The following is a 224,526-nucleotide window of genomic DNA, read 5'->3' on the forward strand; positions in this document are numbered from 1 at the left end:
TCGGGGTGCGGAGCCACGCCGACGATGCGGCAGCGCTGGTCGATGCCCTCGATGCCTCGCCGGCCGTCGTGATCGGCCGGAGCTACGGCGGCGAGGTGGCCGTGGATCTCGCGTTGCGGTATCCGGCGCTCGTGCGGTGCCTGGTGCTCCTGGAACCGAGCATGCCGATGCTCTCTCCGGAGAGCAGGGAGTGGCTGGAGCGGCTCAGACGTCGACTACCTCCGGGGACCGCCCCGGCGGAGGCAGCCGCCCGGCTGATCGAGGCCGCGTTCGGCGAGGGCACTTGGGAGCAACTGCCCGACGAGATGCGCACGCTGTTCGTCGACAACGGCGACGCCATCCTGACCGAGGTCCACGGTGCGTGGACCCAGCCCAGCGCGCCGGAGCTGGCCAAGCTCGACGTGCCAACCCTGCTGCTGAGTGGCGACGACTCCCCAGGCCCCTTCCGGGCGGCCGACGACGAGCTCGCCGCACGCCTTCCCCACGCTCGGCGCGAACTGGTGGGTGGCGGTCACCTCATCGATCCCGCGAGTCCCATCGTCCTGTCCTTCATCGACGAGCTGCTCGCCTCCTCGACCACGGCACCTCCGCGCCCATCGGACGCGCAGTGATCCTCTCGCCGTTCCACTCCCCTGTTGGGCGTTGAACTGCTTCCACCCCACGATCGCCTGCCCGACCAGGCAGCCGAGGAACAGGGCGAGGAAGAACAGGCTCAGCGAGTTTCACCCGCAGAAACGTACGGGTCCGGCGCATCAGGTGTGCCTCAGACCGGTCACCAGGAAGGACGCGAGCATTGGGTGGGTGGCTGGGAACCACACCCGGAGAGACGCCGCGGGGGAATCGGGCATGGGTTCGACGAGTCGGCATCCTCGGCGAACTCCGGTCACCTGCCCGTCCTGCGGCGAGATCTGTACCTCCATCGAGACCCAGGTCGAGCGCTGGGAGGAGTACGCAGACGGAAGCAAAGGGCCGTCGGGCGATGGCCCTCCGTTGGATCCTCTGCTGGAGGTCCCAGGCCCCGCGATCACGACCCACGGTCCGTGCGGACACCAGGTGGTGAGGGAGCTCCCACCGCTGTTCGGCCGCTCGTAGACGCCGAGCGGATTCGCGACGGCGACCAACAGTATTCGATTGGGTGAGGTCGGCCGCCTCTGGCGGGGTTCCTTGCACTCATCGGGAGGCCCGGACGGCCAGTGCTGGGGGTGGTGTTGGCCGTCTCGGCTCTCCGCCCTCAGCCCGAAAGCCGGCGCCGGGCCGACCACCATCGTGCTCGGGTGCGGACTGCGACACCCCCCATCGTGCATCGACGGCCTCGCGGCCTCAACAGGCGGCGGAGAGGCCAGACGGCCAGCGCTACGGGGGATTGCTGGCCGTCTGGCTGCTCCGATCATCTCCCAGGGGTACTGCGTACTGACGTCACCCGAGCGGAGGGTATTCGGACGAGCACCGACATCCTCCGAATGGGTGAGTTCGGGCCGCTTCCGGCCGGGGCACAGTCCGTGTAGGACTCGGGCGAAGGACGGCCGGACGGCCAGCGCTGGGGGGCGCTGGCCGTCGCGGCCCTCCGTCCTCAACTCTCCAACAGGCTCAACTTGGCCGACGCGCAGGCATGGGAAGCCCTACGGGTTGTTGACGATGATCGTCCTGGTCGCGATCGGGGGCCGCTGCTTCCGCCCCTTCTTTTTCTTCGCCGCGGACGCCACTCCGTCGAGCGCAGCACCGCCTGGCCGTCCTCGGCGTCCAGGCCGCGTAGCACCGCCCGGCGACGTCTGCGACGTCCGCGTCCTGTGCACCCCCGCACCCGGTGAGCAGCATCGTCGCGGCGACAATGCCCGGCGCCCACCCCGACCGGGCCCGATGCTGCAGCACGACCTCATGGTGGCAGCGACACCGGGCCGAACCAGGGATTTCGAGCCCGTCCGCCAACGCGAGCCGATCGCCAGCTGGGGGGCTCTTCACCCCTTAGGCGGGGTTTCGACGTCGTGGACGCCGGTACCTGACCAGCAAGAGCTGTCGGCGGATCCGGGCGCACCAGGGGGCTCCGCGGCCGGATCGGCCGACCCGAGGGAGGGCAGGACCATGACCACCGCACGCGACATCATGTCCGGCGGCGCCGAGTGCGCCCGGACCAGCGACACCCTTTCCGACGCGGCGAGGAAGATGAAGGATCTCGACGTCGGCGCGCTGCCGATCTGCGGCGACGACAACCGCCTCCACGGTGTCATCACCGACCGCGACATCGTCGTCGACTGCATCGCCGCCGACGGCGACCCGAAGACCACCACCGTGCAGGCGTTCAGCGGCGGCGAGACCGTCACCATCGGCGCCGACGACTCCGTGGAGGAGGCCCTGCAGACGATGATCGATCACGGCGTGCGCCGCCTGCCGGTCATCGACGGACACGACCTGATCGGCATCCTCACCCAGGCCGACGTCGCGAAGAACCTCTCCGATGACCAGATCGGGAAGCTCGTCGAGGCCATCTCCACCGCGCCGGCGAACAACTAACCGGCAGGACGGGCCAACGGCGCGCCTGAAGGCAGCTGGAGATGCCGTACTCGAAACGGGTACGGCTCAGGCATCAGCACACGCTCAAAGGAGGCAGCAATGCCGAGCAAGTCAGCGAACGTGAAGAACGAGAAGCAGTACGAAGCCCTCAAGGACAAGGGCATGTCGAAGGAGCGCGCGGCGAAGATCGCGAACGCCAAGGACTCCTCCAAGCACGGCGGGCAGCAGTCCGGCAAGGGCGGCGACAGCTCCCAGGGCGGCACCACCGCGCAGAAGAAGAAGGCTGGCCGCAAGGGCGGGAAGGCGAGCCACTCCTGAGCACAGCAACGGACGCCCCTCGTCCCGTCACGGACCTCGTCCTGGTCGTCACCGCCCAGGACGAGGACGAGCGCCCGTCGTGGCTGGTGGACGGCGCGCTCTACCACCACGACGTGGTGTTCCACTGGTCCGCCGCTCACGCCGAGTGGAGCCTCGTTCCAACGGGTCGAGAACATCCGGTGCCCGGACTGCCGGTCGGTCTCAAGTCGATCCACGTCTTCGAGCTCCGGCGGGCGCCGGCCTGACTGGCGCCCGCTACTGACACGTCGCTCTCTGTCGATGAGGTCCGTGCCAACGAGCTCCGGACCGCGGGCTCAGTTCGCTGCGGCGCTGGGGTCGAGGGAGCTCCGCCGGTGCACGTTGGTGCGGCTGGTTGCGTGCTTGTCGGGGAGCTGGTCGAGCCCGAACACCATCTCGAGGCCGAGTATCGCGGTGACCCATCGGAAGTCTGGGCTGGCCGCGCATACTTCAACGGAGCCGCCGCGGGGTTGGACGGCGTTGATGAGGCGGATCAGGGTGCCGATGCCACCGGCGTCGACGAACGTCACCGCGGACGCGTCGACGGTGAAGCGGGTACATCCAGAAGCGACGGCGTCGTCGAGGCGGCGGCGCAGGTCGATGGACGCGTAGGCGTCCAGCTCGCCGGTGACGACGAGGTGCGCGCGGGGTGGATGCAACGACATGGCCGAGAAGGTGTTCATAGCGACCCCGGGACTGCGGTAGTCGGTCAACCGGGAACGGAGACGCCGTGGATGGCGGGACGCGAGGAACTCTCGGCTGCCTGGGACGCTACGCGCCAGTACGGTCTCGCCGCACCGCCCGAAAGTAGACACCTCTGGCCGTGTGCTCGCCTCTTCGGCGAGTTCTTGCTGCGGGCCCGGGAGAAGTCGGGACGGCCAGCGGGCAGTCGGGGCGCTGACGGGGTGTCCTCTTCACTTTCTGGGTACTGATCTGCCGGCGGTTTCCGCCGTATCGCAGGACCAGGGAGGGATTCGGCGATGGGCGCTGCAGACAAGGCGCGCCACGCGGCCGAGAAGGCGAAAGGAAAGACCAAGGAGGCCACGGGCAAGGCCACCAACACAATCCGACCAAGACCGGCCGGGGTCAGCGCGAGCAGACCAAGGCCGACCTGAAGCAAGCGGGCGAGAAGGCGAAGGACGCCTTCAAGGGCTAGATCGGGAGGGGAAATCATGGGCTGGGTATTCGTGATCGTGATGGGCATCGTCATCGGTCTGCTGGGGAAGTTCGTTGCACCAGGCGACCGGGACAACATTCCGATCTGGCTCACCGTGGTCTGCGGCATCGCGGGGGTTCTCATCGGCTACGGCTGGCTCGGCGGCACCGAGGGCATCGACTGGCTCGCGTTCGTCGTCTCCATCGTCTTCGCCGCGATCCTGGTGATGGTCGCAGCAACCGTTACGGGGCGCCGAACGGGCGCCGAACCATGGGACGCCGGTCGGGGAAGGCAGCCTGAGCAAGGGCGTTCCCTCGCCGTCCGTTCGGGATCCCCGTGCCCGAGCGGGCGGCCCTTCTGGGCTCAACTGGGCTCAACGGTGATCGTTCCCGACGGAGCCGATGCTCGCGGCGGCCGGCGGCGTCGTCAGGGCTCACGACTGGCCGCTGCCGGACCTGACGGCTGGCCGTTGTCGGGCTCAAGATTGGTCGTCGTCGGGATGGCGGAACGTCGATGCGTCCTCGTCGGTGGTGTAGCCGTGGTGCACGGCCCAGACGAGCGCCTGGGTCCGGCTGGCCACTCCGATCTTGCGGTACGCGGCACGGATGTAGGACTTCACGCTGTTGACACTCAAGAAGTCGCGGGCGGCGATGTCTTCGTTGCTCAGGCCTTGGGCGATGAGGGCGAGGACGCGGCGCTCGCGCGGGCTCAGTCCGGCGGAATCGCCACCGTGTTCGGCGCGCTCTGACGAGGTCGCGGACCCGACGAGTGGGTCCGGGCCGGGGTCGCCGACCTGCCAGCCGGTCATCGCGGACTCGACAGCGGTGAGCAGCTCGGTGTCGCTCACGCCGAGGTCGAAGAACCCGTCCGCGCCGCGACTGAGCGCCACGCTCAGCAGGTCGGGGCGCAGGTCCCGTCCCACGGCGAACACGACGCACGCGGTCTTCTTCACCAGCACGTCGAGGTCCGTCCCCTCGCCCTCGGCGAGGAACAGGACGTCGTAGAGAACGACGTCCGGCTCCTCCTCTTCGAGCGCCTTCGGCCACTCGACTACCTCGATGCGGTCCTCGTGGCGGGCGAGCATGGCCGTGAAACCCTCGATGACCACGGGTTGGGGACTCGTCACAGCCACTCTGGCTCTGGCCGCGCTCATGCTCCGAGTGTTACGCGAAATCAGGCGCTCTGAAACCTCGAGTTTTTCGACCGCTCGCACGCTCGGCAGCGCCCGAGGCAACCGGCCACAGACCCGACCTGAACGGGTCAGGGTGTGTCAATGAGCGCCGCGGTAACCGTAGAGTGCTGACGGCCCGTCGATCTCGCGCAGTCCGGGCCGCTCGCCCGTCGCGAACGCGGCGGAGACGGCCGTCCACCAGCACCGGGTGCACCAGCAACTCGCATGGGGTGGGCGGCCCCACCGGGCCCCAACCGGGCCATCGCCGACGGCGCCGCGAACCTGCGTCGAACATCTGTCGACACCATCCCTACAGGGGTACCGCCACGTCCGAAGACGGTGCCACCGTCATGGGGTGACCCACGAACCGCTGACGACAGAGGATGTTCCCGCCCTCGAGAAGCGCATTCACGAGCTCGAGGCAGCCCTCGAGACCCGCGCGACGATCGCCCGCGCCCAGGGCATCCTCATGGAGCGGTACGAGGTGGATGCCGACGCCGCCTTCGCGGCACTGCAACGGATCTCGAGCCAGTCGAACCTTCCGGTCCGAGAGATCGCCCGCTACCTCGTCGAGACCGGCCGCCTCCCGCGGTAACCGCGCAACTGCCAGTTCACGCCCAGCGGTTTTCGGCCCGGCCCGGGTGGGCATCACCCCGCCACTGCGCTGGTACGACCCGGACGAGTGCAGCGTGTCCCTTTCGGGACGGACTGGCTCTTCTTGAATGGCCGGCTGGCGTGCGGCGCCGTGCCGTGGGTACCTGACCGACGGGCGGGGACCGGCGGGGCGTAAGGGGATTTGCGATGACGAATGACTTGGGCTCGATCTTGCTCATCCTGTTCGGAACGCTTGGCGGGATCGCGGGGCTGCTGTTCCTGCTTGCCGCGATCGACCCGCAGAACCAACCCCGCGCGGCACAGCCCGTGCCTGGGGACGGCGACGAGCTCGGTGACCCGTTGAGGCCGGCGGCATAGTCTCGCGCGCATGTCTCGGGATCCTGAGCCGCGTGAACGGCGGCTGGTGAAGGCCGGGCGGTACGCGCTGCTGCATCGCCGCGACGGTGACGGGCCCTTCCTCGAGACCTTCTGGTGTCCGTCGTCACCGGTGACGCCATCTCCACCTAGTACGCGTCGAAGGGCCCTCGACCGACTACCAACAGGTAGGTCCGCCCTTCCGGGCCGCCCACGCCATGCGAGTGACGGTCTCCCGAGGGTGGTGAGTGACCCGGCCGCCGCGCGAACGTCGGCGGGCCAGCTGGGCGCCTAGTCTCAGCACCCGAGCTCTGGCGCCGACGAAGTTGGTTGCTCGTCTGTGTTGGGGAAATCGCCCGTCTGGGCGGTGAGTTGGTTTCCCCAGGTACTTGAAAGGGCAAGTAGCCTCGCGATGGCCGTCCGCCCGGGAAACCCCCGTGACCGGGTGGGCGGTCCAGCGCATGAGGCATCCCCTGCCTCGCGGATGCTGCGTGTCCGCGAGGCAGGGGATGGTCTCCCACGGAGGTAGTCGGCCACCGTTCGATCGACAGGCACGCGCCTCCCTCTCCCGACGGGCTCTCCGGCGACGTGAGTGCAATGCAGTGGACCGCGAGTTTCCGACTGGGGTCGCTTCGAGTTCTGCAGCAAGGCTCGGGTCGCAGCATTGCGGATGGCAGCGCCTGGACGGCAGCGTGGGTCACCGTCCCAGAAGACGAGGAGGGCGGTCTGGGGTGGACCAGATCAGCTCGTCGAAGTGCTCGCGGAGCCACGCGTGCCTCGGCGCGCGTCCGATGGACGAGGTTGATCGCTTCGCTGCAGTTGATCAGCTCCGGCCGTCGATGACGATGACGTGCACACCCTTGTTGTCACCGTAGAGAGTGGCCGTTCGTCCGTCGCGAGACGCCACCGAACCCAGCATGAGGTCAGCGCCACGGGCGCCGAGCTCCTGCACCCGACTCCACCGCTCCCCAGGCTTCTGCCACCTGTAGACGAGGGAGGGGACACCCTTGGTGTATCTCCGTCCGACGGCCAGGACTGTCCCGTCCGGGTTCATCGACATCGCGGCGACGCCAAGACCCACGACGGGCTTGGCGTGGGCAAAGCCCGTGGCGGCGGCCCAGCGACTCGTGTACTCACCCCATTCGGTGCCTTCGGCGACCCACAGGGCGATTCCCTGCGACCGGACAGGGTCGACCGCCAAGAGCAGGGTGCCCACCTCGTCGATGGAACCCACCTCGCCGGGAACGCGACGGGTCGGCGACCAGCGCCCCGACGCGGTGTCGCGACGCGTCCAGAGGACCTTCGTGTGATTGCCTTGTCCCACTGTCCAGGCAGCCAGCGCTTGCCCCGCGCCGAACAGAGCGAGTCCCGGGACGTCGAAGAACGGCTGCCCTGGGACCGTTTGCGCGTCAGACCAGACCCTTGAGGATGCGGACCGGTAGGAGGACGCCGGGTGCCGACCGTCACTGCCTTGCGCCCAGAGGGCCACCTCGTTGCCGGCTCGGTCGGCAACGATGTCCATGTATCCGTAGCTGCGGCCGGGCAGGCGCCGGACCACCCATGGCGACTCCGGTCCTCGGGCAGCCAGGAACATCCCCTCACCTACCCGGAACCACAGCACCGACGTCTGCCCCTGCCCATCGACGGCCACCTTGGGTGCGTAGCCGCGACCGATCCTGGTCGGCGACGTCCAGGTCCCGCGCACTAGGTGTGCCTCGTAGATCCGCTGAGTGTCACGACGCCCTTTCGTCCAGACCACCGAGACGTGCCCAGGTGTTCCCGCGGCGACATCGAAGGTCGACCGATTCATCGAGAACTCCCCAGACACGGGCTTGGGTCGCGACCAGGTGCCGTCTGAGTGACGTTGCGATGCCATCAGGCGCCCCCTCGCGTCCTGGTTGCCGGGCGCCCATCTGAACCACACCGCAGTGACCTGCCCACCCCATCCCACGACGATCTGCGACGGGAACCAGGGGTCGCCTCTGGTTTCAAGATCGCGGGAGTGGGTGCTCACCAGCTCCGGCTCGCCGACCAGGAGCGGCCCGCCGACCGAGGAATGGACGACCGAAGATGTGGCCGCTGATGCGGACCTCTCCTTACCTGCTGCCGAGGCAAGCAGCGGGTTCGAGGCCGGTTCATCGACAGCAGCCGGCGACACCAGTTCAGCCTGCGAGCACGACGACGCGCCACAGAGCACGATCAGCGCGGAACACCAGCCGACCACCCGAGGACCAACCAGAGGTAACCCCATCACGGCTCCGCCCATCGACGCCCCGAGAGCTACTCCCAAAACTCAGCATCCTGCTTGCCAGATCGGCCCGCAATAGCCCCACTGGGTCTCCACGGCAACGGCCGCGCCCCGCGCTCACCGGGAATACCGAGGAACGTCCGACCCGCCGCGGCGTCCACCGAAAGGCAGTCCACTAGCACCGGCTCCACGGAGCCGCCTGATCGAGCGCGGCGCCTTCGCGCACAACCCTTGGCCGGCGCTCCCTCGCGCTACGCCTGCGGCCCACGAAAGATCGGCGCGACGCGAGAGCCGATGCGTGAATATCGGGCGTTCGTCTGAAGGTCACCGAGGTCGGCGGACGCGCGTGCCGTCATGGTGTCGGCGCGGTTCCCTCGTCCGCGGGAGGGTACGCCGTTCGCTACGGGCCGTGAGCGTGGAGGGGCACCATGGGCTGCATGAGCCCCCTCGCGGTCAGGCTGCCCGATGACCGTCGGATCTCCTACCTCGACGGCGGAGACCCGACCGGTTACCCGGTTCTCGGGCTGCATGGCACACCGGGTTGCCGCCTGAACCGTTTCCCCGATGACGCGGTGTACGCACGGACCGGGGTCCGGTACATCACGACCGACCGCGCCGGTTATGGGCAGTCCTCACGTCGCCGGGGACGCTCCGTGGCCGACGAGGCCGCGGATGTGCGCGCTGTGGCCGATGCACTCGGCCTGGACCGGTTCTCCGTCGTCGGCGGCTCCGGCGGCGGCCCGCACGCGCTCGCGTGCGCCGCCCTCCTGCGAGATCGGGTCGACCGGGTCGCCTGTCAGTCCGGCCTCGCGCCCATCGGTGAAGAGGGCATGCGGCGCGACGAGTGGCTCGCCGGAATGTCCGACGAGATCGCCTTGGAGCTCACGTGGGCCGACGCCGGCGAAGCCGTGCTCGAGGCCGAGCTCCGATCCGCGCAGACGCAGATGGAGCAACGGCTCGTCTCAGATCCCGCCTCGATGCTCGGAGACGGGATGAGCGTCGGCGACCGAGAGGTGCTCGCCCGGCCCGAGGTCATTGCTGCGTTCACCCGCATCGTGGCAGAGCAGGCCGCGCACGGGGTCGGAGGCTCCGTCGACGACACGCTGGCCTTCCACCGGCCGTGGGGCTTCGACCTGAGAGCCATCACCGTGCCCGTGCTGCTCACCTACGGGCTGCAAGACGTCTCCTGCCCGCCAGGGCACGGTCGATGGCTGGCCCGCCACCTTCGGACGGCTTTGGTCATCGAGGACGAGAGTGGCGGGCACCTGCCGCAGGACATCGAGACCGAGATCGCGAGCACCTTCCACTGGCTGCGGACCGGGGAGCTACCCCCGTCCGGGAGTGCACCGTCGTAGGGCGAATGTCAGCTCCAGAGGATCCGCGGACCACGGGAGCAGCCGGGCGCTTCGAGTCGCTGCCAGCCGCGGTGGCAGCGACTGGCGAAGTGCCGAGTTTGTGCCGAGTTGTCACTCTGTCCCCTCAGACGAGGTTCCAGAGTCCGCCGCTGACCTGCGGTTTTGGTGGAGCTGAGGGGATTCGAACCCCTGACCTTCTCATTGCGAACGAGACGCGCTACCAACTGCGCCACAGCCCCAGGTTGTCGCGTCCGAGGACGCGGTGGGAAACGTTAGCACCCGCGATCGGGGACCACCGAATCGGCTGGCCACCGCGCGAAACGCCTGCCGTCAGTCGAGCAGCAGGCCCTCGAGATCGTCGAGCGCCTGGCGGGCGTAGCCCTGCCACATCCGGCCGAAGGCGGGCATCAGCAGCGCGGTGGCGGACGACGACGGGTGCACCCTCCAGGCCCAGGTGATGCGGACGCCGGTGCCGGCCTTCTCGAAGCCCCACCGGCCCTCGATCGACGAGGCCAGGGGGCGCAGGGGGCCGTGCATGTCGTCGATGCGGTAGCCGAACGAGTCCGGCCGATCGAGCGAGGTGAGGGTCTCGCGCATCGTGCTGCGGTCGGCGAGCACGATGGTGCGGGTCTGGCCGACGCTCCCCCACTCGCCGTCCTGGTCACGGATCTCGCGGATGGGCGGCAGCGCGGCGTACCGGCGCGTGAAGACCTGCTCCAGCGGGAGGGACAGGGTCGTGTCGAAGGCGCGAGCCACACCGACGGGATAGGTGCGGGAGCGCGTGAGCTCGAGGGCGTCCATGCCCCCACACAGTAGGGCCTACGAGCCGACGGCGCGGTGGTCGTCGCCGTCACGACGCGCGCGGGCGGCCTTCTCGGCCTCGTCGGCCTCGCGGGCGAGCTGGGCGTCGGCGTCGGTGCGGCCGGACGTCCAGACCCCGGTGGAGTCGAGGTCGATGGTGCGCACGGTACGGCGCGTGGCCGCCGGCTTCGTCACGTACGTCGGGAGCGTGACCGGGACCGGGTCCCACATGGACGGGTCGACGATCGCGGCGATGCCGGCCGACGTGTCCTCCATCGGGTCGACCTCGGCGGACTCCTCGGACTCGGCGTCCTCGTCGGCGTCGGCGGCCTCCGCCTCGGGAGCGGTCTGGGTCGGCTCGGACTCTGCCGCCTCGGCGGGCATCCGGTCGACGGCGCGGGCCGGCAGCGATCGCTGCTCGCCCTTGACCATCACCCGGCACAGCACCAGCCAGGCGACGAGCAGGCCGGCGGGGATGGCGACGTACGGCCAGGCGACGACCGAGAACGCCGCCAGGCCGACGACCACCAGGTTGACGAGGAGCAGCAGGCCGAGGACGTTGCGGCGCCGCTTCGTCGCGCGGCTGGCGGAAGCGCGGCGGGCGCGGACCTGGGCGGGGGTGAGCGACGCGGTGACGCGCGCGACCTCGGCCTCGCGGGCGGCGCGGGCCTCGGCCTTCGCGGCACGCTTCTCGGCCCGATGCTCGGCCCGGGCGGCCTTGCGGTCGACCGGCTCCGCTTCGTCGTCGGAGTCGGCATCGACGGACCGACCGGCGGGCGTCACCAGCCGGGCGGTGCGCTTGTCGACGGGCTCGCGGCGGGCGAGCACGCGCATCGTGTGGGAGAAGCGGTCGACGGTGCGACTCCGGGCATCCTCCTCGTGATGGCGGAGCGCCAGAGGCAGCAGGTACGCCGCCCACGCCACGGCGAGGGCTACGAAGATGAGTGCACTCGCGTCGATTCCCACGAATCAGAGGTTATGAGGGCTACCTCATGACGTCGCGGATGTCTACAGGTGTGTCGCAAATTCACTCGTGTGACTCGTGGGAGTCGAGCCGGGCCAGCATCCCCTCCCGGCACTCCTCCACCGTCACCGCGTAGAGGCGGTGGTCGCGCCATGCGCCGTCGATGTGCAGGTACCGCGGCGCGAAGCCGATCTCGCGGATGCCGAGCTTCTCGACGACCCGCAACGAGTTGGAGTTCTCGGGCCGGATCGCGATCTCGATCCGGTGCAGCCCGGCCGTGGTGAAGCAGTGGTCGACGACCAGCGCCACGGCGCGGGGCATCACCCCGCGCCCGGCGTACTGCTGGTCGAGCCAGTAGCCGACCGACGCGAACTGCGCGGACCCGCGCACGATGTTGTTGACAGTGACCTGGCCGGCGAACCGGCCGTCGACGTCGACCGCGAAGGGGTACGTCGTGCCGGCGCGGGCCTGCCGGTGCAGCCGGCGCACCAGGCTGCGGAACGTGGACGGCCGGGTGTCCGCGCCGGGCGGCACCGTCGCGTCCCACGGGGTCAGCCAGGCGGCGTTGCGGCGCCGGGCGTCGCGCCAGGCGCGCGCGTCCGCGGCGCCCAGCGGCCGGACCGTGACGTCACGTGACTCCAGCCGGACCGGCCAGCCGGTCGTCAATGGTCGCTCCCCACGACCTGCTCGACCGCGTGCACGATGACCGGGCGGAGCACCGCGAGCCCGTCCTTCACGCCGCCGCGCGAGCCGGGGAGGTTCACCACCAGGCACTGGCCGACGACACCCGCGAGCCCGCGGGAGAGCACGGCCGCCGGGACGCCGTTCGCGACGCCGTACGCGCGGATCGCCTCGGCGATGCCCGGCACCTCGAAGTCCAGCACCTCCCGGGTGACCTCCGGCGTGCGGTCGGTCGGCGTCAGCCCGGTGCCGCCGGTGGTCAGCACGACCCGCGCCCCGCCGTCGGCGGCCTCGGCGATCGCGGCCCCGACCGGCGCCCCGTCGGGTACGACGATCGGGGCGTCGACCACGAACCCCAGTTCCTGCAGGAAGTCCACGATCAGCGGCCCGGTCGTGTCCTCGTAGACGCCGGCCGCGGCGCGGTTGGAGGCCACGACGACCTCGGCGCGCAGACCCGTCATGCGCGGGACCAGTCGCCGGACTTGCCACCGGACTTCGTCTCGACGCGCACGTCCGTGATGACCGCGCCCTTGTCGACGGCCTTGACCATGTCGACGACGGTCAGCGCGGCGACCGAGACCGCCGTCAGTGCCTCCATCTCGACGCCGGTGCGGTCGTTGGTGCGCACGGTCGCGACGATCTCGACGGCATCGTCGGCGACCGCGAGGTCGACGGTCACGCCCGAGATCGAGAGCGGGTGGCACAGCGGCACCAGCGACGGCGTCTGCTTGGCGCCCATGATCCCGGCGATCCGGGCGACCGCGAGCGCGTCGCCCTTGGGCACGCCCTCGCCGCGCAGCAGCGCGACCACCTCGGGCGAGACCAGCACGCGTCCCGAGGCCGAGGCCGTGCGGGCGGTGACGTCCTTGCCGGAGACGTCGACCATCCGGGCCGCGCCCGTGTCGTCGACGTGCGTGAGTCGACCGCCCTCCGTCATCAGTACTCCTCGTCGAGCCTCAGGACCTGCACCTGGGCGCCGGCCTCGACCGAGGTGACGTCCTCGGGCACCACGACCAGCGCGTTGGACGATGCCAGATCGCCGATCAGGTGGGAACCATGTCCGCCGACCGGCGTGACGTAGGCCCCGCCCTTGTCGACGTCGTACTCCGCCCGCACCATCTGCCGGCGTCCGTCGGGGGAGGTGATCCCGTGGGTGAGGCGGGCCGTCACCGCCGGCCGCGCGTACGGCGCCCGGCCCATCAGCTTGCGGATCGCCGGCAGCACGAACTGGTCGAAGGAGACGTACGACGAGACCGGGTTGCCCGGCAGCGTGAAGATCGGCGTGCGGTCGTCGCCGACGTGCCCGAAGCCCTGCGGCTTGCCGGGCTGCATCCTGATCCCGCCGAACCACACGGTCCCGAGCGGCAGCAGCGCCGCCTTCACCACGTCGTAGTCGCCCTGCGAGACGCCACCGCTGGTGACGACGATGTCGGCCCGCACGAGCTGGTCGTGCAGGGCGTCGAGGAAGGCGCCCGGCTCGTCGGGCACGATCCCGACCCGGTAGGCGATCGCGCCGGCTCGGCGGGCGGCCGCGGCCAGCAGGTAGGAGTTGCCGTCGTATATGGAGTCGCGGGACAGCGACGTGCCCGGGTCGCGCAGCTCGGACCCGGTGGACACGATGACGACGCGCGGCCGCGGCCGGGAGCTGACCGTGGCGCGGCCGACCGAGGCCAGCAGGCCGAGGTGGCGCGGACCGAGCACGGTGCCCTCGGAGACGACCACGTCGCCGACGGCGACGTCCTCGCCGGCCGGGCGGACGTGCTGCCCGAGTGCGGGCCCCTGCTCGATGCGCACCTGCGCGACGCCCCGGTCGGTCCACTCGTAGGGGACGACGCTGTCGGCGCCGGCCGGCACCGGGGCGCCGGTCATGATCTTGGCCGCCGTGCCCGGCGGCAGCGCCAGCAGTCCGCCTTGGCCGGCGCCGATCTCGCCGACCACCGGGAGGTGCACCGGAGACTCGGGGGACGCCGTGACGACGTCCTCGCGGCGTACGGCGTAGCCGTCCATCGCGGAGTTGTCGAAGGACGGCAGCGCGACCTCGGCGACGACGTCCTCCGCCACCGGCAGGCCGAGCGCCTCGAGGATGGGCTGAGGGAAGGCCGGCAGCGGCTCGATCGTCTCGAGGATGCGCTCCCGGTGCTCGTCGACGCTCAGCAGGTCCGAGGCGGGGCGCTCAGACATCCGAGCCAGTCGACAGGACCGTGTCGGCCGGGATGCGCTGCGCGGACCTCGCCTCGAGCGCGACGTCGCCGACGACCTGCACGCCATGGCCGAAGGTCCAGTCGCCGTTGATCCGCAGCGACTGCGCCTTCTTCATGGACGGCGCTCCCTCGGGGAAGCGCTTGTCGAACTCGCCGACCAGCTTGTAGTGGCTCGCGTCGAGGTCGACGAACGGGATGTCCGCGGCCACCTGGTCGAGCACGAAGTCGCGGCCGAGGTCGTAGACGTCGGAGCGCAGCACCAGCAGGTCGTTGGTGGTCTTCACCGGGACGAAGCGGTCACGGCCGACCTCGATCAGCGCCGAGTCCGCGAAGATCTCGATGGCCGCGCCCATCGCCGTCTCGATCTGGATGACCTCGGGCGTGGACTTGTCGCCGGGGTCGAGCGTCTTGACGTTGCGGATCAGCGGCAGGCCGAGGATCCCGTCGCGCCGGTCGAGCTCGTTCTGCATCGCGACCAGGTCGAACCACAGGTTGTTGGTGGAGCAGAAGCGGTGCCGGTCGAGGTCGGCGAGCGCCTCCTGGTCCGCCTTCGGCGTCTGGGCGGTCTCGCGCAGCACGATGCGGCCGTCGGACCTGCGACGGGCGAAGTGGCCGCCCTTGCGGTCCGACGGCGTACGGCGGACCGCCTCGATCGCGAACGGCGCGCCGCTGGTCGCGAACCAGCCCGCGACCCGCGGGTCGGGCACGGCGCCGAGGTTGTCGGAGTTGGAGACGAAGACGTAGCGGTAGCCGGCCTCGATCAGCTGGTCGAGCAGGCCGGTGCCGCGGAGCGCGGTGTAGAGGTCGCCGTGGCCGGGCGGGCACCACTCGAGGTCGGGATCCCGGGGCCAGCTGGCCGGACTGAGGTCCTTGGCGAGGAGCTTGGGCTCCTTGTTCTGGAGGAACTCGAGCGGCAGGCCGTCGAGCGGCAGCTCGGCGTAGCGCGCCAGCGCCGCCATCGTGTCGCCGGACGTGCGGAAGCTGTTCATGAAGATCAGCGGCAGCGTGGCGTCGTGCTCACGCCGCAGGTGCAGGATCTGGCGCGCGATGATGTCGAGGAAGGACAGCCCGCGGCGCACGCAGAGCAGCGACTTCGCGCGGTCCATGCCCATCGAGGTGCCGAGGCCGCCGTTGAGCTTGATGACCGCGGTCGCCCGGACCGCCGCCGCGCCGTCCTCCTCGGTGACCTGCACCGAGTCGAGCGACGGCATCTCGACCGGGTCGATCGACGCCTCGGGGATCATCCCGGTCTCGCCGTGCTCGAGCAGTCGGTAGTAGTGCGCGAAGGTCTCGATCGCGATCTCGTCGACGCCCGCGGCGGCCATCTTGTCGCGCGCCTTCTGCAGGCCAGCAGAACCCATGTTCACGATCGTAGGCTTCCCGCGTGACGCGCAGGCAATCACCCGCAAAAGTCGCCGTCCGCGACCGGCTGCTGACCACCCGGCGGCGGCGCCCGATGCTGGAGACGCACGCCGCGGCTCGCTCGATCGCCGAGCAGCTGATGGCCCTCCCGGAGGTACGCCGCGCCGCGACGCTCGCGGCGTACGTCTCGACGAGCGACGAGCCCGGCACGGGACCCCTCCTCGACCACCTCAGGGCGGCCGGCAAGCGGGTGATCCTGCCGGTGCTGCTGCCGGACGACGACCTCGACTGGGCGGTCTACCGGGGGCCTGCGGACCTCGTCCCGGCCCGCTTCGGCATCCTGCAGCCGGCCGGCGAGCCGCTCGGCGTCGACGCGGTGGCGACGGCCGACGTGGTGCTGGTCCCCGGCCTGGCGGTCGACGCGCGGGGGTACCGGCTCGGCCGCGGCGGCGGCTCCTACGACCGGGCGCTGGGGCGGGTGCCCGTCGGCACCTGCACCTGCGTGCTGCTCTACGACGACGAGGTCGGGGTCGAGGTCCCGGTCGAGCCGCACGACCGTCCGGTGACCCACGCCGCGAGCCCGTCCGGTGTGGTGCGGCTCCGGGGCTGAGATCCCGGAGGTCTCGGGTACCATTGGCACTCGTCACGGCCGAGTGCCAGCGAAGGAGAAACGTGCCGACCTACCAGTACGCCTGCACCGAGTGCGGCCACGCCTTCGAGCAGTTCCAGAGCTTCTCCGACGACGCGCTCACCGAGTGCCCGGAGTGCCGGGGCCGGCTGCGCAAGCTCTTCAACGCCGTCGGCGTCGTCTTCAAGGGCTCGGGCTTCTACCGCACCGACAGCCGCTCTGGCTCGTCGTCGAGCGAGTCGTCGTCCTCGAAGTCGGACGGCAAGAGCGAGACCAAGAGCGAGACGAAGTCCGAGAAGAAGTCCGAGTCGAAGCCGGCCGCGACCGCTTCCGCGTCCTCCTCCGACTGACCCCGGCCCGGGGCCTGTGGAGAGCCGGAGCACGACCCCGTCCCGGTCTCCTAGCGTCGCGGCATGTCCGCCCGTGACCGCCTGGCCGCCGTACGCCGCACCCTCCGCCGCACGCTGCTGGCGCGCCGCCGCCTGCTCGCCGCCGTGCTGACCGGCGTCGCGGTCGCCGCGGGGCTGCACGCCACCGCGGCCGAGCCACCCACCCGGGTGGCGGTGCTCGTGGCCGCGCGCGACCTGCCGGCCGGCACGGTCCTCGCGCGCGACGACGTACGCCGAGCGGAGTTCGCGCCGGGGTCGGTCCCCGACGGCGTCGCGGACTCCCCCGCCGGCCGCACCCTGGCCGCCCCGCTGCGGGCGGGCGAGCCGGTGACCGACGTGCGCCTGGTCGGACCGGCCCTCACCGACGGCTACCCCGGCCTGGTGGCGGTGCCGGTGCGGCTGCCCGATGCCGGGATGGCGGGGCTGCTCCGGGTGGGCGACCGGGTCGACCTGGTCTCCGCCGACCCGCAGGGCGGCTCCGCCGAGGTGGTCGCCGACGCGGTGCCGGTGCTCGCGCTCCCCGACACGCCCGCCGAGGTCGGCGCGACCGGGCTGACCGGGCGGCTGGTGGTGGTCGGCGCCGAGCCGGGCGACGTGGCGGGCATCGCGGACGCATCGGTCCGGACCTTCCTCACGATCGCCTTCGCGCACTAACGTCCCGGACATGACCGGATTCAAGAACTTCATCCTGCGCGGCAACCTCGTCGAGCTGGCCGTCGCCCTGATCATGGCGCTCGCGTTCACTGCCATCGTGACCGCGACCGTCAACCTGATCATGGGCCTGATCGGCAAGATCGGAGGGCAGCCGGACTTCACCGGCTGGCAGCCCGGCGGCCTCCCGTTCGGCGCGTGGGTGACGGCGGTCATCAGCTTCCTGCTCATCGCCACGATCGTGTACTTCCTGATCGTGCTGCCCTACACGAAGGCGCAGGAGCGGTTCTTCCCGGACGAGGAGCCGGGGACGCCCGAGGACGTCAAGCTGCTCGAGGAGATCCGCGACCTGCTCCGCACCCAGCAGGGCCGCCCGACCAGCGGACTCTGAGCCCCTACTGGCCGCCCTTCGAGACGGTCGCTGCGCGACCTCCTCAGGAACCATGGTGCGGGGGCACCTGCTCCCGCAGCCACCGGTCCGAGCTCGACTCCCGGTCCGGCGCGGCCGGGTCGCGCTCGTCGCTCGTGGTCACGGGAAGCACGTCACCGAAGACCTCGGCACGCCGGCGGCGGCGCTGCCACTCGGCGTCGTCCCTGTCCTTCTCGGTCACGCGTCCAGCCTCACACGTCCGTGCTCAGACGCACAGGCCGGCGTTCTCGAGTGCCTGCCGGCTGGCCTCGTCGTCGCCGGACGAGGACGGGCTGCCGGAGGGGCTCTCCGACGAGCTCTCGGAGGGCGACTCGGAGGCAGACGGCGACTCGGACCCCGGCACGCTGCCGGCGCTGATCACGCCCTCGGCGAGGCGCTTGGTGAGCTCGTCGTCCTTGCGGAGCTTGTCCCACACCTGGTTGGCGTCGGGCTGCTTCCACGCGAGGCGGTTCGGGTCGCTCGGGGCCGGGATCACCGGGATGGTGATGAACTGGATGTTGTTGAGACCGATGCCCTGGAACTGCTGGCCCAGCTCGGCGATCTTGATGACGTTCTCCAGGCCCGGGTCGACGGTCAGCGACTTGGTCGCCGAGTCGAGGAAGCGCACCAGCCGGTCGGGGCGGGCCAGGGTGCCGGCGGTCACGACCTGGTGGGCCATCGAGGCGATGAACGCCTGCTGCCGCTTCATCCGGCCGATGTCGGAGCCGTCGCCCACGACGTACCGCTCGCGCACGTAGTTGAGGGCCTCGGTGCCCTTGAGCTTGCGGGTGCCGGCGTCGATGTGGATGCCGTGGCCCGGGTCGACGATGTCCTCGGGGATGCACATCTCGACGCCGCCGATGGCGTCGACCATGCCCCGGAAGCCCTCGAAGTCGACCTTCACGAAGTGATCGAGGCGGATACCGGTGATCTGCTCGAACTGCTGGATGGTGCACGCGGGGCCGCCGAGGTTGAACGCCTCGTTCCACATCACCCCGTCGGCGCCCGCGATCTCCTCGCCGTCCTCGGTCTTGCACTCCGGACGGTTGATGAGCAGGTCGCGCGGGATGCTCACGCCGTAGGCGCGCTCCCGGTCGGCCGAGAGGTGGAAGAGGATCGTCGTGTCCGAGCGCTCGCCGCCGCCGGTGAGGCCGTCGATGTTGTTGCCCTCGCCCTCGCGGGTGTCGGACCCCATGACGAGCACGTTCAGCGGCTCTCGCGGGCCCTCGACCTCGACCTTCTCCGGACGGTCCGACAGCTGCGCGGTCGGGTCGAGCACCTCGAGGTTGCCGTTGAGGTGGCGGTAGAGGAAGACCACGCCGAGACCGGTCGCCAGGGCGATCACGATCATCGTCGAGAGCAGCACCTGCCCGATCGTGTGCCGCCGCTTGGTCGTGCCGCGCCGCTTCGGACCGTCGGTCGCCCGCTCGCTCGTCTCGGGAGTCGCTGATCCGGACTCGGACGGAGTACCGTCGAGCTCGGCGTCGGACATCGTCAACCTTCGGTCGGGGACTCGGGGGAGCCGCTCGGCGGCCGCGGCGAGCCTAGAGGGCGAACCTTAATTGTCGCTGTGACCGCCCTCGGCAGCCAAAATGCCGCACCCTCACTGTGCCCAACCGGGGTGGTCCGATGCACGGCCGGTCGTCCGGTCCTACTACGATGCCCGCGCAAAGCCCCAGTAGCTCAGTGGATAGAGCAGCCGCCTCCTAAGCGAAAGGTCGCCAGTTCGACTCTGGCCTGGGGCACCCGGTCCACCTGATGGTCCACCTGATTCAGACGTCCCGCTCCATCCGGTCGACCACGTGCTCGGCGATGGCGAGGCTCGAGGTCGCTGCCGGCGACGGAGCGTTGCGCACGCTGGTGATCCCGTCCGCCTGGTGGATCACGAAGTCGTCGACGAGGGAGCCGTCGCGCTCGAGGGCCTGGGCGCGTAGTCCGAGGCCGGCGCGACGTACGTCGGCCGCGCCGATCTCGGGGACGTAGCGCTGGGCGTCCTTCATGTACGCCCGCACCGACAGCACCCCGCGCAGCTCGGTGACGCCGGTGCGCCAGTGCTCGCCCGCGAACCGCCAGAAGCCCGGCCAGGCCAGGGTGTTGCCGAGGTCACGGGCCGCGAAGGACGTGCGGCCGTAGGCGCGTCGGCTCAGCGCGAGGAAGGCGTTGGGGCCGACCTCGAGGCCGCCGCCGACCCGTCGGGTGAAGTGCACGCCGAGGAACGGGTAGCGCGGGTCGGGGACCGGGTAGATCATGCCGCGCACGAGGTCCTGCTTCGCCGGCAGGACGGCCATGTACTCGCCCCGGAACGGCACGATCCGCGGCGTCCTCGGCCCGCCGACGAGGGCGCCGAGCCGGTCGGACTCCAGGCCGCCGCACACGACGAGGCGGTCGACGCGATGGCGCACCTCACCTCCTCGGGCGTCGCAGACGACATCGATGGCACCGGGGCGACGTTCGACACCCGTGACCTCGGTCGACAGGTGGATCCGGCCGCCGGCGAGCTCGATCTCCTCGGCGATCTTCTCCGCGATGGCGACGTAGTCGGTGATCGCGGTGTGCGGCGAGTGCAGCGCCGCGACGCCCGCGGCGTGCGGCTCCACCTCGGTGATTCCGGTGCCGTCGACGCGGCGCAGCCCCGGGACGTCGTTCTCGCGCGCGGTCTGCTCGAGCCGGTCGAAGCGGCCCATCTCGTCCCGGTCGACGGCGACGACGAGCTTGCCGCACTCGTCGTAGGGCAGCCCGTGCTCGGCGCAGTAGTCCTGGATCAGCTTGCGGCCGCGGGTGCACAGCTCGGCCTTGAGGCTGCCGGGCCGGTAGTAGATGCCCGCGTGCACCACGCCGGAGTTGTGGCCGGTCTGGTGCGCCGCCAGCCGGTCCTCCTTCTCGAGCACGACGACGCGCAGGCCCGGCCGCCGGCGGGTGAGCTCGCGACCCACAGCCAGGCCCACGATGCCGCCCCCGACGATCCCGACTGTCTCCTCGGCCATGTCCCGATCCTCGCGCACCCCGCCCACGCCGCGGCCGGGGTGGACCGCGATCCCCCGAGTTCGGTACGGACCGTCAGGCGGCGACGGGCCTGCCCAGCCGGATCAGCGCCCAGCCGAGCAGCATCAGCACGACACCCATCACCGCGACGAAGGCGGCCACGCCGAAGGCGACCACCGAGGTGAACAGGCTGGCCCGGAGGAACGAGGCGTCCATCACGGCCTCCCTGTTCGGGTCGTCCTGGTCCATCTCGGCGTACGTCTGGCCGTCCGCGATGCCCTCGGCGTGCTCGGCGATGATGTCGGCCTGCGAGAACGCCGTGAACGGGCCCGTGACGTCCTCGCCCGCGAACCAGTTCGCGTCGTCGGAGACCGTGATGTTCTCGTCCGCCAGCGTCATGGACACGACGGCATACGTGCCGACGCCGGCCACCAGGAACAGCAGCCCGATGACGGCGATGATGACGCCGATCACCCGCACCCCACCGTTCTTCCTCTTCACCCGCGCCGGGGGGCTCGTCGGGGTGCTCGAGGTCTCCTCAGCCTCCGTCATGTCGGCCAGCGAATCACGACCGCACGCCGACCACTTCCCCCGAATCGGGCGACCGCCCGAGGAAGCCCGAGCTCGACTGGGTCGCCCGGTAGTGCGAGGGCGAGACGCCGTAGGTCCCGACGAACGCCTGCCGCAGGGACTCGACGGTCCCGAACCCGCACCGGCCCGCGATCGCCCGTACGGTCAGGTCCGTCCCGGTCAGCAGGTGCGCGGCGGCCTCGGTGCGCGCGCGGCGGACGAACCTGCCGGGAGTCACGCCCACCTCCTTGAGGAACAGCCGGGCCAGGTGCCGCTCGCTGACCGTTGCCCGGGCCGCGAGCGCAGTCGTCGAGAGGTCGCCGTCGAGGTGCGATGCGATGTGGTCGAGGGCGTCCGAGACCAGCGCGTCACCCGCCGCCGGCGGAGCCGTGAACATGCTCATCTGGGCCTGGTTGCCGGGCCGCTGGAGGTAGGTGACGAGCTGGCGTGCGACGTCGCGCGCCAGGCCGGGTCCGGCGTCGGCCTCGATGAACGCCAGGGTCAGGTCCAGGGCAGCGGTCACGCCCGCGGACGTGCACAGGCCGCCGTCGGTGATGAAGATGGGGTCGCTGTCGAACTCGACCTCCGGGAAGCGCTCCCGGAGGTATGCCGCGTGGTCCCAGTGCGTCGCGGCCCGGCGGCCGGTCAGCAGGCCGGCGGCCGCGAGGACCCCGGCACCCGTGCACACCGACGCCACGCGGCGCGCGTGCCGTCCGAGCCGCCGGACGTGGGCGACCAGCCGGTCGTCGTCCATCGCGTCGACGTAGCCGATGCCGCCCGCCACGACCAGCGTGTCGACGGGCCCGCGGACCCGCTCGAGCGCGGCCTCCGCGTTCAGCACGAGGCCGGTCGCCGTGTGGATGGGCAGCCCGCCCGGCGAGGCCAGCAGCGGTCGGTAGAGCGCGCTCCCGTGCCGGTAGTTGGCCAGCTGCAGCGCCGACACGACACATGCGATGTCGAGCAGCTCGGCCGCCGGGTAGCCGACGACCAGGATGCGGCGCGCTCCTTCCACGCGGCCACGCTACGACGCCGCTGCCGCGCTCCGGAACATGTCCGTCAGACGGGTACACCAATGTTTCGGACACGTGCCCCGACGAACGTCGCGCCGGTCCCGGACGGCCGGGACCGTGGGGATCCCACCACCCCGGGAGTCCCTCATGACCACCGTGGCCATCGCGCTGTACGACGGGTTCACCGCGCTCGACGTCGTCGGGCCCTACCAGATGCTGGCCTTCGCGCCCGGGGTCACCGTCACCCTGGCCGCGGAGGCACCGGGCGTCGTCGTCGACGACTGCGGCACCCTCACCCTCGAGGCGGTCGGCCTCGACGAGGTGGACCGCCCCGACGTCGTCGTGGTGCCCGGCGGGCCGGGCACGGCCCGAGCCCTGTCGAGCGCCCTGCCCGGCTGGCTGGCCACCGTCCACGAGCACACCCGGTGGACCACCTCGGTCTGCTCGGGGTCGCTGATCCTGGGCGCCGCCGGCCTGCTCGACGGGCTCCGGGCGACCACGCACTACCTGCACCTGGACAAGCTGCCCCTCTTCGGCGCGACCGCGACCGGCGACCGGGTCGTCGAGCTGCCGGAGTCGCGCATCATCACCTCGGCCGGCGTCTCCAGCGGTATCGACATGGGCCTGCGGCTCGTCGAGCTGCTCAGTGACCGACGCACCGCCGAGGCAGTCCAGCTGTGGACCGAGTACGACCCGCAGCCGCCGTACGACGCCGGCTCGCCGGCGCGCGCCAGCGCCGACGTCCAGGAGCTGGCCGCCGCGTGGGACGCCGCCGCGCTCGCCGCGGCCGTCCGATGAGTTCGGCACCCCGCGGCAGTCACAGGGTGCGGAGGCAACGGCCACCGCGGAGCGCGAGGAGCAGAGCCGTGCAGGATCTCGACATCATCCGACCGGGAGACGACGAGTACGACGCGCTCCGCCGTGTGTGGAACGCGATGGTCGACCGGCGGCCGGCGCTGATCGTCCGGTGCCGGCAGTCCTCCGACGTCGTCGGCGGGATCGCCCTCGCCCGGGCCGAGGGGCTCGAGATCGGGGTGCGGTGCGGCGGCCACAGCGTGGTCGGACACGCGGTGCCCGAGGGCGGGCTGATGCTCGACCTGACCCCGATGGGCGCCGTACGGGTGGACCCGGAGCGCCGTCGCGCGCGGGTGCAGGGCGGTGCGCTGCTCGGCGCCCTGGACGCCGCCAGCCAGCCGCACGGGCTCGCTACCACCGCCGGCAACGTCTCGCACACCGGCGTCGGTGGCCTGACGCTCGGTGGCGGCATGGGATGGCTCGCCCGGCGCCATGGGCTCGCCTGCGACAACCTGGTCTCGTGCGAGGTCGTCACCGCCGCGGGAGACGTCGTCCGCGCCTCGGCCGAGGAGAACCCCGAGCTCTTCTGGGGACTGCGCGGCGGCGGCGGCAACTTCGGCGTGGTGACCGAGTTCGAGCTCCGGCTCCACTCGACCGGGACCCAGGCGCTGGCGGTCGAGCTCGACTTCCCGGTCGGAGAGGCAGAGGCGGCCGCCCGGCGCTGGCGCGACCTGAGCGCGACGGCATCGCGGCGGGCGACGTACACCGCGACCGTCGCCGGCGGGACGGCGACGCTGGGACTCGTGTGGGTCGGCGACCCCGATGAGGGTCGGGACGAGGCACGGGGTCTCTCCTCGGTCGGGCGGCCCGTCGCGCGGCGGACGTTCGACCTGAGCTACCTCGACCTCCAGCGGCGCGAGGACGACTTCCAGGGGCACACGCAACGCCGCTACTGGAAGGGCCAGTACTTCCGCGAGCTGACCGACGACGCGATCACGGCACTGCTGGCCCACGACCCGGGCGCGGCCGCCAGCATGCAAGCGTACGGCGGCGCCATCGCCGACGTGCCGGACGACGAGACGGCGTTCAGCCAGCGCGACGCCGCCTTCGAGTACGTCGGCGCCGCCCGGTGGACCGATCCCGCCGAGGACGACCTCCGGATCGCCGCCACCCGGCGCAGCGCGGCCGCGCTGGAGCCCTGGGCGAGCGGCGCCTACGTCAACGCGCTCGGCGACGACGACCCGCGCGGCGTCCGTCGCGCGTACCCGCCGGCGAAGCTGGCGCGCCTCACGGCGCTCAAGGACGCCGTCGACCCGGACAACGTCTTCCACCACAACCAGAACATCGCGCCGAGCGGCATCCGAGCCGTGACCTAGTCGACGACCTCGAACCGGATCCCGGCTGCCTGGAGCCGGGCGAGCAGCGCGTCGCCCATCGCCTGGGCGGTCGTGACCTGGCCGGCGGTGGGCGGGTTCTCGTCGAGGGCGAGGGAGAGCGCCGACTCGGCGAGCATCTTCGCGGTCTCGTCGTAGCCGGGGTCGCCACCGGAGACGCGGGTGTGCACCGTGCGCCCGTCGCCCTCCGCGACGACGTCGACCGTGAACCACGACCGCGCGCGGCGGCTCTCGTCGGGCCCGTCGCCCGGCTTGATCCGGTCGAGCGCGAGCCTGCGCAGCGGCGGCACCTGGGCGGCGAGCACCATCGCGCCGACCGCGGCCGCCCCGCCCGCGGCATACCGCAGCGTCTTGGTGCCGGCGTAGTGGGAGTAGCGGAAGTCGGTGCCGTACGCCGGGAGCGCGGCGCCGCTGCGCGCGACGACGACCGGGTCGATGGTGGGCAGGGGCAGCAGCCAGTAGCCGAGCACCGGGTCGCGGTGCGGCTTGCCCGCGACGGTCCGCGACTTGCGGCCCTCCGGGCGCGGCTCGACGCGCCGGCGCTCGCCGGTGACCGACTTGAGCTGCCGCGCCCGGGAGAACGCGGTCATCGCCGAGTGGAAGGTGCCGCCGGAGAACGTGGCGCCCGCGCGCACGACGCCCCGGGCGGTGACCGGGCCGGACGCGCGCAGCTGCTGCACGGCGTACAGGACCCCGAGGTCGTGCGGCACCGAGTCGAAGCCGCAGGCGTGCACGATCCGGGCGCCGGTGCGCACCGCGGTCTCGTGGTGGCGCAGGTACATCCGGTCCACGAACTCCGGCTCGCCGGTGAGGTCGACGTAGTCGGTCCCGGCCTCCGCGCAGGCGGCGACCAGCGGCTCGCCGTACGCCACGTAGGGGCCGACGGTGGTGATCACGACCCGCGCCCGCCGCGCGACGTCGGCCAGCGAGGCGGGGTCCTCGACGTCGGCGTGCAGCAACGGCAGGTCGGCGAGGGCGGCGTCGACCTCCGCCAGCCGGGCGCGCACCGCCTCGAGCTTCTGCGGGTTGCGGCCGGCGAGCGCCCAACGCAGCCCGTGCGGCGCGTGGCGGGCGAGGTAGTCGGCGGTGAGGCCACCGGTGAAGCCGGTCGCGCCGAAGAGGACCAGGTCGAGCTCCCGGGATGCAGCCATGCCCTTCACTCTGTCAGGCGCGCGGCGGGTCGGCGGATCGACGTACTCTCGTGGACATGTGCCGCAACATCCGCCCGCTCCACAACTTCGAGCCGCCCGCCACCACCGACGAGGTGAGCGCTGCTGCGCTGCAGTACGTCCGCAAGGTCAGCGGCGCGACGAAGCCGTCGCAGGCCAACCAGGCCGCCTTCGACCGCGCCGTCGCCGAGATCGCGCACGTCACCCAGCACCTGCTCGACGACCTGGTCACCACCGCCCCGCCGAAGGACCGCGAGGTCGAGGCGGCCAAGGCGCGGGCCCGCGCCGAGGCGCGCTACGCCCGCACCTGATCCGGTGTCGCTCACCGCTCCGCCGACGGCGTACGCCGAGGCCCTGGCGCTGCTCCGCGGCCGGCCGCTCGTCGTGCTCACCGGCGCCGGCCTGTCGACGGACTCCGGCATCCCCGACTACCGCGGGCCGGGGGCGCCGTCGCGGATGCCGATGACCTACCAGGAGTTCGTGTCCGGCCCGGCCGCCCGCCAGCGCTACTGGGCGCGCAGCCACCTCGGCTGGGGCCGGATGGGCGGGGCGGAGCCGAACGCCGGCCACCTCGCGCTGGCCCGGATCGCCCCCGACCTGCTGATCACGCAGAACGTCGACGGCCTCCACGAGCGGGCCGGCACCCCGCGCCTGGTCGCCCTGCACGGGCGGATCGCCGAGGTCGTGTGCCTCGGCTGCCGGAAGACGTCGTCACGAGCGGCGCTCCAGGAGCGGCTCGCGGAGCTCAACCCGGACTTCGCGGACCGGCACGCCCACGTGACGACCCGGCCGGACGGCGACGTCGACCTGGAGGAGACGAGCGGCTTCGTGGTGCCCGACTGCCCGTGCGGCGGGCTGCTCAAGCCCGACGTGGTGTTCTTCGGCGAGAACGTGCCACCCGCCCGGGTGGGCCGTTGCTACGACGCTGTCGACGCCCTCGTCGACGGCGAGGGCGTGCTGCTGGTGGCGGGCTCGAGCCTGACGGTGATGTCCGGGCTCCGGTTCGTCCGCCGCGCGGCGCGGGCCGGCACGCCCGTCGTGATCGTCAACCGGGGTGCGACCAGGGGCGACGAGCTCGCGACGTACCGGCTGGACGCCGGGTGCAGCGAGTTCCTGACGGAGCTCGCGGGCTGACTCAGCTCACACAGGCTCAGACCGGGCGCGCGCGCAGCTCGCCGAGCAGGTCGACGAGTTCGTGGAGCGACAGGTCGTGCTTGGTGGGGTCGAGGCCCTGGACGCGCTCGAGCGCGAGGTTCTCGGGGAGCCGGGCGCCGACGGCGAACGTGTAGATCGTGTCGTCGAGCTCGAACTCGATGCCGCGCAGCTGGGCCGCGTAGTAGTCACCGTCGTGCGTCAGCAGCACGACCGACTCGCGCGGCTCGAGGCCCCGGGTCAGCCCGGTCAGCGAATGACCGACGACCAAAGCGCGCTCGCCGCGCACATCCACTGCTCCATCGAGCTCGATGATCTCCATCAACGACCTTCCCCACTGCCACGGAATGGCAGCCCCCTGACCGTCGCGTTCGCGCCGCGCCGACCCCCAACTTACTCCCGAGTTCTCAACGAGAGCTCAAGACATCACGATGCGAAGAGCAAGGATCGTGCAGAACGACCGTCGCTGCCTCGCTGTCCGAGAAAATTCACCGCCCCCGGCGAAAATCTACGGAACGTCACAACTTTCGCACGAAGATGTGCTCCGCCGCCTCCGGGACGATCTCCGCGGTCTCGCCGCCGCTGCCCACGAGGACCCCCGCCTCGGTGGCCACGACCGTCACGGTCTTGTCCGGGAGCGCCCCCACCCGGCGCATCGCGCTCATGAGGAGCTCGTCCTTCTGCATCTCCTCCGAGATCCGGCGGACCAGCACCCGCCCCTCGTCCGACCCCGCGGCCGTCGAGAGCGGCTCGACGCCCTCCATGAAGCCCTCGGCCGGGTCGGTCTCGCCCAGCTCGTCGAGCCCCGGGATCGGGTTTCCGTACGGAGACTCCGTCGGGTGGTCGAGCAGCTTGAGCAGCCGGCGCTCGACGGTCTCGGACATGACGTGCTCCCAGCGGCAGGCCTCCTCGTGGACGAGCTCCCACTCGAGCCCGATCACGTCGGTGAGCAGCCGCTCCGCCAGCCGGTGCTTGCGCATCACCCGGGTCGCCAGCCGCATCCCCTCGTCGGTCAGCTCCAGGTGCCGGTCGCCCTCCACCGTCAGCAGCCCGTCGCGCTCCATCCGGGCGACGGTCTGCGAGACCGTCGGGCCGCTCTGGTGGAGGCGCTCGGCGATCCGGGCACGCAGCGGGACGATCCCCTCCTCGACCAGCTCGTAGATCGTGCGGAGGTACATCTCGGTGGTGTCGATCAGGTCGCTCACGCCGGACATTCTGTCTCATCCACCAACCGGCTGGCAGGCTGGCGACGATGGGCGACACGACACCGGCGGTGATGTGGTTCCGGCGCGACCTGCGGCTCGCGGACAACCCCGCGCTCCTCGAGGCGGTCGCCGACGGCCCGGTCCTCCCGCTGTTCGTGCTCGACCCCGCCCTCTGGGGCCCCGCTGGCCCGAGCCGGCAGGCCTACCTCGCGGCATCGCTGCGCAGTCTGGACGCCACGCTGCGCGGGCGCGGCAGCGGGCTGTCGGTGGTGCGGGGGGACCCCGTGCGCCGGGTGGCACTGGCCGCGCGGGCGGTCGGCGCCCGGCGGGTGCACGTCGCCGCCGACTTCGGCCCCTACGGGTCCCGGCGCGACGAGGCGGTCGAGGCCGCCCTCGCAGAGCAGGACGTCGAGCTGGTGCGCACCGGCTCGCCGTACGCCGTGGCGCCGGGGCGGGTGACCAGCGGCAGCGGCAGCCCGTACCAGGTCTTCACGCCGTTCTCCCGCGCGTGGGCCGACCACGGGTGGCGGGGCCCGGTCGAGGCCCCGAGTGGCGGGAGCTGGCTCGGGCTCGACGACGACACGACCGAGATCCCCGACCCGGCGCTCCCCGCCGGCCTCGAGCTGCCCGAGGCCGGGGAGGCGGCCGCCGTCCGCCGCTGGCGGCAGTTCCTCGACGACGTGGCGGCGTACGACGACGAGCGGGACCGCCCGGACCTCGACACGACCTCGCGGATGTCGGCACACCTGCGCTGGGGCGAGATCCACCCCCGAACGATGCTCGCCGACCTCTCCCGGCTGCGGAGCGCGGGCGCGGCGACGTACCGCACGGAGCTGGCCTGGCGGGAGTTCTTCGCCGACGTGCTGGCGGCCCGGCCCGAGACGGCGCGGGAGTACCTGCGGCCCGCCTACGCGGCGATGCGGTACGACGAGCCGGACGGGCTGTTCGACGCCTGGCGCGACGGCCGCACCGGCTTCCCCGTGGTCGACGCGGGCATGCGGCAGCTGCGGGCGACCGGCTGGATGCACAACCGGGTGCGGATGGTCGTCGCGAGCTTCCTCGTCAAGGACCTGCACGTCGAGTGGCAGCACGGCGCGCGGCACTTCATGCGGTGGCTGGTCGACGGCGACCTGGCCTCCAACCAGCAGAACTGGCAGTGGGCGGCCGGCAGTGGCGTCGACGCCGCGCCGTACTTCCGGGTGTTCAACCCGACGACGCAGGGGCGGAAGTTCGACCCCGACGGTCGCTACGTGCGCCGCTGGGTGCCTGAGCTGGCCGAGGTCGCCGACCCGCACGACCCGAGCCCCGCGGATCGGGAGACCGCCGGCTACCCGGATCCGGTCGTCGACCACGCCGTCGAGCGGCGCGAGGCCCTCGACCGGTGGGAGGAGATCCGCTGACGCGCCGGGTGGACCTGGGTCGGGCGCGCGTGCGACCGTCTGGTCCGTGCCCGACCAGGTGACCGTCCCCCGCCGCTTCTGCGGACCCCCGTCCTCCGGCAACGGCGGCTGGTCCGCCGGCGCCCTCGCCGCGCACGTCGACGCCCCGGCGGTATCGGTGTCGCTGCTCGCGCCGCCGCCGCTGGACACGCCCATGCCGGTCGAGGTCGTCGACGGCACCACGATCGCGAGCCTCGACGGCGCGCCCGTGATGCGGGCCGAGCCGGCGCCCGGCGACCTGAAGGTGGTCGCCTGGGTACCGCCCGCGGACGCGCGCGCCGCGGAGGCGTCGTACGCCGGGCTCGCGTCGCACCCGTTCCCCACGTGCTTCTCCTGCGGCACCGGACGCGACGACGGGCTCCGGATCTTCCCCGGCCGGGTCGCCGACCAGGAGGCGCGTCCGCGGGTGGCGGCCACCTGGACCCCGGACCCGTCCGTCGCCGACGACCTGCACGCCACGACCTGGGCGGCCCTGGACTGCGTCGGCGGCTGGGCCGGCGACCTCCAGGAGCGGCTGATGGTGCTCGCCCGGATGACGGCGCGGATCGACCGGCTGCCCGAGGTCGGCGCCGAGCACGTGGTGGTCGGGCTCGGCCGGCGTACCGAGGGCCGCAAGACGTTCACCGCGTCGGCGCTCTACGACGCCGACGGCGAGCTGATCGGCAGCGCGGAGCACCTCTGGGTCGCGGTCGACCCGGCCGCCTTCGCGTGAGCACCCCACCCCTAGGATGGAGAGCATGGGTTTGAACGATCAAACGCGGCGTCAGGAGTGGTGGCGGCACGCGGTCACCTACCAGATCTACCCCCGCAGCTTCGCGGACGGGAACGGCGACGGCATCGGTGACGTCCCCGGCATCACCTCGCGCCTTCCGTACCTGCGCGACCTCGGCGTCGACGCGATCTGGATCTCGCCCTTCTACCGCTCCCCGCAGCGCGACCACGGGTACGACGTCTCCGACTACCGCGACATCGACCCGCTGTTCGGCACGCTCGCCGACGCCGACGAGATGATCGAGCGCGCGCACGAGCTCGGGCTCAAGGTGATCGTCGACCTGGTGCCCAACCACACGTCGGACGAGCACGAGTGGTTCCAGGCCGCGATCGAGGCCGGCCCGGGCAGCCCGGAGCGCGACCGCTACGTCTTCCGCGACGCCCAGCCCGACGGGTCCCTGCCCAACAACTGGATGTCGGTCTTCGGCGGCCCCGCCTGGACCCGGGTCGAGGACGGCCGCGGCGAGGACGCGCAGTACTACCTGCACCTCTTCGACTCGAGCCAGCCCGACCTCAACTGGCGCAACCCGGAGATCGGCGACATGTTCGTCGAGGTGCTGCGCTTCTGGCTCGACCGCGGGGTCGACGGCTTCCGGGTCGACGTCGCGCACGGCCTCTTCAAGGAGGAGGACCTGCGCGACCAGGTCGTCGAGGCCGGCAAGACCGCGAGCAGCGACGCCCGCGACGCGGCCGACGTCCCGATGGTCGAGCGCACGATGCGCGACGAGCCGATGTGGGACCAGCCCGAGGTGCACGACGTCTACCGCCGCTGGCACGAGGTGCTCGCGAAGTACGACGGCGACCGGATGTTCGTCGCCGAGGCCTGGACCCAGACGCCCGAGTCGATGGCCCGCTACATCCGCCCCGACGAGTTCAGCCAGGCGTTCAACTTCGCGTGGCTGCTCGCGTCGTGGTCGGCGTCGGAGTTCACCGAGGTCGTCCGCGGCACGATGGAGGCCGTCGGCCTCGTCGGCGGCTCCCCCACCTGGGTGCTGAGCAACCACGACGTCGTCCGGCACATGACGCGGTACGGCGGCGGCGAGCTCGGCCTGGCCCGGGCGAAGGCCGCCACGATGACGATGCTCGCGCTGCCGGGCTCGGCGTACCTCTACCAGGGCGAGGAGCTCGGCCTGCCCGAGGTCGAGGTCGCCCCGGAGGACCGTCAGGACCCGTTCTTCATCCGCACCGGCGAGGGCGGTCGCGACGGCTGCCGGGTGCCGATCCCGTGGAGCGGCACCGCCGCGCCGTACGGCTTCGGCCCGGGCGCCGGCCAGCCGTGGATCCCGCAGCCCGACGACTGGGCCGGCGTGACCGTCGACGCCGAGACCGGCGACGACGGCTCGACGCTCGAGTTCTACCGGGCGGCGCTCGCCGCGCGGCGTACGTTCGCCACCAGCGCGGGCGAGGACGTCGAGATCCTCGACCTGGGCGCCGACGTCGTCGCGTTCCGGCGCGGCCCGGTGACGGCGGTGCTCAACTGCGGCACCGAGCCGGTGGCGCTGCCCGCCGGCCAGGTGCTCCTGGCGAGCGGCCCGGTCGGCGACACGCTGCCGGCCGACACGGCCGTCTGGCTGGGGTGACTCAGGACTCGAGGGCCGCGTTGTAGCGGCCGAGCAGGCCCACGAACTGCGCGAGGTCGTCGTCGGGGAGGTCGCCGAGCTTCTGGTCGAGCCAGAGCCGGCTGGACTCCTTGACGTCGGCCAGCCGCACCCGGGCCGACTCGCTGACGGAGAGCAGCGTGGCGCGGCCGTCGTCCGGGTCCGGTGTCCGGGCGACCATGCCGAGCTCCAGGAGGTGCTGCACCTGGCGGCTGATCGCGCCCTTGTCGATGCCGAAGTGCTCGGAGATGCCCGACGCCCGGGTCGGGCCTCGCATCTCGAGCCACGTCAGGATCAGGTACGTCGAGGACTGCAGCTCGGGGTGCACCGACCGGGCGCGCTCGGCCAGCACCCGACGGATCCGTCGGACCATCACGCCGACCTCGCGCTCGAGCTCCCCCAGCAGCTCGACGCGCTCGATCGACTCCCCGATGGCGGCGGTCATCGCCGACCCCCCTGCTCGACGATCGCGTGCCGGAGCTCGGCCGCGACCTCCGGCGACGTCTCCGGGCTGGCCGTGAGGTTGGAGGTCCGCAGCGGGACCTCCTTGATGAAGAGCACGCAGACGAGAGCGACGACCGCGAACGGCACGGCGACCAGGAAGAGCTCGCCGAACGCCACGCCGAAGGCGTGCTCGAAGACGGCGCGCACCGGCTCAGGCAGCGTGCTCATGTCGGGCACGGCGTGGCTCTGGTGCCCGTCGGTGGGGATGCCGAGGTCGGCCAGGCCGGCGGTGACCTTCTCGGCCACCGACCAGCTCAGGAGCGCGCCGAGCGCCGAGATGCCGACCGAGCCGCCCATCGAGCGGAAGAACGCGACCACGGAGCTCGCCGAGCCCATGTCGGCCATCGAGACGTTGTTCTGGACGGCGAGCACGAGGTTCTGCATGGTCGCGCCCAGGCCGAGACCGAGGATCGCCATGAAGAACCCGATCGCGACCAGGCTGGTCGTGTCGTCGATGGTGCTGAGCAGCGCGAGCCCGATGACGACGAAGACCATGCCGCCGACCAGGTAGCGCTTCCACCGGCCGGTGTCGCTGATGATGCGGCCGGTGACCACGCTCGAGATGAAGAGGCCGCCGACCATGGCGATCGACATCAGCCCGGCCTCGGTCGGGGTCATGCCGCGCGCGACCTGGAAGTACTGGCTCAGGTAGACCGTCGACCCGAACATCGAGACGCCGATCATCACCGACGCGAAGGTCGCGAGGGAGATCGTGCGGTCCTTGAACAGGCGCATCGGGATGATCGGCTCGACCGCGACCTTGGCCTCGACGTACACCGCGCCGACCAGCAGGAGCGCACCCACGGTGACGAGGAGGGCGGTGGTGGTCGAGCCCCAGGCGAACTGGTTGCCGGCCAGGGACACCCACACGAGCAGGGTCGAGATGCCGGCGACGATCAGCGTGGCGCCGAGGTAGTCGATGTTGACCGGCCGCTTCACCACGGGCAGGTGCAGCGTCTTCTGCAGCAGGAAGAAGGCGATCACGGCGAACGGCAGGCCGATGAAGAAGCAGCCGCGCCAGCCGAGCGCGGAGTCGACGACGACACCGCCGATCAGCGGGCCGCCCACGGTCGCGAGGGCGAACGTCGCGCCGACGTACCCGGAGTAGCGGCCGCGCTCGCGCGGCGAGACCATCGTCGCGATGACGACCTGCACCAGCGCGGTCAGGCCGCCGACGCCGAGGCCCTGCACGACGCGGGAGCCGATCAGCACCTCCATGCTCGGCGCGAACGCCGCCACCAGGGACCCGACCGCGTAGATCACGAGCGCGAGCTGCACGAGCAGCTTCTTGCTGAAGAGGTCGGACAGCTTGCCCCAGATCGGGGTGCTCGCCGTCATCGCCAGCATCGTGGCGACCACGACCCAGGTGTAGCCGGTCTGGCTGCCCTCGAGGTCGGCGACGATCCGCGGCAGGGCGTTGGAGACGACGGTGCTGGACAGCATCGCCACGAACATCGCCAGCAGCAGGCCGCTGAGGGCCTCCAGGATCTGCCGGTGGGTCATCTCCCCCGACTCCTCGGCGGAGACCGGTGGTGCGGAGGGGCGGTCGGACGCGTCGGTCAAGGGAGCTCGATTCATGAGGGATAAACGGTTGCCGACGGCAACTATATTCCCGAATCGTTGCCCTGGACAACCAAACCTCGGGTGTGCCGGCGCACACCGAGGGACAGGACCACTTCGTCAGGGACCACCCCGACGTGGCGCTACTCCGAGTCGCGGTCCTTCTCGCCGAGGGCCTGCGAGAGCTGGGCGACGAGGTCGTCGCTGGGGGACGCCGACTGGCGGTTGCTCTCCTCCAGCTGGGCGAGCAGCTCGGCCCGGTGGACCTTCAGCGAGCGGGGGGCGTCGATGCCGACCCGGACGACGTCGCCACGGACCTCGAGGATCGTGACGGTGATGTCCTCGCCCAGGACGACGCTCTCCCCCGCCCGGCGACTCAGAACCAGCATGTGACCACCGTAGCCCGCCGATGGCGACGCGGGGCGCCCGACCGTCCGTTCGGACGGGATCGGGCGCCCGATCGCGGGTGGGTCAGGCGCTGCGTCAGGCGCTGCGTCAGGCGCTGAGCAGCGGCGCTGCGACCGGCAGCCCGGCCTCGTCCAGCACGACCTGGCCGGCGCGGCGTACCGACGGGTTCACCAGCAGCGGCGCAGCGAGGTTGGCGGTCGTGTCGTGGAGCCCCTGGCCGGCGTTCAGGATGACCAGGACGAGGACGTCGGCGGCCGACTCGATCCCGAGCGCGGCGACGACGTCGTCACCCACCTCGGGGGCGTAGTCGGGGAAGAACGGCGTCGGCGGCACGACCAGGAAGCGCAGACCGGGCTCGTCGAGCGAGCCGAGGCTGCACAGGTCGCTTGCACCGTCGAGCTGCACGAGGGCCCAGCGCCGGTGGTCCGGGAAGCCCGGCATCGGGAGCACCATGTCGATCACGGGGATCTCGATCGCGTGGGTCTGGGCCACGACACCTCCGTCGGTTCGCTCGGGTCCAGCCATCATGTCAACTGCCGTCGTCGCGGTCATCGCAGGAACTCCAGGAGGCTCGGTTGCAGGACGCGGGCCGTGGCGCCCAGGGCCGCCTGGTAGGCGACCTCCTGGAGGCCGAGGTCCACGGTTGCCTTTGCGAGATCGGTGTTCTCGATCTCCGAGAGGGCGTTCTTGAGGGTCAGGCTCGCGTCGGTGGCGACGCTCCTGGCGTTCTCGACACGCACGGTCCGGGCGCCGATGTCCGTGCGGGCGTTGACGACCCGGTCGCTGTCGGCCTTGAGCGTGTCGATCGACGCCGAGATCGTGGCCGCGTCGCCCGTCTTGAGGGCGGTCGAGAGGGCGGCCAGGTGGTCGAAGACGGAGTCGCCGTCGGGGCCGAAGACCTCCGGGCCCTCGATGTCGATCCGCACGCGGGTGCCGTCGGCGATCGTGCGTACGACGCCGGCGCCCGCGCCGATGGCCGCGGGGTCGGCCAGCACGCCGGCGTCGGTGTAGGCCTTCGTCCCGCCGGTGATGCCGCCGAAGATCGGCCGGTCCAGGTACTGCGCGTTGCTGGAGCTGATCAGTCCGGCGCGGATCTGGTCGACCTCGGTGGCGAGCGCCCGCAGGGCCTCGGGGTTCATGGCGCCCGAGTTCGCACCCTGGAGCGCGAGGTCGCGGGCCCGGGTGATCTGGCCGTTCATCGTGGACAGGGCGCCGTCGGTCTGGTCGAGCCAGCCGATCGCGTCGTCGGCGTTGCGGACGTACTGCGCCTCGTGGGAGAGCGACGACCGGATGCGCATCGCACTGGACGCGCCTGTAGGGTCGTCGGACGGCCGGTTGATCAGCCGGCCGGTCGTCAGCTGCTCCTGGGCCTTCGCGACCCGGTTCATCGCCGACTGCATGCCGTTGAACGACTGGTGGCTCAGCATGTTCTGGGTGATCCGGACGAGCGTCATCAGCGGCCCACCAGTCCGGTGCGGTTGATCAGGGTGTCGAGGATCTGGTCGACGGTCGTCATGACCCGCGCCGCCGCCTCGTAGGAACGTTGGGCCATCACCATGTTCACCGTCTCCTCGTCGATGCTCACGCCGGTGAGCTGCTCGCGCGCCGCGTCGACCTGTGACGTCATCGCACTCTGGTTGTCGGCGAGCCGCCGCACCGAGGCGACGGAGCTGCCGAAGCCGTTGACCAGCCGCTGGTAGCCGTCCTGGATCGTGATCGAGTCGGCGAGCGCGACGGCGTTCCCGGTGTCGGTGTTGCCGCCGGTCGCCGGCGGGACCGTCGGCACGGACGACATCGCGATGTCCTTCGCCGACGTCACCACGACGGAGAGGGAGCGCGCGGGGTCCGCCGGGTCGTAGTCGAAGAACTGGCCGCCCGCGTCGCCGTCGAGGTCGTAGCCGCCGGCGTGGGCGGCGTTGAAGGCGTCGGCGAATGCCGACACGAGCGCGTTCAGGCCGGCCGCGTACCCCGGAAGGGTCACGTCGATCAGCTCGACGCTGGCGGCGATCTCGCCGCCGGGGACGACGACGCCGACGGCCGGGCCGGTGGGCGGCTGGATCTGGAACGTGATCGCGGACCCGGCACCGGAGCCGTCGGGGTTGATGCCGCTCGCGACCTGGAGCGTGGAGGCCTGGCGGCCGGTGACCAGGGGCTGGCCGCCCACCGTGACGTCCATCCCGCCGTCGGGACGGACGGTCGCGGTCCCGCCGGTCAGCTCGGACAGTCGCAGGGCGAGGTGGTCCCGGGCGTCCATCAGCGTCGCGGTGTCGCCGCCGCCGCTCGACGTCGAGATCGTGTGGTTGGTGGCCGCGAGCTGCTGGGCGAGGTCGTTGACCTCCTGGACCGACGCGAGCACGCGGGCGCGCTGGTCGCCGATCTCTTCCTGCAGGTTGCCCGACTGGATCTTGAAGGCGTCGGCGACGAGCCGCCCGTTCTCGAGGATCTGCATGCGGGCCGCGTCGGTGTTCGGCGCGTTGTTCACGTCGTCGAGGCTGTTGTGGAAGGTGTCGATCGCGGCCGCGACGCCGTTCTCGCTCGGCTCGGCGATGCCGCTCTCGACCCGGGCGAGCGCGGCCGCCTTGAGCTCGAGGTAGCTCTGGCCCGCGTGCTCGCGCCGGACGCGGGTGTCCAGGAGCGGGTCGACGAGACGCTGGACGCCGGACGACGCGACACCGCTGCCGATCTCGTTGGACCGCGACCACACCGCCGGGGCCGCCGCCGCGCCGACCGTCTCGCCGACGATGCGGCGGCGTACGTAGCCCTCGGTGGAGGCGTTCGCGATGTTGGTGCTCGCGATGTCGAGAGAGGCCTGCTGGTAGCGCAGGGCCGACAGCGCGGTGTTGAGGGAGGCGAAGGGGCTGGACATGGTCACAGGCTCCGATCGAGCACGGCGCTGCGCGTCTCCCCGCGGTCGACCGCACCGGCGGCCGTGTACGTCGGCGTGCCGCGATCGAGGCCGAGCAGGGTGTCCTGGGTGGCGCGGAGGCCGGAGACGATCAGCGCGCGGTTCGTCTGGGCGACCCGGGCGATCTCGTCGGTGAGCGACAGGAAGCTGTCGCGATGCTCGGTGAGGATGCCGCGCCACGGCTCGGGCGCGACCGCGATCAGCTCGCCGAGGCCGGCGTTGGGCTCGAGCCCGGCGCCCTCGGCGGCCGCGCTGGCGGCGACGGCACGCAGCACCTCGAACTCACGAAGCGCCGCAGCGGCCTCGTCGACGTCGCGGGCCACGTTGGCCAGCCACCGGGTGCGCCCGGTGGACATCACCAGCTCCTCGAGCTCGAGTCGGTAGAGCAGGGTCTCGAGGAGCTCGCGCTCCTGCCACAGGACCCAAGTCAGCTTCTCCACGTCACTCCCAGGTGGTATCGATGGTCCAGACCAGGGGGAGCCTGTTCTGGCGTCGAGGTGCTGATCGGCTGCCCGACCGCCCTGCTTGAGGGAATCCAGCGAAATTCCGGCCGATTCGTGGTCTGCGTCTCACCCGTCGGGGTGAGGGCCGCCGCCCGCCCGGGTGGGGCCCGGATTCCGAGTGGGTGATGGCCGCGTAGTCCATCCGGTGGGGACGACCAGACCACACCCGTAAAGAGTTCAAGGATTCCTAAAGAAAACCGGACACGGCACTCCTTGAAATGCTTAATTACGTCCGTGACCCATTACAACGACGTCCCGTCGGGCTCCGAGGCGTTGATCGCGGTACACGTGCCCCTGGTCGGCCACATCGTTCGCGAGACGATGGCCAGGGTCCCGTCACACGTCGATCGAGATGACCTCACGTCGGCCGGACTCGCCGCACTCGTGCAGGCAGCCCATTCCTACGACCCTGACCGAGGCGTTCCGTTCAATCGGTACGCCACGACCCGCATCCGCGGCGCGATCCTCGACGAGCTGCGGAGCATCGACTGGGCATCCCGCTCGGTCCGGCGCCGGGCCCGCGAGCTCGACGCCACGCGCTCGCAGCTGGCGACCGCCCTCGGCCGGCCGGCGACGACCACCGAGGTCGCCCAGGCCTCCGGCCTGAGCTCCGACGAGGTCCAGGCGAACGACGACGACGTCGCCCGCGCCCAGGTCCTCTCCCTGCACGCGTCCGAGGACGACGCCATCGGGAACAGCCTGGTCTCGAACAGCCCCACCCCCGAGGCGCTGTTCGAGCACCGGGAGCGCCTGACCTACCTGACCGAGGCCATCGCGGAGCTTCCCGAGCGGCTGCGCCACGTCGTGGAGCAGTACTTCCTCGCGGAGCGACCGATGTCCGAGATCGCCGCCACGCTCGGCGTGACCGAGTCGCGCATCTCGCAGCTGCGGGCCGAGGCCCTCGTGCTGCTGCGCGACGCGCTCAACCACGAGCTCGAGCCGGACCTGGTCCCCGACTCGGCCCGTCCGGGTGGCGCCGCGGCGCGGCGACGGGAGGCGTACTTCGCGGCGGTCGCCGCGCGGCACGCCCGCGGGCTGCACGGGTACGCCGCCAGCCCGGGCGCGGTCAACGCGAGCTGACCCGCTCGACCCACAACTCCATACGACGAACGCCCCGAGGGGATCGCCGCAGAAAGAATTCCGAGATTTCTGCGCCGATCCCCTCAGGCGTTCCCTACGTCGGCCGAATGTTCCGGTGTCGGAGCCCACGGACGGGCTCCAGTCCGACTCACATCCAGGAAGGAACCATCATGAGTCTCCGCATCAACCAGAACATCGACGCCCTCAACTCCTACCGCAACCTGTCGGTCACCCAGGGCCAGATGTCCAAGTCGCTCGAGAAGCTGTCGAGCGGCTTCCGGATCAACCGGGCCGGCGACGACGCCGCGGGCCTGGCGATCTCCGAGGGCCTGCGCTCGCAGGTCGGTGGCCTCAAGGTCGCCGTCCGCAACGCCCAGGACGGCGTCTCGGTCGCGCAGACCGCTGAAGGTGCGCTCACCGAGGTCCACTCCATGCTCCAGCGCATGAACGACCTCTCGGTGCAGTACAACAACGGCACCCAGAACACCGAGTCGAAGGCTGCCCTGTCGGCGGAGTTCACCGAGCTGCACTCCGAGATCGAGCGGATCGAGGCCAACACGAAGTTCAACGGCAACGCGCTCTTCAGCGGTGCTGCGCAGACCTTCCAGGTCGGCTACGCGAACGACGACACCATCGCCGTGTCCGCCACCGCCCTGGCCGCGATCGACGTCTCTGCCGCCGTCATCAGCGACAGCGACACCGTCCAGGCCGCGATCACCACGATCTCGACCCAGCGCGCCGAGCTCGGTGCGGTGCAGAACCGGTTCGAGCACACGATCAACTCCGTGAACGTGGCGATCGAGAACCTCTCCGCCTCGGAGAGCCGGATCCGCGACACCGACATGGCTGCCGAGATGGTGTCCTTCACCCGCTCGCAGATCCTGTCGCAGGCCGGCACCGCGATGCTCGCCCAGGCCAACCAGGCCCCGCAGGGCGTTCTCTCGCTGCTGCGCTGAGCTCGCCGGTGGATCGGTCGGCGACTGACCCACCGTGGAGACCCGGTCCCCAGGAGAGCGTGACCCGCTCTCCCGGGGACAACCGGGCGTTCGCGCCCGTTCCCTTGTCCGTCCAGGAGGAATCTCGTGGCCACCAGTAGCGTCAGCGGTCTTGTCAGCGGTCTCGACACCGCGACGATCATCGACCAGCTCATGCAGCTGGAGGCGGTCCCGCAGACCCGGATGAAGAACGAGCAGACCGCCGAGAAGTCGGTGCTCACCGCCCTCCGGTCGCTCAACACCGCCGTGTCCGGCCTGGCCGACAAGGCGGCAGCGCTCGCCAAGCCGGCGACCTGGCAGACCCTCGTCCCCACCATCACCGGCACCGGCGTGACCGCGACGGTGGGCAGCACGGCCTCGGCGTCCAGCTTCTCCTTCACCGTCGACAAGCTGGCCACCACCCACCAGGTCGCCTTCACCGACGCGGCAGCGCTCACCGATGTCGTCGCCGGCTCGACCGTCACGCTCACCAAGCAGGACGGCACCGCGCACTCGCTCTCCACCGGGGGCGGCACGCTCACCGAGGTGGTGGCGGCGATCAACGGCGCGACGGCCACCACCGGGGTCCGCGCGACCGCGGTCAAGACCGCCGACAACAGCTACCGGCTGATGGTCGAGTCGACCGCGACCGGCGCGGCCTCGTCCTTCACCCTGACCGACGGCGACGGGACCGCCCTCCTGGGCGGGTCCGCGACCCGGGCCGGCGCGGACGCCCAGATCAGCCTCGGGCTCGGCGTCACGGCCACGTCGGCCACCAACACGTTCGCCGAGATCGTGCCGGGCGTCTCCGTGACCCTCGGCGGCGCCGCCACCGTCGGCTCGACGGCGACCGTCGCTGTCGCCCAGGACCCCTCCACCGTCAAGACCGCGGTGAAGGACCTCGTCGACCAGGTCAACAGCCTGCTCACCAGCCTCGACACCCAGACGGCCCGGAAGAGCTCTACCACCGTCGCCGGCGTCCTCTCCGGGGACAGCACCGCGCGAGACCTGCGCAACGCCCTGCTCGGCGCCGTGTTCGGGAGCGACCCCACCCAGACGATGGCGACCGCCGGCATCGAGACCGACCGCTACGGCAAGCTCGTCTTCAAGAGCGAGGTCTTCGACAAGGCGTACGCCGCCGACCCGGCCGCCGTCGCCGCCCACTTCACGACGGGCGCGACCACCGCCGAGAACGGGTGGGCCGCGCGCGTGGCCGCCGTCGCCAAGACGGCCAGCACCTCCACGACCGGCACGATCGCCAACGCGATCACGAGCCACACGCAGACCGTCGACCGGCTCACGAAGAGCATCGAGGAGTGGGACGACCGCCTGGAGGTGCGCCGCACCAGCCTGCAGCGCACCTACACCGCCCTCGAGACCGCCCTGTCGAACCTGCAGAGCCAGGGCACCTGGCTGGCCGGCCAGATCTCCAGCCTCCCGACGTACTCCTGACCCGCACCACTCCACCTGACCCTGACGCTGACCGGACCCCGGAAGGACGATCGATGACGATCCGCAACCCGCGCGAGACCTACCTCGCTGCATCCGTCTCGACGGCCTCCCCCGCGCAGCTGCTCGTGATGCTCTACGAGCGCCTGGTCATGGACGTCTCGCGGGCCGCCGACGCGCTGCGCTCCGGTGAGCCGAGCCAGGCCCACACCCCGCTGCTGCACGCACAGGAGATCGTCCTGGAGCTCAACGCCAGCCTCGACGTCAAGGCCTGGGAGGGCGCGAAGGGCCTGGCGTCCCTCTACGACTACCTCCACCACGAGCTGGTGAAGGCGAACATGGGCAAGGACCTCAAGATCACCGAGTTCTGCCTGCACACGGTCACCGTGCTCCGCGACACCTGGCGCGAGGCGGCCGGCGCCGTCCTCGCCGAGACGGCCTGACCGTGAGCCCCGGGCGCGCCCCCGTCGTCGCGGACGTCGACCGGCACCACCTTCTCTGGGCGACCGCCCTCGACCGTCTCGAGCTCGACGTCATGCGGGCCGAGCGGATGCTCCAGGACCCGACGCGGCCCGGCCCCGAGCCGTGGGACGAGCCGCAGCTCAGCGGACCGATCCCCGCCGACCTCGTCGAGCGGGCCGTCGCGCTCCGTGAGCGCCAGCGCGCCGTCCAGGCCGCCATCACGACCCAGCTCGGGGCGATCGGCCGCCAGCACGAGTTCGCGAACCGCGTGGACCGGGCCACCCGCCAGGCGGGCCCGGCCGTGTACCTCGACGTCACCGCCTGAGCCTGGCCCTGCTGGGAAACTCCGGACGTTTTCGCTCCAGATTTCCTCAAGCCCGGCGGCGCACCGCCGATCACCTCTTCCGAGCAAGGATCGCTCAAACCCTCGCCGAAGGAACGGCATCACCCCCTCGTCCAGCCCGGAGGCCAGGCGTGTCGTTCCTGTCCGATCCCGTCGGCGCGATCCTCGGATCCGCCCTCGACGGGATCTCCATGCGCCAGCGCGTGATCGCTGACAACATCGCCAACGTCGACACTCCGCACTACCGCGCGAGCAGCGTCGACTTCGAGTCCAGCCTGCGCTCCGCGATCGGCGCCGGCGAGATCACCGGCGGCGACGAGCTCGCCCCGACCGTGACCGCCACCGACACCCCCGTGGGCGCCAACGGCAACAACGTCGACCTCCGCAAGGAGACGATGGCCGCGGTCCAGACGCAGTTCCAGTACCAGCTGATGACGCGGGCCACGACCGACCGCCACAACATCCTCAAGACCGTGGTGGCCTCCTGATGGGCGCCTTCGACACGCTGCGCATCGCCGGCTCGTCTCTCGGTGCGCACCAGACCTGGCTCGACGCGCTCGCCAACAACATCGCGAACGTCAACACCGTCAAGCGGACCAGCGAGGACGCCTTCCAGGCCCAGATGCCGATCGTGCGCTCCGTCGAGGGCGGCGGCGTCGAGGTCGCGGGCTTCGCGCTCAGCGACGCCGAGGGCCGCGTGGTCTCCGACCCGAACAGCCCCCTGGCCGACGCCGACGGCAACGTCCGCGCGCCCGAGAACGACATGGCCACGCAGATGACCCAGCTCGTGATGGCCCAGCGCGGCTTCCAGGCATCCGTCCAGGTCACCAAGGACGCCCAGGACACCTACCGCAGCGCCCTCGAGATCGGACGGGGCTGACATGAGCGTCCCCGGGATCGAGGCCATCGGCTTCCAGCCGTACGTCGCACCGACGCTGCCCGCGTCCGCCGCGACCAACACGTCGAAGACGTCCGGCGTCGGCGCCGCGTTCGGAGACATGCTCGTCGACGGCCTGGACCGGCTCGAGGCCGTCCAGGACAAGTCCGACAAGCTCGCCGTCCAGGCCGCCACCGGTGACCTCGACGACATCCACGACTACACCATCGCCGCCACCGAGGCGTCGGTGACCGCCCAGCTGACCGTCGCCGTGCGCAACCGCGCGCTCGAGGCGTTCAACGAGATCATGCGGATGCCCATCGGATGAAGCAGAACGTCACCCGCTCGCTCACGCGCCTGCGGACCACCTTCCTCACGCTCACGCTCGGCCAGCGGCTCGTCGCCGTGGTCGGCACCGGAGCGCTGCTGCTCGCGGCCTTCATGGTGTTCCGTTGGGTCTCCACGCCCAACTACGCACCCCTCTTCAGCAACCTCGCGTCGGAGGACGCCTCGGCGGTCATCGACGAGCTCGAGGCGACCGGGGTCCCCTACCAGCTGGCCGACGGCGGCAACACCGTCATGGTCCCCCGTGACCAGGTGTACTCGACCCGCATCGACCTGTCCGGCCAGGGCCTCCCGGCCAACAGCTCCGAGGGCGGCTACTCGATCCTCGACACCCAGGACATGACCACGTCGGACTTCCAGGAGCAGACCGACTTCAAGCGCGCGATGGAGGGTGAGCTCACCAAGACCATCGAGGCGATCGACGGCGTGAACACCGCCGTGGTCCACCTGGCGATGCCCGAGAAGAAGGTCTTCTCCGACGAGCAGGACCCGACCACAGCGTCGGTGCTCGTCGACACCTCCGCCGGCAACACCATCGACGCCGGCAAGGTCCAGGCGATCGTGAACCTGGTCGCCTCCAGCATCGACGGGCTCGACCCTGCGAACGTCACCGTCGCGGACTCCACCGGCAAGGTGCTCTCGACCGAGAACGGCGCCGGCGGCGCCGGAGCCGGCACGCAGTCGCAGGCGGTCTCCGACTTCCAGACCCGCAAGACGCAGCAGATCCAGACGATGCTCGACCGCGTCCTGGGCCCCGGCAACTCCACGGTGCAGGTCTCTGCCGACCTCGACTTCGACAAGACCGTCCAGGAGTCCGTCACCTACAACACCCGCAAGGACGCCCCGGCGCTCTCCGAGTCGTCGAGCAAGGAGGCGTACAACGGCGTCGGTGCCGCGGGCGGCAGCACGGGTGTCGTCGGCCCGGACGGCCAGATGGATCCGGCCGGCGCAGGCGCCACCGGGACCACCGGCACCAACGGCACCTACTCGAAGGAGTCGGTGACCCGCGACAACGCCGTCGAGACCGTCAAGGAGCACCGCGAGACCGCGCCGGGCGCCGTCCGGACGCTGCACGTGGGCGTCGTCCTCGACTCCGCCACCGCCACCGGCATCGACCCGGCCGACGTGGAGGACCTGATCGCCGCGACCGTCGGCATCGACCCCGACCGGGGCGACACCGTCGAGGTGTCGAGCATGGCCTTCGACCGCAGCGTCGACGAGGCCGCAGCGGCCGAGATCGCCGCGGCCAACAAGGCCAAGGCCGACGCCGAGCGCTGGGCGATGATCCGCAACGGCGGCATCGGCGTCGCGGTGCTCGCGATGATCCTGCTCGCCTGGCTGCGCGCCCGTCGCGGCAGGAAGCAGCGCGAGGAGCGTACGGCGTACCTCGTCGAGCAGCTGCGCAACGACGCGAACGAGCGCGCCGCAGCCACGACCGCCATCGAGCCGGCTCCGGCCGTCGCCGCGCTGGACGCTGCCGAGCAGCAGGCCGACGACGAGCTCAAGCGTGAGATCGCCGCGCTCGCCGAGCGCCAGCCCGACGAGATCGCCACGCTGCTGCGCGGCTGGATCGTGGAGCGGCCCTGATGAACATCGCCGCGATGGGCGTCCGCAAGGCCGCCATCATCCTCATCCAGCTCGGCCGCGAGAAGGCGGCCGACGTCCTCAGCCACCTGGGCGAGGCCGAGGTCGAGGCGATCTCCGCCGAGATCGCGTCGCTCGACGTCGTCTCCGCCGCCGAGAGCACGGCGGTGATCCAGGAGTTCGGCGAGATGGCGACGGCCCAGGGCCACATCTCCCACGGTGGACTCGCGTTCGCCCGCACCATGCTCGAGCAATCGCTCGGCGAGGAGCGCGCGAAGGAGATCATGGAGCGGCTCCAGGCCGCTGCGGTCAAGATGCCGTTCCAGTTCCTCCACCGCGCCGACCCGAGCCAGCTGCGCACGTTCATCGCCGACGAGCACCCGCAGGTGATCGCGCTCGTGCTCGCGCACATGACCGCCGACAAGGCGTCGATCGTGATGGCCGGCCTCCCCGCGCACCTCCAGGCGGAGATCGCGCACCGCATCGCGGTGATGGACCGGACCTCGCCCGAGATCGTCCGCGCGGTCGAGGCCAACCTCGAGCGCAAGCTGTCCTCGGTGCTTCAGCCCTCGGAGCTGTCCCGCGTGGGCGGCGTCGACCCGCTGGTCAACATCATCAACCGGTCCGACCGCGTCACGGAGCGTCAGATCGTCGAGGGCCTCGAGGCGCTCGACGCCGAGCTGGCCGACGAGGTCCGCAGCCGGATGTTCATGTTCGAGGACATCGTCCACCTCGAGGACCGCTCCGTGCAGCTCGTGCTGCGCCAGGTCAACGAGGCCGAGCTCGCCCTGGCGCTCAAGGGCGTCAGCGAGTCGGTGCGCGACAAGATCACCTCGAACCTGTCCTCCCGTGCCGCGGAGACCCTCATCGAGGAGGTCGAGCTGCTCGGCGCCGTGCGCCTGACGCAGGTCGAGGAGGCCCAGCAGGGCGTCATCCGCAAGATCCGCCAGCTCGAGGAGCAGGGCCAGATCATGGTGCACCGCAGCGGAAGCGAGGAGGAGCTCGTTGTCTGAGGCACTCACGCACGACGACCTCGCCACCGCCGCCCTGCGCGACGCCCCGTGGCGCAGCGCCGAGGTCCCCGACCTCCGGCAGGGTGTGTGGACGAGGCTCGGCGACGAGCGGGTCCTCGGCGACGACGCCACGGAGTCGGTGCTCGGCCGGCTGGCCGAGCGCGCCCGGAGCGCCGCCCAGGCGCAGGGGTACGCCGTCGGCTGGTCCGCAGGCCAGCAGGCCGCGCTCCGGCGCCAGGCCGAGGACGCGGCGGTCGCAGCCGCCACGGCCGAGCGGCTCGAGGCGATGCGCGCCCACGAGCACGCCGAGGCGGTGGCCGGCCTGCGGGCCGCTGCGGCCGCCCTCAACGAGGCCGCGGCCCAGGTCGTCGCGCGCATCGGCGAGCAGGCGACCGACCTCGCCTTCGAGCTGACCGAGACGCTGCTCGGCCACGAGCTGTCCCTGACGACCGACCCCGGTCCCGGGGCGGTCGCGCGGGCGATCGCCGTGCTGCCCACGAACGCGGTCGCCACCGTGCGTCTGCACCCGCGCAACGCCCGCTCGATGGCCGCGGCCGAGCTCGGAGAGCTCGGCGCCGAGGTCGTCGCGGACCCGACCCTCGACCTGCACGACGCGATCGTCGAGACCGACACCACCGCCGTGGACCTGCGCCTCTCCGAGGCCATGGCCCGCGTCCGAGGAGCCCTCGCATGACCACCCTGAGCCCCGAGCGAGTCGGCGCAGCCCGCGCCGCCGTCGCGCCCGCCCACCTGGGCCGGGTCGTCGGTCTGCTCGGCCTGCGGGTCACCGTCGCCGGCGTGCCGGCGGCGATGGGCGACCTCCTCGAGGTCCGCGGCGCCGCGGGCCCGGTCCCGGTCGAGGTCGTCGCGAGCGAGCACGGCCAGCTGACCTGCCTGCCCCTCGCGGACACCACCGGCCTGCGGGTCGGCGACCACGTCGAGGCCAGCGGCCTCGGCCTGCGGATCGCCGTCGGCGAGGAGCTGCGCGGCCGCGTGCTCGACGGCCTCGGCCGCCCGATCGACGGCGGACCGTCGCTGGCGCACCTGCAGCAGGTCGTCGTCGACAACGAGACCCCCAACGCCCTCCTCCGCCCCCGCATCGACCAGCAGCTGAGCCTCGGCGTTCGCGCGATGGACGCCCTGACCGCCTGCGGCCGCGGCCAGCGCCTCGGCATCATGGCGGGCTCCGGAGTCGGCAAGTCGAGCCTGCTCTCGATGGTCGCCCGGGGCACCGAGGCCGAGATCTCCGTGATCGCCCTGATCGGCGAGCGCGGCCGCGAGGTCCGCGAGTTCCTCGAGAACGACCTCGGTCCGGAGGGCCTGGCCCGCTCGATCGTCGTCGTCGCGACCTCGGACGAGCCGCCGGTCGTGCGGATGCGCGCGGCGTTCGTGGCGACCCGGATCGCGGAGTGGTTCCGCGACGCCGGCCGCCACGTCGTGCTGATGATGGACAGCCTCACTCGCGTCGCCCTCGCCCAGCGCGAGATCGGTCTCTCGGCGGGCGAGCCCCCGGCCACCCGCGGCTTCCCGCCCAGCGTGTTCGCGATGCTCCCGAAGCTGCTCGAGCGCGCCGGCACGTCCCCGGACGGCAGCATCACCGGCCTCTACACCGTGCTCGTCGAGGGCGACGACCTGCAGGACCCGATCGGCGACTCGGCCCGATCGATCCTGGACGGGCACATCGTCCTGACCCGCGAGCTCGCGACGTCGGGGCACTTCCCCAGCATCGACGTCCTCGAGTCGATCTCCCGCGTGTCCGCGATCCTCACGCCGACCGGCAAGCAGGACGCGCAGCGGCTGCGCCGCCTGCTCGCGGCGTACCGCAACGTCAAGGAGCTCGTCGAGATCGGCGCGTACGTCCACGGCACGGACCCCGATGCGGACCTGGCGCTCGCGCTGATGCCGCAGATCGAGGCGTTCCTGCGCCAGGACATGGATGACAGCACACCCGCGGCCGACACCTGGGCCGCCCTCCACGAACTGGTGACGACATGAAGACCCGTCAGGGCAACCTCCGCGGCCTGGTCCGCCTGCGCACCGTGCGCGAGCGCGACAGCCGCACCGGCCTCGCCACGGCGCTCGCCGAGGAGCGCCACGTCGAGACGGCGATCGCCGACCTCGAGCAGCAGCTCGCCACGCTGCCCACCCCGTCGTCGGTCGACCTGCAGGCGTTCCAGGGCCGCCAGCAGACGCTCGAGCTGATCCGCATGGCGCTGACGGACGCGCGTGCCGACCTCGAGGTCGCCCGCGTCGTCAGCACCGCCGCACGCGACCGCTGGGTCGCCGACCGCACCCGCCTCAAGGCCGTGGAGTCGCTCGTCGAGCGCCGCGCCGCGGCCGTCCGGGCCGAGCGCGAGCGTCGTGAGCGGATCGCCCTGGACGAGGTCGCCGAGGAGATGTGGCGTCGCAACCACCTCGTCGAGACCGTCCCCGGTGGAGGTGCCGCATGAGCGTCTCCGAGGTGACCAGCCGGATCAGCCAGATCCAGTCGCAGCTGGCGACGCTGACCCCGCAGACGGTGTCCGCCGGCAGCTCGACCGCGTTCACCGGCGCCCTCGACGAGGCCACCGCGGCGACGTCCACGACTGCGCGGCTCGGCGCGGGCACCGGCACGACCGGCGAGGGCAGCGAGGTCGTCGAGCGGGCGCGCAAGTACCTCGGCGTCCCCTACGTCTGGGGCGGCACCAACCCCGCCACCGGCCTGGACTGCTCCGGGCTCGTGCAGAAGGTGTACGACGAGATGGGCTACGACCTCCCACGCGTCTCCTACCAGCAGGCCACCGCCGGTCGCCCGGTGGCGAGTCTCGAGCAGGCCCAGCCCGGCGACATCCTGGCCTTCGGGTCCCCGGTCCACCACGTCGGCATCTACATCGGCGACAACCAGATGATCCACGCCCCGCGTCCGGGCAAGGACGTCGAGATCTCGTCGGTGTACGAGAAGCCCTCCGCCATCCGGCGGGTGGTCCCCGACGCCGGCGCGGCCACCTCGGTCGGCACGCTCGGCACGATCGGCGAGGCTCCCGGCCGGATCGCCGCGGGCACGCCGTACGCGCACCTCTTCGAGAGCGCCGCCGCGAAGTACGGCGTCAGCGCCGACCTGCTGTCGGCCGTCGCCAAGCAGGAGTCCGGCTACAACCCGCGCGCCACCAGCCCGGCCGGCGCCCAGGGCCTGATGCAGCTGATGCCCGGCACCGCCGACGGCCTCGGCGTCGCCAACGCCTACGACCCGACCCAGGCCGTCGACGGCGCCGCGCGCCTGCTCAAGGGCCTGCTCGACCGCTTCGGGCAGACGGACCTGGCGCTCGCGGCGTACAACGCCGGCCCGGGTGCGGTGCTCAAGTACAACGGCGTGCCGCCGTACGCCGAGACCCAGAACTACGTCAGCTCCGTCATGTCGATGCTGGAGGCAGCATGAACCCCACATCCCTGCTGAACGGGCTCGGTGCGGCGATCACGGCCGAGCCCACGCTCGGCGGCGCCGGCACCACGGGACGCGCCACGGCACCCGGCACCGGCGACCTGTTCCTCACGCTGGTGGCCGGGCTGCTGCAGGGCGGCACCGCCGCCGCGGGGACGCCGGCGGCGGCCGGCGCGCCCGGCACCGACGAGGCCCCGACCGGCGTCCCGGGCGCGGTCGCGTCCGCCGACCCGTCGGCCGTGCCGACGACCGACGAGCAGGCCACGGACACCGGTCAGCCGACCGACGCGGTCGCGTCCGCGCTCGCCGCACTCGTGATCCCGGTGATCGCCCAGGCCACGCCGCAGGCGACCACGCAGGCGACCGCTCCGACGACCGCTCCGACCGCGTCGGTCGAGGGAGCGGGCGAGGGCTCGACCGTCGCCGTCGCCTCGACCGACGTCCCGACGACCGCCGCTGCGGGCACGAACCAGCAGGACAGCGGTGCGAACGCCGACTCCGGCGACCGCGGCTCCGCACCTGCCGCCGAGATCCCTCAGGCTGCCGCGGCGACGGCCGATGGTCCGAGCGATGTCGCCCGACCGACCCCGAGCCACGCGCGCACCGACGCCGCGTCCGCTGTCGCACCGAGCGCGCCGAACGGCGCCGCTCCGGTCGCCGCGGCCGCGCCCGCGTCGGCCGTCGCGCCGAACACGCCGTCCGGCGACGTGCACCGGGTGGGCGCCCAGGTCTTCCCCGAGGTCGTCCGCGTCTCCACCAGCGGCGTCGAGGGCGGCACCCAGCGCGTGACGGTCAAGCTGAACCCCGAGGCGCTCGGCGAGGTCCGCGTGATCCTCACCCACCGCAACGGCGAGCTCGAGGTGAGCCTCGCCGGCGGCGAGGACGCACGCCGGGCCCTGACCGAGGGTGCCCCCGAGCTGCGGCGCCTGCTCGAGGCCGTCGGCCGCGCCGACTCGCGGATCGTGATCCGCGACCTCCCCAGTGCCCCCACCACCGCGCCGACCGTGGTCCAGGACGGACCCGCGACGCGCACCGATGTCTCGACCGACCTGAGCGGAGACGCCTGGTCGGGAGCCGGACGCCCTGGCGGCGAGCCGGCAGCGGAGCGGGAGACCACCCGCTACCGCACCTCAGGAAGCAACAACGCCACGGATGGCATCCCGGACGCGACGATCCTGTCGCGTTCCACCACGACGGACGCGTCCGGCCGCCTCGGCGGCCTGGACGTGTCCATCTAGGAGGAAGCCATGTCCATTTCCGCAACCGAGGCCGTCACGCCGGCTGGCATGTACCAGTCGCCGACGGCAGCGACAGCAGGTTCGAGCTCCGACGACAAGGAGATGTTCCTCAACCTGATGGTCGCCCAGCTGCGCTACCAGGACCCGCTGAACCCGACGGACTCGGGCGAGTTCCTCGCCCAGAACGCGCAGTTCACGGCCCTGGAGAAGATGCAGGACGTCGCCGACCAGACGGCCGCCCTGCTCTCGGCACAGATCTCGTTCGGTGCGGCAGGCATGGTCGGCAAGAACGTCACCTACACGACCGAGGACGGCAGCACGGCGTCCGGCGTGGTCGGCTCGGTGACGTACGACGCCAGCGGCCCGCTCCTCCAGATCGGCGATCAGAGCGTCACGCTCGGCCAGATCTCGTCGATCTCCGCCGCGGACTCCGCCGCGGACTCCGCCGCGGACTCCGCCGCCAACCCCGTCGCAAACTCCGTCGCCAGCCCGGCGCCGGAGCCGTCCATCACCAGCACGGCTCCGACCGCCGGCTGACCCGCACACACTGCTTCCCAAGGGAGAACCACCATGCTTCGCTCGCTCTTCGCCGGCATCAGCGGCCTGCGCGTCAACCAGGTCATGCTCGACGTGACCGGCAACAACATCTCCAACGCCAACACCATCGGCTTCAAGTCCAGCCGGACCACCTTCTCCGACACGCTGTCGCAGATGCTCACCGCGAGCTCGGCGCCCGACGCCGCCAACGGCCGCGGCGGCAGCAACCCGATCCAGGTCGGTCTCGGCGTCCAGGTGTCGGCCACCAACACGAACTTCCTCCAGGGCTCGAACCAGAGCACCGGCGGCCTGACCGACATGATGATGCAGGGCGACGGCATGTTCGTGATCCAGAAGGGCAACCAGAACGTCTACACCCGGGCCGGCGCGTTCTCCTGGGACCAGGACCGCAACCTGGTCGCCCCCGGCGGCGGCCTGGTGCAGGGGTACACGGCCTTCGACGGCACCGGCGCCCACACCGGCCCGCTGTCCGGCATCAAGCTGCCCACCGACGACGGTGCCGGCAACGCCCTGAAGTCCTACGAGATCGGCGGCGACGGCAAGATCACCGCCACCTACGCGGACGACAGCAAGGAGGTCATCGCGCAGGTCGCGGTCGCCAACTTCGCCAACCCGATGGGTCTCGCGAAGGTCGGCGGCACCAGCTTCCGCGAGTCCTCGAACTCGGGCGCCGTGGAGCTGGGCGTGGCCGGCGAGGGCAACCGGGGCGAGGTCGTCACCGGCGCGCTCGAGATGTCGAACGTCGACCTGGCCGCCGAGTTCACCAACCTGATCCTCGCGCAGCGCGGCTTCCAGGCCAGCTCGCGGGTCATCACGACCTCCGACCAGGTCCTCGAGGACCTCGTCAACATCAAGCGCTGATCCTGTCAGCCAGCCGTGCCACGCGCGGGCGCCGTACGTCGGCGCCCGCGCGTGTTGCTCCCCGGACACACCTCAAGTCGGCGCATCCGCCGCCGATCTACCAGTCGAGCCGCCACGGACGGCAGGCTCTCGCAAGGCCCAAGGACGGTGCACATGATCACGCTGACGCGACTCTCCGGAACGGTGTTCGCGCTCAATTGCGACCTCATCGAGCGCATTGACGCCACGCCCGACACGGTGATCACTCTCGTCGACGGCAAGAAGTACGTCGTCGCAGAGTCCCTCGACGAGGTCCTCCGGGGCGTGCGGCTGCACCGGGGCGAGGTCCTCGCCCTGAGCACCGCCATCGACGTCGCCGCGTGGCGCGACGACCTCCACCAGCCCCGGCTGGGGACGGTCTCGGAGCACCCGACGGCCCGCCTCGCTGCGATCGAGACGGAGTCCTGATGGATCCGGCAACCCTGATCGGCGTCATCGGCGCCCTGGTCTTCATCGTCGTCGCCAACGTGATGGAGGGCGGCAACCCGATGAGCCTCATGCTCATCCCGCCCATCCTCCTCGTCGTCGGCGGCACCATCATGATCTCGATCGCCGGCGGCACGCTCGGCGACGCGAAGCTCGCGGTGAGCGGCATGATCAAGGCGTTCACCGGCAAGGCCAGCAACGCCGGCGCCGTCGTGCCCACCCTGGTCTCGCTCGCCGACAAGGCGCGCCGCGAGGGCCTGCTCGCGCTCGAGGACGCCCTCGGCGACATCGACGACCCCTTCCTGACGAAGGGCCTCACGCTCGCGATCGACGGCACCGATCCCGAGGAGGTCCGCGACATCCTCGAGGCCGAGGTCGTCGCGATGAAGGCGCAGACCAAGCAGTCCGCCAAGTTCTTCACCTCGGCGGGCGCGTACGCCCCGACCATCGGCATCATCGGCACGGTCATGGGTCTCGTGCACGTGCTCGAGAACCTGGCCCAGCCGGAGGAGCTCGGCCACCTCATCGCCGGCGCCTTCGTCGCCACCCTGTGGGGCGTCATGTCGGCCAACGTCTTCTTCCTCCCGGTCGGCGCCCGGATCGTCCGCCTGGGCGAGCTCGAGGCCGCCCAGATGGAGATCGTGATCGAGGGCATCGCCGCCCTCCAGGCGGGCTCCAACCCGCGCGTCGTCGCCCAGCGCCTCCAGTCCCTCCTGCCCGCCGACCAGCGCGAACAGGAGGCCGCCTGATGAGCGCTGCCCACGGCAGGCGCAAGAAGCACGAGGAGCACGAGGAGCACGAGAACCACGAGCGCTGGCTCGTGACCTACGCCGACATGCTCACGCTCCTCATGGTGCTCTTCATCGTCATGTTCGCCATGAGCCAGGTCGACGAGAAGAAGTACAACGCGCTGAAGAACGGCCTCTCGGAGGGCTTCGGAGCGTCCAGCTCGTTCATGAAGGGGTCCGACTCGATCCTCGAGGGACACCTGACCGACGACGCGACGAACCCGCAGCTGGACGCCACCCAGATCTTCCAGCAGCTCTCGCCGAAGAACCAGGCCATCGTCACCCAGGCGGTGGAGACCGAGCAGCGGCGGACGGCGTACGCCGCCGCCACGAGCGAGGCGCGCAAGCTCCGCGACGCGCAGAAGAAGATCATGGCCGCCCTGAAGCAGAAGGGGCTCGCCAACGACGTGTCGACGACGATCGACGACCGCGGCCTCGTGGTCAGCCTGGTCTCCCGACACGTGACCTTCCAACCGAACATCGCGACGCTCAGCCCGCGCGGCCGGCAGGTGGTCGACACGATCGCCCCGGTGCTGCGGGACCTGCCCAACGACCTGCGGGTCGACGGCCACACCAACCAGGCGCCGGGCCGGCCGAAGTACTACGCGACCGACTGGGACCTCTCCGCCGCTCGCGCGGTCGAGGTGCTCCGCCGCCTCAACGAGCACACCGGCATCCCCGGCCGGCGGATGTCGCTGGAGGCGTTCGGCCACGAGCGGCCGCTGCTCGACCCGAAGACCCCCGGGTCGCAGGCGGTGAACAAGCGCGTCGACATCGTGGTGCTGCCGGCCGTCGGCGCGGGCGCCAGCGCGCTCCTCGACGAGGCCGCGGACGCCGTCGACGACGGCCACCGCCGCATCCCCGAGACCCCCACCCCCGACACCCACGCCACCACCGACACCACCACCGACACCACCACCGACGAGCACGCCGACGAAGCAGCAACCGCGGACCACGGCCTGGAAGGAGAGCACTGATGAGCGCCACGGCCGAGAAGGCACCGGAGAAGACCGAGGCCGAGGAGGAGAAGAAGGGCGGCAAGAAGAAGCTGATCATCATCGCCGTCGCCCTGCTGGTCGTCGCCGGCGCGGTGTACTGGTTCTTCCTCAAGCCGAGCGGCCCCCCGCCGCCGCCCGAGCCGGGCGAGATGGTCCTGATGGACGCCACCCAGATCAACCTGGCCGACGGTCACTACCTCCGCCTGGGCCTCGCCCTCCAGCTGACCACCACCGCGCACGAGGCGGACGGCAGCAAGGCGCTCGACGCCGCGATCCACATCTTCAGCGGCAAGACGCTCGAGCAGGTGCACGGTCACGGGCGGGAGAAGCTGAAGGAGAAGCTCACCGAAGAGGTCGAGCACCTCTACCACGGCGACGTCATGGACGTGTACTTCACGGAGTTCGTCACGCAGTAGCGCGACCGTCCCCACCGAGCCACCCCGGGCAGGTCCCGGGAGAGTGAACCAAGTCACTCCGACACAATCCCTCAGGTCGTCGGAGGCTGCGCCGATCCCTGCTTTCGTGGCGCCCTCCGACACCTCAGTCGCTCCCCCTCCCGCTCCGGCGGCGACCGGGGCGACTCGCCGACCGGCCTCCGAGCCGGTCCTCTACGACTTCCGTCGTCCCATCCAGCTCTCGCGCGAGCACTCGCGCATGCTCCAGCTCGCGATCGACGGCTTCTGCCGCCAGGCGACGACCGTCTTCACGTCGTCGCTGCGCACGGTGTGCTCCGTCACGCTGGTCGGCATCGAGCAGAGCGCGTACTCGGAGTACGTCGACTCGCTCGACGCGACGACGTACCTGACGCTCTTCTCGGCCGAGCCCCTCCTCAGCAAGTGCGTGCTCGAGCTGCCGGTGCCGGCCGTGATGACCGCGGTCGACTTCATGCTCGGCGGCCCCGGCCGCCAGGACCAGCCCGAGCGCCCGCTCTCCGAGATCGAGAGCAGCGTCGCCGGCGGCCTCATCGAGCGGCTCCTGGCCGAGCTCCGCTACTCGGTGGCGGGGATCGTCAACCTCGAGCCGGTCGTCACCGGGGTCGAGTACAGCCCCCAGTTCGCCCAGGTCGCCGGCTCCGCCGACGTGATGGTCGCGATCCGCCTCGAGCTCAAGATCAACGAGCGCACGTTCCGGATGTCGATGTGCATGCCGTTCTCCGGCCTGCTCCCCCACATGGTCCGGGCCGCGGCCCCGGCGCCGGTCTCGGACCGGGAGCGCGCCCAGCGCGCCCGCTCCGCGGCCGAGCTGAAGGACCAGTTCCAGCAGGTGCCCGTCGACGTCGCCGTCCGGCTTCGTCCCACCACCCTCTCCCCCGGCGACCTCGCCGCCCTCCAGCCCGGTGACGCCATCCGGCTGAACCACCCCGCGTCCGCCCCCCTCGAGGTGGTCGTGGACGGCATCAACTTCGCGCACGCCACCGCCGGGACCAGTGGGTTCCGCCTCGCCGCCCTCATCGTGGGCACCCCCAAGGAGAACCAGTGAGCAACGAGTCCATGTACGCCGAGATCGCCACTGCCGCCGCCGCGGCGGGTGCTGCCGTGATGCCGGCCGTGGCCACGCTGACCGTCGGTGCCGTCGAGACGGGCGACGCCCAGGTCGCCGGCTCCTTCGCCGGTGCGGTCGTCGCCGACCTCGAGGGCGCGGTCCCCGGCCGGATCGCCCTGCTCGTCGGCCAGGAGCTGGTCGACGCGCTGGCGAGCAGCCCGCTGGGCGGTCTCGACCTCGCCGCGGCCCTCCAGCCGACGCTGGACGCCGTCGCCGGCGCCCTCCAGGGTCGCGTCGGTGCCGCCCGCGAGTCGGCCGCCGGCCTGGTCACCCGCGACCTCGCCACGCCGTTCTCCGTCGTCTACCTGCACGCCGACGGCGTGGCCGCCGCCGTGCTGCTGCCGGACGAGGTCCTCGCCGCCGTCGAGATCACCGAGTCGGCCGCGCTGGTGCCCGCCGCCGCCGCGACCGGCGCCGTGCTCAGCTCGGTCGGCGGCCTCGAGCACCGCACCGCTCGCCCCGGCATCGAGATGCTGCACGGCGTCGACATGGAGGTGACGGTCGAGATCGGCCGCACCCGCATGACCGTCCGCGACCTCCTGGACCTCACCCCCGGTGCCGTCCTCGAGCTCGACCGGGCCGCCGGCAGCCCCGCCGACCTGCTCGTCAACGGCCGGCTGATCGCCCGTGGCGAGGTCGTCGTGATCGACGAGGACTTCGGGCTGCGCATCACCGAGATCGCCGTCGACGCGGCGGCGAGCTGATCCCGACGATGCTCGAGCTCGCCATCCGGCTGGTCTTCTCACTGGCCGTCGTCCTCGGCCTGTTGGCCCTGCTCGCGAAGTTCGGCGCCCGCCGCTTCAAGGGCGGCAAGGGCGCCATGGTCCAGGTGCTGCACCGCCAGAGCATCTCGCGGGGCACCGCCGTCACGGTCGTGACCGTCGGCGGCCGGGTCCTGGTGCTCGGCACCACGGAGCAGCAGGTCCGCGTGCTGACCGAGCTCGACCCCGACGAGGTCGCCGACTACCTGCCCGAGGAGGACCTCCCGGGCGAGGTTCTGACCCTCCCCCAGGAGCCGCGGCCCGCGGCCGTCCGGCCCGCTCCCGCTCCCACCACCGCCCCCGCCGAGGGTGCGCTGGCCGGCTCCGTACTCAGCGCGAACACCTGGCGCCAGGCCCTCGCGGCCGCCACCCGGCGGGCTTCGTGAGCGCCGCGCTGCGGCGAGCCGCGACCGTCATCGGTGCGCTGCTCGTCACCGTCGTCCTGCCCGCGATCGTGGTGCCGCTCGCGGCGAGCGCCGCGCCGACCGCGCCGACCGGCCCGACCGGCCCCGGCGGTCCGACCGGGCGTGGCGGCGGCTCCGACGTCACCGTCGGCCTCGACGGGCTGACCGACAACCCCAGCACCTCGGTGACGGTCCTGATCGGCCTCACACTGATCTCGCTGCTCCCCGCGATCCTGCTGAGCTGCACGGCGTTCACCAAGATCTTCATCGTCCTCGGCCTGACCCGGAACGCGCTCGGTCTCCAGCAGACCCCGCCGAACCAGGTGCTCGCCGGCCTCGCGCTCTTCCTCAGCCTGTTCGTCATGGGTCCGGTGCTGACCGAGATCAACGACATCGCGCTGCAGCCCTACATGAACGGCGAGCTCACCGCCTCGGCCGCCTTCGACTCCGGCATGGAGCCCCTGCGGACCTTCATGCTCCAGAACACCGACGACGGCGAGCTCGAGCTGCTCACCAACGTGGCCGACCGCGAGCTCCCGGCCAACCGGGACGAGGTCTCCACCACCACGCTCATCCCGGCCTTCATCCTCACCGAGCTGAAGCAGGCCTTCATCATCGGGTTCGTCATCTTCATCCCGTTCCTGGTCATCGACCTGGTCGTCAGCGGGGCGCTGATGGCGCTCGGCATGATGATGATGCCGCCGGTGATGGTGTCGCTCCCCTTCAAGCTGCTGCTCTTCGTGATGGTCGACGGCTGGGCCCTCGTCATCAAGTCCCTCGTCTCCAGCTACGGAACCTAGGTGCGCCATGTCTGACACCACCGTCATCCACCTCGCGCTCCAGACCATGCTGGTCGCGCTCAAGCTCTCCGCGCCGGTCCTGGTCACCGCGCTGGTGATCGGCTTCGCGATCTCGCTCTTCCAGTCGCTGACCCAGATCCAGGAGTTCACGCTGGCCTTCGTGCCGAAGCTCGTGGGCGTCGGCGTCGCGCTGCTGCTGTGCGGCAACTGGATGATGCACACGCTCGTCGCGTTCACCAACGACCTGTTCGAGGGCCTCCCGGCCATGCTCGGCTGACCCGGAGACCACATCCATGACCCTCACCGTCGCGGGAGAGCCCCTCGTGGCCTTCCTCCTGGCCTCCGTGCGCATCGTCGCCTGGCTGGCCGTGGTGCCGCCGTTCTCGGGCCGCACCGTGCCGACGATGGTGAAGGTCGTCCTGAGCCTCGGGCTGGCGTTCGCGGCCGTCCCGAGCGGCGACCAGATCCCTCTCGACACCTTCGGGCTGCTGGTCAACGTCGCCACCCAGGTGGCCGTCGGCGTCTCGATGGGCTTCGTCTGCCACCTGCTGCTCGCCGCGATCGCCGCGGCCGGCGCGCTCGTCGACGTCTTCGGCGGCTTCTCGCTCGCCCAGGGCTTCGACCCGCTGTCGATGAACTCCAACACCGTGTTCGGCAAGTTCCACCAGATGCTGGCCACCGTGCTGCTGTTCGTGACCGGCGGCCACCTCATCGTCGTCGGTGGCCTGCTCAAGACCTTCCAGTTCATCCCCCTCGGCACCGCGCCGGAGTGGGGCGGGTTCTCGGACGTGATCCTCACGGCATTCGGACTGTTCTTCACCACGGCCGTGCAGATCGCGCTGCCGCTGATCGCGGTGCTCTTCCTCGCCGACCTCGGGCTCGCGCTGCTCACGAAGGTCGCGCCGCAGATGCAGGCGCTGTCGGTGATGTTCCCGGTCAAGATCGGGCTGACCCTCCTGCTGGTCGGCCTGTCCTTCCCGGTCCTGCCGCACGCGATCGACAAGATGGTCGACCTCTCCACGCAGGCCCTGTCGACGATGTCCGGGGCGGGCTGATGAGCGAGGAGAAGACCGAGAAGGCGACTCCGAAGAAGAACAAGGAGAACCGCAAGGAAGGCAAGGTTCCGCGGACCCAGGAGCTCGGCCAGTGGTCGGCCCTGGCGCTCTTCGCGCTTGCGCTGCCGAAGCTTCTCGGCCTCGAGATCACCGCTCTCCAAGAGCTCATGACGACCGCCCTGAGCATGGGCGGCGAGGCCGACGTCGACAAGGCGATGGGCATCCTCGGCGACGGGCTCTGGCACGCGCTGATCGCCATCCTGGTCGTCGGCGTCGGCGTGCTGCTCGTCGGCGTGGCGGGCGCGGTCGCCCAGGGCGGCTTCTACATCGCCAGCGGTGCGGTCAAGCCGAAGCTCTCCAAGCTGAACCCGCTCCAGGGCTTCAAGCGGCTCTTCGGCATGCACACGCTGTGGGAGGGCGCGAAGATGCTGCTCCGCAGCGGCATCGTCGTCTTCCTCGTCTGGGGCGTCATCAAGGGCGCGATGGCGATGATCGGCGGCCTCGTGCCGATGCAGGTCGTGCTCGAGGCGACGGCCGCGGACGCACTCGGCCTGATCCGCAACGTCGCCATCATGGGCGTCGTGCTGGCGGCCGCCGACTACCTCGTGCAGCGCAAGAAGATGGGCAAGCAGACCCGCATGACCAAGGAAGAGGTCAAGCAGGAGCACAAGAACTCCGAGGGTGACCCGCTGCTCAAGGGCGCGATCCGCTCCCGCCAGCTCGCCGCCGCCCGCAACCGGATGATGGCCGACATCCCGACCGCCGACGTGGTCCTGGTCAACCCGACCCACGTCGCCGTCGCCCTGCGCTACGAGCCCGAGCGCGGCGCACCCCGGGTGGTCGCCCGCGGGGCCGGCGTCGTCGCCGCCGCGATCCGTGAGAAGGCCGCCGAGGCGCGCGTGCCGCTCGTCCGCGACGTACCGCTCGCCCGTGCGCTCTACGGCTCCACCACCGTCGGCCAGGAGATCCCGACCGAGCTCTTCGCCGCGGTCGCCCAGGTGCTCGCGTTCGTCATCAGCCGGCGCACCCGCGGCCAGTGGGGTGGCGAGCACCGGACCCCGCGCGCCGAGGCCGACCTGCCGCAGGTCTCCCCGGCCGGCCGCCGCCCCCGGCGAGAGGCTCCGGCGGACGTCTCAGGTCCCGCTCTCGCGGGCCGATAGAACCCGCGGACCCCAGGACGGAGTCCCACCCACGGTGCCACGGACGGCGCTCGCAGCTCTCGCTCGACCCCGTTCGTTACTCCTGGAGGACCCCCCGTCGTGAAGCGGATCAACCAGCTCGGCGTGCCGATCGGCATCGTGATGATCGTCGTGATGCTCGTCGTGCCCCTGCCGGCGGCTCTCCTCGACCTGCTGATCGCGCTCAACATCACCGCCGCGCTGCTCGTGCTGATGGTGGCGATGTTCGTGCACAAGCCGCTGGACTTCGCGGCGTTCCCGGCAGTGCTGCTGGTGATGACGCTGTTCCGGCTCGCGCTCAACGTGAGCGCGACCCGCCTGGTGCTCCTCGACGGCTTCGCCGGGAAGGTGATCGACACCTTCGGCCACTTCGTCGTCGGCGGCTCGCTCATCGTCGGCCTGATCGTCTTCGCGATCCTGCTCGTCATCCAGTTCGTGGTCATCACCAACGGTGCCGGCCGGGTCGCCGAGGTCGGCGCCCGCTTCACCCTGGACGCGATGCCCGGCAAGCAGATGGCGATCGACGCCGACCTGAACTCCGGGCTCATCGACGAGGACGAGGCACGCCGACGCCGCAAGGAGGTGCACGCCGAGGCCGACTTCTACGGCTCGATGGACGGTGCCTCGAAGTTCGTCAAGGGCGACGCGATCGCCGCCATCATCATCACCCTGGTCAACCTGATCGGTGGCTTCGCGATCGGCGTCGGCCAGCTCGGCATGCCGTTCGGCGAGGCGGTCACGACGTACAGCCTGCTGTCCGTCGGCGACGGCCTGGTCTCGCAGATCCCCGCGCTGCTGCTCTCGGTCGCGACCGGCCTGATCGTGACCCGCTCGGTCAACGACGCCGACATGGGCTCCGACATCGTGCGCCAGGTGCTGGCCAACCCGATGCCTCTCCGCGTCGCCGGGTTCGGCGCCCTGGGGCTGTGCCTGATCCCCGGCCTGCCGAAGCTGCCGTTCGTCATCGCCGGCGGCGCCATGCTGATCGCCTCGTCCCGGGCCGCCGCGGCCATCAAGGAGACCGAGGCGGCCGAGACCGCGGCCCAGAAGACGGCGCCGGCGCTGGCCGCCGCGGACACCCCAGAGCTGCTCGCGGCCGAGATCCAGGTCGACCCGCTCGGCCTGGAGCTGTCCGCCGACCTCATCGACCTGGTCGACCCGAGCAACGGCGGCGACCTGCTCGACCGGGTCAAGGCGCTGCGCCGCAAGATCGCGACCGACCTGGGCATCGTCGCCCCGCCGGTGCGCACCCGCGACAACCTCCAGCTGCCCAGCCAGACCTACGCGATCATGCTGTTCGGCATCGAGGTGGCCCGCGGCGAGGCGCCTCCGGGCACCGTCCTCGCGATCGGCGACTACCTCGGCTCGCTGCCGGGCCAGCCCACCCGCGAGCCGGTGTTCGGCCTCGAGGCGAAGTGGATCCCGGTCGAGCTGCGCAGCCAGGCCGAGCTCAGCGGCGCGACCGTCGTCGACCGCGCCTCGGTCATCACCACGCACCTCGCCGAGATCGTCACCCAGTACGCCGGGCGACTGCTCGGTCGCGAGGACGTCCGCATGCTCACCGACGTGGTCAAGCGGACCCACCCGGTCGTGGTCGAGGAGCTCACCCCGACCCAGCTCAGCCTCGGCGAGATCCAGCGGGTCCTGCAGGAGCTGCTCGACGAGGGCGTCTCCATCCGCGACCTGGTCCGGATCTTCGAGTCCCTGTCGCTGCGTGCCTCCCGCACCAAGGAGCTCGACCCCCTCGTGGAGGCGGCCCGCGCCGCGCTCGGCCCGGCCATCGCCGCGCCGTACCTCGTCGACAAGACGCTGCACGTCCTCACGTTCGACCCACAGCTGGAGCAGCGGATCCTCGAGGCGCTGCGCCCCGGCGAGCACGGCCAGACCATCGCGCTGGACCCCGACACCAGCCAGGGCCTGCTGGCGAGCCTCACCCAGCTCACCCAGGAGGTCGAGAACCGGAACCTGCGCCCGGTGCTGGTCTGCGCCCCGCAGCTGCGCGCCGCGCTGCGCCGGCTCGTCAGCCCGATCATCCCGCGCCTCTCGATCCTCTCCTACCAGGAGCTGACCGGCGCCGACCAGATCCGGTCCGAGGGCGTCGTCACCGCCAACCAGAGCCTCGCCGTGAGCGCCTGATGTCCGTCCTTCAACCCAGGGAGATTGCCGCATGAGTCCGCTGTCGTGGCCGGTCCTGATCGGCACCCTGCTGATCGGCTCGCCGGCGCTGTACGCCGCTCAGGTGAGCGGCACCCTCTCCTTCGACGTCGCCGTCGTACGCCTGCTCATCTGCATGGCCGGCGTGTGGCTCGCCTGCTCCGTCGTCGCCTCGCTGACCGAGGGCGCGGTCGCCGCCAACAAGCTCGCCGCGGCCGAGGCCGAGGCCGCCGCCCGGCGGGCCGCCGAGGCCGAGGAGGCCGCTGCCCGGCTCGCCGACATGGAGGGCGCGGCGGGCGCTGCCTGACGCAGCGTGGGTTCGCCTTCCGTCGACGTTTCAGCGCAATTGCGTCGCAGCTGCGGTGCACCGGTCACTCATGCCGTCATTCCAGCGCAAATGCGCTGAAACCGAAGACCGGTCGAGAGTCCGGCTGCCGACTCCGCGCAATTGCGCAGTTTCGGCCTGCGCGTCCGCACGCCATCCCTCGCTCCTTCCGCCCAAGTGCGCTGTTCCGGCCGTCCGGCAACAGCACCCTGTGGATGACGAACGCGAGCGACTGGTTCGGCGGGGCATTGTCGCGCCATGGAACCCGCGATCAACCCGGGCGGCCCGCCTCCGTTCAACCGACCTTTCACCCGGCAGGAGTTCACAGACGCCGGCTACGACCCGCGCCTGCTGCGTCGTACCTGCTTCGAGGCGGTGTTCAAGGGCGTCTGGGTCCACGTCGACTGCATCGACGACATGACCCGGATCCGGGCAGCACTGGTCGCGCACCCGGCCGGCGCCATCGCCAGTCACTTCAGCGCGGCCAGGGTGTACCGCCTGCCCGTGCCCGACCATCCGTTCGAGCACGTCACCGTCTTTCGGCCCAGGGATCGCCGCCGCCGCGACGGTGTGAAGTCTCATGTGACGACGCGGTTGAGACGAGCACGTCATGTCCGCGACATCCCAGTGCTCGATCCGGTCTCGACATTCATCCAGCTGGCCGGGCACCTCTCGCTGGTCGACCTCGTGGTGGTCGGTGACGCGCTGGTGCGGGAGTTCAGCATCGCCCCGGCTCGGCTGGTCAGGCTCTGTGCACGGAGCGGCGATTACTACGCGCGGCGTGCCGCGGAGGCCGCGGGATACGTCCGAGTCGGTGTCGACTCTCCGATGGAGAGCATCCTCCGCATGCTGATCGTCCTCGCTGGTCTCCCCGAGCCGCAGACCAACGTCCAGCTGTTCGACGAGTCGGGTGCGTTGCGTCGACGGTTCGACCTGTACTACGCCGGCGTGCGCGTGATCGTCGAGTACGACGGTCGGCAGCACGCCCGCGACACCGCCCAATGGAAGCGCGATCTCCATCGTCGTGAGGAGTTCGACGACGACGGCTATCGCATCCTGGTCGTGACGGCAGAGGGCATCTACCGCGATCCCGAGCGCACTCTCGAACGGGTGCGCCGCCTGCTCGTCGCGCGCGGCATGACCGACGTACCACCGGTCGGCGACGCATGGCGACACCACTTTGCTGCCTGGTCCCGTGCGCGAGGATGAACCGGCCCGCGAACGGAGCAAGGGCAGTCCGATCACCGTCGCGCAATTGCGCGGCAACAACAACCCGAACACCCACCAACCCGCAGGTCCAACGCATTTGCGCGGTCCTGCCGGGAGACGCTGCCTGAAATGCAGCGACCCGCAGGCGTCGAGCTCCAGAGGAGCTCGTCTCCGGTGGACGTGATGACCGGATCGCCTGCGGGTCGGGTGACTGCTTGGGATTCACCAGCAGCCGTCCCGGGGTGACTCCACCCCGGATGTTGCTGATGGGCTGCTAGCGGGCAGCCACCTCACGCGTCCTGTAAGAAGTCATTCTTCGGACCACCTCCTTTCCCGTGTGGCTTCACGCTAGGTGGCGCGACAGGGCCGTTCAAGGGATTAAACGGACGCTTCCTCCCCGACCGGCGCCGTGAACTGGGCGTTGTACAGCCGGGCGTAGGCGCCGTCGACGGCGAGCAGCGACTCGTGGTTGCCCTGCTCGACGATCGCGCCGTCCTCCATGACCAGGATCAGGTCGGCGTCGCGGATGGTGGAGAGTCGGTGGGCGATCACGAACGAGGTCCGGTCGGTGCGCAGCGCCGCCATCGCGTGCTGGACCAGCAGCTCGGTGCGGGTGTCCACCGACGACGTCGCCTCGTCGAGGATCAGCAGCGCGGGGTTCGTCAGGAACGCCCGCGCGATCGTGACGAGCTGCCGCTCACCGGCGGAGAGGTTCGAGCCCTCCTCGTCGATGACGGTGTCGTAGCCGTCGGGCAGCGAGTGCACGAAGCGGTCCACGAACGTCGCGCGCGCGGCCTCCAGGATCTCCTCCTCGGTCGCGTCCGGCCGCCCGTAGGCGATGTTGTCGCGGATGGTGCCCTCGAAGAGCCAGGTGTCCTGCAACACCATCCCGATCTGCCCGCGCAGCGCCGCGCGGGGCATGCCCGCGATGTCGACGCCGTCGAGCGTGATCCGGCCGGCGTCGACGTCGTAGAAGCGCATCACGAGGTTGACCAGCGTGGTCTTGCCGGCCCCGGTCGGTCCGACGATCGCGACGGTCTCCCCCGGCCGCGCGACGAGCGAGAGGTCCGTGATGAGCGGGCGGTCCTCGTCGTACCGGAACGACACGTGCTCGAACGCGACCTCCCCACGGCGTACGGCCGGCGTCGCGAGCGCGGGCGCGTCCGCGGGCTCCTCGTCGGCGTCGAGCAGCTCGAAGACCCGCTCCGCCGACGCGACGCCGGACTGGAGCAGGTTGGTCATCGACGCCACGGTGGTGAGCGGCTGCGTGAACTGGCGGGAGTACTGGATGAACGCCTGCACCTCACCGAGCGACAGCGACCCGTTGGCGACCCGGAGGCCGCCGACGACGGCGACGAGGACGTAGTTCAGGTTCCCGATGAACATCATCGACGGCATGATCAGCCCGCTCACGAACTGCGCGCCGAAGCTCACCTTGAACAGCTCGTCGTTCTCCTCGGCGAAGGTCCGCTCGACCTCGGCCTGCCGGCCGAAGACCTTGACGAGCGCGTGGCCTGAGAAGGCCTCCTCGATCTGCGCGTTGAGCTTGCCGGTACGCCGCCACTGCGCGACGAACTGGCCCTGCGAGCGCTTCATGATCTGCGCGGTCACGACCAGCGACAGCGGCACCGTGATCACGGCGACGACGGCCAGCAGCGGCGAGATCCAGATCATCATCGCCAGCACCGCGAGCACGGTCATCACCGAGGTGAGCAGCTGGCTCATCGTCTGCTGGAGCGTCTGGCTGACGTTGTCGATGTCGTTGGTGACGCGGCTGAGGAGCTCGCCGCGGGGCGAGCGGTCGAAGTAGTTCAGCGGCAGCCGGTTGATCTTGGTCTCGACGTCCTCACGCATCTGCCGGACGGTGTTCTGCACGACCGTGTTGAGGATGTAGCCCTGCATCCACGCCAGCAGCGAGGCGCCGACGTACAGCGCGAGCACGATCATCAGCACGTCGGCGACAGCACCGAAGTCGACGCCCTCGCCGGGGACGACGTCCATGCCCTGCACGGCCTCGGGCAGCGCGGAGTCGGGGGTGCCGGGCGGGAACTGCTTGCCGATGAAGCCGTTGAAGACCAGGTCGGTGGCGTGCCCGAGGATCCGCGGCGCGATCGACATCAGCAGCACGCTCGCGATGCCGAGGACCACCACGGCGACGGCCTTGCTCCGGTCGGGGCGCATCAGGCTCACGAGCCGTCGGGCGGACGGGCCGAAGTCCATCGCCTTCTGGCCGACCATGCCGCCGCCCATCGGACCACGGCCGGGCCCACCCATCGGCGCCTCGATGCGCTCGGTGGCCTTGAACTCCTGCTTCTTCGCCATCAGGCCGCCTCCTCCGCGCTGAGCTGGGACTGGACGATCTCCTGGTACGTCGCGCAGTCGGCCAGCAGCTCGTGATGGGTGCCGCGGCCGACCACCCGGCCGTCCTCCAGCACGATGATCAGGTCGGCGTCGCGGATCGTGGACACCCGCTGGGCCACGATCACGACGGTCGCGTCGCGGGTCTCCGGCCGCAGCGCCGCCCGCAGCCGGGCGTCGGTGGCGAGGTCGAGCGCGGAGAAGGAGTCGTCGAAGAGGTAGATCCCCGGCTTGCGCACCAGGGCCCGCGCGATCGCGAGCCGCTGGCGCTGGCCACCGGAGAAGTTGGTGCCGCCCTGGGTGACCGGGGAGTCGAGACGCTCGGGCAGCGCCTCGACGAAGTCACGCCCCTGCGCCACCTCCAGCGCGGCCCACATCTCGTCGTCGGTGGCGTCGGGCTTGCCGTGCTGGAGGTTGCTGCGGACGGTGCCGCTGAAGAGGTACGCCCTCTGCGGCACCAGCCCGATCTGCTGCCAGAGCAGGTCCGGGTCCAGGCGGCGTACGTCGTGGCCGGCGACGCGGACCTCTCCCGTGGTGGCGTCGAAGAGCCGCGGCACGAGGTTGACGAGCGTGCTCTTGCCGGCGCCGGTCGAGCCGATCACCGCGACGGTCTGGCCGGGCCGGGCCTCGAAGGAGATGTCGGCGAGCACCGGCTCCGCCGCACCCGGGTAGGCGAACGTCACGTGGTCGACGTCGAGGTGTCCGCGCCGGTCGGGGTCGGGCTCAACGAGGTCGTCGCCGATCGGCACCGACGTGTGGGTGTCGAGCACCTCCATGATCCGGTCGGCGCACACGGCCGCTCGCGGGATCATCATCAGCATGAAGGTCGCCATCATGACGCTCATCAGGATCTGCATCAGGTAGGAGAGGAACGCCGTCAGCGCGCCCGGCATCATCTCGCCGTCGTCGATGCGGTGGCCACCGAACCAGATGACCGCGACGCTCGCGACGTTCACGACCAGGATCACGAGCGGGAACATCGTCGCCATCCAGCGGCCGGCCGCGACCGCGACGTCGGTCAGGTCGTCGTTGGCCTTCGCGAAGCGCCGGGTCTCGTGCGGCTCGCGCACGAACGCCCGCACCACGCGGATGCCGGTGATCTGCTCGCGGAGCACGCGGTTGACCTCGTCGATGCGCTCCTGCATGACCCGGAAGCTCGGCACCATCCGGCCGACGACGAAGCCGACGCACACGAAGAGCGCCGGCACGGCGACGGCGAGGATCCAGCCGAGGCCCATGTCCTCGCGCAGCGCCATGATCACGCCGCCGACCATCATGATCGGCGAGGACACCGCGATCGTGCACGACATCAGCACCAGCATCTGCACCTGCTGGACGTCGTTGGTCGTCCGGGTGATCAGCGACGGCGCGCCGATCTCCTGCACCTCCCGCGTCGAGAACGTGCCGACGCGGTGGAACAGCGCGGCCCGGACGTCGCGGCCGAAGCTCATCGCCGTACGCGCACCGAAGCGCACCGCGACGACGGAGCAGACGATCTGGCCGAGGGACACGGCGAGCATCACGCCGCCGGTGCGCACGATGTAGTCGGTGTCGCCGGTCGCGACGCCGTTGTCGATGATGTCGGCGTTCAGCGACGGCAGGTAGAGCATCGCCAGCACGCCGAGGAACTGGAACAGCACGACCACGCCGAGCCAGGCGCGGTACGGCGCCAGCTCGTTGCGCAGCAGTCGGAGCAGCATCAGGACTCTCTTCTCGCGAGGCCGAGCAGGACGGTGTCGACGATCTGCTCGGGTGTGAGCAGCCGCCCGTCGGCGATCCGGTCGTGGCTGCCCGCGAAGGTGAGCAGCCGGAGGACGTGGACGAACTCCTCGGGAGCGACGGCGAGCTGGTCGGCGTCGTCCCCGACGACGCCGATGAGGAGCTCGTCGAGCCGGGCCCGCCACTCGTCGGCGGCCGCACTGTCGTGCACGTGCCGCGGCGGGCCGACCAGGCCGACCTTCTCCATCAGCCCGAACGTCGCCCGGAAGCGCTGCTGGAGGATCGACACCAGGAGCACGAGCCGCTCCCGCAGCGGAGCCCCGGGGTCGACCTGCTCGATCCGGGCGACCAGGTCGCCGGGCTGGAAGGCCCGCTCGATCGCGGCGTCGATCAGCTCCTCCTTGGAGCTGAAGACGCGGAAGATCGTGCCCTCCGCGATCCCGGACGCCTCGGCGATCAGCCGGGTCGTCACCGCCCGCCCGTGCTCGTAGAGCAGCGGCCGGGTCGCGGCGATGATGGCCTCCCGCCGCTCCTCCGGCGACAGCGGCCGGGCTCGCTCCCGTCTGGTCTCCACGACCGTCGAGCATAAATGAGTGAGCACTCACTCACAAACGGTTATTCGGGATAGTCCGGCACGTTCCGGTCGCCGAATCCGGCGTTCCCGCGGCCAGATCGTGACGGACTATCCCGGCGCGGCGGCGTCAGCGGCCCTACAGTGCGGCTTCGTGCGCGTACGTCGGACCGTCCAGGTCGTCCTCGTGGTGGTGGTGCTCGGCCTGGTGGGCGGGGCGATGGCGGCGGGGATCTCCGCGTCGCTGGGGATCCGCACCGAGGCCAAGGACGTGCCGGTGGAGGACCTGCGCGTCGCTCCCCCGCGGGCGGCGGTCCCGCCCCCGCGGGTCACCCGGATCGACGCACCCGACACGGTGCGCACCCGGACCGCGGTGGCCGAGCTGCGCGACGCCGTCGCGGACGCGCCCGCGACGCGGGGGACCGCGACGCTCGTCGTACGCCACGGCGACGGCGACCCCGAGGACGACACGTACCGGCTCGGCGGCACGCCGCGAGCGCTGCGGATCACGGCGGCCAGCGAGGCCGGCGCCGTGCGCGGCGTCTACGACCTGGCGCTCGCCGCTCGGGCGAGCCGACCGCTCACCGAGCGCCTCGGGCAGGCGGTGGCGAGCCGGCTGCCGTTCCGGATGGTCGACCTCGGCGCCGCCGGCGTCGCCGCCGACCCCGATCAGTGGCGCGGTGGCGAGGACTACTCGCACTACTCGCGCGCGTTCGAGGACGCGATCCTCCCGGACGCGCCGTACGTCGACCGCGCCGCCCTCCCCGCAGCCCGGGCGAGCGTCCTCGACTACGTCAGGCACGAGCTGGCCGAGGGCTACAACGCGATCGCGGTCCCGGGCTTCCTGGAGTACCTCACGTTCGCCGACGTGCCGGAGGTCTACGAGGACGACCCGGAGTACGTCGCGCGCGCCGAGGCGATGCGCGCGGCGTTCGGCCCGATCTGGCGGGAGGTCCACGACCTCGGGATGCGGGTCTACCTGCGCACGGACATGCTCATCCTGAGCGGGCCGCTCGAGGAGCACCTGCGGGACGAGTTCGACCTCGACACCACCGACGAGCGGCTCTGGGACGTCTACGAGAAGGGCCTCGACGAGCTCCACCGCGAGATGCCCTACCTCTCCGGCGTGGTGCTGCGCATCGGCGAGGGCGGCAGCATCTACAACCTGCCCGGCTGGGACTACTACTCCGAGATCACCGTGACCACGCCGCCGGCCGTGCGCGCCATGCTCACGGCGTTCACCGACGCGGCCGAGCGCTCGGACACCGAGGTCGTCTTCCGCACCTGGAGCGTGGGGGTCGGAGCCGTCGGGGACCTGCACACCAACCCCGACAGCTACCACGAGGTCCTCGACGGCATCGACTCGCCGAGCCTCGTCGTCTCGACGAAGTACAGCCTCGGCGACTACTACAGCTGGCTGCCGCTCAACGAGACCCTCGAGACCGGCGACCAGCGCCGCATCGTCGAGCTGCAGAGTCGCCGCGAGTTCGAGGCCTTCGGGGCGATCCCCAACGACCTCGGCGTCCTGACGCAGCAGGCGCTGCAACGCTTCCTGGCGGCCAACCCGCACGTCGAGGGCATCTGGACCTGGACCCAGGACGGCGGGCCGTGGCGCACCGGACCGATGACGCTCCAGCTCACCCACGGGTTCTGGCAGCTCTACGACCTCAACACCGAGGTCGCCGCGCAGCTGGCCCGCGACCCCGACGCCGACCCGGCCGAGCTCACCGCCGACTGGGCGCGCCGGTGGTTCTCCACCGACCCACGGACGGTCACCGCGATCACCACCGCCATGGCGTCGTCACGCGAGGCGGTCACGCAGGGCCTCTACATCGAGCAGTTCGCGCAGCTGCGCGCCTTCGCCCTCGGACTCGAGCCACCGCCGCAGATGTGGATCTTCGAGTGGGACATCCTCACCGGCGACAGCGCCGTGCTCGACGTCATCTACTCGATCGTCCGCGACGCGGGCGGCATCGACGCGGCGATCGCGGCGGGCGACCGCGCCGTCAAGACAGCCGACGAGATGTTCGCGGTCGTCGAGGACACCGATCCAGCGACCTGGCGCGACCCGGCCCTCCGGCAGCAGCTCGTCGACGCCCTCGACTACCAGGTCAACCTGTTCCAGATGCTCGCGGCCTACCGCACGATGGTGCTCCTGCACGCGCAGTGGCTCGACACCGGCAGCGGCCGCGCGGAGTGGGCCGAGGCCCGCAGCCGCTTCGACGCGACCGCGGAGCTGCACGAGCAGACGTACGGCGACGACCTGCAGCTCCCGGCGTACAACCTCACCGCAGCGCGCATCGGCGAGGAGCGCGCGGACCGCGATGTCGAGATGGCGTGGCTCGCCCGCGGCGGGCTGCTGGCGCTGCTGCTCGCCCTCGCGCTGACGCGCACCGGCCGCACGATGGTGCGGGCGGCCCTGACCCCGTGGCGCGAGCCCGGCCCGGTCAACCGCTGGCTCGTCGTGGCGATCCCGCTGGTCGCGATCGCGTGGAGCCGGCTGGTGCTCACCTGGTTCCTCGCTCCCGCCCACCTGCTCCTGGTGGGCATCGGCTGGGCCGTGCTGGCCGCCGCCGTCGCCGCCACCGGGTCGTGGCGGGTCGCGACGGCCGTCGGCGGCGCGGTCGCGCTGCGCGCGGTGCTGCTCCTGGCGGTGCTGTCGGTGCGCGGACCCGGGGGCTACTGGTTCGTCTTCTGGACCGAGCCCGGCTGGCGCACGGCGTACGTCGTGGCGTCGTTCGTGCTGTTCGGCTGGGTGGTGGCGTGCCTCGCCTGGGCCGGCCGCGCCGGCCGGCGCCGCGCGGCGGCGACCGTCCTCGGCGTCGCCGGCGCGACCCTGCTCGGCGTCGGCGCCCTCACGGGCACCGTCGGGCTCGAGGACGCGCTCACGGTCTGGAACGACCAGCTCGCCCTGCTGCCGTGGGGCATGGCCAGGATCCTCGGCATCACGACGTTCCTCGGCATCCCCGAGGTGCTGCCGTGGTGGCTGCTCGGCGCCGGGGCGGTGCTCGTGGTCGGCGCGATGGCGCTCGGGGTCAGGAGGCCGGCAGCACCTCGCGCATGACGCGCAGGGTGTTGCCGCCCATGATCGCGGCGAGGTCGGCGTCGGAGTGGCCGCGGTCGCGCAGCTCCTGGGTGATCACCGCGATGTCGCTGGTGTCCCAGCCGACCGTGGTCGCGCCGTCGTAGTCGCTGCCGAGCCCGGCGGTCTCGATGCCGCCGACCTCGATGACGTGCTCGATCGCGTCGACCACGGCGGCCGGCGTGCGGTCGCAGACCGCGGCGTTCCAGTAGCCGATGCCCACCACGCCGCCGGTGGCCGCGACGCCCCGGATCTCGTCGTCGGTCAGGTTGCGGTTGACGTCGCAGGTCGCCTGGACGCCGCCGTGGCTCGCGACGACCGGCCTCGTGGCGCGGTCCAGCATCTCCGCGATCGCCGTGTGGCTGGAGTGGGCGATGTCGACGATGACTCCACGATCCTCGAGCTCGTCGAAGACCTCGCGGCCGAGGTCGGTCATCCCGCCCTTCTCCTCGCCGTGCATCGAGCCGACCACGTCGTTGTCGAAGAAGTGGGCGAAGCCGGCCATGCGCATCCCGGCGTCGTACAGCTCGTCGAGGTTGTCGATGTCACCCTCGATGTCCTGGAGGCCCTCGACGGAGAACATCGCACCGGTGACCTGCTCACCCGCCTCGCGCTTCGCCATGAGGTCTTCGAGGTCGTCCTTCGTGCGCACCAGCACCAGGCGCCCGTCCGATCGCTCGGCGGCGTCCCGGAGCTTCTCGGCGTGGTAGAGCGACCGCTGCAGCAGGGACGTCCAGGTGCGTGGCGGCTGGAGCTGGGCGATCGTCAGCAGGGTGATGTTGTCGGAGTCGGCACTGTTCGCCTCGTAGTTCTGCCCCTTCGGGCTCTTCGACACCGAGGAGAAGACCTGCAGCGCGACGTTGCCGTCCTCGAGACGCGGGAGGTCGACGTGGCCGCGGTCGGAGCGGTCGAACAGGTCGCGGTCCCACATCAGGGTGTCCGAGTGCATGTCCACGACCTGCAGGGAGTCGTGCAGCGCGCGGGTCTGCTCGTCCACCTCCGGGAGGTCGGCGCCCTCGACCCTGTTCATGCTGTTCTCGATGTAGCCGGGGGCGAAGGCGAAGAACCCCACCAGCGCCAGGACGACGACGAGCAGGACGGAGCGCAGGGTCCACCGCAGCCAGCGGCGCTTGATCAGGGGCACGCGCGGACCCTAGATCACGGGGCGAGCCGCTCCGTGAGCCACCCTGCGCCGGCGCGCCGGTAGCGCAGCCGGTCGTGCATCCGGCCGGGCCGGCCCTGCCAGAACTCCACGGCCTCGGGGCGTACGACGTACCCGCCCCACTCGTCGGGCACCGGCACGTCGTCCGGGAAGCGCTCCTCCGCCTCGGCGTACGCCTGCGCCAAGGCCTCGCGCGTCGTCACCCGCGACTGGTGCGACGCCCACGCGCCGAGCTGGGACCCGCGCGGGCGGACGGCGAAGTACGTCGCGACGGCCTCGCGCGGGACCGGCGTCGCGACGCCGTCGACCCGCACCTGGCGCTCCAGCGGGTGCCACGGGAAGAGCAGTGCGCAGCGCGGGTTGTCCGCGAGCTCGAGGCCCTTGCGGGAGCCGGTGTTGGTGTAGAAGACGAAGCCGTCGGCGGACAGGCCCTTGAGCAGCACCATCCGCGACGACGGGGCGAGGTCGGGGCCGACGGTGGCGACCACCATCGCGTTCGGCTCGTGCAGGCCGGCGGCGGCCGCGTCGCGCAACCAGCCCTCGAACATCGTCACCGGGTCGGGCGCCAGGTCCCCCTCGTCGAGGCCCGCCCTGCCGTACTCCTCGCGCAGCGCCGCCAGATCCATGTCCTCGACCCTAGTGGCGACGCAGTGCACAATGCGCGGGTGACCGAGGTACACCATGGACTGGAAGGCGTCGTCGCGTTCGAGACGCAGATCGCGGAACCGGACAAGGAGGGGTCGGCGCTCCGCTACCGCGGCGTCGACATCGAGGAGATCGTCGGCCGGGTCCCCTTCGAGAACGTCTGGGGCCTCCTCATCGACGGCACCTACACGCCCGGCCTGCCGCCGGCGGAGGCCTACAACATCCCCGTCCACACCGGCGACGTCCGCGTCGACGTGCAGGCGGCGATCGCGATGCTGGCGCCGGCCTTCGGCTTCCGGCAGACCTACGACATCAGCGACGAGCAGGCGCGCGCCGACCTCTCGCGCGTGGCGGTGATGGTGCTGTCGTACGCCGCGCAGTCGGCCCGCGGCCTGCACCAGCCGGTCGTGCCGCAGGCCGAGGTCGACAAGGGCGCCACGCTGGCGGAGAAGTTCCTGATCCGCTGGAAGGGCGAGGCCGACCCCGACCACGTCCGAGCGATCGACGCCTACTGGAGCTCGGCGGCCGAGCACGGCATGAACGCCTCGACGTTCACCGCCCGCGTCATCACCTCGACCGGCGCCGACGTCGCGGCGGCGTTCTCCGGCGCGATCGGCGCGATGAGCGGCCCGCTCCACGGCGGCGCACCGTCGCGGGTGCTCGGCATGATCGAGGAGGTCGAGCAGCGCGGCGACGCCCGGACCTACGTCAAGGAGCTGCTCGACAACGGCGAGCGGCTGATGGGCTTCGGCCACCGCGTCTACCGCGCGGAGGACCCGCGGGCGCGCGTGCTGCGGCGTACGGCGCGCGAGCTGGCCGCCCCACGCTACGAGGTCGCCGAGGCCCTCGAGCAGGCCGCGTTGGCCGAGCTCCGCGAGCGCCGGCCCGACCGGGTGCTCGAGACCAACGTCGAGTTCTGGGCCGCGATCGTGCTCGACTTCGCCGAGGTGCCAGCCCACATGTTCACCTCGATGTTCACCTGCGCCCGCACCGGCGGCTGGTCGGCGCACATCCTCGAGCAGAAGACAACGGGCCGGCTGATCCGCCCGTCGGCCATCTACACCGGCCCTGCCGCCCGCCCCGCCTCGGACGTCGACGGGTGGCGGTCCGAGTGGGACGGGTGAGCGTCGACGTCCCGGCGCACTTCGGGGGCAGGCGCGCGATCGTCACCGGTGCCGGCTCCGGCATCGGGGCGGCGCTGAGCCGCGCGCTCGCGGCTGCCGGCGCCACGGTCGTGTGCGCCGACCTCGACGGTCTCGCGGCGGCGGAGGTCGCCGGACCGATCGGCGCGCGAGCGGTGGCGCTCGACGTCACCGCCGCAGCGGCCGTGCGGGCGCTCGTCGAGGAGGTCGAGCCCGACCTGCTGTTCAACAACGCGGGCATCACCTTCGGCGGCGAGACCGAGGACCTCACGCTCGACCAGTGGGACGCGATCATCGACGTCAACATCCGCGGCGTGGTGCACGGCGTCGCCGCGGCGTACCCGCTGATGGTGAAGCGTGGCTCCGGCCAGATCGTCAACACCGCCTCCATGGGCGGGCTGATGGCGGCCGGGCTGATCACGTCGTACGTCATGACCAAGCACGCCGTGGTCGGCCTCTCGCTCGCGCTGCGATCGGAGGCCGCGTCGAAGGGCGTCGGCGTCACCGTGGTGTGCCCGGCGGCCGTGGACACCCCGATCCTCGACAAGGGGCACCTCGGCAAGTTCCACGGGCGCGACTACTACCTCAAGGGCCAGGGCGTGCGGCACCCGCTGGCGCCCGACGTCTTCGCCGCGCAGGTGCTCGAGGCCGTCGCAGCCGACCGGGCCATGCTGGTGACCCCGAGGCAGGCGCGGATCGCGTGGCGGCTCGGCCGGTTCTTCCCCGGCTTCGTGCAGCGGTCGTCGGCGCGGTTCGTCGACAAGCAGCGCCGGCTCCAGGACCGGCGCGCAGCGGCCTGATCAGAGCCGGCCGGCGTACCAGCTGGTGCGGCCGCGCGAGCCGGCGCGGTCGAGCGACACGTGCACGTGATCGCGGTGGCGCAGCGTGCGGGAGCACTTGGAGCGCTTCTTGCACGCGGAGCTGAGGTAGGGCTCGGGCCGGAACCCGTTCCACGCCGGGTAGATGCGGTCCGCCCAGATCACGTACATCACGCCCATCCGGCGAGCCCGGGCGTCCTCGTTGCCCCGCCGGTCGGCCTCGAACAGCGCGTCGAGGAGGGCGTGCACGCGGCGGCGGTCGGAGGCGCGGCGTACGTCGGCGAACCAGTCGAACGCCCGGCCCGACTGGTGCTCCGACGTCACGCTGCGCTTGCGGCCGCACGGCCGGGCGTCGCCGACCGAGTCGCCGCCGAACTGCCGGACGACCCACCTGGCCAGCTCGACGGTGCCGCGCTTCGGCGCGGGGTGGCAGTTCCTTGCCGGCTCGTACGACGCGTAGTCCTCGATCGGCTCCGCGGCATGGCCGGGCGCCAGCGCGCCGAGGGACAGCAGCAGGCCGAGCAGGACGGAGACACCGAGACGCACGAGCCTTCCATCGGCCGGCAGCCGGCGTACTTGATCACTCCCGGGTGGTCCGCGCCAGGTAGGCCAGGCCGCGCGGCGACAGCTCGTAGCCGACGTCGAAGCTCCGGGTCAGGCCGAGGTTCTTGAGCTTGCGCACGTCGATCTTGAACGGGTCCCGCTCGCGGCCCATCTCGACGGCGAGGTCGGGGGCCCGCGTGTGGGGGCGGCGCCGGATGACGTCGAGCGTCGCCATCGTCCACGGGCCGTGGCCGCTGGCCCGGTCGAGCCGGTCGAGCCTCGCGTCGATCGCGGCGACGTCGTCGTCCGTGAGGTCGGCGCTCTCGCGCAGCGCGACCCGCGGGTCGGGCCCGGCCCAGCTCAGGCGGACGCGGTACGTCGTGGGCACGTCGGTCACCTTGTCCAGCTGCCGTCTCAGGCGGTCGGCGTCGGGCCAGCCGGCCGCAGCGGCCTCCTCGTCGGTGATCGCGGCGGCGTCGACCACCTCGACCTCGTCCACCCGCACGACGCCCGCCACGGTCCGGAACTCCGACCCCACCTTCACGTCCGGCTTGCGCCAGCGCCGGAAGGCCAGCGTCACGGACCCGTCGGCCACCCCGTGGGCGACCTTCGGCGGCAGCAGCATGGGCTCAAGATAGGCGATCCGGGCCGAGTCCCGACTCGATCGCGAAGACGACCAGCTGGGCGCGGTCGCGAGCGTGCAGCTTGACCATCGCGCGACTGACGTGGGTGCGGACGGTGTCGGGGCTGACCACGAGCTCCTCGGCGATCTCGGCGTTCGAGCGTCCGGTGGCCACCCAGGAGAGGATCTCGCGCTCCCGGTCGGTCAGGTCGCCGAGGCGCGGGTGCGGCTTGGCACGTGGCCCGACCCGACCGAACTGCTCGATGACGCGACGGGTCACCGAGGGCGCGAGCAGCGAGCCGCCGTCGGCGACGACCCGGACCGCGTCGAGCAGCTGCTGCGGCTCGGTGTCCTTGAGCAGGAACCCGCTGGCGCCGTTGCGCAGCGCCTCGAAGACGTACTCGTCGAGCTCGAACGTCGTCAGCATGACGACCTTGACGTCGCTCAGGTCCGGGTCACCGGCGACCTCGGCGAGCAGGCCGAGCCCGTCGAGGACCGGCATCCGGATGTCGCACAGGACGACGTCGGGCCGGGCGCCACGGATCAGCGACAGCCCCGCCCTGCCGTCCTGCGCCTCCCCGACGAGCACGAGGTCGTCCTCGGACCGGATGAGCGTGCCGAGGCCCATCAGCACCAGGGGCTGGTCGTCGACCAGGGCGACCCGGACCGGCTCGGTCACGGGGCCACCGGGATGCTGGCGCGCACCCGGAACCCGGTCGCCTGCGGTCCCGCCTCGAGCGTGCCGCCGAGGGCCTCGACCCGCGACCGCATCCCTGCGATGCCCATGCCCCCATCCTGCCCGACGGCGGCCCCGGCCCCGGCGCCGTCGTCGGAGACGGTCACGACCAGGTCCGACGACGTCCGCTCGAGGACGACCGCCGCCCGGGTCGCCCGCGCGTGGCGGAGCACGTTGGTGAGGGACTCCTGCACCACGACGTACGCCGCGTGGTCGGCCGCGCCCTCGAGCTCGCCCGGGTCGCCGCGGCGCTCGACCGCGAGCCCACCGGCGCGCACCCGCTCGATCAGCGGACCGAGGTCGGCGACTCCCGGTGTGGCTCGTCGTGGCGCATCGCCGCCGGACATGCGGGTGAGCTCGGCGCGCAGCGACTCGAGCGACTCCCGACTGGTGTCGCGGATCGCCTCGAGACTGCGACGGGCGGCCGCCGGGTCCTTCTCCAGCACGTGCAGCGCCACGCCGGCCTGCATCGCGATCACGGCGAGCCCGTGCCCGACGCCGTCGTGCAGGTCGCGGGCCATCCGCAGCTGCTCCTCGGTGGCCGCGCGCCCGGCCTGCTCGGTCCGCATCCGGCTCCGGTCGACCAGCCACCAGCCCCCGAACGCCGCCACGAGCGACATCGCCGCCACCCCGACGGACTGCCAGAAGACCTCGGGGCCGGCGCTGTCGCTCGCCGCCCGGACCCCGAGGCCCACGACGACGAGAAGGACCGCGACGGCTCCGGCCGGCAGCAGCGCCCGCGGCCGCGACCGGAGGGAGGCGACCAGCAGGGTCAGCGGCAGCGCGAGGAACATCGGGCCGTTGTCGAGCCCGACGGCGAAGTAGCCGCCGACCGCGACGCCGGACACGAGCACCGCGAGGCGCCCGCGGTAGAAGGCCAGCACCAGCGCCGCCGCGGCGGCTACGGAGGACACGACCACGGCCAGGGAGGAGCCGTCATCGGCGCCGCGGTTGGCGCCGAGCGAGCCCGCGACGATGAGTGCGGCCGGCACCAGCCAGGGCAGCGGGGATCTGAGCATGGTCCGAGGCTAGGTCGCCGCGCGCCGGCCGGCGTACGACGGAGCGAGGCACCGCCGTACGCAGATCCGCGTACGCCGGTGCCGCCGTCGAGCGGACGCGCCGGGCCCGGCGTCCGACGACGGTGGATGCCATGACGGAACTCATGGTGGAGACGGAAGGTCTGACCAAGCGCTACGGCTCCGGCGACCACAGCCGGATGGCCGTCGATGCGGTCAGCATGACGGTGCGTCGCGGCGAGGTGTACGGCTTCCTCGGCCCCAACGGGGCGGGCAAGACGACCACGCTGCGCATGATGCTCGGGCTGATCCGGCCGACGGCCGGACGCGTGAACGTCCTGGGACAGCCCGCGGGCCGGCCCGAGGTCACGGCGAGGGTCGGTGCGCTCGTCGAGGGCCCGGGCTTCTACCCGTACCTCAGCGGCCGCGACAACCTGCTGGTGATGGCGCGCTACCGCGGACTGTCGGAGGCGGTCGTCGACTCGGCCCTGGAGCGGGTGGACCTCGCCGACCGGGGCGGCGACAGGTTCAAGAGCTACTCGCTCGGCATGAAGCAGCGGCTGGGGGTCGCGTCCGCGCTGATGGGCGATCCCGACCTGATCGTGCTCGACGAGCCGACCAACGGGCTCGACCCCGCCGGCATGGCCGACATGCGGGCCCTGATCGTCGCGCTGGCCCGCAGCGGGCAGACGGTGCTGCTCTCCAGCCACCTGCTGGCGGAGGTGCAGGAGATCTGCGACCGGGTCGGGGTGATCAGCAACGGTCGCCTGCTGCGTGAGTCGACCGTCGCCGAGCTCCGCGGCCACGCCTCCCTTCGCGTGCACGCCGAGCCGATCGACCGCGCGCTCGCGGTCGCGATGCGGGTCGCCGGCGACGACGGCGTACGCATGCTCGACGACCAGCTGGTCCTGGAGCTGCCCGCCTCGGCGGCACCCGGCCTGGTGCGGGAGCTGGTGACCGCCGGCCTCGACGTCCACGAGGTGACCAGCCGCGAACGAACGCTCGAGGAGGTCTTCTTCGAGATGACCGGTAACAACGACGACAAGATCGAGGAGGCAGTGCGATGAACGCCGTCCTGAGGAGCACCCGCGCCGAGTTGCTGCGGCTGCGCAAGTGGCCGGCCGTGTGGGTGACGCTCGGCGCGTGGGTGGCGATGGCGCTGATGTTCGGCTACGCGTTCGACTACATCGCCTTCAAGACCGGAGACAACAGCTTCTCCAACGAGGGCGAGACCGTGTCCACGCTCCTGAACGGCCTGCTGCCCGTGTCGGTGCCCGACGTGCTGCTGCGGGGCATGCCGATGTTCGGCGGCGCGCTGATGATGGTGCTGGGCGCGATGGTCGCCGGCAGCGGCTACGGCTGGGGGACCTGGAAGACGGTGTTCACCCAGGGCCCGTCGCGCACCAGCTCACTCGTCGGCTCGCTGGCGGCGACGCTGGTGTTCGTGGTCGGCACCGTGGTGTTCACGCTGGTCCTCTACTTCGGAGTCGCGCTCGCGATCGCCGCCAGTGAGTCGCAGAGCGTGGTCTGGCCGTCGGCCGGAGCGGTGGTCGAGTCCGTGCTCGCGGGCATCCTCGTGCTGGGCATGTGGGCGCTCGCGGGATTCACCCTCGGCACCGTCGCCAAGGGCCCGGCGCTCTCCGTCGGCCTCGGCCTGGTCTGGGCCCTGGTCGTCGAGAACCTGCTCCGCGGCGTCGGCAGCCTGCTCGACGCGGTCGAGACGCTGACCCACGTGCTGCCCGGCACGGCGGCCGGGTCGCTGGTGGGCTCGCTCATCGGCGTCGACGCCGGAGGCACCCCGGGAGTGGTCGACGCCATCTCCGGCACGCAGGCGACCTGGACGGTGCTCGTCTACGTCGTCGCGCTCCCGGCACTGTCCCTGCTGCTCGTGCGGCGGCGGGACGTCGCCTGACCGCCGTCCTCCGTGCGTAGGTCAGCCGACCGCGGCACCGCAGGACTCGCAGAACCGCGCGTTGGCCGACACCGGCGTGCCGCAGCTCGAGCAGAAGCGTCCACTGCGCGGCGGCGGCCCCTGCTCGATGGTGACCCGGGCGTAGCCGCCGTTGCGGGACAGGATCGCCACCCGGGTGAACGCGACGATGCCGAAGCCGATGACCGCGGCGAACCCACCGGCCGCGAACAACGCCATCGAGGAGCCCTCCTCGCCGGGCTCTCCGCCCGCGAAGCTGACGAAGCCGGCGACGACGCACACGAGACCGCCGAGGCAGACCAGGGCGCCGACGAAGAGGAGAAGCGTCTGCATGGTCGTGCGGTTGTTCATGATCCGTCATCCCCCGAGGGCTCGCTGGTCCGGCTGACAGAATAGGGAAGCGTGAGCGACGCCCTGCAGATCCCCCTCGACCTCCTCCCCGCCGACGGCCGGTTCGGCGCCGGTCCGTCGAAGGTCCAGACCTCCCACCTGGAGGCTCTCGCGGCGACCGGCGCCTCCCTGATGGGTACGTCGCACCGCCAGGCGCCGGTGCGCGCACTCGTCGGCCGGGTCCGCTCCGGGCTGTCCGACCTGTTCTCGCTGCCCGACGGCTACGAGGTCGTGCTCGGCAACGGCGGCGCGACGGCGTTCTGGGACGTCGCGACGCACGGGCTGATCCGGGAGAGGTCGCAGCACCTGTCCTTCGGCGAGTTCTCGGCGAAGTTCGCGACCGCTGCGGCCGCCGCTCCGTGGCTCGCGGCGCCGTCGGTGATCAGGTCCGAGCCGGGGTCGCGGCCGGAGCCGGTCGCCGAGACCGATGTCGACGTCTACGCCTGGGCGCACAACGAGACGTCGACCGCGGTGATGGCCCCGGTCGTGCGGCCCGAGGGCGCCGCGTCGGACGCGCTCGTCCTCATCGACGCGACCTCCGGCGCGGGCGGCCTGCCGGTCGACGTACGGGAGAGCGACGTCTACTACTTCGCGCCCCAGAAGTCCTTCGCCTCCGACGGCGGCCTCTGGCTCGCCCTCTTCTCCCCCGCGGCCCTCGAGCGCGCCGAGTCGATCGCCGCGTCCGACCGGCACGTCCCGGCCTTCTTCGACCTGCCGACCGCGATCGACAACTCCCGCAAGAACCAGACCTACAACACCCCGGCCGTCGCCACGCTCTTCCTGATGGCCGAGCAGCTGGACTGGATGAACGCCTCCGGCGGCCTCGCCGGCATGGTCGCCCGCACCACCGAGTCGTCGGACATCCTCTACACGTGGGCGGAGAAGTCGCCGCACGCCTTCCCGTACGTCGCCGAGCCGGCGCACCGGTCGCTGGTGATCGGCACGATCGACTTCGAGGAGGGCATCGACGCCGCCCGCATCGCCGCCGTGCTCCGCGCGAACGGCGTCGTCGACACCGAGCCCTACCGCAAGCTCGGTCGCAACCAGCTGCGGATCGCGATGTACCCCGCCGTCGACCCGTCCGACGTCGAGGCGCTCACCCACTGCATCGACTGGGTCGTCGAGCGGCTCTGACCCGGTGTTCCCCTGAAGATCGCTGATCGATTCCCGGGGGCACGGTCAGGGACAATCCCGATCACACGCACCGGCCGACTGCCTACGGTCGGTGAGGTGACCAGACATGCATGGATGCCCGCTGCCGGACTGTCCGTCGCGACGCTCGTCGTCGCCTCGTCCCTCGCGGGCTGCGGGACCATCGGCATCAGCAAGGAGTTCTCCGACTCCCGGACAGAGACCGGTCCCGTGAGCGCGATCTCCCTGACGGGCGGGTCCAGCGAGCTCGCGATCACCCGGTCGTCCTCGGCGTCCGAGATCACCATCGAGCGGGACGTCGACTACCAGCACGACAAGCCCGATGACCGGTACGACGAGCTCGACGGCGACGTCCTCCGCCTCGACGGCGACTGCGGTGACGACTGCGTCATCGACTACACGGTCACGGTGCCCGACGCGGTCGACGTGACGGTCGACGTCGGCTCGGGGGACGTCCTGCTGGTCGGGCTGGGTGATGCAGACATCAGGACCGGCTCGGGCGACATCACGGTCATGCGGCCGACCGGGAGCGTCGGCGCCGCGGCCGGGTCGGGGGAGATCTCGATCACCGACGCCGACGGGCCGGTCACGGCGGAGACCGGCTCCGGCGACGTGGAGGTCGAGCTGGCGACCGCCAACGACGTCACGGCGCGCGCCTCCAGCGGCGACCTCGAGCTGACCGTGCCCGCAGGATCCTCCTACCGGGTCGACGCCGACACCAGGTCGGGGGACGAGACGGTCACGATGCCCAGCGACGAGCTCGGTGACCACCACCTCGACGTCTCGACCGGGAGCGGCGACCTGTCGGTCACCGAGGACTGATCGGCTGGACGACCACCTTGCCGAGCGCGCGACCCTCGCCGGCGTGCGCGAGCGCGGCCGCCGTCTCGTCGAGCGGGAACGTCCGGTCGACGTGCACCTCGACCTCGCCGCGCGCACAGAGATCGGCGAGCGGCGTGAAGTGGGCCGGCCCCTCCTTCACCGCGAGCACGCCGATCGAGCGCCGGGAGGCCACGCCGACGACGGTCCCGGCGGTGAGCACCCGCAGCAGCGTGCGCGTGGAGCCGCCGACGCAGCGGTACGTGCCGCCCCGGGCCAACGACCGGCGGTAGGCGAGGACCGAGCGGTGGGCCACCAGGTCGAGGACCAGGTCGAAGGTGCCCGCTCGCGTGAAGTCGGTGGTGCGGTAGTCGAGGACCTCGTCCGCACCGACCGCGCGCATGAAGTCGAGCTTCCCGGCGTTGTCGACGCCGGTCACGTGTGCCCCGGCCCGCTTCGCCAGCTGGATCGCGAACGCGCCCGAGCCGCCGCCCGCCCCGTTGATCAGCACCCGGCTGCCGTCGGCGGCCCACCGCGTCCCCTGCAGCGCGATCGCGCCGGCCTGCGGGATCGTCGCGGCCTGGACGAACGTCAGTCCGGCCGGCTTCCGGGCGAGCGCGGCCTCCGGCGCCACGGCGTACTCGGCGAACCCGCCCTTGAGCCAGAGGTTGTCGCCGTACACCTCGTCGCCGGGCGCGAGCCCGGTCACGCCGTCGCCGACCGCATCGACGACCCCGGCGATGTCGGACCCGAGCGTCCGGCGAGCGGGTCGCCGCAGGCCTCCGATCCGGGCGTACGCCGGCGATCCGAGCAGGCACTCCCAGTCGCTCAGGTTGATCGACGTCGCGGCCACGCGCACCCGCACCTGCCCGGCCTTCGGCTCGGGGACGGGCACCTCCGCGACCGCCAGGACGTCGGGAGGCCCGTACCTGTCGTAGACGACCGCCTTCATCCGCTGTCCCTCCGGTCACCGCAGACTAGGGTGGCCGCGTGGACGACCACAAGCAGTGGTTGGCGGGGGTCTTCGACCGAGCGGCGCCCACCTACGACCGAGTCGGTACGGCGTATCACGCGCACTTCGCCGGGCGTCTCCTCGACCTGGCCGGCCCGCAACGCGAGGCTCGCCTGCTCGACGTCGCCTGTGGCCGCGGCGCAGTCCTCGTCGCGGCTGCGCAACGAGGGCTCGGGGACCTCACCGGGATCGACGTCTCCCCCGCGATGATCGAGCTCGCCCGCGCGGACCTGGCCGCCGCGGGATGCGAGGCCGAGCTGAGGGTCATGGACGCCGAGCGGCTGGACTTCCCCGATGCGTCGTTCGACGTGCTCACCGCCGCGTTCGCGCTGTTCTTCCTCCCCGACCCGGCGCGCGCCGCCGCCGAGTTCGTGCGCGTGCTGCGCCCCGGCGGCGTCGTCGCCGTGTCGACCTGGGGCGCGGAGGACGAGCGCTGGGCGTTCGAGGACGACCTGCTCCCGGCCGCCGGCGCGCCGCGGCGGCGGGCGCTGCAGCAGCCCTTCGACAGCGCCGAGGAGGTCGCCGCGCTGCTCGGCGCCGCGGCCGTCACGAGCCTCGACGTGCAGGAAGAGGAGACCGAGGTCTGGTTCGCCACCAAGGAGCAGTGGTGGGACTGGCACTGGTCGTTCAGCGTGCGCGGGATCCTCGAGCAGCTGACGCCCGAAGCCCTCGCCGCCTATCGCGACGGATGCTTCCGGGAGATGGATGCGCTGGAGACCACCAACGGCTTCCCGCTGCGCCTGCGCGCGCTGATGGTGACCGGGCGAGGGGTCCGATGAGCTGGCTGGCCGCCGCGGTCGCGCTCGCCTCGGCAGTCGCGGCGGGCTGGTCGACCGCCCTGATGCACTACGGGGCGTCCGGCGCCGAACGCGGGGCGAGCGCAGCCGAGCTGGCCCGCCACGTCGTCTCCGAGTGGAAGTGGCGGCTCGGCGTCGCCGCGTCGCTGGTCGGCCTCGGCCTGCACGCCATCGCCCTGCACCTGGGCTCGCTGACGATCGTCCAGCCGCTGGCCGTCACCGCACTGTTCTTCTCGATGGTGTTCCGCGACCTGCTCGACCGCCGGGCTCCGCCGCGGCGCACCGTCGTCTGGGGCGCCGTCACCGCCGTCGGGCTCGGGATCTTCCTGACCGCCGCCGGACCGACCGGTGGCACCGACCAGCCGGACGGCGCGGCCGCGGCGGTGCTGATCGGGCTCGGCGCGCTCGGTGTGCTCGTCGCGCTGCGGGCCTCCGGGCGGCACGCCCGGCAGTCGGCGCTGCTGCTCGGGACGGCCGGCGGCATCGTCTTCGGCCTGATGGCCGGGGCGATCAAGTCCACGACCAGCGCCTGGAGCGCCGGCGAGCTCTTCACGTCCTGGCCGTTCTACACGATGGTCGCCGTCGGCATGACCGGCTTCGTGCTGAACCAGCACATCTACAACCGCACCCGGGTGACCGAGTCCCTGCCGATGCTCAACCTGGTGAACCCGCTCGTGGCGCTGACCTTCGGCGTCGTCGCGTTCGCCGAGCGACCCAGCGGCTCGCCACAGTCCATCGCGCTCGAGGCCGTGGGCCTCGGCATCGTGCTCGCGGGCATCTTCGTGCTGGGGCGCAGCGACGTACCCGGGACCGGCGGGCGGGACCGCACGCCACGGCGTACGCCGAGCCGCCGCGGCAGCTAGCACCGCCGGCGGAGGCGCGCGGGACCCGGGTCGGGCGACCCGGTACCTGCGAGGGAGGTCTCGGCGCGCGTCAGCGCGCAACGTCGAAGTCGTGACCCGACATCTCTCCCATGGCCGCCTGCTGTCGACGATGCTCATCGTCCTGCTGCTCACCCTCGGGTGCGGCGCCACCGATGCGCAGGACGACGTACCCGATCGGCGCACGATCGCCGGGCTCGACCCGGACCTGCTCACCGCCGTCCAGGCCGCGCGACGCGATGCACGCGACGACGGGGTGCGGATGGTCGTCACCAGCGGCTGGCGCAGCCCGGCGCACCAGCAACGTCTCTTCGACGAGGCCGTGCTCGGGTACGGCAGCGAGGAGGAGGCGAGTCGCTGGGTGTCGACTCCCGACACCTCGGCGCACGTCACCGGAGACGCGGTCGACATCGGCCCGCGCGACGCCGATCACTGGCTCAGTCAGCACGGTTCCGACTACGGGCTGTGCCAGGTCTTCGCCAACGAGGTCTGGCACTTCGAGCTGGCGACGACGCCCGGCGGCACCTGCCCCGACATGCTGCCCGACAGCAGCAGCAGGGGCTGACGGACGAGCATGTCGAGAATCCGGACACGGCTGCGTCTCCGTCTCGAAATGACCACAACCGCGTTGGAGGATGGCAGTCATGGCACGCATCAAGCGCTTCGACCACATCGGGATCACCGTCGCCGACATCGAGCTGGTGACGGAGTTCTTCGTCCGGCTGGGCCTGGAGGTGCAGGGCCGAACGTTCGTCGAGGGCGAGTTCATCGACACCGTCTGCGGCATCCCGGACTCGCGCACGGAGGTCGTCGGCCTGCGGTCGCCCGGCGGCGACACCTGGATCGAGCTCGGGACGTTCCTGCGGCCCGACCACACGCCGGGATCGCCGAAGGCCATGGCGAACGAGCTCGGCATCCGCAACGTCAGCTTCGTGGTCGACGACCTGCAGGCGTCCGTCGACGAGCTGGCCGCGGACGGCTACGGACTGATCGGCGGCATCGGCGAGTGGGAGGGCGCCTACCGGATGGCCTACGTCCGCGGACCCGAGGGCCTCATCGTCTCGCTGACCGAGGAGATCGGCTGACGGTCGTCAGCCCGGTCGCCGAGGGTCCCTCCGGGGCTGGTCCACCGGTTGCGGCGAACCGGGTACGTCGTGGTCGTCGATGACCTCCTCGAGGGCCGTCGTCAGCGACTCGGTGCTCTCTGCCTGCAGCTCCTCGACCTCGGTGAGCTGCTGCTCCAGCTCCTCGGCGACGGCCGCGACGTCCTCGTGGCTGATCACGCCCTCGCCGCCGACCTGGGCGTGCACCACGAACTCGGTGAGGAGGAAGAGGCTCACGTCGTCGTCGGTGCGCTCCATCCCCGCCTTGAACGGCTTGTCGATCACATCGAGCAGGCGGAGGAGGTAGATGAAGAAGAAGGTCAGGAAGGCGACGGTCACCAGCGACTCGACGTGTCCGCCCATGTTCGTGAAGAGCAGAAGGAGCACGATCACGACGACCAGGCTCCGGATCATCGCCATCGCCGACGGCAGGAAGGCCTCCCGCTGGATGTGGTAGACGCGCAGGGCCGCCTTGCGCAGCGCGGCCTGCTCGGACCGCAACCGCACCACGTAGTTGGCGGGCACATCGGACTCCTCCAGCTCCAGCAGGGAGTCGGAGACCTCCTCGATGGCCGCCTGGCACTCACGCGTCGTCCCGCTGTTGATGTCCGCCCGCAGTGCCGTCACCACGCTGACGAGGCGCCCTCGCATCGTCTCCATGTCGGGCTTTCCCCAGACCCTGTCCATCGACTCGGCCTCGCGGAGCAGGGCGTAGAGCGACGCGGCGATGTCGGTCGGCGCCCGTTCGGCGTCGCGGTAGTCCGAAAGAGTCCCGGCGACCACGAGACCCATCACGAACACGCCGCCGCCGATGATGCTCGAGGCCAGCGGACTGGCCGACATGCCCTCGACGCCGAGCGCCCACAGCACTTCCCGGATGACCACGATGACGGCGACCACCACCACCGTCTCGATCGCCACCCGGTAGCTGCCCAGAATTGCACGCATGACGCACGACCTCCCGATGGGCGCGGCTGAGCCCTCCCACGATACGGCGGCGCGCCCTCCTGCGACACCGTCAGCCGGCTGCGCCGATCGGGTCGGTGCCGGGCTCGAGCGGCAGGCGCAGCGCCCGGACGGCGAACGAGATCGCGTGGTACCACCCGCAGAGCAGGGTGACCTCGAGCGCGGCGTCCTCGCTGCTGACGGCGACGAGGTCCGACCAGGCCCGGTCGGAGAGGTCGAACGTGGCGTGGAGCTCGTCCACCGCCGCGATCACCGCGCGGTCCGCCGGCGTCCAGCAGTCGTCGCCCGGCCCGCCCGTCGCGAGGGAGGACACCTGGGCGTCGTCGAGCCCGGCCTTCTCCGCGAAGGCCGCGATGTGCACGCCCCACTCGTAGCCCGCCCCGCACAGCGCGGTCGTCCGGTCGATGACCAGCTCCCGCTGCCGCAGCGTCAGCGCCGAGCGACGCGACAGGTAGTAGCTCCCCCACCCCGCGACACCGTGCGCGAGCTCGGGCCGGCGGGCCCAGACGCGGAAGAGCTGGATCGGTGGCCCGAGCCGCTCCAGGACGGCGGCCGCCTCCTCGTCGTACGGCGGCTCGAGGGGCGCGATGCGGGGCTGCTTCGATTTCAGAGGCATGCCGGCACGCTACGCTGGTTGCTTCGGAAAGGGAAGCAATGACCTCGACACCCCTCCCGGGCCGCCCGGTACGCGGCTCGGACACCGGCCGCCCGATCATGGCCCTGCTCGACCTGCTCGGCCGGCGCTGGACGCTCCGCGTCCTGTGGGAGCTGCGCGACGACGCCCGGCCCACCTTCCGGCAGCTCCAGCAACGCTGCGACCGCGCCTCCTCCAGCGTCCTCGCCGACCGCCTGCGCGAGCTGGGCGACGCCGGCCTCGTCGAGCACGCCGGCGACGGGTACGCGCTCACCTCCCAGGGGAAGTCCCTCGTGAAGCAGCTCGCGCGGCTGGACCAGTGGGCCGCGGAGTGGCGGCCCCACGGGTCCGCCTGAAGGCAGCGCAGCCTCAGGCCTGGATGACCTTGATGAGGCCGGCGGCCGCGCCCACGGCGGCGATGCCGGTGCCGACGATCCACTTCCAGTTGTCCTGGGTGAAGGATCTGGCGGCGTAAGCCCGGTCGACCTCGACGTCGAACTGGCGGGTGAGGGTGGGGACCGTCACCGTCTTCTCCCCGTAGTCGGCGATCGGCACCCGCATCGAGGCGGAGACGGTGAGGGACTGGCGGCCGCGCTTGGTTGGGAGGACGTCGAACTCCCATGTCGCCCGCTCCGAGACGACCTGTTCGCCGTCGACGTTGCTCTCCGGTGTGTTGATGCGCCTGATCTCGAACGTGGGGCCGCCCAGGCTCACGGTCATGAACGCCGTCGTGTCGATCTCCGCGACGTCCTGCCATTGGGACGAGGCAACGAACGTGGCGACGACTCGACCGGCGTCGTCGTCGCGGGCGATCATGACCCTCACGGTGTCGTGTCGTCCCTGTCGCAGAGGCGGTGCGTCGACTCCGAGGGCCCCGAGGCGCATGTCGACCTGCAGGGCGTTCCGGACCACCTGATCGAGGCTGACGGTGTCCGGCCCCTCTGCCATCGCGTCTCCATGCCCCAGGTGAAGATTCGGGGCGGGGACAGTGGGTCGCCGTCGCCCGGCCTGCTCGAGGTACCGAGTGTCGATCCGCGCACGGGGGTTGAACTCGACACCCACGCGGCGACTCCCGAGCACACCACCCTTGCGTCCGCCGGGACGCCGTGAGCGCCCGGCCTCCGGTCTCGCCGCGACGCCCCGCGAGAGCACGACCAGCGCGCCGACCAACGATCCGACCAGGATGATGATGCCGACGACGATCGGTTCGACCATGTCGCGCGCACCTCCTCCGCGACCCCTCGTCCACCGTCGCGTGGCTCCGCGTGCCCGGTCAATGGGCTGTTCGGGTGGTCCCGAATGGTCTGGGAATGATCCGGAAGTTCGCCCAATCAAGTCGTGCGGGCGCGAGCGCGGCGGGGGAGCATCGTGTGCACGGCGTCCGCACCTCTCCGGTGTTCGCTTCCTCCGAATCTCGAACAGGAGGAGTTCGATGGGGGCACTGGCCGAGCTCGTCCCGCAGGTCTTCTTCGATGTCTACGCGCGATACGTACCTGGACTCGTCCTGTTTGGTTCCTGGGTCCTTCTCCTCGGTCAGGACGCATGGCGAGGTCTTCTGGACACTGTCGCGGGCGGGCAGCTCGACAGTGACAACGCTCTCCCGATCGCGACTTTGGTTCTCATCTTCGTGCCGTTCGTGGTCGGGTACCTGATCGCGCCGCTCGCGAAGCTCGTGCAGCGAGGCAACGAGCACGGTTGGCGGCTTCCTCCATTGCGTACCCGTTCCGCGTCCGAAGCGTCGCGCAAGCGGCACCCGAAGAACTGGTGGGTGACCAGCGACAAGGGCGCGGGAAGGGGCTACGACTGGCTTCGCGCAGAGCACCCGCAGACAGGCGCCTACGTGGCGAAGATCCGCGCCGAGTTCACGATGCACAACGCGCTGGCCGTCGCCTTCGGCGCAATCTGTGTGATGGCCCTGTGGGCGCACGAATGGTGGTGGGCGCTGGCGAGCCTTGTTGCTGCCCCCCTGATGGGTTGGCGAGGAGCGCAGACGGAAGAGACCTTCCAGAGCACGACCCGCAAGCTGTGTGAGGCGAAATGCTGGCCCGACCTGGGGAGGTACCCATCGCCGCGGCTGGTCTGGCTGATGCCCGCGAACGACAAGGGAAGGGTTGCGCTCTGGGAGGACGGAGAGGGTTGGCTCACGGTGGTGGAACAGCCGGCGAAGGAGCCGCCGGACGCGGCGGGGGTCAGCCGTCCAGGAGCCGCGAGCGACCGCGATGGCGATCTCGCAGGACGACCAGCCACGCCGGCAGCGCCGAGGGCGAACAGCAAGAAGCCGCCTCTCCTGCTCTCGAAGGAAGTGCTCAGCACGATGGACGGCGGGAACCTGCACAGTGCTCAGGCGCGCAAGGAGCTCGCGTGGTGTCTTCGGAGCGAGGCCCCACGACATTTCGAGTTCCGCCTGTGCCGCTCAACGGCCTAGCACCTGGTCGGGCGGGGCGTTCCCGGACCAGTCACGGCACGATGGGTGCCGTGCCCCTCCCCATCCCCACGCTGCACACAGCACGCCTGAGGCTGCGCCCCTTCGTCGACGCGGATGCGGACGCCCTCTTCGCGCTGCAGAGCAACGCGCGCGTGCTCCGCTACTGGGACTCGCCGCCGTGGAGCGAGCGGGAGGTGGCGGACCGCTTCATCGCGAGGTGTCGGCAGATGGCGGCCGACGGCACGGGAGCGCGGCTGGTCATCGACCGCTCGACCGACGGGGAGTTCCTCGGCTGGTGCGGCCTGAGCCAGTGGAACCCGGGCCACCGCAGCGCGTCGTTGACCTACTGCCTCACCGAGGCCGCGTGGGGCCACGGCTGTGCGACCGAGGCCGCGCGGGCGTTGCTGGAGTGGGCGTTCGACACGCTCGACCTGAACCGCGTCCAGGCCGAGGCCGACACCCGCAACGCGGCGTCCGCCCGCGTCCTCGAGAAGCTCGGCTTCGTGCGCGAGGGCACGCTGCGGGAGGACTGCGTCGTCGACGGCGAGGTGTCGGACTCGTGGGTGTTCGGGCTGCTCAGGCGCGAGTGGCGACAGTGACCGGCTGAGTGCTCTTGATGTCCGAGGAGGAGATGTGCGAACGATCAATGTCCTGGGCTATCCCAGCAGCGCAGCCGCCTACTGCGTCGGGGTCGAGCAGGCCCCAGCAGCTCTTCGCGAAGCCGGCCTGATCAGCTCCATCGAGGCTGCCGGGCATCGAGTGAGGGACGCCGGCGACCTGCCGGTCCGACGCTGGCGTCCAGATCACGATCGGCCGTTGGCGCAGAACCTCGAGGAAGAGGTCGACGCGCTCCGCGAGCTCGCTGACGCCGCTCACGCGCTGATGGCGCCAGGCGAGCAGCTCCTCGTCATCGGCGGCAGCTGCACGGTGGCCCTGGGGTTGTGCGCCGCTGCAGCACGGAGCGGGACCGACACCCACCTCGTGTACATCGACCGGCACCTCGACCTCAACACGCCGGCGTCGACCATCGAGGGTTCACTCAGCTGGATGGGGATGGCCCATGCGCTGAACCTCGACGGGGCCGCTCCGGAGCTGGCCGGCCTGGCAGGCTCCCGGCCGCTGCTCCGACCCGCCCAGCTCAGCTATCTCGGGGTCGACCTGGGCGAGACCACGGCTTGGGAGCGCGCACGAGCCGCAGAGCTCGATGTCGGTCTGGTGACTCAGGCAGAGATGGTCGCCGACCCCGCCCGCGCTGCGGCCGCGGCGAGGCAGGCACTGCCGGCCGGCCCGTTCCTCGTGCACGTCGACGTGGACGTGCTGGACTTCCAGGATGCGCCGATCGCGGAGAACGTGAACGGTCGCAACAGCGGCCCGACCTTGGCCCAGCTCGGGCTGGCGCTGGCGGTGCTGTGGCGCGAACCCCAGTGCTTGGGCCTCTCGCTGGGACAACTCGTCCCGGCACACGCCGCGTCAGACCCCACCTCACTTGGGCGGCTGATCGAGGCCTTGCTCCCGCCCGCCGGGGTCTAGCGCGCAGACGTCAACCCGCGGCGCGACTCGCCTTCTTCGTCCGGCTCGAGGCCTTCTTCGCCGGCTTCGGTGCGGTCTTCCGGGTCGCGCTGCCCGTCTTCGCTGCCGCACCAGCAGACTTTCGCGCAGTCCCGGTGGTCTTCTTGGCTGTCTTCCTGGCCGAGCCTGAGGCCTTCTTCGCGGCCACGGTCCCGGCCTTCGTCCCAGTCGCTACCGGCTCGGGCGGGAACCACACCGTCTTCGTCGCCTTGACCTTCCCCACGAGCGAGGCGCCGCGCGCGGCCCACATCTCCCGGTTCGTGACGCCCTTCAACCGGTTCTTGATGTCGAACATCATCTTCTCCCTCCCGTGTGGGGACCCGCCAGCGCGGTCGCGCCGAGGGGCCCCGATTACGAGTCCCACCTGTGCCGTGCCCAATCGCCGACGTCCTACTCCGCACCAGGCACGTGCGGGAGGGCTGCGGCGTCAGCCCAACGCCGCGAGCTTGCGCTCCAGCACCCGCCGTTCGCCGTCGTTGCGGCACAGCGACAGCGCGGCGGTGAGCTCGGAGCGAGCCTCGTCGGCGCGGCCCATCCGGCTCAGCAGCTCGCCGCGCACGGTTGCCAGCAGGTGCGTCGAGGCAAGTGAGCCGTCGGCGACCAGGGCGTCGACGAGCGGGAGCGCCGCGGCGGGGCCGTCGGCCATGGAGACGGCGACGGCGTGGTTGAGCGAGACGATCGGCGACGGCGCGAGGCGGCCGAGGGCGTCGTAGAGCACCACGATCTTGGCCCAGTCGGTCTCGGCGACCGAGGGCGCGACCGCGTGGCACTCGGCGATGGCGGCCTGTACGCCGTACGAGCCGAGGCCGCGACCCACCCCACCGGCCATGGCGAGGGCGGCGCGGCCGCGGCGGAGTGCTGAGCGGTCCCAACGGTGGCGGTCCTGGTCCTCGAGGAGCACGGGCTCGCCGTCGGCGTCGAGCCGGGCCGGGAAGCGGGCGGCGGTGAGCTCGAGCAGGGCGAGGAGCCCGTGGGTCTCCGGTTCGTCGGGGACGAGGCGGGCGAGCATCCGGGCCAGCCGGATGGCCTCGCGGGCCAGGTCGACGCGGATGAGAGCCGCGCCGGCGGAGGCGGTGGATCCCTCGGTGAAGATCAGGTAGATGACGTTGAGCACCGACGGCAGCCGCTCGCGCCGGTCCTCGGGCGGCGGCACGTCGAAGGGCACTTGGGCGGCCGCGAGCGTCTTCTTGGCGCGGGTGATGCGGGCCTGGACGGTGGCGGTGGGCACCAGGAAGGAGCGCGCGATCTCGTCGCTGGTGAGGCCGCCGAGCACGCGCAGCGTCAGCGCGACCTGCGACTCCCGGGACAGCGCCGGGTGGCAGGAGATGAACATCAGCGCGAGCACGTCGTCGTCGATCCGGTCCGGATCCCAGTCCCCCTCCTCGATCGCCTCGGAGGTCCCGTGGGCGATCTCGGCGTACCGATCGTCGAGGGCCGACCGCCGCCGGAACGCGTCGATCGCTCGCCGGCGGGCGGTCGTCAGCAACCACCCCGCGGGGTTGGCCGGTACGCCGTCGCGCGGCCAGGTCACCAGCGCGGCGGCGAGCGCCTCCTGGGCGACGTCCTCCGCGAGCGTGAAGTCGCCCGTGTAGCGGGCCAGCGTGCCGACGATGTGGGCGGACTCCATCCGCCACACCGCCTCGACCGCGTGCCGCGACGAGCCGCTCACAGCTGGCCGGTCGCCTCCCGCCACGCCCGCTCCTTCTGGATCCACGGGTTGTCCTGCGGGAACTCGTCGATGCTCGCCACCCGGCGGATCTCGGTCTTCATGCCGGGCCCGGTCAGCGGCGCGCGCTTCGCCCACTCGACGGCCTCCTCCTTCGACGCCACGTCGAGGATGTAGTAGCCGCCGAACAGCTCCTTGGTCTCGCCGTACGGCCCGTCGGTCACGACCGGCGGCTGCGAGGAGAAGTCGACGACCACGCCGGTCGCCGGGTCGTCGAGGCCCTCGGCGGCCACGAGCACGCCCGCGTTGATCAGCTCATCGTTGAAGCGGCCCATCACGTTCAGGACCTCCTCGAACTCGATGTTCTCGAACTGCTCGAGCGCCTCGCCGGTGGCCCGCATGATCAGCATGTACTTCATCGTTCTGCCTTCCGTGGTGGGGTCGCCTTCCGACCCTCTCACCCCACAGACGAACGGACGATGCACCCGATCGACACCTGTCGGAGAATTTCTCCATGCCGCACCACACCACGCGCCTGCGCCTCGATCGACTGGCCATCCCGGCCGCGGGCTGGGGCGCCGTCAACCCGCTCCCGCCGCTGGTCCGTCTCGACGACCCGCACGACGGGCTGCACGTCGAGGTCGACGACCGTGAGCTGAGGAACGGCGTCGAGTACGGTCACCTCCCGACGGTGCTGCCCTACCTGCTCCAGGACGGGTACGACCGGCACCGCGTGGACAGCGCCCTCGACGTCGCCGTCCTGAGGAACGACGTGCTGCGCGCGACCTTCCTGCTCGGCCTCGGTGGTCGGCTGTGGTCGCTGGTCCACCTCGCCAGCGGCCGCGAGCTGCTGCACCGCAACTCGGTGCTGCAACCCGCGAACCTCGGTCTCCGCAACGCCTGGTTCGCGGGCGGCGTGGAGTGGAACCTCGGCACGACCGGCCACACCACGCTGACCTGCGAGCCGCTGCACGCGGTCCGGGTCGACGGCGGGGACGACGGGCCCGTGCTGCGCCTCTACGAGTACGAGCGGACCCGTGGGCTGGTCTACTCCCTCGACTTCTGCCTGCCGCCCGGCTCGCCGGTGCTGTACGTCGAGGCGACGGTCCGCAACCCGAACCCGGACGAGGTGCCGGTCTACTGGTGGTCCAACATGGCCGTGCCGGAGACGCCGCGGACCCGGGTCGTCGTCCCGGCCGACACGGCGTACCACGTCTCCTACGACCGCCGCCTGGGCATGGTGCCCGTGCCCGAGGACCACGGTCGCGACCTGACGTGGCCGGCGACCGCGACCCGGCCCGGCGACTGGTTCTTCGACTGTCGCGACGCCGCCCGGCCCTACATCTCCGCGCTCGAGGACGACGGGCGCGGGCTCGCCCAGGTCTCGACGCGGCGGCTCGTCGGCAGGAAGCTCTTCGTGTGGGGCGGCTCGCCCGGCGGCCGCCGGTGGCAGGAGTTCCTCTCCGGCCCCGGGCAGCGGTACCTCGAGATCCAGGCCGGGCTGGCCCGCACGCAGCTCGAGCACGAGCCGCTCGCGGGCGGCGAGCGCGTGTCGTGGGTCGAGGCGTACGGCCTCGTCGGGGTGGATCCCGCGGCGGCGCACGGGTCGTGGGACGAGGCTCGCTCCGCGGTGCAGCAGGCCGTCGACGACCTGGTGCCGGCGGAGGCGCTCGAGGAGCGACTGGCGCGAGTCGAGGCGCGGGCGGAGCAGGCGCCCGCCGAGGTCCTGCAGCCCGGGTCCGGTTGGGGCGCCCTCGAGGAGGAGCGGCGGCGCGGCGCGGCCGAGCCACCGCTCGGCGGGCCCGGCACACCTTTCGACCCGGACACGCTCGGGCCCGAGCAGCAGCCCTGGCTGGACCTGCTGCGCGACGGCCGCGTGGCCGAACCAGGCGAGAACCAGCCGCCCCCGTCGTACGTCGTCGGCCCCGCGTGGCGCCGCCTCCTCGACGACGCGACCGACGACTGGGTGACCTGGCTCCACCGCGGTGTCGCCGCGTGGCACGCCGGTGACGCCGACGCCGCCCGCGCCGCGACCACCCGCTCCGTCGAGCTGCAGCCGACGCCGTGGGGGCTGCGCAACCTCGCCGCGATGGAGGTCGCCGCCGGCAACCCGGCCGGCGCACTCGAGCACTACCGGCGCGCGCACCCGGCGCTGCCGATGCTCCGCCCCCTCGCGGCGGAGTACCTCGTGACGCTGCTGGACGTAGGAGCCGCCGCCGAGGCGCTGTCGGTCATCGACGGGCTCGTTCCCGAGGACCGCGCGTGGGGCCGGGTGCGGCTGAGCGAGCTGCGAGCGGCCCTCGACGCCGGTGACCTCGACCGCGCCGGGGCCGTCCTCGACGGCGACCTCGTCGTGGAGGACGTCCGCGAGGGCGAGGTCTCGCTCGAGTCGTTGTGGTTCGCCTACCACGAGGCGCGCGGGACCCGTCCCGTCCCTGACCTGCCGGAGCGGCTCGACTTCCGGATGGGATAGCGCCGGCTCAGCCCAGGGCGGCCCGGATCAGCTCGTGGGTCGGGCCGTCGAACGCCACCAGCCGCGCTTCCTCGACCGAGGTCGAGGCCGAGCCGAAGATCTCGAGCGGCGCCGCGACCGCGTCGTCCTTGGGCCAGCCGTAGACGCCGGCGGAGACCAGCGGGAAGGCGACGGTCCGGGCGCCGAGCTCGTCGGCGACCTCCAGCGCCCGGGAGTAGCAGGAGAGCAGCAGGCCGCGGTCGGTCTGGCCGGCGGTGCGGTTGGGGCCGACGACGTGGATGACCCACCTCGCCGGCAGGTCGCCGGCCGTCGTCCAGCCGGCGTCGCCGGTGGCGAGCCCGTCGGGGAAGCGACGGACGCAGTCGTCGAGGATCGCCGGCCCGCCGGCCCGGTGGATCGCTCCGTCGACGCCGCCGCCGCCACGCATCCTGGAGTTGGCGGCGTTGACGATCGCGTCGACCTGCTGCTGGGTGATGTCCCCCTGGACGGCGGTGATCCTCACGAGGCCTCCCTGATCAGCCTCAGCGTCGCACGCTCCAGCGCCGCCTGTCGCTCGTCGACCGTGTCGAACTCCTTCGACGTCGTCCGCGCGATCGTGCGGCCCTCCTCGTAGGCGTCGACCACCCGCGGGTCGACGTACGACGAGCGCGCCAGCGTGGCCGTGTTGCCGAGGAACGACGCCACCTCGTTCATCGCGCCGGAGACGGCGCGCTTGCGCGACGCCTTCGTGTCGCCGGGCTCCGGGGACTCGGCGAGCGCCGCTGCGGCGAGCACGGTCGCGTGCCAGGTGCGGAAGTCCTTCGCGGTCGCCTCGATGCCCGTGGACGCGCGAACGTACTCGTTGACGAGCTCCGGCAGCACCGACCGCCACGACCGGCCGTCCTTGAACGCCAGCAGCCGCGGGTCGTCGCTGCGCCGCCGTCGCATCGCGTCGATGGCCGCGATCACGTCCTCGTCGTCGATCTCGATCTGGTGCTCCACACCCGACTTCCCGACGAACGTGAAGACCAGCCGGTCCTGGTGCCGGCGCACGTGCCGTCGCTCGAGCGTCGTCAGCCCGTAGCTGCCGTGGGCGTCGGCGTACGCGTCGTTGCCGATCCGGAAGTAGCCCAGGTCGAGCAGCCGGACGGCGGCAGCACAGGCGCGCTCGAGCGGCATCCCCTCCCGGCCGAGGTCGAGCACCACGAGGTCACGGGCCTTCGACAGCGCCTTGCCGAAGTCGAGCACGCGGTCGAACTTCGCCGCGTCCCGCCGGGACCGCCAGTCGGGGTGGTAGACGTACTGGCGTCGCCCGGCGTCGTCGGTGCCGACCGCCTGCAGGTGGCCGTTGTCGTACGGCGTGATCCAGACGTCGGTCCACGCCGGAGGGATCGCCAGGTCGCGGATCCGCTGGTCGTCGTCCGCGGACACGCGGTTGCCGTCCTGGTCGAGGTGGACGAACCCACGACCGGACCGCCGCCGCGTCCAGCCCGGCTGGTCGGGAGACGTCCTGCGGAGCGTGGCCACGCCGCAGGAGTAGCCACGTGACGACCCCGCCAAACGCAGGTACGGCGGCCGGGCCCCGAGGCCCGACCGCCGCACGCACTCAGGAGCGGATCAGCGCACCTGGACGGCGCGGATCACCTCCTGCTCGATGCCGTTGCCGGCGTCGTCCTCCGCGGTCGCCCGCACCGACACGAACTTCGCCGCGGCGGGGACGGTGAGGGTGGTGATCCACTCTCCCGCACCGGCGGGCGCGAGCTTGGACTTCTGCCACGTGCGGCCGTTGTCGTAGGAGACCTCGAACGTCGCACCGGCGACCTTCCCGGCCCCCGCGACGTCGGCGAGGTGGAAGGCCGTCAGGCCGATCGTGTTCCGGCCCGACCTGATCGCACCGTTGAGATCGGCGTCGAGGGCGTAGTCGAGCTGTAGCAACGGGAGGTAGGTCCACGCGTTGCCGTTCTCCGTGGTCTCCGCGCGGAAGTCCCACGCCGTGTGGGTCTCCGTCGACGTCTTCCAGACCGCGGCCTTGCGCGCCGTGTCCATCTCGAACCGGTAGTCCGCCCAGCCGGCGGTCGCCGGCACCGTCGTCTGCACGGCCTGGAACGGTCCGCCGTCGCGGACGAGCGTGCCGTCCTGGTACAGCCGCGACGTGACGGTCGAGCCCTCGTCCTCCTGGTGACCGGTGACGCCCTCGTCGCCGCTGCTGGCGAACGGCACGTTGACAGCGAAGAAGTCTCCGCTGCGACGCGGGTGCCAGTAGCCCTCACCGACCCGCGGCCGGACGACCGGCTCGAACCACGACCGGACGACGTCGTCGCCGGGCGCGAACGCCTGCTGCGCGCCCCGGGCGTCCCACGCCAGGTAGCCGTCGACGGCCCGCAGCGCACTGTCGTACCACGCGGTGCCCTCCTGGGTGGACACGTAGTCGACCCTGGTGGTGCCCAGGTGGACCGGCTCGGTCACCGTGAGGCAGGGCGGCCAGTTCCAGTCGCGGCAGTCACCGCGCTCGTCGAAGGCGAGCTCGCCCTCCGGACCGACGAAGCGGTTGGTCACCGTCGCCAGGTCCCGGGCTCGCGGGGCGTAGCGCAGGTCGTCGGGGATCCGGCCCTGGTGCGCGTCGACGAGGTCGTAGAGGTACGGCGGCGCCTCGACGCCGTCGAGCGAGAGCCGGACGACGCGACCGCGGTCGATGCGGTCGATCAGCGGCTCACCCTGGGCGCCGGTCAGCGACACGACCGGGACGTCGGTGCCGCCGGCGTACTCGTACATCTCGCCCCGCCGGTCGTTGACGATCACCAGCACGCGCGCGTTGGCGGCAGCTGCCGCAGCCGCCTGCTCGTACGGCGCGACCGCGTCGTTCCGCATCACGAGCACGGCCCGGCCGCGGGCGTCGACCGAGGCGTAGTCCTCCGTGGCCCCGTTGCCGACGAAGACCGCGCGCAGCGTGTCCCGACCGTCCCAGCGGGCGGAGCCGCGCTGGAGGACCTCGTGCAGCCGGGCGTTGCCGGGCTGCGCGGTGATCGTCAGCAGGGGCGCCGTCCGCCGCCACCGGGTGAGGAACTCGTACCTCGCCCCGGGCACCTCACCGGTCGGTGCCGCGTACACGTTGTCGATGTTGGCGGGCACGGCGTACTGGTTGGTGAACGTGGAGAACTGGCCGCCGATGCCGGAGTCGTGGACGTAGCCGGGTCGCCGGTAGACGTCCTCGCTCGCCTTCGGCGTCGTGGCCGTGACCGGGTTGGCGTCGCGGGCGTCGACGGTGATCGTCGAGTCCTCGTCGATCACCAGGTGCGGGTTGCCGAGCAGCGCCACGCCCTCGTCGTCACCCCGCTCCGCGAACTCGAGCCAGCTCGTCACGTTGTAGATGCCGGGCCGGAGCCGCTGCGTCGGCACCTTCCCCGTGGCCGGGTCGATCGCCAGCGTGGTGACGTACTGGTCGCCGTACCGGTAGAGCGTGACGTAGCCGCCCGCCTTGTGGCCGCTGCGGTCGGTGGCGTTGACGTCGAGGCTGTAGCGCTCCTCCTCGTTGACCAGGCCGACCGCGGTCTGCGCGACCTGCTGGCCGTCCTGCGAGGCAGTGATCGTGCCGGAGTACGTCGCGGCCGCCCCGACAGCCGGGCTGCCGGTCACGGTGACGTCGGCGGTGCCGTGGGCGGGGACGGTGACGGAGTCCTGCCCCAGCGTCACCAGGCCTGCGGGAGCCGGCTGCAGCTCGTCGTCGGTGACCTGCACGCCGAGCGCCAGGGTCACGTCGGTGCCACCGTAGTTGCGGTAGGTCACGGTGCGCTCGACCGGCTGCGCGTCGCCGTGCGGCCACGGGTGGAACCCGAAGTCACGGGTCGCCGTGGCGACGACGTCGCCGAAGACCGACGACGGCACGTCGAGGCGCCCGGCCCCCGCCTGGTAGGCGGTCTGGCCCGCCAGCGGGTGCGACCGGCTGACCAGCGCGTCCTTGATCTGCTGGCCCGTCCAGTCGGGGTGCTGCTGCGCGACAAGGGCGGCCGCGCCGGCCACGTGCGGCGTGGCCATCGAGGTGCCGGACATCGTCTGGTAGTAGCCCTCCCCTCCGGTCTGCGCGCTGCGCGCGGCGAGCACGTCGACACCCGGCGCCTGGATCTCGGGCTTGACCACGGCGTCACCCAGACGCGGGCCCATGTCCTGGAACCAGGCGCGCTCGTCGTTGCCGTCGACGGCGCCGACGGTGAGCGCGGACGCCGCAGCGCCGGGCGAGCCGATGCCGCTGACCCGGGCGTAGTTGCCCGCCGCGATCACGAACAGCGCGCCGGTGCTCTCGCTGAGCTCGTCGACGGCCAGCGCCATCGGGTCAGTGCCGTCGCTGGCCTCCTGGCTGCCGAGGCTCATGCTGACGACCTTGGCGTGCGCGGCGCCCCACTCCATCCCGTCGATGATCCAGGAGTCGAGGCCGGAGCCGGCGTCGTTGAGCACCTTGCCGATGGCCAGTCCGGCGCCGGGCGCGACGCCCTTCTCCTGTCCGCCCGAGGCGGTGCCGGTGCCGGCGACGGTCGAGGCGGTGTGGGTGCCGTGGCCGTTGACGTCGGCGAGGCCCTCCCCGGGCACGAAGCTCTGGGACGCGACGATCCGGTCGGCGAGGTCGGGGTGGGTCTGGTCGACGCCGGTGTCGAGGACCGCCACGGTCACGCCGGCGCCGTCGACGCCCTGCTCCCAGGCCTGCGGAGCACCGACCTGCGCCGTGCTGTCGGCGAGGCTGGCCTCGACCTTCCCGTCGAGGTGGATCCGGGCGATGCCCTCGGCGAACCGTCCGTCGTCGCTCGCGGCGGTCGGAGTGTCCGTCACCCCGGCCCAGAACGACTCGGCCTGCGCCTTCTTCGTGCTGATGCCGGCGCCGTTGATGCTCTGCAGGACCGCACCCCGGACGGCGTGGTCGGGTGCAGCGGGCACGCTGCGCACGGTCGGCCGGTACTGCACGATCAGCGGGATCCGGCCGGTCGAGGCGTCGTCGTACCCCTGCTCGACCAGCCCGGAGACGTTGAAGAGCTCGGGGTCGAGGCGGCCGGAGGCGAGGTAGGGCAGCGCCGCGTCGGGTACGACGTGCACGTCCCGCCCGACCGTCTGGATCTGCACGCCGCCGGAGCTGCCGGAGGCGGAGTCCACGGCGACCGTGGCCGGGCCGCTGCCCGTCGTGAGGGTGACGACGTCGCCGGTGACGAGCGTGACCTTCGCCGTCGTGCCGGCGGGGTCGGCCGGCCGGGCGGCGACGCGATCGCGCTCCGCGCCGGCGGGTCCGCCGACGGCGAGAGCGCTGATGGCCAGGGTGGCGGCGAGCGCCGCGCCCGCGGCCCGTGGGGTGGGTGACATGAGTGCCCTTTCCGAGAATGAGTGACACCTAGCGGGCATGAACATGCCACCGCGTCGTAGGCTGCTCAATGGCGGAGATACGTCATGACCAGTGTCCGCCAGCCGTTGCCCCGTTCACCTGTCCCAGCGGGAGGCACGATGCTCGACGTGCTCGGACTCGACCGGTGGGAGGAAGGCGCCTACCGGCGCCTCGTTGCGCACCCCTCCCAGTCGGCCGAGGCGCTCGCCGACGCGATGGAGGCCGAGGTGGCGCAGGTGGCGACGGCACTGAGCGCGCTCGAGGAGCGGGGTCTGGTCGCCCGCTCGAGCGCCGCGCCCGACCACTTCGTCGCGTCGCCGCCGACGCTCGCTCTCGGGTCCCTGATCGTCCAGCGCGAGGAGGAGATCCGGCGCGCGCAGCTCGAGCTCGGCCGCCTGGCCGAGCAGTACCGGCACGCGACCGCCGACCGTTCGCTCGCCGACGTGATCGACGTCGTCCGCGGGTCCCAGGCAGTTGCTCAGCGCTTCTCCCAGATGCAGCGCGGCGCCAGCACGGAGGTGCTGGCCCTGGTGAAGGCCTCGGTCGCCGTCGTGACCGCCGAGGAGAACACGGCGGAGGACGCCGCCCTGGAGCGCGGCGTGACCTATCGCGTGGTCGTCGAGCGTGCGGCGTTCGAGCGCGCCGGCTTCCTGGACGAGGTCGCCGAGGCGGTCGATGCCGGCGAGGTGATCCGGGTCGCCGACGAGATCCCCCTGCGGCTGGTCGTCGCCGACCGGTCGCTCGCGCTGCTGCCACTCGCCCCGACGTCCGCGCAGGACGACGACTTCGGCGCCCTGCTGGTGCACCCGAGCGGGCTGCTCGACGCCCTGCTGCACCTCTTCGACCTGGTCTGGGCTTCGGCGAACGCCGTCGTCCCCAGCGAGCACGGGGTCGCCGAGCTCGCGGCCGAGCAGATCGACGACGTCGACGCGCGCATCCTGACCCTGCTGCTGGCCGGCCTGACCGACCAGGCGATCGGCGGCCAGCTGGCGCTGTCCCTGCGCACGGTGCAGCGCCGCGTCGCCGGCCTCATGGAGCGGGCCCGGGTCACGACCCGCTTCCAGCTGGGTCACGAGGCCGCGCGCCGGGGCTGGGTCGGCGCTTGAGCCACAGCCAGGACGCGGCCGTGGGCACCGCCACGACCAGCGCGCCGCCGACCAGCCACCACCACGAGCTGTCCGGGTCCTCTCGCACGTCGACCGGCTCGGGCGTCTCGGCCGTCGGAGCAGCCGGGGTCATCGCCCTCGCGACCTGCCGCGGCACCGCGATCCTCAGCAGGTCAGTGTGCTGGCCCTCGGTGCTCAGGTAGAGCTCGTCGTCGGCGCCGACCGAGATGCCCTCGCCCTGCTGCTGCGCCGGCAGCGGGAACGACCCGATCCGCTCGTGACCGGGGAAGGAGTAGATCGCCGCGCTGGTGTAGCCACGCACGACGTAGTGGCGCCCGTCGGGGAAGAACGCCCCGTCGGTCGCGAAGCTGAAGGAGGGCGCGACGTCGACCAGCCGGTTGGGCTGCTCCGACGAGAGCCTCCGCGGCGCCGCGAAGACCCGACCGCCGAAGACGTCCTTCGAGATCACGTACAGCCGACCGGTCTCCGGATCGGCGAGCAGCGACTCGGCGTCGTGCGCGCGGTCGGGGTAGACCAGCTCGTACGCCGTGGGCTCGACGACCTGCTCCGTACGGCCGTAGGGCACGCGCAGCACGGTGATCGAGTCCCGCGCCCGCGGGTTGTCACCGATGTCGCCGACCCAGACCTCACCGGGCCCGGCGGGGGCCAGCGCCTCGACGTCGGTGGGCTCGGGCGACCAGGAGGTGCTGCCGACGGTCCGGCCGGAGCCGTCGACCACGAAGACCCGGCCGCCGTCGCCCGAGTCGTTCGTCGTGAGGAAGAGCCCGTCGCCCGCTGCGACCAGCCCGCTCGACTCGACGATGTCGGGGTCCCGGAAGGTGAGCTCGACCTGCCCGGACGGACCGGCGGGCGCGGAGACCGCGCCGATGGCGAACGACACCGCGGAGGCGAGGCCCAGGACGCGGTCGAGCATCAGCGCTCGAGGAGGTCGGCCAGCTTCGGGTGGATCCCCCACGTCGACACGAGCTCGTCGTACTCCTTGCGCACCGACCCGCCCTTGACCGGCGCGCCCGTGCGCACGGCGCGGAGCATGGTGTTGCGCGGCGTGTGCTGGCTCTCGACGAACTGCACGACGTCGACCCGGTAGCCCTGCTGCCGCATCAGCGACGCCCGGAGGCCGTCGGTGAGCGTGTCGGCGAGCCGCTCGCGGAGGATGCCGTGGCGGGTGAGCACGGCGTACGGCGCGGGGGTCGGTGCCTTGCGCAGCTGGGCGGCGATGTCGTGGTGGCAGCAGGGTGCGGCGAGCACGAGCTGGGCGCCCCAGCCGACTGTCTGGGCAAGCGCCTCGTCAGTCGCGGTGTCGCAGGCGTGCAGGGCGAGCACGACCTCGGGGGCGGGGTCGAGCGCGACGCCGCCGATCGTGCCGACCACGAAGTCGGCAGCGACCTCGAGCCCGGCCGCGACCTGGGCGTTGTGCTCGCGCGACTGCTCCTTGACGTCGACGCCGGTCAACCGGACCGGCAGCCCCCGCACGCCGGTGAGGAAGCGCTCCGCGGCGAACGTGAGGTAGGCGTTGCCGCAGCCGAGGTCGACGACGCGCAGCGGGTCGTCGGCCGTGGGCCGGCGCAGGTGGCCCTTCTCGAGCGCGTCGGTGATCGAGGAGTCGAGCAGCCGCAGGAACTCCTCGACCTGGCGATACTTCGCCTGCCGGCTGGGCTTGAGCCGGCCCTGCGCGTCGGAGATGCCGAGCGCGACGAACACCGGGTCGTCCTCGGGCAGCAGCCGCTGCTTGTCGCGGTCGTGCTCGCGCTCCGCCTCGACCGGCTCGGACCGGTCGGTGGTGTGCACGACCGCCTCGAGCTTCTTGGTGACCCGCAGCTGGTGGCTCTGCGTGGTGGTGTCGACGTGCCAGCTGCCGAACGGCTCGTCGAGCAGCGCGTCGACGGCGTCGCGCGAGGCGTCTCCGACGGCGTGGTTGGCCGTGAACGCCTGGGTCTGGTCGTACGTCGTGACCTGGAGGTGCCGCCCCGCCTTGAGGTCGACGTACCGCAGCTCCGCCCGCCGCCACCGCGGCTCCTCGCCCTTCTGGCGTCCAGACGCGACCGCCTTGACGAGCACCTCCGGGTCCAGGACCAGTGCCCGGAGCCGGTTGAGCTCGCGCAGCAGCGGCTCGGCCATCAGAGGATCGCAGCCAGGACGACGATGACCAGGAGCGCCGCCAGCGCGATCGGGATGACGAGACGGCGGTGGCGGGGGTTCACCCTGTGATTCTAGAAGCGAGGAGCTCGGCCAGGTGCATCGTGGGGGTGCCCGCGAGGTCGTCGAGCTGGACCCGGCAGGACATGCCGTCGGCGAGCACGACCGCGTCCGGGTTCGCGCGGACCGCGGGCAGCAGGTGGGTCTCGGCGACCGCGACCGAGACCTCGTAGTGCCCCTTCTCCATCCCGAAGTTGCCCGCGAGCCCGCAGCATCCGGCCACCTGCGTCACGGTCGCGCCGGCCCGCTCCAGCAGCCGCTTGTCCGCCGCCCAGCCGATGATCGCGGCGTGGTGGCAGTGCGGCTGGGCGACGACCGTGACGCCCTCGAGGGACGGCAGCGGCAGGTCGAGCCGCTCGACGAGCTCGGCGAAGCTCAGCACGTCGAGGTGCCGGCCGGTGAGCTCCGGCACGTCGCTGCGCAGCGTCGCCAGGCACGACGGCTCGAGCCCGACGACCGGCACGCCGGACTCGACGTACGGCGTGAGCGTGCGGACCGTCCGCTCCATGATCGACCGCGCCTTGTCGAGCTGTCCGGTCGTCACCCAGGTCAGCGCGCAGCACGCGTCGTCGTTGATCACCCGGGCGGTGACGCCGACCGACTCGAGCCACGCGATCGCGGCGTGGCCGTTGTCCGGGAAGAAGTGGTCGCTGAAGGAGTCCGCCCAGATCCAGACGTCCGGGACGACGTCTGGGACACCGGCTGCCTTGCGCAGCGTCCTCGGCGCGAAGGCCGGGATCGACCGGCGCTGGTCGATGCCGGCCGTGGCCCGGGCAGCGCGGGCGACCGGCTTCAGCCTCATCATCCGGTTGGCCAGCGGCGCCATCGGCGCGGCCAGCGCCGCCCACTTCGGCAGCTGCCCCAGCAGGGCGTGGCTGCGCGGCCGCTTCACGCCCAGCACGTCGTGCTTCTGGTGCAGCGCCTCGGCCTTGTACGTCGCCATGTCGACGCCGGTCGGGCAGTCGGCCGCACAGCCCTTGCAGGCCAGGCAGAGGTCGAGGGCCTCGTCGACGGCCGGGTCGGCGAAGCCCTGCACGAGGGAGCCGTCCACCGCCTCCTGCAGCACCCGCGACCGGCCCCGCGTGGAGTCCTTCTCGTCGCGGGTGGCGAGGTACGACGGGCACATCACGCCGGTGGTGCGCGGCGCCACGCACTTGCCGACTCCGGTGCAGCGGTGCACCTGGTCCGCCAGGGCGAGCTCGGCCCGCGGCCGGGTCGGCCTGAGGTCGGCGTCGAGCGGCGCGGGGTCGACGATGTTGCCGGGGTTGAGCAGGTTCCGCGGGTCGCAGATCGCCTTGACCGCGGAGAAGAGGCGCAGCGACTCCGCGTCGTACATCAGCGGCAGCAGCTCTGAGCGAGCGCGCCCGTCGCCGTGCTCGCCCGACAGCGAGCCGCCGTGGTCGCGCAGCTTGAGCGCGGAGGCGGTGAGGAAGTCGCGGAAGACCTTGGCGCCCTCGGTGAACGGGAAGTCGATCCGCACGTGCACGCAGCCGTCACCGAAGTGGCCGTAGGGCACGCCGTCGAGGTCGTGGTCGCGCAGCAGCTGGTCGAAGTCGCGCAGCCACGCGCCGAGCTTGTCGGGCGGGACGGCGGCGTCCTCCCAGCCGGAGTACGCCGGCCGCGACAGGCTCCGCGCGGCCAGGCCGGCGCCGTCCTCGCGGATCCGCCAGAGCGCGGCCGCCTCGGGGCCGTCGGGCACTACCCGGTGCTCGAGCGCACCGGCCGCGGCGATCACCGCGGCCGTCTCGGCCGCGGGCACCTCGACGAACAGCCAGCCCGCGCCGCGCGGGAGCTCGGGCGCGCCGGGGACGAGGTCGACGATCCGCGAGTCGAGGCCCTCGCAGGCGGTCATGGACGGCGCCGCCGCGAGCAGCGCCGGGACCGCGTCGGCGGCCTCGGGCATGGACGGGTAGCCGAGCACGACGAGGTGCCGATCCGGGTCGTCCTCGACGAGCCGCACGGTCGCGGAGCGCACGACCGCGAGCGTGCCCTCGGAGCCGACCAGGAAGCGCTCGAGGGACCGGCCGTTCTCGGGCAGCAGGTGCTCGAGCGAGTAGCCGCTGACCTGCCGGGAGAACCGCCCGAACGACGTGCGCACGTGGGCGAGGTGCTGGTCGACGAGCGTGGTGAGCTGCCCCCGGACGTCGGTCACGCCGGGCGCCCACGCGACGTCGAGGTCCACCACGTTGTCGGCGGTGCGGCCGTAGCCCAGCGCCCGCGAGCCGCAGGCGTTGTTGCCGATCATCCCGCCGATCGTGCAGCGGGTGTGGGTCGACGGGTCCGGGCCGAACCGCAGGCCGTACGGCGCGGCCGCGCGCTGCAGGTCGGCGTGCACGACGCCCGGCTGGACCACCGCGGTGCGCGCCTCGGGGTCGATCGACACGACCTCGTGGAGGTGCTTGAGGGTGTCGACGACGATGCCGGTGCCGACGGCGTTGCCGGCGATCGACGTACCGGCGCCGCGCATGGTGACCGGGGCTCCGGTCTCGTGGGCGACCTCGAGGATCGCGTGCAGCTCGTCGGGGTGCCGCGGGCGGACGACCGCCTGCGGGACGACGCGGTAGAGCGAGGCGTCGGAGGAGTAGAGCGCGCGCGTCAGCGTCGAGTCGTCGACATCGGAGACGCCCCGGCGGAGGAGCTCTGCAACCAGGTCACTCGACGGCACGTCACCAGTTTTCCATCGACCGCCGGACGATCGTCGCCAGGTCCTCGTCCGTGGGACTCTTCGGCGCGGTCGCCAGCAGGCGCTGCTGCCTGAGCGCCCCCTCGACGAGGTCGTCGACGTCGGCCTCGGCGTACCCGATGGCGGCGAGGCCGTTCGGGATGCCGACGTCGCGCATCAGCGTCGCGAGCACGGCCGGCAGTCCGTCGGGGCCGCCTCCGGCCGCGGGGTCGAGCAGGCGGGCGGCCTGCAGGTGCCGATCCGGCGCCGCGTCGAACGTGAACCGGAAGGCCTCCGGCGCGGTCAGGGCCACGGCCATCCCGTGCGGCACGATCGGCTCGTCGGGATAGCCCTCGGGCGAGTAGTCGCGCACCCGTCCGGCGATCGGGTACGCGTTCGCATGCGGGATGTGCACCCCGGCGTTGCCGAAGCCGAGGCCGGCGAACGTCGCCGCGAGCGCCATCTGCTCCCGAGCCCGCTCGTCGTGGCCGTCGCGCACCGCGTCGCGGAACGACCCGGCGAGCAGCGCCATCGCCTTCTCCGACCAGAGGTCCGCGATCGGATTGGCGCCGCAGTAGGGCACCCGCTCCTCGGGACGCTTCGCGTCGAAGTCGGCGTACCACCGCGCCGTCCAGCTCTCCAGCGCGTGGCACAGGATGTCCATGCCGGCAGCGGCGGTGACCATGGCCGGCTGGGTGAGCGTGAGCCGCGGGTCGACCACGGCGAGCGTCGGCCGCAGCGCCGGGTGGCTGATGCCGGTCTTCACGTGCAGCGAGAGCACGTCGAGCACGCAGATCGTGGTGCTCTCCGACCCGGTGCCGGTCGTGGTCGGCACGGCCACCAGCGGGAGCAGCGGCTGCGACGGCGCCAGTGCCCTCCCGACCGGTGCGTTGATGTAGTCCATCAGCTCGCCGGGGTTGGTCGTCAGCAGGTTGACCGCCTTCGCGGTGTCGATCGCGGACCCGCCGCCGACCGCCACGATCGCGTCGAACGGACCCGCGTCGCGGGCGAACTCGATCGCCTCCCGGAGCGACTCGTCGGTCGGCTCGACGTGCGCCGCGTCGTACGTCGTCACCGCGATGTCGTGCGCCGCGATCCGCTCGGCGATCCGCGCCGGGTGGCCGGTCGCGGCCACGCCGGGGTCGGTGACCAGCAGCGCCCGCCGCACCCCGCGCTGACCCAGGTCGTGCCCGACCTCGTCGGACGCCCCCGGCCCGAACTTGAGTGCCGGCGCCGCATAGGTGAAGACGGTCTCACTCATCCGGCCACCCTAGTCACGGCGAGGATCTACCATCCTCGGTGACCTAGGGGGGACAACATGCGGCGCGCGCGCTGGATCGCGCCGGTGGCGGCGATCGTCGTGCTGCTCACCGGCGGTGCCCTCTACGCCGAGCGGGGAGCCCCGGACGACGGCGGCACGCCGCTGGTGACCGACGCACCGCAGCCCGTCGTCGAGGGCAACCGCCTCGTCGATGCGCGCAGCGGCGACCCGTTCGTGCCGCGCGGCGTGAACTGGAGCAGCTTCGAGTACGCCTGCGCCCAGGGTTGGGGCATGTCCTCGCTCGACACGCTCGGCGGCCCGGACGCGTACGACGCCGAGGCGGCCGCCATCGCTGGTTGGGGAGCCAACACGGTGCGGCTGCCGCTCAACCAGGACTGCTGGCTCGGCACCCGCGGGGCGCCGGTCAGCGACCAGTTCGAGGAGCGCACCCCGCACGACTACCGCGCGGCCGTCCACGACTTCGTGACCGCGCTCAACCGGCACGGCATGGTCGTCGTGCTCGACCTGCACAGTCGCAAGCGGATGGGCGAGCCGGAGTTCGGCAACCTCGCGATGCCCGACTCCGAGTCCTTGGCCTTCTGGCGCTCGGTCGCCGGGGTCTACCGCGCCAACCCGTCGGTCATGTTCGACGCCTTCAACGAGCCCTACTCGCGCTACAACGCCGTCGACCGGATCGTCTTCGACCTGACCTGGGAGTGCTGGCGCGACGGCGGCTGCGCGGCGCCGGTGGAGGACGACCAGACGGCCACCGCCGCGCGGATCACCTACCCGGTCCAGGGCATGGCCACGGTGGTCCGGGAGATCCGCGACGCCGGCGCGGGGCAGCCGGTGCTGCTCGGCGGGCTCGACTACGCCAACGACCTCTCGCACTGGTCGACGTTCGCCCCCGACGACGACCAGCTGGTCGCGTCGTTCCACGCCTACGACTTCAAGGAGTGCGCGGACCAGCGGTGCTGGGACGCCGTGCTGGCGCCGCTGGCCGCGCGCGTCCCCGTGCTCACCGGCGAGCTGGGATCGAGCGACCCGGCGAACGGGTTCGTCGAGCGCTTCCTCGAATGGGCCGACCGGCACGGGATCGGTTCGCTGTTCTGGGTGTGGGCCGACCACCCGACCGACCCCATGTCGCTGGTCCGCGACGACCTGGCCGGCCCGACGTCGTACGGCGTGATCGCGCGGCGGTCCCTCCGGGGGTCGTGAGCCACCTCGCAGCGGGACCGGGAGTTGTTACCCCTTTGTGGATCGCGCGTGGACGGCCCGATGAACGGCCGTGGCTAGCGTGACTGCCGTCCGCGGACCCTCGGGGTGGGGGTCAGGACACGGCAGGGGGAACTGAATGAGCGGCACCGCAGCGCGCCCGCAACGACTGTCGACGGGTGCCGGCGTCGTCCGCGTGCTCGTGACCCTGGTGTTGTTCCTGGTCGTCTTCATCGCCTTCCTGCTCGCGCCGCTCATCGCGCTCGGGATCGGGTTTCTCGTCTACCTCGTCTGGCGCTCGCGCGGCGCCCGTCCGGGCCGCTCGACCGGAGCCACGGCACCGAAGGCCGCCAGCGGCTTCGGGGCGGGCGCCGCATGACGACGACCGCCACCCACGCCCCGGTCCGGCTCTGCGACGGCGTGGTGCCCGAGATCGCGCGTCTGCTGCCCGAGGGCATCTGCCGCACCTTCCGGGTGCTGCCGTACGCCGTCGCCGACGGCACCGTGCTGGTCGCGGTTGCCGAGGCCGACGACGCGATCACCCGCCAGGTCGTCGAGGAGCGCATCGACCGCCCGGTGCGGATGGTGCGCCACACCGGCAACGAGATCACCGCCGCGGTCGACCTCGTCCACCCGCCCCTCGAGGGGACGGTGGAGACCGGCGACGAGCGGCGCGCCCGCCTGCAGATGGCGCGCATGCTGTCCACCAGCGGCCTCGTCACCGCCGAGCAGCTCCAGGCCGCGATGGTCGAGTACTCCCGGACCGGCGACCCGATCGGCGACATCCTCGTCGGCCACGGGGCCATCAGCGAGGACGTCCTGGTCGCCGCGCTCTCCGAGCTGCACCAGATGCAGCGCGTCGGCCTCGCCGACTTCGTACCCGACCTCGAGGTCGCGCGCCGGCTCCCCGAGCCGATCGCCCAGCGCCTCCAGGCGATCCCCGTGGCGGCCACCGAGGACCTCGTGCTGCTCGCGGTCCCCCGGCCCCTCGACGCCGAGCAGACCCTCGACGTCGAGGAGGCGCTCGGCTCGCCCTTCCGCCAACTGCTGGCCAACCGCACCGAGCTCGACCAGCTCATCCAGCGGGTGCACAGCGCCCACTACGTCGAGGTGTCCACCGTCGCGCTCATGGAGTCGCGGCCCGAGGACTCCGCCCACGTCGTCTTCACCGGCGGGCAGAAGGCGCTCGGCGTCGTCGTCGGCATCGCGGTGCTGCTCTGCGCCGTGGTGTGGCCGCTCGGCACGCTGATCGGGCTGGTCACGGCCTGCTCGCTGCTCTACCTGGCGGTGTCGGTCTACAAGTTCCAGCTCACATTCCGCGCGCTGGGCACGCACCTCGAGACCGACGTCTCCGACGAGGACATCGCGGCGCTGGACGAGCGCACGCTCCCGACGTACACGATCCTCGTGCCGCTCTACAAGGAGGCGGGCATCGTGCGCCGCCTGGTCCGCGGCATCGACGACCTCGACTACCCCCGCACGCGGCTCGACGTGAAGCTGCTGTGCGAGGAGGACGACGTCGACACGATCGAGATGATCAGGTCGCTGGACCTGCCGCCGCACTTCCACCTCGTGGTGGTGCCCGACGCGCTGCCGAAGACCAAGCCGAAGGCGTGCAACTACGGGCTCCAGCTGGCCACGGGCACGTTCTGCGTCATCTTCGACGCCGAGGACCGGCCCGAGCCGGACCAGCTGAAGAAGGCCTACATCGCCTTCCAGCGGGTGGGCGCCGGCGTCGCGTGCGTGCAGGCGAAGCTCAACCACTTCAACCAGAACCAGAACCTGCTGACGGCGTGGTTCGCCAACGAGTACTCGATGCACTTCGAGCTCGTGCTCCCGGCCATGGGCGCCGCGGGCTCGCCGATCCCGCTGGGCGGCACCTCCAACCACTTCATCACCTCGGTGCTGCGCGAACTCGGCGCGTGGGACCCGTTCAACGTCACGGAGGACGCCGACCTCGGCATCCGCCTGCACCGCGAGGGCTACCGGACGGCGATGATCGACTCCACCACGCTGGAGGAGGCGAACTCCCAGGTCCCGAACTGGATCCGCCAGCGAAGCCGCTGGATCAAGGGCTACTACCAGACCTGGCTCGTGCACATGCGCCGCCCGGGCGCGCTGCTGCGCGAGACCGGGATCCGTGGCTTCACCAGCTTCAACCTCACGATGGCCAACGCGTTCGTGCTGCTGCTCAATCCGATCTTCTGGGCGCTCACGACGCTGTACGTGCTGACCCGCTGGGGCATGATCCAGCAGCTCTTCCCGGGCTTCGTCTTCTACGCCGCGAGCGCGATGCTCTTCGTCGGCAACTTCGTCTTCGTCTACCTCAACGTCGCCGGCAGCCTGCAACGCGGCGAGTTCGGCATCACCCGCACCGCCCTGCTCTCGCCGCTCTACTGGGGCCTGATGAGCTGGGCGGCGTGGAAGGGCTTCATCCAGCTCTTCACCAACCCGTTCTACTGGGAGAAGACGGAGCACGGGCTCGACACGGGTGATCATCCGTGAGCACCACCGTGAACCCCGCCGTCGACCCCGCCGTCGACCACGTCCGGTCCGAGCGCGAGCGGCTCGCCGGCGTCGTCCAGGCCGTCCACCGGCGGCCGCGCGACATCAGCCGCCGCCCGTGGGAGAGCCTCGCCGTCTTCCTCGTCTCAGCCGGCGCCTACGCCTGGTTCGGCTACTGGCTCGTCGTCAAGATGCACGTCGTCGGCTTCGAGACCCTCGACCGCCTCAATCGGGCGCTGATGATCTGGCACAACGACCCCGCCAAGCTCTCCGCCCTCGGCTTCGACTACCCGCCGCTCACGACGCTGCTGGTCTCGCCGCTGGCGATCTTCAGCTCGGTCGGCTCCTCGCTGGCCGTGGTCCCGGTGACGTCGGCGATCTTCGCCGGCCTGACGATGGTCGCGCTGAACACCCTCGGCCGCCGGGCCCAGCTCGTCGCCCCGCTGCGGTACGCCGTACTCGTCGCGCTGGCCCTCAACCCGCTCGTCGCCCTGTATGCCGCCGGCGGCGCCCGCCAGTTCATCTCGATGTCCTTCGTGGTGACGGCGATGGGCGCCCTGGTCGCCTGGTACGTCACCGCCGACGTCCGCTTCGTGATGCTCTCAGGCATCGCCTACAGCGTCGCCGCCCTGGCCGGGTACAGCAGCCTGCTGTGGTTCGTGCTCAGCGCGATCATGATCGGCGCGATCCTCGCGAAGCTGGGCGCCGACGGCCAGGAGGTCGAGGGCACCACGGTCGGCTTCGCCGCGCCGACGCTCTACGTCATCGCGCTGTGGACGGTCTTCAACCTGCTGCTGCTGACCAAGCCGTTCTACTGGATCACCAGCGCCAGCGACGCCGGCGGCGCGGACCCCGGTCGGTTCACCGGCGCGGAGCTGCTCCAGGGCACCGGCGAGCTGGTGCTGTACGGCGCACCCGTCGCGATCGTGGTGCTGCCGGCGCTGATCTTCTTCGGCGTCGCGAGGAGCAACCCGCTGGCCCTGTGGCTCGGCCTGCTGCTGGCCGCCGCGATCGTGTCGCCCGCGCTCTCGGTGCTCCTCGACGTGACCGACTCCCCGATGCAGATGCGCAACAGCCTGCCGATCCTGCTGTTCTCCGTCATCGGTGGCATGTGGCTGGCCCGCTCGACGGAGTCGGACGGCGTCCTCGTGGGCGCCGGTCTCGCCGTGCTGCTGGCGGCGAGCATCCCGTGGACCTTCCACGCGATGCAGAGCTACCGCTACCAGAACCTCGAGGCGCCCTTCGCGGCCGCGGTCTCGACCCGGGAGTCGCAGGAGGGCGCGACGACGCTGAGCGGCGCGAGCGTCGGCGTCGTCGACGAGCAGGCGATGGCCGACTACATCGAGGCCAACATCAGCGACCGCAACTCCATCCTCACCGACAACTCGCAGACGTACGCCGTGATGCTGCTGACCGGCCGGCCCGACCTGTTCGTCGACCGCGTCGACCAGAGCGACGGCCCGTGGAAGGAGGCGGCGCAGGAGCCCGCCCAGTACGTCGACTACCTGCTGATGACGACCGGCGACACCAGCGACCTGCTCAGCCAGTACTACCCCGACGCCGCCGAGGGCACCGACCCCCGCCTGCCCGTGGTCTACAGCACCGACCGCTACGTGCTCGTCGGCGTGCCGGCCGGGTTCGACCCGGACCAGGCCGTGGACGAGGTCCCCGGGACCTCGGCGACGGAGGGCACGCCGTGACCGACCAGCAGATCGAGCCACGCCTCGGCGCCATCCAGCCGCCGCCGTCGGTCGACGACCTCCTGCGGCTCGCCGCCGAGGACCGCGTCGGCCAGGTCGACTTCGGGGGCCCGTCCGCCGTGCCGGAGCCTGCCGAGCCCCCGGCCGCGCGGATGCCCGAGCCCGAGCCCATGCCGGAGCCCGCGCCGGTGGCCCCTCCGGTGACCCCGGCCGCGACCGTGGAGCACAGCTACTTCGGCCTGAGCGTGCAGCAGGTGGCCGACGCTGCCATCGAGCGACTTCGCGACGCCGAGAACGCGACGCTGCGCCACCTCGCCGCCCTCGAGGCGGAGGCGATGCGCCGCGCCGAGCTGCTCACCGCCCAGGCGGAGCTCGACGCCGAGCTGATCCGGATCACCGCCCGCCGCGAGGCGCACGCGATCATCACCGACGCGCGCCTGCAGGCCGGCGACCGAGCGGGGCGTGGACACGAGGCCCGCCAGCTCAGCGAGATCAGCGACGCGGTCTCGCGCTTCGCGGAGTCCGTCGAGGCGAGCATCGCGCCGCAGCGCGACGGGATGGACGAGCGCCGATGAGCGGACGTCGGCTCTCCCTCCCTGCCGTGCTGGTCGCGGGTGCCCTGGCGCTGGCGGCGTGCTCCGCCGACGACGGCGGCTCGCGCTCCGACTCGGCGGACCTCGAGGTCGTCGTCGACCCCGGCAGCTCCACCCAGGGCGTCCCGGTGCCCGAGCGGCGCTTCTTCCAGGCCGACTCGCCCTGGAACACCCGCGTCGAGAGCGCCGAGGTCGACCCGAGCTCCGGCCGGATGATCCGGCACGCCCGCGAGCGCGTCGGCGTCGTGCAGCGCGTCGGCCAGAGCACCTACTACCCCGATCGCCGCGTCGTCAACGAGGGCCTCTACATCAACACCGACCGCTGGACGACGCCCGTCGTCGCCGGCGGCCTGCCGACCAAGCTGGTCTGCCGCCAGCTCGTCTGCGGCGACGGCGAGCGCACGCAGATCCTCAGCATCCCGCCGGACGTCGACCCCGACCCGAGGTACGACGGCTGGTTCACGGTCTTCGACGTCGAGAAGCCGGTCGCCTACGACCTGTGGCGCGCCCGCCGCGAGGACGACGGCAGCATCTCCTATAACTACATGCGCAAGTGGGACCTCAACGGCCCCGGCTACCAGGCGCCGTACCAGCCCAGCGCCCGCGGCTCGGGCCTGCCGCTCTTCGCCGGCCTGATCCGGCCCAACGAGCTGCAGGCGGGCCTGATCAACCACGCGCTCGCGATCAGCGTGCCCGGTCCGGCCCAGAGCGTGTTCGTCCAGCCGGCGTCGGCGACCGACGGCAACGGCCGCGTGAGCTCGCTCCCCGAGGGCGCCCGGATCCGGCTCAAGGATGACGTGACGATCCCGGCGCCGGTCGACCCGATCACCGACAAGCCGATCAGGCTGACCTCGCAGCAGCAGCGGATGGCGGACGCGATCGTCGCCGCGCTGCGCACGTACGGCGCCATCGTCGTCGACCGGGCCGCGGTGCCGACGCTGTACGCGCAGCGCGACGTCACCCGCAGCATGATCTTCGGCAACGAGCTCCTCGGCCTGCGCCTCGAGGACTTCGAGGTCCTCGAGCTCGGCCGCAAGTACCGGTTCCCGCCCGAGGAGGACCGCCGATGACGGGCTCCACGACGGGTTGGCGCCGCGCCGCCGTGGCGGTGGCGCTCGCCGGGGTGCTGGCCCTGCCGGCGTGCTCCCACGACGACGCACCGGATGCGACGGACCTGGTCGCGCAGGCGCAGTCGGAGCAGTACGCCGAGGAGCAGGCACAGCAGGCGCAGATCAAGGAGGCCAACGCGGGGCTGCCCGACCGGCCGCGCGGCGAGATCGCGATCGACGGCGCCAGCACGATCTCGCTGACGCCCGACGAGGTGACGCGCTACCAGGAGACCGGCACCCGGACGGTCGTCGACCTCGCGGACAACGGCGAGGAGGAGGCGTTCCGGCGCCTGTGCTCGGGCAAGGTGGACGTCGTCAGCTCGCTCCGCGCGATCTCGCGCAGCGAGTGGGACGCGTGCCAGGCCGTCGGCCTCGACGTCGTGCAGTTCCAGGTGGCCTCCGACGCGATCGTGATCGCGATCAAGTCCGAGTCCGACGTGGGCGGCGACTGCCTGTCGACCGACCAGGTGCAGGAGATCTGGCGGGCGGGGTCCCCCGTCACCAGCTGGAGCCAGGTCGGGCTCGATGACGTACCTCTCGAGGTCGGCGGTCCGCTGCTCGACTCCACCGACTTCCAGGTCTTCGGCACGTCGGTGCTCGGGTCGCTGGCGCCGGCGCTCACCGACGTCCGGTCCGACTACTTCACCTACGACGACTTCAACGAGGCCCTGCGCTTCCTCAACGGCGGCGCCGAACGGATCCAGCGCGCGCTGCGCTATCCCGACCTGGCTCGGGTCCGCGGTGCCCGCAAGTCGGATCTCGAGGCGAAGCGCCAGGTCCACTTCGATGCCCGGCGTGAGCTGGAGGCCGCCCTGGCCGAGCGCGCCAAGGGCATCCGCGACCGGCGCAGCGCTGTCGACCAGGCGGCCGACCAGGCCCGCGTCGACTCCGCCCGACTGGCGACGCAGGCCGCACGCGCCGAAGCCGAGGCGGCCCGTGCCCGGCTCCAGCGCGCCGTCGAGCGCCTCGGCTCCGCGACCGACGCCAAGCGCCGGGTCGACGCCACGCTCGGCCACGTCATCTACGCGAGGTTCAGCGACTACGAGGTCTACGAGGACCAGCTGCGGCCCTTCGAGATCACGCTGCCCGACGGGCACCGCAACTGCGTGTTCCCGAGCCAGCAGACGATCACCGACGGCGAGTACCCGTTCGCGTCGCAGATGCTGATCACGACCACGACCCGGTCGCTCGCGCGCCTCGAGGTCAAGGACTTCATCCGCCACTACCTGACCACGTCGCAGGACGCGGCGGCGGAGGCCCGCCTGGTGCCGGTGCCCGACGAGACGCTGCGCGCGGAGCTGGCGTGGATCGAGGGCACCCACGCGCCGGTGCTCGTCGTACCCGCGGGCGGCGACACCACGACGGTCGACCCGGAGGCCGCGGAGAGCGCCGCACCGGACCCGGTCGAACCGGCCCGATGACCCGGCGTCGCCTCGCGCTCGCGACCGCACTGGCGCTGGTGGCGGCCGGCCTGGGGGTCGCCTCGCCGGCGACGGCCGCGCGCACGCCCGTCGACCAGACCACCCGCGTCGTCGTGAAGTGGAAGGGCGAGCGGCAGCGTCAGGTCCAGCAGAAGAGCGCGAACGTTCCGGGCATCGGCCGGATCGACCTCGTCTGCCGGCCGACGAGCACCATGGTCCGGGTCCGGCCGACCAGCCGGAGCCCGGAGACGCAGATGTGGCTCGCCAAGTTCGAGCAGAAGGGCGGCCGCGACGTGGTCGCGGTCAAGAACGTCCGCGTCTACACCGGCACCGGCTCCCGCGCCCACGAGGGGCTCAACCAGCGGTCGCCGATCGAGGACTTCTCGTCGGGTACGGCGTACGGCGTGATCAGCCAGCGACCCGGCCGCGACCAGGCGGGCGGCGGCGCGCTCACGACGCCGGTCACGTCCTTCCGGCTGACGTGGTGGTGGGAGCGGTTCCGCCATCCCGGCAACGAGTTCTGCCGGATGGCGCTGAAGCTGCGCACCCGCAGCGACGGCCAGTTCGGGCTGACCTGGCACGGCACCGACGAGGCGCTCACGCACACGACCAGCATCACGACCGTCCCCGGGCTCGGCGAGGCGATCGTGACCTGCGAGCCCGGCAGCACGGCGTACGACCAGACCGTGGCGTTCCGCCCGACCGGGGCGCACCCGGAGTCGGCGTACCTCGACGTCGAGTACATCCAGGGCGAGGGCGCCGTCGACGACCACGTCGAGCGCTACTCCGGCCTCGGCTACGACCCCGTCACCGGGTTGCTCGGGCCCGTGGACCTGCCGCGCAACGGGATGATGCGGCTGTGGGTGTCGGTGGACGGCGTGCAGCGGGCGTACGTGCTGTCGTCGTACCACGTGGTGAACAACGACCGCGACCCGCGGCTCAATCTGTGTGAGGTGGCTGCGGCTCCGCTCCCTTGAGCGCCTCGCGCACGACGTCGAGCACCGGCACCGCGCCCGACTCGACGTCCGCGATCCGCACCCACGCGACCGCGTCGGTGGTGCCGTCGACCTCGGCGAGCGCGGGCTCCGCGTCGTCGGCCACGGTCGCCTCGAAGGCAAGCGCGACCGCGTGGAAGTCCTCGTAGCGGCCCGACGGAGCCGTACCGCTGAAGTGCTCGTCGTGCACGGCGACCAGCTCGCCCACGCTGCCGTCGACGCCACACTCCTCCCGGAGTTCGCGGATCACCGCGGAGCGCGGCGACTCGCCGTGGTCTACGCCGCCGCCGGGCAGCGTCCACGTGCCGGTGTGGAAGCCCCGCGCCGAGATCCGGACGAGCAGCACTGCATCGTCGCGGCGGACCAGTGCGTAGGCGCCCAGGCGCTGGTGCCGGAACGGCCGGTGGTCGGCGACCGCCTCGAGCACCATCGGCACTGCCGGCACCGTCCCGTCGAGCACGGCCTCGACCGGGTGCCAGGCGGCCGCCATCGTGGAGCCGCCGACCTCGACGACGTGCGGCTCCGGCGAGTCGGTCGGCACCCAGCCCTCGTAGACGATCCGCAGCGCGTGCGCGTCGACCCGCCGCCCGTCGCGCCAGACACCGGGGAGGTGTGCGGAGTAGACGCGGGCGGTCTCGCCGACCGTCGCCTCGAGGCCGGTCTCCTCGAGCACCTCGCGGACCACGGCGTGCCGCGGGTCCTCGCCGTGGTCGAGCCCGCCGCCGGGCAGGGTCCAGAGCTCCTCGGCCGTGACGGCCGCGGAGAGCCGGCTGAGCAGGATGTTGCCGTCGCGCAGGATGACGGCGTACGCCGCTACCCGCTGCCTCTTCGGCAGGCCGCTCATCAGGAGAAGGGCGGCCGGTGGTCGCGGGCGATCGAGCGCCGGCCCGCCCACCGCCACACGCGGGCCGCGCGGTCGCGGTCGTCGTCGGTGACCAGGTTGCCCATCCAGCGCAGCGCCAGGGTCATCAGCCAGTCCGAGCGCATGCCGGCGGGACCCAGCGCCGGCAGCAGCCGCGGCACGGTCACGAGGCCGGCGAGCCGGCGGGCGATCGAGAACGCCTCGCCGTAGTGATCGCGCAGCAGCGCGGGCCAGACGACGCTGAGGTCGCCGTGGTCCGCGAGGACATCGGCGACCAGGCGCCCGGTCTCGAGCCCGTAGTCGATGCCCTCGCCGTTCAGCGGGTTGACGCACGCGGCGGCGTCGCCGATCAGGGCCCAGTTGGGCCCGGCGACGTTGGACACCGCGCCGCCCATCGGCAGCAGTGCCGAGGTCGGCATCCGCAGCTCACCGGTCAGCTGGAACTCGTCGCGGCGCTGGGCGGCGTAGTGCGCCATCAGCGGCTTGATCGCCAGGTCAGCGGGTCGCTTGGCGGTGGCGAGGGTGCCGACGCCGAGGTTCACCTCGCCGGTGCCGAGCGGGAAGATCCAGCCGTAGCCGGAGAGCACGGCCCCGTCCTCGCCGCGCAGCTCGAGGTGGGAGCTGATCCACGGGTCGTCCGACATGCCGGAGGCGACGTACGACCGGCCGGCGACGCCGTACACGGTCTCGCGGTGCCACTCGCGGCCGAGCACCTTGCCGAGCGGCGAGCGAACGCCGTCGGCGACCACGAGCCGGTTGCAGGCGATCTCGACCGGGCCCTGCTCGGTCCGGAAGACGACCGCGGCGACCCGCCCGCCCTCACGGCGTACGTCGACGGCGCGGAGGCCGTCGACCGCGGTCGCGCCGGCCTTGATCGCGGTCGTGCGCAGGTGGTCGTCGAGCTCGGTGCGGGCCACGGCCGAGCCCCAGTCGGGGAGGCTGCCGCCGGGCCACGGCAGCAGCAGCGTCTGGCCGAACCCGTGCGCGCGCAGCCCCTGGTTGACGGTGTGGGCGCGCAGCCAGTCCTCGAGGCCGAGCCTCTGGAGCTCGCCGATCGCACGCGGGGTGAGCCCGTCGCCGCAGGTCTTGTCCCGCGGGAAGACGGCGGCGTCCGCGAGCACCACCTCGGCGCCCGACCGGGCTGCCCAGGCGGCGGCCGCCGACCCCGCCGGGCCGGCGCCCACGACGAGGACGTCGGTCTGGGTCGGGATGCTCACCGTCCGATTGTCTCAGCGCAGCGTCGAATTCGTGACTTCGGGGCGGCGCGCGCAATCGAACGTGATCACCCCGCCGGCACGCACGCCACCACCCAGCGGTGGCTCCGGCACCATTTCCCCGCGCCGAAACGGTGCACAGCCCACCGCTGGTCGCGGTCAGGCGGACATGCCAGAGGCCCCACCACCCGCGTGGGTGATGGGGCCTCTGTGCGACTCGATCAGTTCTGGTACGAGCTGGTTTCGAGACGCGTCAAGCATCCCGCGCTGGCGCGCGGTCTGCGTCGACGCTCCTCAACCTGGCTCGTCACACCAGAACTGACGGCTTCGCCCTCAGTTCTGGTACGAGCCAAAGTCGAAGTCGTCCAGGGCGACGGCCTGGCCGCCACCGAACTCGTAGTCGTAGGAGTCGTAACCGGTGACGGAGTACGCCGCGGCGCGGGCCTCCTCGGTGGGCTCCACCCGGATGTTGCGGTACCGCTCGAGGCCGGTACCAGCCGGGATCAGCTTGCCGATGATCACGTTCTCCTTCAGACCGCGCAGCGAGTCCGAGCGGCCGTGGATCGCCGCGTCGGTGAGGACGCGGGTGGTCTCCTGGAAGGAGGCCGCCGAGAGCCACGACTCGGTCGCCAGCGAGGCCTTGGTGATGCCCATGAGGACCGGGCGACCCGAGGCCGGCTTGCCGCCCTCGGAGACCACGCGCCGGTTCTCCTCCTCGAACCGCACCCGGTCGACCAGGTCGGACGGGAGCAGGTGGGTGTCACCGGACTCGATCACCGTGATCCGGCGCAGCATCTGCCGCACGATGATCTCGATGTGCTTGTCGTGGATCGACACACCCTGCGACCGGTACACGGCCTGGACCTCGTCCACCAGGTGCTCCTGCGCCCGGCGCACGCCGAGGATCCGCAGGACGTCCTGCGGGTCCGGCGTACCGACGGTGAGCATCTGGCCGACCTCGACGGTGTCGCCGTCCGCGACGAGCAGACGCGAGCGCTTCGAGACGGGGTACTCCTGGACCTCGGAGCCGTCGTCCGGCGTGATGAGGACCTTGCGGGCCTTGTCGGTCTCCTCGATCTCCACGCGGCCGGTGGCCTCGGCGATCGGGGAGCGACCCTTCGGGGAGCGGGCCTCGAAGAGCTCGACCACACGCGGGAGACCCTGCGTGATGTCGTCGGCCGACGCCACACCACCGGTGTGGAAGGTACGCATCGTCAGCTGCGTGCCGGGCTCACCGATCGACTGGGCCGCGATGATGCCGACGGCCTCGCCGATGTCGACGAGCTTGCCGGTGGCCAGCGAGCGGCCGTAGCACTTCGCGCAGGTGCCGGTCTTGGCGTCACAGGTCAGCACGGAGCGGACCTTGACCTCCTCGATGCCGGCCGCGATCAGCTCGCCGATCTTCACGTCGCCCAGGTCCTCGCCCGCCGCGGCGAGCACCTCGCCCGTCTCCGGGTGGGTGACCTCGGTGGCGGCCGAGCGGGCGTACGCCGCGGTCTCGGCGTTCTCCGCCTTGACCACGGTGCCGTCCTCACGACGCTCGCCGATCCGCTTCGGCAGACCGCGCTCGGTGCCGCAGTCGTCCTCGCGGATGATGACGTCCTGCGAGACGTCCACCAGACGACGGGTCAGGTAGCCCGAGTCGGCGGTCCGCAGCGCGGTGTCCGCCAGACCCTTGCGGGCACCGTGCGTCGCGATGAAGTACTCGAGAACGGTCAGGCCCTCACGGAAGTTCGACTTGATCGGGCGCGGGATGATCTCGCCCTTCGGGTTGGCCACCAGGCCACGCATGGCGGCCACCTGCCGGATCTGGTTCATGTTTCCGGAGGCACCCGACTCGACCATCATGAAGATCGGGTTGGCGCGGTCGAACGTCGTCTCCATCGCCTTGCCGACCTCGTTCGCGGCCTGCGTCCAGATCTCGATGAGCTCCTGGCGGCGCTCCTCGTCGGTGACCAGACCACGCTCGAACTGCTTCTGGACCTTGGCGGCCTGCGCCTCGTAGCCCGAGAGGATCTCGACCTTCTGGCCAGGGGTCGTCACGTCGTCGATGGAGACGGTGACGCCCGACCGGGTGGCCCAGTGGAAGCCGGTGTCCTTGAGCGCGTCGAGCGACGCCGCGACCTCGACCTTGGTGTAGCGCTCGGCGAGGTCGTTGACGATCGCGCCGAGGGCCTTCTTGCCGACCTCGTAGTTCACGTACGGGTAGTCGGCCGGCAGGGTCTCGTTGAAGATCGCGCGACCCAGCGTGGTCTCGAGCGTGATCGTCTGGCCCGGCTCGGCCTCCTCCGCGCCCGCCTCGAGCGGCGGCACGATGTCGGTGAACCGGATCCGGATCGGGCTCTGCAGCGTGATCTCGCCGTGGTCGAACGCCATGATCGCCTCGGCCTGGCTCGCGAACGCGCGACCCTCGCCCGGCTGGTTCGGCCGCTCGGTCGTCAGGAAGAACAGGCCGATGATCATGTCCTGGGTCGGCATGGTCACCGGACGGCCGTCCGACGGCTTGAGGATGTTGTTGGTCGACAGCATCAGGATCCGTGCCTCGGCCTGGGCCTCGGCGGACAGCGGCAGGTGCACCGCCATCTGGTCACCGTCGAAGTCGGCGTTGAACGCCGAGCAGACGAGCGGGTGGATCTGGATCGCCTTGCCCTCGATCAGCTGCGGCTCGAAGGCCTGGATGCCGAGGCGGTGCAGCGTGGGCGCACGGTTGAGCAGCACCGGGTGCTCGGTGATGACCTCTTCGAGGACGTCCCACACCACGGCGTACCGGGCGCCGGAGGTGGCCCGCTCGACCATCCGCTTGGCCGACTTGATGTTCTGCGCGTGCGACAGGTCGACGAGGCGCTTCATCACGAACGGCTTGAAGAGCTCCAGCGCCATCTGCTTGGGCAGACCGCACTGGTGCAGCTTCAGCTGCGGACCCGACACGATGACCGAACGGCCCGAGTAGTCCACGCGCTTGCCGAGCAGGTTCTGGCGGAAGCGACCCTGCTTGCCCTTGAGCATGTCGGACAGCGACTTCAGCGGGCGGTTGCCCGGCCCGGTGACCGGGCGGCCACGACGGCCGTTGTCGAACAGCGAGTCGACGGCCTCCTGCAGCATCCGCTTCTCGTTGTTGACGATGATCTCGGGCGCGCCGAGGTCGAGCAGCCGCTTGAGGCGGTTGTTGCGGTTGATGACGCGGCGGTACAGGTCGTTGAGGTCGGAGGTCGCGAAGCGGCCACCGTCGAGCTGCACCATCGGACGCAGGTCCGGCGGGATGACCGGGACGGCGTCGAGCACCATGCCCTGCGGCTTGTTGCCGGTCTTGCGGAAGGCGTCGACGACCTTGAGGCGCTTGAGCGCGCGGACCTTGCGCTGGCCCTTGCCGTTGGCGATGGTGTCGCGCAGCGACTCCACCTCGGCCTCGACGTCGAAGCTCTCGAGGCGCTTCTGGATCGCCGTGGCGCCCATGTGGCCCTCGAAGTACTTGCCGAACCAGTTCTTCATCTCCCGGTACAGCATCTCGTCGCCCATGAGGTCCTGGACCTTGAGACCCTTGAAGGTGTCCCAGACCTCGTTCAGGCGCGCGACCTCGGCCTCACCGCGCTTGCGGATCTGGGCCATCTCGCGCTCCGCGCCGTCCTTGACCTTGCGGCGCTGGTCGGCCTTGGCACCCTCGGCCTCGAGAGCGGCGAGGTCCTCCTCGAGCTTCTTGGCCCGGTCGGACAGCGCACCCTCCATGCGGTTGGTGAGGCGGTCGCGCTCGAGGCCGATCTTGCCCTCGAGCGAGGCCAGGTCGCGGTGCCGCGCGTCCTCGTCGACGGAGGTGATCATGTAGGCGGCGAAGTAGATGACCTTCTCGAGGTCCTTCGGCGCCAGGTCGAGCAGGTAGCCGAGGCGGCTCGGGACACCCTTGAAGTACCAGATGTGGGTGACCGGAGCGGCCAGCTCGATGTGGCCCATGCGCTCGCGGCGGACCTTCGAGCGGGTGACCTCGACGCCGCAGCGCTCGCAGATGATGCCCTTGAAGCGCACGCGCTTGTACTTGCCGCAGTAGCACTCCCAGTCCCGGGTGGGACCGAAGATCTTCTCGCAGAAGAGGCCGTCACGCTCGGGCTTCAGCGTGCGGTAGTTGATGGTCTCCGGCTTCTTGACCTCGCCGTGGCTCCAGGTGCGGATGTCGTCCGCGGTGGCCAGGCCGATCCGAAGCTGGTCGAAGAAGTTAACGTCGAGCACTGTGGCTGCAACCCTTCGGTAGTTCTAAGAAAAAAGTGAAGTACGTGGACCGAGGGGGCGGCCCGCACGTGGCGGGCCGCCGTCACCTCAGACTTCTTCGACGCTGCTGGGCTCGCGGCGGGACAGGTCGATGCCGAGCTCCTCGGCGGCGCGGAAGACGTCCTCCTCCGCGTCGCGCATCTCGATGGCGGAGCCGTCCTGCGACAGCACCTCCACGTTGAGGCAGAGCGACTGCATCTCCTTGACGAGCACCTTGAACGACTCCGGGATGCCCGAGTCGGGGATGTTCTCGCCCTTCACGATGGCCTCGTAGACCTTGACGCGACCGGGCACGTCGTCGGACTTGATCGTCAGCAGCTCCTGGAGGGCGTAGGCGGCGCCGTACGCCTCCATCGCCCAGACCTCCATCTCGCCGAACCGCTGGCCACCGAACTGGGCCTTACCGCCCAGCGGCTGCTGCGTGATCATCGAGTAGGGGCCGGTGCTGCGGGCGTGGATCTTGTCGTCCACGAGGTGGTGCAGCTTGAGGATGTACATGTAGCCGACCGAGACCGGGTCCGGGAACGGCTCGCCGGAGCGGCCGTCGAAGAGGTCGGCCTTGCCGGTCTCGTCGATCATCCGCACGCCGTCGCGGTTGGGGATCGTCGCACCGAGCAGACCGGTGATCTCGTCCTCGCGGGCGCCGTCGAAGACGGGGGTCGCCAGCTTGGTGTTCGGCTCGGCCTTGTCCGCACCGATCTTGGTCAGGCGCTTGGCCCACTCCTCGTTCTTCAGGTCGGCGTCGATGTGCCAGCCCTGCTTGCCGAGCCAGCCGAGGTGGAGCTCGAGGATCTGACCGATGTTCATACGACGCGGGACACCCAGCGGGTTGAGGATCACGTCGACCGGGGTGCCGTCCTCCATGAACGGCATGTCCTCGATCGGCAGGATCTTCGCGATGACGCCCTTGTTGCCGTGGCGGCCGGCGAGCTTGTCGCCGACGGAGATCTTGCGCTTCTGCGCCACGTAGACGCGCACCAGCTGGTTGACGCCCGGCGGGAGCTCGTCGCCCTCCTCGCGGTCGAAGACCCGGACGCCGATGACCGTGCCGGACTCGCCGTGCGGCACCTTCATCGAGGTGTCGCGGACCTCGCGCGCCTTCTCACCGAAGATCGCGCGGAGCAGGCGCTCCTCGGGGGTCAGCTCGGTCTCGCCCTTGGGCGTGACCTTGCCGACCAGGACGTCACCGGTCGACACCTCGGCGCCGATGCGGATGATGCCCCGCTCGTCGAGGTCGGCCAGCATCTCCTCGGAGACGTTCGGGATGTCCCGGGTGATCTCCTCGGGGCCCAGCTTGGTGTCGCGGGCGTCGACCTCGTGCTCCTCGATGTGGATCGAGGTGAGGACGTCCTCCTGCACCAGGCGCTGGCTGAGGATGATCGCGTCCTCGTAGTTGTGGCCCTGCCACGGCATGAACGCCACGAGCAGGTTGGTGCCGAGCGCCATCTCCGCGTCGTCGGTGCACGGACCGTCGGCGATCGGCGAGCCGATCTCGACCCGGTCGCCCTCGGCGACCAGCGGGCGCTGGTTGATGCAGGTGCCCTGGTTGGAGCGCTTGAACTTCGACAGCCGGTACGTCGAGTAGGTGCCGTCGTCGTTCATCGTCTCGATGATGTCGGCGGACACCTCCTTGACCACGCCGGCGGCCGTGGCGGTGACGACGTCACCGGCGTCGACCGCGGCGCGGTACTCGATGCCGGTGCCGACCAGCGGCGCGTCGCTGCGGATGAGCGGCACGGCCTGGCGCTGCATGTTCGCGCCCATGAGCGCGCGGTTGGCGTCGTCGTGCTCGAGGAACGGGATCAGCGCGGTCGCGACCGACACCATCTGGCGCGGCGAGACGTCCATGTAGTCGACCTCGTCGGCCAGGACCTCGGAGACCTCACCGTCGCGCTGGCGGACCAGCACGCGCTCCTCGACGAAGCGACCCTTGTCGTCGAGCACGGCGTTCGCCTGCGCGATGACGTAGCGGTCCTCGTCGTCGGCGGTCAGGTAGTCGACCTTGTCGGTGACCTTGCCCTTCTCGACCTTCCGGTACGGCGTCTCGACGAAGCCGAACGGGTTGATCCGGCCGTACGACGCGAGCGAGCCGATCAGACCGATGTTCGGGCCTTCCGGCGTCTCGATCGGGCACATGCGGCCGTAGTGCGACGGGTGGACGTCACGGACCTCCATGCCCGCGCGGTCACGCGAGAGACCGCCGGGGCCGAGCGCCGAGAGGCGACGCTTGTGCGTCAGGCCGGCGATCGGGTTGGTCTGGTCCATGAACTGCGACAGCTGCGAGGTGCCGAAGAACTCCTTCAGCGCCGCGACGACCGGGCGGATGTTGATCAGGGACTGCGGCGTGATCGCCTCGACGTCCTGGGTCGTCATCCGCTCGCGGACCACGCGCTCCATGCGGGCGAGGCCGGTGCGGAGCTGGTTCTGGATCAGCTCGCCGACGGTCCGCATGCGGCGGTTGCCGAAGTGGTCGATGTCGTCGGCGACGATCTCGAGCGCGCCCTGGGGCGACTCGACCTCGGTCTGGCCGTCGTGGAGCGCCACGATGTACTTGATCGCGTTGACGATGTCGCTGACCGTGAGCGTCTGCTGGTCGAACGCCTCGACGAGGCCCAGCTTCTTGTTGATCTTGTAGCGGCCGACCTTCGCCAGGTCGTAGCGCTTCGGGTTGAAGTAGTAGTTGTTCAGCAGCGTCTGCGCGGCCTCACGCGTCGGCGGCTCGCCCGGACGGAGCTTGCGGTAGATGTCGAGCAGCGCGTCGTCCTCGCCCTGGGTGTGGTCCTTCTCCAGGGTGAGCTCGATCGACTCGTAGGCGCGACCCTCGGTGCTGTTGGGGTCGGCGAACTCGCGGCGGATGTCCTCGATGGACATGCCGAGGGCCTTGAGCAGGACCGTGACGTTCTGCTTGCGCTTGCGGTCGAGGCGGACGCCGACCATGTCGCGCTTGTCGATCTCGAACTCGAGCCAGGCGCCCCGCGAGGGGATCAGCTTCGCGGTGTAGATGTCCTTGTCGGACGTCTTGTCGGCGGTGCGCTCGAAGTAGACGCCCGGGGACCGGACGAGCTGCGAGACGACGACGCGCTCGGTGCCGTTGATGATGAAGGTGCCCTTGTCGGTCATGAGCGGGAAGTCGCCCATGAAGACCGTCTGGCCCTTGATCTCGCCGGTGTCGTTGTTGGTGAACTCGGCCGACACGTAGAGCGGCGCGGAGTAGGTGAAGTCCTTCTCCTTGCACTCGTCGACGGAGTACTTCGGGTCATAGAAGACCGGGTTCTCGAACGAGAGCGACATGGTCTCGGAGAAGTCCTCGATCGGGGAGATCTCCTCGAAGATCTCCTGGAGACCGGACTTCTGGGAGACGTCCTCGCCTGCATCGAGGCGGCTCTGCACGACGGCCTGCCAGGCCTCGTTGCCGATCAGCCAGTCAAAGCTGTCGGTCTGGAGCGAGAGGAGCTTCGGTACTTCGAGTGGTTCGGTGATCTTTGCGAAAGAGATGCGGCGGGGGTTACCAGAGTTGGTGCGCGCGGCCAAGAGGTGTCCTTCGACGAAACGCTGTGAGATCGGCGTTCAGCCCACCACAAAACCAGCCACCGGGCAGGCTGGAGAGCATTTGAGGGCAGACGCAAAGACAAAGGCTACCGCACGCGGGCACGCGCCACAAACCCCGGTCTCAGCGTCGGGTGCGGCGTTGGCGACGATCATGAACTCCCGGGACGGCCAGGTCAAGCAGCGCGGCCGCCCCGGATCCCGCGGCTACGTCTCGATGTCCGCGACCAGCCAGTCGCCGTCGACCTTCTCCATGGTCAGCGTGGCCCAGTTCTTGTAGACGACCGGCTGCTTCTCGACCCTGTTGGTGCGGCTCATGTCGACCAGCACGAAGACCTGGGCGCGGTTCTCGTCGGCCCGCACGAGACCAGACCGGACCAGCTCGGCCTCGACGACGGTGCGGGTGCGCGGCGCGTTCTGCTCGATCACGCCGTCGATGAACTTGTCGTACTCCTCGCGGTAGTCACCGGTGAGGTACTGCTGGCCGGCCGCCCGCGTCCTGTCGAGGTCGCGGCCGTCGTAGGAGAGCAGCGGGACGATCGCCCGCTCCGCCGCCGCCCGGGCCTGCTCGGACGCGTCCTGGACCGCCCGGTCGGAGGGGACCGTCGCCGCCACCACGGCCGCGGCACCGGCGACCAGGAGCGTGACGACCCCGACGCCGACGAGCAGCCAGGCGGGCACGACCCGCCGCAGCCCCGTCGCGGCGGGGCTGGGCTCCGGCTCGAGCTCGGGCTCGGCCTCCGGCTCGGTGGTCGAGGCGGGGGCCTGGGCGGCGAGCTCGGCGTCGTACGCCGCGCGCCGGTCGGCGTCGAGCAGCACCTCGGCCGCGCGGTTGAAGGAGGTGAACCGGCGGTCGGTGGGGTCGAGGTCGGCGATCGCGGCGCGCCAGGCGACCCGGATCTCCGACTCGCTGGCGTCGTCGTCGACTCCGAGGAGGTCGTACCAGCTGGGGGTGTTCACTGCTCCACCTCGCTGACCGGGGTGTAGTCGTCGACCAGCCACTCGCCGTCGGTGCGCACCAGGTCGACCTGCCAGCGCAGCAGGTCGGGCTCGGCCTGCACCCGCTTGGAGTCGTCCTTCGGGTCGGGGTAGCTGCCGGTGACGCCGGCGGCGACGATCGCAGTGGCGTCGTCGGTGCCGACCGACTCGACGCCCACGCCGTACACCTCCACGGTGCGGCCGTAGGCGGCCTGGGTGACCATCTTCTCGGCGATCGGCAGCCCGGACTTCTCGAAGTCGGCGGCGAACTTCGGGGTGATGACCTCGCTGACCTGCTCCAGGTACGCCGGGAGGCGGCCGTCGTCGTCGAGCTGGTCGGGGCCGTAGGTGTTCAGGCGCAGCACGAACTGCTCGGTCTGGCTCTGCACGGCCTCGCGCGCCGACTGCGCCTCGTCGGCCGCACCGCGGCGCTCGGCGAGCAGCCACACGAGGCAGCCCGCCGAGGCGAGCAGCGCCAGCACGAGCACGCCGAGCACCACGAGGCGGGCGGTGCCCTGGGGGCGTCCGCCGGGCGCGTCGGACGTGGGGTCGGTGGTGGTCACCTCGGGCTCGTGGTCAAGGGCTGGAGAAATAGCCACTTCCAACTCTCCTCTCCGAAGCTCGACGGCGCAGCACTCCCGGCGCGGTCGGAGTCGATCCGGCCGCCGTCGGCCGGGTCGGTCCAGCGCAGGCGGTTCGACTCGGGGTCGTACTTCGCGATCACCGGCGAGCGGTAGTCGGGGGCGGCCCGCTGCAGGTTCTGGGGGCCGCGCGCGTTGCTCTTCGAGGCCGGCTCGGTGCAGCCGGCCTGCTCGTTCATCGGCCAGTCGCTGCCGTCCTGCGGCGGACGGGTCTCGGTGGTCTCGTAGCCCGCGTGGCAGACCGGGTTGTCGGTCATGATCAGCCCGAAGTGCGCGTCGTACAGACCGGTGTCGGGCGACTTGGAGACGACCGTGTAGCTGCCCTCGACGACGTACGGGTAGATGACGAGGATCTGGCGGATGCCCGGGAGGTTCTCGACGATCACCTCGCCGGTCGTGACCAGGTTGTTGATCAGCTCGCCCAGGTCGACGCCGTACTGCTCGAGGAAGGTCCGCAGCTGGTCGGCCGTCGCCGAGCCGCTGTCGATCACCTCGCGCAGCGCCTTGTCGGAGCCCGCGAGCGTGCCGCTGAACAGGCTGAGCTCCTTCGCGAAGGTGCGGATGGCGCCGGCCTTGTCGGCCTGCGTCCGCAGCACGGTGTTGCTGTCGCGGATCAGGGCCGTCGTGAGCTCGAAGTTCGCGTCGGCCTCGTTGATGAAGGAGTTGCCGGTGTCGATGATCTGCTGCAGGTCCTTGCCCGTGCCCCCGAACGCCTTGCCGAGCTCGTCGACCGTGGTGGCGAGCGCCTCCTGGTCGACCGACCGGACGGTGTCGGAGATGTCGGTCAGGAACTTCTCGGTCGCGATCGGGGTCTGCGTGTCCTCCATCGCGATCTCCGAGCTGTCCCGGAGGTACGGCGCCTCGTTGCTGCGCGGCTGGAGCTCGACGTACTGCTCCCCCACGGCCGACCGGTTGCCGACCACGGCGAGAGTGTCGGCCGGGATGTCGTCGAAGTCGTTGTCGATGTCGAGGTGGACGTCGACTCCCCCGTCGGTGAGGGTCATGTCGCCGACCTTGCCGATCTGGACGCCTCGGTAGGACACCTCGCCGCCCTCGTAGATGCCGCCGGAGCGCTCGAAGTGGGCGACGACGGTGTAGCTGTCGTCGATGAAGAACCGGTCGAGCCGCGCGTAGCGGGCGCCGACGTAGCTGACGCCGAGCAGCGTGATCATCACGAAGATCAGCAGCTGGATGCGGGTACGGCGGGTGATCATCGCGAGCTCACCATCCCGGGGACCATCAGCTCGACCAGGGCCGGGTCGAAGGCCTTGCTGAGCTGTCCCATCGTCGGCCCCCGCTTGCTCGAGGGCGTGGCGGTCGGGCCCACGGGTGCTCGGCCGAGGCCGAGCAGATCGCTCAGCACCGGGAGCGACGGGAGGCTCTCCGAGCCGGGCAGGTGCGGCAGGCCGGGGACCTGGTTGAGGGCGCGGCAGAGGGTGGTGTCCTTGTTCTCGTCCTTGAGGCACGCCGACCGCAGCTTGGCGAGGCCGCCGACGGCGCCCAGCAGCTGCTGGCACTTGGCGCTGGACAGGTCGCCGCTGGTGAGGCACTCGGAGAGCAGCGGCACCAGGCGCGTCGGCTCGAGGTCGCCGGGCAACAGCGTCGGCAGCCCGGTCGGGAGGCCGTCGATGCCGCCGGAGAGGTCGACGTCGAGCTGGATCGAGAGGTTGGTGTAGTCGCCCATGTGCAGGTTGCGGGCGACCTGCGGGTCGCGACCGACGGCCTCGTCGACGAAGGGGTAGGTCAGGAAGACGTTGAAGGACTTCACGAACGCGTCGCCGGAGTTGGCGAGCTCCTCGACCACGGGGTTGAGCTGCTCGAGCGCCTTGATCGTGCCCTCCTTGGAGGCCTGGATGACCTGGACCCCGACCGAGCTCAGGTCCTCGAGCGCGTGCAGCATCTTCACCAGGTCGCCGCGCTGCTTGTCGAGCGACGAGAGGGCGCTCGGGAGCTCCTCGAGGGCGGCGTCGATGGAGCCCTCCTGCGCGCGCACCTCCTTGGCCAGGCCGTTGACGGACTCGATCGCGGTGACGATGTCGTCCTTGTTCTCATCGATCTGCGACATGAACTGCCGGATCTGCTCGAGCACGGACCGGGTGGCGCCCTCGCGGCCCTCGAGGGCCTTGTTGATCTCGGTCGCGATGGTCTTCAGCTGGGCGACGCCGCCGCCGTTGAGCACCAGGCTCAGCGCGCCGAGCACCTCCTCGACCTCGGGGTTGCGGCCGGTCTGCTCGAGCGGGATCTCCCCGCCGTCGGCGAGGGTGCCCTGGGGGGCCTCCTCGGTGGGCGGGCCCAGCGACACGAACTTCTCGCCGAGCAGGCTGGTCTGGCGGATCTCCGCGACCGCGTTGGCCGGCAGGTCCGTGTCGTCGCGCAGCTCCATGGTCACGACGGCGTGGCCGTCCTCGAGGACGACGTCGGTGATCTGGCCGACGCTGACGTCGTTGACCTTCACCGTCGACTTCGGCACCAGGTCGAGCACGTCGCGGAACTCCGCCGAGACCGTGATGGCGTCGTCGCCGACGTCGGCGCCACCGGGCAGCGGCAGCTTGTAGACGTCGAAGTCGCAGCCGGTCAGCAGCAGGGCACCGGCCAGCACCCCGGCCAGGGTGCGCAGGATCGTCGCCGGCCGCCTCATCGGTCGTCCTCCACGAGGCCGCCGAGGGTCGGGTCGAACCGGTCGCCCGACGTACGTCCGCCCGGCCCGCTGCGGCCCAGCGCCTGCTTGACGAGGCCGCACATGGCGCCCGACTTGTCGGCCTGGCCGACGATGCCGCAGAGGAACGAGCTGGGGTCGCTCGAGATCTGGTGGCCGATCATGCCGAGGTTGGCGTTGGTGTCGAGCGTGCCCGACTCGGGGTTGTAGGTCAGCGCCAGGTTGTTGAGCGCGAGCGGCCCGGTCTTCAGGATGTCGTCGAGCTCGGCGCGGCGCTTGACCAGGACCTTCGAGACCCGGTTGAGCCCGACGATGTTGTCGCCGAGGGCCTGGCGGTTCTCCTTGACGAACGTCGTGACCTGGCCGAGCGCCGTCGACAGGTTGTCCAGGGCCTGCGCGAGCTCCTGGCGCTCGCCGGACAGCATCGAGGAGACGTCGGCCAGCGAGTCGTTGAACTTGCGCACGGTCTGGTCGTTCTCGGCGAGCGTGCCGATGAACCCCTGGAGCTTGCGGGCCGACCCGAAGAGCTCCTCCTTGTTGTCGTCGAGCGTCGTGCTCAGCCGACCGAAGTCCTTGATCGTCTGGTTGAACCGCTCCCCCTGCCCGCCGAAGTTCGCGGCCGTGCTCTGGAGCAGGTCGGTGAGCGCGCCCTTCTTGTTGGCGCCGTTGGGGCCGAGGGCGACGGTGAGGTCGTCGATGCTCGTGTAGATCTGGTCGAGCTCGAGCGGCACGGCGGTGCGGTCCCGGTCGAGTGTGGCGCCGTCGGCGAGCACCTGGCCCTCGGTGAAGACCGGGGTGAGCTGGACGAAGCGGTCCCCCACGATCGAGGGCGCGACGATGGCGGCCTTGGCGTCGGCCGGCACCTGCACGTCGGCGTCGTAGTGCATCGTGACGACCACGTCGGTGCCGGACGGCGTCACGGTGTCGACCTTCCCGACGGGTACGCCGAGCACGCGCACGTCGCTGCCCTCGTAGATCGAGATCGTCCGCGGGAAGTGCGCGGTCAGCGTCTTGGTGTCCTCGCTGCGGAACATCGTGAAGGCCGCCGCCACGAGGAGCAGCGCCAGCACGGCGGGGATGAGGACGCGCTTCAGCATGGCCATGTCAGCGACCCACCTGCGGGACCGGGGGCATGTTCTGGATGTAGGTGTCGAACCACGGCCCGTTGCCGAGCGTGCTGGCGAAGACCCGGTAGAAGGGCTTCATCAGCCGCAGGCTGTTGTCGAGGTTGTCCTCGTTCTTGTTGAGGACCGCCACGACGTTGCGGAGGTGGTCGAGTGCCGGCTCGAGGTCCTCGCGACTCTGCTCCACGAGCGTCGTGAGCTCCTTCGAGAGAGTGGCCGTCGAGACCAGCAGGTTGTGGACGGCGTCGCGGCGCGCGACCAGCGCGGTGAAGAGGACCTCGGAGTCCTTCATCAGCCCGACGATGTCCTGGTCGCGCTCGTCGAGCACGCTGGTGACGCGGTCGAGGTTCTTCAGCAGGGTGTTGATCTGCTCGTCGCGCGCGGCGATGTTCGTCGACAGGGCGGAGACGCCGTCGAGGGCCTCGCGGAACTCCTCGGGCGTGTTGCGGGTCAGGTCGGCCAGCGTCGTCAGGGACTTCGCGAGCTGGTCGGTGTCGATCCGCTCCGAGGTGGACGCGAGCCCCGAGAACGCGTCGACGACGTCGTACGGCGAGCTGGTGTGCTCCACAGGGATCTCGCTCCCCGCGTCGAGCTGGCCTGAGCCGGCGGGCTCGAGCGAGAGGAACATCGCGCCGAGCAGCGTCTTCACCTTGATCGCGGCGCGCGTGTCGGGCCCGAAAGCCGACTCGGTGTCGACGCGGAACTTCACCTGCACGTGGTCGCCGTCGAGCTCGACCGACTCGACCTTGCCGACCCGGACGCCCGCGATGCGCACCTCGTCGTTGGCCTTGAGCCCGCCGGACTCGGCGAACGCGGCGTAGTAGGTGTCGCCGCCGCCGATCACCGGCAGGTCCTGCGCACGGAACGCCGCGAGCACCAGCAGGGCCACGACGGCGAGGCTGACCGCCCCGATCACCACCGGGTTGCGCTCGCGGAAGGACGTGGGCTTGCGGGTCGTCATCCGAGATCACACCTGTCGGAGCCGGTGTTGTAGTCGACCGGGACCGAGGTGCCGCCCGGCAGGCGCACGCGTCCCTGGAAGTGGCAGAGGTAGAAGTTGAACCACGAGCCGTACGCCGCCGTGCGGCCGATCTTGTTGAGCTTGATCGGCAGCACCTGCAGCGACCGGTCGATCTCGGCCTTGCCGTCGTCGAGGTGCTTGCCCAGTCGGCGCAGCTGGTGGATGTCGTCGACGAACGGCTCGCGGATGCCGGAGACGAGGCCCGCAGTCTCGACCGAGAGGTCCGAGATCTCGTCGAGCGACCCGAGGATGGCCTTGCGGTCCTCGGTCAGGCCGCCGACGAAGGTGCGGAACGTCGTGATCAGCTGGCTGAGCTGGTCGTCGCGGTCGCCGATGTGGTCGAGCACCTCGTTGAGGTTGTCGATGAGCTCGCCGATGATCTGGTCGCGGCTGGCCAGGGTGGACGTCACCGACGCCGTGTGGGACAACAGCCCCTCGAGCGTCCCGCCCTCGCCCTGGAAGACCTGGACGATCTCGTAGGACAGCTGGTTGATGTCGGCCGGCGACAGCGCCTGGAAGAGAGGCTTGAAGCCGTTGAACAGCACGGTCAGGTCGAGCGCCGGCGTGGTCCGGCTGACCGGGATCGTGGCTCCGGCCTTCAGCGTGCCCGTGTCGCCGATCTCGTCGGTGAGCGAGATGTAGCGCTGGCCGACCAGGTTGCGGTAGCGGATCGCCGCGTGCGTGGCCTGGCTCAGCGACTCGGTCTCGTCGACGGAGAAGGTCACCAGCGCCCGGGTGCGGTCGACGATCTCGACGTCCTGGACGCTGCCGACCTTGACGCCGGCGATCCGCACGTCGTCGCCCTTGACGACGCCCGTGGCGTCGACGAACTCGGCGCGGTACTCGCGCTTCGGCGAGAACGACACGTTGCCGATCGTGACGACCAGGACCGAGGTGGCCAGCGTGGTCACCACGATGAACACGAGCAGCTTGACCAGGTCGACGCCGGTGCGGCGGTCGAGGAGCATCATCGGAGCGACACCTCCGCACCGCGCGCCATCGGACCCACCAGGAGCGGGCCGATGTCGGGTACGTCGGACGCGCTCACGCCCAGCCCGGGCCCGAGCAGCGAGCGCAGCACCTCGGTCTCCGCGGGGCTGCCCGGACCGGCGTTGCGGAACCAGGCGTTGGGCCCCACGCGGCTGGTGCCCTTGCCGGTCGGCTCGTCGATGCCGTCGTCGAAGTCGGGCTGGTGCCGCACCGGGTTCTCCTGGCTCCAGGGCGGGTCGAGCAGGTGCATGCACGAGGCGGGGCCGCGGTCCTCGCCGAAGCGCGGGAGGTCCTGCGGGCCGTAGGGCCGCGGCTGGTGCGGCAGCGTCTCGAGGACGATGTGGAGCACGAAGCCGCGGAACGCCTCGGCCTGCCGCTCGCCGGCGCCCACGATGCCGCGCGTCAGGCACTCGAACTCCGGCGCGTACTTCGCGAACACCTTCAGCTGGTCCTCGCCGATCTCGCTGAAGCGGATCAGGTTGTCGCCGTTGGCGTCGAGGAAGGCCTCGGCGGTCCCGGAGGCCGACGCGACGTCCTTGAACAGCGCGTTCAGCTTGTCCTCGCGGCCCTCGAGCGTGCCGGTCGTCAGCACGGTGTCGTCGATGATCTGGGCGATCTGCGGCAGCACGTCGGCGTAGTTGTCGGACACCTGGGCGGTCAGCCTCAGGTCCTCGACCAGCGCGGGGATCTGCGGGTTGATCTTCTGGAGGTAGCTGTCGAGGGTCTCGATGTTCTCGCCGAGCTCCTCACCGCGACCCTCGAGCGCCGTGGCGAGCGCGTTGAGGGTCTGGTTGAGCTCGGCGGGCTGGACGGTGCGCAGCAGCGGGTAGAGGTCGGAGAGCACCTGCTCGACCTCGGTCGAGACGGTGGTCCGCTCGATGGTCGCGCCGGAGGCGATCGGGTCGGCCGAGGGGTCGTCCGGCACCACGAGGGAGACGTACTTCTCGCCGAAGAGCGTCTTCGGCACGATCGAGCCGGTGACGTTGGCAGGGATCGAGTCGAGCTGGCTCGGGTAGATGCCGAGCGTGAGCTCGGCGCCGTCACCGGTCGACTCGAAGTCGAGCACCTCCCCGACCAGGACGCCACGGACCTTCACGTCGGCGCGGGTGGGCAGCTGCAGTCCGATCGTCGAGGTGCGCAGCGTCAGCTCCTCGTAGTCCGTGAACTTCTTCGAGAAGATCGCGTAGGTCAGGTAGACCCCGGCCAGGAGCAGGCAGAGGAAGAGGATCCCCATCACCTTGGGGAGCGCGAAGCTCCCGACGCTGCTGCGCATCGGCGTCACCCGGCCAATCGGACGGTCGTGGTGGTGCCCCAGATCGCCATCGACAGGAACAGGTCGATGACGTTGAGCGCGACGATGCTGGTGCGCACGGCCTTGCCGACGGCGACGCCGACGCCGGCGGGACCGCCCGAGGCGTTGTAGCCGTGGTAGCAGTGGATCAGGATGACGGTCACCGCGAAGACCAGTACCTTGCCGAAGGACCACAGCACGTCGCCCGGCGGCAGGAACTGGTTGAAGTAGTGGTCGTAGGTGCCGGTGCTCTGCCCGAAGAACTGGGTGACGGTCAGGCGGGTCGCGAAGTACGACGCCAGCAGGCCCACGACGTACAGCGGGATGATCGCGATCAGGCCGCCGATGATCCGGGTGGTCACCAGGAACGGCAGCGACGGGATCGCCATCACCTCGAGGGCGTCGACCTCCTCGGAGATCCGCATCGCGCCGAGCTGGGCGGTGAAGCCGCAGCCCACGGTCGCGGCCAGCGCGATGCCGGCGACGAGCGGGGCGATCTCGCGGGTGTTGAAGTACGCCGACACGAAGCCCGAGAACGCGGCCGTGCCGATCTGGTTCAGCGCGGCGTACCCCTGCAGGCCCACCTCGGTGCCGGTGAAGAAGCACATCGCGACGATCACGCCGACGGTGCCGCCGATGACCGCGAGGGCGCCGGAGCCGAGCGTCACCTCGGCGAGGATCCGCAGGATCTCCTTCTTGTAGCGCCGGACGGTCCGCGGGGTCCACGCGAGCGCCTTCACGAAGAAGAGCAGCTCCGCGCCGAGGTCGTCGAGGAACTTCGCCGGCCGCTCGTAGACGGCTCTCATGCTCGCCACGCCGTCACCCCGTCTTCGGTGGGACTAGCTGGAAGTAGATCGCGCTCATCACGAAGTTGACGATGAAGAGGAGCATGAAGGTGACGACGACCGACTCGTTCACGGCGTCGCCGACGCCCTTCGGCCCGCCCTTGGCGTTCATGCCCTTGTAGCAGGCGACGATCGCGGCGATCAGGCCGAAGACCAGCGCCTTGACCATGCCTTGCCACAGGTCTGGAAGCTGTGCGAGCGCGGTGAAGCTCGCCAGGTAGGAGCCTGGTGTGCCGTCCTGCAGGACCACGTTGAAGACGTAGCCGCCCGCCACGCCGACGACGCTGACCAGGCCGTTGAGGAAGACGGCGACGAGCATGCAGGCGAGCACGCGGGGTACGACGAGGCGCTGGATCGGGTCGATGCCCAGCACCATCATGGCGTCGAGCTCCTCGCGGATCTTCCGGGCTCCGAGGTCGGCCGCGATGGCCGAGCCGGCGGCTCCGGCGATCAGCAGCGAGGTCGCGATCGGGCCCGCCTCCCTGACCACGGCGAGGACGGCGGCGGAGCCCGTGAAGGACTGGGCGCCGAACTGCTTGATCAGCCCTCCGACCTGCAGCGCGATCACCGCGCCGAACGGGATCGCGACCAGCGCGGTCGGGATGATCGTCACCGAGGCGATGAACCACGCCTGCTGGATGAACTCCCGGGTCTGGAACGGGCGCCGGAAGACGTTGCGGCCGACGTCGAGACCGAAGGCGAAGAGGTTGCCGGCGGTCCCGACGGGTGCCAGCACCCGATGGGCGGTGAGGGAGGACATGGTCAGCCGCCGGTCGCCATCGACATGCCCATCGAGAAGGACCCGGGCGGGGGGATCACGCCGTTGTCGCGGCACCAGCCACCGGCCGGTCGCTGGCTGCGGCGCGGGATGCCGTTGGACGGCTCGAGCTGCATCGGGATCGGCGGCAGCGGCGGCATCTCCCGGCCGCGCTCGGCCTCGAGCTCGTCGGCGTCCTTCTCCTCCGACATGCCGATCGGACCGATGGTCTGGGCGTTCAGGAACTGGCGGACGACCGGCTCCTCGGAGGACAGCAGCATCTCGCGCGGCCCGAACATCGCCAGGTGGCGGTGGTAGAGCAGCCCGATGTTGTCGGGGACGGTGCGAGCGGTGTTGATGTCGTGGGTGACGATGAGGAACGTCGCGTCGATCTGCGCGTTGAGGTCGACGAAGAGCTGGTTGATGAACGACGTACGCACCGGGTCGAGGCCGGAGTCCGGCTCGTCGATCAGCAGGATCTCGGGGTCGAGCACGAGGGCGCGGGCCAGGCCGGCGCGCTTGCGCATGCCGCCGGAGATCTCGCCGGGCAGCTTGTCCTCGGCGCCGAGCAGGCCGACGAGGTCCATCTTCTCCATGACGATGTCGCGGACCTCGGACTCCGACTTGCGGGTGTGCTCGCGCAGCGGGAAGGCGACGTTGTCGTAGAGGTTCATCGAGCCGAACATGGCGCCGTCCTGGAACAGCACGCCGAAGAGCTTGCGGATCTCGTAGAGGTCCCGCTCGGAACAGGTGGCGATGTCGGTGCCCTCGATGATGATCGAGCCCTGGTCGGGCTTGATCAGCCCGATGAGGCTCTTCAGGAAGACCGACTTGCCGGTGCCCGACGGGCCCAGCATCACCGATATCTCCCCGGCGGGGATCGTCAGGGAGACGTTGCCCCAGATGAGCTGCTTCCCGAACGACTTGGTGAGGTTCTCGACCGCGATCTCGACGCCCATGGTCTGTCCCTGTCCCTCCTTGCGCTGTCGCGCGCCAACAGCACGCTCGGACCACTCCCCGTCTCCCTGACCGATATCAACGGCGGCCGACGGGCGAAGTTACGCGCGAGTTTCCTTCCCGTTGTCGGGATCGCTGACACCCCGGAATCGGGGCGGATCCGTCCGGAAATGGCGCGCAGGGACCGGAAAATTGCCACGAGGGGCGGCCACCCAGTGGGTGACCGCCCCTCGTGGAGGTGCAGCTACGAGACCTGCGTCACTTGAGGGTGACGGTGGCGCCGGCGGCCTCGAGGGCCTCCTTGGCCTTGTCCGCGGCCTCCTTGTTGGCCTTCTCGAGGACCGGCTTCGGGGCGCCCTCGACCAGCTCCTTGGCCTCCTTCAGGCCGAGCGAGGTCAGCGCGCGCACCTCCTTGATCACGTTGATCTTCTTGTCGCCGGCCGACTCCAGGATGACGTCGAACTCGTCCTGGGCCGCGTCGCCGGCGGCGTCGCCGGCGGCAGCGCCGCCCGCGGCCGGGGCAGCCGCAACGGCAACCGGGGCAGCGGCGGTGACGCCGAAGGTGTCCTCGAACTGCTTCACGAACTCGCTGAGCTCGATCAGCGTCATCTCCTTGAACGCGTCGAGGAGCTCGTCGGTGCTGAGCTTCGCCATGGTGGCGCTTCCTTCCATTCGGTGGCCCGCGGTGTCACCCGGGGCCGGGTTTCAGGTGGTGTGTACGCCGGGGCCTCAGGCCTCGGCGGTCTCCTCGTCAGAGGCGGCCTCGGCGGCGGGCTCCTCAGTGGGAGCCGCCTCCTCGGCGGGAGCCTCGTCAGCGGCGACCGGCTCGGCCGAAGCCTGGCCAGCACCACCTGCGAGGATCGAGGGGTCCTGCTCGGCCTTCGCCTGGAGCGCACCCGCGAGGCGGGCGGCCTGGGCGAGCGGCGCGTTGAGCAGGTAGACGGCCTGGCTGAGCGAAGCCAGCATTGCGCCGGCCAGCTTGCCCAGGAGCACCTCGCGAGACTCGAGGTCCGCCAGCTTGGCGATCTCGGACGCGTCGAGGGGCTTGCCGTCGAGGACGCCACCCTTGATGACCAGGGTGGGGTTCGCCTTGGCAAAGTCACGCAGACCCTTGGCCGCCTCGACCACGTCGCCGTTGATGAAGGCGATGGCGGTCGGGCCGGTCAGCAGGTCGTCGAAGCCTTCGATGCCGGCCTCGGTGGCGGCGATCTTGGCCAGCGTGTTCTTGACCACGGCGTAGTTGGCGTTCTCGCCGAGGGAGCGCCGCAGTTCCTGCAGCTGCTTCACGGTGAGACCGCGGTACTCGGTCAGCACGGCACCGGCGGACTCGTTGAACGACTCAACGATGTCCGCGACGGCCGCCTGCTTGTCTGCCCGCGCCATGGGTCTCCTTCCGGTGGTGACCACCGGCCCCGGCCCGGAGAAAGACGAACGCCCCGAGCGCAGGCTCAGGGCGTGAAGTGGACTTCGTGCTCTGTCACCTGCGCGGGCCGTCCGCATCGCTGCGGAACCTTCGGTCAGGCTGCACTCTGCTCATCGGAACAGGGACAGCGCGACAACCAGCGGTCTTTGGTTTCGTGGAGAACAGTACGGCGCGACGGACGGCCCGGCCAAATCGACGACGCCCCGGCCCGACGAGCGGACCGGGGCGTCGTACGACGTCGACGTCAGGCCGAGGCGGCCTCGTCCTCGACCGCGACGTTGCGCGTGCGGTTCGGGTCGACCTGGACACCGGGGCCCATCGTCGTGGAGACGGTGACCTTCTTGATGTAGCGGCCCTTCGAGCTGGCCGGCTTCAGACGGAGCACCTCCTCCAGCGCCGCGGCGTAGTTCTCCGCGAGCTGGACCTCCGAGAAGGACGCCTTGCCGATGATGAAGTGCAGGTTGGCGTGGCGGTCGACGCGGAACTCGATCTTGCCGCCCTTGATGTCGGACACGGCCTTGGCCACGTCCGGCGTCACGGTGCCGGTCTTCGGGTTCGGCATCAGGCCACGCGGACCGAGCACGCGGCCGAGGCGGCCGACCTTGCCCATCATGTCCGGGGTCGCGACGACGGCGTCGAAGTCGAGCCAGCCGCCGGCGACCTTCTCGATCAGGTCGTCGCCACCGACGACGTCCGCGCCGGCCTCACGCGCGGCCTCGGCCTTGTCGGCGTTCGCGAACACCAGGACCTTGGCGGTCTTGCCGGTGCCGTGCGGGAGGTTGACGGTGCCCCGGACCATCTGGTCGGCCTTGCGCGGGTCGACACCCAGGCGCATGACGACGTCGACGGTCTCGTCGAACTTCTTCTTGGACGCGGTCTTCGCGATCTTGATCGCGGCCAGCGGGGCGTAGAGCTCGTCCTTGTCGAACGTCTCGGACGCCGCGCGGTAGGTCTTGCTGCGCTGCATGATGTTCCTCTGCTTTCAGGAGATGTGGTTAGCGAGCCAGCGCGGCTCTCCCACGTTTCAGTCGGTCGTGACGCCCATCGAGCGGGCGGTGCCCTCGACGATCTTCATCGCCGCCTCGATGTCGTTCGCGTTGAGGTCGGGCAGCTTGGTCTGGGCGATCTCGCGCACCTGGTCCTTGGTCAGCTTGCCGACCTTGACCGAGTGCGGGGTGCCGGAGCCGGACTTGAGGCCGGCGGCCTTCTTGATCAGCTCGGCGGCCGGCGGGGTCTTGGTGATGAACGTGAACGAGCGGTCCTCGTAGATGGTGATCTCGACCGGGATCACGTTGCCGCGCATGGACTCGGTCTGGGCGTTGTACGCCTTGCAGAACTCCATGATGTTCACGCCGTGCGGACCGAGGGCGGTACCGACCGGCGGGGCCGGCGTCGCGGCGCCGGCCTGGAGCTGCACCTTGACGAGTGCGGCGATCTTCTTCTTCGGAGGCATGGTGCTTCTCTCTCTGTCTCGTGGTCATGACGAGGCGTACGTCGTGCGCCTCTGCCACCTGCTGCTGCCGGATGTCACTCGGACAACCGAACTATTGTGCTGCGAGCCCCGCGTAACGCGAAATCGCGGTCCTCTGGATTTCGAGACGCGTCGCCCGCCCGCGCTCCGCGCGGTCGGGCCGAGCGCTCCTCAATCTCTTCGCCAGTCGTGCTCAGACCTTCTGAATCTGCGAGAACGACAACTCGACCGGGGTCTCGCGGCCGAAGATCTCGACGAGGGCCTTGACGCGCTGCGACTCGGCGTTGATCTCGGTGATCGTCGCGTGCAGCGTGGCGAACGGGCCGTCGACCACCATGACCGAGTCGGAGACGTCGAAGTCGGCGACCTCGACGGGCTTCTTCGGGGTGGCGCCGGCGGTGGTGCTGGGCGTGCCGGCCGCGGCCGCCTCGGCCTCGGCGCGGGCGACGACGGCGGGGGCGAGCATGCTCTCGACCTCGGACATCGACAGCGGCACGGGCTGGTGGCTGTGGCCGACGAACCCGGTCACCGACGGGGTGTGGCGGACCGCGGCCCAGGACTCGTCGGTGAGGTCCATGCGAACCAGCACGTAGCCGGGGAGAACGGTGCGCTTGACCATCTTGCGCTGACCGTTCTTGATCTCCGCGACCTCCTCGGTGGGGACCACGATCTCGTGGATGTAGTCCTCCATGTTGAGGGAGATGATGCGGTTCTCGAGGTTCGACTTCACCCGGTTCTCCATGCCGGAGTAGGTGTGCACGACGAACCAGTCGCCGGGCTTCGCCCACAGCTCGCGGCGGAAGGCCTCGAGCGGGTCGTCGTCACCCTCGTCCTCAGGGGCCTCGTCACCCTCGGCCTCGGACAGCTCGGCGGTGGTGCCGTCGGCCTCGTGGTCGTCGAGCCCGAGGGCCGCGTCGCTGTCCTCGTCGGTGGTCTCGACGTCCAGGCGCGGGTCGTCCTCGATCGCGGGGCCGTCGTCGGGCTCGCCGTACTGGTCCTCGAGGCTGGGCTCGACTCCGGGGCTGTCGACCCCGGCGGTCGTCTCCTCGGTCTCCGCCGAGTCGTACTCCTGCTCAGACACGTACTGCTCCATCACGTTGGGTGTTGCTGTGGGTCATCCGCCGGGCGGACCGGATCAGTCGCCGCCGGAGAAGACTTCGAAGGCGAGCTTGCCGAAGCCCAGGTCGAGCAGCGACACGATCGTCATCATCGCGAGCACGAAGACCATGACGACGATGAAGTAGGTGATCAGCTGCTCCTGCGTCGGGTAGACGACCTTGCGGAGCTCGGCCACCACCTGACGGTAGAAGGTGGGGATGCTGGTGCGCTTGGCGCTACCGCCCCGCTCACCGCGGACTGCGTTGCTGTCCGGCACGTCCTTCTCCCCTTCGTCATCCGACCTGGCGTCGTTGGTCCTTTGCAGGGCACGAGGGACTTGAACCCCCAACCTTCGGTTTTGGAGACCGATGCTCTGCCAGTTGAGCTAGTGCCCTTCGCAGTCTTCTGCGAGGTGGACAGGCCCCGCAGGCAGCCTGCCGAGGGCAGGACTGAGCCTGTGGGAATCCACCAAACGGGAGTCTACGGGGTGGGGCGATCCAGAGTCCAAACGGCTGGCGGGCCGCCCTCCGACCCACCCTACGATGGAGCACATGACCTCCGCGCCAGACTCCTCGCCTCGTTCCCGCCGCGTCTCCCGACGCATCGGCGCCATCGCCGAGAGCGCCACGCTCAAGGTCGATGCCAAGGCGAAGGCGCTGAAGGCCGAGGGCCGTCCGGTGATCGGCTTCGGGGCCGGCGAGCCCGACTTCCCGACGCCGGGCTACATCGTCGACGCGGCCGCCGAGGCGTGCCGCGACCCGAAGAACCACCGCTACACCCCGGCCGGCGGCCTGCCCGAGCTCAAGAAGGCGATCGTCGCGAAGACCGCCCGCGACAGCGGCCTCGTGGTCGAGCCGGCGCAGGTGCTGGTCACCAACGGCGGCAAGCAGGCCATCTACGAGGCGTTCGCCGCGATGCTCGACCCCGGCGACGAGGTGATCGTGCCGGCGCCGTACTGGACCACCTACCCGGAGGCGATCCAGCTGGCCGGCGGCGTGCCGGTCGAGGTGCTCGCCGACGAGACCCAGGACTACAAGGTCACCGTCGAGCAGCTCGAGGCAGCCCGCACCGACCGCACCAAGGTGCTGCTCTTCGTGTCGCCGTCGAACCCGACCGGCTCGGTCTACACCGCCGACGAGATCCGGGCGATCGGCGCGTGGGTCGAGGAGCACGAGCTGTGGGTGCTCACCGACGAGATCTACGAGCACCTCGTGTACGACGGCATCGACACGGGCTCCCTGCCGGTGCTCTGCCCCGAGCTGGCCGGGCACACCGTGGTCGTCAACGGGGTCGCGAAGACCTACGCGATGACCGGCTGGCGGGTCGGCTGGGTGATCGGCCCGACCGACATCGTCAAGGCAGCCACGAACCTGCAGTCGCACGCCACGTCGAACGTCGCCAACGTGTCGCAGCGCGCGGCCGTCGCGGCGCTGGAGGGCGACCTCTCCGCGGTCGACGAGATGAAGGCGGCCTTCGACCGCCGCCGCCGCACGATCGTCACGATGCTCAACGAGATCGACGGTGTCGTCTGCCCGATGCCGGGTGGCGCGTTCTACGCCTACCCGTCGGTGAAGGGCCTGCTCGGCAAGGAGCACGGCGGCCGCGTCATCGACACGTCCGCGGAGCTGGCGGAGTACATCCTCGACAAGGCCGAGGTCGCGGTCGTCCCCGGAGAGGCGTTCGGCTCCCCCGGCTACCTGCGGCTCTCGTACGCGCTCGGCGACGACGACATCGCCGAGGGCATCACCCGCCTGCAGAAGCTGTTCGCCTGACGACACCGATACGCTCCGGGGTGATGCGCGATCTCCTGGCGCTGCCGAAGGCGCACCTCCACCTGCACTTCACCGGTTCGATGCGCCATGCGACGCTGCTCGAGCTCGCCGAGCGCGACGGGATCGCGCTCCCCGACCAGCTCGTCGAGGACTGGCCGCCGAAGCTGTCGGCGGCCGACGAGAAGGGCTGGTTCCGCTTCCAGCGCCTCTACGACGTCGCGCGCTCGGTGCTGCGGACCGAGGACGACGTACGCCGCCTCGTGCGTGAGGCGGCCGAGGACGACGTCCGCGACGGCGGCCGCTGGCTGGAGATCCAGGTCGACCCGAGCGGGTACGGCGCCCGCTTCGGTGGCATCACGGCCTTCACCGACCTCGTGCTCGACGCCGTCGCCGAGGCGTCGGCGACCACCGGGCTCGGCATGGCGGTGGTCATCGCCGCCAACCGCACCCGGCACCCGCTCGACGCCCGCACCCTGGCCCGCCTGGCGGCGCAGTACTCCGGCCGCGGGGTGGTCGGCTTCGGCCTCTCGAACGACGAACGGCGCGGCAGCACGGCCGACTTCGCCCCCGCGTTCCGGATCGCCGAGCGCGCCGGCCTGACGCTGGTGCCACACGGCGGGGAGCTCCGCGGCCCCGAGCACATCCGGGTGTGCCTCGACTCGCTCGGCGCCGACCGGCTCGGCCACGGCGTCCGCTCGGCCGAGGACCCGGCCCTGCTCGACCGGGTCGTCGAGGCCGGCGTCGCGCTCGAGGTCTGCCCGGTCTCGAACGTCGCGCTCGGCGTCTACTCCGACCTCACCTCGGTGCCCTTGCCGACGCTGCTGGCCGCGGGCGCGACGGTGGCGCTCGGCGCGGACGACCCGCTGCTCTTCGGCTCGCGCCTGGCCGGCCAGTACGCGACCATGCGGGCCGCCCACGAGCTCACCGACGAGCAGCTCGCCGAGCTGGCCCGGATGTCGGTGCGCGCCTCGCGGGCGCCCGACTCGGTGCGGGCCGCGGTACTTGCCGACATCGACGGGTGGCTGGCGACCGAGCCTGCAAGGATGCTGGCATGACCACGGGCCCCGAGAACCCCTACGGCGAGCGGGACAACGACACGCCGCCGACGCACCAGCCGTACGGCCAGCCCCCGCCCAACCCGTACCAGTCCCAGCAGCCGCCGCAGCAGCAGCCGTATCCGCCGCAGTACCCGCAGCAGTACCCGCAGCAGTACGGCCAGCCCTACGGTCAGCAACAGGGTCAGCCCTACGGCCAGCCGTACCCGCCGCAGCAGCCGGCGTACGGCTACCCGGTCGCCGCGCCGCCCACCGACGGGCTCGCGCTCGGCTCGATGATCACGGGCATCGCCGCGCTGGTGATGGCCTGCGCGTACGGCGTGGGCCTGCTCGCGTCGCCCGTCGCCCTGGTGCTCGGCCGGGTCGCGATGAAGCGGATCGACCGCTCCGAGGGCCGGCTGGGCGGCCGCGGGATGGCCCTCGCGGGGTTCATCCTCGGCATCATCGGCACCGCCCTGCTGGTGCTGGCGATCATCGGCGTGATCATCCTGATCGTCGTGGCGGCCAGCTCCGAGGACTACAGCACGTTCGCCCCGGCGATCGGCTGACGCGATGTCGTACGGCGCTCCCCCGCCGCAGCAGCCCTGGCCGCCGGCCGGCCAGCCCTACGGCTACACGCCGCCGCCCAACCACCCGTCCGCGATGACCGCGATGGTGCTCGGCATCGTCGGCCTCGCCGGCATCCTCACCTGCGGCGGCGTCACGCTGGTGATCTCACCGTTCGCGTGGGCGATCGGCGGCCGGGCGGTCCGGGAGATCGACGCGGCCCCGCCGGGCAGCGTCGGCGGCCGCGACCAGGCCAACGCCGGACGGATCATGGGGCTGATCGGCACGATCCTGCTCGTCCTCGGCGTGCTCGCGCTCGTGGCCATCGTGCTGCTCTTCGCGGTCGTGGCCACGGGCCCGTCGTACACCTGACCCTCAGAGCTCGCAGCCGACCAGCACCGGCTCGTTGACGAGCTCGATGCCGAACCGCTGGGCCACGCCGTCGCGCACCTCGCGGGCGAGCGCCAGCAGGTCGTCGGCGGTGCCCGACCCGCGGTTGGTCAGCGCCAGCGTGTGCTTGCCGGACAGCGCGACCCGGTCGTTGCCGTGGCCCTTCGCGAACCCGGACCGCTCGATGAGCCAGGCCGCACTGGTCTTGACCCGCCCGTCGGGCTGCGGCCAGGAGGGGGCGTCCGGGGGCACGTCGGCGGGGTCGACGACCGGGTTGGTGAAGAACGAGCCGGCGCTCCACGTGTCGTGGTCGACCGGGTCCAGCACCATGCCCTTGCCGCCGCGCAGCGCGAGCACCGCGCGGCGTACGTCGGCGAGGGGGGCGCGCTGCCCGAGCTCGACGCCCAGGGCCCTGGCGAGCTCGGCGTACGCCACCGGGGCGCCGAGGTCGCCCTGGCCGAGCTGGTAGGTCACGGAGAGGACGACGTGGCGTCCTCCCCAGGGATCGAGCCGGTCCCTCTTGAAGCGTGAGGTGCGGTAGCCGAAGCGGCAGTCGGCGGCGGCGAACGTGCGGATGCCCCGCAGGGTGCGGTCCCAGACCCGCACCGAAGCCACGGTCTGCGAGACCTCCTGGCCGTAGGCGCCGACGTTCTGGATCGGGGTGGCGCCGACCGAGCCGGGGATGCCGGAGAGGGCCTCGATGCCGACCCAGCCGCGCTCGACGGCGAGCTCGACGAGCTCGTCCCAGCTCTCCCCGGCGGCGACGGTGACCATCGCGCCGCCGCAGGACGGCCCGTCGTCGGCGTCGGCCTGAACGCCGGTGGTGGCGACCTCGATGACGGTGCCGGGGAACCCGGCGTCCGCGACGACGAGGTTGCTGCCGCCGCCGAGGACGAGCACGGGCTCTCCGGCGCTGTCGGCCGCCGTCAGGGCCTCGACGAGCTCCTGCTCGGACGTCGCCCGGACCCAGCGCTGGGCCGGGCCGCCGAGGCGGAGCGTGGTGTGGTCGCGCAGGTCAGGCACGCAGCACTGCCTTGGGCATGCCCAGGACCTTCTGGCCGCCGCAGGTGACCGTCAGCGCGACGGTCGTGAGGCCGTCGGCCTCCTTGACCTCGCCCGCGATCTCGATCTCGACGCCGCCCTCGGCGGGCACGACGACCGGGTTGGTGAACTTGCAGCCGAGGCTGACGACCTCGGCGCCGGGGAACCAGGTCGAGACCGCGCGGGCAGCGAGCGCCATCGTGTACATGCCGTGGGCGATCACGCCGGGTAGGCCGACGCTCGTGGCGACGCCCTCGTCCTGGTGGATCGGGTTGTGGTCGCCGCTCGCCGCGGCGTACCGCACCAGGTCGGCGCGGGTGATCGCGTAGGTCTGGGTCTCGAGCGTCATGCCGCGGCCCCCCGGTGGACGAGGGTCGCCGAGGTCGTGCAGACCAGCGCGCCGGCGGCGTCGCGGACCTCGCTGGTGGTCCCGATGATGTCGTTGCCGGCGATCTGGCGCAGGCTCGAGACGGTCAGCGTGGCGGTGAGGACGTCCCCCGGCACGACCGGCCGCTCGTAGGCGAACCTCTGCTCGCCGTGCACGATCCGGAAGAGGTCGATCGACTCGGCCTCGAGGAAGGCGTTCATGGCGCCGAAGGCGAGCACGATCGGGTACGTCGCTGGCGCCGGCCCGCCGGCGTACTCACCGCCGGTCGCGGCGACGAACTCGCCGACCCCTTCCTCGGTGACCGCGTGCGGCGCCGTCGGTGGGAACGTGCGGCCGACGAGGTCCTGGTCGACTGGCATGGGCACAAAATACAGATCGACCCGGCAGAGAGGCTCTGCCGGGTCGGTCTGGACGACTGGGTTCAGCGGGTCTCGCGGTGCGCCTGGTGCTTGCGGCACCGCGGGCAGAACTTCGCCAGCTCGAGCCGGTCGGGGTCGTTGCGGCGGTTCTTCTTGGTGATGTAGTTCCGCTCCTTGCACTCCACGCAGGCGAGAGTGATCTTCGGGCGAACGTCGCTGCTCTTGCTGGCCACGGGAAGTCCTTCGGTCGGTACTGGGTGTCGCTGGTCTGTCTGGTAGCGGGAGCGGGACTCGAACCCGCGACACCACGATTATGAGTCGTGTGCTCTAACCGCCTGAGCTACCCCGCCACAAGGGCTCGGCAGCGCGATCCAGACTAGCCGGACCACGCAATAACCTCTCCCAGAGCCCCTTTACGGAATCGAACCGTAGACCTTCTCCTTACCATGGAGACGCTCTGCCGACTGAGCTAAAGGGGCAACGACGGAGAACAATACACAGGGGTGCGCGCGAACATGAAATCGACCGAAACCCCTGCCTTCTACCGCTCGTCGGGAGCCTTTCACGACCCCTCCGGAGGGGTCGGTGAGGCCTTCGAGTCGATGCCGTCGAGCGCCGGTCCGTGGCGCCCGGACAGCCAGCACGGCGGCCCACCGGCGGCCCTCCTGGCGCGAGCGGTCGAGCGCCTCTCGCCGGCCCGGATCGGCCGCTTCACGATGGAGCTGCTGGGCCCGGTGCCGGTCGGTCCGGTCGCCGTCACGGCGTCCGTGCTGCGACCCGGACGGTCGGTCCAGCTGGTCGGGGCCGAGCTCCACGACGTGCGCCGCGGCCGGGTCGCGGCGTCCGCCCGGGCCTGGCTCTTCCCGGACGGGTCGGGACCCGCCGAGGCCGGTCCACCGCTCGACCACGCCCCCGGCGACGGCGCCGTGCGGCCGCGTCCGTCGGGCTGGCACGGCGGCTACCTCGACGCGATCGACTGGCGCTGGGTGCGCGGTGGGCTGGAGGAGCCGGGCAGCGGCGTCGTCTGGATGCGGTCGCCGGCGCTGGTCGAGGGTGAGCCGATCTCCCCGGTGCAGCGGCTGCTCGCCTGCGTCGACTCGGCGTCCGGGGTGAGCGCGGCGCTCGACGTGCGCGAGTGGGGGTTCCTCAACACCGAGCTGACGGTGCACGTGCTGCGCGAGCCGGTCGGCGAGTGGATCTGCCTCGACGCCGAGACGACGTTGGCGGACGGCTCGACCGGCGTCGCGACGTCCGCGGTGTACGACGAGCGCGGGCTGGTCGCCCGGTCGGCTCAGGCGCTGCTCGTGGCGCCCAGGAGCGGCCAGGGCGACGCCTCCTCGAGCTCGTAGCCGAGCTCCAGGAGCGTGGCCTCGCGGCCCGCGCCGGCCGAGAACATCATCCCCTGCGGCAGGCCCCCGGTGGTGGTCGCGAGAGGCAGTGAGATCGCCGGATCACCGGTGGCGTTCTGCCACGGCGTGAACGCCACCCACTCGAGGATCCGCTCCATCACGACCTCGAAGTCGGCGGTCGGGTCGAGGTGGCCGACCAGCGGGGTCTCGTGCGCGAGCGTGGGCGACAGCGCCACGTCGTACCGCTGGTGGAACTCCGCCGAGACCTGCGGGAGCCGGCGCAGGCGGCCGATCGCCCCGGGCAGCCGGCGCAGGCCGCGGCGGCAGTGCCGGTCGAGGCCGACCGTGAGGTTGTCGAGCTGGTTGCGGTCCCAGGTCGGCCCGAAGCCGCGACGGCCGGTGCGCACGATCATCATCGCGAGCATCGCCCAGTAGAGGAGGAAGTCGTCCGGCACGGTCGGCGGCGCGGGGGGCGGCACCTCCTCGACCTCGTGGCCGAGCTCCTCGAGCAGGTGGGCGGTCTTGTGCGTGAGCTCGGTGACCTCGGGAGACGCCGAGTGGCCGATGCCGGTGGTGACCACCGCGACCCTGAGCCGCTTGCGCCCGGGTCGGGTGACGTCGCCGATGGGCGGCAGCCGCAGCTGCCGGTAGACCTGCTCGGCCTCGCGCAGGAACGCCGCGGTGTCGCGGACCGACCGGGTGATCACGCCGTCGGAGACGATCCGCACCGGCATCTGCCGGTTGAGCCGGTCCTGGGCGAGCCGGTCGCGGGTCGGCTTGAGCCCGACCAGGCCGTTGACCGACGCCGGGATCCGGATCGAGCCGCCGCCGTCGTTGCCGTGCGCGAGGGGTACGGCGCCGCCGGCAACGAGCGCGGCGGACCCGGCCGACGAGGCGCCGGCGGTGCGGTCTGTGTCCCACGGCGAGCGCACCGGGCCGAGGCGCGCGTGCTCGGCCGACGGGCTGAACCCGAACTCCGACAGCTGCGTCTTGCCGAGCGGCACCAGCCCGGTCGCGAGGAACATCCGGGCGAAGTCGCCGTCGGCCGCCAGCGGCCGGCAGCGGTAGGCGTCGCACCCCTGCTGGGTCGGCATGCCGGCGACGTCGACGTTGTCCTTGAGGAAGGTCGGGACGCCGGCGAAGAACCCGCCGCGCGGGTCGCGGGCCTCGGCGCGGGCGCGGTCGTAGGCGACGTACGAGACCGCGTTGAGGTCGGTGCGCAGGCGCTCGGTGCGGGCGATGGCCGCCTCGATCACCTCGGGGATCGAGACCTGGCCCTCCTGGATCGCGGTGACCAGCCCGACCGCGTCGCGGTCACCGAGGGCGTCGTCGCCGAAGGCGTGGATACGGGGCACACGCCGCAGGCTAGTACCGGCTAGAAGGCCTCGGGGCCGAAGCGAGAGACCGCGAGGAGCACGCACAGCCCCGCGAGGACCAGGGTGCGCAGCGCGTCGGGGAGGAACTCGCGCCGGCGGACGTGGACGACGACACCACCGAGGGTGAGCGCCGCCAGGGCGCTCGCCGCGACCGGCGCGACGTACGGGATGAGCAGGCCGACGGCGCCGAGCACCTCGGCCCACCCGAGCCTCTTGAGGCTCCGGTCGGAGTAGTCCTCGACCCACCTGAGGCCGGCACCCATGATCTCCTCGCGGGTGCGGGTCAGCTTGAGGACGCCGGTGCCGAGGAAGATCGCCGCGAGGAAGCCGGCGAGGATCCACAGCCAGACGTTCGCGCTCACGGCGCGACCCTACGCGGTCACCCAGTTCGGGCGATGAGGGGCCGGAGGCGACGGTGAACAGTGGACGCATGGGACTGAGGGATCGGCGCCAGGAACGGCGCGAGGACCGTCGCGGCGGTGGCGGCACGACGTACCGGATGCAGGAGAAGCTCCTCTCGATCGGCGACGACTACTGGATCGAGGACGAGCAGGGCCAGCGCGTGCTCAAGGTCAACGGCAAGGCGCTGCGGGTCCGCGAGACGCTGGTGATCGAGGACCCGTCGGGGCGCGAGCTGCTGAAGATCCAGGAGCGCAAGCTCAGCATCCGCGACAAGATGGCGATCGAGGACGCCGAGGGCGGCACCGTCGCGACGGTGAAGAAGGCGATGATCTCGCCGCTCCGCGAGCGGTTCAAGGTCGAGCTGGCGGGCGGTGGCGAGCTCGACGTGCAGGGCAACATCGTCGACCACGAGTACGAGATCGAGCGCGACGGCACGAAGGTCGCCGAGGTCTCCAAGAAGTGGTTCCGCGTGCGGGACAGCTACGGCGTGGAGGTCGCGCCGGGCCAGGACCCGGTGCTGGTGCTGGCGATCGCGGTCGTCGTCGACTCGATGTCGCACGACGTCGGCTGAGCCCCCGTCAGGACGCTCAGGACGTGGCCGCCGCCAGCCGGGCGTCGACCGCGACCGGCGCGAGCACGTGGTCGAGCGCGAGGGCGGCGCAGCCGACCACCCCGGCCCGGTCGCCGTGGGTCGCGGCGAGGAACTGCAGGTCGCGGGTGGCGAGCGGCGCGGCCAGGGCATAGACGCTCTCGCGGACGCCGGCGACGTGGAAGTCGAACGCCGCCGCCATGTCTCCGCCGATGACGACCGCGGCGGGGTTGAGCAGGTTGATCGCGATCGCGAGCACCTCCCCCAGCGCGCGCCCGCTGTCGCGGAGCAGGCCGCGGGCCGTCGCGTCGCCCTGGAGGGCGAGCGCGACCAGGTCACGCACGTGCTCGACCTCGTGGCCGGCCTCCCGCGCCCGGGCGACCAGCGCCCAGCCCCCGGCGAGCGTCTCGAGGCAACCGGTCGCGCCACACCGGCACTGCGCGCCGTCGGCCGCGTCGATCTTCGTGTGGCCGATCTCGCCCGCGGCCCCGAGATGGCCGATCAGCACCCGGCCCTCGGCGATGATGCCGAGGCCGAGACCGGTCGACGCCTTCACGACCAGCACGTCCCGGAGCGACGCCGACCGCCCGAGCAGCTCGGACCGGGCGAGCACGTCGGCGTCGTTGCCGACGAAGAGCGGGGCGCGCGCGACGTCCGCGAGGTACGGCGCGAGCTCGACGCCGTCCCAGCCCGACATCACCGGCGAGCCGATGCTGACGCCGCGCGCCGGGTCGAGGGTGCCGGGCAGGCTGAGGCCGATCCCCAGGACCGGCGGCTCGACGCCGTCGAGCAGGCGGGCCAGCCGGGCGGCGATCTGCGGCATCAGCTCCTGCGGCCCGACGCCGACCTCGTGGTCCTCGGAGTCGGACGAGATCTCCTGGCCGTCGAGGTCGAGCACCGCGAGCTGGCTGCGCGACCGGCCGATGGCGACCGCCAGCACCACGCCGGCGTGCTGGTTGAAGACGAGGGCACCGGGCGGGCGCCCGCCGGTGGAGGCGAGCTCCTCGCCGAGGAGCAGCAGGCCGGACGAGGTCAGCGCGCTCACCCGGGTGGTGATGGCCGTGCGCGAGAGGCCGGTCAGGGCGCGGAGCTGCGACCGGGTGCTGGCCCGGCCGGAGCGCACGAGCTCGAGCAGCTCGCCGGCCGTCGCCGGGGCTGCGCTCTCGCGGCCGTCGGTGCGGGGCGTGCCGTTGGTGGCTCGCAGGGAGGTCTGGGACACGGCGAGAGCATAACGCCGCTTACTTTGATCCTCAGAAGACCTTAGTCATGTTTCAAACGGGCCGAATGGGCTACGGTGAGTGGCATGGACGCGAACCCGGCCCCGCCCGTGCTGCCCGCCGCGTGCGACTTCACGGTGTTCGGCGGCACCGGCGACCTGGCGCTGCGCAAGCTGCTGCCGGCGCTCTACCACCGCGACCTCGAGGGCCAGCTGCCCGCGGACCACCGGATCCTGGGCATCTCCATGTCCGACCTCGACGACGCCGGCTGGCGCGAGGCGGTGCACGAGGCGCTCACGACGTACGTCGCCCCCGAGCAGCTGCTGACGCCGGTCGTCGACCGGTTCCTCGCGCGGCTCTACCACCTGCGGCTGGACGCCCGGAACCCCGAGGACTGGGACCGCCTCCACGCGCTGCTCAAGGAGCGCGCGCACCCCGAGGCCGCCGTGCGGGTCTTCTACCTCGCGGTCGCGCCGCGCCTCTTCGGCTCGATCTGCCAGCGGCTCGACGAGATCGGCGCGGTCGACGAGCGCGCCCGCGTCGTGCTCGAGAAGCCGATCGGCCACGACCTCGCCTCGGCCCGCGAGATCAACGACGCCGTCGGCCGCGTCTTCGACGAGTCCCAGATCTTCCGCATCGACCACTACCTCGGCAAGGAGAGCGTGCAGAACCTGCTGGTCACGCGGTTCGCGAACACGTTCCTCGAGCCGCTGTGGAACTCCCGCTGGGTCGACCACGTGCAGATCACCGTCTCCGAGACGGTGGGCATCGGCGGCCGCGGCGAGTACTACGACCACGCGGGCGCGCTGCGCGACATGGTGCAGAACCACCTGCTGCAGCTGCTCTGCCTCGTGGCGATGGAGCCCCCGACGTACGTCGGGCGCGAGACCGTCCGCGACGAGAAGGTGAAGGTGCTCCAGGCGCTGAAGCCGATGACGCCGGAGGCGGTCGACCGCAACACCGTGCGCGGGCGGTACGACGTGGGTCTGGTCGACGGCGCGGCCGTGCCGTCGTACTCGGAGGACCTCGGCCACGGCGGATCCCGGACCGAGACCTTCGTGGCCCTCAAGACCGAGGTGCAGAACTGGCGCTGGGCCGGGGTGCCCTTCTACCTGCGCACCGGCAAGCGGATGGACCGACGGGCGTCCGAGATCGTGGTGGTCTTCAAGGAGCCGCCGCACTCGATGTTCCCGGGGGCGGAGGGCGCCACCGCGCCGAACCGGCTGCACATCCTGGTCCAGCCCGACGAGGGCATGCGCCTGCACCTCACGGCCAAGGAGCCCGGGCCCGGGGGCTACCGCCTCCGGCCGGTCTCCCTGGACCTCAGCTACGCCGCGGCGTTCGACGCCCGGCTGCCCGACGCCTACGAGCGGCTGCTCATGGACGTCATGAAGGGCAACCCCACGCTCTTCATGCGCCGCGACGAGGTCGAGGCGGCGTGGACGTGGACCGAGCCGATCCTGCGCCGCTGGGCCGGCTCCCCCGACCGGCCCAAGCGCTACCCCGCCGGCACCACCGGACCGACCGCCGCCGCGATGCTCCTCGAGCGGGACGGCCGCACCTGGCAGGAGACCGACCAGTGAGCACACCCGTCCACCCCGTGGTCGCCGCGGTGACCGACCGGGTCGTCGAGCGCAGCGCCGAGGGCCGCGCGGAGTACCTCCGCCGGATCCGCGCCGCCGCTGACTCCGGCCCCGCCCGCGGCCGTCTGGCCTGCGCCAATCTGGCGCACGGCTTCGCCGCCGCGGAGCCCGAGGGCAAGCGCGCCCTGATCGGCACCGTGAAGCCGAACGTCGCGATCGTCTCGTCGTACAACGACATGCTCTCGGCCCACCAGCCCTACCGCGACTACCCGGAGACGCTGAAGAAGGCGATCATCCGGGCCGGCGGCATCGCGCAGTTCGCCGGCGGCGTGCCCGCCATGTGCGACGGCGTCACCCAGGGCCGCGACGGCATGCAGCTCTCGCTCTACAGCCGCGACGTGATCGCGATGTCGACGGCGATCGCCCTCTCGCACGACATGTTCGACGGCGCGCTGATGCTCGGCGTCTGCGACAAGATCACGCCCGGACTGCTCATCGGCGCGCTGTCGTTCGGCCACCTGCCGACGGTCTTCGTGCCGGCCGGGCCGATGACGTCGGGCCTGCCGAACTCCGAGAAGGCCCGGGTCCGCCAGCTGTACGCCGAGGGCAAGGTCGGGCGCGAGGAGCTGCTCGAGGCCGAGTCGGCGTCGTACCACTCGGCCGGCACGTGCACCTTCTACGGAACCGCGAACTCCAACCAGCTGCTCATGGAGGTGCTCGGCCTGCACCTGCCGGGCTCGTCGTTCGTCAACCCGGGCACGCCGCTGCGCGAGGCCCTGACGAAGGCGGCCGGCCGGCGGGCCACCGAGCTCACCCAGGCCGAGCGCACGCCGATCGGCGAGATCGTCGACGAGAGGGCGATCGTCAACGCCTGCGTCGCGCTGCTCGCGAGCGGCGGGTCGACCAACCACACCATGCACCTGGTCGCGATCGCGCGGGCCGCGGGCATCTCGCTGACCTGGGACGACCTGTCCGACCTGTCGGCGGTGGTGCCGCTGATCAGCCGGATGTACCCCAACGGCGAGGCCGACGTGAACCACTTCCACGCCGCCGGCGGGATCGCGTTCCTCGTGCACACGCTGCTGCGCGCGGGCCTCCTGCACGAGGACGTCCGCACCGTTGCCGGTCGCGGCCTCTCGCACTACACCCGCGAGCCGGCGCTCCGCGGCGACGACCTGACGTGGGAGGAGGGCCCGAAGGAGTCGCTCGACCTCGACGTGCTCCGCCCGGCGTCCGACCCGTTCACGCCCGACGGCGGCCTCCAGCTGCTCAGCGGGCCGCTGGGGCGCGCGGTCATCAAGACCTCGGCGGTCAAGCCCGAGCACCGGCAGGTCACCGCGCCGGCCGTGGTCTTCGACGACCAGCACGACTTCCTGTCGGCCTTCGCCGACGGGCAGCTGGACGGGCGCGACTTCGTCGCCGTGATCCGCTACCAGGGTCCGGCCGCGAACGGCATGCCGGAGCTGCACAAGCTGACGCCCGCGCTCGGCGTGCTGCAGGACCGCGGGCAGCGGGTCGCGATCGTCACCGACGGCCGGATGTCCGGCGCGTCCGGCAAGGTGCCCGCCGCCATCCACGTGACGCCCGAGGCCGCACTGGGCGGTCCGCTCGCGCGCGTCGTCGACGGGGACCTGATCACGGTCGACGCGAACGCCGGTCTCCTGGACCTGCACGTAGACCCGGCCGAGCTGCAGCAGCGCCCGATCACCGGCCGCGCCCCGCAGGGCCCGGAGTGGGCGGGCACCGGCCGCGAGCTGTTCGCGGCGTTCCGTGCCACGGTGGGCTCGGCCGACACCGGCGCCAGCGTCTTCCCGGGCGTGACCGCCCCCGGCCAGGAGGTCCGTGTTGTCCAGCCTGCTTGATGCCGTTCCTGTCATGCCGGTCGTCGTCCTCGACGACGTCGACCACGCGGTGCCGGTCGCCCGGGCCCTGGTCGCCGGCGGGCTGCCCGCGATCGAGCTGACCCTGCGCACCCCGGTCGCACTCGAGGCGATCCGGGCGATCGCCGCCGAGGTCCCGGAGATCCTGGTCGGCGCCGGCACGGTCACCACTCCCGGCCAGGCGAGGCTCGCCGCCGCAGCCGGAGCGCAGTTCCTGGTCTCACCCGGCACCACCCGGTCGCTGCTCGCGGCGATGCAGGACAGCGGGCTGCCGTTCCTGCCCGGCACGGCCACGGTCTCGGAGGTGCTCGCCGCGCTCGAGGCGGGCTGCACCGAGCTCAAGTTCTTCCCGGCCGAGGCGTCGGGAGGCGCGGCGTACCTGAAGGCGATCGCCTCACCCGTGCCGGCCGCGCGCTTCTGCCCGACCGGCGGCATCACGCCCGCCTCGGCGCCGACGTACCTCGCGCTGCCCAACGTCGGCTGCGTCGGCGGCTCCTGGCTCACGCCGGCAGACGCGATGGCCGCCGGCGACTGGGACCGGATCTCGGCCCTCGCGACGGAGGCTGCGGCTCTGCGCTGATCCCGGTCAGTAGCCGGAGCCCTGCTTGACCTGTTCGCGCTCGGCCTGCGCGGCTCCGCCCTTCTTGTCGAGGGTGCGGCAGGCGTCCTCGATGTCCTGGGTCAGCCGGTCGACCTGGGCCCGGCTCATCGTCTCCTTGACGAGCGCCCGCAGGATCTTCACGTCCTGAGCGTTCGGCGGCAGCGTGTACGCCGGCACCATCCAGCCGCGCTCGGCGGCGAGCTGCCAGGCGACGTCCGACTCGTCGTACGCCGCGTGGTCGCCGGCGAGCCGGAAGGCGACGAGCGGCAGCTGCTCCTCGTCGGCGCCGATCACCTCGAAGCGCCCGCCCGCACGGAGGTTGTCGGCCAGCGCCCGGGCGTTCTGCTGCATCTGGCGCATCACGTACGTGTAGCCCTCCCGGCCGAGCCGGACGAACATGTAGTACTGCGCCAGCACCATCGCGGCCCCGGTGGAGAAGTTGAGGGTGAAGGTCGCATCGGTCTTCCCGAGGTAGTTCTCGTAGAACACCAGGTCCTCGGCGAGGTCGCTCGACTCCCGGAAGACCAGCCACCCGATCCCCGGGTACACGAGCCCGTACTTGTGGCCGGAGACGTTGATCGAGCGGACCTGCTCGAGCCGGAAGTCCCAGGCGGAGTCCGGGTAGAGGAAGGGCCACACGAAGCCACCGCTGGCGCCGTCGACGTGCAGGGGGATGTCGGGGCCACCGTCCTTCTTCAGACCCATCAGGAGTGCGTTGATCCCGACGAGGTCGTCCTTGTGGCCGGTGAAGGTCGTGCCGAGAACCCCCACGACGCCGATGGTGTTCCCGTCCAGGTGCGGCGCCACGTCGTCCGGGCCGATCGTGTACTTGCCCTCGGCCAGCGGCACGATGCGGGGCTCGACGTCGAAGTACCGGCAGAACTTCTCCCACACGACGTGCACGTCGCCACCGAAGACGAGGTTCGGGCTGTCGACCGGCTGCCCGGCCGCCTCGCGGCGCTCCTTCCACTTCCACTTCAGGGACAGGGCGCCCAGCATGATCGCCTCCGACGAGCCCTGGGTGCGACAGCCCGTCGTCTCCCCGGGTGCATGGAAGAGGTCCGCGAGCATGCGCACGCAGCGCTGCTCGATCTCTGCGGAGATCGGGTACTCCGCGTGGTCGATGAAGTTGCGGTGCAGGTTCTCGGCGATGATCCGCTGCGCCTCGGGCTCCATCCAGGTGGTCACGAAGGTGGCGAGGTTGCGCTGCGGGTCGCCCTCCATCACCAGGTCCTCGCCGACGAGCCGCATGGCCTCGACCGGGGTCATGCCGCTCGCGGGGAAGTGGGTGGACGGGGCCGACTCCGTCAGGAACCGGTTGCCGTAGAGAGCTGCGGCTCGGACTTCGGTTGACGGGATGCTCATGCTCGCGAGTCAAGCATCGCCTTCGAACCGGTGTAATCACCCGTTCAAGGGGAGGTAGGCGCGGGCTCCGGCCGCTCGAACATCTGCAGCACGCCCCCCACGGCGAAGCACACCGCACCCACGAACGTGCCCCAGTTGACCAGCCCTTCGTCCAGTGCGGAGGACGTGGCCGGACGGGTGAAGGCGGCGATGCCGGCGAGGAAGAACACGATCGAGCCCAGCTGGTTGGTCCCGACGATCCACCACTCGAGGGAGTTGACGACCCGCCAGATGCGGCCGTGCCCGACCTCGACCAGCGCGAGGTGGCCCGAGACCAGGAAGCAGACGCAGCCCACGACGTCGGGCACCCAGATCCAGCTGTCGCTCTGGCGCGGGGTGAGGTCCTGCGCGAATGCCGCCACGAGGCTGACGCCGAAGAAGAGCGTCCCGACGAACAGCACGGCGGCGCTGAGCCACCCGATGTGTCGAGGCTCGAAGCTGAGCCAGCGCCAGCGAGCCGAGCCGAGCCGCCCGTCCTCGTCGATGTCGGTGGGGGTGTTGCCGGCCTGAAGCACCGACACGTAGCCGCCGATGCTGAAGAAGACCCCGCCGACGAGGTAGACCACGTCGTCGTCCCACAGCGATCCGACTCCGAGCTGCGCCATCGCCGCACCGATCGCGAACAGGGTGCCGCCGAGGGTGAAGGCAGTCGCGGCCACGATGTTGGCCCGGCCGAGGCGGCGGGCCGTCTCCGGGGCGGGCTCGACGAAGCCGACCCGGACGTCGTCCTGGTCGAGCAGCTCGACGCGACCCCGTCGCCGCCCCAGGCGGGACGCCCAGCGCGCCTTCCGGCCGTCCGGCAGCGACCAGGTGACGCGGGTCGTGAACCAGGCCGTCCGCTCGACGCGGTGCAGGGCCCAGCGCGCCGGGTGCGTGCGCGGCACCCCCGCCGCCGGGACCTGTTGCGTCACGTCGCGACTCTAGGGTGGGGTGGCCCCCGTGGTCATCAGTCGGCACGAGGTCCAGCTGCCCACCCACGACGTCCACGTCCTCGAGTGGGGACCGCCCGACGGGCGGCTCGTGGTCGCCCTGCACGGCTTCCCCGACACCGCGTGGACGTGGCGCCGGGTCGCGCCGCTGCTCGCGGCCGAGGGGTACCGGGTGGCGGCGCCGTTCCTGCGCGGCTACGCGCCGTCTGGGATCCCGAGCGACGCCGACTACTCGGTGCGGGCTCTCGCCGGCGACGCGGTCGCGCTCCACGACCTGCTGGGCGGCGACGCCGACAGCGCGCTGGTCGGCCACGACTGGGGCGCCATCACGACCAACGCCGTCTCGGGCGATCCGAGGTCGCCGTACGCCCGGCACGTGTCGCTCGCCGTGCCTCCGATGTCGATGATGAACCCGAGCCGCGAGACGCTCGGCACCTGGGCGGCGGCGATGGTCCGGCAGCCGCTGCACTCGTGGTACATCGCGTTCAACCAGGTGCCCGGCCTCGCCGAGGGCCGGTTCGACTGGCTGGCCGCGCGGCTGTGGCGGTCGTGGTCGCCGCGGTACGACGCGGCCGAGGACCTCGCCCGGCTCCGCGAGGCGGTGCCGGACCGGGCCCGCGCGAAGGCCGTCGTCTCCTACTACCGGGCCCTGCTCGGCCGCGGGGTGCGACCCGCGCTCGCCGAGCCGCTGCACCCGCTGCTCTACCTGCACGGTGCCGACGACCGGTGCCTGGAGCCGGGCCTGGCCCGGATCGCCGCGCGCCACCTCCCGGCGACGGTCGTGCCGGACGCGGGTCACTTCCTCCAGCTCGAGCAGCCGGAGGCCGTGGCAGAGGAGATCGTCAGCTTCCTGACGTGACGGCGCCTCTCCTGAAGCACCCCACCAGGTGCGGGTCGAAGATGCCGATCGCCTCCATCAGCGCATACATCGTGGTCGGTCCGACGAAGGCGAACCCGCGCTTCTTCAGCGCCTTCGAGAGTGCCGCCGACTCCGCCGAGGTGGTCGCCATCTCGGCGGTGTCGTGCCAGGCGGGCGGCTCGTCGGGCGCGAAGCCGAGGACGAACTGCTCCAGCCCGCCGTCGTCGCGGAGCGCGACCGTCGCCCGGGCGTTGGTGACCGCCGCGTCGACCTTCATGCGGTTGCGGACGATGCGGGAGTCCTGCATCAGCCGCTCGACGTCGGCCGCGCCGAACTCCGCGACCGTGTCGGCGTCGAACCCGTGGAAGACCTCGCGGAACGCCGTGCGCTTGTTGAGGATCGTCGACCACGACAATCCGGACTGGAACGCCTCCAGCGTGAGCCGCTCGAGGTACGCCGCCTCGCCGCCGACCCGGCGGCCCCACTCCTCGTCGTGGTAGTCGCGCATCACGCCCGGCCCGCCGGCCCACGGGCAGCGCCCGACTCCGTCCTCACCGATCAGGGGTCCCATGGCCCCATCCTCGCCGACGCCGCCGACAGCAGTTCTCATGAAACCTCCCGAACCCGTCGGCCCCGCAGGACGTGTCCTCCCCATGACGAACCGCAAGCAGCCCCTTCCGGCGCTCGGCGTCGGACTCGCACTCATGACCTCGGCCGTCCTCGTGGGCGTGCCGGCCCAGGCGACGTCGGCGGAGCGCGCCGTCGTGCGCCTCGAGACCACCCTGCGTCCCAGCGGAGACTCCAACGGGTCGGGCGAGGCCCACTTCACGCTGAACAAGGCGCGCAAGCGCGTCTGCGCCACCGTCGAGTGGCGCGGCATCCAGCGGCCGGACGCCGCGCACATCCACCGGAAGTCGGACGGCGGGATCGTCGTCGACCTCGTCGGCTCGGTGACCGGCGGACCCAAGTGCGCGACGGGCGTCCCGAAGGCGACGATCGCGAAGATCCTGGACAGTCCGCGTCGCTACTACTTCAACGTGCACAACGCGACGTACCCGGCAGGCGCGATCCAGGGCACGCTGCACCGATAGGCGTCGCCGCGGCCGGGCACCTCACCGGGCCTCGACACGACGGTCGCGACTTCGTCCCTCAGTCGCGCGGCTCGCTCGACCACCATCAGCGGATCCGCTGGCGCGTCTCCGCTAGCGCCGCTCCTTGAGCCGCGCATTCGGGAGCGGCGGTGCCGGGATCGGGGGGAGCTCGTCACCGACCGGGATGCCGAACCAGCCATCGGCAAGGCCCGCGTCGGTGACCTGCTCCTGCCACCGCGCGCGCCACTCGACGACCTCGTCGTGGGTGCGGGCGACGATGTTCCACCACATCACGATCGCCTCGCCGAAGGGCGGGCCGCCGAGGAGCAGCAGCCGGACCGGCTCGTCGTACGACCGGAGCTCGAGGCTCGGCGACCCCGGGGGCACGAAGGCGAGGTCGGCGGGCTTGGCCTCGGTGCCGGCGACCGACACGACGCCGCTGTCGACGAGCACGCCGAGCTCGAACGTCGGGTCGACGTCGAGACCGAGGGTGGTGTCGGGCTCGAGCAGGATCTCGGCACCGAGCAGCGGGGTGTACGTCGCGACCGGTGACGTGTCGCCGAGGAGGCTCCCGAGGAAGACCCGCGCCTCGAAGCCGGCGCCGGTGACCGGTGTCGGCGCATGGTGCGCGAATCCCGGGTCGGCGAAGCGGTCCGCGGCCGGCAGCGCCACCCACAGCTGGGCCCCGTGGAGCTCGGTGGTCGTCGCGGTCGAGACCTCGGAGTGGCTGATGCCGCGGCCGGCGGTCATCAGGTTCACCTCGCCCGGCCGCACCATCGCGTGGTTGCCGGCGCTGTCGCGGTGCTCGACCTCCCCGGTGAAGAGCCAGCTGACGGTCTGCAGCCCGGTGTGCGGGTGCGGCGCGACCTTCATGCCGCCGCTGTCCGCGACGAGGTCCGGGCCGTAGTGGTCGACGAAGCACCACGCGCCGATCAGCGAGCGCTGCCGCTGCGGGAGGGTACGACGTACGCGCATCGCCCGCGGACCGCCCAGCGGCACGTCGCGGGGCGTCATGATCTCGACGCCGGCGGCGGGCGCCCTCCGGCAATCGAGCTCGGGCGGGCGGTCCTCGAGATTGCTCACCCCGCCATTGTCACCCTCGGGCAATGCATCCGGGACCCTGTCGGCGGCGGTCACCAACCAGTACGTTGCTGTCCGTCCGCCGAGCCCCGAGGAGCACCGCATGTCGACGAACGAGCCGCCTCCCGAGCAACCGTACGACCCGGGCGCGCCGCCTCCGCCCCCGCCGCCGCCGACCGGCGGGTACGGCGCACCTCCGGGTGGGGCCGGTGCCTACAGCGCGGGCACGGCCTGGTCGTTCGGCTGGAGCAAGTTCACCAGCAACCTCGGGTCGATCCTGATCGCGGTGCTCGTCCTGGTCGCGGTCCAGGTCATCGTCCAGGTGCTGTCCTACCTCGTCGGCGACAACTACTTCCTCCGGTGGATCATCAGCCTGGGCGGCTGGGTGCTGTCGATGATCATCGGCGCGGGCCTGGTCCGCGGCGCCCTCGACATCACCGAGGGTCGGGAACTCGACCCGAAGACGCTGCTGACGCCGAACCGGCTCGGCGAGGTCATCGTCGCCGCCCTGCTGATCAGCATCGCGACGTTCGTGGGCCTCATCCTGTGCGTCATCCCGGGCCTGCTGGTCGCGTTCTTCACGTCGTTCACGCTGTACTTCCTGATGGACCGTGAGGACCTGGGCGCGATCGACGCGATCAAGGCGAGCTTCGAGTTCACGAAGAGCAACGCCGGCAACGTGATCCTGTGGTTCCTGCTGTGCCTGGCGACCTACATCGTCGGGTTCCTGCTCTGCGGCGTGGGCCTGATCGCCGCGATCCCGGTGATCCTGATCGGCACGGCGTACACCTACAAGACGCTCAACGGCCAGACGGTCGCGGCCTGAGGCCTACTCGACCAACGACAGGCGCACCCGCGCGGAGTCCCCGACGTCGAGGGACTCCGCGCGGCGTACGGCCTTCTTGACCGGGAGCACGAAGCCGCGGGTCTTGTCGGGGAAGACGGAGGTCCGCCACGACGAGGCGCCGACGGTCACCTCCACGCGCACCGAGCCGAACCCGCGAGGCGGCCCGGACCGGAGCCGGATCTCCTCCGTCTCGTCCTCCGGAACGGTGACGAACACCCAGGCGGAACCGTCGGGCGAGGACTCCCACACCCACAGGTCGGCGTCGAACTCGCAGGACCAGCGGCTCATCGGCGCGGTCACCAGGGCATGGCGACGAACGGCGAGTCGTAGTCGGCGTCGGCGGCGAGGAGCTCCTCCGCCTCGGCGGTCGTGACGCGGTTGCGCTCGGCCTCGAGCAGCGCGCCCAGCAGGCCGACGTCGCCGGGAGTCGCGATGCCGGTGACCTCGTCGTGCGCGAGCACCCAGGACACCGTCGCGGTGATGCGGGCCTGGTCGTCGTAGGGCTCGTACCACGTCGTGTGGGTGCGCTCGGAGCCCTCGGGCCAGTTGCGGCGCGAGACCGTCTTGATCGTCATCAGGCCGGCGTCCTGCCGGCGCACCTCGTCGACCAGGGCGAGGTAGTCGGCGCGGTAGGACTCGTCGCGCCACAGCACCGGGTTCAGCGGAGTGAGCACCGTGGCGAACGGGTGCCGGCGCAGCGCCTCGAGGTGGGTGGCCGGCGCCTGGTCGCCGTGCCCGGTGATGCCGACGGCACCGACCAGGCCCTCCTCCTGGGCGCGCATCGCCGCCTCGAGCGCACCGCCGGCGCCGGTCGCCCGGTCGAGGTCCTCGAGGTCGCCGACGGCGTGCAGCTGGAGCAGGTCGACCCGGTCGGTCCGCAGGCGCTCGAGCGACGCGTTGATCTGGCGCCAGGCCGACTCCCGCTCGCGCTCCCCGGTCTTGGTCGCCAGGAAGATCCGGTCCCTGATCTGCGACATCAGGGGGCCGAGGCGCAGCTCTGCGTCGCCGTAGCCGGCCGCCACGTCGACGTGGTTGATGCCACCGTCGAGCACCTGCTGGACGGCCCGGTCCGCCACGTCCTGGGTGACGTCTGCGAGCGCCGCCGCGCCGTAGATCAGCACCGAGCTCCGGTGTTCCAGCCTGCCCAGCCGTCGTGTCTCCACGAGGCCAACTATGTCGCTTTCAGCTGTTGGAGAACACCGCCGGGTCGTCGGGCCCGCGGCCCGACCACGTCCATGCGTACGCCGGGTCCTCGACCGCCAGCCCGCCCTCGCCGAGGTCGAGCGGCGCGAAGGTGTCGACCATGACGGCCGACTCCTCGAAGAACTCGACGCCGAGCGACGCCTCGACCGCCGACGGCTGCGGGCCGTGGGCGTAGCCGCCCGGGTGCAGGGAGATCGACCCCAGGCCGATGCCCGAGCCCTTGCGTGCCTCGTAGTCCCCGCCGACGTAGAACATGACCTCGTCGCTGTCGACGTTCGAGTGGTAGTACGGCACGGGGATCGAGAGCGGGTGGTAGTCGACCTTGCGCGGCAGGAAGTTGCACACGACGAAGTTGTGGCCCTCGAAGACCTGGTGCACCGGCGGCGGCTGATGGACCTTGCCCGTGATCGGCATGTAGTCCTCGATGTTGAACGTGTACGGGTACAGGCATCCGTCCCACCCGACGACGTCGAAGGGGTGCGTCGCGTAGGTCATCCGGGTGCCGACCACGCCAGTGGACGTGCGGTGCTTGACCAGCACCTCCACGTCGTCGCCCTCCCTCGTGAACGGCTGCTCGGGGCCGTGCAGGTCGCGCTCGCAGTACGGCGCGTGCTCGAGCAGCTGGCCGTAGCGCGAGAGGTAGCGCTTCGGCGGCGCGACGTGGCTGTTGGCCTCGATCGCGTAGAGCTGGCTGGGCTGCGCCGGCACCCAGCGGTGCGTGGTGGCGCGCGGCAGGATCACGTAGTCGCCGGCGCGGTAGCCGACGACGCCGAAGACCGTCTCGACCACGCCGGCGCCGGACTCGACGTACACGCACTCGTCACCGATCGCGTTGCGGTAGTAGGGCGACGGGTCGGCGCCGGTCACGACGTACGAGATCCGCACGTCGTTGTTCCCGAGCACCAGGCGCCGGTCGGTGACCGCGTCGGTGCCGGTCCGGAGCTCGTGCAGCTTGAGGTGGCGCGGCTTGAGCGGGTGGTTGGGCGTCCGCGTCTGGTCGGGCAGGTCCCAGACCTCGGAGGCGACGATCGCCGACGGCACGCCGCGGTGGTAGAGCAGAGACGAGTCGGAGGAGAAGCCCTCCTCGCCCATCAGCTCCTCGTAGTACAGGCGGCCCTCGGGGTCGCGGTGCTGGGTGTGCCGCTTGGGCGGCACCTCGCCGAGTCGTCGGTAGTGCGCCATCGCTCCTCCGGGGTGTTCGATAAACGAACGCCTTCGTCCGCTATCCGATCCATGGTTAGAGTAGCCAGCGTGTCAACGGAACCTCTCCCCGCGGCCTGGCGAGGGCTCGTCGACGACGCTGCCATCTTCCCCCCGGGCGATGCACCGCTCGCCGACGCGGCCGCCGCCCACCAGTCCCGACGAGCCGAGCCGTACGCCGACCTGGTCGGCACGTTCGTCGTCCGCGACACCGACCTCCCCGCCCTGAAGGCCACGCCGCTGGCGCTGTCGGTCGTGGTCACCGGCGGAGCCGGGCAGATCGCAGGCACGGTCGGCCTGGCGCGCAAGCTGCACATCGCCGTCGAGGGCCTCGAGATCGCGCTGCGCGATCCCGACGACCCGGTCGGCGCCGCCCGACGGGTGAGCGCGGCGGTCGACGCCGTGCGCGGCGAGGGGCTGCTCGACGACCACGTCCCCGTCTTCGTCGAGCTGCCGCACGTCGGCTCCACCGCGACCTGGCTGGCCGCGGCCGACGAGGTGGCGGCCCAGGAGTTCCGGCTCAAGTTCCGCACCGGTGGCCTGGAGGCCGCGGCGTTCCCGGCCGCGCACGCACTGGCGCGCTGGATCGACGCGGCGCTTGACCGCGAGACGCCGTTCAAGTGCACCGCCGGGCTGCACAACGCCGTACGACACACCGGCGACGACGGCTTCGAGCACCACGGCTTCCTCAACGTGCTCGTCGCCACCCGGCAGGCGTTCGAGGGCGCCTCGACCGACGAGGTCGTCGGGCTGCTCGGTGAGCGGGAGCCGGCGGCACTGGTGGAGACGGCCGGCGGGCTAGACCTCGCGGCCGCGCGGCGGTGGTTCACGTCGTTCGGCTCCTGCTCGGTCTCCGAACCGCTCGACGACCTGCTCGCCCTCGGCCTCCTGGAGGACGCATGACCAGCTGGGTCCCCGGCGCAGACGGCAGCCACTTCGACGTCGACAACCTGCCGTACGGCGTGTTCTCCCGCGCCGGCGAGGAGCCGCGCGTGGGCGTGCGGATCGGCGACTTCGTGGTCGACCTCGCGCCGATCGCGGCCGCGGAGATGCTCGACGTGCACCACGTCTTCGAGGAGCGCTCGCTCAACCCGCTGATGGCTGAGGGCCGCCGGGTCCGCGAGTCCGTGCGCGCCTGGGTGACCGGCCTGCTCACCGACGACACCGAGCGCGACCTCGTCGAGCCGTCGCTGGTGCCGCTCTCCGAGGTCACGCTGCACCTGCCGGTCGAGGTGGCCGACTACGTCGACTTCTACGCCTCCGAGCACCACGCGACCAACGTCGGCCGGATGTTCCGGCCCGACGGCGAGCCGCTGCTGCCCAACTGGAAGCACCTGCCGGTCGGCTACCACGGCCGGGCCGGCACGGTCGTCGCGTCGGGCACCCCGGTCGTCCGGCCCAGTGGCCAGCGCCGGGGCGACGAGCGCCCGTCGTTCGGGCCGTCGGCCCGGCTCGACATCGAGGCCGAGCTCGGCTTCGTCGTCGGCAGCGGGTCCGAGCTCGGCTCGCCCGTCTCGTACGACGCGTTCGCCGACCACGTGTTCGGCGTCGTCGGGCTCAACGACTGGTCCGCGCGCGACATCCAGGCCTGGGAGTACGTGCCCCTCGGCCCGTTCCTCGGCAAGTCCTTCGCGACGTCGGTCTCGCACTGGGTGACGCCCCTCGAGGCGCTCGACGCCGCGTGGGTCGACCTGCCCGGCCAGGACCCGGAGCCCCTGCCCTACCTGGGTCCCGGCGCCACCCGGGGCCTCGACATCGACGTCGAGGTGGTCGTCAACGGCGAGGTCGTCAGCCGGCCGCCGTACCGCACGATGTACTGGTCCCCGGCGCAGATGCTCGCCCACCTCACGGTCAACGGCGCCTCCCTGCGCACCGGCGACCTCTTCGCCTCCGGCACCATCAGCGGGCCCGAGCCCGACCAGCGGGGCTCACTGCTCGAGATCGGCTGGGGCGACGAGTCGGCGTTCCTCGCAGACGGCGACGAGGTCGTGCTGCGCTACACCGCGCCCGGCACCGGTGGTGGCCGGATCGCGCTGGGCGAGGTCACCGGGCGGATCGAGCCGGCCGACGGCTGACCGGCGTGGCGGGTTGGAGGACCGGCGTGGCGGGTTGGAGCCATGACCTGACCTCGCCATCGGCGGACCTGTCGGCAGGAGCGGCGCTGCAGGTATCAAACGAGGTGACCCTCTCTCGGACCCTGGAGCTGCTCCATGCCGCCTCGCCCTCTCGCCGCCCTGCTCGGCACCGCCGCGCTGACCACTGCCCTGCTCGCCGGCGCCCCACCCTCGGCCGCCGGCCCCGACGACCCCGGGAACGCCGACGCCATGGCGACCCGGGTGATCGGCTTCGGCGACCACGACCGGGCGCGCCTCTCGACGGTGGACGCCACCGGGCGGCAGGTGCTCGAGCCGCTTCCCGGTCCGAACGGCGCCGAGCCGGGGCTGATCGTCACCAGCGACGGCCGCTCGACCACGGTGCAGGCCCCGGACAGCGACGCCCCGCCCGTCACCGTGGCCGGCCCGGCCGCGCCCCTCACCACCCAGGCAGCCGCCGACGACGGCCTCGTCGAGCTCCGGCTCGAAGCGCTGGACCGGTACGGCCGCGCGGGCGTCGCGCACGTCAACATCTTCGACGTCGAGACCGGTGCGGTGTCGGCGTACCGCACGCTGCCCGGGGATCCCGACGCGGAGTGCACCGCGAAGCCCTCGTCGCCGGCGTCGTGCATCCTCGTCCCGCCCGGCACCTACTCGGTGATGGCGCTGGTGACCACGATGCCGGCCGACCAGGTCAGCACCGAGAAGGAGCTGACGATCCAGAACCTGTCGCTGGTCGGCGACCCCGAGCTGACCGTGACCGAGGACCGGGTCGTCACCCTCGACGCGCGGCGCGCGAACCAGGTCGAGGTGCGCACCCCGGGCGCCCGCGCCACCACCAACGGCGGCGGTGCGATGGAGCTGGGCTACACGCGCACCGCCACCAACGGCCGGTCGATCAAGGTCTACCAGCGCCCGTCGATCTCGCTCGACCAGAGCTTCTACCTGCAGCCGACCGCCGAGCTCGGGACCGGCACGCTGCAGACGCTGACGCGGATGCGCCTGGAGGCGCCCGACATCGAGATGAGCGCGCCGCGGGTCGGGGCCCTGCACCCCGAGTACTACGACCGGGTCTGGTTCTCGGACGTCGCGTCGCAGTTCCCCGTCCACGACGGGCGCGACCGGCTCCGGGTGGTCGATGTCGGCCACGCCACCGAGGCCGACCTGGACGGGCTCGACCTGACCGGGGCGCTGGCGGTGGCGGAGCGCTCCGACGACCTCTCGGTCGCCGACCAGTCCAACGCCGCGGCTGCCGCGGGCGCCACCCTCGTGGCGATCCACAACGACGGGCCGGGCGACAACGGCGACCCCAACGGCACGGGCGAGATCCTGGAGGCGCCGACCGTGCGGCTCACCCGAGCGGAGGGCCTCGAGCTGCTGCGGCTGGGCCGGCACGACCGCGTGACGGTGGTCGGCGAGGCGGCCACGCCGTACGTCTACGACCTGGTCCTCAAGGAGAAGGGCGCCATCCGCGAGCACCCGACCTACATCGCGGCGCGCGGCAGGAACGGCAACCTCGCCGAGCAGGTCCGCGAGTTCCACGGACAACCGAGCGTCGCCTCGACCTTCTCCGAGGCCGCCTACCCGTGGCAGCCCGGTGACACGTTCGCCGTCTCGACGCTCTTCCCGGTGCGCGGCGGGGCGCAGGAGCGTGCGGAGTACCGACTCGCCGACCGCGACACCCGCTGGAGCTTCGCGACCCTGACGCCGGAGAGCAGGTACAACGCGATGTTCCCCCACGACCCGGTGCTCGCACTGAGCCTCAGCGACCCCGACCAGCGCGCCTTCGCGGCCGGCGAGCGGGTGCGCAAGCCGGTCGGGGCGGCGCCGATCGTCGCGGGGCCGAACCCGGCCGTGCCCTTCGAGCGCTCGGGCGACCGGATGCGGGTCAACATCTCCGGGTTCGTCGACGCCGACGGCAACCACGGTGCGCCGTACACCGACGACAGCGGGATGCGGACCCACCTGGTGATCCGCGCCGGTGACACGGTCGTGGGCGAGACCACCGCGCGACCGCAGGGGACCGCCCAGCTGCCGACCGGCGACTCCCGCGTCACCATCGAGTTCACGAGCGACAACCCGCAGCGGTGGAACCAGCTCTCGACCCACACCGAGACCGCGTGGACCTTCGCCTCCCGGTCGGTGCCGGTCGGCGAGGCCGCGGTCCAGCCGGCGATCATCGCCGACTACGACGTCGACGTGGACCTGCGCAACCGGACCCGGAGCCGCACGTTCGACCTGGCCCTCACGCACCTCGACGGGTCCACGGCGCCGATCGAGGTGACCGTCGAGGCGTCGTACGACGACGGCGCGAGCTGGCTCCCCGCGTCGGTGCGAGGACACCGGGTGACCCTGCCCCGCGGTGACGGGTTCGTCTCGCTGCGCCTGCACGCCGCCGATGCCGACGGGTCGGAGCTACGACAGCAGGTCGTCCGGGCGTGGTACGTCCGCTGACTCCTCGGTGATCCAGCCGTGACGGACCGCCTGCACGCCCGCCTGGAAACGGGTGCGGACGTGCAGGTGGTCCATCATCTCCGCGACGCGACGGCTGAGGGTGCGGGTGCTGGCGCCGAGGTGGCGGGCCACGACGTCGTCCTTGGCGCCGGAGGCGAGCAGGGCGGCGAGCTGGCGGTCGGAGAAGCCGCCGTCGCCGTCGGACGCCACGATCGGCATCGCCTGCGACCAGAGCAGCTCGAAGAACTGGACCAGCGCGTCGAGGAGCGCGGACGGTCGGATGCACAGCGCCGCGTCGACCACCTCCGCGGCGCTGACGGGCAGGATCGCGAGCCGGCGGTCGCCGATCGCCAGTTTCATCGGCAGGTCGGGGTGCACGCGCGACCGTTCGCCGGCGCGCACGGCGTCCTGGGCGGCGTCGAGCGCGCCGGGCAGCTCGAGCGACTCGGGGGCGTAGATGCCGCGCACCTCGACGCCATCGCGCAGCAGGGAGGTGACCGAGCGGTCGGAACGCTGCGAGTCCGCGACGTACGGCGGCCGGTCGAAGACCAGCAGCTCCTCCCGTGCGCTGGTGATCACCTGCTCGAACCTGGCCGCGATCGCCGGCCGGCCCACGACCACCTCCACGATGTCCTCCGGGCGGTGCCGCTCCTCGGCGGGCATCTCGGCCAGCAGGTCGCGGGCGGCGAGCTGGGCGCGGGCGAGCTCCTCCTGACGCCGCGACACGAGTACGTCGACCGCCACGTCCGGGCGGGCGGCGCGCACACGCAGCCCGTGGCCGGGAAGGCGGCTCACCAGGCCGAGCTCCTCGAGCCGCGCCAGCGAGATCTCGACCGCGTCGGGCTCGCGCCCCAGCGCCTCGGCGAGGTCCTCCACCCCGGCCTGCGTTCGGGACAGCAGCTCCCGGTAGACCCCCTCGTCCTCGATCCGGACACCGAGCGCCTCGAGCATCCCTTCATGCTGCCACGGGGGTCTCAGCGCCGCTCGTGCGCTCCGAGGTCGATGCGGCCGACGACCGGGCGGCGTACCTGTCGCGTGGGATGGACGTACTCCCAGCGCGCCTGCCAGCGCCGCGGCACCCGTACGCCGCGGTCGATCGCCGGGGACGACGCGCGCAGCCGGAAGTCGTCGCGCGCGGGGTCGACGAACCCCCGCAACCCGACGCGGCGGTTGGCCCTCGCGTCGACCGCTGCGGCGTCGGTCAGGTCGCCCGGCCCGACCAGGAGGTTGTTGCGGAGGTGGGCGCGGCTGCCCGGCGCGAGGCCGACGAACGTGCCCGCGGAGCGACGGTTCACGAAGGTATTGTTGACGACCCACAGCGTGCGGGAGTCGCGCGCCAGCCCCTCGGCGCCGTACGACAGCAGGGTCGAGTTCTCCGAGCGCGGGCCCTGGATGACGACGTTGCCGGCGACGAGCGAGCGGCCGCCGTCGGGCAGGTCGATCGAGTAGCTGGCGGTGGCGTCGCCGTCGTCGATCCGGTTGCCGACGATCGTGTTGCGCGCGGCCCGCGACTTGAGCTCGTGGCCGACGTCGGCGCCCCACAGGTGGCTGCCGGTGATGCGCAGCGAGCGGACCTCGCCGATGTAGAGGTTGTGTGTGTAGCCGTCGCCGGCGCCACTGCGGAAGAACCGGGAGCTCCGGATCACGATGTCGCTGTCGGCGTTGGCGCCGGTGAGGATCCCGTTCTGGTTGTGGTGGAACCAGCTGCGGATCACCGTGAGGTCGGCACCCTCCTGACGGATGCCGGCGCCGTTGCGGTCCGGCACCTTCGCGCCGCTGAACTCGATGCGGTCGACGGTCGTGCGGTCCCCCGCGATGACCCAGATCGCCTTGCCCTGGGCGCTCCTGCCGTCGGCCCGCAGGTGTGCGCGCCCGCCGACGCCGCGCAGGGTGAGGTCGTCCTGGGTCCACGTCGCGACGTCGCCGGTGTAGGTCCCGGCATCGATCAGCACCACGTCGCCGTCGCGGGCCACCGCCGCCGCAGCGCTGGGCGTCGCGAGCGGCCTGCCCGGCCCGACCCGCAAGGTGCGCGGCGCGTCCTCGGCCGCCACCGCCGGCACGGCGGGCGCCGCGAGCACGACCTGGAGCGCGACACAGGCGAGCACTGTCAGGGCACGCATCAGCCCAGCCCGTCGAACGCGCCGGACTCCTGCATCTGCTCCCAGATCTGCCGACGGATCGAGAGCACCATGCCCGTCGACAGGTGGTCCTCGTCGTGCCAGGTGACCTCACCGTCGACGATCGGCGCGCAGAGCACCTGCCCGGGGCAGTAGGCGTCGCGGATCTCGGCGCTGTGGACGTCGGGCATCGTCGTGGTGAAGAAGTCGTAGAAGCTGTCGATCGGCGGCCGGGTCGCAGGCGGTACGACGGCGCAGTCGGCCTGGATCTTCGCCACCGATAGGCAGTCGAGCGGCTCCGGTCCCCCGGTGTCGTAGCCGCCGGTGCCGAAGATGCTGTGCATCAGCAGCACGCGAGCGCCGGCGTCCCGGATCTTCTGGATCGACTCCTCGGACTTGCGCAGCAGCATCTGCTCGAACGTCTCGCCCGGGTGCGAGTCGGCGTCGGTCGCCTCGACCTGACGCACCCAGTGGCCGTCGCTGCGCGCCTTGCCGACGGTCACGACCACGTCGGCGTCCATCTCGGGGAGGATCTCGTCGTAGAACTGCGAGCGCATCTCCGAGCACTCCTCCTGCCGCTCCTGGCCGACGCGGGTGATGCGGATGCCGTCCTGCCACGGGCAGTTGTTGAGGATGCTCGTCGAGAGCCGGAAGCCCTTGTCCTCGGCCAGCCTGTGCAGCGCGGTCGCGAGCATCGCGGCATGGCTGTCGCCGATGAGCACGACGTGCGGTCCGTCGCCGTCGACGACCAGGCACGACTCCGGGGTGCCGTCGGCACACTGCGGGCCGGTCTCGCCCTCGTCCTTCGCCAGCTCGCGGAAGTCGATGTCGTCCGGCACCGGCTGGTCGAGGTCGGCCAGCGCCGCGGAGATCTCGTCCTTCCCGGTGCCCCGGTCGGGTACGCCGACGGCCGGTCCGGGACCTGATGCGACGACCACGGGCCGCCGGTCGCTCTCGAGCACCGCGGGCACGACGACGGCCGCCACGAGGACGCTCGCGGCCAGGCCGGTGACCACCACCGGCCACGGCGTACGCGCCAGGCTCCGGCTGCGCCGGATCGGGGTCTCGAAGACCTGGAAGGACAGCGCGGCCAGCCCGGTCGCGACGGCCGTGGCCATCAGGGCGAGCACCAGCGGACGGACGTCGAAGAGCTGCCCGATCAGGAGGATGACCGGCCAGTGCCAGAGGTAGGTGCCGTAGGAGATCTGGCCGAGGTAGCGCGGCACCGACCACGACAGCATCCGGCTCACCGGGGTGAGCGGCGCGAGGCAGACGCCACCGACGGCGGCCATCGCGGCGACGGTGCACAGCAGCCCGCGGTTGCTCTCGCTGACGTCGATCCACGCCGACGAGAGCAGGACGACACCGAAGACGCCGAGCGTGGCGGCAAGCGCGCCCGCGACCCGGCTCTCCGTCACGCCCCGCCGGCCGAGCTCGCGCAGCACGATCGCCAGCACGCACCCGGCCAGCGGCTGGTAGATGCGGGTCTGGGATGCGTAGTAGGCGTAGTTGACGTCGCTCGCCGCATGAATGACCTGCAGCGCGACCGACACCACCGCCAGCGCGGCGAGCAGGACGCCGAGGCGCCGCTCTGACTGCCTGGCCTTCGTCAGCACCAGCAGCACGACGAGCGGGTAGACGATGTAGTACTGCTCCTCGATCGAGAGCGACCAGTAGTGCAGGAAAGGTGAGCCCGAGATCCCGTCGCCGAAGTAGTCGTTCGCGTCGGCGATGAACTGCCAGTTCGAGTAGTAGAGCAGCGCGGCGCGGGCGTCGGAGACCATCCCGAGCCGGCTCGCCTCCGGGGTCACGAGCACCGCGAGCACGCAGGTGACGGTGATCGCGAGCACCGCGGCCGGCAGCAGGCGGCGCACGCGCCGGCCGTAGAAGGAGCCGATCGAGAACGACCCGGTGCGGTCGACCTCGCTGAGGATCACGTTGGTGACGAGGAAGCCCGACAGCACGAAGAAGAGGTCGACGCCGATGAAGCCGCCGCTCACCGACCCCATGCCGGCGTGGAAGGCGAGCACCAGCATGACGGCGACGAAGCGCAGTCCGTCGAGCTGCGGCCGGTATTCCCACACGGGCAGCAACCGTAGCCGCGCGTCACGGCGTGCGACCAAACCCGCATGGTTAAACCGGTTGAGGCGCACGACACACCGCGCTTGGCTGAGGACATGACCGACATCAGGGTGGGCGTGGCGACCGACGCCGACCGCTACCGCGCGAGCGACGACACCGTGTGGTTCCAGGAGGTGCTGCCGCAGCACCCGACCGAGCTGATGCTCACCGGTCTGCCGGCCGACCAGCGCTTCGCCGCCGAGGTCGAGGGCGCGGACGAGGCGACGTACCCCGGCATCTACGGCGTGTTCCCGATGCGGCTCGCCCTGCCCGGGCCCGCGGGCGAGCCGCACCAGGTGCCGTGCGCCGGCCTGACCTGGGTCGGGGTGCACCCCGACCACCGCCGGCGGGGCGTGCTCACCGCGATGCTGCGGCACCACTTCGAGCAGGTGCACGCCGAGCCGGGCACCCACGTCTCGGCCCTGCACGCCAGCGAGCCGGCGATCTACGGTCGGCACGGCTACGGCCTGGCGTCCCTCGAGCTCGAGGTCACCCTCTCCCGGGGCGCCACGCTGACGGCGCGCGACCTCGACGACGCCGCCGGTGCGGTGACGACCCGGATGTCGACGACCACCGACCCCGACGTGGCGCAGCGCATGCACGACTGCCACCACGCGGTCGTCGAGGCCGGATCGGTCGTCGGCGCGCTCGAGTACTACGAGCGGCTCTGCGTGCTGCTGCCCGAGCAGAACCGCGACAAGGAGCCGTGGCGCGTGCTCTTCGCCCGACGCGACGGCCGCGACGTCGGGTTCGCGATGTTCCGGCGCGAGCACAAGTGGGAGCACGCCCGCCCGGCCGGCGACCTGCGGGTCTGGACGCTCGTCGGCGAGCCGGCCGCCCGGTTGGCGCTGCTGCGCCGGCTGGTCGACTTCGACCTGGTCGGGAACGTCAGGATCGGCTCGATCGGCAGCGAGGACCCGATCCTGACGTGGGCCGGCGGCCCGCGCTCGACCTCCGCCGTCGAGACCTACGACAGCCTGTGGGTGCGGCTCGTCGACCTGCCGGAGGCGCTGGCCGACCGCACCTGGAGCGCACCGTGCGACGTCGTCGTCGACGTGGCCGACCGGTCGGCGCCCTGGAACGAGGGGCGGTGGCGCATCCACGCCGATGCCTCCGGCGCGGCCACGATCGAGAGGACCGACGCCGACGCCGACCTGCGGCTCCCGGTCGAGGCGCTCGGTGCGGCGTACCTCGGCGGCACCAACCTGCTCGGCATGGCCCGCGCCGGCGTGGTCTCCGAGCAGCGGTCCGGCGCGGCCCGCGAGCTCTGGCACGCGCTGCGCGCCGACGTCGCCCCGGCGGCCGCGGTCGGCTTCTGACGCCGGCCTGCGCGTCAGATCCCGGTGTCGTCGCTCGAGTCGAACCCGTGCCGGAAGCCCCACGCCACGGCCTGGGCGCGGTTGCGGACGCCGATCTTGGCGTACGCCGTGCGGATGTAGGTCTTCACGGTGTTGACGCTCAGGTAGGAGCGTCGCGCGATCTCGTCGTTGCTGAGCCCGCGGGTGATGAACGACAGCATCTCCGCCTCCCGCTGCGAGAGGCCGAGGTGCTGACCCGGCCACATGTGGATGGGCTCGCTCCCGTCGACGGGCGGTCGGGGGTGGTCGCTGCCGTGGATGGCGAGGATCCCGGCGACCAGCTCCGGGGCCGTCAGGCTCTTGTGCAGGTAGCCCGCAGCCCCGAGCCGGAGCGCTGCTTCCTCGGGGTAGTCGTCCCAGCTGTAGACCACGACCTTCGCCCGGTTGTCGGCGACGATCCGGCGCAGCTTCCGGTCGTCGTCGGGCAGCCGCCCGAACGTGTCGAAGAGGATCACATCGGGGTGGTGCTGGACGAAGTCGGGATTCGTGGTGATGTCGACGACCTGCACCTGCTCGGAGTAGCGGGCGAGCATCTGTGCGAGGCCGAGGAGCGCGATCTCGTAGTCGTTGGACAGCGCCACCCGGACGGGCCGGGTCGGGTCGTCTGCGGGCATGAAGGGATCGGTACCCGGTCGCGGCGCCCCACGAACGTCAGGGCACCATCCAGTCGAGCACCGGCGTGGCCTGCAGCCCGACGATCAGGCACATGAACACCAGCATCACCAGGCTCCAGCCGAGCACCTTGCGGAAGATGTCGCCCTCGCGTCCGGCCATGCCGACGGCGGCCGCCGCGATCGCGAGGTTCTGCGGGCTGACCATCTTGCCCAGCACACCGCCCGAGGAGTTGGCCGCCGCCATCAGCAGCGGGTCGAGCCCCGCCTCCGACGCGGTCTGCACCTGGAGGGCGCCGAAGAGCGCGTTGGACGAGGTGTCCGACCCGGTGACGGCGACGCCGATCCAGCCGAGGATCGGCGAGAGCAGCGCGAAGGCGCCGCCGGCGCCCGCGAGCCAGGTGGCGAGCGAGGTGGTCTGCCCGGACAGGTTCATGACGTAGGCCAGCGCCAGGACGGCCATCACGGTGACGATCGCTGAGCGCAGCTCGACGTACGTCCTGCCATAGGTGCGCAGCGCGGTCGCGGGCCCGATCCTCAGGATCAGGCAGGTGAACAGCCCGGCGATGATCATCAGCGTGCCGGCGGCCGGCAGCCAGTTGAGGTTGAAGGTCGTCGTGGTGACCACCTCGCCCGACGGGCTGAGCACGTCGAGGCCCGGCCACTCGAACGCACGCGTCCAGGGCTCCTCGGCGAGCGCCTCCTTGACCGCCGTGATGTTGGTGATCGAGAAGATCGCGATGATGACGGCGTACGGCGCGTAGGCCTTGATCACCTCGGTCCGGGTGTCGGCGATCTGGGGCGCGGCGGTCGCGACGCCGCCCCGCGGGCCCGCGCCGGCATCGCCCGCCGGGCCCGTCCCGGTCGTGGCCGGCGGCTCGGCCGGCAGCTCCTCGCCCGGCGACCAGACCTGGAGCAGCAGGACCACCGCGGCGGCCGAGACCAGCGCGGCGACGATGTCCGCGAGCGGCACCGAGATGTAGTTGGCGGCGACGAACTGTGCGAAGCCGAAGGCGGCGCCGCAGACGAGCGCGGGCAGCCAGGCGTTCCGCAGACCACGCCGGCCGTCGACGACGAGCACGAGGATCAGCGGCACGACGACGGCGAGGATCGGCGTCTGCCGGCCCACCATCGCGCCCAAGGTCTCGACGGTCATCCGCGAGTCGTCGCTGGCGCCCGACGTGACGGTCGCCAGCGTGGTGATCGGGGTGGCGAGCGCGCCGAAGGCGACCGGCGCGGTGTTGGCGATCAGCGCGACCGCCGCTGCCTTCAACGGCTCGAAGCCCAGTGCCATCAGCATCACCACGGTGATCGCGACCGGGGTGCCGAACCCGGCGAGCGCCTCCAGGAGGGCGCCGAAGCAGAACGCGATGATGATCGCCTGGATCCGCTGGTCGGCACTCACCTTCTCGAAGGAGCGCCGCAGCACGTCGAAGTGCCCGGTCGCGACGGTGAGGTTGTAGACCCAGATCGCGTTGATGACGATCCACATGATCGGGAAGAAGCCGAACGCCGCGCCCTCGGTGCCGGCGAGCAGGGCCTGCCCGACCGGCATCTCGAAGAGCACGACCGCGACCAGGAGGGCCACGAGCAGGGAGATCAGGCCGGCCACCCACGCGCGCAGCCGTAGCCCGCCGAGGAGGACGAACAGGGCGACGAGCGGCAGCGCGCCGCACAGTGCACTGAGCGCCAGCGAGTCGCCGACAGGGTCGAGGTTCTGCTGGAACATGACAACACTTCCCGAGAGGTGAGGTGAGGTTCAGAGCGGTGTGCCCTGGATGGAGGCGTCGAGCACCTCCACGGTGTGGGCGAGCCGCATCGGGCGGCCCGCCCCCGATCTGGCGTGCCGCTCGAGGGCGGCGGCGACCTGCATCAGGCAGCCGGGGTTCGCCGTCACGAGCACGTCGGCGCCGGTCGCGGCGATGTTGGCGGCCTTGCGGTCGCCGAGCTCGCGAGCCGGCTCGGGGTTGAGCAGGTTGTAGACGCCGGCCGAGCCGCAGCACAGCTCGGGCTCGGGGATCTCCCGCAGCTCCAGGCCGGGGATCGCCTCGAGCAGCCGGCGCGGCTGCATCCGCACGCCCTGCGCGTGGGCGAGGTGGCACGCGTCGTGGTAGGCCACGACCGCCTCGACCGGGTGGCGCGGGCCGACCGGGCCGAGCTCGTCGAGGAGCTCGGTGACGTCGCGCACCCGGGCGGCGAAGACCTGCGCGCGGCCGGCGTACGCCGGGTCGCCGGCCAGCAGCTCGGCGTACTCCTTCATGGAGGAGCCGCAGCCGGCGGCGTTGACGACCACGTGCTCGACGCCCGCGCGCTCGAAGGTCTCGACGATCGCGCGGGCGAAGGAGCGCGCCTCGTCGTCGCGGCCGTTGTGCACCGACAGCGCACCGCAGCAGCCCTGGCCGCGCGGGACGACGACCTCGCAGCCCTCGGCCTGGAGGACGCGGACGGTGGCGGCGTTCACGCCCGGGAAGAACGCGCCCTGCACGCAGCCGGTGAGCAGGCCCACCACCGCGCGCCGCTCGCCGGTGGCCGGGGCGCGCTCGGGCAGCCGCTCGACCTTGCCCACCTGGGGTGCGAGGCGCTCCATGGCGGCCAGGGACGGGGCGAGCCGGTCGAGCAGGCCGGTGCGGCGCAGCGCCCGGTCCAGGCCCGTGCGCTGCGCGACCCGGAGCGGGCCGCGCAGCATCCGGAGCCGCCGGGGGTAGGGGAACGTCGCGAAGATCAGCTCGCGCAGCGCCCGCTCGCTCCGCGGCCGCTCGTGCTCCTGCTCGACCAGCGAACGGGTCTGCTCGATGAGCCGGTCGTACTGCACGCCCGACGGGCAGGCGGTGACGCAGGCCATGCAGCCGAGGCACGCGTCCCAGTGCTGCGCCATCGCGTCGGTCACGGTGCCGGACTCGTTCGCCTGCTGCATCAGGTGGATGCGCCCGCGGGGCGAGTCCATCTCCTCGCCCCAGAGCACGTACGTCGGGCAGGTCGGCAGGCAGAACCCGCAGTGCACGCAGTCGTCAATCAGCTCCGGGTCGGGGCCGCGGGCGTCGGTGCGATCGGCGACCATCAGATGCCTCCCACGAATCGGCCCGGCGAGAGCCGGTGGTCGGAGTCGAACTGGTCCTTGACGCGGCGCATCAGGTCGAGGCCCTGCACCGGCCCCCAGACGTCGACGGCCTGCTTCACCTCGGGCGGCGCGTCCACGACGACGACCGTGCCCTCGTGGCGGGCGCAGACCTCCCGCAGCCGGGCCACGGCAGCGGGGACGGCACCGGCCTCGGGGAGCGCGGCGTACAGGACCCCGGCGCCGCTGGATCCCCGCACGTGCGCGCCGACCTCGCGGGCCCCGGCGAGCACGTCGCGCACCCCCGAGAGGACGCACGAGAGCTTGAGGCCGGTGGTGCCGGGCGACCAGGGGTACGACGACCAGGTGGCGGGCTCCTCGTCGGTGACGGTGGCGCCGCCGAGGACCTCCTCGAGCCCCGCGACGCGCCGGGCCACGCCGTCGGTGCGCCCGGCGATCTCGACGACCAGGGCGCCAGTGCCATCGGCCGGCCACTCGACCTCGACCGCGGCCGGCACCAGCTGGGAGTGCACGACGGCCTGCGTGAGCTCGTGGGCCCGATCGGCGCTGTCGACGTCGACCCGGACCCAGCGGCGCGCCTCCGGCACGGGGTGCAGGCGGAAGACCGCCTCGGTGACGACGGCGAGCGTGCCGAACGAGCCGACCATCAGCTTGCCCAGGTCGTAGCCGGCGACGTTCTTGACGACGCGGCCGCCCGCCTTGGCGACCACGCCGTCGGCGCGCACCACGGTGATGCCGATCAGCAGGTCCCGCGTGGTGCCGGCGACCAGGCGGCGCGGGCCCGACGCGTTGGTGGCGATCATGCCGCCGACCGTGGTGCCGGGCACCGTCTCGTCGACGAGCAGCCGCTGGCCGGCGCCGGCGACGGCCTGCTGGAGGGCCGCGAGCGGGACGCCGGCCTGGGCCTCGACGATCAGGTCGCCGGCCTGGTGGTCGAGCACCTTGTCCATGCCGCTGAGGTCGACGTACAGGTCGGGCTCGACGGGCAGGCCCCAGGTGAGCTTGGTGCCGCGACCCGTGGGGACGACGGTCAGGTTGCGGGCCGCGGCGTCGCGCATGGTCTCGGCGACCTCCTCGGTGCTGCCCGGGCTGACCACCGGCACTCAGAACACCTCCGCCAGCCCTGCCTCCTGCGCGGGATGGACACCCGACCTCCGGCCGGGCACCTCCCCGCACAGGCGCGGGGTCGGGAAGACCTTGCCGGGGTTCGCGATCGACTGCGGGTCGAAGGCGCAGCGCACCAGCTGCATGGTGTCGAGGTCGGCCTCGTCGTACATCTTCGGCATGTAGCGCGCCTTGTCGGTGCCGACGCCGTGCTCGCCGGTGATCGAGCCGCCGTGGGTGATGCAGAGGTCGAGGATCGCGCCGCTGACCTCCTCGGCCGCGTCGCCCTCCCCCTCCTTCGACTCGTCGAAGAGCACGAGCGGGTGCAGGTTGCCGTCGCCGGCGTGGAAGACGTTCGCGACCCGCACCCCCGAGGACGCCGAGAGGTCGGCGATCGCGGCGAGGACCTCGGGCAGCGCGGTGCGCGGGATGACGCCGTCCTGGACGATGTAGTCGGGGCTGATCCGGCCGACGGCGGCGAACGCCGACTTGCGTCCCTTCCAGATCAGGGCTCGGTCGACGGCGTCGGTGGCGACCCGCTGCTCGAAGGCGCCAGCCTCCCGGCACAGGCGCTCCACCTCGATGTACTCCGCCTCGACCTCGACGGTCGGCCCGTCGAGCTCGATCACGAGCACCGCGCCCGCAGCGTCGGGGTAGTTGCAGTGGACGGCCTCCTCGGCGGCCTCGATCGCGAGCGCGTCCATCATCTCGATGGCGGCGGGCACGATGCCGGCCGCGATGATGGCCGAGACGGCGGCGCCGGCGTGGTCGGTGGAGTCGAAGCCGACCAGCATCGTGCGCACCTCCTCGGGCAGGCGCACCAGCCGCAGCGTCACCGACGTGACGACCCCGAGCGTGCCCTCCGAGCCGATCACCGCGCCGAGCAGGTCGTAGCCCGGGCTGTCGGGCGCCGCTCCCCCGAGCCGCACGCGATCGCCCTGCGCGGTGACGAAGTCGGCGCCGAGCACGTGGTTGGTGGTGAAGCCGTACTTCAGGCAGTGCGCGCCGCCGGAGTTCTCGGCCACGTTGCCGCCGATCGAGCAGATCTGCTGGCTGGAGGGGTCGGGCGCGTAGTAGTAGCCGTACGGCGTCGCCGCCTTCGTGACGTCGAGGTTGATGACCCCGGGCTCGACGACGGCGCGCTGGTCGTCGCGGCGTACCGCGTCGATCGCCCGCATCGTCGACGTCACGACCAGCACCCCTTCCGCGTGTGGCAGTGCGCCCCCGGACAGGCCGGTACCCGATCCGCGCGCCACGAACGGCACCTGGTGCTCGGCGCACGCGCGGACGACGGCGGCGAGCTGCTCGGCGTCCTCGGGGATCACGACGAGCGCGGGGACGACGCGGTAGTGCGTCAGGCCGTCGCACTCGTAGGTGCGCAGCCGAGCGGGGTCGGTGATGACGCCGGGCTCCGGCACGACCTCCCGGGCCCGCCGGGTCACCGCCTCGACCGCAGCCGTCACGTCACGGCATCCGCTCGTAGGCCGGGAGCGTCAGGAACGCCGCGTAGTCGTCGCCCAGGGCGCTCTCCTCGTAGAGGGCGCGGGCGTCGTCCCAACGGCGCCCCTCGCCGTCACCGGTCTCCTCGCGCGCCCTGGCGAGCTCCTCCTCGATCATCGACTCGACCAGCTCGCGCGTGACGGGCGTGCCGTCGGCGAGGTCGACGCCGTTGTGCAGCCACTGCCAGACCTGGCTGCGGGAGATCTCCGCGGTGGCGGCGTCCTCCATCAGCCCGAAGATGCCGACGGCACCGGACCCGCGCAGCCAGGACTCCAGGTAGCGCAGGCCGACCGCGACGTTGTTGCGCAGCCCCTGCTCGGTGATCTCGCCCGGCGTCGACTTCACGTCGAGCAGGTCGTCGGCGGTGACCTCGACCTCCTCGCGCAGGCGGTCGCGCTGGTTTGGCTTGTCGCCGAGCACCTTGTCGAAGGCCTCCCGGCAGGCCTCGACCATGCCGGGGTGGGCCACCCACGACCCGTCGAACCCGTCGCCCGCCTCGCGGGTCTTGTCCTCGGTGAGCTTCTTGAACGCGAAGGCGTTCTGCTCCTCGTCCCTGCTCGGGATGAACGCCGCCATGCCGCCGATCGCGTGCGCCCCGCGCATGTGGCAGGTGCGCACGAGCAGCTCGGTGTAGGCCCGCATGAACGGCACGGTCATCGTCACCGAGTTGCGGTCGGGCAGCAGGTAGTCGCGGCCGCGGGTGCGGAAGCACTTGATGACGCTGAACATGTAGTCCCAGCGCCCGGCGTTCAGGCCGGCCGAGTGCTCGCGCAGCTCGTAGAGGATCTCCTCCATCTCGAACGCCGCAGGGTAGGTCTCGATCAGCACGGTCGCGCGGATGGTGCCGCGCGGGATGCCGAGGTGCTCCTGGCCGATCAGGAACGCGTCGTTCCACAGCCGCGCCTCGAGGTGGGACTCCATCTTGGGCAGGTAGAAGTACGGCCCCTGGCCGCGGTCGATCTGACGCCGGCCGCACGCGGTCAGGTAGAGCGCGAAGTCCACGAGCCCGCCGCTGGTCGGCTGGCCGTCGACCAGCACGTGCTTCTCGGGGAGGTGCCAGCCGCGCGGGCGTACGACAATCGTCGCGAGGTCACCGTCCCCGAGCTTGTAGTCCTTGCCCTCGGGGCTGGTGAAGTCGATGTTGCCCGTGATCGAGTCGAGCAGGTTGAGCTGGCCGCCGACGACGTTCTCCCACAGCGGCGTGTTGGCGTCCTCGTGGTCGGCGAGCCACACCTTGGCGCCGGAGTTGAGGGCGTTGATCGTCATCTTGCGGTCGGTCGGGCCGGTGATCTCGACGCGCCGGTCGACCAGGCCGGGCGCCGGCTCGGCGACCCGCCAGCCGTCGTCCTCGCGGATCGCTCGCGTCTCCTCCAGGAAGTCGAGCGTGCCGCCGTCCGCGATCTGCCGAACCCGCTCACCGCGCCGGGCCAGCAGCTCCTGGCGGCGCCCGTCGAGCTCCCGGTGCAGCCGCGCGACCAGCTCGAGCGCCTCGCGGCTGAGGATCTCGTCGTACCGGTCATCCATGGGGCCCGTGATCTCCACGCCGCTCGGCACGCTCATCCCGGCACCGTAGGCATGGTGTGACGGCGATCGCAACGGTCGCCCTGCGGCGCCGGATCTGCTATCGGGGCGCCCTCGAGACCAGGCGTCCGAAGGCCACCAGGCGGTCGTCGGTGTGGAACAGCTCGGCGCAGGTCACCAGCGTGATCAGGCGCCTGGAGCCTGCGACCTCGGAGACCTGCTCCCCGGTCTCGGGGTCGGTCGGGTCGGGCTCGACGACCCATCCCTCGTCGAAGCCGACGGAGAGCGCGTCGCCGTCGGTGACGAGCTCGTAGGTGTACGTCGTGCGCCGGGTCTCGACGACGATCTCGTCGCCGGCCTCGAGCTCGGGCATGTTCCGCAGCGGCTCGCCGTGGGTGATCCGGTGGCCGGAGACCGCGAAGTTCCCGACCGCCCCGGGGCCGGCCGCCGCCTCGAAGATCCCGAAGCCGCGGGCGAGCGTGTCGTCGTCGGTCCCCACGTGCGCGGGCACGACGTACTCCTCGCCGAACACGGGGATGCGGATCAGCGCGACCACGTCCTCCGGGAACCCGGACGCCGAGCCCTGGCCGGACTCCCACGCCTGCTCGGTCTCCTTGACGATGCGCTCCTGCTCGCGCTTCGCGACCCAGGTCGTGCCGTAGAGCTCCCAGCCGACGTAGGCGAGCACGGCGACCCCGGCGACGATGAGCGCGAGCCCGGCCCACAACAGCTTCCGCCGTCGTCGAGGTTCGGTCACCCGGCCAGTCTGCCCGGTAGCGTGCAGTCGTGCAGTTCGGCCAGTACCCCGCGCCCGGCCATGTCGTCGCCCACCTCAGCGATCCCCACCTGCTGGCCGGCGGCGCCCGCCAGTACGGCGTGGTGGACCCCGACGAGGGCCTGCGGCTCGCGCTCGCGCGGCTCGCGCGGCTCGACCCCGCGCCGCAGGTGCTGGTGTTCACGGGCGACCTCGCCGACAAGGCGGAGCCGGAGGCGTACGCCCGCCTGCGGAAGATCGTCGAGCCCGCCGCCGTCGACATGGGCGCGCAGGTCGTGTGGGTGATGGGCAACCACGACGAGCGCGCGGCGTACTCCGTCGGCCTGTTCGGCGAGGAGTCCGACGCCACCCAGGACCGCGTGCACGACGTCGCCGGGCTGCGGGTCGTCGCGCTCGACACGAGCGTCCCCGGCTACCACCACGGCGAGCTCCGCGACTCGCAGCTGGCCTGGCTCGCCGACGTGCTCGCTACACCCGCGCCGTACGGCACGCTGCTCGCCCTGCACCACCCGCCGATCCCGATCCCGATGATGCCGGCGGCCGAGGTCATCGAGCTAATCGAGCAGGAGCGGCTCGCCGAGGTCGTCCGGGGCACCGACGTGCGCTGCATCCTCGGTGGGCACTTCCACTACTCGACGTACTCCACCTTCGCCGGCATCCCCGTCTCCGTCGCGTCCGCGACCTGCTACACCTCCGACCCGGCGCCACTGGAGCGCTTCGTCTCCGGCGTCGACGGCCACCAGGCGATGACGATGGTGCATGTGTACGACGACCGGATCGTGCACACGGTCGTGCCGGTCGACGAGGCGCCGGAGGTCAGCGGCTTCCCGTCCGACGTGCGCGCGCAGGTCGAGGCGATGACGCCCGAGGAGCGGCGCGAGCTGCTCTCCCGGAAGGACTCGCCGATCTACACCGGCGAGATCGAGGTGCCGGGGCAGGTGTGACCGAGGCACTCCTGTGGGGACTGCTCGGCGGGGGCTCGCTCCTCGTCGGCCAGCTGCTGGCGTCGCCACTGGGAAGGTCGTCGCGCACGGTCGGACTGATGATGGCGTTCGGCTCCGGCACCCTGATCAGCGCGATCGGCTACGAGCTGATCCCGGAGTCCAACCTCCAGCTCGGCTGGGAGGTCGGTGCCGCGTTCCTCCTCGGCGCCCTCGTCTACTACGCCGGCGCCAGGCTGGTCGACCGCGGCGGCGGGTCGGGGACCGCGCTGTTCCTCGGTGCTCTCCTCGACGGCATCCCGGAGTCGTTCATCCTCGGGCTCGGCCTCGCCCTCGGAGGCTCGATCAGCGTGGCGTTCCTCGCCGCGGTGCTGCTCTCCAACATCCCCGAAGGACTCGCCGGCACCGTCGACCTCCGCCGCGCCGGCGTCTCCGAGCGGCGGGTCACCCTGATGTGGACCTCGCTGACCGTCGTCTGCGGCCTCGCCTCACTGGCGGGCTTCCTCGTCGCCGACCAGGTGGCCCGGGCGGGCGAGCTCGCCAGCGCCTTCGCCGGCGGCGCGGTCCTCACCATGCTGGCGGACTCGATGGTGCCGGAGTCCTACGAGCGCGCCGGTCGCGTCGCCGGCCTGCTCACCGTCCTCGGGTTCCTCACTGCGGGCGTGCTCAGCGCGCTGCAGTAGAGCTGTGGCCTCTTGCTGCGGTCTCGGCGATGGCTGCGGAGAGTGGCACATGGTCGCGGGCTTCACGGGCGGCGCGGCGCAGCAGGCGCAGCGCGACTGAGCCTTGTCCGGTCAGGAGAGCGACCTGAGCGCCGCGCCAACTGCAGTACGCCGCGTCGAACGGCCGCCCGATCCGGCTCCACTCCCGAGCCGCCGAGGCCCACAGATCGACACGTGGATCACCCGCGAGGCGGGAGAGCTCGGCGGCCCTCGCGCACCGGTACGCCTGCTGCGCCTGGCTCGCGACGTCGGTGGGGTCGTCGCGGTCGAGGAGGTCTGTCACACGGCGGCGCAGCGTGGCGCGTCGCGCTGGGTCTTCCTCCGCGAGGTCCGCGGCCGCCCGGACCGCGAGGACCTGGCATTCGCCGGCCATGATCGCGTGGACGCGACCACTCTCGGACTGGAGCGACTCGCTCAGTCGGTCGTAGGCATCGTGAGCGCGTCCCGACCAGAGCTCGCACTCTGTCACGACGGCATTGAACTCTGGGTCGAGCCTCGCCGCGCCGATCTGGGACATCACGGCGCTCAGCCTTTGGGCGGCCTCCTCCCGTCTGCCGCGGACGGCGTCGAGCGCGACCCGGACCTCGTGGAGGGGCGTCTTGTCGTGGGTCGGCGGTCCCTGGGTTCTGCCGTCGACCATCGCCGCGGCCTCCACCAGGTGGCCGGCGCGCAGCCAGCCGAGGGCGATGTTGTACCGGACCGCGGCCGCGACGTAGGTATCGAGTGCCCACTCGTCGGCCGCGGCGAGCGCGTCGCGACCGGCTGCGACCAGGGCCGTCGTCCCGCCGCCGAACTTGAGGACGAGGTCGGTCTCGATCCCACCGAGCCACGTGTCGCCGATCGGATCGGGCGGGGACGGCACGATGCGGTGGGCTTCGTCGAGGAGCTCGCGGATCTCACTCAGCGATCCGCGGTCGGCCAGGTGGATCGCCTGTACCGTCAGCGCCCGGCGAAGCTCCATCGGGTCGTCGATCGACCGACACACGGCCACGCGGCGCCGGTCGACGTCCCGCACCTCGGCGGCCCGGCCGGCGAGGTGCAGGCAGTTCGCATACTGGAGCAGCGCGCGCACCAGGCTCCGTCCGGGAGGCGCGGTTTCGAAGAGCGCTACCGCGGTCGCAGCTCGCTCGACTGGCACGGGGCCGTCGACGAGCTCCGTCTCGTAGCCGGCCGCTCGGTACAGCACCTCCGCGGCCACGAGCGTGGGCAGCTCGTCGACGCGGTCGAGCACTGGTTGTATGACTTCCCACGCAAGCTCGATCTGTCCGGAGTACAGGAGGGCGTCGACGAGGGCGATCTCGGCGTCGATCCGACGCAGCCCAGCGTTCTCGTCCAGGTCGCCCCCATCGGCCCACAGCTCGAGGGCGCGACGCCATTGCCGGGCTTCCTCCTCGACCGCGATCCGTTCCTGGGCCGACCGGGCTGCCCGGATACGCCAGCCGAGCTCCTCCGTGGCGTCGCCGGCCGCCTGCCAGTGGGCGGCAACCTCTGCGGGCTCTCCGCAGGCTGCGAGCGCGAGGGCCAGCTTGCAGTGCAGCTCGGTCGCCTCCCCCGGGACCAGCCGACGCCTGACGGCCTCGGCCAGCAACGGGTGTCGCAGGGCGACGGCCTCATCGTCGCCATCGGCCAGGAGCCGGCGCCGGTCAAGGCCGCGCAGTGCGGGCGTGAGGGCGTCGGCCGCCATCCCGCTCACGGGGAGCAGGACGTCGATCGGGAGCCCTCGGTCTGCCACGGCGAGAGTGCTGGCGACCTGCTGCTCGGCGGCCGGTAGGTCGGCCACCCGCTGTCCGAGCACGTCGTCGAGGAGGCGGGGCATCGGACCGTTCGCGTCGACGGCGAGTTGCTCGGTGAACAGCGGTAGGCCCCGGCTGCGGGCGTAGATGCGGTCGACTTCTTCGTCAGTGCGCGGATGCGGTGCCGGGAGCATCCGCATCTGGTCAGCGGTCTCGTCGCGTGTCAGCGGCGGTAGGTCCAGGGTGTCGACGTTCGGCAGTCGCCGCACACGCGCGGCCCACGCCAGCACCGGATCAGGGATCGCGGGGTCATCGAGACGGAACGTGCCGAGCACCGGGGCGTTGATCCCGGCGCCCAGCAGGTGCTCGAGCAGGTCGAGCGTGTCGCTGTCGGCCCAGTGGAGGTCGTCGATCAACACCGCCATTCGTCGGCGTGCCACCGCTGCCTCCAGCACCGTATGCACCGCGCTGAACAGCCGCGGCCGGGCCGAGGTCTCCAGTCCCTTGGGCGCCTCGTCAATGCTGACCTCGGGGAGAAGGGAACCGATCGTGCCCCGCACGTACGACGGGCACTCCGTGATGACGTCGGTCAACGGCGCAGCCCGATGCAGTGCCTGGAGAACGCCGGTCACGGGAAGGAACGGCACTTCGCTGGACAGCGGCAAGCCGGCGCCGCGAGCGACCACGACATCCGCGGTGGCGCGGGCCGTGTCGACGAGCCGGGTCTTCCCGACGCCGGCCTCACCGATCACCAGCAGCATGCCGGTTCCCGTGTGGAGGTGTCTCCGTACCGCCGCGAGCTCGGTCTCCCGACCGGCGATCCGGGGAGGGTTCTGCATTGATGGTCCAGCGGGGTTGCTCGCTGCCAGCCACAACCTGTGGAACTTGGCGACGTCACCCCCCATCGCCTCGACGACCAGCTCCAGTACTCCCCAAGTCGGGAGCTTGGGCGAGGAGAAGGTCACCGAGATGGTCGTGTGCGAGCAACCCGCCTGCCCGGCCAGTGTCCGCAGGCTCGGCCAGCCGGCCTCGTGGTGCAGGGCATGAAGTGCGTCGACCAGGTCGCGCTGGGCGCCCGGCGGCAGCTCCGGGCGTGCAAGTCCTCCCACCGGGGCCTCCTGCTGTGCCTCCCACAACGTGACCGCCTGCGTTCAGGATGCTCGCGTTGGAAGGTTTTGTCAGGCACCGGAAGGAGGGAGATCGAGGCTCTGACGGTGGTGGTCCATCCAAGGCAAGGAGAAGGACCATGAACACCAACCACACCAAGAGCTTCATCACCGCAATGGCGGCCGCGATCTGCATCGGCGGAGCGTGGGCCACTCCGGCACAGGCCACGAAGGCTGACCATGGCGCAGGCCGCCCGGCAGCGGTGGACGAGATCGACGTCGGCCAGGTCGTTGCCATGCGCAAGGCGCAGATGGCCCGCGACCACGTCGCCCGCGCGGCCGTCCGGGCAGCCTACGCGGATGACCGGCGTGAGCACGCCGCGTACGACCCGTGGGCCGCAATCCAGGCCGACTACGTCAGGTACGTGACCGCTTCGGCGCATCGGGCCGCCGCAGACCACTGCGCCGCCACAGCGGAGTGAAGGCCAGGGGGTCTCAGCGGAGAGGCCAAGGTCGGGCCTGGCTGCGGCCACCGCAGCGCAGCACGGGTGACGGAGACGTGCCGCGACCCAGGCTCACGGGCTCGCGGCACGTCTCCGGTGCTCCTTCGTCGCCCGGCCAAATCTATAGAACATGTGTGCGAATCGATGTAGAATGAGACATGGCCCTGGAGCAGCTCACGACGACGTCGGCCCCCGTGCTCGACGGTGTGCTGGATGCTGCCGCAGAGGCCACCCGCGCTGAGACCCTCGCCGCGGCGCGCAGGTTCGAGCTCGCGGCGGCCTGGGCGGAGGCGCATCCCGCGCCGGTCGAGGACCTGGTCGATGAGATCGTGGACGAGGCCGGGGTGCTGATCATGTACGGCGACCAGCCGCTGACCATCGCCGGTGAGGGTGCCCCGCAGATGGCGGAGTTCGCGGTCGCGGAGTTCGCCGCCGCCTGCGGGCTGTCCACCTTCCAGGGCCGCGCACTGATCGGGTCGGCGGTGGAGGCCAAGCACCGGCTCCCCGACATCTACGTCCGCACGATCAGCGGGCAGGTGCCGGTGTGGAAGGTGCGTCGGGTCACCGACCGCACCCACCGCCTCACCGCCGCGGCGGCGGCGCAGGTCGACGCCGAGCTCGCACCGATCCTGGGCTCGTGCTCGTTCGCGCAGATCGAACGGGCCGTCGAGGCCGCGGCGGCCGAGGCCGACCCCGAGCACGCCGAGGACACCCGCCTGGAGCCCCACAACGCCCCGCACGTCCAGGTGCGGTTCCACGACGCCCACCTCTACGGCGGGCGGGTCCCGTTCTTCGGGCTGCTGGACTACCCCGACGCCCTCGCCTTCGAGGCCACCGTCCAGGCCAAAGCCGGCGAGCTCGCCGACGAGCACCCCGACCTCACCCTGGATGAGCGCCGCGCCCTCGCCCTGGGCCGCCTCACCCCCACCACCGGCACCGGCGCTGCCAGCCCGACAAAAGAGATCGTGGTCTACGCCCACTACACGCCCGAGGATCGACACGGGATCGTGGACGTCGAGCGCCTCGGCGCCACCACCCTGGAGCAGGTGGCGGAGTGGTGCACCCAGTCCGCCACCAAGATCACCGTCCGGCCGGTGCTCGACCTGGACCTCGAGATCGGCACCGAGACCTACCGGCCCACCCCGCGGCAGCGCGACCAAGCCGTCCTGACCTGCCCCACCTGCGTGTTCCCCGGCTGCGGCCGCCACGCCCGCGGCTGCGACCTCGACCACATCATCCCGTTCGACCCCGACAACCCTGACGGCGGGAAGACGACGTCGTGGAACCTCGCCCCGTTGTGTCGCCTGCACCACCGACTCAAGACATTGGGGTTCTGGACCTATCGGCGCCTGACCCGCACGTCCTTAGAGTGGACATCACCCTCAGGACGGACCTACCTGGTCGACCACACCCACCAACGCCGACGAACCCGCTGACCCCCACCCCACCGGCACCGCCGGTGGGGCAACAACCATGCCCGGGGTCACGCCGACGCGAAGCCCGTCTCCTCGGCGCCGCCGAAGTGGCCACGCAGCACCGGGCGTACGTCGCCGCGGGTGCCGACCCAGCCGACGCCCGGCTCCAGATGACGGATCAACCGGGCGGGGGCACCGCCGACGACCGTGTGGTCGGCGACCTCGCCGCGCACGACCGAGCCGGCCGCGACGACGACGTTCCGGCCGATCGTCGCGCCGGGCAGGATGATCGCGCCGTGGCCGATCCATGAGCCCGACCCGATCCGGACCGGCTGGTGGGCGCCGAACTGCTCGCCGATCGGCAGGTGCGGGTCCTGGTAGCCGTGGCTGGCGTCGCACACGAAGACGTCCTGGCCGAACCACACGTCGTCGCCGACGTCGATCGAGGCGTGCGCGACCAGGCTGCACCGCGCGCCGATCACGCAGCGGTCGCCGATGACCAGGCCGCGCTCGGGGATGCCCGGGTCGCCGGGTCCGTAGCCGACCGAAAGCGTCACGTGCCGCCCGACGAGCGTGCCCGTCCCGAGGTGGATCGACGACGTACCCATGAGCGTCGCCGACGGGAAGCCGATGCTGGTGTCGGCACCGAAGGAGCCGAACTCCTCGGCCGCCCGCGTGCCCGGCGTGATCTCGCCGAGGCGGTCGAGCCAGCGCCAGCCGGCGAGAGCGCCGCGGTTCAGCAGCCGCTTCGTGTGCATGCCCACGGACGGAGAGTAGCCGCCTGCGATGATCCGGTGGTGCCCTGCGCGATCCCCGACTTCCTCGAGCTGATCGCCCAGCTGCCTGCCGTCGGCGACCACCCGACCGACCGGTGGACGCGCTACGAGGTGGCCGGTCACACGTTCGGCTACCTCTGGCCGCGCACCAGCACGGTCGGCCTCAAGCAGACGCTGGCGGAGCAGCTGGCACTGGTGGCCGAGCGGCCCGAGGTCTTCGAGGTGCAGTTCACCGCGGGCGCCTTCGGCTGGGTCGTGGTCCACCTGGAGGGGGTCGAGCGCGACGAGCTCGGCGAGCTGACCTTCGAGGCATGGCGGCTCACCGCGCCCGCGGATCTCGTCGCGGAGCGCGCCGACGAGCTGCCGACGTAGTTGGATACGCGCATGGCGAACTACGCGGACTTCCAGATCGGTCTCTACTTCGCGGGCCTGGGCGGCGAGGTGCCGGCGTACCCGCTCACCTTCGCCGGGCTCGAGAAGGCCGCGCAGGAGAAGATGGAGCACCGCCTCTGGGACTACGTCGCGGGCGGCGCTGGCGACGAGCACACCCAGCGCGGGAACGTCGAGGCCTTCGGCCGCTGGGGGATCGTGCCGCGGATGCTGGTGGGAGCCGCCGAGCGCGACCTGTCCGTCGAGCTCTTCGGCCACACCCTGCCGTCGCCGCTGCTGATGTCGCCGATCGGCGTGCTCGGCGTGATGACCGACGACGAGCACGGCGACCTCGCCGTGGCGGCGGCGTCCGCGAGCTCCGGCGTCCCGATGGTCGCGTCGACGCTGATGCAGGATCCGATGGAGGACGTCGCCGCTGCGCTCGGCGACACCCCGGGCTTCTTCCAGCTCTACACGCCCAACGACCGCGAGGTCGCCGAGAGCCTCGTACGCCGCGCCGAGGCCGCGGGCTTCCGGGGCCTCGTGGTCACCCTCGACACGTGGACGCTGGGCTATCGGCCGCGCGACCTGCAGCACGCGACGTTCCCGCAGCTGCGCGGCTACTGCCTTGCCAACTACTTCTCCGACCCGGTCTTCCGCTCCCGGCTCGCCACCCCGCCCGAGGAGGACCCCGGCGCCGCCGCCCTCGCCTGGGCGCTGATGTTCGGCAGCCCGACGTTGAGCTGGGACGACCTCGCGTGGCTGCGCGACCTGACCGACCTGCCGCTGCTGCTCAAGGGCATCTGCCACCCCGACGACGTACGCCGCGCTCGCGACGAGGGCGTCGACGGCATCTACTGCTCCAACCACGGCGGCCGCCAGGCGGCGAGCGCCCCGGCGCTCGACCTGCTCCCCGCGGTGGTGGACGCGGCCGACGGGATGCCGGTCGTCTTCGACTCCGGCGTCCGCTCCGGCGCCGATGTCGTCAAGGCGCTGGCCCTCGGCGCCACGGCCGTCGGCATCGGCCGTCCCTACGGGTACGGCGCGGTCCTCGGCGGCACCGCCGGCGTCGAGTTCGTGCTGTCCTGCCTGCTCGCCGAGACCGACCTGACGATGGGCCTCAACGGCTACGCCAGCATCGCCGACCTCACCCGGGACGTGCTGGTGCGCTGCTGATCCGGGCACCTCCCACGGCCCAGCCCTTCAGGAACGAAGCTCTGCGGCCGATGTCGAATTCAGGCTCCGTGGTTCGTGGAGTCAGTGAGAGCACGATTCGGCAGCGAGGAGGCGCCGTCATGTGGGACACCCCCCAGAGCAACCAGCAGCACCTGTCGCACGACCTTCCGTGCGCCCGCTGCGGCCACGCCACGCACACCTACCTGGCCTGCAGCGACACCTGTGGCTGCGTGCCGCCCGCCGCTCCCGGCACCGCCCAGCTCGCCGCCTGATCGGAAGTCCACGAGAATCGACGATTGCGGCCCGGTGTGGGCAATGTCACAGTGAGTCCACTGTGACACCTGCCCGGGAGGTCGAACCATGCGTCGCTCGTTGGTCGTAGCCCTTGTCTTCACCGTCATCGCGGCGCTCGCCGCGGGACTGAGCACCGCCACCGCAACACCGACGGCCAACGCAGGCAGGGACCCGGACCAGCTGGACGTCTACACCGCGACGGTGAGGCCGGCCGAGATGCCGGTGGTCACCGAGGCGGGGGTCGACGTGAGCGGCCAGCGACGCGTCGCGTCCGGCGTACAGCTCGACATGGTCCTCGACCAGGCGGACGCCGAACGGCTCCGGAGCCAGGGCATCGACCTGAAGCTCACGCGGGTCAAGGGCGGCCAGACGGTCCGTCAGTTCGCGGCCGCGCAGGCCGTCAGCGGCTTCAACGTCTGGCGGTCGTACGACGAGCAGGGCGGCATCCGCGACCAGCTCTACGCCGCGGCGCGCCAGAACCCCCAGCTCGTCAAGCTGGTGGTGCTCGGCCGGACCGCGCAGGGTCGCGAGATCCTGGCGGTCAAGGTGACCGAGGGCGCGCGCGGCCAGAAGGACGGCCGCAAGCCCGCGGTCCTCTACAGCGGCACGCAGCACGCTCGCGAGTGGATCGCCACCGAGGTGGTCCGGCGCCTGATGAACCACTACATCGACGGATGGCGCGACAACGACCGCTCGATCCGCAAGCTGCTCAAGTCGACCGAGCTGTGGTTCGTCCCCGTCGCCAACCCCGACGGCTACCAGTACACGTTCGACAACGAGCGCCTGTGGCGCAAGAACCTGCGCGACAACAACGGCAACGGCGAGGTCGACGGCGGCGACGGCGTCGACCCCAACCGCAACTACCCCAGCCACTGGGGCTGGGACGAGGAGGGCTCCTCGTCCATCCCCTCCAGCGGTACCTACCGCGGTCCGGCGCCGAGGTCCGAGCCCGAGACGCGGGCGCTGGCCGGGCTGCTCGACCGGATCGGGTTCTCCTTCCAGGTCAACTACCACTCCAACGGCCAGTGGCTGCTCTACGCGGAGGGCTGGCAGACGGGGACGCCGAGCGCCGACGACCCGATCTACTACGCGATGTCGGGCAACCTCGACGACCCGGCGATCGCCGACTTCCACCCGGGCCTGAGCTCCGACGTCCTCTACGTCACCAACGGTGAGACCACCGACTACGCCCACGCGGAGACGGGCGCGCTGGCCTGGACCCCGGAGCTGTCGGAGGGCTGCGACGGCTGCGGCTTCGTGTTCCCGGACGACGAGGCCCTGGTGCAGGAGGAGTTCGAGCGCAACCTGCCGTTCGCCCAGTCCGTGGCCGACTCGGCGCAGGACCCGGACGACCCGGAGACCGTCACCGGCATCGAGACCAAGCCCTTCTACATCGACAGCGAGGACCCCTACAAGCGCAGCAACCCGGGTGTCCAGCTGAGCTTCACCAAGTCGTACGGCGACCCGCAGCCGGTCGCCGTGCTGGCCAAGCGGAGCCTCGGACGGGTGACGCTGCACTGGCGTATCAACGGCGGACGGGAGCACACCGCGCGGACGTCGGAGTGGGAGGGCGGCACGCGGTACGACCCTGCGTCCGTCTACTACCACCAGATGCGCGGCGTCGTGCGCGGCACCGACCCCGGCGACTCCGTCCGGGTCTGGTTCACCGGTGGCGGCGAGCGGAGTGAGTCCTTCACCTACGACGCCGTCTCCGAGACCGACAACGACGTGCTCGTCGTGGCGGCCGAGGACTACACGGGTGCCTCGCCGAACCAGACGGCCGGCCCCCACTACGCCGACACGTACGTCGACGCGCTGGCCGCCAACGGCGAGGATGCCGACCTCTACGACGTCGACGCCGCGGGCCGCCTCGCACCGGACGCCCTCGGCGTGCTCAGCCACTATGACGCGGTGGTCTGGGAGACCGGCAACGACCTCGTGACCCGCACGGCCGGCCTGGGGGGCGGCAACGCTGACCTGCTGGCCCTCGACGAGATCCTCCAGTTCCGTTCGTACCTGAACGAGGGCGGACGGGTGCTGTTCGCCGGCGACTCCGCGGGCCAGCAGTACACCAACAACGTGGGCAACCAGATGTACGACCCGAAGGGCGAGGTCGCCTGCACCCCGCCGCCCGCGGACATCGACCCGCGGCGGTGCCTGCCGCTGTGGGGCTCGTTCGGCGGCGGTGACCAGACCCACGACGTGCTGCAGTACTACCTGGGCGCGTACCTCTCCGTGCCAGCCGACGGCCTCGACGACGCGGGCGCAGCGTTCGACGCCCGAGGCGTCGACGACCCGTTCGCGGGATTCTCGTGGGGCCTCGACGACCCCTTCGCCGACACGAACACGGTCCGCAGGTCGTCGTTCCTGTCGACCAGCGGCATCCTGCCGCCCGACCAGTTCCCGCACTTCGACACCTGGCCGGCCGCGCGGTACGAGAAGCCGGGCGGGCCGTTCGACCCGCACTCGGGCAGCCAGTACGTCTACTCCCAGATCGCCGACGTCTCCTACAAGCGGCTGACCCGCGAGATCGCGGTGCCGGCGGCGGGCGGATCGATGACGTTCTGGACGTCGTACGACACCGAGTCGCACTGGGACCACCTGTTCGTGGAGGCGCGCACGCCCGGCCAGGACAACTGGACGACGTTGCCGGACGCCAACGGCCACACGACGCAGGAGACCGGCGACAGCTGTCCGTTGGCGACCTCCGGCGGCTGGCGGACCCTGCACCCGCACCTGGACCACTACCAGACGCAGGTCGGCGCGGACGCGTGCTCGCCGACCGGTACGACGGGCGCCTGGCACGCGGCGAGCGGGAACTCCGCCGGCTGGCAGGACTGGAGGATCGACCTCTCGGCGTACGCCGGCCAGACCGTCGAGATCTCGATCGCCTACGCCAGCGACTGGGCGACGCAGGGCATCGGCGTCTTCCTCGACGACATCACGCTCCCCGACGGGACCAGCACGTCGTTCGAGACCGACCTCGGCGGCTGGGCGGTCACCGGGCCGCCTCCGGGTGGCTCGACGAACGCCAACAACTTCGAGCGCACCGACGCGTCCGGCTTCCCGGTCGGCAACGTCATCGCCACGCCGCAGTCGCTGCTGATGGGCTTCGGGCTCGAGGGCGTCTCGACCGAAGCAGAGCGGAACGAGGTGATGGGACGAGCCCTCGACCACCTGCTCGACTGACGAACCAAGGCCGAGGGCCCCGCACAGTCCTGTGCGGGGCCCTCGTGCTGTGTGGCAGGTGTGAGCCAGCCGACCTTTGACTTCAAGTACTTGAAGTTCCTACGGTCGATGGAGTGAGTGCACGTACTGACCAGCACAGCTACACGATCAAGGAAGCGGCCGCGCTGACGGGGCTTCCGGCGAGCACGCTGCGCTACTACGAGTCGATCGGGGTGATCTCGCCGATCAGCCGCGGCGCGAGCAGCAAGCACCGCGTCTACGACGAGGACGACCTCGACCAGCTGATGGCGGTCGCCTGCCTGGCGGCCACCGGCATGTCCGTGAGCGACATGCGGCAGTACGTGGCGAACGGACAGCTCGGCCCCGGCGCAGCCAGGGAGCAGATCGAGCTCCTGGTCGAGCAGGGGCGGCGGCTGGCGCTCGAGGCCGAGCACCTCGCCCTGCGTCGGCGGTACGTCCGGCTCAAGATCGACTACTGGCACGCCGTCCAGGCGGGCGACGACGCCCGCACCGAGCTCCTGTCGAGCGAGGCGCGTGCCCTGGCCGACCAGCTCAGGGACGCCAGGAAGCCGTAGCGAGGGCCGGTGCCGCCGGCGGACCCATGAGTTCCGCCGGTCGGATCCTCCGCGCGTGCCCATCTCACATCCACCAACCGATCCTGCGAAGTCACACGAAGGAGCACTTCTCATGCGCGTCAACGCGTACGCGGCACCCGCCGCAGGCCAGCCCCTGGCCCTCACCACCATCGAGCGTCGTGAGGTCGGACCCAACGACGTGCTGATCGAGATCCAGTACGCCGGCATCTGCCACTCCGACATCCACACCGTCAACGGCGACTGGGGCCGCCAGCCGTTCCCGGTCGTCCCCGGCCACGAGATCGTCGGCATCGTCACCGAGACCGGAGGCGAGGTCACCCGCCACCGGGTCGGCGACCGGGTCGGTGTCGGCTGCATGGTCAACTCCTGCGGAGAGTGCGTCAACTGCCGCAACGGCGACGAGCAGCACTGCCTCGACGGCATGGTGCCCACCTATGCCGGCACCGACCGCGACGGCACGACCACGCAGGGCGGCTACTCCACCCACGTCGTGGTCGACGCCGACTACGTCCTCTCGGTCCCCGACGGCCTCGACCCGGCCGCCGCCGCTCCGCTGCTGTGCGCCGGCATCACCACCTACGCACCCCTGCGCCGCTGGGGCGCCGGACCGGGCAAGCGGGTGGCGATCGTCGGCCTCGGCGGCCTCGGCCACATGGCCGTCAAGTTCGCCCACGCCCTCGGGGCTGAGGTCACCGTCCTGTCGCAGTCGCTGAAGAAGCAGGAGGACGGCCTGCGGCTGGGTGCCGACCACTACCACGCCACCTCCGACCCCGGCACCTTCGAGCAGCTGGCCGGCCGGTTCGACCTGATCATCAACACCGTCAGCGCGAGCATCGACCTCGACGCCTACCTCGGGCTGCTCGGCGTCGACGGCACCCTGGTCAACGTCGGCGCCCCGGCAGAGCCGCTGAGCGTCAACGTGTTCTCGCTCATCGGCGCCCGCCGTTCCTTCGCCGGGTCGATGATCGGCGGCATCGCCCTGACCCAGGAGATGCTGGACTTCTGTGCCGAGCACAACATCGGCGCCGAGGTCGAGGTCATCTCCGCGGACAAGGTCAACCAGGCCTACGAGCGAGTGCTCGCCTCCGACGTCCGCTACCGGTTCGTCATCGACACCAGCACCCTCTCCTGACCACCAGGAACGCCGAAGGCCCCGCACAGTCACTGTGCGGGGCCTTCGTCTGTGGCAGGTGCAGGATTCGAACCTGCGAAGGCAAAGCCGACGGATTTACAGTCCGCTCCCATTGGCCGCTCGGGCAACCTGCCTCAGCGCTTCCTGGCGGGCCCGTTTGGCCCGCTGGCAGCAAGGCGAAACAATAGCGCAGGCACATCAGCGGCACGAAACCGGCGAACCGCCGGCTGAGAGGGAGAAGACATGGCCGACTCGTCGTTCGACATCGTCAGCAAGATCGACCGCCAGGAGGTCGACAACGCGCTCGGCCAGACCGCGCGCGAGATCGCGACCAGGTTCGACTTCAAGGGCACGGGCGCGACGATCGAGTGGCAGGGCGAGCACGCGATCGAGATCTCGGCGTCGGCCGACGACCGCGCGAACGCCGTCCTCGACGTCTTCAAGTCCAAGCTCGTGAAGCGCGACGTGAGCCTCAAGGTGCTCGACGCCTCCGAGCCGCGCCAGAGCGGCCAGCAGAGCAAGATCGCGATCGCGCTCAAGGAGGGCATCTCCTCCGAGGACGCCAAGAAGGTCTCGAAGCTGATCCGCGACGAGGGCCCCAAGGGCGTCAAGGCCCAGATCCAGGGCGACGAGCTGCGGGTGTCGTCCAAGAAGCGCGACGACCTCCAGGCCGTGATCGCGCTGGTCAAGGCCCAGGACTACGACTTCGCGGTGCAGTTCACGAACTACCGCTGAGGTAGCCGGTCACCGACTCCAGGCGCGCCCCCTCGGTGAGGTGGACGAGCACCTCCCGGGTCGTGACGACCGGTACGGCGTGCACGCGGCGTACGCCGACCGTCCGGCCGGCGGCGACCACGGCGCCGTCCGCGACGACCTCGTGGCGGTCGACCCGCTGGCCGTCACCGAGGTCCTCGCGGAGCTCGAGGTGGTCGAGCCGGACCGGTTGTGGCCAGCTCGCGCGCACGACGCCCGGCGCGACCTGCTCGAGCGTCGCCGGGAGTGGGTCGCGGAACCGTCGCGCCAGCTCGTCGGTGAGCTCGAGCAGGCGGGCCCGGTCACGCTCGTCGGTCAGGCCGCGCCGGTCGGGCGGAACGTTGAGCAGCAGCCCGGCGCCGAGGCCGACGGAGCGGTACCAGATCTCCAGGAGCTGGTCGCGGCTCTTGAGGGAGTCGAGGTCGTCGGGCTGCCAGAACCAGTTCGCGCGGATCGGCACGTCGCACTCCGGCGGCAGGTAGCGCAGGTCGGCCAGACCGTCGTCCTCGGTCGCGTAGACGCTGCGGCGGGTGACGGCGGTGACGTACTCGACCGGGTCGGCGGCGATCCCGTCCTCGTTGCCCACCCAGCGGATCGTCGGACGGCCCATGTTGAAGACCATCGCGTCGGGCTGGTGCCGGTCGACGACGGCCATGTAGCGGTCCCAGTCGTACTCGCGGCCCTCCGAGCCGGCACCGTCGAACCACAGCTCGGCGAGCTCGCCGTACTGCGTGCACAGCTCGGTCAGCTGCGCGGCATAGAAGTCGTCGTACGCCGCGGGGTCCGCGTAGCAGGCGGCGTTGCGGTCCCACGGCGAGAGGTAGAGCCCGGCGCCGATGCCGGCCTCGGCGCACGCGTCGGTCAGCAGCCGTACGACGTCCCCGCGCCCACCTCGCCACGGGGACGCACGCACCGAGTAGTCGGTGGTGGCGGTCGGCCAGAGGCAGAACCCGTCGTGGTGCTTCGCGGTCAGCACGACGTAGCGCGCGCCGGCCGCCACCGCCGTCTCGACCCACTGCCGCGGGTCGCAGCTCGTCGGGTCGAAGCTCGACGCCGGGAGCGTCCCGTCGCTCCACTCCACGCCGTTGAAGGTGTTCACGCCGAAGTGCAGGAACAGGCCGAAGCCGGCCCGCTGCCAGCGCAGCTGGGCCTCGGTGGGTCTCGTGCTCATCTCAGTCGGGGAGCGCAAGCTTCTTCGTCTCGAAGTGCTGGTAGTCCTTCAGGGAGTTGAAGTCCCCGCCCCAGAAGAAGCCCTGGTGGCGGAACGCCTTCTCCACGACGTCGTTCTTGGTGATCATGCCCGGGCGTACGTCGCTGCGGTCGAGGTACTCGACCCCGGCCTCCGGGAGGACCGTCGTCCCGCGGACGTACGGGTTCTCGACGGTGTTGATGTCGATCGCCTGTCCGTAGGAGTGGATCGAGAACCGGTCCGTCGTGCCGGTGATCGGCCGGCAGTTGAACGCCGAGGTGTTGTCCGCCGCCATCGAGGCGTCGTCGGACCCGCCATAGCTCTCGATCAGCTCCATCCGACGGATCGGGAACCGGTGCTCGAAGAGCACCCGGAAGGCCGCCACCACGTCCTGGGCGACCAGCCGGTGCACCATGAGCTGTCCACCGCTGTGGACGGCACCGTCGAAGCCCACGAAGTTCATCTCGATGATGCGGAGGTCGTCGATCGGCACCGGGCAGCCCGGCTTCCAGGAGACCCCGATCATCGCCGCCCGGGTCTCCTCGTCGACGGTTCGGATCGTGGCCTGGAAGCCGGGCTCCGACGCGGCCGGCGACCCGAGAGGGACGAGCAGGCCGAGAGCCAGGACGAGCGTGGACAGGACACCCGAGATGCGCATGCTTCGGACCCTAGTCCGCACGCGACCTCACGTCACCGCCTGACGGTCAACCGGCAGCGACCACCATCGACGGGACGGTCGTGGCGCCGGAGGCCGGCGTCACCCACACCCGCACGCCCGGCTCGACGCCGAGCTGGCGGGCGTGCGTGCGGGTCAGCACGACCAGGACGTCCTCGCCGTCGTCGGTGAGCACGTTGACGCGGACCTCGAAGCCGACCCGCAGCACCCGCGAGACCGTGCCCTCGGCGGCACCGGCGAGCTGCGGTGTCGTCGACACGTGCACGTCGTGGGGCCGGAGGAGCACGCCGCCCAGCGTGGTGACCTCGCCGAGGAAGCCCATCACGAAGTCGTTGGCGGGCTCGTCGTACAGCTGGTCCGGCGTGCCGACCTGCTCGACCCTGCCGTCGTTGATGACGACGATCTCGTCGGCGACCTCCATCGCCTCCTCCTGGTCGTGGGTGACGAAGACGGTGGTCACGTGGACCTCGTCGTGCAGCCGGCGGAGCCAGTCGCGCAGCTCCTTGCGGACCTTCGCGTCGAGCGCGCCGAACGGCTCGTCGAGCAGCAGCACCGTGGGCTCCACAGCGAGCGCGCGGGCCAGGGCCATGCGCTGGCGCTGACCGCCGGAGAGCTGCGAGGGCAGGCGGTGCGAGAACTGCGAGAGGTGCACGAGGCGCAGCAGCTCGTCGACCCGCGCCTCGATCTCGGCCTTGGGACGCTTGCGGATCTCGAGGCCGAACGCGACGTTCTTCGCGACCGTCATGTGCTTGAAGACGGCGTAGTGCTGGAAGACGAAGCCGACGTTGCGCTTCTGCGGGGGCAGCTTCGTCGCGTCCGTCCCCTCGATGCTGACCCTGCCGGTGTCGGCGGTCTCGAGGCCCGCGATGACGCGCAGCAGCGTGGACTTGCCGCCGCCCGACGGCCCGAGGAGCGCGGTGAGCTGCCCGGTCGGGATCGTCAGGCTGACGTCGTCGAGGGCGACGAAGTCGCCGTAGGTCTTGGTGATTCCGGTGATGTCGATGCTCATGTCTGCTCCTGTCTCAGTGCTCGTCCCGGGGTCGGAGTACGGCGACCACGACCAGGCAGGCGATGCAGAGCATCACCAGCAGGAACGCGATCGCGTAGGCCGAGCCTTGAGCGAAGTTCTGGTACTTCTCCTCCACCATCAGCGTGGCGGTCTGGGTCTTCCCGCTGACGTTGTTCGACACGACCTTCACCGCGCCGAACTCACCGACGGACCGGGCGAGGCTGAGCACCACGCCGTACACGACCGCCCACTTGATGCTGGGCAGCGTGATCCGCCAGAAGGTCTGCGGCGCGTTCGCGCCGAGGCTGCGGGCCGCCTGCTCCTGCTCGTCCCCGACCTCCGCGAGCGTCGGGACGACCTCGCGGATCACCAGGGGCAGCGCGACGAAGCAGGTGGCCATGATCAGGCCGGGCGTCGCGAAGATGACCTGGAGCCCGCTGGACTCCAGCGTCGTGCCGAACCAGCCGTCGCGGCCGTTGTAGACCAGCACCAGCGCCAGGCCGACCACCACCGGGGAGACCGAGAGCGGGACGTCGATCAGCGCCGACAGCAGGCGCTTGCCGGGGAACTCGTAGCGGACGAGCAGGATCGAGATCGTCACGCCGAAGACGAGGTTGATGACCACGGCGATGCCGGCCACCTGGGCGGTGAGCAGCAGCGCCGAGATCACGTCCTCGTCGCCTAGCGCGTCCATCAGGTTCGTCAGGCCGCCCTCGAAGGTACGGCGGAACAGCATGCCGACCGGCCACGCGACGAGGAAGAACACGTAGCCGATGGCCAGCAGGCGCAGGGTCCAGCGGACGGGTGCGGATACCTCAACCACGGCGCGCCACCCGCCTCTGGACGATGTCGAGCACCACGATCACGAAGAGCGCGACCGCGAGCATCACCGAGGCGACCGCCGCGGCGGAGGCGTAGCTGCCGTTCTCGATGAAGGACAGCATGCGCACCGAGGCGACCTCGGTCTCGTTGGGCCGGTTGCCGCTGAGCAGCACCAGCGAGCCGTACTCCGAGATCGCACGCGCGAAGCTGAGTGCCGCGCCCGCGGTGATCGCGGGCACCAGGCTCGGCAGCAGGATCCGGCGGAAGATGGTGCCCCGCTTCGCGCCGAGCGACGCTGCAGCCTCCTCGACGTCCGCCTCGAGCTCCTCGAGCACGGGCTGCACGGTGCGGACGATGAAGGGCAGCGTGACGAAGGCCAGGGCCAGCGCCACCGACTTCTCGGTGAACGCCCAGTGCAGGCCGATCGGGCTGTTGGGCCCGTACAGCGCCAGCAGCACCAGGCCCGCGACGACCGTCGGCAGCGCGAACGGGATGTCGATGACGACGTTGAGGACCGTCTTGCCGGGGAACCGGTCCCGGACCAGCACCCAGGCGATGATCGTGCCCATCACGATGTTGACGACGGTCACCAGGGCGGCCTGGACCACGGTCAGCTTGAGCGCGTTCCAGGTCTGCGGGTCGGTGAGCACGTCGACGTAGTTGGCCCAGCCGCCGGCGGCCGCGGCTGCGACGATGGCCGCCAGCGGCACCAGCACGAGCAGGCTGAACCACAGCATCGCGATGCCGAGGCCCAGCCCGGCGCCGGGCGTGAGCGTGTTGCGTGGGGACGTACGGCGTACGCGGCCGGGCCGGCCCCCGGGATCGGGAGCCGGCCGGCCTGCGTCGATCGTCGCCCCGGAGAGGGCGGCGGTCATTACTCCTCGCCCTCCTTGCCGAGGTCCTGCTGGAGCTCGGTCACGATGCCGAGGGGGTTGCCCTCCTGGCCATCGCCGAAGAACTTGTCGGCGGCCTCGCCCCACCCGTTGAAGTTCTCGTCGATCGTGTAGAGCGTCTCCGGGGCCGGGAACGGGTCGCTCGGGTCGTTGGCGCCGTCGACCTCCGGGATCTCCACGCCGTCGACGACCGGCCGGAAGCCGGACGCGGCGTAGTCCGCCTGGGCCTCGGGGCCGGTGATGAACTCCAGGAACGCCTGCGCGCTGTCACCGGCCTCCGTCGTCACCGCCGCCGGGTTCTCGATCAGCAGGGTGTCCGGCGGGACGACGTAGTCGACGTCCGCACCGCTCTGCTTGGCGAGGATCGCCTCGTTCTCGTAGGAGAGCAGCACGTCGCCGCTGCCGTCGGTGAACGCGGTGGTCGCCTCACGACCGCTCGCGGGCAGCGCGATGGTGTTGTTCAGGAGCTTGGTCAGGTAGTCGCGGCCGGCCGCCTCGTCGTCGGCGCCACCCGTGGCGTGCGCCCAGCCCGCGAGGATGTTCCACCGGGCGGAGCCGGAGGAGCCCGGGTTGGGCGTGATGATCTCGACGCCCGGCTTCACCAGGTCGTCCCAGGTCTGGATGTTCTCGGGGTTGCCGGCCCGGACCACGAAGACCACCACGGACGAGGTGGCGATGCCCTTGGTCGGGTTGTCCTTCCAGTCCTCGGCCACGAGGCCCTCGTCCACGAGTCGGGTCACGTCGGTCTCCAGCGAGTAGTGGACGACGTCGGCCTCCGACCCTGCGACGACCGCGCGGCTCTGGTCACCGGAGGCGCCGTACGACGGCTCGAAGTCGACCCCGTCACCGGCGTCGGTGTCCTGGAAGTCCTCGAACACCGGCTCGTTGGCCGCCTCCATCACGGAGAACGCACTCAGGTGGATGGTCTCGTCGCTGTCCGAACCGTCCGCGGTAGAGCAGCCGGTCAAGGCCAGCACCCCGGCGACCGCAGCCGCCGCAACCTTGATCGTTGTCTTCATCTCTCCTCATTCCTCCGCCCACACCGGGGGCGTTTCTGGTGAATGAGAAGGAGATTACTCGACTTAAGGGGGTTAATGTCCAATGCCCACTTTCTGGACGGGGGTGTGTCGCGACTCACGGCCCGCTCCGCCGCCCACCAGCAGAGACGGGTTCGGCCCGCCCGGAGCGGCGTCTATCGTGGTAAGTCGGAAGGCGGCAGCGCGAAACTGGAACACGTTCCAGATTTCGCGTACCGCGAGTACGATCGAGGCGGTCGTCCGCCCGCCACGGCACGTGGGCTGGCGACCCGAGCACGCAATCCGAGGGAAGTGGGCACGTCCCGTGTCAAACAAGCAGGTCAAGCAGCTCGACCGGGTGATCATCCGGTTCGCAGGCGACTCCGGCGACGGCATGCAGCTGACTGGCGACCGGTTCACCCAGGAGTCGGCGGTCTTCGGCAACGACCTCGTGACGCTGCCGAACTTCCCCGCCGAGATCCGGGCGCCCCAGGGCACCCTGCCCGGCGTCTCGTCGTTCCAGGTGCACTTCGCCGACCACGACATCCTGACCGCGGGCGACGCACCCGACGTGCTGGTCGCGATGAACCCCGCGGCACTCAAGGCCAACCTCGGCGACCTGCCCAAGGGCGCGACCGTCATCGTCGACACCCACGACTTCAGTCCCCGCAACCTGACCAAGGCCGGCTACGACGCCAACCCGCTCGACCTGCTGGGCGACGCCAACGACCCGCTCGGCGAGTTCCAGGTGCACCCCGTCGACCTGACCGGCATGACCGTCGAGGCGGTCAAGGAGTTCGGGCTGTCGCGCAAGGACGCCGCCCGCGCGAAGAACATGTTCGCGCTCGGCCTGCTGTCCTGGATGTACGGCCGCCCGACCGACCCGACGGTGACGTTCCTGGAGCGGCGGTTCGCGAAGGTCGCCGACATCCGCGACGCCAACATCACGGCGTTCAAGGCCGGCTGGAACTTCGGCGAGACCACCGAGGCGTTCGTCGTCCAGTACGAGATCAAGCCCGCCCCGATGGCGCCGGGCACCTACCGCAACATCACCGGCAACCTGGCGCTCGCCTACGGGCTCATCGCGGGCAGCGTCCAGTCCGGACTCCCGCTCTTCCTCGGGTCCTACCCGATCACGCCGGCCTCCGACATCCTCCACGAGCTGAGCAAGCACAAGGCCTTCGGCGTCACGACGCTCCAGGCCGAGGACGAGATCGCCGGCATCGGCTCGGCGATCGGCGCCTCCTTCGCCGGCTCGCTCGCCGTCACCACGACCTCCGGCCCCGGCATCGCGCTGAAGTCCGAGGCGATCGGGCTGGCCGTGATGACCGAGCTCCCCCTCATCGTGGTCGACGTCCAGCGCGGCGGGCCGTCCACCGGCCTGCCGACCAAGACCGAGCAGGCCGACCTGCTGCAGGCGATGTACGGCCGCAACGGCGAGGCGCCGGTGCCGATCGTGGCGCCGCAGTCGCCGGGCGACTGCTTCGACGCGGCCGTCGAGGCGGCCCGGATCGCGATCACCTACCGCACCCCGGTGATGCTGCTCTCCGACGGCTACCTCGCCAACGGCTCCGAGCCGTGGCGGATCCCCGAGGTCGCGGACCTGCCCACGATCGACCCGAAGTTCGCGACCGACCGCAACAAGACGGTCGTCGCCAAGGACGGCACCGAGTCCGAGGAGTACTGGCCCTACCTCCGCGACGAGGAGACCCTCGCGCGTCCGTGGGCCGTCCCGGGCACCGCCGGCCTCGAGCACCGCATCGGTGGCCTCGAGAAGGGCGACGGGCACGGCAACATCTCCTACGACCCCGGCAACCACGACTTCATGGTCCGCACCCGCCAGGCCAAGATCGACCGGATCGCCGAGTCGCTGCCGCCGCTCGAGGTCGACGACCCGAGTGGCCGCGCGAAGGTGCTGGTGATCGGCTGGGGCTCGACGTACGGCCCCATCGGCGCCGGCGTACGCCGGGTGCGCAAGGCCGGCCACAACGTCGCGCAGGTGCACCTGCGCCACCTCAACCCGTTCCCCAAGGACCTCGGCGAGATCCTCGCGCGCTACGACAAGGTGCTGGTGCCCGAGATGAACCTCGGCCAGCTCAGCATGCTGCTGCGTGCGAAGTACCTCGTCGACGCCATCGGCTACAACCACGTCCGCGGACTACCGCTCAAGGCGGCCGAGCTGGCCGAGGCCATCGGCGGCCTCGTCGCCGACGCCGAGGGCATCGAGGTCGACCTCTCCGTTCCCCAGGAGGCGAACAAGTGAGCACGACTGAGCTCCCCTTCCCCGGGCTCCGCTCGGGCGTCGAGGGCGTCCCCACGACCGACCAGCCGCAGACCGGCAAGGACTTCACCAGCGACCAGGAGGTCCGCTGGTGCCCCGGCTGCGGTGACTACGCCGTCCTCAAGGCCGTGCAGGGCTTCCTGCCCGACCTCGGCCTGCGCCGCGAGAACATCGTGTTCGTCTCCGGCATCGGCTGCTCGTCGCGGTTCCCCTATTACCTCGACACCTACGGCATGCACTCGATCCACGGCCGCGCGCCGTCGATCGCGACCGGCATCGCCACGGCCCGCGAGGACCTGTCGGTCTGGGTCGTCACCGGTGACGGCGACGCGCTGTCGATCGGCGGCAACCACCTGATCCACGCGCTGCGCCGCAACGTGAACATGACGATCCTGCTGTTCAACAACCGGATCTACGGGCTGACCAAGGGCCAGTACTCCCCCACCTCCGAGGCCGGCAAGATCACCAAGTCGACCCCGATGGGCTCGCTCGACCACCCGTTCAACCCGGTGTCCCTGGCGCTGGGGGCGGAGGGCTCGTTCGTTGCCCGCACGATCGACTCCGACCGCAAGCACCTCACCTCGGTGCTGTCCGCGGCCGCCGCCCACCGCGGCACGTCGTTCGTGGAGATCTACCAGAACTGCCCGATCTTCAACGACGGCGCGTTCGACGCGATCAAGAGCCCCGACACCAAGGCCGACGCGATCATCCCGCTGGTGCACGGCGAGCCGATCCGGTTCGGCGCTCCCACCGAATCAGGGCAGGGCGCCAAGGGCCTGATCCGCGACAGCGAGACCGGCGGCGTGAAGGTCGTCGACGTCGCCGACGTGGGCGAGGGCTCCGTGCTCGTGCACGACGCCCACAACCCCGACCCGAGCACGGCGTTCGCGATCTCGCGGCTCACCGACTCCGGCTACCTCAACCAGTCCCCGATCGGCATCTTCCGCCAGGTCGAGCGGCCGACGTACGACGACGGCGCCCGCGGCCAGATCGCCTCGGCCCAGGACGCGGCCCCCGGGGAGCCGAGCGACCGCCTGGCCGCGCTGATCGGCGGCGGCGACACCTGGACGATCGTCTGACGATCGGCCTGACAGGCTCCAGACACAGGAAGGTCCCCGCCCGAGAGCGGGGACCTTCCTGTGTGTGCATCTGCCGTCGGTCGGATACCCGTTCGCCCCACCGATAAACCCGGCCCTATCCTTGACCGGTGCCAGACGCCCGCCGCGGATTCCTCCTCGGCGTCGCGGCCTACGTGATGTGGGGACTCTTCCCGCTCTACTGGCCGCTCCTGGAGCCCGCCGGCGCCGGCGAGATCCTCGCCCACCGGGTGCTGTGGTCGTCGATCACGATGGTCGTGCTGGTCTTCCTCCTGCGCCGCACGCGGCAGCTGAAGGCGATCTGGCGCGACCGCCGGGTCCGGTTGCTGCTCACCATCGCCGGCGCCGTGATCAGCGTGAACTGGCTGACCTACATCTGGGGCGTCAACAACGACCGCGTCGTCGAGACGTCGCTCGGCTACTTCATCAACCCGCTCGTCACCGTGCTGATGGGCGTGCTGATCCTGCACGAGCGGCTGCGCCCGCTCCAGTGGGTCGCCATGGGCATCGCGTCCCTCGCGGTGGTCGTGCTGACGCTGGACTACGGCCGGCTTCCGTACGTCGCGCTGGTGCTCGCCCTCTCGTTCGGCAGCTACGGGCTGTGCAAGAAGACCGCGAACGTCGGTGCCACCGAGAGCCTGACCTACGAGACCGCGGTGATCGCGCCGTTCGCGCTGCTCTACGTGCTGTGGATCGGGGCGAACGGCACGGCGGACTTCGGCAGCCACGGCACCGGGCACGCGCTGCTCTTCCTCACCACCGGCATCGTCACCGCCGTGCCGCTGATCTGCTTCGGCGCGGCCGCGACCCGGGTCTCAATGGTGACGCTCGGGCTGCTGCAGTACCTCGCGCCGATCCTCCAGTTCGGCCTCGGCGTCTTCTGGCTGCACGAGGACATGCCGGCCGGCCGCTGGGCCGGCTTCGTGCTGGTCTGGATCGCGCTGGTGATCTTCACCGTCGAGGCGGTCAACCACCGCCGCCGGCAGCTGCGGCTGACCGTCGAGGCGGCCGCGGTCTAGGAGGACCGGGTCGCCACGATGTCGGCGAACGCCTCGAGGGCAGCGCGGACGGGGCCCTCGGGTACGGCGGCGAGCTGCGCCTTGGCGCGGCCGGCCTCGGCGACGACGTAGGCGCGGGCCTCGTCCATCGCGGGATGCTTGCGCAGCAGGTCGAGGACCTCCGCGTGCCGCGCGTCGTCGGTGAGGTCGCCGTCGAGGAGCTCGTGGAGGCGGGCGTCCGCCGGGTCGGTGGAGGCGCGCGCCATCAGCACGGGAAGGGTGGGGACGCCCTCGCGGAGGTCGGTCCCCGGGGTCTTGCCGGACTCCCCCGACTCGGAGGCGATGTCGAGGATGTCGTCGGAGAGCTGGAAGGCGGAGCCGACGATCTCGCCGTACGCCGTGAGCGCCTCCTCGACCTCGCGGGTGGCGCCGCCGAAGCGGGCGCCGTACCGGGCGGAGGTCGCGATCAGCGACCCGGTCTTGCCGGCGACGACCTCGAGGTAGTGCTGGAGCGGGTCCTCGTCGGGGCCGGGCTTCACGGTCTCGAGGATCTGGCCCTCGACGAGCTGGGTGAAGGTCTGGGCCTGGATGCGCACGGCATCGGCGCCGAGCTCGGCGGTGAGCTCGGAGGACTTCGAGAAGAGGAAGTCGCCGGTGAGGATCGCGACGTGGTTGCCCCAGCGCGAGTGCGCGGTCACGGCGCCGCGGCGCAGGTCGGCCTCGTCCATGACGTCGTCGTGGTAGAGCGACGCCAGGTGGGTCAGCTCGACGACGCACGCCGCGGTGATCACCTCATCGGCGTCGGGCCGGTCGCCAGCCTCGGCCGCGAGCAGCACCAGCAGCGGCCGGAACCGCTTGCCGCCCGCCTCCATGAGGTGGCTCGCCATCTCGGTGACGAAGTCGGCCCGGCTCCGGACGTGCCCGGCCAGCGCCTCCTCGACGAGGCCCAGGCGGTCGCGGAGCCTCGCGGCCAGGGCCTCGTCACCGACGGGGAGAGCGAGTGCAGCAGAACCTGTCGTCACCTGAGGAATTGTCCAGCATGGTCCGCCAGCGTGAGAACCGGCCCGGGGACGACGCCCAGCGCGACCGTCGCGGCGACGCCCACGACGATCGTCAGCGACGTCAGCACCGACGGCCTCGTCACGCTCGCGACCTCCCCGTGCTCGGGGCCGGCGTCGACGAAGAACATCAGCACGATGACCCGGACGTAGAAGAACACCGCGATGATGCTGCACACGATCGCGGCGATCACGACCGGCCAGGCGCCGGCCGCCAGCGCGGCCGTGAACACGGCCCACTTGCCGATGAACCCGGCGGTCAGCGGGATGCCGGCCATCGACAGCAGGAAGAACGCGAACGTGCCGGCGACCAGCGGCGAGCGCCGGCCCAGGCCCCGCCAACGAGCGAACGCCGACGCCTCACCCGACGAGTCGCGGACCAGCGTGACGACGGCGAAGGAGCCGATCAGCGCGAAGCCGTAGGTCGTCAGGTAGAAGAGCACCGCCTGGGTGGAGGTGATCTGGCCGTCCGACAGGTCGGAGGCCTGCTGGACGCCGAGCACGCCGGTGAGCAGGAAGCCGGTGTGGGCGATGGAGGAGTAGGCGAGCATGCGCTTCATGTCGGTCTGCACGACCGCGAGCACCGCACCGACCACCATCGTCAGGATCGCGATGATCCACAGCATCGGCTGCCAGGTCCAGCGGTCCGCGCCGAGCGCGACGTAGAAGACGCGCATGATCGCGCCGAACGCCGCGATCTTGGTGCCCGCGGACATGAACGCCGTGACCGGCGTGGGCGCGCCCTGGTAGACGTCGGGCGTCCACGAGTGGAACGGCGCGGCGCCGACCTTGAAGAGCAGGCCGACCGACAGCATGCCGACGCCGATCAGCAGCAGGGCCTCGTTGCCGAGGTCGTTGCGGACCGCCTCGTTGATGTCGGCGAAGACCATCGAGCCGGAGAAGCCGTAGATCAGCGCGACGCCGTACAGGAAGAAGCCGGACGAGAAGGCACCGAGCATGAAGTACTTCAGCGCGGCCTCCTGGCTGAGCAGCCGGCGCCGCCGGGCGAGGCCGCAGAGCAGGTAGAGCGGGAGCGAGAGCACCTCGAGCGCGACGAAGAGCGTCAGCAGGTCGTTGGACGCCGGGAAGAGCAGCATGCCGGCGACCGCGAACATCAGCAGCGGGTAGACCTCGGTGTGCTCGAGGCCGCGGGTCGACGCCTGGCGCTCGGCCTCGGTGCCGGGCAGCGCGGCCGCCTGGCCGGCGAACGCCGAGACGCCGCCCTCGAGCCGCCGCTCGGCGAAGAGGAGCACGCCGCCGAGCGCGAAGACCAGGATGATGCCCCACAGGAAGACCGTGGGGCCGTCCACGACGACCGTGCCCTCGACGTCGATCGCGCCGCGGGCCGCTCCGTCGCCGTGCACCTCGAGGCCGCGGGCGACGATGATCGTGCCGACCAGGGCGGCGACGAGGCCACCACCGGCGAGCACCGTCTGGATGAGGAACCGGCGCTCGCGCGGGAGGAACGCCTCGACGACGACCCCGAGGCAGGCGACACCGAAGATCACGAGCAGCGGCCAGATGTCGGCGTACTCGATGGTGGGCTTGGTGAAGTCCATCAGTGAGCACCTTCCTCGGCCACGGGGACGGTCGGCTGGTCGTCGGTCACTCCGACGTGCTCCAGCAACGACTCGACGGTCGGGTTGGCGGCGTCGAGCAGCGGCTGCGGGAAGAAGCCGAAGAGCACGAGCGCAGCCATCAGGGGTACGACGGCGGCCAGCTCGCGGCGGCCGAGGTCGCGCATGCCCTCGTCGGCGGGCACGGGTGGTCCGGTCATCGTGCGCTGGTAGAGCCAGAGCACGTAGACGGCGGCCAGCACGATGCCGGTGACCGCGACGACGCCGACCCACCAGTGGTAGTCGAACGCCGCGATCATCACGAGGATCTCGGAGACGAACTGGCTCAGGCCCGGCAGGCCGAGCGTGGCGAGACCGGCGACCAGGAAGAGGCCGGCCAGCACGGGCGCCCGGTGCTCGACACCGGTGATCTCGCTGATCAGCGAGGTGCCCTTGCGCCGGATCAGGTAGCCCGCCAGCAGGAAGAGCGCCGCGGTGCCGACCCCGTGGTTGACCATGTAGAGGATCGAGCCCGAGCCACCCTGCGTGGTGAGCGCGAAGATGCCCAGGGTGATGAAGCCGAAGTGGCTCAGGGACGTGAGGCCGATGAGCCGCAGGATGTCGTCCTGGCCGATGGCGAGGAACGCGCCGTACACGATCGAGATCAGGGCGAGCGTGATCACGACGGGGGTCGCCCACTCCGAGGCACCGGGGAACATGCCGAGGCAGAAGCGCAGCATGCCGAACGTGCCGATCTTGTCGAGGATGCAGACCAGCAGCACGCTCGTGCCGGGCGTCGCGTGCTCGGTGGTGTCGGCCAGCCACGTGTGCAGCGGGAAGAGCGGCGCCTTCACGACGAACGCGACCATGAAGCCGACGAAGAGCCAGCGCTCCCAGGTCGTGCTCATGTCGAGCTGCTGGAGGTCGGAGAGCAGGTACGACGGGGAGCCCTCGTCGGCCGAGACGACGTAGAGCCCGATGACCGCGACGAGCAGCACGAGGCCGCCGCCGAGCTGGTACATGAGGAACTTCAGCGCGGCGAACGCGCGGCCCTCACGGCCGAAGCCGCCGATGAGGAAGTACGCCGGGATCAGCGTGGCCTCGAAGACGACGTAGAACAGGAAGACGTCGGTGGCCGCGAAGACGCAGAGCGAGAAGGCCTCCAGGGCGAGGGCCCAGGCGAAGAACGCCGCGGGGTTGCGGCCCTCCGCCTCGTGCCACGAGGCGACGAAGACGACCGGGACCAGGCCCACGGTCAGCAGGATCATCAGCAGGCCGAGGCCGTCGACGCCGAGCGCGTAGTGGACGCCGAACGCCTCGATCCAGGTGTGGGTCTCGGTGAGCTGCATGCCGGCGCCCGCGTCGAACTGCGTCGCGATGACGACACCGACCGCCGCGGTGACGAGGGAGAACGCCAGGGCGACCTGCTTCGGCAGCGGGGTCGTGCGGGACGCCTTGGGCAGGAACGCCGTGACCAGCGCGCCGACGAGCGGCACGGCGATCAGGAAGGTGAGCCAGGGGAAGTCGCTCATACGAGGTTCACCGCCAGGAGGGCCAGGGCGACCAGCACGGCGCCGCCGAGGATGGACAGGGCGTAGGAGCGGACGAATCCGTTCTGGACGCGTCGGCCGACCTGGGCGGCCAGCCCGATGGTGGCCGGGCCGCCGGTGAGCACGCCGTCGACGGCGTACTTGTCGGTCGCGAGCAGGGCCGTCGTGAGGTGCCGGCCCGGGTTGACCACGAGGGTGTCGTTGATGAGGTTGCCGTAGACCTCCTCACGGCCCGCGCGGGTGACGAACGAGACGTCCTGCGGTGCCACGCGCGGCACGTCACGCCGCCCGACGAAGAGCCAGGCGATCGCGACACCGACCGCCACCACGCAGACCGCGATCACGGTGACCGCGAGCGCCGGGATCGGGGGCTCCTCGTGCGGTGGCACGCCCGTGACCGGCTCCAGGAAGTCGACGATCCAGTCGCCGATGATCAGCACGCCGCCGAGCACCGACAGCGCGGCGAGCACGATCAGCGGGATCGTCATCACCGACGGGGACTCGTGCGGGTGCACGTCCTTCTCCCAGCGCTTCTCGCCGAAGAACGTCATCAGCATCAGCCGGGTCATGTAGAAGCCGGTGACGCCGGCACCGAGCAGTGCGCAGAGGCCGACGACCCAGTTGTCGGCCAGTGCGGTCTCGATGATCTTGTCCTTCGACCAGAAGCCGGAGAAGCCGGGGAACCCGATGATCGCGAGGTAGCCCATCGCGAACGTCAGGTAGGTCACCGGCATCGCCTTGCTCACCGCGCCGTAGTGGCGCATGTCGACGTCGTCGTTCATGCCGTGCATGACCGAGCCGGCGCCGAGGAACATGTTGGCCTTGAAGAAGCCGTGCGTGAGCAGGTGGAAGATCGCGAAGGCGTAGCCCGCGACGCCGAGGCCGGCGGCGAGCATCATGTAGCCGATCTGGCTCATCGTGGAGCCGGCGAGGGCCTTCTTGATGTCGTCCTTCGCGCAGCCGATCCAGGCGCCCCAGAAGATCGAGATCACCGCGACGACCACGACGGCGGTCTGCGCGTCGGGCGCGAGATCGAAGACGAAGTTGGAGCGGACGATGAGGTAGACGCCCGCGGTCACCATCGTCGCTGCGTGGATGAGCGCCGACACCGGGGTCGGGCCCTCCATCGCGTCGAGCAGCCAGGCCTGGAGCGGGAACTGCGCCGACTTGCCGCAGGCGCCGAGCAGGAGCAGCAGGCCGAGGATCGTCATCGTGGTCTCCGACGCGTCGCCGGCGGCGGCGCTGATCACGGTGAAGCTCGTCGACCCGAACGTGACGAAGAAGAGCATGATCGCGAGCGACATGCCCATGTCGCCGACGCGGTTGATCACGAAGGCCTTCTTCGCGGCAGCCGCGGCGGACGGCTTCTGCTGCCAGAAGCCGATGAGCAGGTACGACGCGAGGCCGACGCCCTCCCAGCCGAGGAACAGTCCGAGGTAGTTCTCGGAGAGCACCAGCATGAGCATCGCGGCGACGAAGAGGTTGAGGTAGCCGAAGAACCGGCGCCGGCGCGGGTCGTGCGCCATGTAGCCGATCGAGTAGACGTGGATCAGCGAGCCGACGCCGGTGATCAGCAGCAGGAACAGCGCCGACAGCGGGTCGTAGAGCAGGTCCATGCCCACGTCGAGGCTGCCGGTCTGGAACCAGGTGTAGAGCTCCTGGACCACCTGCCGGTCGTCGCTGTCACGGCCCAGCAGCGAGAAGAACATCGCCAGCGAGATCGCGAACGAGCCGATCGGCAGCGCGGCACCGAGCAGGTGGCCCCACTTGTCGGTGTACTTGCCGCCGATCAGCAGGATCGCCGCACCGGCCAGGGGCAGCGCGATCACCAGCCACAGCAGGGAGAACACGCCATCTGCGGTGGTCGGATCGACCACGGGGACGTGGTGCTCCGTCTGGAGTGCGAACATCGAGTCCTTCTCCTAGTACTTGAGCAGGCTGGCGTCGTCGACCGAGGCCGAGCGACGGGTCCGGAAGATGGTCATGATGATCGCGAGCCCGACCACGACCTCGGCCGCGGCGACGACCATGACGAAGAACGCCGCGATCTGCCCGTCGAGGTTGCCGTGCTGCTTCGCGAACGCGACCAGCGCGAGGTTCGAGGCGTTGAGCATCAGCTCGACGCTCATGAACACCACGATCGCGTTGCGGCGCGTCAGCACGCCCACACAGCCGATGGTGAACAGGATCCCCGACAGCACGACGTACGGCGTGACGTCGTCCATCAGTGATCACCTCCCGTCGCCGGTGCTTCCTCGGTGGTCGACGCCGGTGGGGCCGCGTCGCGGCCCGCGTGGGGTGCCCAGCCGATCTGGTTCTCGATCTCCTCGATGTCGTCGGCCAGCGCCGGAGCGGACCGCACGGTGCCGCGGGCGGCGAGCACCCGCGAGACCGACGACTCGGCCGCCGTGCCGTCGGGCAGCAGCGCCGGGGTGTCGACGGCGTTGTGACGGGCGTAGACGCCCGGAGGAGGCAGCGGGCCGAGGTGGGTGCCCTTGTCGGCGTAGTCCTTCAGCCGCTGGGCGGCCAGCTCGGCCTGTCCGGGCTTCGGTGTGAGCCGCTCGCGGTGGGCGAGCACCATCGCGCCGACCGCGGCGGTGATGAGCAGGGCGCTCGTGACCTCGAACCCGAAGACGTAGCGCGAGAACAGGATGTTGGCGAGCGCCTGGATGTTGCCCGGCTCGTTGGCCTCCTCGAGGCCGACGGCGGTGCCGAGCGAGATCTGGCCGAGGCCGAGCACCAGCAGGACGCCGAGCGCCACGCCACCGACGATCGCGAACGCCCGCTGGCCGCGGATCGTCTCGACGACCGAGTCGGACGCGTCGACGCCGACCAGCATCAGCACGAACAGGAACAGCATCAGGATGGCGCCGGTGTAGACGATGATCTGCACCGCGAAGAGGAACGGCGCCTCGAGTGCGAGGTAGAGCACCGCGAGCGACATCATCACGACCGCCAGCAGCAGCGCCGCGTGCACGGCCTTGCGGACGAACAGGATGCCGAGGGCCGCGAGCACCATGATCGGCGCGAGGATCCAGAACAGCACCATCAGGACTCACCCTCCCGCACCGGCTCCGGCGCGGCGTACTCACCGCGGTAGTAGGCGCCCTCGTCGTCGCCGAGCCGCATCGGGTGCGGCGGCTGCTCCATGCCGGGCAGCAGCGGGGCGAGCAGGTCGGACTTCTCGTAGATCAGGTCGGCACGGTTCGAATCGGCCAGCTCGTACTCGTTGGTCATCGTGAGCGCGCGGGTCGGGCAGGCCTCGATGCACAGGCCGCAGAGGATGCAGCGCAGGTAGTTGATCTGGTAGACGCGGCCGTACCGCTCGCCGGGGCTGAACCGCCCCTCGCCGTCGGGGTCGTCGGAGTTGGACGCACCCTCGACGTAGATCGCGTCGGCCGGGCAGGCCCAGGCGCAGAGCTCGCAGCCGATGCACTTCTCGAGGCCGTCGGGCCAGCGGTTGAGCTGGTGCCGCCCGTGGAAGCGCGGCGCGGTCGGCTGCTTCTCGAAGGGGTACTGCTCGGTGACCACCTTCTTGAACATGGTCCGGAAGGTCACCCCGAACCCGGCGACCGGGTCCCAGAACTGCTCCTTCATGGACTTGGACTGTTCGTTGGGCTGGGCCATCAGCCCTCACCTCCGGTGACGGTGGAGCTCGAGGTGCGGAACGCGAGCGGCTGGGCGGCGCCGCGCGCGGGTCCGCCGACCGGCATCGGCGGGACCGGGAACCCGGTCGGGGCCTGCGCCTCGACCTCGGGCTCCTCCTCCTTGTCCTCGCCGACGAAGAAGAGGACGAGGAAGAGGACGGCGAGGACGCCGATGCCGATGAGGACCCAGCGCCGGTCGACGCCGCCCTCGAGGGAGATGGCGCGGATCGTCGACACCGCGACGATCCAGACCAGCGCGATCGGGATGAGCCGCTTCCAGCCGAACGCCATGAACTGGTCGTAGCGCAGCCGCGGCAGCGTGCCGCGCAGCCAGATGAAGAAGAAGATGAAGAAGAGGACCTTGCCGAAGAACCACAGCAGCGGCCAGTAGCCCTCGTTGGCGCCCGCCCACACCTGGTCGATCCAGAACGGCGCGCGCCAGCCGCCGAGGAACAGCGTGGTGGCCAGCGCCGAGACCGTGGCCATGTTGATGTACTCGGCGAGGAAGAACAGCGCGAACTTCAGCGAGCTGTACTCCGTGTGGAAGCCGCCGACCAGCTCGCCCTCGGCCTCGGGGAGGTCGAACGGCGCGCGGTTGGTCTCGCCGATCATCGAGATCACGTAGATCACGAACGACGGCGCGAGGATCAGCCCGAACCACAGGTCTTCCTGGGCGTCGACGATCTCGGAGGTCGACATCGACCCGGCGTACAGGAACACCGCGACCAGCGCGAGGCCCATCGCGACCTCGTAGGAGATCATCTGCGCGCTCGAGCGCAGGCCGCCGAGCAGGGAGTACGTCGACCCGCTGGACCAACCGCCGAGCACGATGCCGTAGATGCCGATCGACGCGATCGCCATCACGAAGAGCACGGCGACCGGCATGTCGGTCAGCTGCAGGGGCGTCTCCTCACCGAAGAAGTTCACGGTCGGCCCGAACGGGATCACCGCGAACGTCACGAACGCGGGCACGGTCGCGAGGATCGGCGCCAGCACGAAGACCACGCGGTCGGCGGCCGTCGGGGTGACGTCCTCCTTGAGCGCGAGCTTCACGCCGTCGGCGAGCGACTGCAGCAGGCCGAACGGGCCGTTGACGTTGGGGCCGATGCGGTGCTGCATGCGCGCGACGACCCGGCGCTCCCACCAGATGTTGAACAGCGTGAGCAGCACCAGGACCAGGAAGATCAGCAGCGTCTTGATGCCGATGATCCACCAGACGTCGTTGCCGAACGCGCCGAGCGAGTCGGTCGCCATCGCGGTCATTCGGCTGCTCCCTTCGCAATCGTCACCCGGCTGCCGGGTGAGGCCAGGTCGGCGAGGACGCCGTTGCCGAACGAGTTGGCCGGCACCCACACGACGCCGTCGTCGATGTCGGCCGGCTCGGCCGGCAGCGTCACCGAGCCGCGGTCACCGGTCAGCGTGACGGTCGGTCCGTAGGCGTCGTACGTCGCGGGCGAGACCCGTGCGAGGGGGGCCCGGCCGGTGGCGCGGTAGGCCTTGTCGCCGTCCTGCATCGAGCCGTTGTCGATCATCAGCTTCCAGGTCGCCAGCGCGAGCCCGTCACCGGTGGTAGCGGCACGAGCCTCGAAACCACCGAGCGCCGCCCGAGCGCCGTCCCAGGGACCCATCTCCTCCATCTCGGCCCGCACGTCGGCGACGGTGCGGAACTCGAGCGGTGTGCCGACTCCAAGGGCAGAGAGCTCCTCGGCGATGCCGGCGAGGATGCGCAGGTCGGGCAGCGAGCTCGGGCTCGAGAAGACCGCCTCGAACGGACGCGGCCGGCCTTCCCAGGTCACGAACGTCCCGGCCTTGTCGGCGACCGGCGCCACCGGGAAGACGACGTCGGCGACCCGCGTCACGTCGGACTCGCGCACCTCGATCGCGACCACGAACGACGCGGCCTCGATCGCCGCGCGGGTGGCCGCGGGGTCGGAGGTGTCGTCGGGGTCGACGCCGCCGACGACCAGTCCGCCGAGCTCGCCGGAGCGCAGCGCGGCGACGATCCCGTCGGCGTCGCGGCCCGGGGTCTCCGGCACGTCCACGCCCCAGTCGGCGCCGACGTCGACGCGGGCGCCGGCGTCGGCGACGGGGCGGCCACCGGGCAGCAGGTTGGGCAGGCAGCCGGCCTCGACCGCGCCGCGGTCGCCGGCGCGCCGGGGCACCCAGGCGAGCCGGGCGCCGGTCTTGGCGGCCAGGCCGGCCGCGGCGCTGAGCGCGCCGGGCACGGTCGCGAGCCGCTCACCGACGAGGATGACGGCAGTCTTGTCGATGCCGAACTCGCCCTGCTCCACCAGCGCGTCGAGCGCGGCGGGCTCGCCGCCGGGAGCGGTGCGGATCAGCTGGCCGTGCATCTTCTCGAGGCCACGAGAGGCGTACGGCGCGATCGACACGACGCGGGTTCCCTTGCCCGCGGCCTTGCGGAGCCGCAGGAAGATCATCCCGGCCTCGTCCTCGGGCTCGAGGCCCGCGAGCACCACGGTCGCGGCCGACTCGAGGTCGCCGTACGTCACCGGGCTGCGCAGCACCACCTCGGCGGCGAGGAACGCCGCCTCCTCGGCGGAGTGCGGCCGCGCGCGGAAGTCGATGTCGTTGGTGCCGAGCGCGACCCGCGCGAACTTGCTGTAGGCGTAGCCGTCCTCGGCGGTGATCCGGCCGCCGGTGAGCACGGCGGCGCCGCCGGCGGCGGCGAGGCCGCGGGCCGCGACCGCGAACGCCTCGGGCCAGGAGGCCGGGCGCAGCTCGCCGTCCTCACGGACCTGCGGGTAGGTCAGCCGGTCTGCCTCGGTGGCGTAGTGGAACGCGAACCGGTCCTTGTCGGTGATCCACTCCTCGTTGACCTCCGGGTCGTTGCCCGCGAGCCGGCGCATCACCTTGCCGCGCCGGTGGTCGATGCGGATCGCGGAGCCGCACGCGTCGTGCTCCGCGACACCGGGCGTCGACACGAGGTCGAACGGCCGGGAGCGGAAGCGGTAGTCGGCGCTGGTGAGCGCGCCGACCGGGCAGATCTGGATCGTGTTGCCCGAGAAGTAGGACTCGAACGGCTCGCGCTCGTAGATGCCGACCTGCTGGAGCGCGCCGCGCTCGATGAGCGCGATGAACGGGTCACCGGCGATCTGCTCGGAGAAGCGGGTGCAGCGGGCGCAGAGCACGCAGCGCTCGCGGTCGAGCAGCACCTGCGCGGAGATGTTGATCGGCTTGGGGTAGGTGCGCTTGACGCCGCCGCGCGCGGAGAAGCGGGAGTCCGGGCGGCCGTTGGACATCGCCTGGTTCTGCAGGGGGCACTCGCCGCCCTTGTCGCAGACCGGGCAGTCCAGCGGGTGGTTGATCAGCAGGAACTCCATGATCCCCTGCTGCGCCTTGTCGGCGACCGGGCTGGTGGCCTGGGTGTTGACGACCATGCCCTCGGCGACCGGCAGTGTGCAGGACGCCTGCGGCTTGGGGAACCCGCGGCCGTTGCCGGCGTCGGGTACGTCGACGAGGCACTGCCGGCAGGCGCCCACCGGCGCGAGCAGCGGGTGGTCGCAGAACCGCGGCACCTGGACGCCGATCTGCTCGGCGGCGCGGATGACCAGCGTGTCCTTCGGGACGCTGATCTGCACGCCGTCGATGGTGAGCGTGACCAGGTCGGTCTTCTCCGGAGCGGTCGTCATGCCGGCACCTCCTGTCCTGCCCAGGCGGTCGAGCGGGCGGGGTCGAACGGGCACCCGCCCTCGGTGAGGTGCGCGACGTACTCGTCGCGGAAGAACTTGATGCTGCTGGTGATCGGGCTGACCGCACCGTCGGCGAGCGCGCAGAACGAGCGGCCGAGGATGTTGTCGCACTGGTCGAGCAGCAGGTCGAGGTCGCTCTCGTCGCCCTGGCCCTTCTCGAGGGCCGAGAGCACCTGCACCAGCCACCAGGTGCCTTCGCGGCAGGGCGTGCACTTGCCGCACGACTCGTGCTTGTAGAACTCCGTCCACCGCAGCGTCGCGCGCACCACGCACGTGGTGTCGTCGAAGATCTGCAGCGCGCGGGTGCCGAGCATCGAGCCGACCGACCCGACACCCTCGAAGTCCAGCGGGATGTCGAGGTGCTCGGCCGTGAGCAGCGGGGTGCTGGAGCCGCCCGGCGTCCAGAACTTCAGCTCGTGGCCCTCGCGCATGCCGCCCGCCAGGTCGATGAGCGTGCGCAGCGTGATGCCGAGCGGCGCTTCGTACTGACCGGGCCGCCGGACGTGGCCCGAGAGCGAGAAGATGCCGTAGCCCTTGGACTTCTCGGTCCCCATCGACGCGAACCAGCCGTGGCCGTTGGCGATGATGCTCGGCACCGACGCGATCGACTCGACGTTGTTGATGACGGTCGGGCTCGCGTAGAGGCCGGCGACAGCGGGGAACGGCGGGCGCAGGCGGGGCTGGCCGCGGCGGCCCTCGAGGCCCTCCAGCAGCGCGGTCTCCTCGCCGCAGATGTAGGCGCCGGCGCCGGAGTGGACCACGACGTCGAGGTCGAAGCCGGAGCCGTGGATGTTGCGGCCGAGGTGGCCGGCCAGGTAGGCCTCCTGCACCGCCCGCTGCACGCGACGGATCACGTGCAGCACCTCGCCGCGGATGTAGATGAACGCCTTGTTGGCGCGGATGGCGTAGCTGCTGATGATCACGCCCTCGACCAGGGTGTGGGGGCTGGCCATCATCAGCGGGATGTCCTTGCAGGTGCCCGGCTCGGACTCGTCCGCGTTGACGACGAGGTACTTCGGCTTCGGGTTGTCCTGCGGGATGAAGCCCCACTTCATCCCGGTCGGGAAGCCCGCGCCGCCACGGCCGCGCAGGCCGGACTCCTTGACCTCCCCGATGACCGCGTCGGGCGCCATCGCGAACGCCTTGTCGAGCGCCCGGTAGCCACCGCGCTCCTCGTACGCCGCAAGCGTCCAGCTGCGCTCGTCGCCCCAGTTGTCGGTGAGGACCGGGGTCAGTGTGTCCGTCACTTGCCTTCCTCCTGCCCGGCGTCGGGAGCGGTCCAGCCCTGCTCCCGCGCGATCTGGAGCCCGACCAGGGACGCGGGCCCGGCCGCGGGTCCCTCGTCGGCGAGGTCGTCGGGGAAGCCGGCGAGCACCCGCTCGGCTTCGCGCCAGGTGACGACGCGCGGGCCGCGGGTGGAGCGGACCTCCTTGCCCGCCCGCAGGTCGTCGACCAGCTGGACGGCGGACTCCGGGGTCATGTTGTCCATGAACTCCCAGTTGGCCATCACGACCGGCGCGTAGTCGCAGGCCGCGTTGCACTCGACGTGCTCCAGGGTGATGCTCTTCTGACCTGGGGCGGCCTCCGTGGTCTCGTCGTTGCCGACGCCCAGGTGCCGCTTGAGGCAGTCGAAGATCTCGTCGCCGCCCATCACGGCGCACAGCGTGTTGGTGCAGACGCCGACGTGGTAGTCGCCGACCGGGCGGCGCTTGTACATCGTGTAGAACGTCGCGACGCCGCTGACGTCGGCGGCGGTGATGCCGAGGATCTCGGCGCACGCCTCGATGCCCTCCGGCGTGACCCGCCCCTCGACCGACTGCACCAGGTGCAGCATCGGCAGCAGGCCGGAGCGCGGCTCGGGGTAGCGCGCCGCGATCTCCTTCAGCTCGACCAGCGTCTCCTCGGAGAGCGTCATCGGTCTACGCCTCCCATCACGGGGTCGATGGACGCGATCGCGACGATGACGTCGGCGACCATGCCGCCCTCGCTCATCACGCTCGTGGCCTGGAGGTTGGTGAACGACGGGTCGCGGAAATGCGCCCGGAACGGGCGGGTGCCGCCGTCGGAGACGACGTGCGCGCCGAGCTCGCCGCGCGGCGACTCGACCGGCACGTAGGCCTGCCCGGCCGGCACCCGGAAGCCCTCGGTCACCAGCTTGAAGTGGTGGATCAGCGCCTCCATCGACTCGCCCATGATGTGGCGGATGTGGTCGAGGCTGTTGCCCATGCCGTCGCTGCCGATCGCGAGCTGGCTGGGCCAGGCGATCTTCTTGTCGGCGACCATCACGGGAGCGCCGTCGAGGTTCGCGAGGCGGTCGGCCGCCTGCTCGACGATGCGCAGCGACTCCCACATCTCGTTCAGGCGGACCCGGAACCGACCGTAGGAGTCGGCGGTGTCCCACGTCTGCACGTCGAAGTCGTAGGTCTCGTAGCCGCAGTAGGGCTGCGTCTTGCGCAGGTCCCACGGGTAGCCGGTGCTGCGCAGGACCGGGCCGGTCATGCCGAGCGCCAGGCAGCCGGCGAGGTCGAGGTGGCCGACGCCCTCCAGGCGGGCCTTGAAGATCGGGTTCGCGTTGCAGAGGTCGGCGTACTCGGGGAGCCGCTTGCGCATCAGGGCGATGAAGCCGCGGATCTCGTCGAGCGCACCCGGCGGCAGGTCCTGCGCGACACCGCCGGGGCGGATGAACGCGTGGTTCATGCGCAGGCCGGTGATCAGCTCGAACAGGTCGAGCACGAGCTCGCGCTCGCGGAACCCGATCGTCATCACCGTGAGCGCGCCGATCTCCATGCCGCCGGTCGCGATCGCGACGAGGTGGGAGGAGATGCGGTTGAGCTCCATGAGCAGGACCCGCATGACCTGGGCCTTCTCGGGCACCTCGTCCTCGATGTCGAGCAGCCGCTCGACGCCGAGCACGTAGGTCATCTCGTTGTAGAACGGCGAGAGGTAGTCCATCCGGGTGCAGAACGTGACGCCCTGCGTCCAGGAGCGGTACTCCATGTTCTTCTCGATGCCGGTGTGCAGGTAGCCGATGCCGCACCGGGCCTCGGTCACCGTCTCACCCTCGAGCTCGAGGATCAGGCGGAGCACCCCGTGGGTCGAGGGGTGCTGCGGGCCCATGTTGACGACGACCCGCTCCATGGCCTCGTCGTCGGAGAGCCCCTCGGCGATCGTGTCCCAGTCCTGGCCGGTGACCGTGAAGACGCGACCCTCGGTGGTCTCGCTGGAGCCGGCGTAGAGATCCTGGTCGGTAGACATCAGCAAGCCACCTC

The 224,526-nt window shown here is 71.4% G+C and carries 217 protein-coding genes and 6 tRNA genes; 104 read left to right on the forward strand and 119 right to left on the reverse strand.

Annotation, left to right across the window (positions count from 1 at the left end; genetic code table 11):
• The 3 genes from ACFQQI_RS19410 to ACFQQI_RS19420 form a co-directional block, all read left to right on the forward strand.
• Window positions 1–611 (forward strand): alpha/beta fold hydrolase (locus ACFQQI_RS19410; RefSeq protein ID WP_378567417.1); only part of this gene is annotated, 611 nt, incomplete at its 5' end.
• Window positions 612–1,857: 1,246 nt separating this feature from the next.
• Window positions 1,858–2,508, forward strand: coding sequence for a CBS domain-containing protein (locus tag ACFQQI_RS19415; RefSeq protein ID WP_378567420.1), 651 nt, complete (start codon window positions 1,858–1,860; stop codon window positions 2,506–2,508).
• 99 nt (window positions 2,509–2,607) lie between these two features.
• Entirely contained in the window at window positions 2,608–2,826 is a 219-nt protein-coding gene (locus ACFQQI_RS19420) for a hypothetical protein (protein WP_378567423.1), read from the forward strand.
• Between the two features lie 314 nt (window positions 2,827–3,140).
• On the opposite strand, the gene ACFQQI_RS19425 is transcribed toward ACFQQI_RS19420, so the two are convergent.
• Window positions 3,141–3,509 (reverse strand): STAS domain-containing protein, encoded by a 369-nt coding sequence (locus ACFQQI_RS19425; RefSeq protein WP_378567426.1) that lies wholly within the window; start codon window positions 3,507–3,509, stop codon window positions 3,141–3,143.
• A 969-nt stretch (window positions 3,510–4,478) separates the two neighbouring features.
• Entirely contained in the window at window positions 4,479–5,213 is a 735-nt protein-coding gene (locus ACFQQI_RS19430; protein ID WP_378567429.1) for a LuxR C-terminal-related transcriptional regulator, read from the reverse strand.
• A gap of 313 nt (window positions 5,214–5,526) precedes the next feature.
• Here ACFQQI_RS19430 and ACFQQI_RS19435 point away from each other — a divergent pair, with 313 nt between their 5' ends.
• Both ACFQQI_RS19435 and ACFQQI_RS19440 read left to right on the forward strand, forming a co-directional pair.
• Window positions 5,527–5,766 (forward strand): ANTAR domain-containing protein, encoded by a 240-nt coding sequence (locus ACFQQI_RS19435; RefSeq protein ID WP_378567432.1) that lies wholly within the window; start codon window positions 5,527–5,529, stop codon window positions 5,764–5,766.
• Window positions 5,767–5,972: 206 nt separating this feature from the next.
• Window positions 5,973–6,143: a hypothetical protein gene (locus ACFQQI_RS19440; protein ID WP_378567435.1), complete on the forward strand. Its 171-nt coding sequence runs from the start codon at window positions 5,973–5,975 to the stop codon at window positions 6,141–6,143.
• 820 nt (window positions 6,144–6,963) lie between these two features.
• Here the strand turns inward: ACFQQI_RS19440 and ACFQQI_RS19445 are convergent.
• On the reverse strand, window positions 6,964–8,406 hold the full coding sequence (locus tag ACFQQI_RS19445; RefSeq protein ID WP_378567438.1) for a hypothetical protein: 1,443 nt from the start codon (window positions 8,404–8,406) through the stop codon (window positions 6,964–6,966).
• A 419-nt stretch (window positions 8,407–8,825) separates the two neighbouring features.
• On the opposite strand from ACFQQI_RS19445, the gene ACFQQI_RS19450 reads away from it, so the two are divergent.
• Window positions 8,826–9,743, forward strand: coding sequence for an alpha/beta fold hydrolase (locus ACFQQI_RS19450; protein WP_378567441.1), 918 nt, complete (start codon window positions 8,826–8,828; stop codon window positions 9,741–9,743).
• A gap of 163 nt (window positions 9,744–9,906) precedes the next feature.
• Here the strand turns inward: ACFQQI_RS19450 and ACFQQI_RS19455 are convergent.
• The 8 genes from ACFQQI_RS19455 to ACFQQI_RS19490 all read right to left on the reverse strand — a co-directional run bounded on the left by ACFQQI_RS19455 (window position 9,907) and on the right by ACFQQI_RS19490 (window position 15,751).
• A tRNA-Ala gene (locus ACFQQI_RS19455) sits at window positions 9,907–9,982 on the reverse strand.
• A gap of 91 nt (window positions 9,983–10,073) precedes the next feature.
• Complete coding sequence (locus tag ACFQQI_RS19460) at window positions 10,074–10,544, reverse strand: SRPBCC family protein (RefSeq protein ID WP_378567444.1); 471 nt, start codon at window positions 10,542–10,544, stop codon at window positions 10,074–10,076.
• An 18-nt stretch (window positions 10,545–10,562) separates the two neighbouring features.
• A complete protein-coding gene (locus ACFQQI_RS19465) occupies window positions 10,563–11,510 on the reverse strand; it encodes a hypothetical protein (protein WP_378567447.1) in 948 nt (315 codons plus the stop codon).
• 61 nt (window positions 11,511–11,571) lie between these two features.
• On the reverse strand, window positions 11,572–12,174 hold the full coding sequence (locus ACFQQI_RS19470) for a GNAT family N-acetyltransferase (RefSeq protein WP_378567450.1): 603 nt from the start codon (window positions 12,172–12,174) through the stop codon (window positions 11,572–11,574).
• Window positions 12,171–12,650: a molybdenum cofactor biosynthesis protein B gene (locus ACFQQI_RS19475; protein ID WP_378567453.1), complete on the reverse strand. Its 480-nt coding sequence runs from the start codon at window positions 12,648–12,650 to the stop codon at window positions 12,171–12,173. The genes ACFQQI_RS19470 and ACFQQI_RS19475 overlap by 4 nt, the downstream gene beginning before the upstream one ends.
• Window positions 12,647–13,126 carry a cyclic pyranopterin monophosphate synthase MoaC gene (gene moaC, locus ACFQQI_RS19480; protein ID WP_378567456.1) on the reverse strand — a complete coding sequence of 160 codons (480 nt, stop codon included), beginning with the start codon at window positions 13,124–13,126 and terminating at the stop codon, window positions 12,647–12,649. The genes ACFQQI_RS19475 and moaC overlap by 4 nt, the downstream gene beginning before the upstream one ends.
• Complete coding sequence (glp, locus tag ACFQQI_RS19485; protein WP_378567458.1) at window positions 13,126–14,370, reverse strand: gephyrin-like molybdotransferase Glp; 1,245 nt, start codon at window positions 14,368–14,370, stop codon at window positions 13,126–13,128. The genes moaC and glp overlap by 1 nt, the downstream gene beginning before the upstream one ends.
• Complete coding sequence (locus ACFQQI_RS19490) at window positions 14,363–15,751, reverse strand: UTP--glucose-1-phosphate uridylyltransferase (protein WP_378567461.1); 1,389 nt, start codon at window positions 15,749–15,751, stop codon at window positions 14,363–14,365. The genes glp and ACFQQI_RS19490 overlap by 8 nt, the downstream gene beginning before the upstream one ends.
• A gap of 23 nt (window positions 15,752–15,774) precedes the next feature.
• Between ACFQQI_RS19490 and ACFQQI_RS19495 the strand changes: the two genes are divergently transcribed.
• The 4 genes from ACFQQI_RS19495 (at window position 15,775) to ACFQQI_RS19510 (ending at window position 17,811) form a co-directional block, all read left to right on the forward strand.
• Window positions 15,775–16,362, forward strand: a complete 588-nt coding sequence (locus ACFQQI_RS19495) for a 5-formyltetrahydrofolate cyclo-ligase (protein ID WP_378567464.1) — start codon at window positions 15,775–15,777, stop codon at window positions 16,360–16,362.
• A 62-nt stretch (window positions 16,363–16,424) separates the two neighbouring features.
• Window positions 16,425–16,730, forward strand: a complete 306-nt coding sequence (locus tag ACFQQI_RS19500; protein ID WP_378567467.1) for an FmdB family zinc ribbon protein — start codon at window positions 16,425–16,427, stop codon at window positions 16,728–16,730.
• Window positions 16,731–16,793: 63 nt separating this feature from the next.
• The gene (locus ACFQQI_RS19505) at window positions 16,794–17,423 is read left to right on the forward strand and encodes an SAF domain-containing protein (protein WP_378567469.1); all 630 of its coding nucleotides are present in this window, start codon (window positions 16,794–16,796) and stop codon (window positions 17,421–17,423) included.
• A gap of 10 nt (window positions 17,424–17,433) precedes the next feature.
• Window positions 17,434–17,811 carry an MscL family protein gene (locus ACFQQI_RS19510; protein ID WP_378567472.1) on the forward strand — a complete coding sequence of 126 codons (378 nt, stop codon included), beginning with the start codon at window positions 17,434–17,436 and terminating at the stop codon, window positions 17,809–17,811.
• Window positions 17,812–17,854: 43 nt separating this feature from the next.
• Here the strand turns inward: ACFQQI_RS19510 and ACFQQI_RS19515 are convergent, their stop codons facing one another.
• A complete protein-coding gene (locus tag ACFQQI_RS19515) occupies window positions 17,855–18,031 on the reverse strand; it encodes a hypothetical protein (protein ID WP_378567475.1) in 177 nt (58 codons plus the stop codon).
• 24 nt (window positions 18,032–18,055) lie between these two features.
• Window positions 18,056–19,321: an LCP family protein gene (locus ACFQQI_RS19520; RefSeq protein WP_378567478.1), complete on the reverse strand. Its 1,266-nt coding sequence runs from the start codon at window positions 19,319–19,321 to the stop codon at window positions 18,056–18,058.
• Between the two features lie 180 nt (window positions 19,322–19,501).
• On the opposite strand from ACFQQI_RS19520, the gene ACFQQI_RS19525 reads away from it, so the two are divergent.
• A tRNA-Arg gene (locus ACFQQI_RS19525) sits at window positions 19,502–19,574 on the forward strand.
• 27 nt (window positions 19,575–19,601) lie between these two features.
• On the opposite strand, the gene lhgO is transcribed toward ACFQQI_RS19525, so the two are convergent.
• The 3 genes from lhgO to ACFQQI_RS19540 all read right to left on the reverse strand — a co-directional run bounded on the left by lhgO (window position 19,602) and on the right by ACFQQI_RS19540 (window position 22,393).
• A complete protein-coding gene (lhgO, locus tag ACFQQI_RS19530) occupies window positions 19,602–20,813 on the reverse strand; it encodes an L-2-hydroxyglutarate oxidase (RefSeq protein WP_378567481.1) in 1,212 nt (403 codons plus the stop codon).
• A gap of 73 nt (window positions 20,814–20,886) precedes the next feature.
• Window positions 20,887–21,363: an aromatic ring-opening dioxygenase LigA gene (locus tag ACFQQI_RS19535; RefSeq protein ID WP_378567484.1), complete on the reverse strand. Its 477-nt coding sequence runs from the start codon at window positions 21,361–21,363 to the stop codon at window positions 20,887–20,889.
• Between the two features lie 13 nt (window positions 21,364–21,376).
• Window positions 21,377–22,393: a GlxA family transcriptional regulator gene (locus ACFQQI_RS19540; RefSeq protein ID WP_378567487.1), complete on the reverse strand. Its 1,017-nt coding sequence runs from the start codon at window positions 22,391–22,393 to the stop codon at window positions 21,377–21,379.
• Between the two features lie 145 nt (window positions 22,394–22,538).
• Between ACFQQI_RS19540 and ACFQQI_RS19545 the strand changes: the two genes are divergently transcribed.
• Window positions 22,539–23,189 carry a DJ-1/PfpI family protein gene (locus tag ACFQQI_RS19545; RefSeq protein ID WP_378567490.1) on the forward strand — a complete coding sequence of 217 codons (651 nt, stop codon included), beginning with the start codon at window positions 22,539–22,541 and terminating at the stop codon, window positions 23,187–23,189.
• Between the two features lie 68 nt (window positions 23,190–23,257).
• Window positions 23,258–24,562 (forward strand): FAD-binding oxidoreductase, encoded by a 1,305-nt coding sequence (locus ACFQQI_RS19550; protein WP_378567493.1) that lies wholly within the window; start codon window positions 23,258–23,260, stop codon window positions 24,560–24,562.
• Here the strand turns inward: ACFQQI_RS19550 and ACFQQI_RS19555 are convergent.
• Window positions 24,559–25,731 carry a saccharopine dehydrogenase family protein gene (locus ACFQQI_RS19555; protein ID WP_378567496.1) on the reverse strand — a complete coding sequence of 391 codons (1,173 nt, stop codon included), beginning with the start codon at window positions 25,729–25,731 and terminating at the stop codon, window positions 24,559–24,561. The genes ACFQQI_RS19550 and ACFQQI_RS19555 overlap by 4 nt on opposite strands.
• Before the next feature lie 56 nt (window positions 25,732–25,787).
• On the opposite strand from ACFQQI_RS19555, the gene ACFQQI_RS19560 reads away from it, so the two are divergent.
• Both ACFQQI_RS19560 and ACFQQI_RS19565 read left to right on the forward strand, forming a co-directional pair.
• Window positions 25,788–26,060, forward strand: a complete 273-nt coding sequence (locus tag ACFQQI_RS19560; RefSeq protein ID WP_378567499.1) for a DUF2277 domain-containing protein — start codon at window positions 25,788–25,790, stop codon at window positions 26,058–26,060.
• Window positions 26,061–26,064: 4 nt separating this feature from the next.
• Window positions 26,065–26,883 carry a Sir2 family NAD-dependent protein deacetylase gene (locus tag ACFQQI_RS19565; protein ID WP_378567502.1) on the forward strand — a complete coding sequence of 273 codons (819 nt, stop codon included), beginning with the start codon at window positions 26,065–26,067 and terminating at the stop codon, window positions 26,881–26,883.
• A 16-nt stretch (window positions 26,884–26,899) separates the two neighbouring features.
• On the opposite strand, the gene ACFQQI_RS19570 is transcribed toward ACFQQI_RS19565, so the two are convergent.
• The gene (locus tag ACFQQI_RS19570) at window positions 26,900–27,223 is read right to left on the reverse strand and encodes a hypothetical protein (protein ID WP_378567505.1); all 324 of its coding nucleotides are present in this window, start codon (window positions 27,221–27,223) and stop codon (window positions 26,900–26,902) included.
• A 196-nt stretch (window positions 27,224–27,419) separates the two neighbouring features.
• The gene (locus tag ACFQQI_RS19575; protein WP_378567508.1) at window positions 27,420–28,106 is read right to left on the reverse strand and encodes a metal-dependent transcriptional regulator; all 687 of its coding nucleotides are present in this window, start codon (window positions 28,104–28,106) and stop codon (window positions 27,420–27,422) included.
• 47 nt (window positions 28,107–28,153) lie between these two features.
• Here ACFQQI_RS19575 and ACFQQI_RS19580 point away from each other — a divergent pair, with 47 nt between their 5' ends.
• Genes ACFQQI_RS19580 through ACFQQI_RS19590 form a run of 3 tightly spaced genes read left to right on the forward strand, consistent with a single transcriptional unit; the run spans window position 28,154 to window position 31,896 of the window.
• Window positions 28,154–29,506 (forward strand): cryptochrome/photolyase family protein, encoded by a 1,353-nt coding sequence (locus tag ACFQQI_RS19580; protein ID WP_378567511.1) that lies wholly within the window; start codon window positions 28,154–28,156, stop codon window positions 29,504–29,506.
• 46 nt (window positions 29,507–29,552) lie between these two features.
• Entirely contained in the window at window positions 29,553–30,257 is a 705-nt protein-coding gene (locus ACFQQI_RS19585) for a hypothetical protein (protein ID WP_378567514.1), read from the forward strand.
• Between the two features lie 25 nt (window positions 30,258–30,282).
• A complete protein-coding gene (locus ACFQQI_RS19590) occupies window positions 30,283–31,896 on the forward strand; it encodes a glycoside hydrolase family 13 protein (RefSeq protein WP_378567517.1) in 1,614 nt (537 codons plus the stop codon).
• 1 nt (window position 31,897) lies between these two features.
• Here the strand turns inward: ACFQQI_RS19590 and ACFQQI_RS19595 are convergent, their stop codons facing one another.
• The 7 genes from ACFQQI_RS19595 to flgN all read right to left on the reverse strand — a co-directional run bounded on the left by ACFQQI_RS19595 (window position 31,898) and on the right by flgN (window position 37,731).
• Window positions 31,898–32,359 (reverse strand): MarR family winged helix-turn-helix transcriptional regulator, encoded by a 462-nt coding sequence (locus ACFQQI_RS19595; RefSeq protein ID WP_378567520.1) that lies wholly within the window; start codon window positions 32,357–32,359, stop codon window positions 31,898–31,900.
• Window positions 32,356–33,981 carry an MDR family MFS transporter gene (locus ACFQQI_RS19600; protein ID WP_378567523.1) on the reverse strand — a complete coding sequence of 542 codons (1,626 nt, stop codon included), beginning with the start codon at window positions 33,979–33,981 and terminating at the stop codon, window positions 32,356–32,358. Before ACFQQI_RS19600 ends, ACFQQI_RS19595 begins: the two co-directional genes overlap by 4 nt.
• Window positions 33,982–34,121: 140 nt before the next feature.
• Window positions 34,122–34,367 (reverse strand): carbon storage regulator CsrA, encoded by a 246-nt coding sequence (csrA, locus tag ACFQQI_RS19605; RefSeq protein WP_378567526.1) that lies wholly within the window; start codon window positions 34,365–34,367, stop codon window positions 34,122–34,124.
• Between the two features lie 106 nt (window positions 34,368–34,473).
• Complete coding sequence (fliW, locus tag ACFQQI_RS19610; protein ID WP_378567529.1) at window positions 34,474–34,878, reverse strand: flagellar assembly protein FliW; 405 nt, start codon at window positions 34,876–34,878, stop codon at window positions 34,474–34,476.
• Between the two features lie 56 nt (window positions 34,879–34,934).
• Window positions 34,935–35,840 carry a flagellar hook-associated protein FlgL gene (gene flgL, locus ACFQQI_RS19615; protein ID WP_378567532.1) on the reverse strand — a complete coding sequence of 302 codons (906 nt, stop codon included), beginning with the start codon at window positions 35,838–35,840 and terminating at the stop codon, window positions 34,935–34,937.
• Entirely contained in the window at window positions 35,840–37,252 is a 1,413-nt protein-coding gene (gene flgK / locus ACFQQI_RS19620) for a flagellar hook-associated protein FlgK (RefSeq protein ID WP_378567535.1), read from the reverse strand. The genes flgL and flgK overlap by 1 nt, the downstream gene beginning before the upstream one ends.
• Before the next feature lie 2 nt (window positions 37,253–37,254).
• Window positions 37,255–37,731, reverse strand: coding sequence for a flagellar export chaperone FlgN (gene flgN, locus ACFQQI_RS19625; protein ID WP_378567538.1), 477 nt, complete (start codon window positions 37,729–37,731; stop codon window positions 37,255–37,257).
• 297 nt (window positions 37,732–38,028) lie between these two features.
• Between flgN and ACFQQI_RS19630 the strand changes: the two genes are divergently transcribed.
• The 31 genes from ACFQQI_RS19630 to ACFQQI_RS19780 all read left to right on the forward strand — a co-directional run bounded on the left by ACFQQI_RS19630 (window position 38,029) and on the right by ACFQQI_RS19780 (window position 63,675).
• Window positions 38,029–38,874, forward strand: a complete 846-nt coding sequence (locus ACFQQI_RS19630) for a sigma-70 family RNA polymerase sigma factor (protein WP_378567541.1) — start codon at window positions 38,029–38,031, stop codon at window positions 38,872–38,874.
• A 170-nt stretch (window positions 38,875–39,044) separates the two neighbouring features.
• Window positions 39,045–39,830, forward strand: coding sequence for a flagellin (locus ACFQQI_RS19635; protein WP_378567544.1), 786 nt, complete (start codon window positions 39,045–39,047; stop codon window positions 39,828–39,830).
• A 126-nt stretch (window positions 39,831–39,956) separates the two neighbouring features.
• Entirely contained in the window at window positions 39,957–41,300 is a 1,344-nt protein-coding gene (gene fliD, locus ACFQQI_RS19640) for a flagellar filament capping protein FliD (protein WP_378567547.1), read from the forward strand.
• A 53-nt stretch (window positions 41,301–41,353) separates the two neighbouring features.
• Window positions 41,354–41,740, forward strand: coding sequence for a flagellar export chaperone FliS (gene fliS, locus ACFQQI_RS19645; protein WP_378567550.1), 387 nt, complete (start codon window positions 41,354–41,356; stop codon window positions 41,738–41,740).
• 2 nt (window positions 41,741–41,742) lie between these two features.
• On the forward strand, window positions 41,743–42,084 hold the full coding sequence (locus ACFQQI_RS19650) for a hypothetical protein (protein WP_378567553.1): 342 nt from the start codon (window positions 41,743–41,745) through the stop codon (window positions 42,082–42,084).
• Between the two features lie 149 nt (window positions 42,085–42,233).
• On the forward strand, window positions 42,234–42,590 hold the full coding sequence (locus ACFQQI_RS19655; protein ID WP_378567556.1) for a flagellar basal body rod protein FlgB: 357 nt from the start codon (window positions 42,234–42,236) through the stop codon (window positions 42,588–42,590).
• Window positions 42,590–42,982, forward strand: coding sequence for a flagellar basal body rod protein FlgC (locus ACFQQI_RS19660; protein ID WP_378567559.1), 393 nt, complete (start codon window positions 42,590–42,592; stop codon window positions 42,980–42,982). Before ACFQQI_RS19655 ends, ACFQQI_RS19660 begins: the two co-directional genes overlap by 1 nt.
• Window position 42,983: 1 nt before the next feature.
• A complete protein-coding gene (gene fliE / locus ACFQQI_RS19665) occupies window positions 42,984–43,307 on the forward strand; it encodes a flagellar hook-basal body complex protein FliE (protein WP_378567561.1) in 324 nt (107 codons plus the stop codon).
• Window positions 43,304–44,911 carry a flagellar basal-body MS-ring/collar protein FliF gene (gene fliF, locus ACFQQI_RS19670; RefSeq protein WP_378567564.1) on the forward strand — a complete coding sequence of 536 codons (1,608 nt, stop codon included), beginning with the start codon at window positions 43,304–43,306 and terminating at the stop codon, window positions 44,909–44,911. The genes fliE and fliF overlap by 4 nt, the downstream gene beginning before the upstream one ends.
• Complete coding sequence (fliG, locus tag ACFQQI_RS19675; protein WP_378567567.1) at window positions 44,911–45,921, forward strand: flagellar motor switch protein FliG; 1,011 nt, start codon at window positions 44,911–44,913, stop codon at window positions 45,919–45,921. Before fliF ends, fliG begins: the two co-directional genes overlap by 1 nt.
• Window positions 45,914–46,615, forward strand: coding sequence for a FliH/SctL family protein (locus tag ACFQQI_RS19680; protein WP_378567570.1), 702 nt, complete (start codon window positions 45,914–45,916; stop codon window positions 46,613–46,615). Before fliG ends, ACFQQI_RS19680 begins: the two co-directional genes overlap by 8 nt.
• Window positions 46,612–47,916 (forward strand): FliI/YscN family ATPase, encoded by a 1,305-nt coding sequence (locus ACFQQI_RS19685; protein WP_378567573.1) that lies wholly within the window; start codon window positions 46,612–46,614, stop codon window positions 47,914–47,916. Before ACFQQI_RS19680 ends, ACFQQI_RS19685 begins: the two co-directional genes overlap by 4 nt.
• Window positions 47,913–48,371, forward strand: coding sequence for a flagellar FliJ family protein (locus ACFQQI_RS19690; protein WP_378567576.1), 459 nt, complete (start codon window positions 47,913–47,915; stop codon window positions 48,369–48,371). Before ACFQQI_RS19685 ends, ACFQQI_RS19690 begins: the two co-directional genes overlap by 4 nt.
• A complete protein-coding gene (locus tag ACFQQI_RS19695) occupies window positions 48,368–49,336 on the forward strand; it encodes a transglycosylase SLT domain-containing protein (protein WP_378567579.1) in 969 nt (322 codons plus the stop codon). The genes ACFQQI_RS19690 and ACFQQI_RS19695 overlap by 4 nt, the downstream gene beginning before the upstream one ends.
• Window positions 49,333–50,577 carry a flagellar hook-length control protein FliK gene (locus ACFQQI_RS19700; RefSeq protein WP_378567582.1) on the forward strand — a complete coding sequence of 415 codons (1,245 nt, stop codon included), beginning with the start codon at window positions 49,333–49,335 and terminating at the stop codon, window positions 50,575–50,577. The genes ACFQQI_RS19695 and ACFQQI_RS19700 overlap by 4 nt, the downstream gene beginning before the upstream one ends.
• 9 nt (window positions 50,578–50,586) lie before the next feature.
• Window positions 50,587–51,114, forward strand: coding sequence for a flagellar hook assembly protein FlgD (locus tag ACFQQI_RS19705; protein WP_378567585.1), 528 nt, complete (start codon window positions 50,587–50,589; stop codon window positions 51,112–51,114).
• Window positions 51,115–51,147: 33 nt separating this feature from the next.
• Window positions 51,148–51,996, forward strand: a complete 849-nt coding sequence (locus tag ACFQQI_RS19710; protein WP_378567588.1) for a flagellar hook-basal body complex protein — start codon at window positions 51,148–51,150, stop codon at window positions 51,994–51,996.
• Between the two features lie 153 nt (window positions 51,997–52,149).
• Complete coding sequence (locus ACFQQI_RS19715) at window positions 52,150–52,443, forward strand: flagellar FlbD family protein (RefSeq protein WP_378567591.1); 294 nt, start codon at window positions 52,150–52,152, stop codon at window positions 52,441–52,443.
• Window positions 52,443–53,210 carry a motility protein A gene (locus ACFQQI_RS19720; RefSeq protein WP_378567593.1) on the forward strand — a complete coding sequence of 256 codons (768 nt, stop codon included), beginning with the start codon at window positions 52,443–52,445 and terminating at the stop codon, window positions 53,208–53,210. The genes ACFQQI_RS19715 and ACFQQI_RS19720 overlap by 1 nt, the downstream gene beginning before the upstream one ends.
• Window positions 53,210–54,226 (forward strand): flagellar motor protein MotB, encoded by a 1,017-nt coding sequence (locus tag ACFQQI_RS19725; protein WP_378567596.1) that lies wholly within the window; start codon window positions 53,210–53,212, stop codon window positions 54,224–54,226. The genes ACFQQI_RS19720 and ACFQQI_RS19725 overlap by 1 nt, the downstream gene beginning before the upstream one ends.
• Complete coding sequence (gene fliL / locus ACFQQI_RS19730; RefSeq protein WP_378567599.1) at window positions 54,226–54,663, forward strand: flagellar basal body-associated protein FliL; 438 nt, start codon at window positions 54,226–54,228, stop codon at window positions 54,661–54,663. Before ACFQQI_RS19725 ends, fliL begins: the two co-directional genes overlap by 1 nt.
• A 106-nt stretch (window positions 54,664–54,769) precedes the next feature.
• Window positions 54,770–55,726, forward strand: a complete 957-nt coding sequence (locus ACFQQI_RS19735; protein WP_378567602.1) for a flagellar motor switch protein FliM — start codon at window positions 54,770–54,772, stop codon at window positions 55,724–55,726.
• Window positions 55,723–56,493: a flagellar motor switch protein FliN gene (gene fliN / locus ACFQQI_RS19740; protein ID WP_378567605.1), complete on the forward strand. Its 771-nt coding sequence runs from the start codon at window positions 55,723–55,725 to the stop codon at window positions 56,491–56,493. The genes ACFQQI_RS19735 and fliN overlap by 4 nt, the downstream gene beginning before the upstream one ends.
• 8 nt (window positions 56,494–56,501) lie before the next feature.
• Complete coding sequence (locus tag ACFQQI_RS19745) at window positions 56,502–56,936, forward strand: flagellar biosynthetic protein FliO (protein ID WP_378567608.1); 435 nt, start codon at window positions 56,502–56,504, stop codon at window positions 56,934–56,936.
• Window positions 56,933–57,754: a flagellar type III secretion system pore protein FliP gene (gene fliP / locus ACFQQI_RS19750; protein WP_378567611.1), complete on the forward strand. Its 822-nt coding sequence runs from the start codon at window positions 56,933–56,935 to the stop codon at window positions 57,752–57,754. The genes ACFQQI_RS19745 and fliP overlap by 4 nt, the downstream gene beginning before the upstream one ends.
• Before the next feature lie 7 nt (window positions 57,755–57,761).
• Window positions 57,762–58,031: a flagellar biosynthesis protein FliQ gene (fliQ, locus tag ACFQQI_RS19755; protein WP_378567614.1), complete on the forward strand. Its 270-nt coding sequence runs from the start codon at window positions 57,762–57,764 to the stop codon at window positions 58,029–58,031.
• 16 nt (window positions 58,032–58,047) lie between these two features.
• Window positions 58,048–58,809, forward strand: a complete 762-nt coding sequence (locus ACFQQI_RS19760) for a flagellar biosynthetic protein FliR (RefSeq protein ID WP_378567617.1) — start codon at window positions 58,048–58,050, stop codon at window positions 58,807–58,809.
• On the forward strand, window positions 58,809–59,969 hold the full coding sequence (locus ACFQQI_RS19765) for an EscU/YscU/HrcU family type III secretion system export apparatus switch protein (RefSeq protein ID WP_378567619.1): 1,161 nt from the start codon (window positions 58,809–58,811) through the stop codon (window positions 59,967–59,969). The genes ACFQQI_RS19760 and ACFQQI_RS19765 overlap by 1 nt, the downstream gene beginning before the upstream one ends.
• A 99-nt stretch (window positions 59,970–60,068) precedes the next feature.
• Window positions 60,069–62,123 (forward strand): flagellar biosynthesis protein FlhA, encoded by a 2,055-nt coding sequence (flhA, locus tag ACFQQI_RS19770; RefSeq protein WP_378567622.1) that lies wholly within the window; start codon window positions 60,069–60,071, stop codon window positions 62,121–62,123.
• Window positions 62,124–62,154: 31 nt separating this feature from the next.
• Window positions 62,155–62,448: a hypothetical protein gene (locus ACFQQI_RS19775; RefSeq protein WP_378567625.1), complete on the forward strand. Its 294-nt coding sequence runs from the start codon at window positions 62,155–62,157 to the stop codon at window positions 62,446–62,448.
• Window positions 62,449–62,724: 276 nt separating this feature from the next.
• Complete coding sequence (locus tag ACFQQI_RS19780) at window positions 62,725–63,675, forward strand: endonuclease domain-containing protein (RefSeq protein ID WP_378567627.1); 951 nt, start codon at window positions 62,725–62,727, stop codon at window positions 63,673–63,675.
• A 378-nt stretch (window positions 63,676–64,053) separates the two neighbouring features.
• On the opposite strand, the gene ACFQQI_RS19785 is transcribed toward ACFQQI_RS19780, so the two are convergent.
• Genes ACFQQI_RS19785 through ACFQQI_RS19795 form a run of 3 tightly spaced genes read right to left on the reverse strand, consistent with a single transcriptional unit; the run spans window position 64,054 to window position 68,326 of the window.
• Window positions 64,054–65,997 carry an ABC transporter ATP-binding protein gene (locus ACFQQI_RS19785; RefSeq protein ID WP_378567630.1) on the reverse strand — a complete coding sequence of 648 codons (1,944 nt, stop codon included), beginning with the start codon at window positions 65,995–65,997 and terminating at the stop codon, window positions 64,054–64,056.
• Window positions 65,997–67,733, reverse strand: coding sequence for an ABC transporter ATP-binding protein (locus tag ACFQQI_RS19790; protein ID WP_378567633.1), 1,737 nt, complete (start codon window positions 67,731–67,733; stop codon window positions 65,997–65,999). The genes ACFQQI_RS19785 and ACFQQI_RS19790 overlap by 1 nt, the downstream gene beginning before the upstream one ends.
• Window positions 67,733–68,326 carry a TetR/AcrR family transcriptional regulator gene (locus ACFQQI_RS19795; RefSeq protein ID WP_378567636.1) on the reverse strand — a complete coding sequence of 198 codons (594 nt, stop codon included), beginning with the start codon at window positions 68,324–68,326 and terminating at the stop codon, window positions 67,733–67,735. Before ACFQQI_RS19795 ends, ACFQQI_RS19790 begins: the two co-directional genes overlap by 1 nt.
• Window positions 68,327–68,477: 151 nt before the next feature.
• Here ACFQQI_RS19795 and ACFQQI_RS19800 point away from each other — a divergent pair, with 151 nt between their 5' ends.
• A complete protein-coding gene (locus ACFQQI_RS19800) occupies window positions 68,478–71,387 on the forward strand; it encodes a hypothetical protein (protein WP_378567639.1) in 2,910 nt (969 codons plus the stop codon).
• Here the strand turns inward: ACFQQI_RS19800 and ACFQQI_RS19805 are convergent.
• Together ACFQQI_RS19805 and pdxH are read right to left on the reverse strand one after the other, a co-directional pair.
• Window positions 71,359–72,549: a dipeptidase gene (locus ACFQQI_RS19805; RefSeq protein WP_378567642.1), complete on the reverse strand. Its 1,191-nt coding sequence runs from the start codon at window positions 72,547–72,549 to the stop codon at window positions 71,359–71,361. The two genes, ACFQQI_RS19800 and ACFQQI_RS19805, sit on opposite strands and share 29 nt — an antisense overlap.
• A gap of 14 nt (window positions 72,550–72,563) precedes the next feature.
• The gene (pdxH, locus tag ACFQQI_RS19810; RefSeq protein WP_378567645.1) at window positions 72,564–73,193 is read right to left on the reverse strand and encodes a pyridoxamine 5'-phosphate oxidase; all 630 of its coding nucleotides are present in this window, start codon (window positions 73,191–73,193) and stop codon (window positions 72,564–72,566) included.
• Window positions 73,194–73,232: 39 nt separating this feature from the next.
• On the opposite strand from pdxH, the gene ACFQQI_RS19815 reads away from it, so the two are divergent.
• Window positions 73,233–74,336, forward strand: coding sequence for a citrate synthase 2 (locus ACFQQI_RS19815; RefSeq protein WP_378567648.1), 1,104 nt, complete (start codon window positions 73,233–73,235; stop codon window positions 74,334–74,336).
• Window positions 74,333–75,154, forward strand: a complete 822-nt coding sequence (locus ACFQQI_RS19820; RefSeq protein ID WP_378567651.1) for an SDR family NAD(P)-dependent oxidoreductase — start codon at window positions 74,333–74,335, stop codon at window positions 75,152–75,154. Before ACFQQI_RS19815 ends, ACFQQI_RS19820 begins: the two co-directional genes overlap by 4 nt.
• Here ACFQQI_RS19820 and ACFQQI_RS19825 read toward each other — a convergent pair whose 3' ends face one another.
• The 4 genes from ACFQQI_RS19825 to ACFQQI_RS19840 are packed head-to-tail and all read right to left on the reverse strand — an operon-like array spanning window position 75,155 to window position 78,092.
• Complete coding sequence (locus ACFQQI_RS19825) at window positions 75,155–75,718, reverse strand: hypothetical protein (RefSeq protein WP_378567654.1); 564 nt, start codon at window positions 75,716–75,718, stop codon at window positions 75,155–75,157.
• Between the two features lie 34 nt (window positions 75,719–75,752).
• The gene (locus ACFQQI_RS19830; protein ID WP_378567657.1) at window positions 75,753–76,340 is read right to left on the reverse strand and encodes a hypothetical protein; all 588 of its coding nucleotides are present in this window, start codon (window positions 76,338–76,340) and stop codon (window positions 75,753–75,755) included.
• 4 nt (window positions 76,341–76,344) lie between these two features.
• On the reverse strand, window positions 76,345–77,016 hold the full coding sequence (locus ACFQQI_RS19835) for a response regulator (protein WP_378567660.1): 672 nt from the start codon (window positions 77,014–77,016) through the stop codon (window positions 76,345–76,347).
• Window positions 77,013–78,092 (reverse strand): sensor histidine kinase, encoded by a 1,080-nt coding sequence (locus tag ACFQQI_RS19840; RefSeq protein WP_378567663.1) that lies wholly within the window; start codon window positions 78,090–78,092, stop codon window positions 77,013–77,015. Before ACFQQI_RS19840 ends, ACFQQI_RS19835 begins: the two co-directional genes overlap by 4 nt.
• Before the next feature lie 131 nt (window positions 78,093–78,223).
• On the opposite strand from ACFQQI_RS19840, the gene ACFQQI_RS19845 reads away from it, so the two are divergent.
• On the forward strand, window positions 78,224–79,156 hold the full coding sequence (locus ACFQQI_RS19845) for an ABC transporter ATP-binding protein (RefSeq protein WP_378567666.1): 933 nt from the start codon (window positions 78,224–78,226) through the stop codon (window positions 79,154–79,156).
• Entirely contained in the window at window positions 79,153–80,001 is an 849-nt protein-coding gene (locus tag ACFQQI_RS19850) for an ABC transporter permease (protein WP_378567669.1), read from the forward strand. Before ACFQQI_RS19845 ends, ACFQQI_RS19850 begins: the two co-directional genes overlap by 4 nt.
• Window positions 80,002–80,022: 21 nt before the next feature.
• Here ACFQQI_RS19850 and ACFQQI_RS19855 read toward each other — a convergent pair whose 3' ends face one another.
• Entirely contained in the window at window positions 80,023–80,370 is a 348-nt protein-coding gene (locus ACFQQI_RS19855) for a zinc ribbon domain-containing protein (protein WP_378567671.1), read from the reverse strand.
• Between the two features lie 51 nt (window positions 80,371–80,421).
• Here ACFQQI_RS19855 and serC point away from each other — a divergent pair, with 51 nt between their 5' ends.
• Window positions 80,422–81,543 carry a phosphoserine transaminase gene (serC, locus tag ACFQQI_RS19860; RefSeq protein ID WP_378567674.1) on the forward strand — a complete coding sequence of 374 codons (1,122 nt, stop codon included), beginning with the start codon at window positions 80,422–80,424 and terminating at the stop codon, window positions 81,541–81,543.
• Between the two features lie 96 nt (window positions 81,544–81,639).
• On the forward strand, window positions 81,640–82,383 hold the full coding sequence (locus ACFQQI_RS19865) for a DUF4097 domain-containing protein (protein ID WP_378567677.1): 744 nt from the start codon (window positions 81,640–81,642) through the stop codon (window positions 82,381–82,383).
• Here the strand turns inward: ACFQQI_RS19865 and ACFQQI_RS19870 are convergent.
• Entirely contained in the window at window positions 82,370–83,332 is a 963-nt protein-coding gene (locus ACFQQI_RS19870) for an NAD(P)-dependent alcohol dehydrogenase (RefSeq protein WP_378567680.1), read from the reverse strand. The two genes, ACFQQI_RS19865 and ACFQQI_RS19870, sit on opposite strands and share 14 nt — an antisense overlap.
• A gap of 38 nt (window positions 83,333–83,370) precedes the next feature.
• Between ACFQQI_RS19870 and ACFQQI_RS19875 the strand changes: the two genes are divergently transcribed.
• From ACFQQI_RS19875 to ACFQQI_RS19890, 4 genes are all read left to right on the forward strand, one after another.
• Window positions 83,371–84,171: a class I SAM-dependent methyltransferase gene (locus ACFQQI_RS19875; RefSeq protein ID WP_378567683.1), complete on the forward strand. Its 801-nt coding sequence runs from the start codon at window positions 83,371–83,373 to the stop codon at window positions 84,169–84,171.
• Window positions 84,168–85,052 carry a DMT family transporter gene (locus tag ACFQQI_RS19880; RefSeq protein ID WP_378567686.1) on the forward strand — a complete coding sequence of 295 codons (885 nt, stop codon included), beginning with the start codon at window positions 84,168–84,170 and terminating at the stop codon, window positions 85,050–85,052. The genes ACFQQI_RS19875 and ACFQQI_RS19880 overlap by 4 nt, the downstream gene beginning before the upstream one ends.
• Window positions 85,053–85,143: 91 nt before the next feature.
• Window positions 85,144–85,635: a M15 family metallopeptidase gene (locus ACFQQI_RS19885; RefSeq protein ID WP_378567689.1), complete on the forward strand. Its 492-nt coding sequence runs from the start codon at window positions 85,144–85,146 to the stop codon at window positions 85,633–85,635.
• Window positions 85,636–85,714: 79 nt separating this feature from the next.
• Window positions 85,715–86,155, forward strand: a complete 441-nt coding sequence (locus ACFQQI_RS19890; protein ID WP_378567692.1) for a VOC family protein — start codon at window positions 85,715–85,717, stop codon at window positions 86,153–86,155.
• Window positions 86,156–86,161: 6 nt separating this feature from the next.
• Here ACFQQI_RS19890 and ACFQQI_RS19895 read toward each other — a convergent pair whose 3' ends face one another.
• Both ACFQQI_RS19895 and ACFQQI_RS19900 read right to left on the reverse strand, forming a co-directional pair.
• Window positions 86,162–87,121: a hypothetical protein gene (locus ACFQQI_RS19895; protein ID WP_378567695.1), complete on the reverse strand. Its 960-nt coding sequence runs from the start codon at window positions 87,119–87,121 to the stop codon at window positions 86,162–86,164.
• Window positions 87,122–87,191: 70 nt separating this feature from the next.
• The gene (locus ACFQQI_RS19900; protein ID WP_378567698.1) at window positions 87,192–87,755 is read right to left on the reverse strand and encodes a carboxymuconolactone decarboxylase family protein; all 564 of its coding nucleotides are present in this window, start codon (window positions 87,753–87,755) and stop codon (window positions 87,192–87,194) included.
• A gap of 38 nt (window positions 87,756–87,793) precedes the next feature.
• Between ACFQQI_RS19900 and ACFQQI_RS19905 the strand changes: the two genes are divergently transcribed.
• Window positions 87,794–88,129 carry a winged helix-turn-helix transcriptional regulator gene (locus tag ACFQQI_RS19905; RefSeq protein ID WP_378567700.1) on the forward strand — a complete coding sequence of 112 codons (336 nt, stop codon included), beginning with the start codon at window positions 87,794–87,796 and terminating at the stop codon, window positions 88,127–88,129.
• A 13-nt stretch (window positions 88,130–88,142) separates the two neighbouring features.
• Here ACFQQI_RS19905 and ACFQQI_RS19910 read toward each other — a convergent pair whose 3' ends face one another.
• On the reverse strand, window positions 88,143–88,589 hold the full coding sequence (locus ACFQQI_RS19910) for a hypothetical protein (RefSeq protein WP_378567703.1): 447 nt from the start codon (window positions 88,587–88,589) through the stop codon (window positions 88,143–88,145).
• 616 nt (window positions 88,590–89,205) lie between these two features.
• Here ACFQQI_RS19910 and ACFQQI_RS19915 point away from each other — a divergent pair.
• The 3 genes from ACFQQI_RS19915 to ACFQQI_RS19925 are packed head-to-tail and all read left to right on the forward strand — an operon-like array spanning window position 89,206 to window position 91,728.
• Window positions 89,206–90,198 carry a hypothetical protein gene (locus tag ACFQQI_RS19915; protein WP_378567706.1) on the forward strand — a complete coding sequence of 331 codons (993 nt, stop codon included), beginning with the start codon at window positions 89,206–89,208 and terminating at the stop codon, window positions 90,196–90,198.
• Window positions 90,199–90,239: 41 nt separating this feature from the next.
• Window positions 90,240–90,797, forward strand: coding sequence for a GNAT family N-acetyltransferase (locus ACFQQI_RS19920; protein WP_378567709.1), 558 nt, complete (start codon window positions 90,240–90,242; stop codon window positions 90,795–90,797).
• Window positions 90,798–90,831: 34 nt separating this feature from the next.
• Window positions 90,832–91,728, forward strand: a complete 897-nt coding sequence (locus ACFQQI_RS19925; RefSeq protein ID WP_378567712.1) for an arginase family protein — start codon at window positions 90,832–90,834, stop codon at window positions 91,726–91,728.
• Window positions 91,729–91,738: 10 nt separating this feature from the next.
• On the opposite strand, the gene ACFQQI_RS19930 is transcribed toward ACFQQI_RS19925, so the two are convergent.
• The 3 genes from ACFQQI_RS19930 to ACFQQI_RS19940 are packed head-to-tail and all read right to left on the reverse strand — an operon-like array spanning window position 91,739 to window position 93,852.
• Entirely contained in the window at window positions 91,739–92,146 is a 408-nt protein-coding gene (locus tag ACFQQI_RS19930; protein ID WP_378567715.1) for a hypothetical protein, read from the reverse strand.
• A gap of 48 nt (window positions 92,147–92,194) precedes the next feature.
• A complete protein-coding gene (locus ACFQQI_RS19935) occupies window positions 92,195–93,436 on the reverse strand; it encodes an RNA polymerase sigma factor (RefSeq protein ID WP_378567718.1) in 1,242 nt (413 codons plus the stop codon).
• Entirely contained in the window at window positions 93,433–93,852 is a 420-nt protein-coding gene (locus tag ACFQQI_RS19940) for a YciI family protein (protein WP_378567721.1), read from the reverse strand. Before ACFQQI_RS19940 ends, ACFQQI_RS19935 begins: the two co-directional genes overlap by 4 nt.
• Before the next feature lie 95 nt (window positions 93,853–93,947).
• Between ACFQQI_RS19940 and ACFQQI_RS19945 the strand changes: the two genes are divergently transcribed.
• Window positions 93,948–95,906, forward strand: coding sequence for a DUF5107 domain-containing protein (locus ACFQQI_RS19945; RefSeq protein WP_378567724.1), 1,959 nt, complete (start codon window positions 93,948–93,950; stop codon window positions 95,904–95,906).
• Window positions 95,907–95,913: 7 nt separating this feature from the next.
• On the opposite strand, the gene ACFQQI_RS19950 is transcribed toward ACFQQI_RS19945, so the two are convergent.
• The 3 genes from ACFQQI_RS19950 to ACFQQI_RS19960 all read right to left on the reverse strand — a co-directional run bounded on the left by ACFQQI_RS19950 (window position 95,914) and on the right by ACFQQI_RS19960 (window position 101,225).
• The gene (locus ACFQQI_RS19950; protein ID WP_378567727.1) at window positions 95,914–96,408 is read right to left on the reverse strand and encodes an O-acetyl-ADP-ribose deacetylase; all 495 of its coding nucleotides are present in this window, start codon (window positions 96,406–96,408) and stop codon (window positions 95,914–95,916) included.
• On the reverse strand, window positions 96,405–97,412 hold the full coding sequence (locus tag ACFQQI_RS19955) for a DNA topoisomerase IB (RefSeq protein ID WP_378567730.1): 1,008 nt from the start codon (window positions 97,410–97,412) through the stop codon (window positions 96,405–96,407). The genes ACFQQI_RS19950 and ACFQQI_RS19955 overlap by 4 nt, the downstream gene beginning before the upstream one ends.
• 90 nt (window positions 97,413–97,502) lie before the next feature.
• On the reverse strand, window positions 97,503–101,225 hold the full coding sequence (locus tag ACFQQI_RS19960; protein ID WP_378567733.1) for a S8 family serine peptidase: 3,723 nt from the start codon (window positions 101,223–101,225) through the stop codon (window positions 97,503–97,505).
• A gap of 138 nt (window positions 101,226–101,363) precedes the next feature.
• Here ACFQQI_RS19960 and ACFQQI_RS19965 point away from each other — a divergent pair, with 138 nt between their 5' ends.
• Window positions 101,364–102,350, forward strand: a complete 987-nt coding sequence (locus ACFQQI_RS19965) for a helix-turn-helix domain-containing protein (RefSeq protein WP_378567736.1) — start codon at window positions 101,364–101,366, stop codon at window positions 102,348–102,350.
• Here ACFQQI_RS19965 and ACFQQI_RS19970 read toward each other — a convergent pair.
• The 4 genes from ACFQQI_RS19970 to ACFQQI_RS19985 form a co-directional block, all read right to left on the reverse strand.
• Complete coding sequence (locus ACFQQI_RS19970) at window positions 102,292–103,284, reverse strand: hypothetical protein (RefSeq protein ID WP_378567739.1); 993 nt, start codon at window positions 103,282–103,284, stop codon at window positions 102,292–102,294. The genes ACFQQI_RS19965 and ACFQQI_RS19970 overlap by 59 nt on opposite strands.
• Complete coding sequence (locus ACFQQI_RS19975; RefSeq protein ID WP_378567742.1) at window positions 103,284–104,489, reverse strand: class I SAM-dependent methyltransferase; 1,206 nt, start codon at window positions 104,487–104,489, stop codon at window positions 103,284–103,286. Before ACFQQI_RS19975 ends, ACFQQI_RS19970 begins: the two co-directional genes overlap by 1 nt.
• A gap of 79 nt (window positions 104,490–104,568) precedes the next feature.
• On the reverse strand, window positions 104,569–107,232 hold the full coding sequence (locus tag ACFQQI_RS19980) for an FAD-binding and (Fe-S)-binding domain-containing protein (RefSeq protein ID WP_378567745.1): 2,664 nt from the start codon (window positions 107,230–107,232) through the stop codon (window positions 104,569–104,571).
• 1 nt (window position 107,233) lies between these two features.
• A complete protein-coding gene (locus ACFQQI_RS19985) occupies window positions 107,234–108,490 on the reverse strand; it encodes a hydroxyacid-oxoacid transhydrogenase (RefSeq protein WP_378567748.1) in 1,257 nt (418 codons plus the stop codon).
• Window positions 108,491–108,547: 57 nt separating this feature from the next.
• On the opposite strand from ACFQQI_RS19985, the gene ACFQQI_RS19990 reads away from it, so the two are divergent.
• The 8 genes from ACFQQI_RS19990 to ACFQQI_RS20025 all read left to right on the forward strand — a co-directional run bounded on the left by ACFQQI_RS19990 (window position 108,548) and on the right by ACFQQI_RS20025 (window position 118,010).
• Complete coding sequence (locus tag ACFQQI_RS19990) at window positions 108,548–109,708, forward strand: glycoside hydrolase family 5 protein (protein WP_378567751.1); 1,161 nt, start codon at window positions 108,548–108,550, stop codon at window positions 109,706–109,708.
• Window positions 109,709–109,844: 136 nt separating this feature from the next.
• Window positions 109,845–110,084, forward strand: coding sequence for a hypothetical protein (locus ACFQQI_RS19995; RefSeq protein ID WP_378567754.1), 240 nt, complete (start codon window positions 109,845–109,847; stop codon window positions 110,082–110,084).
• Window positions 110,081–112,210 (forward strand): glycosyltransferase, encoded by a 2,130-nt coding sequence (locus ACFQQI_RS20000; protein ID WP_378567757.1) that lies wholly within the window; start codon window positions 110,081–110,083, stop codon window positions 112,208–112,210. Before ACFQQI_RS19995 ends, ACFQQI_RS20000 begins: the two co-directional genes overlap by 4 nt.
• The gene (locus tag ACFQQI_RS20005; protein ID WP_378567760.1) at window positions 112,207–113,910 is read left to right on the forward strand and encodes a hypothetical protein; all 1,704 of its coding nucleotides are present in this window, start codon (window positions 112,207–112,209) and stop codon (window positions 113,908–113,910) included. Before ACFQQI_RS20000 ends, ACFQQI_RS20005 begins: the two co-directional genes overlap by 4 nt.
• Window positions 113,907–114,485, forward strand: a complete 579-nt coding sequence (locus ACFQQI_RS20010; RefSeq protein WP_378567763.1) for a hypothetical protein — start codon at window positions 113,907–113,909, stop codon at window positions 114,483–114,485. The genes ACFQQI_RS20005 and ACFQQI_RS20010 overlap by 4 nt, the downstream gene beginning before the upstream one ends.
• The gene (locus ACFQQI_RS20015; RefSeq protein WP_378567766.1) at window positions 114,482–115,573 is read left to right on the forward strand and encodes a hypothetical protein; all 1,092 of its coding nucleotides are present in this window, start codon (window positions 114,482–114,484) and stop codon (window positions 115,571–115,573) included. Before ACFQQI_RS20010 ends, ACFQQI_RS20015 begins: the two co-directional genes overlap by 4 nt.
• Window positions 115,570–117,033, forward strand: coding sequence for a substrate-binding domain-containing protein (locus ACFQQI_RS20020; protein WP_378567769.1), 1,464 nt, complete (start codon window positions 115,570–115,572; stop codon window positions 117,031–117,033). The genes ACFQQI_RS20015 and ACFQQI_RS20020 overlap by 4 nt, the downstream gene beginning before the upstream one ends.
• Window positions 117,030–118,010, forward strand: a complete 981-nt coding sequence (locus tag ACFQQI_RS20025) for a hypothetical protein (RefSeq protein WP_378567772.1) — start codon at window positions 117,030–117,032, stop codon at window positions 118,008–118,010. The genes ACFQQI_RS20020 and ACFQQI_RS20025 overlap by 4 nt, the downstream gene beginning before the upstream one ends.
• On the opposite strand, the gene ACFQQI_RS20030 is transcribed toward ACFQQI_RS20025, so the two are convergent.
• The 22 genes from ACFQQI_RS20030 to ACFQQI_RS20135 form a co-directional block, all read right to left on the reverse strand.
• Window positions 117,973–118,872 carry an NUDIX hydrolase gene (locus ACFQQI_RS20030; protein WP_378567775.1) on the reverse strand — a complete coding sequence of 300 codons (900 nt, stop codon included), beginning with the start codon at window positions 118,870–118,872 and terminating at the stop codon, window positions 117,973–117,975. The two genes, ACFQQI_RS20025 and ACFQQI_RS20030, sit on opposite strands and share 38 nt — an antisense overlap.
• Window positions 118,872–120,107: a geranylgeranyl reductase family protein gene (locus tag ACFQQI_RS20035; protein WP_378567778.1), complete on the reverse strand. Its 1,236-nt coding sequence runs from the start codon at window positions 120,105–120,107 to the stop codon at window positions 118,872–118,874. Before ACFQQI_RS20035 ends, ACFQQI_RS20030 begins: the two co-directional genes overlap by 1 nt.
• A 330-nt stretch (window positions 120,108–120,437) precedes the next feature.
• Complete coding sequence (locus tag ACFQQI_RS20040; RefSeq protein WP_378567781.1) at window positions 120,438–124,322, reverse strand: DNA-directed RNA polymerase subunit beta'; 3,885 nt, start codon at window positions 124,320–124,322, stop codon at window positions 120,438–120,440.
• Between the two features lie 87 nt (window positions 124,323–124,409).
• On the reverse strand, window positions 124,410–127,892 hold the full coding sequence (gene rpoB / locus ACFQQI_RS20045) for a DNA-directed RNA polymerase subunit beta (protein WP_378567785.1): 3,483 nt from the start codon (window positions 127,890–127,892) through the stop codon (window positions 124,410–124,412).
• A gap of 222 nt (window positions 127,893–128,114) precedes the next feature.
• A complete protein-coding gene (locus ACFQQI_RS20050) occupies window positions 128,115–128,867 on the reverse strand; it encodes a J domain-containing protein (protein ID WP_378567788.1) in 753 nt (250 codons plus the stop codon).
• A complete protein-coding gene (locus tag ACFQQI_RS20055; RefSeq protein WP_378567791.1) occupies window positions 128,864–129,448 on the reverse strand; it encodes a hypothetical protein in 585 nt (194 codons plus the stop codon). The genes ACFQQI_RS20050 and ACFQQI_RS20055 overlap by 4 nt, the downstream gene beginning before the upstream one ends.
• Window positions 129,445–130,740, reverse strand: coding sequence for an MCE family protein (locus tag ACFQQI_RS20060; protein ID WP_378567794.1), 1,296 nt, complete (start codon window positions 130,738–130,740; stop codon window positions 129,445–129,447). The genes ACFQQI_RS20055 and ACFQQI_RS20060 overlap by 4 nt, the downstream gene beginning before the upstream one ends.
• Window positions 130,737–132,164, reverse strand: a complete 1,428-nt coding sequence (locus ACFQQI_RS20065) for an MCE family protein (RefSeq protein WP_378567797.1) — start codon at window positions 132,162–132,164, stop codon at window positions 130,737–130,739. The genes ACFQQI_RS20060 and ACFQQI_RS20065 overlap by 4 nt, the downstream gene beginning before the upstream one ends.
• A complete protein-coding gene (locus ACFQQI_RS20070; RefSeq protein WP_378567799.1) occupies window positions 132,161–133,285 on the reverse strand; it encodes an MCE family protein in 1,125 nt (374 codons plus the stop codon). Before ACFQQI_RS20070 ends, ACFQQI_RS20065 begins: the two co-directional genes overlap by 4 nt.
• A gap of 1 nt (window position 133,286) precedes the next feature.
• Window positions 133,287–134,267: an MCE family protein gene (locus ACFQQI_RS20075; RefSeq protein ID WP_378567802.1), complete on the reverse strand. Its 981-nt coding sequence runs from the start codon at window positions 134,265–134,267 to the stop codon at window positions 133,287–133,289.
• Entirely contained in the window at window positions 134,264–135,298 is a 1,035-nt protein-coding gene (locus ACFQQI_RS20080) for an MCE family protein (protein ID WP_378567805.1), read from the reverse strand. Before ACFQQI_RS20080 ends, ACFQQI_RS20075 begins: the two co-directional genes overlap by 4 nt.
• The gene (locus ACFQQI_RS20085) at window positions 135,295–136,590 is read right to left on the reverse strand and encodes an MCE family protein (protein WP_378567807.1); all 1,296 of its coding nucleotides are present in this window, start codon (window positions 136,588–136,590) and stop codon (window positions 135,295–135,297) included. Before ACFQQI_RS20085 ends, ACFQQI_RS20080 begins: the two co-directional genes overlap by 4 nt.
• A 5-nt stretch (window positions 136,591–136,595) precedes the next feature.
• Window positions 136,596–137,414: an MlaE family ABC transporter permease gene (locus tag ACFQQI_RS20090; RefSeq protein ID WP_378569042.1), complete on the reverse strand. Its 819-nt coding sequence runs from the start codon at window positions 137,412–137,414 to the stop codon at window positions 136,596–136,598.
• A gap of 13 nt (window positions 137,415–137,427) precedes the next feature.
• Complete coding sequence (locus tag ACFQQI_RS20095; RefSeq protein WP_378567812.1) at window positions 137,428–138,213, reverse strand: MlaE family ABC transporter permease; 786 nt, start codon at window positions 138,211–138,213, stop codon at window positions 137,428–137,430.
• 2 nt (window positions 138,214–138,215) lie between these two features.
• Window positions 138,216–139,169, reverse strand: coding sequence for an ABC transporter ATP-binding protein (locus tag ACFQQI_RS20100; protein ID WP_378567815.1), 954 nt, complete (start codon window positions 139,167–139,169; stop codon window positions 138,216–138,218).
• 256 nt (window positions 139,170–139,425) lie between these two features.
• The gene (gene rplL, locus ACFQQI_RS20105) at window positions 139,426–139,821 is read right to left on the reverse strand and encodes a 50S ribosomal protein L7/L12 (protein WP_378567818.1); all 396 of its coding nucleotides are present in this window, start codon (window positions 139,819–139,821) and stop codon (window positions 139,426–139,428) included.
• Between the two features lie 75 nt (window positions 139,822–139,896).
• Entirely contained in the window at window positions 139,897–140,550 is a 654-nt protein-coding gene (rplJ, locus tag ACFQQI_RS20110; RefSeq protein WP_378567821.1) for a 50S ribosomal protein L10, read from the reverse strand.
• Window positions 140,551–140,834: 284 nt separating this feature from the next.
• A complete protein-coding gene (gene rplA, locus ACFQQI_RS20115) occupies window positions 140,835–141,557 on the reverse strand; it encodes a 50S ribosomal protein L1 (protein WP_378567824.1) in 723 nt (240 codons plus the stop codon).
• A 57-nt stretch (window positions 141,558–141,614) separates the two neighbouring features.
• Entirely contained in the window at window positions 141,615–142,043 is a 429-nt protein-coding gene (rplK, locus tag ACFQQI_RS20120) for a 50S ribosomal protein L11 (RefSeq protein WP_378567826.1), read from the reverse strand.
• 211 nt (window positions 142,044–142,254) lie between these two features.
• A complete protein-coding gene (nusG, locus tag ACFQQI_RS20125; RefSeq protein ID WP_378567829.1) occupies window positions 142,255–143,154 on the reverse strand; it encodes a transcription termination/antitermination protein NusG in 900 nt (299 codons plus the stop codon).
• 42 nt (window positions 143,155–143,196) lie between these two features.
• Window positions 143,197–143,436 carry a preprotein translocase subunit SecE gene (gene secE, locus ACFQQI_RS20130; protein WP_378567832.1) on the reverse strand — a complete coding sequence of 80 codons (240 nt, stop codon included), beginning with the start codon at window positions 143,434–143,436 and terminating at the stop codon, window positions 143,197–143,199.
• Window positions 143,437–143,481: 45 nt separating this feature from the next.
• Window positions 143,482–143,554 (reverse strand) — tRNA-Trp (locus ACFQQI_RS20135).
• 156 nt (window positions 143,555–143,710) lie between these two features.
• On the opposite strand from ACFQQI_RS20135, the gene ACFQQI_RS20140 reads away from it, so the two are divergent.
• From ACFQQI_RS20140 to ACFQQI_RS20155, 4 genes are read left to right on the forward strand one after another with little or no spacing between them, the layout of a single operon-like run.
• A complete protein-coding gene (locus ACFQQI_RS20140; RefSeq protein WP_378567835.1) occupies window positions 143,711–144,931 on the forward strand; it encodes a pyridoxal phosphate-dependent aminotransferase in 1,221 nt (406 codons plus the stop codon).
• Between the two features lie 23 nt (window positions 144,932–144,954).
• Complete coding sequence (locus ACFQQI_RS20145; RefSeq protein WP_378567838.1) at window positions 144,955–145,986, forward strand: adenosine deaminase; 1,032 nt, start codon at window positions 144,955–144,957, stop codon at window positions 145,984–145,986.
• A complete protein-coding gene (locus tag ACFQQI_RS20150) occupies window positions 145,983–146,534 on the forward strand; it encodes a DUF4190 domain-containing protein (RefSeq protein WP_378567841.1) in 552 nt (183 codons plus the stop codon). Before ACFQQI_RS20145 ends, ACFQQI_RS20150 begins: the two co-directional genes overlap by 4 nt.
• Window positions 146,535–146,538: 4 nt before the next feature.
• A complete protein-coding gene (locus tag ACFQQI_RS20155) occupies window positions 146,539–146,904 on the forward strand; it encodes a DUF4190 domain-containing protein (RefSeq protein ID WP_378567844.1) in 366 nt (121 codons plus the stop codon).
• Between the two features lie 3 nt (window positions 146,905–146,907).
• Here the strand turns inward: ACFQQI_RS20155 and ACFQQI_RS20160 are convergent, their stop codons facing one another.
• The 6 genes from ACFQQI_RS20160 to ACFQQI_RS20185 form a co-directional block, all read right to left on the reverse strand.
• Window positions 146,908–147,945 carry a UDP-N-acetylmuramate dehydrogenase gene (locus tag ACFQQI_RS20160; RefSeq protein ID WP_378567846.1) on the reverse strand — a complete coding sequence of 346 codons (1,038 nt, stop codon included), beginning with the start codon at window positions 147,943–147,945 and terminating at the stop codon, window positions 146,908–146,910.
• Window positions 147,938–148,312, reverse strand: a complete 375-nt coding sequence (locus ACFQQI_RS20165) for a MaoC/PaaZ C-terminal domain-containing protein (RefSeq protein WP_378567849.1) — start codon at window positions 148,310–148,312, stop codon at window positions 147,938–147,940. Before ACFQQI_RS20165 ends, ACFQQI_RS20160 begins: the two co-directional genes overlap by 8 nt.
• Window positions 148,309–148,710: a MaoC family dehydratase N-terminal domain-containing protein gene (locus ACFQQI_RS20170; protein WP_378567852.1), complete on the reverse strand. Its 402-nt coding sequence runs from the start codon at window positions 148,708–148,710 to the stop codon at window positions 148,309–148,311. The genes ACFQQI_RS20165 and ACFQQI_RS20170 overlap by 4 nt, the downstream gene beginning before the upstream one ends.
• Window positions 148,711–148,772: 62 nt before the next feature.
• Complete coding sequence (gene rpmG / locus ACFQQI_RS20175) at window positions 148,773–148,943, reverse strand: 50S ribosomal protein L33 (protein WP_017932999.1); 171 nt, start codon at window positions 148,941–148,943, stop codon at window positions 148,773–148,775.
• Window positions 148,944–148,983: 40 nt separating this feature from the next.
• Window positions 148,984–149,060, reverse strand: a tRNA-Met gene (locus ACFQQI_RS20180).
• A gap of 56 nt (window positions 149,061–149,116) precedes the next feature.
• Window positions 149,117–149,189: transfer RNA gene (locus tag ACFQQI_RS20185), tRNA-Thr, on the reverse strand.
• Between the two features lie 36 nt (window positions 149,190–149,225).
• Between ACFQQI_RS20185 and ACFQQI_RS20190 the strand changes: the two genes are divergently transcribed.
• On the forward strand, window positions 149,226–150,059 hold the full coding sequence (locus ACFQQI_RS20190) for a thioesterase family protein (RefSeq protein WP_378567856.1): 834 nt from the start codon (window positions 149,226–149,228) through the stop codon (window positions 150,057–150,059).
• Here ACFQQI_RS20190 and ACFQQI_RS20195 read toward each other — a convergent pair.
• Both ACFQQI_RS20195 and ACFQQI_RS20200 read right to left on the reverse strand, forming a co-directional pair.
• Window positions 150,002–151,414: an amidase gene (locus ACFQQI_RS20195; protein WP_378567859.1), complete on the reverse strand. Its 1,413-nt coding sequence runs from the start codon at window positions 151,412–151,414 to the stop codon at window positions 150,002–150,004. The two genes, ACFQQI_RS20190 and ACFQQI_RS20195, sit on opposite strands and share 58 nt — an antisense overlap.
• A gap of 20 nt (window positions 151,415–151,434) precedes the next feature.
• On the reverse strand, window positions 151,435–151,797 hold the full coding sequence (locus ACFQQI_RS20200; protein WP_378567862.1) for a DoxX family protein: 363 nt from the start codon (window positions 151,795–151,797) through the stop codon (window positions 151,435–151,437).
• Between the two features lie 68 nt (window positions 151,798–151,865).
• Between ACFQQI_RS20200 and ACFQQI_RS20205 the strand changes: the two genes are divergently transcribed.
• Window positions 151,866–152,408, forward strand: a complete 543-nt coding sequence (locus tag ACFQQI_RS20205) for an LURP-one-related/scramblase family protein (protein ID WP_378567865.1) — start codon at window positions 151,866–151,868, stop codon at window positions 152,406–152,408.
• Window positions 152,409–152,424: 16 nt separating this feature from the next.
• Here ACFQQI_RS20205 and ACFQQI_RS20210 read toward each other — a convergent pair whose 3' ends face one another.
• Complete coding sequence (locus ACFQQI_RS20210) at window positions 152,425–153,645, reverse strand: ROK family protein (RefSeq protein ID WP_378567868.1); 1,221 nt, start codon at window positions 153,643–153,645, stop codon at window positions 152,425–152,427.
• Window positions 153,646–153,729: 84 nt separating this feature from the next.
• Here ACFQQI_RS20210 and zwf point away from each other — a divergent pair, with 84 nt between their 5' ends.
• Genes zwf through eda form a run of 3 tightly spaced genes read left to right on the forward strand, consistent with a single transcriptional unit; the run spans window position 153,730 to window position 157,686 of the window.
• On the forward strand, window positions 153,730–155,226 hold the full coding sequence (gene zwf, locus ACFQQI_RS20215; protein WP_378567871.1) for a glucose-6-phosphate dehydrogenase: 1,497 nt from the start codon (window positions 153,730–153,732) through the stop codon (window positions 155,224–155,226).
• Complete coding sequence (edd, locus tag ACFQQI_RS20220) at window positions 155,223–157,088, forward strand: phosphogluconate dehydratase (protein WP_378567874.1); 1,866 nt, start codon at window positions 155,223–155,225, stop codon at window positions 157,086–157,088. The genes zwf and edd overlap by 4 nt, the downstream gene beginning before the upstream one ends.
• A gap of 13 nt (window positions 157,089–157,101) precedes the next feature.
• On the forward strand, window positions 157,102–157,686 hold the full coding sequence (gene eda, locus ACFQQI_RS20225) for a bifunctional 4-hydroxy-2-oxoglutarate aldolase/2-dehydro-3-deoxy-phosphogluconate aldolase (protein WP_378567877.1): 585 nt from the start codon (window positions 157,102–157,104) through the stop codon (window positions 157,684–157,686).
• 6 nt (window positions 157,687–157,692) lie between these two features.
• Here the strand turns inward: eda and ACFQQI_RS20230 are convergent, their stop codons facing one another.
• Both ACFQQI_RS20230 and ACFQQI_RS20235 read right to left on the reverse strand, forming a co-directional pair.
• Window positions 157,693–159,072: a glutamate decarboxylase gene (locus tag ACFQQI_RS20230; RefSeq protein WP_378567880.1), complete on the reverse strand. Its 1,380-nt coding sequence runs from the start codon at window positions 159,070–159,072 to the stop codon at window positions 157,693–157,695.
• Window positions 159,073–159,116: 44 nt separating this feature from the next.
• The gene (locus tag ACFQQI_RS20235; RefSeq protein ID WP_378567883.1) at window positions 159,117–160,022 is read right to left on the reverse strand and encodes a hypothetical protein; all 906 of its coding nucleotides are present in this window, start codon (window positions 160,020–160,022) and stop codon (window positions 159,117–159,119) included.
• 28 nt (window positions 160,023–160,050) lie between these two features.
• Between ACFQQI_RS20235 and ACFQQI_RS20240 the strand changes: the two genes are divergently transcribed.
• Complete coding sequence (locus ACFQQI_RS20240; protein ID WP_378567886.1) at window positions 160,051–160,899, forward strand: alpha/beta fold hydrolase; 849 nt, start codon at window positions 160,051–160,053, stop codon at window positions 160,897–160,899.
• Here ACFQQI_RS20240 and ACFQQI_RS20245 read toward each other — a convergent pair.
• Window positions 160,883–161,470, reverse strand: a complete 588-nt coding sequence (locus ACFQQI_RS20245; RefSeq protein WP_378567889.1) for a DNA-3-methyladenine glycosylase I — start codon at window positions 161,468–161,470, stop codon at window positions 160,883–160,885. The two genes, ACFQQI_RS20240 and ACFQQI_RS20245, sit on opposite strands and share 17 nt — an antisense overlap.
• An 82-nt stretch (window positions 161,471–161,552) precedes the next feature.
• On the opposite strand from ACFQQI_RS20245, the gene ACFQQI_RS20250 reads away from it, so the two are divergent.
• Window positions 161,553–161,990, forward strand: coding sequence for a CHRD domain-containing protein (locus ACFQQI_RS20250; protein ID WP_378567892.1), 438 nt, complete (start codon window positions 161,553–161,555; stop codon window positions 161,988–161,990).
• 111 nt (window positions 161,991–162,101) lie between these two features.
• Here the strand turns inward: ACFQQI_RS20250 and ACFQQI_RS20255 are convergent, their stop codons facing one another.
• Window positions 162,102–163,073 carry a pirin family protein gene (locus tag ACFQQI_RS20255; RefSeq protein WP_378567895.1) on the reverse strand — a complete coding sequence of 324 codons (972 nt, stop codon included), beginning with the start codon at window positions 163,071–163,073 and terminating at the stop codon, window positions 162,102–162,104.
• Window positions 163,074–163,173: 100 nt separating this feature from the next.
• On the opposite strand from ACFQQI_RS20255, the gene ACFQQI_RS20260 reads away from it, so the two are divergent.
• Window positions 163,174–163,896, forward strand: coding sequence for a hypothetical protein (locus ACFQQI_RS20260; RefSeq protein ID WP_378567898.1), 723 nt, complete (start codon window positions 163,174–163,176; stop codon window positions 163,894–163,896).
• 3 nt (window positions 163,897–163,899) lie between these two features.
• On the opposite strand, the gene ACFQQI_RS20265 is transcribed toward ACFQQI_RS20260, so the two are convergent.
• Genes ACFQQI_RS20265 through ACFQQI_RS20275 form a run of 3 tightly spaced genes read right to left on the reverse strand, consistent with a single transcriptional unit; the run spans window position 163,900 to window position 166,302 of the window.
• Window positions 163,900–164,217: a DUF1905 domain-containing protein gene (locus tag ACFQQI_RS20265; protein ID WP_378567901.1), complete on the reverse strand. Its 318-nt coding sequence runs from the start codon at window positions 164,215–164,217 to the stop codon at window positions 163,900–163,902.
• Window positions 164,214–165,080 carry an aldo/keto reductase gene (locus ACFQQI_RS20270; RefSeq protein ID WP_378567904.1) on the reverse strand — a complete coding sequence of 289 codons (867 nt, stop codon included), beginning with the start codon at window positions 165,078–165,080 and terminating at the stop codon, window positions 164,214–164,216. The genes ACFQQI_RS20265 and ACFQQI_RS20270 overlap by 4 nt, the downstream gene beginning before the upstream one ends.
• Window positions 165,081–165,099: 19 nt before the next feature.
• Window positions 165,100–166,302 carry a homogentisate 1,2-dioxygenase gene (locus tag ACFQQI_RS20275; protein ID WP_378567907.1) on the reverse strand — a complete coding sequence of 401 codons (1,203 nt, stop codon included), beginning with the start codon at window positions 166,300–166,302 and terminating at the stop codon, window positions 165,100–165,102.
• A 69-nt stretch (window positions 166,303–166,371) separates the two neighbouring features.
• On the opposite strand from ACFQQI_RS20275, the gene ACFQQI_RS20280 reads away from it, so the two are divergent.
• The 3 genes from ACFQQI_RS20280 (at window position 166,372) to ACFQQI_RS20290 (ending at window position 170,867) form a co-directional block, all read left to right on the forward strand.
• Complete coding sequence (locus tag ACFQQI_RS20280; RefSeq protein WP_378567910.1) at window positions 166,372–167,223, forward strand: hypothetical protein; 852 nt, start codon at window positions 166,372–166,374, stop codon at window positions 167,221–167,223.
• Entirely contained in the window at window positions 167,220–168,395 is a 1,176-nt protein-coding gene (fahA, locus tag ACFQQI_RS20285; RefSeq protein ID WP_378567913.1) for a fumarylacetoacetase, read from the forward strand. The genes ACFQQI_RS20280 and fahA overlap by 4 nt, the downstream gene beginning before the upstream one ends.
• Before the next feature lie 135 nt (window positions 168,396–168,530).
• Entirely contained in the window at window positions 168,531–170,867 is a 2,337-nt protein-coding gene (locus ACFQQI_RS20290; RefSeq protein WP_378567916.1) for a PA domain-containing protein, read from the forward strand.
• On the opposite strand, the gene ACFQQI_RS20295 is transcribed toward ACFQQI_RS20290, so the two are convergent.
• The 3 genes from ACFQQI_RS20295 to ACFQQI_RS20305 are packed head-to-tail and all read right to left on the reverse strand — an operon-like array spanning window position 170,829 to window position 175,068.
• Window positions 170,829–171,818, reverse strand: coding sequence for a helix-turn-helix domain-containing protein (locus tag ACFQQI_RS20295; RefSeq protein ID WP_378567919.1), 990 nt, complete (start codon window positions 171,816–171,818; stop codon window positions 170,829–170,831). The two genes, ACFQQI_RS20290 and ACFQQI_RS20295, sit on opposite strands and share 39 nt — an antisense overlap.
• Window positions 171,819–171,841: 23 nt before the next feature.
• On the reverse strand, window positions 171,842–172,987 hold the full coding sequence (locus tag ACFQQI_RS20300) for a hypothetical protein (protein WP_378567922.1): 1,146 nt from the start codon (window positions 172,985–172,987) through the stop codon (window positions 171,842–171,844).
• Window positions 172,987–175,068: an acyltransferase family protein gene (locus tag ACFQQI_RS20305; RefSeq protein WP_378567925.1), complete on the reverse strand. Its 2,082-nt coding sequence runs from the start codon at window positions 175,066–175,068 to the stop codon at window positions 172,987–172,989. Before ACFQQI_RS20305 ends, ACFQQI_RS20300 begins: the two co-directional genes overlap by 1 nt.
• Window positions 175,069–175,161: 93 nt before the next feature.
• Between ACFQQI_RS20305 and ACFQQI_RS20310 the strand changes: the two genes are divergently transcribed.
• On the forward strand, window positions 175,162–176,424 hold the full coding sequence (locus tag ACFQQI_RS20310; protein ID WP_378567928.1) for a GNAT family N-acetyltransferase: 1,263 nt from the start codon (window positions 175,162–175,164) through the stop codon (window positions 176,422–176,424).
• 14 nt (window positions 176,425–176,438) lie between these two features.
• On the opposite strand, the gene ACFQQI_RS20315 is transcribed toward ACFQQI_RS20310, so the two are convergent.
• The 7 genes from ACFQQI_RS20315 to ACFQQI_RS20345 all read right to left on the reverse strand — a co-directional run bounded on the left by ACFQQI_RS20315 (window position 176,439) and on the right by ACFQQI_RS20345 (window position 185,032).
• A complete protein-coding gene (locus ACFQQI_RS20315; RefSeq protein ID WP_378567931.1) occupies window positions 176,439–177,077 on the reverse strand; it encodes a response regulator transcription factor in 639 nt (212 codons plus the stop codon).
• Window positions 177,078–177,114: 37 nt separating this feature from the next.
• Window positions 177,115–178,803 (reverse strand): L-lactate permease, encoded by a 1,689-nt coding sequence (locus ACFQQI_RS20320; protein ID WP_378567934.1) that lies wholly within the window; start codon window positions 178,801–178,803, stop codon window positions 177,115–177,117.
• Window positions 178,804–178,833: 30 nt separating this feature from the next.
• Window positions 178,834–180,132, reverse strand: a complete 1,299-nt coding sequence (locus ACFQQI_RS20325) for a (Fe-S)-binding protein (protein WP_378567937.1) — start codon at window positions 180,130–180,132, stop codon at window positions 178,834–178,836.
• On the reverse strand, window positions 180,132–181,253 hold the full coding sequence (locus tag ACFQQI_RS20330; RefSeq protein ID WP_378567940.1) for an FAD-binding oxidoreductase: 1,122 nt from the start codon (window positions 181,251–181,253) through the stop codon (window positions 180,132–180,134). The genes ACFQQI_RS20325 and ACFQQI_RS20330 overlap by 1 nt, the downstream gene beginning before the upstream one ends.
• On the reverse strand, window positions 181,254–182,717 hold the full coding sequence (locus ACFQQI_RS20335) for an FAD-linked oxidase C-terminal domain-containing protein (RefSeq protein ID WP_378567943.1): 1,464 nt from the start codon (window positions 182,715–182,717) through the stop codon (window positions 181,254–181,256).
• Window position 182,718: 1 nt separating this feature from the next.
• The gene (aceB, locus tag ACFQQI_RS20340; RefSeq protein WP_378567946.1) at window positions 182,719–184,314 is read right to left on the reverse strand and encodes a malate synthase A; all 1,596 of its coding nucleotides are present in this window, start codon (window positions 184,312–184,314) and stop codon (window positions 182,719–182,721) included.
• Window positions 184,315–184,375: 61 nt separating this feature from the next.
• Window positions 184,376–185,032 carry a class E sortase gene (locus ACFQQI_RS20345; protein ID WP_378567949.1) on the reverse strand — a complete coding sequence of 219 codons (657 nt, stop codon included), beginning with the start codon at window positions 185,030–185,032 and terminating at the stop codon, window positions 184,376–184,378.
• Between the two features lie 29 nt (window positions 185,033–185,061).
• On the opposite strand from ACFQQI_RS20345, the gene ACFQQI_RS20350 reads away from it, so the two are divergent.
• Window positions 185,062–185,994: a metallophosphoesterase gene (locus ACFQQI_RS20350; RefSeq protein WP_378567952.1), complete on the forward strand. Its 933-nt coding sequence runs from the start codon at window positions 185,062–185,064 to the stop codon at window positions 185,992–185,994.
• Window positions 185,991–186,674, forward strand: a complete 684-nt coding sequence (locus ACFQQI_RS20355; RefSeq protein WP_378567955.1) for a ZIP family metal transporter — start codon at window positions 185,991–185,993, stop codon at window positions 186,672–186,674. Before ACFQQI_RS20350 ends, ACFQQI_RS20355 begins: the two co-directional genes overlap by 4 nt.
• On the opposite strand, the gene ACFQQI_RS20360 is transcribed toward ACFQQI_RS20355, so the two are convergent.
• A complete protein-coding gene (locus tag ACFQQI_RS20360; RefSeq protein ID WP_378569043.1) occupies window positions 186,658–189,351 on the reverse strand; it encodes an ATP-binding protein in 2,694 nt (897 codons plus the stop codon). The genes ACFQQI_RS20355 and ACFQQI_RS20360 overlap by 17 nt on opposite strands.
• A gap of 341 nt (window positions 189,352–189,692) precedes the next feature.
• Here ACFQQI_RS20360 and ACFQQI_RS20365 point away from each other — a divergent pair, with 341 nt between their 5' ends.
• Both ACFQQI_RS20365 and ACFQQI_RS20370 read left to right on the forward strand, forming a co-directional pair.
• On the forward strand, window positions 189,693–190,034 hold the full coding sequence (locus ACFQQI_RS20365; protein WP_378567958.1) for a hypothetical protein: 342 nt from the start codon (window positions 189,693–189,695) through the stop codon (window positions 190,032–190,034).
• A gap of 179 nt (window positions 190,035–190,213) precedes the next feature.
• Window positions 190,214–191,491 carry an HNH endonuclease signature motif containing protein gene (locus tag ACFQQI_RS20370; RefSeq protein ID WP_378567961.1) on the forward strand — a complete coding sequence of 426 codons (1,278 nt, stop codon included), beginning with the start codon at window positions 190,214–190,216 and terminating at the stop codon, window positions 191,489–191,491.
• A 47-nt stretch (window positions 191,492–191,538) separates the two neighbouring features.
• Here ACFQQI_RS20370 and ACFQQI_RS20375 read toward each other — a convergent pair whose 3' ends face one another.
• The gene (locus ACFQQI_RS20375) at window positions 191,539–192,228 is read right to left on the reverse strand and encodes an acyltransferase (RefSeq protein WP_378569044.1); all 690 of its coding nucleotides are present in this window, start codon (window positions 192,226–192,228) and stop codon (window positions 191,539–191,541) included.
• A 39-nt stretch (window positions 192,229–192,267) separates the two neighbouring features.
• Between ACFQQI_RS20375 and ACFQQI_RS20380 the strand changes: the two genes are divergently transcribed.
• From ACFQQI_RS20380 to ACFQQI_RS20405, 6 genes are all read left to right on the forward strand, one after another.
• Entirely contained in the window at window positions 192,268–192,618 is a 351-nt protein-coding gene (locus ACFQQI_RS20380; protein ID WP_378567964.1) for an MmcQ/YjbR family DNA-binding protein, read from the forward strand.
• 12 nt (window positions 192,619–192,630) lie between these two features.
• Window positions 192,631–193,791 carry an alpha-hydroxy-acid oxidizing protein gene (locus tag ACFQQI_RS20385; RefSeq protein WP_378567967.1) on the forward strand — a complete coding sequence of 387 codons (1,161 nt, stop codon included), beginning with the start codon at window positions 192,631–192,633 and terminating at the stop codon, window positions 193,789–193,791.
• 119 nt (window positions 193,792–193,910) lie between these two features.
• Window positions 193,911–194,063: a hypothetical protein gene (locus tag ACFQQI_RS20390; RefSeq protein ID WP_378567970.1), complete on the forward strand. Its 153-nt coding sequence runs from the start codon at window positions 193,911–193,913 to the stop codon at window positions 194,061–194,063.
• An 88-nt stretch (window positions 194,064–194,151) separates the two neighbouring features.
• Window positions 194,152–197,274 (forward strand): M14 family zinc carboxypeptidase, encoded by a 3,123-nt coding sequence (locus ACFQQI_RS20395; RefSeq protein WP_378567972.1) that lies wholly within the window; start codon window positions 194,152–194,154, stop codon window positions 197,272–197,274.
• 113 nt (window positions 197,275–197,387) lie between these two features.
• Window positions 197,388–197,849: a MerR family transcriptional regulator gene (locus ACFQQI_RS20400; protein WP_378567975.1), complete on the forward strand. Its 462-nt coding sequence runs from the start codon at window positions 197,388–197,390 to the stop codon at window positions 197,847–197,849.
• A 112-nt stretch (window positions 197,850–197,961) separates the two neighbouring features.
• Entirely contained in the window at window positions 197,962–199,002 is a 1,041-nt protein-coding gene (locus ACFQQI_RS20405; protein ID WP_378567978.1) for an NAD(P)-dependent alcohol dehydrogenase, read from the forward strand.
• A 52-nt stretch (window positions 199,003–199,054) separates the two neighbouring features.
• On the opposite strand, the gene ACFQQI_RS20410 is transcribed toward ACFQQI_RS20405, so the two are convergent.
• A tRNA-Tyr gene (locus tag ACFQQI_RS20410) sits at window positions 199,055–199,136 on the reverse strand.
• Window positions 199,137–199,245: 109 nt separating this feature from the next.
• Between ACFQQI_RS20410 and ACFQQI_RS20415 the strand changes: the two genes are divergently transcribed.
• Window positions 199,246–199,737, forward strand: a complete 492-nt coding sequence (locus ACFQQI_RS20415; RefSeq protein ID WP_378567980.1) for a YajQ family cyclic di-GMP-binding protein — start codon at window positions 199,246–199,248, stop codon at window positions 199,735–199,737.
• Here ACFQQI_RS20415 and ACFQQI_RS20420 read toward each other — a convergent pair.
• From ACFQQI_RS20420 to ACFQQI_RS20445, 6 genes are read right to left on the reverse strand one after another with little or no spacing between them, the layout of a single operon-like run.
• Complete coding sequence (locus tag ACFQQI_RS20420; RefSeq protein WP_378567983.1) at window positions 199,721–200,926, reverse strand: alpha-L-fucosidase; 1,206 nt, start codon at window positions 200,924–200,926, stop codon at window positions 199,721–199,723. The genes ACFQQI_RS20415 and ACFQQI_RS20420 overlap by 17 nt on opposite strands.
• 1 nt (window position 200,927) lies before the next feature.
• On the reverse strand, window positions 200,928–201,602 hold the full coding sequence (locus ACFQQI_RS20425; protein ID WP_378567986.1) for a M15 family metallopeptidase: 675 nt from the start codon (window positions 201,600–201,602) through the stop codon (window positions 200,928–200,930).
• Between the two features lie 46 nt (window positions 201,603–201,648).
• Window positions 201,649–202,629 (reverse strand): sulfate/molybdate ABC transporter ATP-binding protein, encoded by a 981-nt coding sequence (locus ACFQQI_RS20430; protein ID WP_378567989.1) that lies wholly within the window; start codon window positions 202,627–202,629, stop codon window positions 201,649–201,651.
• Between the two features lie 13 nt (window positions 202,630–202,642).
• On the reverse strand, window positions 202,643–203,452 hold the full coding sequence (locus tag ACFQQI_RS20435; RefSeq protein WP_378567992.1) for a sulfate ABC transporter permease subunit: 810 nt from the start codon (window positions 203,450–203,452) through the stop codon (window positions 202,643–202,645).
• Window positions 203,445–204,326, reverse strand: a complete 882-nt coding sequence (gene cysT / locus ACFQQI_RS20440) for a sulfate ABC transporter permease subunit CysT (protein ID WP_378567995.1) — start codon at window positions 204,324–204,326, stop codon at window positions 203,445–203,447. Before cysT ends, ACFQQI_RS20435 begins: the two co-directional genes overlap by 8 nt.
• The gene (locus tag ACFQQI_RS20445; RefSeq protein WP_378567998.1) at window positions 204,326–205,363 is read right to left on the reverse strand and encodes a sulfate ABC transporter substrate-binding protein; all 1,038 of its coding nucleotides are present in this window, start codon (window positions 205,361–205,363) and stop codon (window positions 204,326–204,328) included. The genes cysT and ACFQQI_RS20445 overlap by 1 nt, the downstream gene beginning before the upstream one ends.
• 322 nt (window positions 205,364–205,685) lie before the next feature.
• Between ACFQQI_RS20445 and ACFQQI_RS20450 the strand changes: the two genes are divergently transcribed.
• The 3 genes from ACFQQI_RS20450 to rarD all read left to right on the forward strand — a co-directional run bounded on the left by ACFQQI_RS20450 (window position 205,686) and on the right by rarD (window position 209,757).
• Window positions 205,686–207,623, forward strand: coding sequence for a 2-oxoacid:acceptor oxidoreductase subunit alpha (locus ACFQQI_RS20450; protein ID WP_378568001.1), 1,938 nt, complete (start codon window positions 205,686–205,688; stop codon window positions 207,621–207,623).
• Window positions 207,620–208,720, forward strand: a complete 1,101-nt coding sequence (locus ACFQQI_RS20455; RefSeq protein WP_378568004.1) for a 2-oxoacid:ferredoxin oxidoreductase subunit beta — start codon at window positions 207,620–207,622, stop codon at window positions 208,718–208,720. The genes ACFQQI_RS20450 and ACFQQI_RS20455 overlap by 4 nt, the downstream gene beginning before the upstream one ends.
• 128 nt (window positions 208,721–208,848) lie before the next feature.
• Window positions 208,849–209,757 (forward strand): EamA family transporter RarD, encoded by a 909-nt coding sequence (gene rarD, locus ACFQQI_RS20460; RefSeq protein WP_378568007.1) that lies wholly within the window; start codon window positions 208,849–208,851, stop codon window positions 209,755–209,757.
• On the opposite strand, the gene ACFQQI_RS20465 is transcribed toward rarD, so the two are convergent.
• Genes ACFQQI_RS20465 through ACFQQI_RS20520 form a run of 12 tightly spaced genes read right to left on the reverse strand, consistent with a single transcriptional unit; the run spans window position 209,754 to window position 224,512 of the window.
• A complete protein-coding gene (locus ACFQQI_RS20465) occupies window positions 209,754–210,758 on the reverse strand; it encodes a polyprenyl synthetase family protein (RefSeq protein WP_378568011.1) in 1,005 nt (334 codons plus the stop codon). The two genes, rarD and ACFQQI_RS20465, sit on opposite strands and share 4 nt — an antisense overlap.
• Window positions 210,755–212,353 carry an NADH-quinone oxidoreductase subunit NuoN gene (gene nuoN / locus ACFQQI_RS20470; protein ID WP_378568014.1) on the reverse strand — a complete coding sequence of 533 codons (1,599 nt, stop codon included), beginning with the start codon at window positions 212,351–212,353 and terminating at the stop codon, window positions 210,755–210,757. The genes ACFQQI_RS20465 and nuoN overlap by 4 nt, the downstream gene beginning before the upstream one ends.
• A complete protein-coding gene (locus ACFQQI_RS20475; RefSeq protein WP_378568017.1) occupies window positions 212,353–213,882 on the reverse strand; it encodes an NADH-quinone oxidoreductase subunit M in 1,530 nt (509 codons plus the stop codon). Before ACFQQI_RS20475 ends, nuoN begins: the two co-directional genes overlap by 1 nt.
• A complete protein-coding gene (nuoL, locus tag ACFQQI_RS20480; protein WP_378568020.1) occupies window positions 213,879–215,810 on the reverse strand; it encodes an NADH-quinone oxidoreductase subunit L in 1,932 nt (643 codons plus the stop codon). Before nuoL ends, ACFQQI_RS20475 begins: the two co-directional genes overlap by 4 nt.
• 12 nt (window positions 215,811–215,822) lie before the next feature.
• Window positions 215,823–216,125, reverse strand: a complete 303-nt coding sequence (gene nuoK, locus ACFQQI_RS20485) for an NADH-quinone oxidoreductase subunit NuoK (RefSeq protein ID WP_275747861.1) — start codon at window positions 216,123–216,125, stop codon at window positions 215,823–215,825.
• Complete coding sequence (locus tag ACFQQI_RS20490; RefSeq protein ID WP_378568024.1) at window positions 216,125–216,949, reverse strand: NADH-quinone oxidoreductase subunit J; 825 nt, start codon at window positions 216,947–216,949, stop codon at window positions 216,125–216,127. The genes nuoK and ACFQQI_RS20490 overlap by 1 nt, the downstream gene beginning before the upstream one ends.
• Entirely contained in the window at window positions 216,949–217,527 is a 579-nt protein-coding gene (gene nuoI / locus ACFQQI_RS20495) for an NADH-quinone oxidoreductase subunit NuoI (RefSeq protein WP_378568027.1), read from the reverse strand. The genes ACFQQI_RS20490 and nuoI overlap by 1 nt, the downstream gene beginning before the upstream one ends.
• On the reverse strand, window positions 217,527–218,801 hold the full coding sequence (nuoH, locus tag ACFQQI_RS20500; RefSeq protein WP_378569045.1) for an NADH-quinone oxidoreductase subunit NuoH: 1,275 nt from the start codon (window positions 218,799–218,801) through the stop codon (window positions 217,527–217,529). The genes nuoI and nuoH overlap by 1 nt, the downstream gene beginning before the upstream one ends.
• A gap of 5 nt (window positions 218,802–218,806) precedes the next feature.
• Entirely contained in the window at window positions 218,807–221,197 is a 2,391-nt protein-coding gene (locus ACFQQI_RS20505; RefSeq protein WP_378568030.1) for an NADH-quinone oxidoreductase subunit G, read from the reverse strand.
• A complete protein-coding gene (gene nuoF, locus ACFQQI_RS20510) occupies window positions 221,194–222,504 on the reverse strand; it encodes an NADH-quinone oxidoreductase subunit NuoF (RefSeq protein ID WP_378568033.1) in 1,311 nt (436 codons plus the stop codon). The genes ACFQQI_RS20505 and nuoF overlap by 4 nt, the downstream gene beginning before the upstream one ends.
• Entirely contained in the window at window positions 222,501–223,172 is a 672-nt protein-coding gene (gene nuoE / locus ACFQQI_RS20515) for an NADH-quinone oxidoreductase subunit NuoE (RefSeq protein ID WP_378568035.1), read from the reverse strand. Before nuoE ends, nuoF begins: the two co-directional genes overlap by 4 nt.
• On the reverse strand, window positions 223,169–224,512 hold the full coding sequence (locus ACFQQI_RS20520; RefSeq protein ID WP_378568037.1) for an NADH-quinone oxidoreductase subunit D: 1,344 nt from the start codon (window positions 224,510–224,512) through the stop codon (window positions 223,169–223,171). Before ACFQQI_RS20520 ends, nuoE begins: the two co-directional genes overlap by 4 nt.
• Window positions 224,513–224,526: the final 14 nt, after the last annotated feature.

Origin of the sequence: Nocardioides sp. GCM10030259, assembly GCF_042666375.1 — a bacterium.
Taxonomy (GTDB): domain Bacteria; phylum Actinomycetota; class Actinomycetes; order Propionibacteriales; family Nocardioidaceae; genus Nocardioides.

Bases quoted from the DNA above. Each gene is read 5' to 3' on its own strand.
- ACFQQI_RS19415 (WP_378567420.1), top strand. From the start codon at position 1,858: ATGCTGCAGCACGACCTCATGGTGGCAGCGACACCGGGCCGAACCAGG.
- ACFQQI_RS19420 (WP_378567423.1), top strand. From the start codon at position 2,608: ATGCCGAGCAAGTCAGCGAACGTGAAGAACGAGAAGCAGTACGAAGCC.
- ACFQQI_RS19425 (WP_378567426.1), bottom strand. From the start codon at position 3,509: ATGTCGTTGCATCCACCCCGCGCGCACCTCGTCGTCACCGGCGAGCTG.
- ACFQQI_RS19440 (WP_378567435.1), top strand. From the start codon at position 5,973: ATGACGAATGACTTGGGCTCGATCTTGCTCATCCTGTTCGGAACGCTT.
- ACFQQI_RS19445 (WP_378567438.1), bottom strand. From the start codon at position 8,406: ATGGGCGGAGCCGTGATGGGGTTACCTCTGGTTGGTCCTCGGGTGGTC.
- ACFQQI_RS19450 (WP_378567441.1), top strand. From the start codon at position 8,826: ATGAGCCCCCTCGCGGTCAGGCTGCCCGATGACCGTCGGATCTCCTAC.
- ACFQQI_RS19460 (WP_378567444.1), bottom strand. From the start codon at position 10,544: ATGGACGCCCTCGAGCTCACGCGCTCCCGCACCTATCCCGTCGGTGTG.
- ACFQQI_RS19475 (WP_378567453.1), bottom strand. From the start codon at position 12,650: ATGACGGGTCTGCGCGCCGAGGTCGTCGTGGCCTCCAACCGCGCCGCG.
- moaC (WP_378567456.1), bottom strand. From the start codon at position 13,126: ATGACGGAGGGCGGTCGACTCACGCACGTCGACGACACGGGCGCGGCC.
- glp (WP_378567458.1), bottom strand. From the start codon at position 14,370: ATGTCTGAGCGCCCCGCCTCGGACCTGCTGAGCGTCGACGAGCACCGG.
- ACFQQI_RS19490 (WP_378567461.1), bottom strand. From the start codon at position 15,751: ATGGGTTCTGCTGGCCTGCAGAAGGCGCGCGACAAGATGGCCGCCGCG.
- ACFQQI_RS19505 (WP_378567469.1), top strand. From the start codon at position 16,794: ATGTCCGCCCGTGACCGCCTGGCCGCCGTACGCCGCACCCTCCGCCGC.
- ACFQQI_RS19510 (WP_378567472.1), top strand. From the start codon at position 17,434: ATGACCGGATTCAAGAACTTCATCCTGCGCGGCAACCTCGTCGAGCTG.
- ACFQQI_RS19520 (WP_378567478.1), bottom strand. From the start codon at position 19,321: ATGTCCGACGCCGAGCTCGACGGTACTCCGTCCGAGTCCGGATCAGCG.
- lhgO (WP_378567481.1), bottom strand. From the start codon at position 20,813: ATGGCCGAGGAGACAGTCGGGATCGTCGGGGGCGGCATCGTGGGCCTG.
- ACFQQI_RS19535 (WP_378567484.1), bottom strand. From the start codon at position 21,363: ATGACGGAGGCTGAGGAGACCTCGAGCACCCCGACGAGCCCCCCGGCG.
- ACFQQI_RS19545 (WP_378567490.1), top strand. From the start codon at position 22,539: ATGACCACCGTGGCCATCGCGCTGTACGACGGGTTCACCGCGCTCGAC.
- ACFQQI_RS19555 (WP_378567496.1), bottom strand. From the start codon at position 25,731: ATGGCTGCATCCCGGGAGCTCGACCTGGTCCTCTTCGGCGCGACCGGC.
- ACFQQI_RS19560 (WP_378567499.1), top strand. From the start codon at position 25,788: ATGTGCCGCAACATCCGCCCGCTCCACAACTTCGAGCCGCCCGCCACC.
- ACFQQI_RS19570 (WP_378567505.1), bottom strand. From the start codon at position 27,223: ATGGAGATCATCGAGCTCGATGGAGCAGTGGATGTGCGCGGCGAGCGC.
- ACFQQI_RS19580 (WP_378567511.1), top strand. From the start codon at position 28,154: ATGGGCGACACGACACCGGCGGTGATGTGGTTCCGGCGCGACCTGCGG.
- ACFQQI_RS19590 (WP_378567517.1), top strand. From the start codon at position 30,283: ATGGGTTTGAACGATCAAACGCGGCGTCAGGAGTGGTGGCGGCACGCG.
- ACFQQI_RS19595 (WP_378567520.1), bottom strand. From the start codon at position 32,359: ATGACCGCCGCCATCGGGGAGTCGATCGAGCGCGTCGAGCTGCTGGGG.
- csrA (WP_378567526.1), bottom strand. From the start codon at position 34,367: ATGCTGGTTCTGAGTCGCCGGGCGGGGGAGAGCGTCGTCCTGGGCGAG.
- flgL (WP_378567532.1), bottom strand. From the start codon at position 35,840: ATGACGCTCGTCCGGATCACCCAGAACATGCTGAGCCACCAGTCGTTC.
- flgK (WP_378567535.1), bottom strand. From the start codon at position 37,252: ATGTCCAGCCCCTTCGCCTCCCTCAACACCGCGCTGTCGGCCCTGCGC.
- ACFQQI_RS19635 (WP_378567544.1), top strand. From the start codon at position 39,045: ATGAGTCTCCGCATCAACCAGAACATCGACGCCCTCAACTCCTACCGC.
- fliS (WP_378567550.1), top strand. From the start codon at position 41,354: ATGACGATCCGCAACCCGCGCGAGACCTACCTCGCTGCATCCGTCTCG.
- ACFQQI_RS19660 (WP_378567559.1), top strand. From the start codon at position 42,590: ATGGGCGCCTTCGACACGCTGCGCATCGCCGGCTCGTCTCTCGGTGCG.
- fliE (WP_378567561.1), top strand. From the start codon at position 42,984: ATGAGCGTCCCCGGGATCGAGGCCATCGGCTTCCAGCCGTACGTCGCA.
- fliF (WP_378567564.1), top strand. From the start codon at position 43,304: ATGAAGCAGAACGTCACCCGCTCGCTCACGCGCCTGCGGACCACCTTC.
- fliG (WP_378567567.1), top strand. From the start codon at position 44,911: ATGAACATCGCCGCGATGGGCGTCCGCAAGGCCGCCATCATCCTCATC.
- ACFQQI_RS19685 (WP_378567573.1), top strand. From the start codon at position 46,612: ATGACCACCCTGAGCCCCGAGCGAGTCGGCGCAGCCCGCGCCGCCGTC.
- ACFQQI_RS19690 (WP_378567576.1), top strand. From the start codon at position 47,913: ATGAAGACCCGTCAGGGCAACCTCCGCGGCCTGGTCCGCCTGCGCACC.
- ACFQQI_RS19695 (WP_378567579.1), top strand. From the start codon at position 48,368: ATGAGCGTCTCCGAGGTGACCAGCCGGATCAGCCAGATCCAGTCGCAG.
- ACFQQI_RS19700 (WP_378567582.1), top strand. From the start codon at position 49,333: ATGAACCCCACATCCCTGCTGAACGGGCTCGGTGCGGCGATCACGGCC.
- ACFQQI_RS19705 (WP_378567585.1), top strand. From the start codon at position 50,587: ATGTCCATTTCCGCAACCGAGGCCGTCACGCCGGCTGGCATGTACCAG.
- ACFQQI_RS19710 (WP_378567588.1), top strand. From the start codon at position 51,148: ATGCTTCGCTCGCTCTTCGCCGGCATCAGCGGCCTGCGCGTCAACCAG.
- ACFQQI_RS19715 (WP_378567591.1), top strand. From the start codon at position 52,150: ATGATCACGCTGACGCGACTCTCCGGAACGGTGTTCGCGCTCAATTGC.
- ACFQQI_RS19720 (WP_378567593.1), top strand. From the start codon at position 52,443: ATGGATCCGGCAACCCTGATCGGCGTCATCGGCGCCCTGGTCTTCATC.
- ACFQQI_RS19725 (WP_378567596.1), top strand. From the start codon at position 53,210: ATGAGCGCTGCCCACGGCAGGCGCAAGAAGCACGAGGAGCACGAGGAG.
- fliL (WP_378567599.1), top strand. From the start codon at position 54,226: ATGAGCGCCACGGCCGAGAAGGCACCGGAGAAGACCGAGGCCGAGGAG.
- ACFQQI_RS19745 (WP_378567608.1), top strand. From the start codon at position 56,502: ATGCTCGAGCTCGCCATCCGGCTGGTCTTCTCACTGGCCGTCGTCCTC.
- fliQ (WP_378567614.1), top strand. From the start codon at position 57,762: ATGTCTGACACCACCGTCATCCACCTCGCGCTCCAGACCATGCTGGTC.
- ACFQQI_RS19760 (WP_378567617.1), top strand. From the start codon at position 58,048: ATGACCCTCACCGTCGCGGGAGAGCCCCTCGTGGCCTTCCTCCTGGCC.
- ACFQQI_RS19765 (WP_378567619.1), top strand. From the start codon at position 58,809: ATGAGCGAGGAGAAGACCGAGAAGGCGACTCCGAAGAAGAACAAGGAG.
- ACFQQI_RS19775 (WP_378567625.1), top strand. From the start codon at position 62,155: ATGAGTCCGCTGTCGTGGCCGGTCCTGATCGGCACCCTGCTGATCGGC.
- ACFQQI_RS19780 (WP_378567627.1), top strand. From the start codon at position 62,725: ATGGAACCCGCGATCAACCCGGGCGGCCCGCCTCCGTTCAACCGACCT.
- ACFQQI_RS19785 (WP_378567630.1), bottom strand. From the start codon at position 65,997: ATGGCGAAGAAGCAGGAGTTCAAGGCCACCGAGCGCATCGAGGCGCCG.
- ACFQQI_RS19790 (WP_378567633.1), bottom strand. From the start codon at position 67,733: ATGCTGCTCCGACTGCTGCGCAACGAGCTGGCGCCGTACCGCGCCTGG.
- pdxH (WP_378567645.1), bottom strand. From the start codon at position 73,193: ATGGATCTGGCGGCGCTGCGCGAGGAGTACGGCAGGGCGGGCCTCGAC.
- ACFQQI_RS19830 (WP_378567657.1), bottom strand. From the start codon at position 76,340: ATGCTGCTGCCGCCGAAGGTCGCCCACGGGGTGGCCGACGGGTCCGTG.
- ACFQQI_RS19840 (WP_378567663.1), bottom strand. From the start codon at position 78,092: ATGCTCAGATCCCCGCTGCCCTGGCTGGTGCCGGCCGCACTCATCGTC.
- ACFQQI_RS19845 (WP_378567666.1), top strand. From the start codon at position 78,224: ATGACGGAACTCATGGTGGAGACGGAAGGTCTGACCAAGCGCTACGGC.
- ACFQQI_RS19850 (WP_378567669.1), top strand. From the start codon at position 79,153: ATGAACGCCGTCCTGAGGAGCACCCGCGCCGAGTTGCTGCGGCTGCGC.
- ACFQQI_RS19855 (WP_378567671.1), bottom strand. From the start codon at position 80,370: ATGAACAACCGCACGACCATGCAGACGCTTCTCCTCTTCGTCGGCGCC.
- ACFQQI_RS19870 (WP_378567680.1), bottom strand. From the start codon at position 83,332: ATGAAGGCGGTCGTCTACGACAGGTACGGGCCTCCCGACGTCCTGGCG.
- ACFQQI_RS19880 (WP_378567686.1), top strand. From the start codon at position 84,168: ATGAGCTGGCTGGCCGCCGCGGTCGCGCTCGCCTCGGCAGTCGCGGCG.
- ACFQQI_RS19890 (WP_378567692.1), top strand. From the start codon at position 85,715: ATGGCACGCATCAAGCGCTTCGACCACATCGGGATCACCGTCGCCGAC.
- ACFQQI_RS19895 (WP_378567695.1), bottom strand. From the start codon at position 87,121: ATGCGTGCAATTCTGGGCAGCTACCGGGTGGCGATCGAGACGGTGGTG.
- ACFQQI_RS19900 (WP_378567698.1), bottom strand. From the start codon at position 87,755: ATGCCTCTGAAATCGAAGCAGCCCCGCATCGCGCCCCTCGAGCCGCCG.
- ACFQQI_RS19905 (WP_378567700.1), top strand. From the start codon at position 87,794: ATGACCTCGACACCCCTCCCGGGCCGCCCGGTACGCGGCTCGGACACC.
- ACFQQI_RS19910 (WP_378567703.1), bottom strand. From the start codon at position 88,589: ATGATCGCCCGCGACGACGACGCCGGTCGAGTCGTCGCCACGTTCGTT.
- ACFQQI_RS19915 (WP_378567706.1), top strand. From the start codon at position 89,206: ATGGGGGCACTGGCCGAGCTCGTCCCGCAGGTCTTCTTCGATGTCTAC.
- ACFQQI_RS19920 (WP_378567709.1), top strand. From the start codon at position 90,240: ATGGGTGCCGTGCCCCTCCCCATCCCCACGCTGCACACAGCACGCCTG.
- ACFQQI_RS19940 (WP_378567721.1), bottom strand. From the start codon at position 93,852: ATGAAGTACATGCTGATCATGCGGGCCACCGGCGAGGCGCTCGAGCAG.
- ACFQQI_RS19945 (WP_378567724.1), top strand. From the start codon at position 93,948: ATGCCGCACCACACCACGCGCCTGCGCCTCGATCGACTGGCCATCCCG.
- ACFQQI_RS19960 (WP_378567733.1), bottom strand. From the start codon at position 101,225: ATGTCACCCACCCCACGGGCCGCGGGCGCGGCGCTCGCCGCCACCCTG.
- ACFQQI_RS19965 (WP_378567736.1), top strand. From the start codon at position 101,364: ATGCTCGACGTGCTCGGACTCGACCGGTGGGAGGAAGGCGCCTACCGG.
- ACFQQI_RS19970 (WP_378567739.1), bottom strand. From the start codon at position 103,284: ATGCTCGACCGCGTCCTGGGCCTCGCCTCCGCGGTGTCGTTCGCCATC.
- ACFQQI_RS19975 (WP_378567742.1), bottom strand. From the start codon at position 104,489: ATGGCCGAGCCGCTGCTGCGCGAGCTCAACCGGCTCCGGGCACTGGTC.
- ACFQQI_RS19985 (WP_378567748.1), bottom strand. From the start codon at position 108,490: ATGAGTGAGACCGTCTTCACCTATGCGGCGCCGGCACTCAAGTTCGGG.
- ACFQQI_RS19990 (WP_378567751.1), top strand. From the start codon at position 108,548: ATGCGGCGCGCGCGCTGGATCGCGCCGGTGGCGGCGATCGTCGTGCTG.
- ACFQQI_RS19995 (WP_378567754.1), top strand. From the start codon at position 109,845: ATGAGCGGCACCGCAGCGCGCCCGCAACGACTGTCGACGGGTGCCGGC.
- ACFQQI_RS20000 (WP_378567757.1), top strand. From the start codon at position 110,081: ATGACGACGACCGCCACCCACGCCCCGGTCCGGCTCTGCGACGGCGTG.
- ACFQQI_RS20015 (WP_378567766.1), top strand. From the start codon at position 114,482: ATGAGCGGACGTCGGCTCTCCCTCCCTGCCGTGCTGGTCGCGGGTGCC.
- ACFQQI_RS20020 (WP_378567769.1), top strand. From the start codon at position 115,570: ATGACGGGCTCCACGACGGGTTGGCGCCGCGCCGCCGTGGCGGTGGCG.
- ACFQQI_RS20025 (WP_378567772.1), top strand. From the start codon at position 117,030: ATGACCCGGCGTCGCCTCGCGCTCGCGACCGCACTGGCGCTGGTGGCG.
- ACFQQI_RS20030 (WP_378567775.1), bottom strand. From the start codon at position 118,872: ATGAGCGGCCTGCCGAAGAGGCAGCGGGTAGCGGCGTACGCCGTCATC.
- ACFQQI_RS20060 (WP_378567794.1), bottom strand. From the start codon at position 130,740: ATGATCACCCGCCGTACCCGCATCCAGCTGCTGATCTTCGTGATGATC.
- ACFQQI_RS20065 (WP_378567797.1), bottom strand. From the start codon at position 132,164: ATGAGGCGGCCGGCGACGATCCTGCGCACCCTGGCCGGGGTGCTGGCC.
- ACFQQI_RS20070 (WP_378567799.1), bottom strand. From the start codon at position 133,285: ATGGCCATGCTGAAGCGCGTCCTCATCCCCGCCGTGCTGGCGCTGCTC.
- ACFQQI_RS20075 (WP_378567802.1), bottom strand. From the start codon at position 134,267: ATGACGACCCGCAAGCCCACGTCCTTCCGCGAGCGCAACCCGGTGGTG.
- ACFQQI_RS20080 (WP_378567805.1), bottom strand. From the start codon at position 135,298: ATGATGCTCCTCGACCGCCGCACCGGCGTCGACCTGGTCAAGCTGCTC.
- ACFQQI_RS20085 (WP_378567807.1), bottom strand. From the start codon at position 136,590: ATGCGCAGCAGCGTCGGGAGCTTCGCGCTCCCCAAGGTGATGGGGATC.
- ACFQQI_RS20090 (WP_378569042.1), bottom strand. From the start codon at position 137,414: ATGAGAGCCGTCTACGAGCGGCCGGCGAAGTTCCTCGACGACCTCGGC.
- ACFQQI_RS20095 (WP_378567812.1), bottom strand. From the start codon at position 138,213: ATGTCCTCCCTCACCGCCCATCGGGTGCTGGCACCCGTCGGGACCGCC.
- ACFQQI_RS20100 (WP_378567815.1), bottom strand. From the start codon at position 139,169: ATGGGCGTCGAGATCGCGGTCGAGAACCTCACCAAGTCGTTCGGGAAG.
- rplL (WP_378567818.1), bottom strand. From the start codon at position 139,821: ATGGCGAAGCTCAGCACCGACGAGCTCCTCGACGCGTTCAAGGAGATG.
- rplJ (WP_378567821.1), bottom strand. From the start codon at position 140,550: ATGGCGCGGGCAGACAAGCAGGCGGCCGTCGCGGACATCGTTGAGTCG.
- rplA (WP_378567824.1), bottom strand. From the start codon at position 141,557: ATGCAGCGCAGCAAGACCTACCGCGCGGCGTCCGAGACGTTCGACAAG.
- rplK (WP_378567826.1), bottom strand. From the start codon at position 142,043: ATGCCTCCGAAGAAGAAGATCGCCGCACTCGTCAAGGTGCAGCTCCAG.
- nusG (WP_378567829.1), bottom strand. From the start codon at position 143,154: ATGGAGCAGTACGTGTCTGAGCAGGAGTACGACTCGGCGGAGACCGAG.
- ACFQQI_RS20140 (WP_378567835.1), top strand. From the start codon at position 143,711: ATGACCTCCGCGCCAGACTCCTCGCCTCGTTCCCGCCGCGTCTCCCGA.
- ACFQQI_RS20145 (WP_378567838.1), top strand. From the start codon at position 144,955: ATGCGCGATCTCCTGGCGCTGCCGAAGGCGCACCTCCACCTGCACTTC.
- ACFQQI_RS20150 (WP_378567841.1), top strand. From the start codon at position 145,983: ATGACCACGGGCCCCGAGAACCCCTACGGCGAGCGGGACAACGACACG.
- ACFQQI_RS20155 (WP_378567844.1), top strand. From the start codon at position 146,539: ATGTCGTACGGCGCTCCCCCGCCGCAGCAGCCCTGGCCGCCGGCCGGC.
- ACFQQI_RS20165 (WP_378567849.1), bottom strand. From the start codon at position 148,312: ATGACGCTCGAGACCCAGACCTACGCGATCACCCGCGCCGACCTGGTG.
- ACFQQI_RS20170 (WP_378567852.1), bottom strand. From the start codon at position 148,710: ATGCCAGTCGACCAGGACCTCGTCGGCCGCACGTTCCCACCGACGGCG.
- ACFQQI_RS20190 (WP_378567856.1), top strand. From the start codon at position 149,226: ATGAAATCGACCGAAACCCCTGCCTTCTACCGCTCGTCGGGAGCCTTT.
- ACFQQI_RS20205 (WP_378567865.1), top strand. From the start codon at position 151,866: ATGGGACTGAGGGATCGGCGCCAGGAACGGCGCGAGGACCGTCGCGGC.
- zwf (WP_378567871.1), top strand. From the start codon at position 153,730: ATGGACGCGAACCCGGCCCCGCCCGTGCTGCCCGCCGCGTGCGACTTC.
- eda (WP_378567877.1), top strand. From the start codon at position 157,102: ATGCCGGTCGTCGTCCTCGACGACGTCGACCACGCGGTGCCGGTCGCC.
- ACFQQI_RS20230 (WP_378567880.1), bottom strand. From the start codon at position 159,072: ATGAGCATCCCGTCAACCGAAGTCCGAGCCGCAGCTCTCTACGGCAAC.
- ACFQQI_RS20245 (WP_378567889.1), bottom strand. From the start codon at position 161,470: ATGGGACCCCTGATCGGTGAGGACGGAGTCGGGCGCTGCCCGTGGGCC.
- ACFQQI_RS20250 (WP_378567892.1), top strand. From the start codon at position 161,553: ATGACGAACCGCAAGCAGCCCCTTCCGGCGCTCGGCGTCGGACTCGCA.
- ACFQQI_RS20260 (WP_378567898.1), top strand. From the start codon at position 163,174: ATGTCGACGAACGAGCCGCCTCCCGAGCAACCGTACGACCCGGGCGCG.
- ACFQQI_RS20275 (WP_378567907.1), bottom strand. From the start codon at position 166,302: ATGGCGCACTACCGACGACTCGGCGAGGTGCCGCCCAAGCGGCACACC.
- fahA (WP_378567913.1), top strand. From the start codon at position 167,220: ATGACCAGCTGGGTCCCCGGCGCAGACGGCAGCCACTTCGACGTCGAC.
- ACFQQI_RS20290 (WP_378567916.1), top strand. From the start codon at position 168,531: ATGCCGCCTCGCCCTCTCGCCGCCCTGCTCGGCACCGCCGCGCTGACC.
- ACFQQI_RS20295 (WP_378567919.1), bottom strand. From the start codon at position 171,818: ATGCTCGAGGCGCTCGGTGTCCGGATCGAGGACGAGGGGGTCTACCGG.
- ACFQQI_RS20300 (WP_378567922.1), bottom strand. From the start codon at position 172,987: ATGCGTGCCCTGACAGTGCTCGCCTGTGTCGCGCTCCAGGTCGTGCTC.
- ACFQQI_RS20310 (WP_378567928.1), top strand. From the start codon at position 175,162: ATGACCGACATCAGGGTGGGCGTGGCGACCGACGCCGACCGCTACCGC.
- ACFQQI_RS20315 (WP_378567931.1), bottom strand. From the start codon at position 177,077: ATGCCCGCAGACGACCCGACCCGGCCCGTCCGGGTGGCGCTGTCCAAC.
- ACFQQI_RS20320 (WP_378567934.1), bottom strand. From the start codon at position 178,803: ATGTTCCAGCAGAACCTCGACCCTGTCGGCGACTCGCTGGCGCTCAGT.
- ACFQQI_RS20325 (WP_378567937.1), bottom strand. From the start codon at position 180,132: ATGGTCGCCGATCGCACCGACGCCCGCGGCCCCGACCCGGAGCTGATT.
- aceB (WP_378567946.1), bottom strand. From the start codon at position 184,314: ATGAGCGTGCCGAGCGGCGTGGAGATCACGGGCCCCATGGATGACCGG.
- ACFQQI_RS20360 (WP_378569043.1), bottom strand. From the start codon at position 189,351: ATGGGGGGTGACGTCGCCAAGTTCCACAGGTTGTGGCTGGCAGCGAGC.
- ACFQQI_RS20365 (WP_378567958.1), top strand. From the start codon at position 189,693: ATGAACACCAACCACACCAAGAGCTTCATCACCGCAATGGCGGCCGCG.
- ACFQQI_RS20370 (WP_378567961.1), top strand. From the start codon at position 190,214: ATGGCCCTGGAGCAGCTCACGACGACGTCGGCCCCCGTGCTCGACGGT.
- ACFQQI_RS20375 (WP_378569044.1), bottom strand. From the start codon at position 192,228: ATGCACACGAAGCGGCTGCTGAACCGCGGCGCTCTCGCCGGCTGGCGC.
- ACFQQI_RS20385 (WP_378567967.1), top strand. From the start codon at position 192,631: ATGGCGAACTACGCGGACTTCCAGATCGGTCTCTACTTCGCGGGCCTG.
- ACFQQI_RS20390 (WP_378567970.1), top strand. From the start codon at position 193,911: ATGTGGGACACCCCCCAGAGCAACCAGCAGCACCTGTCGCACGACCTT.
- ACFQQI_RS20395 (WP_378567972.1), top strand. From the start codon at position 194,152: ATGCGTCGCTCGTTGGTCGTAGCCCTTGTCTTCACCGTCATCGCGGCG.
- ACFQQI_RS20405 (WP_378567978.1), top strand. From the start codon at position 197,962: ATGCGCGTCAACGCGTACGCGGCACCCGCCGCAGGCCAGCCCCTGGCC.
- ACFQQI_RS20415 (WP_378567980.1), top strand. From the start codon at position 199,246: ATGGCCGACTCGTCGTTCGACATCGTCAGCAAGATCGACCGCCAGGAG.
- ACFQQI_RS20420 (WP_378567983.1), bottom strand. From the start codon at position 200,926: ATGAGCACGAGACCCACCGAGGCCCAGCTGCGCTGGCAGCGGGCCGGC.
- ACFQQI_RS20425 (WP_378567986.1), bottom strand. From the start codon at position 201,602: ATGCGCATCTCGGGTGTCCTGTCCACGCTCGTCCTGGCTCTCGGCCTG.
- ACFQQI_RS20430 (WP_378567989.1), bottom strand. From the start codon at position 202,629: ATGAGCATCGACATCACCGGAATCACCAAGACCTACGGCGACTTCGTC.
- cysT (WP_378567995.1), bottom strand. From the start codon at position 204,326: ATGACCGCCGCCCTCTCCGGGGCGACGATCGACGCAGGCCGGCCGGCT.
- ACFQQI_RS20445 (WP_378567998.1), bottom strand. From the start codon at position 205,363: ATGAAGACAACGATCAAGGTTGCGGCGGCTGCGGTCGCCGGGGTGCTG.
- nuoN (WP_378568014.1), bottom strand. From the start codon at position 212,353: ATGGACTTCACCAAGCCCACCATCGAGTACGCCGACATCTGGCCGCTG.
- ACFQQI_RS20475 (WP_378568017.1), bottom strand. From the start codon at position 213,882: ATGAGCGACTTCCCCTGGCTCACCTTCCTGATCGCCGTGCCGCTCGTC.
- nuoL (WP_378568020.1), bottom strand. From the start codon at position 215,810: ATGTTCGCACTCCAGACGGAGCACCACGTCCCCGTGGTCGATCCGACC.
- nuoK (WP_275747861.1), bottom strand. From the start codon at position 216,125: ATGGACGACGTCACGCCGTACGTCGTGCTGTCGGGGATCCTGTTCACC.
- ACFQQI_RS20490 (WP_378568024.1), bottom strand. From the start codon at position 216,949: ATGGTGCTGTTCTGGATCCTCGCGCCGATCATGGTGCTCGCGGCCCTC.
- nuoI (WP_378568027.1), bottom strand. From the start codon at position 217,527: ATGGCCCAGCCCAACGAACAGTCCAAGTCCATGAAGGAGCAGTTCTGG.
- nuoH (WP_378569045.1), bottom strand. From the start codon at position 218,801: ATGGCGACCGACTCGCTCGGCGCGTTCGGCAACGACGTCTGGTGGATC.
- ACFQQI_RS20505 (WP_378568030.1), bottom strand. From the start codon at position 221,197: ATGACGACCGCTCCGGAGAAGACCGACCTGGTCACGCTCACCATCGAC.
- nuoE (WP_378568035.1), bottom strand. From the start codon at position 223,172: ATGACGCTCTCCGAGGAGACGCTGGTCGAGCTGAAGGAGATCGCGGCG.
- ACFQQI_RS20520 (WP_378568037.1), bottom strand. From the start codon at position 224,512: ATGTCTACCGACCAGGATCTCTACGCCGGCTCCAGCGAGACCACCGAG.